General features: G+C 63.8%; 214 protein-coding genes, 2 tRNA genes, 1 other RNA gene, 1 pseudogene and 1 riboswitch. Of the genes and pseudogenes, 96 read left to right on the top strand and 122 right to left on the bottom strand.

What is annotated here, in order from left to right:
- From EPN33_02815 to rsmA, 4 genes are all read right to left on the bottom strand, one after another.
- A partial coding sequence (locus EPN33_02815) for a choice-of-anchor D domain-containing protein (GenBank protein TAN23767.1) occupies window positions 1-4,442 on the bottom strand: 4,442 nt, incomplete at its 3' end.
- A gap of 187 nt (window positions 4,443-4,629) precedes the next feature.
- On the bottom strand, window positions 4,630-6,732 hold the full coding sequence (locus EPN33_02820; GenBank protein TAN23768.1) for a hypothetical protein: 2,103 nt from the start codon (window positions 6,730-6,732) through the stop codon (window positions 4,630-4,632).
- Window positions 6,733-6,988: 256 nt separating this feature from the next.
- The gene (locus EPN33_02825) at window positions 6,989-7,213 is read right to left on the bottom strand and encodes a hypothetical protein (GenBank protein TAN23769.1); all 225 of its coding nucleotides are present in this window, start codon (window positions 7,211-7,213) and stop codon (window positions 6,989-6,991) included.
- A 131-nt stretch (window positions 7,214-7,344) separates the two neighbouring features.
- Entirely contained in the window at window positions 7,345-8,091 is a 747-nt protein-coding gene (rsmA, locus tag EPN33_02830) for a ribosomal RNA small subunit methyltransferase A (protein ID TAN23770.1), read from the bottom strand.
- Between the two features lie 30 nt (window positions 8,092-8,121).
- Between rsmA and trxA the strand changes: the two genes are divergently transcribed.
- From trxA to EPN33_02845, 3 genes are read left to right on the top strand one after another with little or no spacing between them, the layout of a single operon-like run.
- The gene (gene trxA, locus EPN33_02835; GenBank protein ID TAN24083.1) at window positions 8,122-8,472 is read left to right on the top strand and encodes a thioredoxin; all 351 of its coding nucleotides are present in this window, start codon (window positions 8,122-8,124) and stop codon (window positions 8,470-8,472) included.
- Between the two features lie 5 nt (window positions 8,473-8,477).
- Entirely contained in the window at window positions 8,478-9,815 is a 1,338-nt protein-coding gene (locus tag EPN33_02840; protein TAN23771.1) for an adenylosuccinate synthase, read from the top strand.
- Window positions 9,790-10,296 carry a tetratricopeptide repeat protein gene (locus EPN33_02845; protein ID TAN23772.1) on the top strand — a complete coding sequence of 169 codons (507 nt, stop codon included), beginning with the start codon at window positions 9,790-9,792 and terminating at the stop codon, window positions 10,294-10,296. Before EPN33_02840 ends, EPN33_02845 begins: the two co-directional genes overlap by 26 nt.
- Here the strand turns inward: EPN33_02845 and EPN33_02850 are convergent.
- Both EPN33_02850 and EPN33_02855 read right to left on the bottom strand, forming a co-directional pair.
- Window positions 10,293-10,523, bottom strand: a complete 231-nt coding sequence (locus tag EPN33_02850) for an addiction module toxin, HicA family (GenBank protein ID TAN23773.1) — start codon at window positions 10,521-10,523, stop codon at window positions 10,293-10,295. The genes EPN33_02845 and EPN33_02850 overlap by 4 nt on opposite strands.
- A gap of 13 nt (window positions 10,524-10,536) precedes the next feature.
- Window positions 10,537-10,800 (bottom strand): type II toxin-antitoxin system HicB family antitoxin, encoded by a 264-nt coding sequence (locus EPN33_02855; GenBank protein ID TAN23774.1) that lies wholly within the window; start codon window positions 10,798-10,800, stop codon window positions 10,537-10,539.
- An 83-nt stretch (window positions 10,801-10,883) separates the two neighbouring features.
- On the opposite strand from EPN33_02855, the gene EPN33_02860 reads away from it, so the two are divergent.
- The gene (locus tag EPN33_02860) at window positions 10,884-11,198 is read left to right on the top strand and encodes a hypothetical protein (protein ID TAN24084.1); all 315 of its coding nucleotides are present in this window, start codon (window positions 10,884-10,886) and stop codon (window positions 11,196-11,198) included.
- A gap of 13 nt (window positions 11,199-11,211) precedes the next feature.
- Here the strand turns inward: EPN33_02860 and EPN33_02865 are convergent, their stop codons facing one another.
- The 5 genes from EPN33_02865 to EPN33_02885 form a co-directional block, all read right to left on the bottom strand.
- Complete coding sequence (locus tag EPN33_02865) at window positions 11,212-12,642, bottom strand: NAD(P)(+) transhydrogenase (Re/Si-specific) subunit beta (protein TAN23775.1); 1,431 nt, start codon at window positions 12,640-12,642, stop codon at window positions 11,212-11,214.
- Window positions 12,643-12,659: 17 nt separating this feature from the next.
- Window positions 12,660-12,953, bottom strand: coding sequence for an NAD(P) transhydrogenase subunit alpha (locus EPN33_02870; GenBank protein ID TAN23776.1), 294 nt, complete (start codon window positions 12,951-12,953; stop codon window positions 12,660-12,662).
- A 3-nt stretch (window positions 12,954-12,956) separates the two neighbouring features.
- The gene (locus tag EPN33_02875; GenBank protein ID TAN23777.1) at window positions 12,957-14,159 is read right to left on the bottom strand and encodes an NAD(P) transhydrogenase subunit alpha; all 1,203 of its coding nucleotides are present in this window, start codon (window positions 14,157-14,159) and stop codon (window positions 12,957-12,959) included.
- 26 nt (window positions 14,160-14,185) lie between these two features.
- Window positions 14,186-15,739: a fumarate hydratase gene (locus EPN33_02880; GenBank protein ID TAN24085.1), complete on the bottom strand. Its 1,554-nt coding sequence runs from the start codon at window positions 15,737-15,739 to the stop codon at window positions 14,186-14,188.
- A gap of 211 nt (window positions 15,740-15,950) precedes the next feature.
- Window positions 15,951-16,814 carry a Ku protein gene (locus EPN33_02885; GenBank protein ID TAN23778.1) on the bottom strand — a complete coding sequence of 288 codons (864 nt, stop codon included), beginning with the start codon at window positions 16,812-16,814 and terminating at the stop codon, window positions 15,951-15,953.
- Here EPN33_02885 and EPN33_02890 point away from each other — a divergent pair.
- The 10 genes from EPN33_02890 (at window position 16,717) to galT (ending at window position 25,277) form a co-directional block, all read left to right on the top strand.
- The gene (locus tag EPN33_02890) at window positions 16,717-18,426 is read left to right on the top strand and encodes a hypothetical protein (protein TAN23779.1); all 1,710 of its coding nucleotides are present in this window, start codon (window positions 16,717-16,719) and stop codon (window positions 18,424-18,426) included. The genes EPN33_02885 and EPN33_02890 overlap by 98 nt on opposite strands.
- Complete coding sequence (locus EPN33_02895; protein TAN23780.1) at window positions 18,419-19,462, top strand: DNA polymerase domain-containing protein; 1,044 nt, start codon at window positions 18,419-18,421, stop codon at window positions 19,460-19,462. The genes EPN33_02890 and EPN33_02895 overlap by 8 nt, the downstream gene beginning before the upstream one ends.
- A gap of 34 nt (window positions 19,463-19,496) precedes the next feature.
- On the top strand, window positions 19,497-19,745 hold the full coding sequence (locus EPN33_02900) for an antitoxin (GenBank protein TAN23781.1): 249 nt from the start codon (window positions 19,497-19,499) through the stop codon (window positions 19,743-19,745).
- Window positions 19,742-20,143: a type II toxin-antitoxin system VapC family toxin gene (locus EPN33_02905; protein ID TAN23782.1), complete on the top strand. Its 402-nt coding sequence runs from the start codon at window positions 19,742-19,744 to the stop codon at window positions 20,141-20,143. The genes EPN33_02900 and EPN33_02905 overlap by 4 nt, the downstream gene beginning before the upstream one ends.
- Before the next feature lie 29 nt (window positions 20,144-20,172).
- Window positions 20,173-20,424, top strand: coding sequence for a transcription factor (locus EPN33_02910; GenBank protein ID TAN23783.1), 252 nt, complete (start codon window positions 20,173-20,175; stop codon window positions 20,422-20,424).
- The gene (locus EPN33_02915) at window positions 20,421-20,822 is read left to right on the top strand and encodes a type II toxin-antitoxin system VapC family toxin (protein TAN23784.1); all 402 of its coding nucleotides are present in this window, start codon (window positions 20,421-20,423) and stop codon (window positions 20,820-20,822) included. The genes EPN33_02910 and EPN33_02915 overlap by 4 nt, the downstream gene beginning before the upstream one ends.
- Before the next feature lie 34 nt (window positions 20,823-20,856).
- The gene (locus tag EPN33_02920; GenBank protein TAN23785.1) at window positions 20,857-22,263 is read left to right on the top strand and encodes a cysteine--tRNA ligase; all 1,407 of its coding nucleotides are present in this window, start codon (window positions 20,857-20,859) and stop codon (window positions 22,261-22,263) included.
- Between the two features lie 174 nt (window positions 22,264-22,437).
- A complete protein-coding gene (locus tag EPN33_02925; GenBank protein ID TAN23786.1) occupies window positions 22,438-23,769 on the top strand; it encodes an acetyl ornithine aminotransferase family protein in 1,332 nt (443 codons plus the stop codon).
- Window positions 23,770-23,775: 6 nt separating this feature from the next.
- Complete coding sequence (locus EPN33_02930) at window positions 23,776-24,255, top strand: YraN family protein (protein ID TAN23787.1); 480 nt, start codon at window positions 23,776-23,778, stop codon at window positions 24,253-24,255.
- A gap of 5 nt (window positions 24,256-24,260) precedes the next feature.
- On the top strand, window positions 24,261-25,277 hold the full coding sequence (gene galT / locus EPN33_02935; GenBank protein ID TAN23788.1) for a galactose-1-phosphate uridylyltransferase: 1,017 nt from the start codon (window positions 24,261-24,263) through the stop codon (window positions 25,275-25,277).
- Window positions 25,278-25,283: 6 nt separating this feature from the next.
- Here the strand turns inward: galT and EPN33_02940 are convergent, their stop codons facing one another.
- Window positions 25,284-28,442 (bottom strand): sialidase, encoded by a 3,159-nt coding sequence (locus EPN33_02940; protein ID TAN23789.1) that lies wholly within the window; start codon window positions 28,440-28,442, stop codon window positions 25,284-25,286.
- A 132-nt stretch (window positions 28,443-28,574) separates the two neighbouring features.
- Window positions 28,575-29,780, bottom strand: coding sequence for a divalent metal cation transporter (locus tag EPN33_02945; GenBank protein ID TAN24086.1), 1,206 nt, complete (start codon window positions 29,778-29,780; stop codon window positions 28,575-28,577).
- Window positions 29,781-30,092: 312 nt separating this feature from the next.
- On the opposite strand from EPN33_02945, the gene EPN33_02950 reads away from it, so the two are divergent.
- Complete coding sequence (locus EPN33_02950; GenBank protein TAN23790.1) at window positions 30,093-30,368, top strand: hypothetical protein; 276 nt, start codon at window positions 30,093-30,095, stop codon at window positions 30,366-30,368.
- Window positions 30,369-30,401: 33 nt separating this feature from the next.
- On the opposite strand, the gene EPN33_02955 is transcribed toward EPN33_02950, so the two are convergent.
- The 6 genes from EPN33_02955 to EPN33_02980 all read right to left on the bottom strand — a co-directional run bounded on the left by EPN33_02955 (window position 30,402) and on the right by EPN33_02980 (window position 38,046).
- Window positions 30,402-31,634, bottom strand: coding sequence for an aminopeptidase (locus tag EPN33_02955; GenBank protein ID TAN23791.1), 1,233 nt, complete (start codon window positions 31,632-31,634; stop codon window positions 30,402-30,404).
- A gap of 84 nt (window positions 31,635-31,718) precedes the next feature.
- Window positions 31,719-33,452, bottom strand: a complete 1,734-nt coding sequence (locus tag EPN33_02960; GenBank protein ID TAN23792.1) for a radical SAM protein — start codon at window positions 33,450-33,452, stop codon at window positions 31,719-31,721.
- A gap of 400 nt (window positions 33,453-33,852) precedes the next feature.
- Window positions 33,853-35,190, bottom strand: coding sequence for a cell division protein FtsA (gene ftsA / locus EPN33_02965; protein ID TAN23793.1), 1,338 nt, complete (start codon window positions 35,188-35,190; stop codon window positions 33,853-33,855).
- Window positions 35,058-36,065 carry an FtsQ-type POTRA domain-containing protein gene (locus EPN33_02970; protein TAN23794.1) on the bottom strand — a complete coding sequence of 336 codons (1,008 nt, stop codon included), beginning with the start codon at window positions 36,063-36,065 and terminating at the stop codon, window positions 35,058-35,060. The genes ftsA and EPN33_02970 overlap by 133 nt, the downstream gene beginning before the upstream one ends.
- The gene (locus tag EPN33_02975) at window positions 36,062-37,525 is read right to left on the bottom strand and encodes a UDP-N-acetylmuramate--L-alanine ligase (GenBank protein ID TAN23795.1); all 1,464 of its coding nucleotides are present in this window, start codon (window positions 37,523-37,525) and stop codon (window positions 36,062-36,064) included. Before EPN33_02975 ends, EPN33_02970 begins: the two co-directional genes overlap by 4 nt.
- A gap of 44 nt (window positions 37,526-37,569) precedes the next feature.
- Window positions 37,570-38,046, bottom strand: coding sequence for a VOC family protein (locus EPN33_02980; protein ID TAN23796.1), 477 nt, complete (start codon window positions 38,044-38,046; stop codon window positions 37,570-37,572).
- 40 nt (window positions 38,047-38,086) lie between these two features.
- Between EPN33_02980 and EPN33_02985 the strand changes: the two genes are divergently transcribed.
- The 6 genes from EPN33_02985 (at window position 38,087) to EPN33_03010 (ending at window position 42,769) form a co-directional block, all read left to right on the top strand.
- Window positions 38,087-38,656, top strand: coding sequence for an HAD family hydrolase (locus EPN33_02985; GenBank protein ID TAN23797.1), 570 nt, complete (start codon window positions 38,087-38,089; stop codon window positions 38,654-38,656).
- Between the two features lie 284 nt (window positions 38,657-38,940).
- Window positions 38,941-39,936, top strand: coding sequence for a sugar kinase (locus EPN33_02990; protein TAN23798.1), 996 nt, complete (start codon window positions 38,941-38,943; stop codon window positions 39,934-39,936).
- A complete protein-coding gene (locus EPN33_02995) occupies window positions 39,920-40,402 on the top strand; it encodes a D-glycero-beta-D-manno-heptose 1-phosphate adenylyltransferase (GenBank protein ID TAN23799.1) in 483 nt (160 codons plus the stop codon). Before EPN33_02990 ends, EPN33_02995 begins: the two co-directional genes overlap by 17 nt.
- A gap of 20 nt (window positions 40,403-40,422) precedes the next feature.
- Window positions 40,423-41,490: a glycosyltransferase family 9 protein gene (locus tag EPN33_03000; GenBank protein TAN23800.1), complete on the top strand. Its 1,068-nt coding sequence runs from the start codon at window positions 40,423-40,425 to the stop codon at window positions 41,488-41,490.
- The gene (locus EPN33_03005) at window positions 41,487-42,038 is read left to right on the top strand and encodes an isoprenylcysteine carboxylmethyltransferase family protein (GenBank protein ID TAN23801.1); all 552 of its coding nucleotides are present in this window, start codon (window positions 41,487-41,489) and stop codon (window positions 42,036-42,038) included. Before EPN33_03000 ends, EPN33_03005 begins: the two co-directional genes overlap by 4 nt.
- On the top strand, window positions 41,924-42,769 hold the full coding sequence (locus EPN33_03010) for a DUF3108 domain-containing protein (protein TAN23802.1): 846 nt from the start codon (window positions 41,924-41,926) through the stop codon (window positions 42,767-42,769). The genes EPN33_03005 and EPN33_03010 overlap by 115 nt, the downstream gene beginning before the upstream one ends.
- Window positions 42,770-42,873: 104 nt before the next feature.
- On the opposite strand, the gene EPN33_03015 is transcribed toward EPN33_03010, so the two are convergent.
- Complete coding sequence (locus EPN33_03015) at window positions 42,874-44,421, bottom strand: acyl-CoA carboxylase subunit beta (GenBank protein ID TAN23803.1); 1,548 nt, start codon at window positions 44,419-44,421, stop codon at window positions 42,874-42,876.
- Between the two features lie 144 nt (window positions 44,422-44,565).
- Here EPN33_03015 and EPN33_03020 point away from each other — a divergent pair, with 144 nt between their 5' ends.
- Window positions 44,566-44,823 (top strand): hypothetical protein, encoded by a 258-nt coding sequence (locus EPN33_03020; GenBank protein ID TAN23804.1) that lies wholly within the window; start codon window positions 44,566-44,568, stop codon window positions 44,821-44,823.
- Between the two features lie 111 nt (window positions 44,824-44,934).
- Here EPN33_03020 and EPN33_03025 read toward each other — a convergent pair whose 3' ends face one another.
- The 4 genes from EPN33_03025 to EPN33_03040 form a co-directional block, all read right to left on the bottom strand.
- Window positions 44,935-45,177 (bottom strand): hypothetical protein, encoded by a 243-nt coding sequence (locus EPN33_03025; GenBank protein TAN23805.1) that lies wholly within the window; start codon window positions 45,175-45,177, stop codon window positions 44,935-44,937.
- Window positions 45,178-45,196: 19 nt separating this feature from the next.
- Window positions 45,197-45,273: transfer RNA gene (locus EPN33_03030), tRNA-Pro, on the bottom strand.
- Window positions 45,274-45,605: 332 nt separating this feature from the next.
- Complete coding sequence (lysA, locus tag EPN33_03035) at window positions 45,606-46,868, bottom strand: diaminopimelate decarboxylase (protein ID TAN23806.1); 1,263 nt, start codon at window positions 46,866-46,868, stop codon at window positions 45,606-45,608.
- A 4-nt stretch (window positions 46,869-46,872) separates the two neighbouring features.
- Window positions 46,873-48,612, bottom strand: coding sequence for a GAF domain-containing protein (locus tag EPN33_03040; protein TAN23807.1), 1,740 nt, complete (start codon window positions 48,610-48,612; stop codon window positions 46,873-46,875).
- A 61-nt stretch (window positions 48,613-48,673) separates the two neighbouring features.
- Here EPN33_03040 and tldD point away from each other — a divergent pair, with 61 nt between their 5' ends.
- Genes tldD through EPN33_03070 form a run of 6 tightly spaced genes read left to right on the top strand, consistent with a single transcriptional unit; the run spans window position 48,674 to window position 54,612 of the window.
- Window positions 48,674-50,110 carry a metalloprotease TldD gene (gene tldD, locus EPN33_03045; GenBank protein ID TAN23808.1) on the top strand — a complete coding sequence of 479 codons (1,437 nt, stop codon included), beginning with the start codon at window positions 48,674-48,676 and terminating at the stop codon, window positions 50,108-50,110.
- A complete protein-coding gene (locus EPN33_03050) occupies window positions 50,107-51,444 on the top strand; it encodes a TldD/PmbA family protein (GenBank protein ID TAN23809.1) in 1,338 nt (445 codons plus the stop codon). Before tldD ends, EPN33_03050 begins: the two co-directional genes overlap by 4 nt.
- Before the next feature lie 22 nt (window positions 51,445-51,466).
- A complete protein-coding gene (locus tag EPN33_03055) occupies window positions 51,467-51,907 on the top strand; it encodes a hypothetical protein (GenBank protein ID TAN23810.1) in 441 nt (146 codons plus the stop codon).
- 60 nt (window positions 51,908-51,967) lie between these two features.
- Window positions 51,968-53,581 carry a methylmalonyl-CoA mutase gene (locus tag EPN33_03060; GenBank protein TAN23811.1) on the top strand — a complete coding sequence of 538 codons (1,614 nt, stop codon included), beginning with the start codon at window positions 51,968-51,970 and terminating at the stop codon, window positions 53,579-53,581.
- A gap of 6 nt (window positions 53,582-53,587) precedes the next feature.
- Complete coding sequence (locus EPN33_03065) at window positions 53,588-54,007, top strand: cobalamin B12-binding domain-containing protein (GenBank protein ID TAN23812.1); 420 nt, start codon at window positions 53,588-53,590, stop codon at window positions 54,005-54,007.
- Window positions 54,004-54,612: an enoyl-CoA hydratase/isomerase family protein gene (locus EPN33_03070; protein ID TAN23813.1), complete on the top strand. Its 609-nt coding sequence runs from the start codon at window positions 54,004-54,006 to the stop codon at window positions 54,610-54,612. The genes EPN33_03065 and EPN33_03070 overlap by 4 nt, the downstream gene beginning before the upstream one ends.
- Here the strand turns inward: EPN33_03070 and EPN33_03075 are convergent.
- Window positions 54,554-54,946, bottom strand: coding sequence for a type II toxin-antitoxin system VapC family toxin (locus tag EPN33_03075; protein TAN23814.1), 393 nt, complete (start codon window positions 54,944-54,946; stop codon window positions 54,554-54,556). The two genes, EPN33_03070 and EPN33_03075, sit on opposite strands and share 59 nt — an antisense overlap.
- A complete protein-coding gene (locus EPN33_03080; protein ID TAN23815.1) occupies window positions 54,940-55,167 on the bottom strand; it encodes a type II toxin-antitoxin system prevent-host-death family antitoxin in 228 nt (75 codons plus the stop codon). The genes EPN33_03075 and EPN33_03080 overlap by 7 nt, the downstream gene beginning before the upstream one ends.
- A 56-nt stretch (window positions 55,168-55,223) precedes the next feature.
- Here EPN33_03080 and EPN33_03085 point away from each other — a divergent pair, with 56 nt between their 5' ends.
- The 3 genes from EPN33_03085 to EPN33_03095 are packed head-to-tail and all read left to right on the top strand — an operon-like array spanning window position 55,224 to window position 57,612.
- Window positions 55,224-55,880 (top strand): dihydrodipicolinate reductase, encoded by a 657-nt coding sequence (locus tag EPN33_03085; GenBank protein TAN23816.1) that lies wholly within the window; start codon window positions 55,224-55,226, stop codon window positions 55,878-55,880.
- Window positions 55,881-55,882: 2 nt separating this feature from the next.
- Window positions 55,883-56,776: a 4-hydroxy-tetrahydrodipicolinate synthase gene (locus EPN33_03090; GenBank protein ID TAN23817.1), complete on the top strand. Its 894-nt coding sequence runs from the start codon at window positions 55,883-55,885 to the stop codon at window positions 56,774-56,776.
- 5 nt (window positions 56,777-56,781) lie between these two features.
- Complete coding sequence (locus tag EPN33_03095) at window positions 56,782-57,612, top strand: 2,3,4,5-tetrahydropyridine-2,6-dicarboxylate N-succinyltransferase (GenBank protein TAN23818.1); 831 nt, start codon at window positions 56,782-56,784, stop codon at window positions 57,610-57,612.
- Window position 57,613: 1 nt separating this feature from the next.
- On the opposite strand, the gene EPN33_03100 is transcribed toward EPN33_03095, so the two are convergent.
- Window positions 57,614-58,180 (bottom strand): hemerythrin domain-containing protein, encoded by a 567-nt coding sequence (locus EPN33_03100; protein TAN23819.1) that lies wholly within the window; start codon window positions 58,178-58,180, stop codon window positions 57,614-57,616.
- A gap of 114 nt (window positions 58,181-58,294) precedes the next feature.
- Between EPN33_03100 and EPN33_03105 the strand changes: the two genes are divergently transcribed.
- Window positions 58,295-58,726 (top strand): ester cyclase, encoded by a 432-nt coding sequence (locus EPN33_03105; protein TAN23820.1) that lies wholly within the window; start codon window positions 58,295-58,297, stop codon window positions 58,724-58,726.
- 281 nt (window positions 58,727-59,007) lie between these two features.
- Here the strand turns inward: EPN33_03105 and EPN33_03110 are convergent.
- Both EPN33_03110 and EPN33_03115 read right to left on the bottom strand, forming a co-directional pair.
- Window positions 59,008-61,797, bottom strand: a pseudogene (locus tag EPN33_03110) (glycoside hydrolase).
- 74 nt (window positions 61,798-61,871) lie between these two features.
- Window positions 61,872-62,135, bottom strand: a complete 264-nt coding sequence (locus EPN33_03115) for a 30S ribosomal protein S20 (GenBank protein ID TAN23821.1) — start codon at window positions 62,133-62,135, stop codon at window positions 61,872-61,874.
- 47 nt (window positions 62,136-62,182) lie between these two features.
- Here EPN33_03115 and EPN33_03120 point away from each other — a divergent pair, with 47 nt between their 5' ends.
- The 5 genes from EPN33_03120 (at window position 62,183) to EPN33_03140 (ending at window position 67,126) form a co-directional block, all read left to right on the top strand.
- On the top strand, window positions 62,183-63,175 hold the full coding sequence (locus EPN33_03120) for a PhoH family protein (protein TAN23822.1): 993 nt from the start codon (window positions 62,183-62,185) through the stop codon (window positions 63,173-63,175).
- On the top strand, window positions 63,063-63,647 hold the full coding sequence (gene ybeY, locus EPN33_03125) for an rRNA maturation RNase YbeY (protein TAN23823.1): 585 nt from the start codon (window positions 63,063-63,065) through the stop codon (window positions 63,645-63,647). Before EPN33_03120 ends, ybeY begins: the two co-directional genes overlap by 113 nt.
- Window positions 63,632-63,931 (top strand): hypothetical protein, encoded by a 300-nt coding sequence (locus tag EPN33_03130; GenBank protein ID TAN23824.1) that lies wholly within the window; start codon window positions 63,632-63,634, stop codon window positions 63,929-63,931. Before ybeY ends, EPN33_03130 begins: the two co-directional genes overlap by 16 nt.
- Before the next feature lie 309 nt (window positions 63,932-64,240).
- The gene (gene rho, locus EPN33_03135; GenBank protein TAN23825.1) at window positions 64,241-65,494 is read left to right on the top strand and encodes a transcription termination factor Rho; all 1,254 of its coding nucleotides are present in this window, start codon (window positions 64,241-64,243) and stop codon (window positions 65,492-65,494) included.
- A 15-nt stretch (window positions 65,495-65,509) separates the two neighbouring features.
- Entirely contained in the window at window positions 65,510-67,126 is a 1,617-nt protein-coding gene (locus EPN33_03140) for an acyl-CoA carboxylase subunit beta (GenBank protein ID TAN23826.1), read from the top strand.
- A gap of 134 nt (window positions 67,127-67,260) precedes the next feature.
- Here the strand turns inward: EPN33_03140 and EPN33_03145 are convergent, their stop codons facing one another.
- Together EPN33_03145 and EPN33_03150 are read right to left on the bottom strand one after the other, a co-directional pair.
- Window positions 67,261-68,043, bottom strand: coding sequence for an FkbM family methyltransferase (locus EPN33_03145; protein ID TAN23827.1), 783 nt, complete (start codon window positions 68,041-68,043; stop codon window positions 67,261-67,263).
- Complete coding sequence (locus EPN33_03150; protein ID TAN23828.1) at window positions 68,040-68,672, bottom strand: hypothetical protein; 633 nt, start codon at window positions 68,670-68,672, stop codon at window positions 68,040-68,042. The genes EPN33_03145 and EPN33_03150 overlap by 4 nt, the downstream gene beginning before the upstream one ends.
- On the opposite strand from EPN33_03150, the gene EPN33_03155 reads away from it, so the two are divergent.
- Genes EPN33_03155 through folK form a run of 3 tightly spaced genes read left to right on the top strand, consistent with a single transcriptional unit; the run spans window position 68,662 to window position 71,088 of the window.
- Window positions 68,662-69,582 (top strand): hypothetical protein, encoded by a 921-nt coding sequence (locus tag EPN33_03155; GenBank protein TAN23829.1) that lies wholly within the window; start codon window positions 68,662-68,664, stop codon window positions 69,580-69,582. The genes EPN33_03150 and EPN33_03155 overlap by 11 nt on opposite strands.
- A complete protein-coding gene (gene ruvB, locus EPN33_03160; protein ID TAN23830.1) occupies window positions 69,566-70,609 on the top strand; it encodes a Holliday junction branch migration DNA helicase RuvB in 1,044 nt (347 codons plus the stop codon). The genes EPN33_03155 and ruvB overlap by 17 nt, the downstream gene beginning before the upstream one ends.
- Window positions 70,498-71,088: a 2-amino-4-hydroxy-6-hydroxymethyldihydropteridine diphosphokinase gene (gene folK / locus EPN33_03165; protein ID TAN23831.1), complete on the top strand. Its 591-nt coding sequence runs from the start codon at window positions 70,498-70,500 to the stop codon at window positions 71,086-71,088. The genes ruvB and folK overlap by 112 nt, the downstream gene beginning before the upstream one ends.
- Here folK and EPN33_03170 read toward each other — a convergent pair.
- The gene (locus EPN33_03170; protein TAN23832.1) at window positions 71,009-72,646 is read right to left on the bottom strand and encodes a S41 family peptidase; all 1,638 of its coding nucleotides are present in this window, start codon (window positions 72,644-72,646) and stop codon (window positions 71,009-71,011) included. The two genes, folK and EPN33_03170, sit on opposite strands and share 80 nt — an antisense overlap.
- 136 nt (window positions 72,647-72,782) lie before the next feature.
- Here EPN33_03170 and EPN33_03175 point away from each other — a divergent pair, with 136 nt between their 5' ends.
- From EPN33_03175 to EPN33_03185, 3 genes are all read left to right on the top strand, one after another.
- Window positions 72,783-73,115, top strand: a complete 333-nt coding sequence (locus tag EPN33_03175; protein ID TAN24087.1) for a hypothetical protein — start codon at window positions 72,783-72,785, stop codon at window positions 73,113-73,115.
- A 6-nt stretch (window positions 73,116-73,121) separates the two neighbouring features.
- Window positions 73,122-73,922 (top strand): twin-arginine translocase subunit TatC, encoded by an 801-nt coding sequence (tatC, locus tag EPN33_03180; GenBank protein TAN23833.1) that lies wholly within the window; start codon window positions 73,122-73,124, stop codon window positions 73,920-73,922.
- Window positions 73,923-74,005: 83 nt separating this feature from the next.
- Window positions 74,006-74,644 carry a hypothetical protein gene (locus EPN33_03185; GenBank protein TAN23834.1) on the top strand — a complete coding sequence of 213 codons (639 nt, stop codon included), beginning with the start codon at window positions 74,006-74,008 and terminating at the stop codon, window positions 74,642-74,644.
- Here the strand turns inward: EPN33_03185 and EPN33_03190 are convergent.
- The gene (locus EPN33_03190; protein ID TAN23835.1) at window positions 74,552-76,177 is read right to left on the bottom strand and encodes an L-aspartate oxidase; all 1,626 of its coding nucleotides are present in this window, start codon (window positions 76,175-76,177) and stop codon (window positions 74,552-74,554) included. The two genes, EPN33_03185 and EPN33_03190, sit on opposite strands and share 93 nt — an antisense overlap.
- On the opposite strand from EPN33_03190, the gene aroB reads away from it, so the two are divergent.
- Window positions 76,088-77,326 carry a 3-dehydroquinate synthase gene (aroB, locus tag EPN33_03195; protein TAN23836.1) on the top strand — a complete coding sequence of 413 codons (1,239 nt, stop codon included), beginning with the start codon at window positions 76,088-76,090 and terminating at the stop codon, window positions 77,324-77,326. The two genes, EPN33_03190 and aroB, sit on opposite strands and share 90 nt — an antisense overlap.
- Here aroB and EPN33_03200 read toward each other — a convergent pair.
- The 3 genes from EPN33_03200 to EPN33_03210 are packed head-to-tail and all read right to left on the bottom strand — an operon-like array spanning window position 77,295 to window position 79,754.
- On the bottom strand, window positions 77,295-77,717 hold the full coding sequence (locus EPN33_03200) for a PIN domain-containing protein (GenBank protein TAN23837.1): 423 nt from the start codon (window positions 77,715-77,717) through the stop codon (window positions 77,295-77,297). The genes aroB and EPN33_03200 overlap by 32 nt on opposite strands.
- The gene (locus EPN33_03205) at window positions 77,714-78,187 is read right to left on the bottom strand and encodes a hypothetical protein (protein TAN23838.1); all 474 of its coding nucleotides are present in this window, start codon (window positions 78,185-78,187) and stop codon (window positions 77,714-77,716) included. The genes EPN33_03200 and EPN33_03205 overlap by 4 nt, the downstream gene beginning before the upstream one ends.
- A 40-nt stretch (window positions 78,188-78,227) precedes the next feature.
- Window positions 78,228-79,754, bottom strand: coding sequence for a hypothetical protein (locus EPN33_03210; protein ID TAN23839.1), 1,527 nt, complete (start codon window positions 79,752-79,754; stop codon window positions 78,228-78,230).
- Window positions 79,755-79,947: 193 nt separating this feature from the next.
- On the opposite strand from EPN33_03210, the gene EPN33_03215 reads away from it, so the two are divergent.
- A complete protein-coding gene (locus EPN33_03215) occupies window positions 79,948-80,565 on the top strand; it encodes a sigma-70 family RNA polymerase sigma factor (protein TAN23840.1) in 618 nt (205 codons plus the stop codon).
- Between the two features lies 1 nt (window position 80,566).
- On the top strand, window positions 80,567-80,812 hold the full coding sequence (locus tag EPN33_03220; protein ID TAN23841.1) for a hypothetical protein: 246 nt from the start codon (window positions 80,567-80,569) through the stop codon (window positions 80,810-80,812).
- Between the two features lie 239 nt (window positions 80,813-81,051).
- Here EPN33_03220 and recG read toward each other — a convergent pair whose 3' ends face one another.
- Window positions 81,052-83,130 carry an ATP-dependent DNA helicase RecG gene (gene recG, locus EPN33_03225; protein TAN24088.1) on the bottom strand — a complete coding sequence of 693 codons (2,079 nt, stop codon included), beginning with the start codon at window positions 83,128-83,130 and terminating at the stop codon, window positions 81,052-81,054.
- Between the two features lie 108 nt (window positions 83,131-83,238).
- Between recG and EPN33_03230 the strand changes: the two genes are divergently transcribed.
- Complete coding sequence (locus EPN33_03230) at window positions 83,239-85,062, top strand: tetratricopeptide repeat protein (GenBank protein ID TAN23842.1); 1,824 nt, start codon at window positions 83,239-83,241, stop codon at window positions 85,060-85,062.
- Between the two features lie 6 nt (window positions 85,063-85,068).
- On the opposite strand, the gene EPN33_03235 is transcribed toward EPN33_03230, so the two are convergent.
- A complete protein-coding gene (locus EPN33_03235) occupies window positions 85,069-86,391 on the bottom strand; it encodes an amidohydrolase family protein (protein ID TAN23843.1) in 1,323 nt (440 codons plus the stop codon).
- Between the two features lie 56 nt (window positions 86,392-86,447).
- On the opposite strand from EPN33_03235, the gene EPN33_03240 reads away from it, so the two are divergent.
- On the top strand, window positions 86,448-86,882 hold the full coding sequence (locus EPN33_03240) for a DoxX family protein (protein TAN23844.1): 435 nt from the start codon (window positions 86,448-86,450) through the stop codon (window positions 86,880-86,882).
- Between the two features lie 281 nt (window positions 86,883-87,163).
- Here the strand turns inward: EPN33_03240 and EPN33_03245 are convergent, their stop codons facing one another.
- From EPN33_03245 to EPN33_03320, 16 genes are all read right to left on the bottom strand, one after another.
- A complete protein-coding gene (locus EPN33_03245) occupies window positions 87,164-88,201 on the bottom strand; it encodes a HoxN/HupN/NixA family nickel/cobalt transporter (protein TAN23845.1) in 1,038 nt (345 codons plus the stop codon).
- Window positions 88,198-88,866, bottom strand: coding sequence for a hydrogenase accessory protein HypB (hypB, locus tag EPN33_03250; GenBank protein ID TAN23846.1), 669 nt, complete (start codon window positions 88,864-88,866; stop codon window positions 88,198-88,200). Before hypB ends, EPN33_03245 begins: the two co-directional genes overlap by 4 nt.
- Window positions 88,811-89,200 carry a hydrogenase maturation nickel metallochaperone HypA gene (locus EPN33_03255; GenBank protein TAN23847.1) on the bottom strand — a complete coding sequence of 130 codons (390 nt, stop codon included), beginning with the start codon at window positions 89,198-89,200 and terminating at the stop codon, window positions 88,811-88,813. Before EPN33_03255 ends, hypB begins: the two co-directional genes overlap by 56 nt.
- 10 nt (window positions 89,201-89,210) lie before the next feature.
- Complete coding sequence (locus EPN33_03260; protein ID TAN23848.1) at window positions 89,211-89,825, bottom strand: hydrogenase maturation protease; 615 nt, start codon at window positions 89,823-89,825, stop codon at window positions 89,211-89,213.
- Window positions 89,822-90,808, bottom strand: coding sequence for a hypothetical protein (locus EPN33_03265; GenBank protein ID TAN23849.1), 987 nt, complete (start codon window positions 90,806-90,808; stop codon window positions 89,822-89,824). Before EPN33_03265 ends, EPN33_03260 begins: the two co-directional genes overlap by 4 nt.
- Window positions 90,805-91,461 carry a hypothetical protein gene (locus EPN33_03270; protein ID TAN23850.1) on the bottom strand — a complete coding sequence of 219 codons (657 nt, stop codon included), beginning with the start codon at window positions 91,459-91,461 and terminating at the stop codon, window positions 90,805-90,807. Before EPN33_03270 ends, EPN33_03265 begins: the two co-directional genes overlap by 4 nt.
- Window positions 91,454-92,140 carry a hypothetical protein gene (locus EPN33_03275; GenBank protein TAN23851.1) on the bottom strand — a complete coding sequence of 229 codons (687 nt, stop codon included), beginning with the start codon at window positions 92,138-92,140 and terminating at the stop codon, window positions 91,454-91,456. Before EPN33_03275 ends, EPN33_03270 begins: the two co-directional genes overlap by 8 nt.
- A gap of 3 nt (window positions 92,141-92,143) precedes the next feature.
- Window positions 92,144-92,476 (bottom strand): hypothetical protein, encoded by a 333-nt coding sequence (locus tag EPN33_03280; protein TAN23852.1) that lies wholly within the window; start codon window positions 92,474-92,476, stop codon window positions 92,144-92,146.
- Window positions 92,477-92,529: 53 nt separating this feature from the next.
- On the bottom strand, window positions 92,530-92,826 hold the full coding sequence (locus EPN33_03285) for a hypothetical protein (protein TAN23853.1): 297 nt from the start codon (window positions 92,824-92,826) through the stop codon (window positions 92,530-92,532).
- Window positions 92,816-94,600 carry a hydrogenase gene (locus tag EPN33_03290; GenBank protein TAN23854.1) on the bottom strand — a complete coding sequence of 595 codons (1,785 nt, stop codon included), beginning with the start codon at window positions 94,598-94,600 and terminating at the stop codon, window positions 92,816-92,818. Before EPN33_03290 ends, EPN33_03285 begins: the two co-directional genes overlap by 11 nt.
- A gap of 11 nt (window positions 94,601-94,611) precedes the next feature.
- Window positions 94,612-95,673, bottom strand: a complete 1,062-nt coding sequence (locus EPN33_03295; protein ID TAN23855.1) for a hydrogenase expression protein HypE — start codon at window positions 95,671-95,673, stop codon at window positions 94,612-94,614.
- A 113-nt stretch (window positions 95,674-95,786) separates the two neighbouring features.
- A complete protein-coding gene (gene hypE, locus EPN33_03300; GenBank protein TAN23856.1) occupies window positions 95,787-96,875 on the bottom strand; it encodes a hydrogenase expression/formation protein HypE in 1,089 nt (362 codons plus the stop codon).
- A gap of 284 nt (window positions 96,876-97,159) precedes the next feature.
- Entirely contained in the window at window positions 97,160-97,429 is a 270-nt protein-coding gene (locus EPN33_03305; protein ID TAN23857.1) for a hypothetical protein, read from the bottom strand.
- Entirely contained in the window at window positions 97,401-97,718 is a 318-nt protein-coding gene (locus EPN33_03310; protein ID TAN23858.1) for a hypothetical protein, read from the bottom strand. Before EPN33_03310 ends, EPN33_03305 begins: the two co-directional genes overlap by 29 nt.
- A 226-nt stretch (window positions 97,719-97,944) precedes the next feature.
- Window positions 97,945-98,523 carry a putative toxin-antitoxin system toxin component, PIN family gene (locus EPN33_03315; protein ID TAN23859.1) on the bottom strand — a complete coding sequence of 193 codons (579 nt, stop codon included), beginning with the start codon at window positions 98,521-98,523 and terminating at the stop codon, window positions 97,945-97,947.
- Window positions 98,373-98,954 carry a type II toxin-antitoxin system Phd/YefM family antitoxin gene (locus tag EPN33_03320; protein ID TAN23860.1) on the bottom strand — a complete coding sequence of 194 codons (582 nt, stop codon included), beginning with the start codon at window positions 98,952-98,954 and terminating at the stop codon, window positions 98,373-98,375. The genes EPN33_03315 and EPN33_03320 overlap by 151 nt, the downstream gene beginning before the upstream one ends.
- On the opposite strand from EPN33_03320, the gene EPN33_03325 reads away from it, so the two are divergent.
- Window positions 98,862-99,122: a type II toxin-antitoxin system Phd/YefM family antitoxin gene (locus EPN33_03325; protein ID TAN23861.1), complete on the top strand. Its 261-nt coding sequence runs from the start codon at window positions 98,862-98,864 to the stop codon at window positions 99,120-99,122. The genes EPN33_03320 and EPN33_03325 overlap by 93 nt on opposite strands.
- 91 nt (window positions 99,123-99,213) lie before the next feature.
- Window positions 99,214-99,417, top strand: a complete 204-nt coding sequence (locus EPN33_03330) for a hypothetical protein (protein ID TAN23862.1) — start codon at window positions 99,214-99,216, stop codon at window positions 99,415-99,417.
- Window positions 99,418-99,476: 59 nt separating this feature from the next.
- On the opposite strand, the gene EPN33_03335 is transcribed toward EPN33_03330, so the two are convergent.
- Genes EPN33_03335 through hypF form a run of 4 tightly spaced genes read right to left on the bottom strand, consistent with a single transcriptional unit; the run spans window position 99,477 to window position 103,805 of the window.
- The gene (locus tag EPN33_03335; GenBank protein ID TAN23863.1) at window positions 99,477-100,112 is read right to left on the bottom strand and encodes an SIS domain-containing protein; all 636 of its coding nucleotides are present in this window, start codon (window positions 100,110-100,112) and stop codon (window positions 99,477-99,479) included.
- Window positions 100,109-101,227 (bottom strand): hydrogenase formation protein HypD, encoded by a 1,119-nt coding sequence (gene hypD, locus EPN33_03340; protein TAN23864.1) that lies wholly within the window; start codon window positions 101,225-101,227, stop codon window positions 100,109-100,111. The genes EPN33_03335 and hypD overlap by 4 nt, the downstream gene beginning before the upstream one ends.
- A 26-nt stretch (window positions 101,228-101,253) precedes the next feature.
- Window positions 101,254-101,562 carry a HypC/HybG/HupF family hydrogenase formation chaperone gene (locus EPN33_03345; protein TAN23865.1) on the bottom strand — a complete coding sequence of 103 codons (309 nt, stop codon included), beginning with the start codon at window positions 101,560-101,562 and terminating at the stop codon, window positions 101,254-101,256.
- Window positions 101,553-103,805 carry a carbamoyltransferase HypF gene (gene hypF, locus EPN33_03350; protein TAN23866.1) on the bottom strand — a complete coding sequence of 751 codons (2,253 nt, stop codon included), beginning with the start codon at window positions 103,803-103,805 and terminating at the stop codon, window positions 101,553-101,555. The genes EPN33_03345 and hypF overlap by 10 nt, the downstream gene beginning before the upstream one ends.
- A gap of 80 nt (window positions 103,806-103,885) precedes the next feature.
- Between hypF and EPN33_03355 the strand changes: the two genes are divergently transcribed.
- Both EPN33_03355 and EPN33_03360 read left to right on the top strand, forming a co-directional pair.
- Window positions 103,886-106,894 carry a hypothetical protein gene (locus EPN33_03355; protein TAN23867.1) on the top strand — a complete coding sequence of 1,003 codons (3,009 nt, stop codon included), beginning with the start codon at window positions 103,886-103,888 and terminating at the stop codon, window positions 106,892-106,894.
- Window positions 106,891-110,844 (top strand): hypothetical protein, encoded by a 3,954-nt coding sequence (locus EPN33_03360; protein ID TAN23868.1) that lies wholly within the window; start codon window positions 106,891-106,893, stop codon window positions 110,842-110,844. Before EPN33_03355 ends, EPN33_03360 begins: the two co-directional genes overlap by 4 nt.
- 18 nt (window positions 110,845-110,862) lie before the next feature.
- Here the strand turns inward: EPN33_03360 and EPN33_03365 are convergent, their stop codons facing one another.
- Window positions 110,863-111,168 (bottom strand): hypothetical protein, encoded by a 306-nt coding sequence (locus EPN33_03365; GenBank protein ID TAN23869.1) that lies wholly within the window; start codon window positions 111,166-111,168, stop codon window positions 110,863-110,865.
- A 294-nt stretch (window positions 111,169-111,462) separates the two neighbouring features.
- Here EPN33_03365 and EPN33_03370 point away from each other — a divergent pair, with 294 nt between their 5' ends.
- Window positions 111,463-114,729 carry a hypothetical protein gene (locus EPN33_03370; GenBank protein ID TAN23870.1) on the top strand — a complete coding sequence of 1,089 codons (3,267 nt, stop codon included), beginning with the start codon at window positions 111,463-111,465 and terminating at the stop codon, window positions 114,727-114,729.
- A gap of 9 nt (window positions 114,730-114,738) precedes the next feature.
- A complete protein-coding gene (locus EPN33_03375) occupies window positions 114,739-117,960 on the top strand; it encodes a hypothetical protein (GenBank protein ID TAN23871.1) in 3,222 nt (1,073 codons plus the stop codon).
- A gap of 154 nt (window positions 117,961-118,114) precedes the next feature.
- Here the strand turns inward: EPN33_03375 and EPN33_03380 are convergent, their stop codons facing one another.
- The 4 genes from EPN33_03380 to EPN33_03395 are packed head-to-tail and all read right to left on the bottom strand — an operon-like array spanning window position 118,115 to window position 121,153.
- The gene (locus EPN33_03380; GenBank protein ID TAN23872.1) at window positions 118,115-119,002 is read right to left on the bottom strand and encodes a universal stress protein; all 888 of its coding nucleotides are present in this window, start codon (window positions 119,000-119,002) and stop codon (window positions 118,115-118,117) included.
- Entirely contained in the window at window positions 118,977-119,237 is a 261-nt protein-coding gene (locus EPN33_03385; protein ID TAN23873.1) for a hypothetical protein, read from the bottom strand. Before EPN33_03385 ends, EPN33_03380 begins: the two co-directional genes overlap by 26 nt.
- Before the next feature lie 14 nt (window positions 119,238-119,251).
- The gene (locus EPN33_03390; protein ID TAN23874.1) at window positions 119,252-119,509 is read right to left on the bottom strand and encodes a hypothetical protein; all 258 of its coding nucleotides are present in this window, start codon (window positions 119,507-119,509) and stop codon (window positions 119,252-119,254) included.
- A gap of 48 nt (window positions 119,510-119,557) precedes the next feature.
- On the bottom strand, window positions 119,558-121,153 hold the full coding sequence (locus EPN33_03395; GenBank protein ID TAN23875.1) for a hypothetical protein: 1,596 nt from the start codon (window positions 121,151-121,153) through the stop codon (window positions 119,558-119,560).
- Window positions 121,154-121,197: 44 nt separating this feature from the next.
- On the opposite strand from EPN33_03395, the gene EPN33_03400 reads away from it, so the two are divergent.
- Window positions 121,198-122,334, top strand: a complete 1,137-nt coding sequence (locus EPN33_03400; GenBank protein TAN23876.1) for an aminotransferase class V-fold PLP-dependent enzyme — start codon at window positions 121,198-121,200, stop codon at window positions 122,332-122,334.
- A gap of 111 nt (window positions 122,335-122,445) precedes the next feature.
- Here the strand turns inward: EPN33_03400 and EPN33_03405 are convergent, their stop codons facing one another.
- Window positions 122,446-123,714, bottom strand: a complete 1,269-nt coding sequence (locus EPN33_03405) for a radical SAM protein (GenBank protein ID TAN24089.1) — start codon at window positions 123,712-123,714, stop codon at window positions 122,446-122,448.
- A gap of 59 nt (window positions 123,715-123,773) precedes the next feature.
- On the opposite strand from EPN33_03405, the gene EPN33_03410 reads away from it, so the two are divergent.
- Together EPN33_03410 and EPN33_03415 are read left to right on the top strand one after the other, a co-directional pair.
- A complete protein-coding gene (locus EPN33_03410; GenBank protein ID TAN23877.1) occupies window positions 123,774-124,991 on the top strand; it encodes a galactokinase in 1,218 nt (405 codons plus the stop codon).
- Window positions 124,991-127,030 carry an enterotoxin gene (locus tag EPN33_03415; GenBank protein ID TAN23878.1) on the top strand — a complete coding sequence of 680 codons (2,040 nt, stop codon included), beginning with the start codon at window positions 124,991-124,993 and terminating at the stop codon, window positions 127,028-127,030. The genes EPN33_03410 and EPN33_03415 overlap by 1 nt, the downstream gene beginning before the upstream one ends.
- An 82-nt stretch (window positions 127,031-127,112) precedes the next feature.
- Here EPN33_03415 and EPN33_03420 read toward each other — a convergent pair whose 3' ends face one another.
- Window positions 127,113-128,066 (bottom strand): undecaprenyl-diphosphate phosphatase, encoded by a 954-nt coding sequence (locus EPN33_03420; GenBank protein TAN24090.1) that lies wholly within the window; start codon window positions 128,064-128,066, stop codon window positions 127,113-127,115.
- Between the two features lies 1 nt (window position 128,067).
- On the opposite strand from EPN33_03420, the gene EPN33_03425 reads away from it, so the two are divergent.
- Entirely contained in the window at window positions 128,068-130,614 is a 2,547-nt protein-coding gene (locus EPN33_03425) for a DNA translocase FtsK (GenBank protein ID TAN23879.1), read from the top strand.
- On the opposite strand, the gene EPN33_03430 is transcribed toward EPN33_03425, so the two are convergent.
- On the bottom strand, window positions 130,611-130,928 hold the full coding sequence (locus tag EPN33_03430) for a tetratricopeptide repeat protein (GenBank protein ID TAN23880.1): 318 nt from the start codon (window positions 130,926-130,928) through the stop codon (window positions 130,611-130,613). The genes EPN33_03425 and EPN33_03430 overlap by 4 nt on opposite strands.
- A gap of 12 nt (window positions 130,929-130,940) precedes the next feature.
- Between EPN33_03430 and EPN33_03435 the strand changes: the two genes are divergently transcribed.
- From EPN33_03435 to EPN33_03445, 3 genes are read left to right on the top strand one after another with little or no spacing between them, the layout of a single operon-like run.
- Window positions 130,941-131,381 carry a hypothetical protein gene (locus tag EPN33_03435; protein ID TAN23881.1) on the top strand — a complete coding sequence of 147 codons (441 nt, stop codon included), beginning with the start codon at window positions 130,941-130,943 and terminating at the stop codon, window positions 131,379-131,381.
- A 52-nt stretch (window positions 131,382-131,433) separates the two neighbouring features.
- Window positions 131,434-131,880 carry an acyl-CoA thioesterase gene (locus EPN33_03440; GenBank protein ID TAN24091.1) on the top strand — a complete coding sequence of 149 codons (447 nt, stop codon included), beginning with the start codon at window positions 131,434-131,436 and terminating at the stop codon, window positions 131,878-131,880.
- 31 nt (window positions 131,881-131,911) lie between these two features.
- A complete protein-coding gene (locus EPN33_03445) occupies window positions 131,912-132,628 on the top strand; it encodes a hypothetical protein (protein ID TAN23882.1) in 717 nt (238 codons plus the stop codon).
- Here the strand turns inward: EPN33_03445 and mnmA are convergent.
- From mnmA to EPN33_03465, 4 genes are read right to left on the bottom strand one after another with little or no spacing between them, the layout of a single operon-like run.
- Entirely contained in the window at window positions 132,625-133,743 is a 1,119-nt protein-coding gene (gene mnmA, locus EPN33_03450; protein TAN23883.1) for a tRNA 2-thiouridine(34) synthase MnmA, read from the bottom strand. The two genes, EPN33_03445 and mnmA, sit on opposite strands and share 4 nt — an antisense overlap.
- Window positions 133,740-134,912, bottom strand: a complete 1,173-nt coding sequence (locus EPN33_03455; protein TAN23884.1) for a cysteine desulfurase — start codon at window positions 134,910-134,912, stop codon at window positions 133,740-133,742. The genes mnmA and EPN33_03455 overlap by 4 nt, the downstream gene beginning before the upstream one ends.
- A gap of 19 nt (window positions 134,913-134,931) precedes the next feature.
- Window positions 134,932-135,873 (bottom strand): VWA domain-containing protein, encoded by a 942-nt coding sequence (locus EPN33_03460; GenBank protein TAN23885.1) that lies wholly within the window; start codon window positions 135,871-135,873, stop codon window positions 134,932-134,934.
- Window positions 135,874-135,879: 6 nt separating this feature from the next.
- A complete protein-coding gene (locus EPN33_03465; protein TAN23886.1) occupies window positions 135,880-137,001 on the bottom strand; it encodes a VWA domain-containing protein in 1,122 nt (373 codons plus the stop codon).
- A gap of 84 nt (window positions 137,002-137,085) precedes the next feature.
- Between EPN33_03465 and EPN33_03470 the strand changes: the two genes are divergently transcribed.
- The 4 genes from EPN33_03470 to EPN33_03485 all read left to right on the top strand — a co-directional run bounded on the left by EPN33_03470 (window position 137,086) and on the right by EPN33_03485 (window position 140,491).
- On the top strand, window positions 137,086-138,501 hold the full coding sequence (locus EPN33_03470; GenBank protein ID TAN23887.1) for a cation-efflux pump: 1,416 nt from the start codon (window positions 137,086-137,088) through the stop codon (window positions 138,499-138,501).
- A gap of 67 nt (window positions 138,502-138,568) precedes the next feature.
- Window positions 138,569-138,997, top strand: a complete 429-nt coding sequence (locus EPN33_03475; GenBank protein TAN23888.1) for an OsmC family peroxiredoxin — start codon at window positions 138,569-138,571, stop codon at window positions 138,995-138,997.
- Between the two features lie 8 nt (window positions 138,998-139,005).
- Window positions 139,006-139,431, top strand: a complete 426-nt coding sequence (gene nusB / locus EPN33_03480; GenBank protein TAN23889.1) for a transcription antitermination factor NusB — start codon at window positions 139,006-139,008, stop codon at window positions 139,429-139,431.
- Complete coding sequence (locus EPN33_03485) at window positions 139,421-140,491, top strand: SDR family oxidoreductase (protein TAN23890.1); 1,071 nt, start codon at window positions 139,421-139,423, stop codon at window positions 140,489-140,491. Before nusB ends, EPN33_03485 begins: the two co-directional genes overlap by 11 nt.
- On the opposite strand, the gene EPN33_03490 is transcribed toward EPN33_03485, so the two are convergent.
- Both EPN33_03490 and EPN33_03495 read right to left on the bottom strand, forming a co-directional pair.
- Window positions 140,482-140,766 (bottom strand): MoaD/ThiS family protein, encoded by a 285-nt coding sequence (locus EPN33_03490; protein TAN23891.1) that lies wholly within the window; start codon window positions 140,764-140,766, stop codon window positions 140,482-140,484. The genes EPN33_03485 and EPN33_03490 overlap by 10 nt on opposite strands.
- A gap of 12 nt (window positions 140,767-140,778) precedes the next feature.
- Window positions 140,779-142,056, bottom strand: a complete 1,278-nt coding sequence (locus EPN33_03495; GenBank protein ID TAN23892.1) for a threonine synthase — start codon at window positions 142,054-142,056, stop codon at window positions 140,779-140,781.
- Between the two features lie 88 nt (window positions 142,057-142,144).
- Window positions 142,145-142,271, bottom strand: a riboswitch (SAM riboswitch).
- A gap of 9 nt (window positions 142,272-142,280) precedes the next feature.
- On the opposite strand from EPN33_03495, the gene EPN33_03500 reads away from it, so the two are divergent.
- Genes EPN33_03500 through EPN33_03510 form a run of 3 tightly spaced genes read left to right on the top strand, consistent with a single transcriptional unit; the run spans window position 142,281 to window position 145,266 of the window.
- Window positions 142,281-143,066: a glucosamine-6-phosphate deaminase gene (locus EPN33_03500; GenBank protein TAN23893.1), complete on the top strand. Its 786-nt coding sequence runs from the start codon at window positions 142,281-142,283 to the stop codon at window positions 143,064-143,066.
- Complete coding sequence (gene thrB, locus EPN33_03505; protein ID TAN23894.1) at window positions 143,063-143,980, top strand: homoserine kinase; 918 nt, start codon at window positions 143,063-143,065, stop codon at window positions 143,978-143,980. The genes EPN33_03500 and thrB overlap by 4 nt, the downstream gene beginning before the upstream one ends.
- Entirely contained in the window at window positions 143,965-145,266 is a 1,302-nt protein-coding gene (locus EPN33_03510; protein TAN23895.1) for a homoserine dehydrogenase, read from the top strand. The genes thrB and EPN33_03510 overlap by 16 nt, the downstream gene beginning before the upstream one ends.
- An 11-nt stretch (window positions 145,267-145,277) precedes the next feature.
- Here the strand turns inward: EPN33_03510 and EPN33_03515 are convergent, their stop codons facing one another.
- From EPN33_03515 to EPN33_03545, 7 genes are read right to left on the bottom strand one after another with little or no spacing between them, the layout of a single operon-like run.
- Window positions 145,278-146,723 carry a hypothetical protein gene (locus tag EPN33_03515; protein TAN23896.1) on the bottom strand — a complete coding sequence of 482 codons (1,446 nt, stop codon included), beginning with the start codon at window positions 146,721-146,723 and terminating at the stop codon, window positions 145,278-145,280.
- Window positions 146,724-146,761: 38 nt separating this feature from the next.
- On the bottom strand, window positions 146,762-147,211 hold the full coding sequence (locus EPN33_03520; GenBank protein ID TAN23897.1) for a hypothetical protein: 450 nt from the start codon (window positions 147,209-147,211) through the stop codon (window positions 146,762-146,764).
- An 11-nt stretch (window positions 147,212-147,222) separates the two neighbouring features.
- A complete protein-coding gene (locus EPN33_03525) occupies window positions 147,223-147,768 on the bottom strand; it encodes a hypothetical protein (protein ID TAN23898.1) in 546 nt (181 codons plus the stop codon).
- Between the two features lie 10 nt (window positions 147,769-147,778).
- Entirely contained in the window at window positions 147,779-149,761 is a 1,983-nt protein-coding gene (locus EPN33_03530) for a hypothetical protein (GenBank protein ID TAN23899.1), read from the bottom strand.
- A 3-nt stretch (window positions 149,762-149,764) separates the two neighbouring features.
- On the bottom strand, window positions 149,765-150,292 hold the full coding sequence (locus EPN33_03535) for a histidine phosphatase family protein (GenBank protein ID TAN23900.1): 528 nt from the start codon (window positions 150,290-150,292) through the stop codon (window positions 149,765-149,767).
- 15 nt (window positions 150,293-150,307) lie between these two features.
- Window positions 150,308-152,989: a hypothetical protein gene (locus tag EPN33_03540; protein TAN23901.1), complete on the bottom strand. Its 2,682-nt coding sequence runs from the start codon at window positions 152,987-152,989 to the stop codon at window positions 150,308-150,310.
- A complete protein-coding gene (locus tag EPN33_03545) occupies window positions 152,986-155,265 on the bottom strand; it encodes a hypothetical protein (protein ID TAN23902.1) in 2,280 nt (759 codons plus the stop codon). The genes EPN33_03540 and EPN33_03545 overlap by 4 nt, the downstream gene beginning before the upstream one ends.
- Before the next feature lie 69 nt (window positions 155,266-155,334).
- Between EPN33_03545 and EPN33_03550 the strand changes: the two genes are divergently transcribed.
- Complete coding sequence (locus EPN33_03550) at window positions 155,335-155,517, top strand: hypothetical protein (GenBank protein TAN23903.1); 183 nt, start codon at window positions 155,335-155,337, stop codon at window positions 155,515-155,517.
- Window positions 155,518-155,521: 4 nt separating this feature from the next.
- Here the strand turns inward: EPN33_03550 and EPN33_03555 are convergent, their stop codons facing one another.
- From EPN33_03555 to EPN33_03635, 17 genes are all read right to left on the bottom strand, one after another.
- Complete coding sequence (locus EPN33_03555; GenBank protein ID TAN23904.1) at window positions 155,522-155,905, bottom strand: hypothetical protein; 384 nt, start codon at window positions 155,903-155,905, stop codon at window positions 155,522-155,524.
- Window positions 155,902-156,369 carry a hypothetical protein gene (locus tag EPN33_03560; protein ID TAN23905.1) on the bottom strand — a complete coding sequence of 156 codons (468 nt, stop codon included), beginning with the start codon at window positions 156,367-156,369 and terminating at the stop codon, window positions 155,902-155,904. The genes EPN33_03555 and EPN33_03560 overlap by 4 nt, the downstream gene beginning before the upstream one ends.
- A gap of 4 nt (window positions 156,370-156,373) precedes the next feature.
- Window positions 156,374-159,211: a hypothetical protein gene (locus EPN33_03565; protein TAN23906.1), complete on the bottom strand. Its 2,838-nt coding sequence runs from the start codon at window positions 159,209-159,211 to the stop codon at window positions 156,374-156,376.
- The gene (locus tag EPN33_03570; GenBank protein ID TAN23907.1) at window positions 159,208-159,411 is read right to left on the bottom strand and encodes a hypothetical protein; all 204 of its coding nucleotides are present in this window, start codon (window positions 159,409-159,411) and stop codon (window positions 159,208-159,210) included. The genes EPN33_03565 and EPN33_03570 overlap by 4 nt, the downstream gene beginning before the upstream one ends.
- 15 nt (window positions 159,412-159,426) lie before the next feature.
- The gene (locus EPN33_03575) at window positions 159,427-160,113 is read right to left on the bottom strand and encodes a hypothetical protein (protein ID TAN23908.1); all 687 of its coding nucleotides are present in this window, start codon (window positions 160,111-160,113) and stop codon (window positions 159,427-159,429) included.
- A complete protein-coding gene (locus tag EPN33_03580; GenBank protein TAN23909.1) occupies window positions 160,114-160,926 on the bottom strand; it encodes a hypothetical protein in 813 nt (270 codons plus the stop codon).
- Window positions 160,923-161,630 (bottom strand): zinc ribbon domain-containing protein, encoded by a 708-nt coding sequence (locus EPN33_03585; protein TAN23910.1) that lies wholly within the window; start codon window positions 161,628-161,630, stop codon window positions 160,923-160,925. The genes EPN33_03580 and EPN33_03585 overlap by 4 nt, the downstream gene beginning before the upstream one ends.
- A 9-nt stretch (window positions 161,631-161,639) precedes the next feature.
- Complete coding sequence (locus EPN33_03590; GenBank protein TAN23911.1) at window positions 161,640-162,308, bottom strand: hypothetical protein; 669 nt, start codon at window positions 162,306-162,308, stop codon at window positions 161,640-161,642.
- A gap of 230 nt (window positions 162,309-162,538) precedes the next feature.
- On the bottom strand, window positions 162,539-163,777 hold the full coding sequence (locus EPN33_03595) for a hypothetical protein (protein ID TAN23912.1): 1,239 nt from the start codon (window positions 163,775-163,777) through the stop codon (window positions 162,539-162,541).
- Between the two features lie 64 nt (window positions 163,778-163,841).
- Window positions 163,842-165,113: a hypothetical protein gene (locus EPN33_03600; protein TAN23913.1), complete on the bottom strand. Its 1,272-nt coding sequence runs from the start codon at window positions 165,111-165,113 to the stop codon at window positions 163,842-163,844.
- Complete coding sequence (locus EPN33_03605) at window positions 165,103-165,405, bottom strand: hypothetical protein (GenBank protein TAN23914.1); 303 nt, start codon at window positions 165,403-165,405, stop codon at window positions 165,103-165,105. The genes EPN33_03600 and EPN33_03605 overlap by 11 nt, the downstream gene beginning before the upstream one ends.
- 38 nt (window positions 165,406-165,443) lie before the next feature.
- Window positions 165,444-165,971: a hypothetical protein gene (locus EPN33_03610; protein TAN23915.1), complete on the bottom strand. Its 528-nt coding sequence runs from the start codon at window positions 165,969-165,971 to the stop codon at window positions 165,444-165,446.
- The gene (locus EPN33_03615) at window positions 165,964-166,170 is read right to left on the bottom strand and encodes a hypothetical protein (protein TAN23916.1); all 207 of its coding nucleotides are present in this window, start codon (window positions 166,168-166,170) and stop codon (window positions 165,964-165,966) included. Before EPN33_03615 ends, EPN33_03610 begins: the two co-directional genes overlap by 8 nt.
- The gene (locus tag EPN33_03620; GenBank protein ID TAN23917.1) at window positions 166,167-166,520 is read right to left on the bottom strand and encodes a hypothetical protein; all 354 of its coding nucleotides are present in this window, start codon (window positions 166,518-166,520) and stop codon (window positions 166,167-166,169) included. Before EPN33_03620 ends, EPN33_03615 begins: the two co-directional genes overlap by 4 nt.
- Entirely contained in the window at window positions 166,511-167,011 is a 501-nt protein-coding gene (locus EPN33_03625) for a winged helix family transcriptional regulator (protein TAN23918.1), read from the bottom strand. Before EPN33_03625 ends, EPN33_03620 begins: the two co-directional genes overlap by 10 nt.
- Window positions 167,011-167,298 carry a hypothetical protein gene (locus tag EPN33_03630; protein TAN23919.1) on the bottom strand — a complete coding sequence of 96 codons (288 nt, stop codon included), beginning with the start codon at window positions 167,296-167,298 and terminating at the stop codon, window positions 167,011-167,013. Before EPN33_03630 ends, EPN33_03625 begins: the two co-directional genes overlap by 1 nt.
- 117 nt (window positions 167,299-167,415) lie before the next feature.
- Entirely contained in the window at window positions 167,416-168,594 is a 1,179-nt protein-coding gene (locus tag EPN33_03635) for a hypothetical protein (protein TAN23920.1), read from the bottom strand.
- Between the two features lie 456 nt (window positions 168,595-169,050).
- Between EPN33_03635 and EPN33_03640 the strand changes: the two genes are divergently transcribed.
- Genes EPN33_03640 through EPN33_03650 form a run of 3 tightly spaced genes read left to right on the top strand, consistent with a single transcriptional unit; the run spans window position 169,051 to window position 171,580 of the window.
- Window positions 169,051-169,284, top strand: coding sequence for a hypothetical protein (locus tag EPN33_03640; GenBank protein ID TAN23921.1), 234 nt, complete (start codon window positions 169,051-169,053; stop codon window positions 169,282-169,284).
- Window positions 169,285-169,288: 4 nt separating this feature from the next.
- Window positions 169,289-170,335 (top strand): gluconolaconase, encoded by a 1,047-nt coding sequence (locus EPN33_03645; GenBank protein ID TAN23922.1) that lies wholly within the window; start codon window positions 169,289-169,291, stop codon window positions 170,333-170,335.
- Window positions 170,336-171,580, top strand: coding sequence for a competence/damage-inducible protein A (locus EPN33_03650; GenBank protein ID TAN23923.1), 1,245 nt, complete (start codon window positions 170,336-170,338; stop codon window positions 171,578-171,580).
- On the opposite strand, the gene EPN33_03655 is transcribed toward EPN33_03650, so the two are convergent.
- Genes EPN33_03655 through EPN33_03665 form a run of 3 tightly spaced genes read right to left on the bottom strand, consistent with a single transcriptional unit; the run spans window position 171,577 to window position 175,069 of the window.
- Entirely contained in the window at window positions 171,577-173,724 is a 2,148-nt protein-coding gene (locus tag EPN33_03655; protein ID TAN23924.1) for a dehydrogenase, read from the bottom strand. The genes EPN33_03650 and EPN33_03655 overlap by 4 nt on opposite strands.
- 59 nt (window positions 173,725-173,783) lie before the next feature.
- Entirely contained in the window at window positions 173,784-174,557 is a 774-nt protein-coding gene (locus EPN33_03660) for a response regulator transcription factor (GenBank protein ID TAN23925.1), read from the bottom strand.
- A 20-nt stretch (window positions 174,558-174,577) separates the two neighbouring features.
- On the bottom strand, window positions 174,578-175,069 hold the full coding sequence (locus EPN33_03665; GenBank protein TAN23926.1) for an AAA family ATPase: 492 nt from the start codon (window positions 175,067-175,069) through the stop codon (window positions 174,578-174,580).
- Window positions 175,070-175,109: 40 nt separating this feature from the next.
- Between EPN33_03665 and glgB the strand changes: the two genes are divergently transcribed.
- Both glgB and EPN33_03675 read left to right on the top strand, forming a co-directional pair.
- On the top strand, window positions 175,110-177,089 hold the full coding sequence (glgB, locus tag EPN33_03670; protein ID TAN23927.1) for a 1,4-alpha-glucan branching protein GlgB: 1,980 nt from the start codon (window positions 175,110-175,112) through the stop codon (window positions 177,087-177,089).
- Window positions 177,086-178,585: a DUF3536 domain-containing protein gene (locus EPN33_03675; GenBank protein TAN23928.1), complete on the top strand. Its 1,500-nt coding sequence runs from the start codon at window positions 177,086-177,088 to the stop codon at window positions 178,583-178,585. The genes glgB and EPN33_03675 overlap by 4 nt, the downstream gene beginning before the upstream one ends.
- Here EPN33_03675 and EPN33_03680 read toward each other — a convergent pair.
- The 8 genes from EPN33_03680 to EPN33_03715 are packed head-to-tail and all read right to left on the bottom strand — an operon-like array spanning window position 178,582 to window position 187,978.
- A complete protein-coding gene (locus tag EPN33_03680; GenBank protein ID TAN23929.1) occupies window positions 178,582-180,234 on the bottom strand; it encodes an acyl-CoA dehydrogenase in 1,653 nt (550 codons plus the stop codon). The two genes, EPN33_03675 and EPN33_03680, sit on opposite strands and share 4 nt — an antisense overlap.
- Window positions 180,231-181,406: a thiolase family protein gene (locus EPN33_03685; GenBank protein TAN23930.1), complete on the bottom strand. Its 1,176-nt coding sequence runs from the start codon at window positions 181,404-181,406 to the stop codon at window positions 180,231-180,233. The genes EPN33_03680 and EPN33_03685 overlap by 4 nt, the downstream gene beginning before the upstream one ends.
- A gap of 2 nt (window positions 181,407-181,408) precedes the next feature.
- Window positions 181,409-183,481 carry a 3-hydroxyacyl-CoA dehydrogenase/enoyl-CoA hydratase family protein gene (locus tag EPN33_03690; GenBank protein ID TAN23931.1) on the bottom strand — a complete coding sequence of 691 codons (2,073 nt, stop codon included), beginning with the start codon at window positions 183,479-183,481 and terminating at the stop codon, window positions 181,409-181,411.
- A gap of 15 nt (window positions 183,482-183,496) precedes the next feature.
- Complete coding sequence (gene trpD, locus EPN33_03695) at window positions 183,497-184,531, bottom strand: anthranilate phosphoribosyltransferase (protein TAN23932.1); 1,035 nt, start codon at window positions 184,529-184,531, stop codon at window positions 183,497-183,499.
- 5 nt (window positions 184,532-184,536) lie between these two features.
- The gene (locus EPN33_03700; GenBank protein TAN23933.1) at window positions 184,537-185,601 is read right to left on the bottom strand and encodes an NAD(P)-dependent alcohol dehydrogenase; all 1,065 of its coding nucleotides are present in this window, start codon (window positions 185,599-185,601) and stop codon (window positions 184,537-184,539) included.
- A gap of 24 nt (window positions 185,602-185,625) precedes the next feature.
- Entirely contained in the window at window positions 185,626-186,345 is a 720-nt protein-coding gene (gene pgl / locus EPN33_03705; protein TAN23934.1) for a 6-phosphogluconolactonase, read from the bottom strand.
- A 2-nt stretch (window positions 186,346-186,347) separates the two neighbouring features.
- On the bottom strand, window positions 186,348-187,253 hold the full coding sequence (gene gnd, locus EPN33_03710) for a decarboxylating 6-phosphogluconate dehydrogenase (GenBank protein ID TAN23935.1): 906 nt from the start codon (window positions 187,251-187,253) through the stop codon (window positions 186,348-186,350).
- Window positions 187,250-187,978 carry a DUF374 domain-containing protein gene (locus tag EPN33_03715; GenBank protein ID TAN23936.1) on the bottom strand — a complete coding sequence of 243 codons (729 nt, stop codon included), beginning with the start codon at window positions 187,976-187,978 and terminating at the stop codon, window positions 187,250-187,252. The genes gnd and EPN33_03715 overlap by 4 nt, the downstream gene beginning before the upstream one ends.
- Before the next feature lie 44 nt (window positions 187,979-188,022).
- On the opposite strand from EPN33_03715, the gene trpE reads away from it, so the two are divergent.
- Entirely contained in the window at window positions 188,023-189,564 is a 1,542-nt protein-coding gene (gene trpE, locus EPN33_03720; protein ID TAN23937.1) for an anthranilate synthase component I, read from the top strand.
- Between the two features lie 4 nt (window positions 189,565-189,568).
- On the top strand, window positions 189,569-190,144 hold the full coding sequence (locus EPN33_03725; protein ID TAN23938.1) for an aminodeoxychorismate/anthranilate synthase component II: 576 nt from the start codon (window positions 189,569-189,571) through the stop codon (window positions 190,142-190,144).
- A gap of 44 nt (window positions 190,145-190,188) precedes the next feature.
- Here the strand turns inward: EPN33_03725 and EPN33_03730 are convergent, their stop codons facing one another.
- From EPN33_03730 to EPN33_03745, 4 genes are all read right to left on the bottom strand, one after another.
- Window positions 190,189-190,629 (bottom strand): response regulator, encoded by a 441-nt coding sequence (locus EPN33_03730; GenBank protein TAN23939.1) that lies wholly within the window; start codon window positions 190,627-190,629, stop codon window positions 190,189-190,191.
- A gap of 494 nt (window positions 190,630-191,123) precedes the next feature.
- Window positions 191,124-191,198: transfer RNA gene (locus EPN33_03735), tRNA-Gly, on the bottom strand.
- A gap of 411 nt (window positions 191,199-191,609) precedes the next feature.
- Window positions 191,610-193,580, bottom strand: a complete 1,971-nt coding sequence (locus EPN33_03740; GenBank protein TAN23940.1) for a lytic transglycosylase domain-containing protein — start codon at window positions 193,578-193,580, stop codon at window positions 191,610-191,612.
- Between the two features lie 215 nt (window positions 193,581-193,795).
- Window positions 193,796-194,398, bottom strand: a complete 603-nt coding sequence (locus EPN33_03745; GenBank protein ID TAN23941.1) for a hypothetical protein — start codon at window positions 194,396-194,398, stop codon at window positions 193,796-193,798.
- A gap of 234 nt (window positions 194,399-194,632) precedes the next feature.
- On the opposite strand from EPN33_03745, the gene ssrA reads away from it, so the two are divergent.
- Window positions 194,633-194,995, top strand: a transfer-messenger RNA (tmRNA) gene (gene ssrA, locus EPN33_03750).
- Window positions 194,996-195,115: 120 nt separating this feature from the next.
- Window positions 195,116-195,355 (top strand): GIY-YIG nuclease family protein, encoded by a 240-nt coding sequence (locus EPN33_03755; GenBank protein ID TAN24092.1) that lies wholly within the window; start codon window positions 195,116-195,118, stop codon window positions 195,353-195,355.
- 66 nt (window positions 195,356-195,421) lie between these two features.
- Here EPN33_03755 and EPN33_03760 read toward each other — a convergent pair whose 3' ends face one another.
- From EPN33_03760 to murQ, 7 genes are read right to left on the bottom strand one after another with little or no spacing between them, the layout of a single operon-like run.
- Complete coding sequence (locus tag EPN33_03760) at window positions 195,422-196,465, bottom strand: hypothetical protein (GenBank protein ID TAN23942.1); 1,044 nt, start codon at window positions 196,463-196,465, stop codon at window positions 195,422-195,424.
- On the bottom strand, window positions 196,462-196,950 hold the full coding sequence (gene ispF / locus EPN33_03765; GenBank protein TAN23943.1) for a 2-C-methyl-D-erythritol 2,4-cyclodiphosphate synthase: 489 nt from the start codon (window positions 196,948-196,950) through the stop codon (window positions 196,462-196,464). Before ispF ends, EPN33_03760 begins: the two co-directional genes overlap by 4 nt.
- A gap of 9 nt (window positions 196,951-196,959) precedes the next feature.
- Window positions 196,960-198,633, bottom strand: coding sequence for an outer membrane protein assembly factor BamD (gene bamD / locus EPN33_03770; GenBank protein TAN23944.1), 1,674 nt, complete (start codon window positions 198,631-198,633; stop codon window positions 196,960-196,962).
- A gap of 42 nt (window positions 198,634-198,675) precedes the next feature.
- Window positions 198,676-199,158, bottom strand: a complete 483-nt coding sequence (locus tag EPN33_03775; protein ID TAN23945.1) for a hypothetical protein — start codon at window positions 199,156-199,158, stop codon at window positions 198,676-198,678.
- A 10-nt stretch (window positions 199,159-199,168) separates the two neighbouring features.
- Entirely contained in the window at window positions 199,169-200,470 is a 1,302-nt protein-coding gene (gene murA, locus EPN33_03780) for a UDP-N-acetylglucosamine 1-carboxyvinyltransferase (GenBank protein TAN23946.1), read from the bottom strand.
- Between the two features lie 3 nt (window positions 200,471-200,473).
- Complete coding sequence (nagA, locus tag EPN33_03785) at window positions 200,474-201,595, bottom strand: N-acetylglucosamine-6-phosphate deacetylase (GenBank protein TAN23947.1); 1,122 nt, start codon at window positions 201,593-201,595, stop codon at window positions 200,474-200,476.
- A 6-nt stretch (window positions 201,596-201,601) separates the two neighbouring features.
- Window positions 201,602-202,531 carry an N-acetylmuramic acid 6-phosphate etherase gene (gene murQ / locus EPN33_03790; protein TAN23948.1) on the bottom strand — a complete coding sequence of 310 codons (930 nt, stop codon included), beginning with the start codon at window positions 202,529-202,531 and terminating at the stop codon, window positions 201,602-201,604.
- Between murQ and EPN33_03795 the strand changes: the two genes are divergently transcribed.
- The 11 genes from EPN33_03795 (at window position 202,410) to EPN33_03845 (ending at window position 212,805) form a co-directional block, all read left to right on the top strand.
- On the top strand, window positions 202,410-204,818 hold the full coding sequence (locus EPN33_03795) for a DUF1343 domain-containing protein (protein TAN23949.1): 2,409 nt from the start codon (window positions 202,410-202,412) through the stop codon (window positions 204,816-204,818). The two genes, murQ and EPN33_03795, sit on opposite strands and share 122 nt — an antisense overlap.
- Before the next feature lie 123 nt (window positions 204,819-204,941).
- Window positions 204,942-205,379, top strand: coding sequence for a hypothetical protein (locus EPN33_03800; protein TAN23950.1), 438 nt, complete (start codon window positions 204,942-204,944; stop codon window positions 205,377-205,379).
- A gap of 55 nt (window positions 205,380-205,434) precedes the next feature.
- Window positions 205,435-206,886 (top strand): Fe-S cluster assembly protein SufB, encoded by a 1,452-nt coding sequence (gene sufB, locus EPN33_03805; GenBank protein TAN23951.1) that lies wholly within the window; start codon window positions 205,435-205,437, stop codon window positions 206,884-206,886.
- A 4-nt stretch (window positions 206,887-206,890) separates the two neighbouring features.
- Window positions 206,891-207,694, top strand: coding sequence for a Fe-S cluster assembly ATPase SufC (sufC, locus tag EPN33_03810; protein TAN23952.1), 804 nt, complete (start codon window positions 206,891-206,893; stop codon window positions 207,692-207,694).
- 3 nt (window positions 207,695-207,697) lie between these two features.
- Window positions 207,698-209,032 carry a Fe-S cluster assembly protein SufD gene (gene sufD / locus EPN33_03815; protein ID TAN23953.1) on the top strand — a complete coding sequence of 445 codons (1,335 nt, stop codon included), beginning with the start codon at window positions 207,698-207,700 and terminating at the stop codon, window positions 209,030-209,032.
- Between the two features lie 2 nt (window positions 209,033-209,034).
- Complete coding sequence (locus tag EPN33_03820; protein TAN23954.1) at window positions 209,035-210,270, top strand: cysteine desulfurase; 1,236 nt, start codon at window positions 209,035-209,037, stop codon at window positions 210,268-210,270.
- Window positions 210,270-210,728: an SUF system NifU family Fe-S cluster assembly protein gene (locus tag EPN33_03825; protein TAN23955.1), complete on the top strand. Its 459-nt coding sequence runs from the start codon at window positions 210,270-210,272 to the stop codon at window positions 210,726-210,728. Before EPN33_03820 ends, EPN33_03825 begins: the two co-directional genes overlap by 1 nt.
- A gap of 6 nt (window positions 210,729-210,734) precedes the next feature.
- Entirely contained in the window at window positions 210,735-211,250 is a 516-nt protein-coding gene (locus tag EPN33_03830; protein ID TAN23956.1) for an SUF system Fe-S cluster assembly protein, read from the top strand.
- 12 nt (window positions 211,251-211,262) lie between these two features.
- Window positions 211,263-211,850: an Rrf2 family transcriptional regulator gene (locus EPN33_03835; protein TAN23957.1), complete on the top strand. Its 588-nt coding sequence runs from the start codon at window positions 211,263-211,265 to the stop codon at window positions 211,848-211,850.
- A 15-nt stretch (window positions 211,851-211,865) separates the two neighbouring features.
- Complete coding sequence (locus tag EPN33_03840; protein TAN23958.1) at window positions 211,866-212,456, top strand: HAD family phosphatase; 591 nt, start codon at window positions 211,866-211,868, stop codon at window positions 212,454-212,456.
- The gene (locus tag EPN33_03845) at window positions 212,449-212,805 is read left to right on the top strand and encodes a cupin (GenBank protein ID TAN23959.1); all 357 of its coding nucleotides are present in this window, start codon (window positions 212,449-212,451) and stop codon (window positions 212,803-212,805) included. The genes EPN33_03840 and EPN33_03845 overlap by 8 nt, the downstream gene beginning before the upstream one ends.
- Here EPN33_03845 and recN read toward each other — a convergent pair.
- Complete coding sequence (recN, locus tag EPN33_03850; GenBank protein ID TAN23960.1) at window positions 212,790-214,499, bottom strand: DNA repair protein RecN; 1,710 nt, start codon at window positions 214,497-214,499, stop codon at window positions 212,790-212,792. The genes EPN33_03845 and recN overlap by 16 nt on opposite strands.
- Here recN and EPN33_03855 point away from each other — a divergent pair.
- Genes EPN33_03855 through EPN33_03865 form a run of 3 tightly spaced genes read left to right on the top strand, consistent with a single transcriptional unit; the run spans window position 214,498 to window position 216,540 of the window.
- Entirely contained in the window at window positions 214,498-215,298 is an 801-nt protein-coding gene (locus tag EPN33_03855; protein ID TAN23961.1) for a flagellar motor protein MotA, read from the top strand. The genes recN and EPN33_03855 overlap by 2 nt on opposite strands.
- 5 nt (window positions 215,299-215,303) lie before the next feature.
- Window positions 215,304-215,735 (top strand): biopolymer transporter ExbD, encoded by a 432-nt coding sequence (locus tag EPN33_03860; protein ID TAN23962.1) that lies wholly within the window; start codon window positions 215,304-215,306, stop codon window positions 215,733-215,735.
- Between the two features lie 7 nt (window positions 215,736-215,742).
- Window positions 215,743-216,540 carry a hypothetical protein gene (locus EPN33_03865; GenBank protein TAN23963.1) on the top strand — a complete coding sequence of 266 codons (798 nt, stop codon included), beginning with the start codon at window positions 215,743-215,745 and terminating at the stop codon, window positions 216,538-216,540.
- Window positions 216,541-216,649: 109 nt separating this feature from the next.
- Here EPN33_03865 and EPN33_03870 read toward each other — a convergent pair whose 3' ends face one another.
- Entirely contained in the window at window positions 216,650-219,292 is a 2,643-nt protein-coding gene (locus EPN33_03870; GenBank protein TAN23964.1) for a glycosyl hydrolase family 2, read from the bottom strand.
- Between the two features lie 184 nt (window positions 219,293-219,476).
- Window positions 219,477-222,152, bottom strand: a complete 2,676-nt coding sequence (locus tag EPN33_03875; protein ID TAN23965.1) for a DUF5117 domain-containing protein — start codon at window positions 222,150-222,152, stop codon at window positions 219,477-219,479.
- On the opposite strand from EPN33_03875, the gene EPN33_03880 reads away from it, so the two are divergent.
- Window positions 221,928-222,752 (top strand): c-type cytochrome, encoded by an 825-nt coding sequence (locus tag EPN33_03880; protein ID TAN23966.1) that lies wholly within the window; start codon window positions 221,928-221,930, stop codon window positions 222,750-222,752. The genes EPN33_03875 and EPN33_03880 overlap by 225 nt on opposite strands.
- A 76-nt stretch (window positions 222,753-222,828) precedes the next feature.
- Window positions 222,829-223,617: a thiazole synthase gene (locus EPN33_03885; protein ID TAN23967.1), complete on the top strand. Its 789-nt coding sequence runs from the start codon at window positions 222,829-222,831 to the stop codon at window positions 223,615-223,617.
- 23 nt (window positions 223,618-223,640) lie between these two features.
- Here the strand turns inward: EPN33_03885 and EPN33_03890 are convergent, their stop codons facing one another.
- On the bottom strand, window positions 223,641-224,012 hold the full coding sequence (locus EPN33_03890) for a septum formation initiator family protein (protein ID TAN23968.1): 372 nt from the start codon (window positions 224,010-224,012) through the stop codon (window positions 223,641-223,643).
- A gap of 68 nt (window positions 224,013-224,080) precedes the next feature.
- Between EPN33_03890 and EPN33_03895 the strand changes: the two genes are divergently transcribed.
- Together EPN33_03895 and greB are read left to right on the top strand one after the other, a co-directional pair.
- Window positions 224,081-224,413, top strand: a complete 333-nt coding sequence (locus EPN33_03895; protein ID TAN23969.1) for a divalent-cation tolerance protein CutA — start codon at window positions 224,081-224,083, stop codon at window positions 224,411-224,413.
- Window positions 224,414-224,426: 13 nt separating this feature from the next.
- Window positions 224,427-225,074: a transcription elongation factor GreB gene (gene greB, locus EPN33_03900; protein TAN23970.1), complete on the top strand. Its 648-nt coding sequence runs from the start codon at window positions 224,427-224,429 to the stop codon at window positions 225,072-225,074.
- Window positions 225,075-225,133: the final 59 nt, after the last annotated feature.

Here is a 225,133-nt window from a genome sequence, read left to right on the forward strand (position 1 = left end):
TTGGCCCCAGCGGCGACGCTGCTGCCGCAGGTGTTGGTCTGGGTGAAGTCGCCCGAGGCGGTGATGCTGGTGATGGCGAGTGCCGAGCCGCCAGAGTTGGTCAGCGTAACAGTCTGCGCTATGCCGGCCTGTCCGACCGTTTGCCTGGCGAAGGTCAGCGATGCTGGCGACAGCGTGACCGCCGGGGTGGCAGATTTGCCCGTGCCGGCGAGGGAAATCGATTGTGGTGAATCAGCAGCATTATCGGCGACGGTAAGCGAGCCAGCTCGATTGCCTGTCGTCGTGGGCTTGAAGGTGACCGAGATTATGCAAGCGCCCCCACCTACGACGCTGCTGCCGCAGTAGTTGGTCTCGAAGAAGTCGCCCGAAGCGGAAATGCTGGTAATGGCCAGAGCGCTCGCACCGCCGTTGCTGAGGACGATCACATGCGCGGGGCTGACCGAGCCGACAACTTGGCTCGCGAAGGTGAGCGATGTGGGCGAGAACGTAGCTACCGGATTTACCTGCAGGCCCGGGCCAAAGAGAGGGACTGCTTGCGGTGAATCGGAGGCATTGTCGGTGAAGGTGAGCGTGCCGAAGCGGTTGCCCCCTGCCGTGGGTTTGAAGGTGACGGAGATTGTGCAGTTGGCTGCGGCCGCTACGCTGCTGCCGCAGGTGTTGGTTTCGGCGAAGTCGCCCGCTGTGGCAATACCGGTGATGATGAGCGCCGAACCGCCGGAGTTGGTCAGCGTAATGGCCTGAGCCGCGCTGACCTGTTCGATCTCTTGACTAGAGAAGTTCAGCGACACGGGCGATAACGAGGCTGCGGGAGGGGCAGGCGTGCCGGTGCCGGAGAGGGCAACCGACTGTGGCGAGCCGGCAGAATTGTCGGTGATGGCGAGCGCGCCGGTTCGATTACCTGTGGCCGTGGGTTTGAAGGTAATGAAGATCACGCAGTTAGCGCCGCCTGCCACGCTACTGCCGCAGGCGTTCGCCTCGGAGAAGTCGCCCGAAGTTGTAACGCTTGTAATGACAAGATCGTTCTGGCCCGAGTTGGTGAGGGTTACCTCCCGCATGGTGCTGTCCGTGCCGACCGCTTGGCTCGCAAAAGTGAGCGAAGTGGCCGAGAGCGTAGCTACGGGATTTAGCGACAAGCCCTTGCCCAAAAGAGAGACCACCTGCGGCGAATTGGGAGCATTGTCGGTAAAGGTGAGCGTGCCGGTTCTATTCCCTGTGGCCGTGGGTTCGAAGGTGATCGATACTGTGCAGTTAGCTGAGGCCACCACGCTGCTGCCGCAGGTGTTGGTCTCGGCGAAGTCGCCCGAGGCGGCAATGCTGGCAATAGTGAGTGTCAGGTCACCGGAGTTGGTCAGCGTAACGGTCTGTGCCATGCTTGCTTGTCCGACCACCTGAGCGGCGAAGCTCAGGGAAGCCGGCGAAAGCGTGGCTGCAGAAGCAAGCGTTCCCGTACCCGAGAGCGATACCGACTGTGGCGAATCGGCGGCATTGTCAGTGAAGGTGAGCGTGCCGGTCCGGCTGCCCGAAGCTGTCGGCATAAAGCTGACCGTGATGGCACAGGTGGCCCCACCAGCCACGCTGCTACCGCAGGTGTTGGTCTGGGAGAAGTCGCCGGAAGTGGTGACGTTTGTGATGGCAAGAGCGTGGGCACCGCTGTTGGTGAGCGTAACCGTTTGCGTTGGGCCAGAGGAGCCAATATACTCGCTGGCGAAGGTGAGCGAGGTGGTTGAGAGTGTCGCCACAGGATTAATCGACAAGCCCATGCCCGATAGCGCCACGGTCTGGGCCGGGATCGCCGCGGTGTCGGCCACTGTGAGCGCGCCTTTGCGAAGGCCCATTGCGGTAGGCGTAAAGGTGACGGAAATGGAGCAAGTAGCGCCGACGGCAAGACTGGTGCCGCAGTTGTTGGTTTGAGAGAAGTCCCCGGAGGTAGTGATGCCGGCGAGGGTGAGTGCAGCGCCACCGACATTTCTCAACGTTACCGACTGTGCTGTGCCGGATGCGGCAATCGCCTGCGGCTTGAAAACTAGCCCAGAGGTCGAGACGACGGCTTCCGCCGTGTCTAGCGTGGCGGCGGGAATGCTCCAGGCTCCGCGGCCATGCGTACCCGCCAGCAAAATGGGATTAGCGTTTGCGTCGACCGCGAACGCGAGGCTGAGCACAGCAGCAGCAGGGAGATTGTCACCGACGCTCAGCCATTGTTCGTTGGCTGTTCCGCCATCCGTCGCCAGAAAAACGCCCACGTCGGTGGCAACGTATATGTTCTCCGGTGCGTACGGGTCGATCAGGATGGCGTTGATTGGAACCCCGGGCAGATCACCAGCAATGTTGACCGCCGTTTTCCCCCCATCGGCGCTTTTGAACAGGTAGGCGCTCGCTCCCAGATATCCCAGGCCCCAGTAAACCGTTTGGGCGCTCCGCGGGCTGACGGCAACGGCCGAAACCGGCCCCAGCCCGTTATCGCCTGGCTGCATCTGCGTCCACACGGGCTGGGTGGAAGTGGCATCGGCATCGCTGCTGACGGTCAGCGAGCCGTCGGAGGCCCCCACATAGACCACGCCGGCGGCGTTGGGGGCTGCTGCCAGCGCATTCAGATAAACAGGCGAGGCAACCAGGTCAGCGCTGATAGCCGCCCAACCCGCGCCGGTCGATGGAGGTACAGCCGGTCCTCTCCAGACGGTGTCGCTGGTGAGCAGGTAAATGTTGCTTGAATCTGCTGGGTTCAGAACGTAGGGGACATAAAACTGAGTGCCTTCGGTGATGGTGGTATCGGTCACAACCGGCTGCCAATTGGCGCCGCCGTCGTCGGAACGCTGCAGAGACACGTCGTAGTTTTCGGTGAAAAGCTGGCTGGGATCGGCTGGGTTCGCCGCCGTGTAGCCGCCGTCACCACCCCAGACCTCGCTCCACGTCGTGCCGCTGCTTGCGGTCGCCAGCGCCGTGCCGTTGTCCTGCGAGCCGCCAAAGACGGAACCCGGCGCGCCTGGAACCGTGCTGATGCTCTCGAACTGAATCGTTCCCAGTGTGGCGTTGAGGTTCGCCCAATCGGTGCCAGCATCGGTCGTGCTCCATGCGCCGCCGTCATTGGCGATGATCCAGGACTGTGGCGACAGGCACCAGACGGCGTGCTGGTCCGGATGCACAGAACCGGTTGTGTAGGAGTTGGTGAGGTTGGTCCAGGTGAGGGTGTTCCCCGAAGAGGCGGTACCCACCCACACGTCGATGCCACCCACGATGAGCTCCGTGGTGCCGGCCGGCGCCGCAATGTACTGGTCATACCAACCCTGGTGCCCTGCGCCGTTGTAGAACAACCCGTCCGGGAGATTGAGCGAGGTCCAGGTCTGGCCCTCGTCGCCGGACTCCATGAGTCCGGTGCAGCCGGCGCAATCACTCGCACTCAGCGGCTTGCCATCGGAATCGGCAACCAGTGCGAACAGCGTCGTGCCGCGAACCGCCAGCGAGGTGCGGCCTGCGTAGGTGTCCGGTGCGTACGGATCCGGCAAATCCGCCCACGTCTGGCCCCGGTCGGTCGAACGCTCGAATTGTCCATCGAGCGTTGCGGCATAGTAGTCCTGATCGGCTGGGTCGTAGATCACATCGGATACCCAGAAGGCGCTGTACACCTGTAACCAGGTCGCGCCGCCATCGTCCGATCGCACGATACCAAGAATTGGGCTGGAAGCAGTGGCATCCCTGGTGGCTGCGCCACTATAACCGATGCCCGCAATCAGGACCTGCGGATTGGTGGGATCGACCAGCAGGCTCGATACGGCACTCCCCAGAAAGTCCACGCCCGAGCCCGTCATCCACGTCTGGCCGCCATCGGTGGACTTAAAAACCCCGTCACCGTAGTAGCTGTCTCCGCTATAGTTGGCCTCGCCCGTGCCCACATAGATCGTTGTTGGGGTGGTTGAATCGTCGAGGGCGATGCTGCCGATCGATAGGCTGGGCAGGCTGTCACCGATCGGCGTGAATGTAGGGTTGGCACCGAGCGCGTTGGTCGACAACCATAAGCCTCCGTCGGCCCCGCCGAGGTAGACCGTATTGCCGGATGAATCCTTGCCCAGATCAACGGCGATGGCCGTCAGCCGCCCGGCGACGTTGCCCCAAAATGGATCTGTCTCCGGGCGCGGGCCCAATTCCGTCCAGTCACTGCCCAGTCCTGGCAGGCCATAGGCCCCCATGGTCGCCCCTGCCACAGGACTGCGCAGCCGGGGTCGCAGCACTGGCAGGCGCCGGGCTTCCGCTACGGCTTCGTAACGGTGCGCCGCCGGCGAAATAGCGTCGCGTGAGCGCCGCGTCCGCATGAACCATTGTGCCCGCTCGGAAGGGCGATCTCCGCCTGGATACGGATTGCGCTTCGGCGTCTGTGCCATCACTGTCGCCGCCAAAAGTGACAGTACAAAGGCAACCGCTAAACCGACCTGTCCCCAATTTTCGTTCATGCGAGTGAACTATCTCCGCTTCGGCGACATGCGCCCGCCCGCGCCGCTGGCGGCCCCACCACTTTGGGCAGCGCGAGGAGGGCCGTCAACTAAGGAATTGCTTATCTGTGTATAAGGCGCGAAGAGCTGCAGAATCAGCGATTTGCGTTACTATATGAGGTCGTGCCGGCGAGGTCCCGTGCCGCACTCAGTGCGGTCGCAGCGGGATGGCTTCGATCTGCAGTTCCAGGCGCGCCTGGCTGAGCAGGGGCAGGTTGCCGGGCGCCAGACCGAACCAATCGAAGGGCTGTACGAAGCCGGGTGCTGGGTCGGCCTCGCTCGCCACCACGTGGGGGCTGCCGCCGTTGACCGCGATCCGCTCGACGGCGACTGCTTGCGCTCCGAGTGTGACGAAAAACAGGCTCCGGCTGTCGGCCGCCCACGCCAGGAAGTCGCCCACCGGGTGCGGCCAGAACGTCTGCCAGCCACGCCCTGGGTGGTCGAGATCGTAGAGCATGACCGCGGAACCAAACCCCTGCAGCGCGGCGATCCAGCGTCCGTCGGGCGACACGCGCGCGGTGCGCATCCCTGCGGATCCTGGCAGCATGGTGTCTCGCTGGCTGGTGAGATCAAGGCGGTGTACGCCGCAGGTTGTGGCCTGCGTGCACGCCACGTTGGCGTAAATCAGGCTGCGGTTGTTCGGCAGCCATGTCGGTGCCCCCTGGCCGTTCCAGGGGTTGGGACTGGGTAGCGGCTCTGGCTTTGCCTGGCCGCGGGTTGCGGCCACGTACAACCGCCAGTTGCCCTTCGGCGGCAGCGCGGAAAAAGCCAGGCGCGTACCGTCCGGCGACCAGCGCGGCAGCATCGTCTGCTCCGGTGGGCCCGCGATCGCGCGCGCCTGGCTCCCGTCCGCGCGCGCGATCCAGAGCGATCCGTCGGCGGCCCGCACATAAGCGATCTGCGTGTGGTCCGGGCTGTAATCGAGTTCACGCACGCCCGGCAACGAGCGGGTGAATCGGTGGTGTGCCGGCTGCCAGCGCAGCAGTGATGTTGCGGACGCTTCCGCGTCCCCGATTAAAAGCCGCCCCTGGTCGTCCAGCGCAGGGCCGCTTGATTCTCCATAGTTGCTGCCTGTCCACAGCACTTGCGGTGCGGCTGGTTTGCCCCCTTGCGGAGGGAGCGTCACTGCCGTCACCGACTTCATCGAGGTACTCCGGTTACCGGTTCCGAGCAGCAAACGATGTCCGCCCGGCAGCCAGGTCAGGCCCCAGGGCGATGACTGATCTTGCAACGTTACAAGGTGGCGCGGCGGGCCACCGGCGGTTGTCTCCAGCCAAATATCGACACTGGCGGCGACAAGATTCTGCGTAGCGACCGCAAGGGTGCGTCCATGCGGTGACCATGCGAGGGCTTCCGCGTCGACTCGTGGGAACTTCGCCAGCGCGTGGGCGTGCTTTCCCTGTCCGTCCGCCAGCATGAGCATGTTTTGTTTGAGGAACGCAACAGAGTGTCCGTCCGGGCTCCATGCTACCGCGCCGCCGCACACCTCGCCGAACGGTTTCAGCTTTCCACCGCTGGCGGGCAGCAGCCAGTCCGGCGAGGGGACACCGGTATACTGGGTCTGGCCGATCGCCAGCGTGCTCCCGTCGGGCGATACCGCCAGCGCCTCCGGCTCATTCAGTCCCGACAGAAGCGGTTGAGGCGACCCGCCACCTTCGGCCACACGGAACAGTGTCTCGCGCCCCGCCAGACCTGCCGCCGTGTAGTAGAGGTACCCGTGAGCGTAGATCAGTCCCAGTATCTCGCCCCGTGTGACGAGCAGCGTGATTGCCGCGCCGACTCCGATCGAGGGTAGCGTGCTGGGTTGCCGCCCCCGCCGGAATAGAACAACACTCGTCAGAAGCATGGCTACTCCCACCAGCACGAGCGGCAACGCCCATTTTTGCCTGTGCACCGGCGCCACCACAGCGGAGGCATCAAGGCGGGGCGCGACAAAGCAGTAGCCCTTGCCGCGTACCGTCTTGATGAAGCGCGGATTTTCGGCGCTGTCGCCCAGCGCGTCGCGGATTTGCGCGATACAGTAATTGATACGCGCTCCAAACTCACCCGATACTTCGTCCGGCCAGATGTTACGGCGGATTTCCTCGCGCCCGATCACTTCCTGCGGGTACGAGGACAAAAGGTAGAGCAGTTGGCAGGGCTGCTGCTGCAGTTTGATCAGCATCCCTTCGCGCCGCAGCTCCCAGCGCGCCGGATCCAGCTCGTACAGTCCGAAACTGACGATGGGTGAAGATGGGGAAGCAGCTGCCATACAACGTGACCGGTAACGACCGCGGGGACCCGGACGGCCACATTGTAACACTACACTGACTCAGAAGCCTTGGCTCAGTAGTAAATCGACAGGTGCTGGCCGCCCAGGCTCATGCCAGTGAGATCAGGCGCCTTGGGCAGCGAGGCGTAAAACGCAATCTGCCCACCGCCCGTCGGATCCGTGGTGACTCCGGAAGCTGACGGCCGACGCCCAGGGCAAGCCGGCGAGCACCAACATTGGCAAGGTCGTCGAAGGCTCACTCGGCGGCAACGGCACGCCGGGCACGACGGCGGCGGAAATCACAGGTCTCGCGGGTGATATATTGCAAGGCGAGCTGGATTGCGATACCTGCCTGAATCATGCGCTGAATGTCGTTGTTCCAGGCTCCATGGACAGCCATCAACTCGGGCAGCAGGCGGTCGCGGTGGGAAGCGACGGAAACGCGCCGGGCGGACTTTTCCGCGAAGGCGTCAAGCTGCATGTCACGTGTGATGCTGCTGCTGTTCAGGCTCGCCTTAAAGCGCACCGGCAAGCCTGATTTTGTGTTCGCGTTTCACGAGCAGGAAGAAATTGGGCCGCGCATGCTGGTGAGAATCGCAAAGGCTACAGGCCTCAGGCCAGAGGATCTTTGAGGTTGCCCAGGTAAAGTTGTGCCCATTGGACGAGGGTGAGATCTTCGGCACGGGCGCGCGGGGGGAGACCGGCGCGGGTGGGGTCGGTGAGGTAGGTGGCGAGCTGTTTGCGCTTGTGGGCGAAGCCGCGGCGGAGGAAGGCGAGGAAGGGTTCGGGCTCGACGCCGAGGGCGGCGGCCTGCGGCGCCATGGTCAGGCGGACGAGGGAGGAATGCACTTTGGGTGCGGGGCGGAAGGCGCCGGGAGGGATGTCGAAGAGGCGTTCGGCGCGGGCGTAGAACTGGGTGGTGGCGGAGAGCAGGCCGAAGGCTTTGCTGCCGGGCTGGGCGGTGAGGCGCTCGGCGACTTCGCGCTGGACCATTACGGCGGCGTCGGTGATGCGTTCGGCATAGCGGAACAGGTGCAGCAGAATGGGGCTGGTGATGTAGTAGGGCAGGTTGCCGGCGACGCGCAGCGGCTCTGGGTCGAATTGGGCCAGATCGAGTTGCAGGATGTCGGCCTCGATGACCTGGACGTGCGTTTGCGGGAGGCGCTGACGCAGAGCGGCGGCGAGCGAGGGATCGACTTCGACGACCCAGAGGCGGCGGGCTGTCTTGGCCAGCTCGACTGAGAGGCCACCGGGTCCGCCGCCAATTTCGAGCAGCGCGTCGCTGGGGCCGATGGCGGCGGCCACACGGCGCAGCCATTGCGGCTGATAGAGGAAGTTCTGGCCTCGGGGAGCCTTCATAGGTTTCCGGTACAATACTACTTGGAGGAGATTGCCATGGCCGCGAATGTCGCCACGTTTACCGATGCCAACTTTGAGACGGAAGTGCTGAAATCCGACATGCCGGTGCTGGTGGATTTCTGGGCAACGTGGTGCGGGCCGTGCCGCCAGTTGGCGCCGCACGTGGAGGCGGTCGCCGGGGAGCTGGCCGGCAAGCTCAAGGTGGGCAAGCTGGACGTGGATCAGAACGTCCGCACCGCGGGCGCCTATCAGGTGCAGGGGATTCCGACGCTGCTGCTGTTCCGCAACGGCAAGGTCGAGGAACAGATTGTGGGCTACGTCAGCAAAGACGTACTGCGGCGCACGCTCGACCGGCACTTGCAGCCCGCGCCGGTTCACTAAGACAAATGGAAACCTGCGCAGTGGTGGTCGTCGGCGCCCAATGGGGCGACGAAGGCAAAGGCAAAATTGTGGACCTGCTGTCGTGCCACTTCGGCTGGGTGGCGCGCAGCCAGGGCGGCCACAACGCCGGGCATACGGTGGTCATTGGCGAGCGCAAGTTCGTGCTGCAGTTGATCCCCTGCGGCATTCTGAGCGGCGCGAAGGCGGTGATCGGCAACGGGGTGGTGGTCGATCCGCAGGCGCTGGTGGACGAGATTGCGGCGCTGGAAGCCGCAGGCGTCGAAGTGAAGGGACGGCTGCAGGTTTCGCGGCGGGCGCACATTATTCTGCCGTATCACCGCATGATCGAGCTGGCGGCGGAGAACGCGCCGGGGCGGGTGAAGATCGGCACAACCTCGCGCGGCATCGGGCCGGCGTATGAAGACAAGATGGGGCGGCGGGGGCTGCGGCTGCAGGACCTGTACGACCGCGAGTTGCTGCGCAGCCACATTACAAACGCGCTGGCGGAAAAGAACGCCATCGCCAGGGCGCTGTACGGCTCGGAACCGCTCGATGCGGGCCAGATTTATGAGACCTATGTGGCGCTGAGCGAGCAGATCCGGCCTTATGTGGCCGACACGGCGTGGACGCTGAATCAGGCGGCAGAGCGGGGCGAGTCGATTCTGCTGGAAGGGGCGCAGGGCGCGCTGCTGGATATTGATCACGGCACGTACCCATTCGTCACCTCGAGCAGCACCACCGCGGGCGGGGCGTGCACGGGAACGGGGCTGGCACCGACGCGCATCGGCGCGGTGGTGGGCGTCAGCAAGGCGTACTGCACGCGCGTGGGCGGAGGGCCGTTTCCGACCGAGGCCGAGGGCGAGTGCGCCGACGGGCTGCGGCAGCGCGGCAATGAATTTGGCAGCGTGACCGGACGGCCGCGGCGGGTGGGCTGGTTTGACGTGCCACTGATGCGCTACGCCGCCATGGTTAATGGCTTCGAAACGCTGATCATTACCAAATTGGACGTGCTCGATCAGCTTGAGCGCATTCCGGTGTGCACCGGCTATCGCATGCAGGGCAAGGCGACGGTTTCGCCGCCCGCGGCGGCGCTCGCCTGGAACAAGCTGGAGCCGCAGTATGAGGAGCTGCCGGGCTGGCAGACTAGCACCGAGGGCATGACGCGGCCGGAGCAACTGCCCGCGGCGGCGCGCGCGTATCTGGCATTTCTGGGAAAGAAGACCGGCCTCGATATCGCGATGGTGTCGACAGGCCCGGAGCGCGACCAGACGATTTCCATGCCGGGCAGCCGGCTGCCGCACATTCTGGAGGGTGCCCGTGCCCGGATTGCCGCCAGTCGCTGAGCCGACGACGGCGGCGGAATGGGTAGCGGAAGCGCGCCGCCTGCACGCCGAGGAGCGCAACAGCAGCGCGCTGGCGGCGGTTGAGCGGGCGCTGGCGCTGGATGCAGCATACGCGCCGGCCTGGCTGGGCAAGGCGCTGGTGCTGGAGGACCTGGAACGGTTTGAACCGGCGCTGGCGGCGTACGACCGGCTGATTGCCTGCGCTGCCGGCAATCCGGCGCTGCTGACAGCTGCGTGGTCGAATCGTGCGGGATTGCTGCTGCGCGCCGAACAGTTCCCCGAGGCGCTCGACAGCCTGAACCGGGCGCTGGAGGCTGACCCTGGCAACCACCTGCTGATGCTGAATAAGGGATTGCTGCTGCTGCAGGGGTTTGAGAACCCGGCCGAGGCGCTGCCGTGGCTGGAGCGCGCTGCGGCGGCGGGACTGCCGGAAGCGGAGGAGCCGCTGGCGTTCTGCCGCGAGCGGATTGCGCAGCACTAAAGCAGGCGGCGGAACTCGTCTTCCGTGAGGCCGGCCTGCTTCAGGATGCGGGATTTGAGCAGGCTGGGTGGCACATCGCCGGCGTGCATGGGGATGGTTACGCGGAGTTCTGGGCGGTCGCGGTGCAGAAGACGGGCGTGGCTACCGGTTTGATGATGAATGTAAAATCCGGCACGCAAAAGTGCTGCGACAACTTCTTTGGCGCTCAGGACCGGAAGCCGAGGCATCTAGCGTGCGCGTTCACACGATGACCGCGATGCGTTCGGTGGTGAGCGCGCCGATATCGCGCGGAATGGGCTCGCCCGTCTCGAGGGCGCTCTCGAGGAAGCAACGGATCGCATCCTTGGCCATGGCACGAGCTGCGTCGAGCGTCGCGCCGAAGGTTGTGATTTCCGGTATTGCGGGGACGAGTACGCCGTAGCCGCCCTCGGGCAAGGGTTCGAATACGACAGTGTAACCGTACTCGGTGGTTGGCCGGCGTTCGCCGTTGGGTGGGGCAGACATGGCTTACCGCCATTCTACATCGCGGGCGCGCGGCGAGGGCGCTCGGGCAGCGACTGATAGGCCGAAACTTGAGGGGTTCTGTGATGGATAACCGGGAGCTTGTCGATGGCCTGCCTGGTGCGGAGCTGGTGACGGCGGGCCTGGCGGATTACGAGGCGGGACGGCGCACGGCCGCCGGTCTGTTGGTGGCCATGGCGGAAGGCCGCCTACGACGCGCCGGACTGCTGAGCGGGCCAAGCCAGGACTGGCCCGATCCCGAACTGGCGCTGTATCGGGAATTGCAGCAACAGGGCGGCGATGCCTACTCTCGCTACAATGCACTGCGCTGCGAACTCGACAGTTTTCTTGCCGGCCTGAGTCGGCGGCTGGCCCGTGCGTCGGCTCCTGGCCGGGAGTGAACGCGTGGCGCCGTCAGGCGGCGGCGCCGAGTTCTTTGAGGGCGGCGATGAATTTGACCAGGACGGCCTGGGCGTCGCCGTAGACCATGTTGGTGTTATCGGCGTAGAAGAGTTCGTTTTCGACGCCGGAGTAGCCTTTGCCCTGGCCGCGCTTGATGACGTAGACCTGATGGGCGTGGTCGGCGTTGAGGATGGGCATGCCGTAGATGGGCGAGGATTTGTCGGTGCGAGCGGCGGGGTTGACGACGTCGTTGGCGCCGATGACGAGGGCGACGTCGGTCGAGGCGAACTCGTCGTTGACCTCGTCGAGTTCCTTCATGAGGTCGTAGGGAACGCCGGCTTCGGCGAGGAGGACATCCATGTGACCGGGCATGCGGCCGGCGACGGGATGGACCGCGAAGGCGACTTCGACGCCGGCGGTCTGCAGCAGTTTGACGAATTCCCAGAGCTTGTACTGCGCTTGCGCAACCGCGAGGCCGTAGCCGGGGATGATGAGTACCTTGCCGGCGTAGCGCATGGCGATGGCGGCATCGCTGGGTTCGACCGGCTTCATGGTGCCTTTGATTTCGCCTGAGCCGGTGGCGGCGGCGGTGGCGCCGAAGCGGCTGAAGAGGACGTTCGAGATGGAGCGGTTCATGCCCTTGGCCATGGCCAGCGTGAGCAGCGTGCCGGCGGCGCCAACCACCACGCCAGCGATGATGAGCACAGGGTTCTGCAGGACGTAGCCTTCGATGGCTACGGCAATGCCGGTCATGGCGTTGTAGAGCGAAATCAACACCGGCATGTCGGCGCCGCCGATGGGGATGGTGGCGAGCACGCCGAAGGCCAAGGCGACAACAAAATAGAGAACGACGACGGCGGTATTGGCCTGGCCGTTGGCGGCGAGGATGACATAGAGGCCGAGGGCGACGGCGATGCCGAGGGCGGTGAAGTTGGTGGCTTGCTGGCCCGTCCAGTGCAAGGTCTTGTTCATTTTGCCGTCAAGCTTGGCCCAGGCGATGAGGGAGCCGGAGAGCGAGACGCAGCCGATGAGCGCGCCGATGAGGGCGGGAATCAACTTGCCGGTGGTCAGCGCTTCGTGGCCGCTCAACTCGACGGCGGCAATGCAGGCGGCGGCGCCGCCGCCCATGCCGTTGTAGAGCGCCACCATCTGCGGCATTTGCGTCATGGGGACGCGCTTGCCGGTGATCCAGGCCCAGAGGAAGCCCAATGCCAGGGCAATGATGATCAGCGCCAGGTTGAGGCCGAGGTGCGGCTGCGCCGCAGGGGTGACGCCAAACCAATAGAGGAAGCTGGCGAGGGTGGCGATGAGGACGCCCCAGCCAGCGACGACGATGCCGTTGCGCGCGGTCACGGGTGAGGACATGCGCTTGAGGCCGAGGATGAAGAGCAGCGCGGCGATGAAATCGGCGGCGTCGATGATGAGGCGGGGGGTGGGGTGCATCCGTTTCTTCCTGGGGGCTAGCTCTTGCTGGATTTGAACATCTCCAGCATCCTTTCCGTCGAGACGTAGCCGCCGGCGCAATTGCCGGCGCCGAGGAGCACGCCCACAAAGCCGATGATCTGCTGCGCGGGCGTTACGGCGTTGAACAGGGCGTACATGGCGCCGACCACGACGATGCCGTGGACGAAGTTGGAGCCCGACATCAGCGGAGTGTGCAGAATAGCGGGCACGCGGCCGATGATCTCAATGCCGGTGAAGGCCGCCAGCATGACGATATAGAGGGCGACAAAGCCGACCAGCGTGGTTTCCATAGCTTAGGTTCCCTGGCGGGGTGGCTCGCCACCCCTATTCGGGACGCTCGCTTCCGCTCGCTGTGCCGGAATTCGCTCCTCGGCACCGCACGCCCGCTGCCGCTCAGGGCGTGTCCAGGCTGCCGCGTCGGGCGCGGCTTCGAGGGCGGCGCGGACGGCGGGGTTCTTGATTTCGCCGGCGTGGGTGAGGGCGGTTTGGGCGACGACTTCATCGCTCCAGTCGAGGGCGAGGGAGCCCTCGTGGATCATGAGCTTGAGCAGGTTGAAGACGTTTTTGGCGTAGAGCTCGCTGGCGTTTTCGGCCAGGTGCGAGGTGATGTTCAGGGGCGCGAGAATGGTGACTTCGCCGCCACGGCCGGAGGCGTGCACAATTTCGCCGGGCTGGCTGAGGGCGCAGTTGCCGCCACCTTCGGCGCCCAGATCGACGATGACGGCGCCGGGCTTCATGCCGGCGACCTGCTCGGCGGTAATGAGGCGGGGAGCGCGGCGGCCGGGCACGGCGGCGGCAGTAACGATAAGGTCGGCTTTCTGAATATGGGTGGTGACAACGGCGGCGATTCTGTCGCGCTCTTCGGGCGTGAGCTCGCGGGCGTAGCCGCCTTCGCCGCGCGCATCGACGCCGGTGGAGACGAACTTGGCGCCGAGGGATTCGGCTTCTTCCTTGGTTTCGGGGCGCACGTCGTAGGCCTCAATCACCGCGCCGAGACGGCGGAGGGTGGCAATGGCCTGCAGGCCGGCGACGCCGAGGCCCATGACCAGCGCGGTGGCGGGGCGGATGACACCGGCGGCGGTGGTCATGCGCGGCAGCACACGCGGCAGATGGATCGCGCCCAGCAGGACGGCATAGTAGCCGGCGAGGGCGGCCTGACTGGAAAGGGCATCGAGGGGCTGGGCGCGCGAGATGCGCGGGACCAGCTCCATGGCGAAGGCGGTGATCCTGCGGTCGCGGAGCGTGGCGACGAGGTCGAGGTTTTGCTGGGCGTAAAGGAAGGAGATGAGGATGGCCTCGGGCCGCATGGCGGCGATAACAGCTTCGCTGGGGGGCTGGACGCCAAGGACAAGATCGGCGGCGGCAACCGCGGCGGGACCGGCTTGGCAGGTGATTTCGGCGCCGAGTTTTTCCAATTGCGTTGCGACTGCCGGCACCATGGCCGTGCGCGCTTCCCCTGCGCGGGTCTCCCGCAGCACCGCAACCTTAAAAGGCATAAGGAGACATTCTAGCGGATCAGGACCTATTTGTGTGTAGCGATGGTTTCGGGTTCCAGCGCATGAAGGGCCTGGCCGGAGTCCTCACGGACGTGATCGTGGAGGCTGTGGCCATGACTGTCCATGGTGACGACGGCGGGGAAGTTCTCGACCTCGAGCTCCCACATGGCCTCGGGCGTGCCGAATTCCAGCAGATGGACGGCGCGGACTTTCTTGATGGCGCGGCCATAATATTGCGCCGCTCCGCCGACGGCGTTGAGGTAGACGGCGCCACATTCCTGGAGAGCCGCGAGGGTTTTGGGTCCCATGCCGCCCTTGCCAATGATGACGCGCATGCCGAAGCGGCGGAGCAGGTCGGCCTCGTAGGGTTCTTCGCGGATGCTGGTGGTGGGACCGGCGGCGGTGATGGTCCAGGCGCCGGCAGCGTCTTTGCGGACGACCGGACCGCAGTGATAGAGCACGGCGTCGCGCAGATCGACGGGAGGGTCGTTGTGCATGAGGTAGCCGTGGACGGCGTCGCGGCCAGTGACCATGACGCCGGAAATCAGCACCATGTCGCCGACCTTGAGCTTGCGGATGTCGGCTTCGGCAACGGGCGCGCGCAGATGGATGCCTGCGGGGACCTCGACCGACTCTGGCGCTTTGGGTTCCTGACCGGCGAGGGGCGGATCGCCGTAGAGCCAGTGGCGCACGGCGCCCGAGGCAGCGTCGAGCACCAGGCCGCGGCGGCGATAGGCCCAGCAGTCGTAGGCGACGGAGACGAAAAAGCTGGCGGGAAGGCGATTCAGCGCGGTCGCCTTGCAGCCGATCAGCGACACGCCGCCGCCAAAGCCCATGGTTCCGATGCCCAGCGTATTGGCGCGGTCGAGGACGTAGGTTTCGAGTTCGGCGAGGCGCGAATCGGAGTTGGTGTCATCGAGCGGGCGCAGAAGCTGCTGCTTGGCGGCATCGTAGCCGGAGGTGCGGTCGCCGCCAATGGCCACGCCCAGCGCGCCGGGCGCACAGCCCTGGCCTTGCGCCTGCCAGACGGCGTGCAGAATGCATTTGCGGATGCCATCCATGTCGCGGCCGGCGCGGCCTAAGTGGTCCAGCGTGCAGGGAAGGGAGTACTGGATGTTTTTGTTTTCGCAGCCGCCGCCTTTGAGCAGCAGCTTGATTTCGACGTCACTGTCGTTTTCCCACTGCTCGAAGTGAATGACGGGCGTGCCGGGGCCGAGGTTGTTGCCGCTGTTTGTGCCGGTGAGCGAATCGACGCTGTTGGGGCGGAGTTTGCCGCGCCGGGTGGCTTCTTCGAGCGCGGCGAGAATTTCGCGGCGGAGCAGGATTTGATTGAAGCCGACGGGAGTGTGGATGAAGAACGTCGGCATGCCGGTGTCCTGACAGACCGGGCCTTCGTCGCCCGCGGCCATCTGGATGTTGGTGCCGATGATGTTCAGGGCCTGCGTCGCCTGATTTCCCTGCGGGTGCTCGGCCACTTCGCGGCCGGTGGCGCGCTGCATGGCGGCGCGGACGTCGGGCGGCAGGTCGGTCGAGGTGCGGGTAATCAGCGCAATCAGGTTTTCGCGGAAGCGCGGGTCCATTGACTGGCGCGGGGCCTGGCGTGGCTGTGCCACGCCACCAGCTTGACGCTCGGCCGGGCTGGGGGCCCCAGGATCCCCAGCCCGGCCCTCGCGTAATGTTTTCGGGGTCACAGACCAGTATATGCGGCTCACGCCGCCTTTACTGGGGCTGCGCCCCACGCCTTCCGTTGGTCGGCTCCCCCATTGCCGCTCCGACGGTTACAGGGAAACTTCAGGCGGCGCGGGGCTTGCGCGGTTTGGCGCGGGCGGGAGGCTTTTTGGCGGCCGGAGTCTTGGATTGCTGTTCGAGGCTGGCTTTGAGGGACTGCATGAGGTCGGCGACGGGCTGGAGGCGGCGGGCGGGGGCGTGCTTGGGTGCGGGCTGGCCTTCGAGGGCGGCGGCCACCAGTTGCTCGAGGTTTTTGCGATAGTGATCCTCGAAGCGAGTGGGATCGAAGGGCTGGGTCAGACCCTCGATGAGCTGCGCGGCGAGCTTCAATTCGGCAGGCTTGGGGTCGGCGGCGATGGAGCCAAAGCCGTCGGCGACGCGAATTTCGTCGAGGTAAAACAGGGTGTGCAGGAGCAATCCCCAGCGGTTGCGGCCAGGATGGCCGTCGGGCACGCCGGCGAGCGCGGAGGGGCGGACCAGGCTGAGATACTCGCGGTTGTGCATGCTCAACTGTGCGACGGCCCAGCGATCGGCGTCTCGCATGGCCTGTAGCAGCAGGGCATAGGGGCGCTGGCCGGCGGCTTCGGGCATGAGGTAGTAGGACGATTCAAACCAGACGGGATCGATCTCGTCCGCGCGGCAGAACTCGAGGATTTCCAACTGGCGTTCGGTGGGCGGGGCGGCGGCCTTGATCTCTTCTTCCGGGATGACAACATATTCACCCTTGGCGTACTCGTAGCCGCGCACGGTGTCTTTGCGTTCGACCACTTCGCCGTCGAGGGAGCAGAGCATCTGCTGCTTGAGGCGGGCATGATCTTTGTCATGGAGCATGTGGAAGCTGATCCGCTCGCCGCGCGCGCCGGAGAACAGACGTACCGGCAGCGTCACCAGCCCGAACGTAAGAAAGCCCGACCAGACGCTCGCCATACCTGTTTTGGATGCATCCTTAGGGTTAATGGCCCTCGGGAGCCAGTTGCGGACGTATCGACACAAGCGCGACTTCGCGTCCACTCCGGAGCCAGGCCCAAAGTTGGAGGTGGTGCCCCCGCCGGCGCACGCCGGCTGGCGCTTTTGCGTGCAGGAGCACCATGCATCGCGTTTGCACTACGATTTACGGCTGGAAATAGACGACGTTTTGAAATCGTGGGCGGTGCCCAAAGGGCCAAGCCTCGATCCGGACGTGCGGCGGTTGGCGATGGCGACAGAGGATCATCCGCTCGAATATCTGACGTTTGAGGGGACGATTCCGGAGGGCAATTACGGGGCGGGCGAGGTGATTGTTTGGGATTTGGGGGATTACGAAATTCTGGGCGATACGCCAGCATTGCGGCAGTGGGAGCGGGGGCACATTAAGTTCCGGCTGCAGGGCAAGAAGCTCAAGGGCGAGTTCGCGCTGACCTATATGCCGCCGCGGCCGAGCGCGCGGGCGGAGAGCAGCGCCAAGCCGGTCGAAAATGCCTGGCTGCTGACGAAAAAGCGGGACGATGCGGCACAGTTTGGGGATCGAGCGGAGGATCATCCGGGATCGGTGCTGCGGCGGCGCGGACGGCCGGCGCCGGCGCGAGCGAGCTTGCACCTGGTGGCGGCGCAGCATAACGATCCGCCGCTGCGGCCGATGCTGGCGACGCTGGCGACGAAGCCATTTCGCGACCCGCAATGGCTGTTTGAATTGAAGTGGGACGGGATACGAGCGTTTGCGCACTGCCAGAACGGACGGGTGCGGCTGATCTCACGCTCGAATCATGATTTGACGCGGCAGTATCCGGAGCTGAACAGCTTTCCGGAGCCGCTGGACGCGGTGCTGGATGGCGAAATCGTGGCGCTCGATGCCGACGGCAAGCCGAGCTTTCACCGGCTGCAGCGGCGGATGAACCTGACCGGTAAGGCGGAGATCGCGCGCATGGCGGAGCAGGTTCCGGTGGTGTATTACGGCTTCGATCTGCTGCGGCTGGGGAGCAAGGATTTGACGGCGCGGCCGCTGGTGGAGCGCAAAGAGGAACTGGCAGCGGTGGCGTGGTCGGGGCCGTGGCGATATTCGGATCACGTGGTGGGCAACGGCACGGGACTGTTCGAGCTGGCACGGCAGCGGGGGCTGGAGGGCATTGTGGCGAAGCGGGCGGATTCGCCTTACGAAGCCGGGCGCTCGAAGCTGTGGCTGAAATTCAAGCTGCAGCTCCGGCAGGATGTGGTGATTGTGGGTTATACCGATCCGCAGGGATCGCGCAGCAGTTTTGGGGCGCTGCTGCTGGCGGTATACGACGCCGCAGCGCGCCGATTTGAATATATCGGCAAGGTGGGAACGGGCTTTGACACGGCGACACGCGCGGAACTGTTGCAGCGCTTGCGGCCGGCGGAAAACGCCGAGGTTGCGGGATTGGAGGCGGCGCCGCGGCGGTTTCATGCGGTGATGCCGGAGGTGGTGGCGGAGGTCAAGTTCGCCGAATGGACGCCGGCAGGACATTTGCGGGCGCCGGTGTTTCTGGGAGTACGCGCCGATAAAGCGCCGGAGGAGTGTCTGCGGGAGGTGCCGCGTGCCTAGCCGGGCAGCGGCGCGCGCGCCCCAGCGCAACGGCGCGCTACGTTTGCCGGAACACGCGCAACAGGCGCTGGTGGTGGTGGACGACCAGCCGTTGAACTTGACGCACCTGGACAAGGCGTATTTCCCGGACGGCACCAGCAAGCGCGATCTTCTGGAATACAGTTTTGACGTAGCGCCATTTTTGCTGCCCTATCTGCGCGACCGGCCCTACACGATGAAGCGCTTTCCGAATGGCATTGAGGCGCCGGCGTTTTTTCAGAAAGACGCAGCCGGCAAAGTGCCGGCGTGGGTACGCACGGTTGCAATGCCGAGCGGGAATGAGCGCGGGGTGGTGCACTATGTGCTGTGCAATGACACCGCGACGTTGCTGTATCTGGTCAACCTGGGCTGCATTGACCACAACGTGGGGCTGAGCCGCGTAACGTTGACTGGCGCGGGACCCCACTCCGCTGCGCGGAGCGACCCCCGCACGACGCCGCTGGCGCCAGATTTTGTGCTGCTGGATCTGGATCCGGGGCCGAAAGCCGGGTTTGACCGGGTGGTGAAAGTGGCGCAGATTATTCGCGAGGTGCTCGATCAGTGCGAGATTGCGGGCTACCCGAAAACCTCCGGGGCCACCGGCATGCACATCTGGATTCCGATTGGGCCGGGGCATACCTTTGAGCAGACGCAACGGCTGGCGGCGCTGCTGCTGCGGCTGGCGAGCCTGCGGGCGCCGGAGCTGATGACCGAAGTCTGGCGGATTGCGGCGCGGCCGGCCGACCGCGTGTATCTGGATTTCCGGCAGAACGCCAACGGCAAGACGATTCCGCCGCCGTACTCGCCGCGTCCGCGGCCGGGCGCGCCGGTGTCGTGTCCGCTGCAGTGGAGTGAGGTGCGGGCGTCGCTCGATCCGGTACGGTTCAACATCCGCACCATGCGCCGGCGGCTGGACCGCTGGGGCGATTTGTTCGCGCCGACGCTGCCGGGACAGCGGCATGATTCGCTGCAGAACATGCTACGGCGGTTGGAAAAGTGCCACGCGGAGGCGGCGTAAAACCGTTATACCGTTTCGCGGTATATTTCTACCTATGGGGATGAATATTAAAAGCGCAGCGGCGCACGAGCTGGCGAAAAAGGTGGCGGCGGCGACGGGCGAGTCGCTGACAACGGCGGTGACGGTGGCGTTGCAGGAACGGTTGGATCGGCTGCGAAAGAAAGAGGGCCTGGCGGAACGGTTGATGGCTATTGGCGCCAGGACCGCAGCACGGCTGCAGGAGCCCTGGAAGAGTATGGATCACGGTGATCTGCTATATGACGAACGAGGATTGCCGAAGTGACCGTGGATTCGTCGGCTCTGGTGGCCATCCTGCGCCAGGAGCCGGAAGGAGCAGCATTTAGCGAAGTGATCGCCAAGGCGGAACGCTGCCGGATTTCAGCAGTGAACTGGGTGGAAACGGCGATAGTGATGGGCGGCGACAGGGACCCGCTGACGAGCCGCGACGTCGACGAGATGATGGCGGATGCTGGTATTGAAATCATGCCTGTTACCGTGGAGCAGGCGCAATTGGCGCGGGCGGCGTTCCGCGATTTTGGGAAGGGCAGCGGGCATCCGGCGCGGTTGAACTTTGGCGACTGTTTCGCCTATGCGCTGGCGCAGTGGCAGCGCGAGCCGCTGCTGTATAAGGGCGAGGATTTCGGGCATACCGACGTGCGCCCGGCGCTGCCCCGGCCTTGAGATTCTACCTTGGATGGTAGAATCGGGGCGTGGGGATGAATATCAAGAACCCGGAGGCGCATCTGCTGGCGCAGGAGCTGGCCGCGGCCACCGGCGAGAGCCTGACGACGGCGGTGACGGTGGCGCTGCGGGAGCGCTTGGAGCGGGTGCGCAAGCGGCGGCGGCAGCGGGCGACGGTAGAAGAGATACTAGCGATCGGCCGGCGCATGGCAGCCCGCGTCAAGGAGAAGCCTCTGGATCACGATACGCTGTTGTACGACGAATACGGTCTGCCAAAATGATCGTGGACACGTCGGCGGTGATTGCCATCGCATTCAACGAGCCGGAGGCGGAGTTGTTTTTGCAGGTGCTACTGGCTGCGGGCAGCGCGCGGCTAAGCGCACCCAATTACGTTGAAGCTTCCGTAGTGATTCGACGCTATCAAGGCGATGTTTCTCTTCCAGATCTGGACGAAACCCTGCGGTTGACGGGTATAGAGATTGCGGCATTTCTGGAGGAGCATGGGCGCCTCGCGCGGAAGGCGTATGCGCGCTATGGACGGGGCAGCGGACACCGCGCGCGACTCAACCTAGGCGACTGCTTCTCGTACGCGCTGGCGCGAGCGACCGGCGAGTCATTGCTGTATAAGGGCGAGGATTTTGCACATACGGATGTGCGGCCAGCGCTGGTGCGGCACTGAAAGAGCGTGGCGCTCGGGTAAAATCAAGACTTTCATGGAAATCCGACTTTACAACACGCTTACACGGGCGGTGGAGCCGTTTGTGCCGCAGCAGCCGGGCCGGGTGAAGATGTACACCTGCGGGCTGACGGTATACGACTACGGCCACATCGGCAATTTCCGGACCTTCATCGGTGTTGATATCCTGCAGCGGTTTCTGGCCAGCCAGGGGCTGGAGCTGGAGACGGTGATGAACATCACCGACGTGGACGACAAGATGATTGCGCGGGCACGGGAAGCGGGGCGCGAGCTGCGGGATTATGCAAGTTTTTACACGGCGGCGTTTCTGGAGGACATGGAGCGGCTGCGGGTGCGGCCGGCGCGGCACCTGGTGCGGGCGACGGATTGCATAGCGGACATGGTGACCTGGATCGAGCGGCTGATTGCGGGCGGATTTGCGTATGAGCGTGAGGGTTCGGTGTACTTCCGGCTGGCCAGTTTTCCGGCGTATGGACGGTTGTCGGGCAAGGACCTGGAGGGTCTGCAGCCGGGGGCGCGGGTGGATGTGGACGAGTACGAAAAGGAAGAGGCGCGCGACTTTGCGGTGTGGAAGGCGCAGCGCGAAGGCGAGCCCTCGTGGCCGAGTCCGTGGGGGCCGGGGCGGCCAGGCTGGCATATCGAGTGCTCGGTGATGGCGGAAAAATATCTTGGTCCCACGCTGGACATTCACGCCGGCGGCACTGATCTGGTGTTTCCGCACCATGAAAACGAGATTGCGCAGGTTGAGCCGTTGACGCGGGCGCCGTTCGCGCGCACCTGGGTGCATATGGAGTTTCTGCTGGTGAACGGGGAGAAGATGTCGAAGCGGCTGGGCAACTTCTATACCGTGCGCGATCTGATGGAGAAGGGCTATCACCCCAGCGCGATCCGCTATTTGCTGGCGTCGGTGCCCTATCGGCGGCAGTTGAACTTCACGCTGGAGGGTCTCGATCAGGCGGAGGCGGCCCTGCAGCGGCTGCGGCTGTTTCAGCAGCGGCTGCAGACGGCGCCGGCGGCGGAAGGAAGCAACGCGATTCTGGAGCAGGTTGCGGTCAACGCGCGCGAGCAGATGTGGGCGGCGCTGGCGAACAACCTGAATACCGCCGAGGCGCTGGCGGCGATTTTCGAGTTGGTGCGGGAAGGGAATACGGCGCTCGATCAGGGCAGCTTCCGCGCCGGCGACCGGGCGGCGTTTTTGGATACGCTGGGGGCGTTTGACACGATTTTTGCAGTGCTGACGCCGGATACGCCAGCGGCGGCGCGGCTGGCCGAGACCGACGTGGAAGCACTCGTGGTGGAGCGGCGGGCGGCGCGGCAGCGGAGGGATTTTGCGCGCTCCGATGCTATCCGCGCGCAACTGGACGAAGCGGGCGTGTTGGTGGAAGATATAAAGGGAGGGGGAGACCGATGGCGCTGGAAATGAATGCGAAGCTTACAGCTTACAGTTCACAGCTTACAGCCGTCGCGGTCTGCCCGTCGTCGGCGCGGCCGAGCTTATTTGGCTCTGATTGAACTCCGGCTTGCCCTGCTCACGCGGCGGCAGTGACCTGCTGCGGCCGCAAAGCCGCTAGATGCAAGCTTCCCCAAGGAGTTCAAAATGCCTAAGACTGCTAGTTCGCTCGCTCCCGAGCTGCGCACGGCGCTGCCCGGACCCAATGCCCAGCGCATCGTCGCTGCGGATCAAAAAGATATATCGCCGTCGTATACGCGTTCCTATCCGTTTGTGGCCCGCAAGGGCAGCGGCATGTACGTCGAGGACGTGGATGGCAACCGCTTTCTCGACTTCACCGCCGGCATCGCGGTCTGCTCGACCGGGCATTGCCATCCCGAGGTAGTGGCCGCGATTCAGAAACAAGCGGCGGAGTTGATTCACATGTCGGGCACGGATTTTTACTACGAGCAGATGGTGCGCGTGGCCGAGATGATTTCAGCGACCGCGCCCATGCCGGGGCCGCACAAGTTCTTTTACGGCAACTCGGGCACAGAGGCGATTGAGGCGGCACTGAAGCTGGCCCGCTATCACACGCGGCGGCCGTCTTTCATCGGCTTCTACAACTCGTTTCATGGCCGCACGTTTGGTGCGATGTCGATGACCAGCAGCAAGCAAACGCAGCGGGCGGGATTCGCTCCGCTGCTGCCGGGATTTTTCCATATCACGTATCCGAATCCGTATCACCCCATCCATGGCACGCGGGACGTGGTCGCGGCGAGTTTGGAGGAGCTGGACCGGTTGTTTCATACCACCACGCCGCCGGAGGAAGTGGCGGCGGTGTTGATTGAGGCGGTACAGGGCGAAGGCGGGTATGTCGTGCCGCCCTCGGCGTTCGTGCAGGAGCTGCGGCGGGTGTGCGACCGGCACGGCATTCTACTGATTGCCGATGAGGTGCAGTGCGGTTCGGGGCGGACAGGGAAAATGTGGGCGATCGAGCACCATGGCGTGCAGCCGGACATCGTCTGCTCGGCGAAAGGTATCGCCAGTGGAATGCCGCTGGGGGTGATGTTCGCGCGGGCGGGGATTATGGATTGGAAACCGGGCGCGCACGCCTCGACGTTTGGCGGCAATCCGGTTTGTCTGGCGGCGGCGGAAGCCACTTTGAAACTGCTGCAAGGCGGTCTGATTCGGAACTCGGCGGAGATGGGCGGCTACATGATGGAGCGGCTGCGGGAGTGGCCGAAGCGGCATCCTACGGTAGGGGAAGTGCGGGGGTTAGGGTTAATGATCGGGATTGAAATCGTTTCCGACCAGGCCAAGCACACGCCGGATGCGGCGCGGCGCGACCGGCTGGTGGAGGCGGCGTTCCAGCGCGGCCTGTTGATTCTGGGCTGCGGACCCAATACGATCCGGTTGATGCCACCGCTGATCATTTCACGGGAACAGGCCGATGTGGGATTAGATATTCTGGATGAGGTGATTGCGGCCAGCAAGTGAACGGAAATGGCAGGACTGCGCTTAACGGGATCTGTAGTGCAATTAAAAAAGGGCTGGTGGCCTTTGCACTTCGGATCCCAGCGCAGGCCTGCGGCGCAGGGGGTGGGACAGCGTGGCGAGGAGTTGGCCGCTTGGTACTTGCGCCAGCAAGGGTATACAATCGTGGCGCACAACGTTCGCGCCGCGTCGCGCAAGATGGGCGGCGCGGGTGAAATTGATTTGGTTGCGTTTGAAGGTGCTCCAGCCACGATGGTGTTTGTCGAGGTGAAAACCAGGGCGCGGGAGGGGCGGTTTGCGGCCGAAAGTGCTGTCGACGCCGCGAAACGGCGCCACTTGATCCGCGCGGCTCACAGCTACTGCAATCGCCGCCACTACACAGAACCGATCCGGTTTGACGTGGTGGTGATTTACGGTCCGAATGACGAGCACCCGCGCGTGACGTTGCACCGGGATGCCTTTCGGGACGCAGCCTCAGGGAGAAACTGATCGGCATGCCTGAACTTCGCAAGGATCCTGTAACCGGGCGCTGGGTAATCATTGCGGGTGAGCGCGCCAAGCGGCCACACGATTTCCACCGGCCGCCGGTGCGACCCAGCGGGCAGGGGTTTTGCCCCTTTTGCTATGGCAATGAGAGCAAGACGCCGCCGGAGATTCTGGCCTACCGGCCGGAGGGCGCGCCCAATACGCCGGGCTGGACGGTGCGCGTGGTGCCGAACAAATTTCCGGCGCTAGGGATAGAAGGGGAACTGGGGCGGCAGGGCGAAGGCGTCTACGACAAGATGAACGGCATCGGCGCGCACGAAGTCATCATCGAAACGCCGCAGCACGAGCAGACGCTGGCGACGATTCCGACCAAGAGCATTGAAGACGTGCTGTGGGCATTCCGGGATCGGATGCTGGACCTGAAGAAAGACCCGCGCTTTCGCTACATTCTGGTGTTCAAGAATCATGGCGAGGATGCGGGGGCGTCGCTGGAGCACACGCACTCCCAGTTAATCGCACTGCCGATTGTGCCGGGATCGATCCGGGAACAGGTCAACGGCGCGCGGCAGTATTTCGAGTATAGGGAACGGTGTATTTACTGCGATATCGTGCGGCAGGAGCTGGAATCGAAGGTGCGAGTGGTGAGCGAGAACGAGGATTTTGTGACGCTGTCGCCGTTTGCGCCGCGCTTTCCGTTTGAAACCTGGATTTTTCCGAAGCAGCACGAGGCGTTTTTTGAGGACTCCTCGCCGCGGAATCTGGAGAATCTGGCCAAGGCGCTGAAGGACTTGCTGACGCGCTCGGATAACGTGCTGGATTGCCCTGCCTACAATCTGGTGCTGCAGAGCGCGCCGCTGCGGGAGTCGCGCTCAGAGAGCTTCCACTGGCACATCGAGTACATGCCGCGGCTGTCGCGCGTAGCGGGCTTTGAGTGGGGCACAGGGTTCTACATCAACCCGACGCCGCCGGAAGAGGCGGCCAAGTACCTGCGTGAAGCGGCGGTCGAAGCGCCGGTGACGGCTTAATTCCTCTTACTTTCCGCCGGCGATTACGTTCGGGACCTTTTTCGAGCGCAACTCAGTGTTGAACTGGGTCAGGTCGGTGGAGAGGATCTGATCGAGCTGCTGCTGGTGCGCGGCGACCTGCTTGGCCAGCATCGTATTCACCTCGACTTGCTGATCGGTGGGCTGGAAGTCGGAACTGGTGACTTCGCGCTCCAGATAGGTCAGCTTGTCAATGAGGGTGGGCGCCCAGCGCCATTGGTCCTCGCCCTTGCCGGTGGCCTTGGTGTTATACAGGCCGGCTTCGAGGGATTCGAGCTTAGAGCTGAGCGCGGCGGCGGATTTATGCAGGGCGGGAGCATCGGCGGCGGCGGGTCCGCCGGGATCGGCGGCGACGGCTTCGTCGAGGGAGACAAGCTGTCCGCGCACCAGCTCGATGCGATTGATCATGGCGGTGACCTGCTTGTACTCGGCGGCGATGGCGTCGGCGAGCTTCTGCTGTGCGGCGATATCGGCGAGGGTGCCGCTGGAGTGGGGGTCTTTGAGCAGGAGGAAGGGCTGCTTGCGGGTGGTGCCGGCGGCGGTGAGCTCGAGAGTGTAGGTGCCGGGCGGCTCCAACAGCGTCAGCGGGCGGTCGTTGGGCGCGGTGCGCCAGCCGTGGAGATTGAGGGTTTGGTCGGGGGCATAGGGCGACATGGTGCGCAGATGGACGACCGGCAGCGCCGAGGATTGCATTTTCCAGTAAACGCGGTTGAGGCCGGCAACGCCCGCGGCTTTGATGGTGTCGACGGTATGGCCCTCGGCGTTGACGACAGCGATGCGGACATTCTTGTCGGGCGCTTTGAGGTAGAAATTGATGACAGCACCGGGCGGAGGGTTCTGGCCCGCGCTGGGATCGGCGCCGGTTGAGATTTGGCGCACGGCGCCACGGAAGCGGTATGCGGGGCGCGGTGGGAACAGATAGGCGGCGCTGTCGGCGACCTGCTGGGAGTATTGCTCGAGGGGCTGGATGTCGCCCAGAATCCAGAAGCCGCGGCCATAGGTGCCGATCACGAGATCGTGGCGGCGGGGCTGGATGGTGAGCCAGTAGACGGGAGCGTGGGGCAGATTCATCTGCAGCGGCTGCCACTGGTCGCCGTTGTTGAAGGAGACGTAGACGCCGCCTTCGGTGCCGAGATAGAGCAGGCCTTTGCGGACGGGGTCCTCGATGACGCAGTGAGCGTAGCCGTTGGCGACGTGGGGCAGGCCGTTGGTGATCTTGGTCCAGGTGGCGCCGTAGTCACCGGTGCGGTAGACGTAGGGATCGCGGTTATCCACCTGATGAAAATCGACCGTGAGATAGGCGGCGCCGGCGGCGAACGGAGAAGGGAAGATGTTATCGACGGTGCCCCAGGGCGGCAGACCGGGAAGATTTTTGGTGAGGTTGGTCCAGTGCTTGCCGCCGTCACGGGTAAGCTGCACCTGGCCATCGTTGGTGCCCGCCCAGATGAGGCCCTCCTGCTTCGGCGACACCGCGAGGGCGTAAATGACGCCGGCGTATTCGACGCCAATGTTGTCGGGCGTGAGGCCGCCGGAAATGCCCATGCGGGCTTTGTCGTCGAGCGTCAGGTCGGGGCTGATGTCCTGCCAGCTTTGGCCGCCGTCGGTGGTCATGTGGACGACCTGGCTGGCGGTGTAGACGCGGTGGGAATCAAACGGTGAAATCACCAGCGGGAACTGCCAGTTGAAGCGGTACTTGACTTCACCGGCGGGCGTACCGGCGACGGTGACGGGCCAGACTTCGACGTTGCGCTCCTGGCCGTTTTTCTGGTTGTAAATATCGACGACGCCGCCGACGGCGCCTTCACCGGTGCCGCTGTTCCAGACGAGGTCGGGGTTGGAGGGATCGGGCAGGGCAAAACCTTCTTCGCCGCCACCGATGGTGTGCCAGTAGGAGGAGGCGATGGTGCCGCCGCGGCCGAAGAAGCCGCCGCCATTGGCGAGGCGGCTGGGGCCTTCGTAGCTGCCGGTATCCTGCTCGTTGCCGAGGACGTTGTAGGGAATGGCGTCGTCCACGGCGACATGGTACATCTGGCCATTGGCGAGGCGGACGTGGCGCCAGCTCTTGCCGCCGTCGGTGGTGATGGAGACACCGCCATCGTTGGCGACGGCCATGCTGCGGGAGTTGGTGGGGTCAATCCACATGTCGTGGTTGTCGCCGCCGGGGCTGGAGGGCATGCGGGTGAGGGTGTGACCGCCGTCGAGGGTGCGGGTGAAGGCGTTGCCCAGGAAATAGACTTCGTTGGGGTTGCTGCTGCTGACCTCGCCGCGCGTGTAATAGGCGGTGCGGCTGCGGATATCACGGTCGCTGCTGACCAGCGTCCAGGTTGCGCCGGCGTTGCTGGAAGCCCAGAGCTGGCCGATCTGGGTGGGCTTACCATTGTCGGGCACGCCATCGCCGGTCTCGATCAGGGCGTACACGCGGCTGGGATCGCTGGGTGCGACGGCGAGGCCGATTTTGCCGAGGGGCGAGTGGGGCAGGCCGTGGGCGGTGAGGCGCGTCCAGGTGGCGCCGCCGTCGAGGGATTTGAAAATGCCGCTGCCCGGGCCGCCGCTGGTGCGTCCCCAAGTGTGCAGGATGATCTGCCAGGTGGAGGCATAGACGATTTCAGGATTGGACATGTCCAGGGCGATGTCGCTGCAGCCGGTGTTGTCGTCCACGAAAAGGGTTTTGGTCCAGGTTTTGCCACCGTCGGTGGTGCGGTAGACGCCGCGTTCGGGCTGCGGACCGTAATCGTTGCCCTGCGCGCAGGCGAGCACCACGTCGGAGTTGCGGGGGTCGATGATGACGCGGCCGATGCGGCCGGTTTTGTCGAGTCCCATGTGCTGCCAGGTGGCGCCGCCGTTGGTGGATTTGTAGATGCCGTCACCGATGGAGATATCGCTGCGGATGAAGCTTTCGCCCGTGCCCGCCCAGACGATATTGGGGTTGCTGCGCGCCACGGCGAGCGCGCCGATGGATTGCACCGGCTCAGCGTCGAACATGGGCTGCCAGGTGGTGCCGCCGTCGGTGGTCTTGAAGACGCCGCCCGAGGCCGCGCCCACGTACCAGATGTTGGGATTGCCGGCGACACCGGCTACCGCGTCGGTGCGGTTGCCGGGAGGGCCGATATAGCGCCAGCGCATGTGGCTATAGGCGCTTGGCGGCATGGACTGAGTTTGAGCCCAGGCCATGGCTCCTAGCGCCACGGCAATCACAACAAAACGCAGAAGCTGCCGCATAGTGCAACCCTCCCTGCTACAGACTTATCAGGCGGAATATAGATCAGTCACTGCCGGAAGTCAAAGCGTAAATACCCACATGACAGTGAGGATCACAATCACTACGCTCGTACTCCAGGCGATGGCGTTGGCCCACCAGCCGTTGCGGTATTCGCCCATGACGTCTTCGCGGTTGATGAGCTTGAGCATGAAGACCAGCACCACGGGCAGCAGGATGCCATTGGCGACCTGGGAGTAGAGGATGACCTGCACCAGCGGCAGGCGGGGAATGAGCACCAGACCGGCGCCGGCGGCGATGAGGAAGGTATAGAGGCCATAAAACGCCGGAGCTTCGGAGAAGCGCTTGTCGATGCCGCGCTCGAAGCCGAGGCCTTCGCAGACGTTGTAGGCGGTGGCGAGGGGCAGAATGGCCGCGGAAAGCAGGGCGGCGTTCACCAAGCCAATAGCGAACAGCAGCGCGGCGTAGCGGCCGGCCAGCGGCGCCAGGGCTTGCGCCACCTGAGCGATATTGTTGACATCGCGATGGCCGTGGACGTAGAGGGTGGCGGCGCAGGCGACGATGATGAAGAAGGAGACGACTTCGGTGATGAAGCAGCCGCTGATGACGTCCCAGCGGCTCATGCCGTATTCCTTCTTGCCGATGCCTTTCTCGACTATCGAGGCTTGCAGGTAGAACTGCATCCAGGGGGTGATGGTGGTGCCGATGAGGCCGATCACCATGATTAGATAGGCCCCGTGGAATTGGATGCCGCTGGGCAAGACCATTTCGCGCAGGGCACGGGTCCAGTCCGGATGCGCCATCGCCGCCGAGAAGGCATAGGCGAAATAAATCATCGAGAAGGCGATGAGGATCATTTCGACTTTGCGGTAGCGGCCGCGCACCACCAGCAGCCAGATGAGGAGCGCGCCGACGGGCACGGAAATCCACTTGAGGACGTGGAAGAGGTCCATGCCCAGCGCGAGGCCGCTGAACTCGCTGACGATATTGCCGAAATCGGCAATCGAGAGGACGATCATGGCGAAGAAGGTGGCGCGGAAGCCAAACTCTTCGCGGATCAGGTCGCTCAGGCCCTTGCCGGTGACGGCGCCCATGCGGGCCGCCATTTCCTGAATGATGATCAGGGCGATCAGGGTGGGGATGAGGGTCCAGAGAAGCAGGTATCCGAACTGGGCGCCGGCCTGGGAGTAGGTGAGGATGCCGCCGGGGTCGTTATCGACGTTGGCGGTGATGAAGCCGGGGCCGAGGATGACGAGGAAAGGCAGGATGCGCGCCGCCCAGAGGGAGCGCGCGCGGCGACGGGAACGGGGCTTGGCGGGCGAGGCATCGGCGGGTGCACTGGCGCGCACGGCAGCAGTGGCAGAGTCGGGTTGAGGCCGGCGGAAAGGCAACGTCCTGCTCTCGAAACGGGCCGGGCGGACAGACTACGCCCGTCACGAGAGGAGGGGACTCAGCTAAATATCCGCGCCGCCTCGGGAGGGCCAGCTTGCGCCACCAGGATCCGATGGGGTTTCCATAAGCGTCTGTTCCACCGTAGCACACGAACCAAAGCCGCGAGCAAAAATTGGCACAATGAAGGCATGCCGTCCATCACTCTACGTCAGTTGCGCGACACCAGGCGGCTGAAGGCCTGGCTGTGTGCGGGTCAGACCGTCGAGCTGCGCGAGCGCGACCGGGTGCTGGCGCGGATCGTGCCGCAGCTTCAACCGCGCAAGGAGCGGAGGCCCGGCTTCCCCGATTTTGAGGCGCGGGCGAAGCGCATGTTTGGCGACCGGCAGTTCGACATCGTGGACTGGCTCATAAGGAATAAACGAATGAACGGCGTGTTCAATTCCCGCTGGAGTAGGGCGGAATAGACCGGCCCGGTTCATTTAGGCCGGCCCGGATCGCTACACCCACTCGCCGTGGCGGAAGACGGGCTCGGGGCCATGGGGGCCGAGGCCGTCGACGTCGATTTGGCCGGAGCCGATCATCCAGTCGACGTGGATGAGGCTTTCGTTGGCGCCGCGGGCGGCGAGTTCCTGGCGCGTGGCTTTGTCGCCGCCTTCGAGGCAGTGGCTGTAGGACTGGCCGAGGGCGATGTGGCAGGCGGCGTTTTCATCGAACAGGGTGTTGTTGAAGAGCAGACCGCTGGCGGCGATGGGTGAGGAATGAGGAACCAGCGAGACTTCGCCCAGGCGGCGGGCGCCGGCGTCGGTGCCGATCATTTGCTGCAGGACCTGCTCGCCTTTGCTGGCGTGGGCTTCGACTACGGCGCCGGCTGCAAAGCGCACCTTGATGCCTTCGATCATGGTGCCCTGGTAGGACAGCGGCTTGGTGCTGGTGACGGTGCCTTCGACGCGGTCTTTGTGGGGCGTGGTGAAGACCTCTTCGGTGGGCAGGTTGGGAATGCAGTAGACGCCGTTATTGGCGGTCATGCCACCGCCGCGCCAGACGTGGCCATCGGATAAGCCGACTTTGAGATCGGTGCCGGGGCCGCGGAAGTGGAGGGTCTGAAACTGTTTTTTGGTCATGCGGTCGGCCCATTCGTGCAGCTTGGCATCGTGGGCCTTCCAGGCGGCGACGGGGTCGGGCTGATCGACGCGGGTAGCTTTGAAAATGGCGTCCCAGAGGCGGTCGAGCGCCTCGGTTGCCGACCGACCGGGAAAGACGGCGGCGGCCCAGGCGGGCGTGGCGGCGGGGACGAGCGCCCAGTTGATGTGGTGGTTGGTGATCAGCTCCAGCGCCGGCTGATAGGCCTTGGACATGGCGCGGTTGGCGCGCGCGACCTTGGCTGGATCCTGCTGCGAGAGCAGCGCTGGGTTGCTGCCGACCACGCCGAGGCGCGCGGCGCCGGAACGGAAGGCGGCGGCCATGCCGTCGTAGAGCCATCCGGCGGCGGCATCGAAACTGGCATCGGGGCCGAACTGGTAGCGCAGCAGGGCCGAATTCTCGTCACTGAGCAGGGTCGTTACCAAGGTGGCGCCGGCGCGGTAGGCGTGTTCGGTAATGCGGCGCACCAGCGGGAGGGCGTCCACGCCTGCGGTCATGACCATCGCTTGCCCGGAGGCTAGGCCTAGGCCGGCATGTACCGCAACCTGAGCGAGGCGGTCCAACTTGTCTTCAAAACGCAATTCACTCATAGAACTATTATCGGCCGTAGGTAGATGAAAAAAGCCCCGGTCTGGGGAGACCGGGGCTTTTTGGTTGCGGAGGAAAAGGGAAGGTCAGCAGGTGCCGCTGCCGCAGCCGCCGGCGGCTTGCAGGACGGGCAGGGCTTTCTTGGCGGCGTCGCCGGCCACTTGCGTGGTCTGGCTGCCGTTGGGAATCTGCATGGTGGTGAGCTGGCGGTCGAAAGGCATCGAGTACTTCTTCTCGATCTTCTCGCGGTAGACCGGGCCCGAGTTGTAGGTGCAGAAGGGATAGATCAGACCGTTGGGCGCGGCGTAGTGAATGATGCAACGCTTCACGCGCTCGACGTCGTAGTTGTAGCTATCCATGAAGTGCATGCCGGCGACCATCAGGGTCTTGTAGACGAAGCCCTTTTCGGCTTCGGCGCCGCGACCGTAGCTCTTGTCGGTCATGCCCTGGAGGGTTTGCAGGAAGCGGGTGAAGGTCAGGCCTTCGGGAGCGCGCTCGGCGTGGAAATGCTTCTGCAGCGAGTTCCAGGTCTTCACCTTGCTGAAGAACTTGAAGCGGGCCTTTTCGGCGCTGCGGGCGAGGCTGTCAATATCCTGCAGCATGGCGCCAATATCGACGAAGCGGGTGACGGGAATCGCCTTCTTGGTCTTCTGATCGACGAACATGTAGGTGCCCATGGAGCAGTGGGGATGGCAGCTCAGGGAGGTGGTTTCCTCGCCGCGCAGGGCGCTGATCAGCTTGGAGAAAGGCGTGGTGCAGGCGAGCGGGAACCAGTCGTTGTAAGGATCGGCGAGGCCGGTCTGCTCGTTGACGGCGTGGGCCATATCGGCGAGGGTGAAGCGCTTAGCTTCGAGCTCTTTGCGCGAGATGCGGCCGGTGAAGGTGACGGGCTGGAAGCTGATGCCGCTGACGACGTCGATGTTTTCAAGCGCCAGCTTGATGATGTCGCCGATCTGATGATCATTCAGGCCCTTGACGATGGTGGGCACGAAGACGATCTTCATAATGCCGGCCTTGCGGACGTTGTCGATGCACTTCAGCTTCTTGTCGAACAGCGACTCGCCGCGGGTGCGCTTGTAAATGTCGTCGCAGACGCCGTCGAACTGCAGATAGAGGGTGTGCAGTCCGGCGTCGCGGGCCTTGATGCAGAAGTCGAGATCGTTCCACATGACGCCGTTGGTGGCTACCTGAATGTGGCTGAAGCCCATTTCCTTGGCGAGAGCGACGGCATCGTGGAAGCGCGGGTAAATCGTGGGTTCGCCGCCGGAGAACTGGACTACGCGGCCAGAGACTGGGCGCTCGTTGCGCAGCGCCTGGAGCATCTTGCGGACCTGATCGAAGCTGGGCTCGTAGAGGTAGCCAGCCGCGTTGGCGTTGGCGAAGCAGACCGGACAGGTGAGGTTGCAGCGGTTGGTCAGATCGACGTTGGCCAGGCCGGTGCCGCTGACGTGCATGGAGCACAGGCCGCACTGGTCGGGACAGCGGGTGGCGTTGGGGATGGCGGGGTTGGTGAGACCGCGGTTGTCACCGAACTGCCACTGCTCCATCTTTAAATAGAGCTTTACGTCGCCGTAAACTTTGTCGCGGAAATAACCGTGCGTGGGGCAGGTTTTTTCCATATAGACGGCGCCATTTTCCTCGAACTCGCGCGCCTCAATGACGCGGGTGCAGTCGGGGCAGAGGGACTGGGTGATTTTGGGCAGGCCCTTGTGGATGGCTTCGATACGGGAACCTGAGAGGGTTTTCTCCGGTTGCACGACGGCGAAGTCCGCGCGCTTCACTGCGGCAAACGGCTCGGGCGTAATTGTCTGGGTACTCATTCCGCTGGTCCTCCCTTGAACAGTTTGCGGGCGAGCCTAGGCAGATGCCCGGCAGATCCCCGCTCCATTGTGATGCTAGCCAGCCGGGGACAGGGGTCTCAAGGCCAATGCGGCGAATGGCGGTTTGGCGCACCCGAGCGGTTCGACGGGCTGGTTGAACGGCGGAAGGCCTTGCGGATCAACAGATTGGCTTTCAGCCATCAGCCATCAGCGTGGCTCGCCACTTTTTGCCCTGGTCGCTCCCGCTGGTCGCTCGGAGTGCGGGCTTCGATTCCCGGCAGGGTCCGCCCGCTGGCGCTCAGGGCTCCTCCAAGCTGCCGCCGGGGGCGGGGTGTCGGCGGCTCTCGATCGGGGTGGTTCGGCAGAGCTGAAAGCTGACTGCTGAACGTTGATCGCTGGTTCAGTCGGCGAGGGAGGCCCACTTGGCGCGGAGCTTGTCCCAGAAGGTGGGTTGCTGCTGCTGGCGGGCGACGAGGCGGTGGGCGTAGTAGCAGGCGCCGACGGAGAAGGTGTACTCGGGTTCGGCGAACGCGGAGGGCATGGCTTCGACTAAGGTGGGCGCGGCGTCGCGCACGGGCATCCCGGTGGCCTCGGCGAGCAAATCGCTGAAGCCGGGGAGACGGCTGGCGCCGCCGCAGAGGACGATGCCGGCACCCAGGCCGCCGGCCTTGGCCAGCTCGACTTGCAGAAGGCGGACCAGCTCGCGCGCGCGCGGCTCGATGCAATCGGAGATGCGGCGCAGGGGGACCTGGCGGGAGGATTGCTCGCCGATGTTGGGCACCTCAATGACGCTGGTCTCGCCGATATTGGCGCCCATGGCCACGCCAAAGCCGCACTTGATGCGTTCGGCTTCGGCGTGCGGCGTCGATAAGCCGATGGCGAGGTCGTTAGTGAAATGATCGCCGCCGATGGCGACGGAGCCGGCGTGGGTGATGCTGCCCTGGCTGTAACAGAGGACGGTAGTCGAGCCGGCGCCAGCATCGACGATGGCTACGCCTTCGTAGCGGTCTTCGGTGGCGAGACAGGCTTCGGCGTCGGCGAGGGGGGCGAAGATGAGTTCCTCAACTTCGAGACCGGCGTGGTTGGCGGCGAGCACCAGGTTGTCCTTGGCGCCGACGGCGACGGTGATGGCGTAGACGCGGACTTCAAGACGGGTCGCCAGCATGCCGGCCGGCTCATGGATGCCGCCCTGACGGTCGAGCACGAACTCCTGAGGCACGACGTGCAGGATCTGGCGGTCATCGGGCAGCGTCATGGTGCGAGCCAGGTCGAGGACATGGCGGGCGTCTTCGCGTGTGACCTCGCGGCTGCGGGAGGTGAGGGCGATGCCAGCCTGGCTGGCGAGGCCGCGCACCTGGGCGCCGGTGAGGCTGAGGAAGACGCGCTCCACCGGCGTTCCCGTCTGACGCTCGAGCGCGAGGGCGGCGGAGCGGATGCGGCCGGCGACCGCCTCCAGCGCCACCACGGCGCCTTTGCGCATGCCTGCGGTCGGGAGGGTGACGTGGCCAGCGTAGCGCATGTGGCCGCCGGCGACGCGGATCTGCAGCAGCGTGGTGCGGGCGGTGCCGAGATCGAGAATGTTGAAGGTTAGGGGCGGGACCGGGTTCACCGCTGCTCTCCGCGGGAAGGCTTGGTGCTGGCCGCGGGAGCGGGTGCTGCGGTGGGGCCGGGATCGACAATCGCCTGGCCATCGAAGTGGAGATCGACGGAAACCATGTTGGGGTATTTCTGACGCCAGGAGGCGATCTGGGAAAGGAAGAGCTGGAAGCGCGGTTCGAAGTTACGGTTGCCCAGATCCACCAGCACGGAACTGCCGGCGCCGAGGCTGACGCGGGCGCGCAGATCGCCGGGATTGCGCAGGTTGACTTCGGAAATGGCGAAGGCGGCGTGATGGCCCAGCGGCGCGACGGCTTGTTGCAGCGCGCTCCAGCGGGCGACTTGCGGCTGGCGCTGGTCCAGCCACTCGCTGGCGTTGGGGTTGACGGCGCTGATGCCGGCGAGGCCGGTGAGCACGGGGAAATCGAAATTGGCTTTGGCAGGCCGCTCCAGCAGCACGCCCTGGGCATCGATCAGGTCGAGATGGCTGCCGACGCGGGCGTAGGCCACGGGTGTGCGCTCCTGAATTTTGACTTCGAGGCGGGCGGGCCACAGGCGCAAGACCGCAGCCTGCCGCACCCAGGGGATGCGCTCGACGGCGCGGCGGCGCTGGGAGAGCGGGATAAAGAAGAGGTTGCGGCCCAGATCGGCGGAGAAGACGGCCAGCACCCGTTGCCCATCGGTCTGGTGGGCGCCGGTGATGGCGATCTGGCCGGAACCTTCGAGCAGGAACCAGGAGCTGCGGAAGACGAGGCTGTACAGCGCGAACGCCACCAGCAGGGCGAGAGCAGCGGCGAGGGAGGGCCGCCAGCCGCGGCGCAGCATTTGGGCCCAGTCGCGGCTGCGCTTGCGGCGCACGGGGACGGGGGCCCGGCGGCGGCGGTAGCTGGTTTCTTCTGCGTCCGGGGCCTCTGGCGGAGCTTCGGGGTCGAGGGCTTCGAGTTCGTCTTCGGCGCGGGGCGCGGGCGGCTCGGGACCGTCGCGTACGATGCGCACCTTTCGCGTGGCATTGCTCATGATGCGGGCGCCCTCACGCTATCGGCTTGCGCGGCTTGCAATGCACCGAGCAGCTTTGCGCCCAGGCTGGAGACGTTGCCGGCGCCCTGGGTCAGGATTAAATCGCCGGGCCGCGCGGCACGGGCGGCGGCGCAGATGGCCTCATCGGCGCTGGTTGCGTAGGTGACGAGGGCGCCGGTTGCGAGGGCCTGACGCGCCAGAGCCTCGCTCGAGACCCCGGGGATCGGGGCTTCGCCGGCGGGGTAAATATCCAGCAGCCAGGTCTGATCGGCGAGCGCGAGCACCTGGGCAAATTCGTGCTGCAAGTGCAGCGTGCGGGTGTAGCGATGGGGCTGAAAGATCATGAGCACGCGCCCGGGCGGGTTTCCCTGCGTGGGGTGATGCACGACCTCGCGGGCGGCGGCGAGGGTGGCGGCCAATTCGGTGGGGTGGTGGCCGTAGTCGTCGATGACACGCACGCCGCCGACTTCGCCCTTGAGCTGAAAGCGGCGATCGACGCCGCCGAAATCGGCGATGGCGGCGCGAATCAGTTCCAGGTCGCGGCCGAGGAGCAGGCCGACGGCTATCGCCGCGGTGGCATCGAGGACGTTGTGCAGGCCGGGGCGGCGAAGGCGGAATTCGCCCAGATCGCGGTTGGCGAGCTGCTCGCGGCCAAGCAAATGCGCCGCCGCCGTCGTGGGCTGCAGCGAGAAGCGTGCTTCCATGCCGTGCAGTTCCGGGCGCAGGACGCGCAGGTCGCAATCGTCGTGCAGTCCATAGCTGAGCGAGCGCCGGCGGATGCGCGGCAGGATGGCGCGGGTGGCTTCGTCGTCGGCGCCGACGATGACGGTGCCGTAGAACGGAACGCGGTTGGCGAAGGTCACGAAAGCGTCCTGAATGTCGCTCAGGTCGCGGTAGCAGTCCAGATGCTCGCGGTCGAGGTTGGTGATGATGGCCATGATGGGCGCCAGAGCGAGAAACGAGCGGTCGCTTTCGTCGGCTTCGGCGACGAGATAGTTGCTCGAGCCCAGGCGGGCGTTGGAGCCGATGGCGTCGAGGCGTCCGCCCACGACCACGGTGGGGTCGAGGCCGACGGCAGCGAGCACGGTGGCGATCATGGAGGTAGTGGTGGTTTTGCCGTGCATGCCGGCGACGGCGATGCCGAATTTGAGGCGCATCAGCTCGGCCAGCATTTCGGCGCGCGGGATGACGGGGATCTGTGCGGCGCGCGCGGCGGCGACCTCGGGGTTATCGGGCGCGACGGCGCTTGAGGTCACGACCACTTCGGCATCGCCGAGGTTGGCGGCGGCGTGGCCGATGTGGATGCGTGCGCCCATGGCCTGCAGGCGTTCGGTGATGGGCGAGGCGCGCAGATCGGAGCCGGAGACGGGCCAGCCCTGTACCAGCAAGACTTCGGCGATGCCGCTCATGCCGATGCCGCCAATGCCTACGAAATGAACACGAAAAATCCGGGAGAGCATGCCTTTGCTCCATCGTACCCGCGCCCGTGCTGCCCGGCTAGGTACTACTGAGTTGCGGGTCCGCCAGCGGCCTTTTGGAGCGCGGCGAGGTCGAATTTTTTCATCGTCAACATGGCCTGAAAGGCCTGCGGGTGCCGGATCAGCTCCATGATTTCCGACGGCACGATCTGCCAGGAGAGACCGAAGCGGTCGGTCAGCCAGCCGCATTGAATCTCCTGGCCGCCCTCGGTCAGGTGTGACCAGTAATAGTCAATTTCGGCTTGGTCCCGGCAGGTCACGAAAAAAGACACCGCGGGGTTGAACTGATATGCCGGACCGCCATTGAGGGCCACAAAGGGATGGCCGCTCAGCTCGAATTCGAGGGTCAAAATGGCGCCTTTAGGACCGGGCGCCCCCGCCGGGTTGCGCAGCTCGCGAAGGCGGCGCGAGTTCGGGAAGACGCTGAGATAAAAATCCACGGCGGCTTCGGCATTATCGTTGAACCACAAGAAGGGGGTGATCTGGGGTGGTTTCAAGGGCATAACCGTGCTCCTGCAGGTTTCGTTATAAGCTAAGTGGGCGATGCGACCGGCGATTTTCTTCGACCGTGATGGAACGCTGAACGAAGAGGTTGGCTACGCCGGCCGGCCCGAGCAATTTCATATTTTCCCATACGCGGCGGCGGCGGTGCGCGCGGTTAATGATGCCGGCTGGGCGGCGGTCTTGGTGACCAACCAGGCGGGGGTGGCGCGGGGCTACTATGCCGAAGCTGCCATTCACGAACTGCACGCTATCCTGCAGGATAACCTCGCTGCCGGAGGAGCGCACCTGGATGCGACTTACTACTGTCCCCATCATCCTGAAGGGGTGGTAGCTGGTTATGCGGGCGTGTGTGAGTGCCGCAAACCCGCGCCGGGGATGTTGCGCCAGGCTGAGCGCGAGCTCGGCCTGGACTTGGCGCGGTCGTGGGTGATCGGCGACCGCTACCACGATGTAGACCTGGCTCATGCCGTGGGCGCACGCGCGGTGCTGGTGCGCACCGGGTATGGGGAAGCGCAGCTTCTGGAAAAGCCGGACCTGAAGCCGGAGCACATCGCCGACGATGCCCTGGCGGCCTGCCAGTGGATTCTGGTTGGCGTCAACGGTGGTTGATTATCAACCACCGTTATCGACCTGGCGTGGCCGCCCCGCTGCCGCCGATCCGCAGCGCCTAACAGCGGCATTGTGGCTCGCCACTATTTGCCCTGGTCGCTCCCGCTGGTCGCTTGGAGTGCGGGCTTCGATTCCCGGCAGGGTCCGCCCGCTGACGCTCAGGGCTCCTCCAAGCTGCCGCCACAAGCTTACAGTTGGCTGCCCGACAGCAGCGCAATGCTAGCCCCGAGAGCCCATGCCGGACGTGCCGCATGAGTTCGGGGTTTTGTTAAGCTAAGCTGGCGATGCGAGCAGCCACAGACAATCTGCGGCAGGTGCTGGGCCGGTTTTCGCGGCTGACGGTCACAGTGTGGGGCGACCTGGTGGCCGATGTGTTTGTGGATGGCGAGATCGCGCGGGTGTCACGCGAGGCGCCGGTGCTGATTCTGAAGCAGCGGCGGCGGCAGGTGGCGGCGGGCGGCGGAGCGAATGCGGCGCTGAATCTGGCGGCGCTGGGGGTGACGGTGCGGCTGGTGGGTGCGGTGGGTGCGGATGAGCCGGGCCGGGAACTACTGCGGATTTTTCGCACCGCGGGCATTGCGACCGGCGAGGTGCTGCGGCTACGCGAGCGGCCGACACCGACCAAAACACGGATTCTGGCGCATCATGCCCATACCGCGCCGCAGCAGGTGGTACGGCTCGACCATGAACCGGCGGGGTTGCCGGCGGCGCAGCAGCGGGCACTGGCAGCGGCAGCGCGGCGGGCGGTGCGGGGGGCGCAGGCGCTGCTGCTTTCTGATTACGGCTACGGCGCGGTGACGCCTGGCGCGGCGGCCACGGTGGCGGCGCACGTGCCGGTTTCTGCCGTGGACGCACGCTTTCAGATTGCCGGCTATGCCGGTTTTACCGCGGCGACCCCCAACGAGCCGGAACTGGAAGCGGCTCTGAACGTTAAGATTGCGGAGGCTGCCGAGCCGCTGGCGGCACTGGAGCAGGCAGGGCACAAGCTGCTGCGGCGCCTGCGCTGCCGACATTTGCTGGTGACGCGCGGGCGGGACGGCATGGCGTTGTTCGAGCCGGGACAGCGCACGCGGCATTGGCCGGTGTTCGGCGCGCAGCAGGCGCTCGACGTCACTGGCGCCGGCGACACCGTGATCGCCGTCTTTACCGCGGCGCTGGCGGCCGGGGCCGATGGGCCGACGGCGGCGCAATTGGCGAATTGTGCGGGCGGGCTGGTGGTGATGAAACCGGGGACCGCAACGGTGTCTGCGGGGGAGCTGAGCGATGCTGTGCAGCGATAAGATTCTTGCGCGGGAGCCATTGCTGAACCGCGCACGGGAGTGGCGGGGCCGGAGGCAGACGATCGCGCTGGCGAATGGCTGCTTTGACATTTTGCATGTGGGGCATGTCCGCTATTTGCAGGCAGCGGCGGCGGTGGCTGACCAACTGGTGGTGGCGATCAATTCCGACGCCAGCACACGCCAGCTCAAAGGGGAGGGCCGGCCGATTCTGCCGGAGCAGGCGCGCGCGGAGCTGGTGGCGGCGGTGCGCGGCGTGGCGGCGGTGACGGTGTTTGACGAACTTAGCGTCGAGCCCCTGCTGCGCACGCTGCACCCGGACTTTCATGTCAAAGGCACCGATTACACCATGGAATCAGTGCCGGAGGCGGCCATAGCGCGCGAGCTGGGGATTGCCGTGCGCATCGTGGGGGACCCGAAGCACCACTCCACCCGGGAGCTGCTGGACCGGCTGCGCGGCGCCGATTGATCGGCGATACTGAGTAGACCGTGGCTCCTCGTGAACCCAACGGAGGCAATGGCAGCCCGAACGGGCCGATGCGCATTCTGATCGTCAAGCTCAGCAGCCTGGGCGACATCGTGCATGCGCTGCCGGTCGCGCGCAGTTTGCGCGCGACGATGCCGCAGGCGCGGCTGGCGTGGGTGGTCGAGAAGAAGTGGTTGCCGCTGGTTGAGCGCCATCCTGATCTGGACGAGGTGTTTACGGTCGACAGCCTGGCGTTGCGCAAGCCGCCGCGGCCGTGGGAGGAGTTTCGTGATGATGTGCGCCGCGTGCGGGCGTTTCATCCTGACATTACGCTGGATTTACAAGGCACGGTGAAATCGGCGACGATTGTGCGGCTGAGCGGCGCGGCGCAGCGTATTGGCTTTGCCAAGCCGGTGCTGCGGGAATGGCTGGCGGGCTTCGCCTACAATCAGCACGTGCAAGCGACCAGCGTTCATACGGTGGACCAATACCTGGATATCGCGGCGGCCGCCGTGGCCGGCGGTGGGTTGCAGCGCATTTACGAATTTCCGTTTCCGATACCTATTGAGGCGCAGCGCACGGCCGATGACTGGATTGCGAGCAACGCGATTGGCGAATTTGCTTTTCTGTCGCCCGGGGGTGGATGGGCGTCGAAACGCTGGCCAAGCGCACGCTACGCACGGTTGGCGGAGCTGCTGGAGCAGGATTACGGGCTGGCGGTGGTGCTCAATCGAGGGCCGGGGGAAGAGCAGATGGAGCAGGCCTACCGGCGCGCCAATGCGGTGCGCGCGCGGCTGTTTTCCGGCGATGTGTGTGAGCTGGCGGCCATGCTCAAGCGCGCGCGGCTGGTGATTGGCGGCGATACCGGGCCGCTGCAGTTGGCGGCGGCTCTGGATGTGCCTACCGTGGCGTTGTTTGGGCCCACCGACCCGGCGCGCAATGGTCCGTACTCGCGCCATAGCCGTGTGATCCGCCGAACCAACCTGACTACTTACAAGCGCGGCGCAACGTACTCGCCGGCGATGCTGGCGATTACACCGGAAGAAGTGGCGGCGGCGTGCGGTGAATTGCTGGAGCAGACGACGCGATGAGTTCCGCACTGCAACGCTGGCGTGTGCCGTTGGGGTTTGTGGCGGGGGTGGCGCTGATCGTGTGGGCGCATCCGCGGCCCTTGAGCCTTGCGATGGGGCTGCCGATTGCGGCGCTCGGGCTGGCCTTGCGCGCCTGCGCTGCCGGCTACATCCGCAAGAATGATGCCCTGGCGACGACCGGCCCGTATCGCTATACGCGCAATCCGCTGTACCTGGGCAGTGCGCTACTGGGCGCAGGGTTTGTGATTGCGGCGGATTATTGGCTGCTGGCGGTGCTGGCGCTCGTGCTGCTGCTGGGGGTGTACCTGCCGGTGATTCGCGCCGAAGAAGGCTACCTGGCGGAACGCTTTGGCGCTGCCTTTCAGGAATACGCCGCGCGGGTGCCGCGGTTGCTGCCGCGCTTCGGACGCTGGGGTGAGGGCGCGCGGGGCGGATTCTCGCTGGCCTTGTATCGCCGGCACCGGGAATATCAGGCGCTGGCGGGGTTTTGTTTCCTGGCGGTGGTGCTGGTGCTGAAGTGGAAGCTGCACGTGGTGGCGCCGTGGTAGGGCTGAGCTTCCTGTTGGGCTTGCTGCTGGCAGGCGTGTGGGGAGGCGTGGCGCAAACGCCCGAGCCCCCGGCGCCGCCGCTGGCGGGAACGCTGCACTATGTGGCTCACTGGCGTCTGCTGCCTGCGGGCACGGCCAGCCTGAGCTGGACCGAGCAGGGAGGGCAGCGGCAGATCCATTTCACGGCGAATGGATCGGAGCTGGTCGATCTGTTTTATCCGGTGCATGACAATATGGTTTCCAACTACGATCCGGCGACGTTCTGTACCACCAGCGCGGTGAACAACACGCTGGAGGGCCGGCGCCACCGGCTGACGGATATTCAGTTCGAGCCGGAGCAGCACCGGCTCATTCTGGATGAAACCAATCCCGCAGCGCACCCGCCGGCGCACAAGCACGACGTCAAACCGATTCCCGGCTGTGTCGCCGATATGCTAACGGCGCTGGATTACATCCGGGCGCAGCGGTTGCATGTGGGCGACAGTTACAGCTTCCGGGTCAACGAGGGTGGCAAGACGAGCGATGTGCGCTGCGTCGTCGATTTGCACGAAACCATCAGCACGCCGGCGGGCCGGTTTTCGGCGGTACGGGTGCGGCCCGAGCTGATGAGTGGCGGCGACAAAAAGCTGGGTCAGCTCTGGGTCTGGTTCAGCGATGATGCGCGGCATCTGCCGGTCGAGATTCAGACGCGCGCCTTCTGGGGCACGCTGACGGCGCAACTGACGAAGTAGTTCTCAATTATCAGTTGTCAGTTTTCAGCCGGACGGTGACGCCCGCGGGATCTCAGCGGATGGCGGGGCAAAACTGAAAACTGATTACAGAAAACTGAAAACTTCTAGAGGGGGATGTTGCCGTGCTTTTTCCGGGGGAGGGTCTGGCGCTTGCCTTGCAGGATTTCAAGGGCCTGGATGAGGCGGGCGCGGGTTTCGCGGGGGCGGATGACGGCGTCGATGTAGCCGCGCTCGACGGCAGGGAAAGGCGAGGCGAAGCGCTCACGGAACTCGGCGGTGAGGCGGCGGCGGGTGGCGTCGGGATCGGGGGCGGCTTCGATTTCGCGGCGGTGAATTACATTCACGGCGGCTTCGGCGCCCATGACGGCCAGCTCCGCCGTGGGCCAGGCCAGGTTCACGTCAGTGCGGATGTGCTTGGAGGCCATGACGCAGTACGCGCCGCCATAGGCCTTGCGGGTGATGACGGTGAGTTTGGGCACAGTGGCCTCGGCGAAGGCGAAGAGCAGCTTGGCGCCGTGGCGGATGATGCCGCCCCACTCCTGCTGCGTGCCGGGCAGAAAGCCGGGAACGTCTTCGAAGGTGACGAGGGGGATGTTGAAGGCGTCGCAGAAACGCACGAAGCGAGCGCCTTTCACGCTGGCGTTGATGTCGAGCACGCCCGCGAGGTGCAGGGGCTGATTGGCGACGACACCCACACTGCGGCCGTTCAGGCGGGCGTAGCCGATGACCAGGTTGGGGGCGTATTGCTCGGCGATTTCGAAAAAATAGCCGTCGTCGGCCACGGCGCGAATCACGTCGCGGATGTCGTAGGCCTGATCGCTCGATGCCGGGACAAGGGAATCCAGTTCGGAGGCGGAGCGGCCGGCGGGATCGCTGGTGGGCCGACGCGGGGGATCATCGAGGTTATTCGAGGGAAGAAAACTCAGCAATTCGCGGATCATGGCCAGGCAGGACTCATCGCTATCCGCAATGAACTGGGCGACGCCGCTGGTGCGGTTGTGGGTGAGGGCGCCGCCCAGATCTTCCTTGCTTACCTCCTCGTGTGTGACCGCTTTAATAACATCCGGCCCGGTCACAAACATGTGAGCCGTGGGATGGACCATGAAGATGAAGTCGGTGATGGCGGGTGAGTAGACCGCGCCGCCAGCACAGGGCCCGAGGATGGCCGAAATCTGCGGGATGAGGCCGCTGGCCAGGGTGTTGCGCAGGAAAATGTCGGCGTAGCCGCCGAGGGAGGCCACGCCCTCCTGAATCCGGGCGCCGCCGCTGTCATTCAGTCCGATGACCGGGGCGCCGATCTGCATGGCCTGATCCATAATTTTGCAAATCTTGGCGGCATTGGCCTCCGAAAGTGTGCCGCCCATAACGGTGAAGTCCTGGGCAAAGACGAAGACAGGGCGGCCATCAATGCGGCCATATCCCGTCACTACGCCATCGCCTGGGATGCGCTGCTGGGCCAAGCCAAAGTCCTCGACACGGTGCTGGACCAACTGACCGGATTCCTGGAATGTGCCCTCGTCTAGCAGAACCTCAATGCGCTCGCGCGCCAGGAGTTTGCCCTGCTCGTGCTGATGCTCCTGCCGCTTGGTTCCACCACCCGCTTCGGCGGCAGCAACGCGACGTTCTAATTCGGTCCAATGTTGTTCGTGCATGCTGTTGTGTGCTTTATGAAAAATGGAAATGTTGGTTTTGCGATTTCAAAAACAACCAGGGCGTGCTAAAATGGTGGTTATTCGCCGCAATACTACAGATTTTCGTGGTTAATATTCCACGCAAATCGGCGAGGGAAGACTCCAATGGCAAAGACCTCCCGAATGGGCAAGTACAATCTTATCCCTCAGGGCAACCGGGCGATCGTGTGCGAAGGAAATATTCGCCTGGGACTGGTGGACTTTTTGAAGTTGGAAATGTATGCGCGGCAGAGCGGCCGCAAGGCGCCGGAAGACGAAGACGTGCAATGGGCGCTGAAGCACGCGTTGATTGCGCGGTACCGGATTTTCCACAAGCCCATGTCTTCGCGGGAGATGGAAACCACCGCGGCGCTCGACGAATAAGTGGCTCGCCACTTTTTGCCCTGGTCGCTCCCGTTGGTCGCTTGGAGTGCGGGCTTCGATTCCCGGCAGGGTCCGCCCGCTGGCGCTCACGGATCCTCCGAGCTGCCGCCATTAGTCCTCACTGTCGGCAGCATGCTGCGCAAGGACGACGCGCAGGAGATCTTCGCACGCGGCTCGCTGGCCGCCGAGCCAGAAGCCGGTGAGCTGTTCGGCTTCTTCGGGGAAACGCACGCCGATGCGCGCCAGGGCACGCTCGGCGGCGGCCGCGTCCGGGGCCAGCGCATGCAATTGCACGCGCAACTCGTCGGCGCCGAGTAGGAAGGTCTCGTCGTTGCTCAGCCGTCCGCCGTTCATGATTTCCTCCGTTAGAAACTGGTCGGGGCGGCCGGATTTGAACCGGCGGCCACCTGCGCCCAAGGCAGGTGCGCTACCAGGCTGCGCTACGCCCCGTGCAACCAGTCTACCGCGAGCGTGCGGCCGGGATCATGCCGCACAGAACGATTGACATTTGAGGGCGGCGTCGTTATAACTCGCTAAGTACCGGAATGAGTTTAGAGGAGAGCCAAACTCACGATGTCTACGATAAGCAAAGCCATACAGGATTTAGAGGACCAAAAGAAGCGGATTGATTCGGCCATCCGCATATTACGGGAATTGAACCATAACGGCGGGTCCGCAGGGCTGGCGGGCTCGCACCGGCTATCGCCCGAGGGCAGGGCGAGAATCGCGGAAGCGCAGAAGAAGCGCTGGGCGAGGGAGCGGGCGACCAAGAAGAAGCAAGCCTAGAGTTCAGCCTGCCAAAGATCTACGGATTGCTCACGCCGCCGAATCCGGCGTGCGTGGCCGTGCGCGATGGCGACTTCCGCGGCGCGCGGCCGGGCGTTGTAGTTGGAGCTGAGAGTGAAGCCGTAGGCGCCGGTGTCAAGCAGGGCGAGCAGATCGCCGGCCTCGACTGGGGGCAGCAGCCGGGCATGGGCGAAGGAGTCGCTGCTTTCGCAGATGGGGCCGACGATCTCGACGCGCTGCCGCGCGCCGGGACGGCGGCGGAGGGGGACAATTTCGTGATAGGCGCCGTAGAGACTGGGGCGCATGAAGTCATTGCTGCCGGCATCAGTAATCACGAAGGTCTGGCCGGCGTGGTGTTTGACATAGGTGACGCGTGTCAGCAGGGCTCCGGCGGAAGCAAACAGGCTGCGGCCGGGCTCGAGTAAGAGTTGATGGTCTGGCCGTGCCAGCCAGCGGCCGGCCGCGGTGCGCAGGGCCGCAGCATAGGCGGCAAGAGTGGGCGGGCGCTGGGCCTCGCGGTAGGCAATGCCCAAACCGCCGCCAGCGTCGAAGAGCCGCAGCTTCACGCCCTCGGCCTCGAGCTCGCCGGCCAACCGGAGGACACGGCGGGTGGCTTGCGCGAAGGGGCGGCAGGAGAGAATCTGCGAACCAATGTGACAGCCGATTCCCGCCGCCTCCAGCCAGCGCTGCCGGCGGGAGGCGAGATAGAGCCGCCGCGCGAGCGAGGGCTCAATGCCGAACTTGTGTTGCCGCAGGCCGGTGGCAATGTGCGGATGCGTGCGCACGCTGATGTCGGGGTTGACGCGCAGGCCGAAGCGGGCGCGCCGCCGGCGCCGGGCGGCGCGCTCGGCCAGCAACGCCAGCTCCGGCTCTGATTCGACCTGGAACAGCAGGATGCCCGCGCCGAGCGCCAGGTCGATTTCCGCCGCGGTCTTACCGACGCCGCTGAAGACGATTTTGCCGGCGTCGCCGCCGGCGCGGAGGACGCGCTCCAGCTCGCCGCCGCTGACCACATCAAAGCCGCTCCCCATGCGCGCCAGGTGACGCAAGAGGGACAAATTGCCGTTGGCTTTGACGGCCGCGCAAAGCTGGAGCGGTACGCCGCGGAACGCGTGCGTATAGGCCCGGTAAGCGCGGGCGATGGCGTCGAAATCGTAGACGTACAGCGGAGTGCCAAAGCGGGCTGCCAGAGGCTCCAGGGCGAGGCTGCCGCCACACAGACGCGCGCCACGGTAGCGAAAAGTCCGGGTCGGTGTCATGGCTCTACACCGACTTCAGAACTACGACGGTGCGATCGTCGGCCGCGGGCAGGCCATTGCCAAAACTTTCGGAGTCGGCAAAAATGGCATCCAGCACGGCGTCGGGGTCCTCATCGCGGTGGCGCCGCAGCAAGGCTTCGAGGCGGACGCGGCCGTATTCCTCCCCGCTGCGGTTCATGAATTCGGTAATGCCGTCGCTGACGAACACGACCATGTCCCCCGCGGGCAGGCGGAGCGACAATTCCTCGTATTGCGATGTATCCAGCATGCCCAACGGAATGCCGGCGGCGGGGATGATCGTGCAGCCCTCGGCATGCACATGGATGGGATAAGGCAGGCCGGAGTTGGCGATCCGCAGGGTGCGGCTCTGCTCCGACCAGAGGGCGTAAATGAGGGTCATGAACTGCGACTCGACCTGACGCTCCAGCAGCGCCTGGTTGAGCGCGGCGAGCAACTCCGCCGGGCGGGGATGATGCAGCGCCTGGGTGCGCAAGATGCCGCTCACCACGGCGCCGTAGAGCGCCGCGCCGGTACCTTTGCCGCTCACATCGCCGACCGCGATGGCCGTGCGCTGGCCGCGGTAGGGAATGAAATCATAGAGGTCACCGCCGAGCTGGCGCGCGGGCACGGTGCGGGCCGCGATCTTGAGGTGTTCCAGCTCGGGGCGGCGCGCCGGCAGCAGATGCTCCTGAATTTCCTGCGCCATGTGCAGGTCGCGCTCCATCTTGCGCTCGGCGCGCGAGACCTTTTCGTAGAGGCGCGCGTTCACCATGGCGATCGCCATCTGTGCGGCCAGAGTGCTGATGGTGCGAGCGTGGCGCTCGGTGTAGTAGCCCTTGCGGTTGTGTTCCAGATCGAGTACGCCGAGCACCTGATCCTGATAAACCAAGGGGACGGCCAGCTCGCTGCGGGCGTCGGCATTGACGGGGATATAGCGCGGGTCTTCGCGCACATCTTTCACCACCACGGGCTTGCGCATTTCCATGGCTGCGCCGGTAATCCCCTGACCGATGGGAATGTCGCGCCGGATCTGGATGTGCTCGCCCATTTTGACGGAAAGGCGGTGTTCCAGCTTGTCCCCTGCGGCATTAACCAGCAGAACGCTGAAGAGCTGGTATTCGATGACCCGGCGCACCATCTCGGCGGTGTGCTGCAGCAGGTCGTCCAACGAGAGGATGGAGGTCATCTCGCGGCTGATGTCGTTGAGCAGGCTGAGTGTTTTTTCCCGCTGCACGGCGTTGCGGTAGAGCTTGGCGTTTTCGATGGCGTTGGCGATGCGGCTGGCGACCAGCACCAGCGCCTGCAGGTGGGCTTCGGAAAAGGCATTCAGTTCGGGCGCCTGAATGTCGATGACGCCAATGCAGTTGCCTTTCCAGAGAATGGGCACGGCCAGTTCGCTGCGGATATCGGCCAGCACCGGAATATAGTGGGGATTCTGGCTCACGTCGTTGATGAGCAAGGGCTGCTTCAGCTCGGCCGCGCGGCCGGTGATGCCCTGGCCAAATTTGACTCTGACTTTTTCGACGACTTCGGGCAGATGGCCAACCGAGAAGCGGATGCGTAACTCGTGGGTGCGCTCACTGGCGAGCAGAATGGCGAAAATGTCGTAGTGCACGACGCGCCGCACCATCTCGGCGACGCGGCCCAGGACCTGATCCAGATCGAGCGTGCCCGAGACCAGATCGCTGACCTCCAGCATGAAGCTGGTTATGTCGGCGAGCGGGAGGGCGGCAGGCTGGACCATGAGGGGATGATACCAAAGCGGGCGGCGGGCTGACGGCCCCGTTAAACTAAGGAAGGATCCTATGTCGAATGCACCCACCGATTTCTTTGCCCGCCACTACGGCGTAAGCCCGACCGACCTCGAACGCTATCTGGCGGCGGCGCTGGCGCGTGGCGGTGATTTTGCCGATCTGTACTTCGAACACCAGGCCAGCTCGTCGCTGCGGCTGGAGGAAGGCATCATCAAGTCGGCCAGCCAGGGGATTTCGCTGGGGGTGGGTGTGCGGGTGCTTTCCGGCGAGCGTACCGGTTACGCCTACACCGACGATCTATCGCCGGAGAAAATCCTTAGAGCTGCAGCCACCGCGGCGCACATTGCCAGCGGCGCGACGGCCACGCACATCGTCGGCTTGAGCGATACGCCGCCGGGCAGAAATCTCTATCCGGTGGCTGCGGCCGCCGCCGGGGATACGGGCATGCTGGGCAAGCTGGCGCTGGTGCGCCGGGCCGAGCGCGCCGCGCGCGAGCATGATGCGCGCATCGTGCAGGTGCAGGTGGGCTACGCCGATGAGTTGCGGCAGATTCTGGTGGTTGCCTCCGACGGCCGCTGCTCGGCCGATGCGCAGCCGATGGCGCGGCTGAGCGTACTCGCGCTGGCGCGGGAAAACGGCGTTACCGAAAAGGGTCATTCCGGCGGCGGCGGGCGGGTGGCGCTGGAGTTCTTCGATGAGGTGCTGACGCCGGAAGCGCTGGGCGAGCAGGCGGCGCGGGAGGCGGTGCAGCAATTAGCGGCGCGGCCCTGTCCGGCAGGCGAGATGGAAGTGGTCCTCGGCCCGGGCTGGCCCGGGATTTTATTGCACGAGGCGATTGGGCATGGCCTGGAAGCCGATTTCAACCGGAAAAAGACCAGCGCCTTCAGCGGCTTGTTGGGACAGCGGGTGGCCAGCGAAAAATGCACCGTCGTCGATAACGGCACGCTGCCGGGGCGGCGCGGTTCGCTCAATATGGATGACGAAGGCGCGCCCACGCACTGCACCACGCTTATTGAAAACGGCATCCTCAAGAACTACATGCAGGATGAGCTTTCCGCCCGGCTCACCGGCGCGGCCTCGACCGGCAACGGCCGCCGCGAGAGCTACGCTCACATGCCCATGCCACGGATGACGAATACCTATATGCTGGCCGGAAATGACGAGCCGGCCGACATTATCCGCAGCGTGCGCCGCGGTCTGTACGCGGTGAACTTTGGCGGCGGGCAGGTGGACATTACGAATGGCAAGTTTGTGTTCTCGGCGTCGGAGAGCTACTTGATCGAAGACGGGAAAATCACCGCGCCGGTGAAAGGCGCCACGCTCATCGGCAACGGCCCGGACGTGCTTACCCGCGTCTCGATGGTCGGCAACGACCTCAAGCTGGACCAAGGCATTGGAACCTGCGGGAAGGATGGACAATCGGTTCCGGTAGGTGTGGGCATTCCGACCTTGAAGGTGGACCGGCTGACGGTTGGTGGCACGCAGTGAAAGACCTTGCTGAACGCGTCGTCGCCGAGGCGGCTCGCCGCGGCGCGACGGCGGCCGAGTGTGTCATCCGCTATGGGCGCGAGCTGTCGGTCAACGTGCGCCTGGGCGAAGTCGAATCCATCAAACAGGCCGAAGGCAAAGCCCTGGGTATACGCATCTTCAAGGGCCAGCAAGCGGGAGTGACACACAGTTCCGACTTGGCCTGGCCGGCGGTGAGCGCCATGCTCGACGCCGCGCTGGCGATCGCCGAAGCCAGCTCACCGGATCCCTTTGCGGGCCTGCCGCGGGCGGAGGACCTGGGCCGGCGTGAGGGCGACCTGCAGTTGTACGATCCCGCCGTGCTGGCGGTCACCGCCGATGAAGCGCTCGATTTGGCGCGCCGCGCTGAACGGGCCGCGCTCGCCTGCGATGCGCGCCTGACGAACTCGAACGGCGCCAGCTTCGACGCCGGAGAAGGGACGAAAATTCTGGCGAACTCGCTGGGTTTCGTGGGCGAAGTACGACGCAGCTCCTGCTCGCTCAGCGTAGCGCCGATTGCGGAGCAGAACGGCGCCAAGCAGCGCGATTATTGGTACGCGGTGGCGCGTGGACCTTCGGATCTGGAACCGCCGGAAACCGTGGGCCGCCGCGCCGCGGAGCGGACGTTGCGCCGCCTGGGAGCGCGCAAAGCCGCCACCGGGCGCTATCCGGTAGTGTTTGAGCCAAAGACGGCCCGTAGCCTGCTCGGCCACATTCTCGAAGCGGTGAGCGGCGAGGCGGTCTATCGCGAGGCCAGCTTCCTGACGGGTGCGCTGGGCCGGGAAGTGGCCGTGCCCGCGCTGACGCTGGTAGATGACGGCTGCCAGCCGGCGGCGCTGGGTTCAGCGCCGTTTGACGCCGAAGGCGTGCCCACGCGGCGCACGGTGATCCTGGGCGAGGGCCGGCTGCAATCCTATTTGCTCAACAGTTACGCCGCGCGCAAGCTGAATCTGGCGACCACGGGCAACGCCGCCCGGGGTCTGGCCGCGGCGCCCGGCGTAAGCTGCGGGAATTTGACGATGGAGCCGGGCAAGCAATCGCCGGAAGAGATTATCGCCGCCATTCCGCAGGGGCTGTATGTTACCGAACTTATCGGCTTCGGCGTGAACGCGGTTACGGGCGACTACTCGCGCGGCGCCAGTGGCCTCTGGATCGAAAACGGCCAGCTCGCGTATCCGGTGGAAGAAATCACGGTGGCCGGCAACTTGAAGGAGATGCTGCGGCAGGTGGCGGCGATCGGCAACGATCTCGAGTTCCGGGGCGCGGTGAATGCGCCCACCATCCGCATCGATGGCCTGACCATCGCCGGGCGGTAACGCGCCACGCTAAAATGCAGGTATGTTGGGGTTCCGGAACAACTGGAAGCCGTACGCCATCGCGCTGGGCATTGTCATCGTGATTGTGTTGGCGGCGTGGGTGGCAGCCACGCGCAAGGATGTCCCCTCCGGCTCGCGCCATGACGCCTATGCCACTCAGGTAAGCCTAGAGGGGGTCAAAGTGCTCGGCGCGGAAAGCCTGATGGGCGGCAGCGTGGTCTACTACCGCGGCACCATTCACAACCGGGGCGATCGGGTGCTCACGGGGTACATCGTGGACCTCACGTTTCACGACGTGTATGGCAAACCCATCAAAACCGAGCGCCGCGCCCTGCTCGGCAACCGTGTGCCGCCCATACCGCCGCACTCGACCCGCAACTTCGAAATCGGCTTCGACCAATTTCCTGCCGGCTGGAACCAGGCGCCGCCGACGCCCAGCGCGGTCGAGGTCTATATAAAGTAAGCCCGGCCTAACCGTTCGGTTGCTTGCCCGGAGATGCGACGCGCCCTAAACTAATAGGGAATGGCATCGACAACGCATCCGCCGAAGCAGGCTGAATTTACGACCATTTCCGGGGTTCCGGTTGAGCGGGTGTACACGCGCGCGGATCTGCCGGAGGGCTTTGATTTCAAGCGCGAGGTGGGAGAGCCGGGCGAGCCGCCTTATGTGCGCGGCATTCATGAGACCGGCTACCGGGGGCGGCTGTGGACGATGCGGCAGTTCTCCGGGTTTGCGACGCCGGAGGAGACTAACGAACGCTATCGCTACCTGCTAGCGCAGGGGCAGACGGGTCTTTCGGTGGCCTTCGACCTGCCCACACTGATGGGCTACGACAGCGACCACGCCATGGCGGCCGGCGAGGTGGGCAAGTGCGGCGTGGCGATTGACTCCATCGAGGACATGGAGCGGTTGTTTCAGGGCATCCGGCTCGAAGACGTGACCACGTCGATGACCATCAATTCGCCGGCAGCGCCGATCTGGGCGATGTTCCTGGTGGCGGCCGAGCGCCAGGGGGCGGACTGGAAACGGGTTTCGGGCACCCTGCAGAACGACATCCTGAAGGAATACATCGCGCAGAAGGAATATATTTTTCCGCCGGCGCCGTCGATGCGGCTGGTAGTCGATACCATCGAGTTCGGGGCGCGCGAGACGCCGAAGTTCAATCCAGTATCGATCAGCGGCTATCACATCCGCGAGGCCGGCTCGACCGCGCTGCAGGAGCTGGCGTTCACGCTGCGCGACGGCCTGGAATATGTCGACTGGACGCTGCGGCGCGGCCTGGCGATTGACGATTTCGCGCCCCGGTTGTCGTTTTTCTTTAACGCTCACAGCGACTTTTTCGAAGAGATCGCGAAGTACCGCGCCGCGCGCAAGCTCTGGTATCGGGAATTGACCGAGCATTACGGGGCAAAGAATCCGCGCAGCGCCAAGCTGCGATTCCACACGCAGACCGCCGGTGTTTCGCTCACCGCGCAGCAGCCTTATAACAACCTCACCCGTGTGGCTCTCCAGGCGCTGGCGGCGGTGCTGGGCGGGACGCAATCGCTGCACACCAACTCGCTCGATGAGGCGCTGGCGCTGCCGACCGAAGAAGCGGTGACGCTGGCGCTGCGCACGCAGCAGATCATCGCCTACGAAACCGGCGTGGCCAACACGGTCGATCCCCTTGGCGGGTCATGGTTTGTGGAAAAGGGCACGCTGGAAATGGAAAACGGGGCGCGCGACTACTTCCGCCGCATTGACGAGATGGGCGGCATGGTGGCGGCGGTGGAGCAGGGCTTTCCGCAGCGCGAAATCGCCGACGCCAGTTATCGCTATCAGCAGGCTCTGGAAAACGGCGAAAAGTTCATGGTGGGCGTGAACCGTTTTGTGACCGAAGAGCAGCCGGTGCCGACGCTCTATATCGACGAGACGGCGCGGCAGAGCCAGTCGGCCAAGCTCCAAGCGCTGCGTCAGAGGCGGTCGAGCGACGCCGTGCAGCGCAACTTGAGCGAGTTGCGCAAAGTCGCGGCGACGCCCAGTGGCAACACCATGCCGGCGATGCTCGACTGCGTGCGCGCCTCCTGCACGCTGGGCGAGATCTGCGACACTTTGCGCGAGGTCTTCGGCAGCTATACTGAGACCGCGATTACCTAGAACCTTATGCCTGATCCTCGCCGTATCCGAATTCTTGTTGCCAAGCCTGGCCTCGACGGCCACGACCGCGGCGCCAAAGTCGTCGCCCGCGGCCTGCGCGATGCCGGCATGGAGGTCATCTACACCGGCCTGCGGCAGACGCCGGCGATGATCGTCAACGCGGCGCTGCAGGAAGATGTCGACTGCATCGGATTGTCGATCCTGAGCGGCGCGCACAACGCCATCGTGCCCGAGCTGATGGAGGAAATGCGCAAGCAGCACATGGAAGGCGTGCTGGTGGTGCTGGGCGGCATTGTGCCGGAGAGCGATATTGCCGAGCTGAAAAAGGCCGGCGTGGCGGCAGTGTTTCCGCCCGGCAGCCGGATGAGCGAGATCGCCGATTTTATCCGCGCGCACGTGCCGGAACGGCCGGCGCTGGTGTCCTGACCACCCTCACAACCATCCCGCTCGATGGCGGCGCAATCGAACTGCGGCTGGACTCACCCGATGGTCTGAACCGGCTGTCGCTGGAATTGCTGGAGAAGATCGCCGCCGCGAGCGCACGGAATCCACAGGCTGGCCGCTTCGTCCTGACGGGTAATGCGCGCTGCTTTTCTGCCGGCGCCGACCTGGCGGTGATTACCGTGCTCGATGGGCCGGCTGCCTACCGGTTCGCCCACCGCGGGCAGGCGGCGCTGAACGCCATCGAGCGCTCGCCGGTTCCGTTTGTGGCCGCGATAGAAGGCGCCTGCCTCGGCGGCGGACTCGATCTCGCGTTGGCTTGCCATGCCCGCATCTGCGGGCCGCAGGCTTACTTTGGGCATCACGGCGCCCGGCTGGGACTGGTCACCGGCTGGGGTGGCACGCAACGGCTGCCGCGCCTCATCGGCTCTGCGCGCACGCTGGCGCACTTGCTGGCCGCCGAGGGCTGGACGGCGGATGCGGCCCTCGCCGCGGGTCTGGTTGCTGGGGTGTGTCCACCGGCAGCGCTGCTTAACGCAGCAGTTTCAGCCCCGCTGCCTCGTATTTCGCCATCATGCGATCGGGACTGAGCAACTCCAGGTCTTCGGCAATCGCCTGACCGATGAGCGCGCGGTCGAACGGGTCGCGGTGCAGCAAGGGCAGCCGCGAAATCGTAGCAACGTGCCCGGACTGCAGCGGCAACACTTCCGCGCCTACATCCGCGATGAGCGTGCGCCACCAGTCCTCGACGGGGCCTACGTCGAGCTTGCCTATTGCACTCTTTATGGCGACCTCCCAGTAACTGATCACGCTCAACCACGCGGGACCCTGGTCGACAGCGATGCGCACGGACGGAGTAAGCCGCTCGGGCTGCCCCAGCGTCCACAGCGCCACGGAGGTGTCCAGCAAATATCCGTTCACCAGCGCCCGCGCATGAACTGTTCCTCAGTGATCGGCGCATCCCAGCCCGGCTTCAAGTGGATCCGCCCCCGCATCGACCCGAATTTGACTTTACGCCGCGACGGAACCCGCGTTAACTGCACGACCGGCCTCCCGCGACGGGTGATCACGACTTTCTCGCCGTTTTCCACTGCGTGGAGGAGCCTGGGCAGGCTGTTTTTTGCTTCGGCTACGCTGACTTCCATGAATTCATTATAGCCATTTCGTATGGCTATTGCGTGGTGAGGCACAATGGACAGACATGGATCTGCTGCTGCTCGGCTACGGCAAAATGAACCGGCTGGTGGAGGAAGTGGCGCGCGAGCGCGGCCATAAGGTTGCGGGCAAAGTGGATGCGGGCGATCCGTTTCCGGCGGGCTGGGCGGCGGGGCTGGTGGCCATTGACTTCAGCGTGCCGGGGGCGGTGCTGGAGCATGTCGAGAGATGCATGGCGGCGGGCGTTCCGCTGGTGATCGGCACGACCGGCTGGCTCGCACAGCTCGAGCGGGTACGCGCGCTGGCGGAGGCGTCGCCGGCTGGGATCGTCTATGGCGCCAACTTCTCGATTGGGGTGCAGGCGCTGTATCGCGCCGTTGCCGCGGCTGCGGCAGCGCTGCCCGCCAGTTACGAGGCCTTCGTTTGGGAGGCGCATCACCGCGCCAAACAGGACGCGCCTTCGGGTACGGCGCTGCACCTTGCCGGTCTGTTGCGCACGGGGGGTCACGATTCCGGCGCCATCGCGAGCACGCGCGCCGGTTCGATTCCGGGTACGCACACGGTAGGCTTTGACTCACCCGAAGATACGCTATCGCTTACTCACACCGCCCGCTCGCGGCGCGGCTTCGCCGCCGGCGCCCTGGTGGCCGCAGAATGGATTCTGGGCAAGCGGGGGCTGCACGAATTCAGCGAGGTTATTTAGTTATGGACAATCCCTTCCGGGGCTGTGGCACGGCGCTCATCACGCCGTTTGATCGGGACCAATCGCTCGACGAGGGCGCGCTTACGATGCATTTGCGGTGGCAAATTGAGCAGGGCATCGACTTTCTCGTGCCCTGCGGCACTACGGGCGAAACACCGGCACTTTCAGAAGCCGAGCACTTCCGCGTGATTGAGCTGGCGCTGGAAGCGGCCTCGGATGCTCCGCGCCGGGTGCCGGTGCTGGCGGGAGCGGGCAGCAACGGTACCGCGCACGCGGTCGAGCTGGCACGCAAGGTCGAAGCGGCGGGCGCCGATGGCGCACTGGTGGTGGCGCCGTATTACAACAAGCCGACGCAGGAGGGGCTGTTTCAGCATTTCTCCGCCGTCGCCAGCGCGGTGAAAATCCCGGTCGTGCTCTACAATGTGCCCGGCCGCACGTCCAGCAATATCGAGGCCACAACGGCGCTACGCCTAGCGGAGGCGCACGCGAACATCGTGGCGGTCAAAGAGGCTTCTGGAAATCTAGCGCAGATCAGCCACATCATTGCCGGCGCACGAGCGGGCTTTGACGTGCTTAGCGGCGATGACGCGCTCACGTTTGCCATTCTCGCGCTGGGAGGCCAGGGACTGGTCAGCGTGGCCTCGAACGCCGTGCCGGCGGCCATGGTCCAGCTGGTGGCGGCGGCCCGAACCGGCGACCGCAAAGCCGCGCGTGAACTGCACTACCGCTACCTGCCTTTCATGGAAGTCATTTTCTGCGAGACCTCGCCAGGCCCCATCAAATTCGTGCTGACGCACATGGGCCGGTGTCGGGAAATGTACCGGCTGCCCATGATTCCGGTGCAGGCCGCCAGCCGCACCAAAATCGAGCGCGTCCTGCAGGCACTGGGGCTCTAGCGCTCATGCCTGATCTGGCTGCGGAAATCCTTCGCCTAAGCGCGCTCGCCGACCTCAGCGCCGAAAGCACGGCGGCGCGCGATGCCTTTGAGGAGCTTAAGGGGCAGCTCAATCGCGGCACGGTGCGCGCCGCGGAGCCCTCGTCCGACGTATGGCGCGTGAATACGTGGGTGAAGCAAGGGATTCTGCTGGGCTTCCGTCTGGGCGCCCTGAAGCATCACGCCTCGTCCGCGCCGTTCACCTTTTTCGATAAGGACACACTGCCGACGCGCTCCTTTACGCTTGCGGATCAAGTGCGGCTCGTGCCGGGCGGCACCACCGTCCGTGATGGCGCCTATCTGGCGCCGGGCGTGATCTGCATGCCGCCCGCGTACGTTAATATCGGCGCCTGGGTTGGCGAGGGCACGATGGTCGATTCGCATGCGCTGGTGGGCTCGTGCGCGCAGATCGGACGGCATGTCCATCTCAGCGCCGCGGCGCAGGTGGGCGGCGTGCTGGAGCCGGTCAATGCGTTGCCGGTCGTCATCGAAGACGACGCCCTCATCGGCGGAAACTGCGGCATCTACGAAGGCACACAGATTGGCGCGGGCGCGGTGCTGGGCGCGGGCGTCATCCTCACGCGCTCGGTGGCGGTCTACGACCTGCCGCGCGAAACCATTCACCGCGCCGAGGCTGGGCAGCCGCTGCGCATTCCGGCCGGCGCCGTCGTTGTTCCCGGCGCGCGCCGCGTGAGCCGGGGGCCCGACTGGGGCCTGTCACTGGCTACACCGGTCATTGTCAAATACCGGGACAGCAAAACAGACGCTGCGGTCGAGCTCGAGACCTGGCTGCGCTAGTTTATTTTCCGCCGGGCTGGCGCAGCGCGAGGAACTTGCCGATCAGAATTGTGGCCGGATAGAGCACCTGCTCTTCGTTCTGCGCGTGCAGCATAAGGGAGTTGGCGAAGGCAGTGGCCGCCGGCTTGTGCTCTTGCCGGGCGACTGCCGCCAACGCCTCCAGGCGAGTATGGATTTGGCGATGTTCCTGGAGCATCTGGGGGTAGTGAGCCTGGAGCTGTTGGGCCATCGCCATCGCCTTGTGCCGCTGCTCGCGGCTGAGCGTCTGTCCCTCGGCGAGGGCTTGCAGCAATCCCAGGGGCGGCATGGCGTAGGCTTCTTCTGCCTTGAAGTGCGGTAGGAGTACCGCTGCTACTGCGCGGGCGCGCACGGCCGTCTGGCCGCCGGAACCGATGGCCTCGTTCAGGTCCTGGCGCAAGTGTGCATGCTCCTCGCGAATCGACGAGGGTGTAGCGAGCGCGGCCTTCGCTGCCGGTGCGGCTGCCGGCCGCTGCTGGCTTTGCGCGCCAGCCGAAGCTGCAAACGAACACAGGAGAACGCTTACGGTAAGCGCATGAATCGCCTTCATAACCCCTCCTGCAGTGATTTTAAGCGCGGTAAAACGTCATGCTCGGGCCGAAAGTCCAATCGTGGTTCCGGAGTGCGAAGTACATTGAGCGACAATATGGTCAAGAGGTGATGTATGAGTGCAGAAGAGAATTTGCAGAAGATGAAGACCCTTGATGACGCCTGGAATGCGCAGAACTGGGAAGTGTTTCGGAAGCGGCATTCGTCTGACACGAGGGTCTACTGGCCGGGACAGCCGGATCCGACGCGCGGCCGCGAGGCGCATCAGGAGGAATCCGCGGCATTTTTCAAGTCGATTGAAAATCACCTGGAGAACAACCCGTACCGGGTGATGTTTGGATCGGGTGACTGGACGTGCACCATCGCACGCTGGAAAGGGAAGATGATCGGCCCGTGGAAGGGTCTTGACGGCCAGGTGCACGAGGCGACGGGCAAGAGCTTCGAGCTGCAATTCTGCACCATCGCCAAATGGAAGGACGGCGAAATCGTCGAAGAGAACCTTTTCTACGATCAGGTCGGCTTTCTGCGGCAGATCGGTGTGCTATAACCCTACCGCTGCGGCAGCAGAGCTTTGAGCGCTGCCTCCAGTGTAGCGGCGGCTGTTTGCTGGACGGGAGTGGGTACGGCATTGACGTTCGCGATGCCGCCGGCCTCGGCGCTGCCAGTCAGCAGACCCTGGAGGTCGTCGTTGAGGCGAGCCAGTTTGGCGGCGCGGACCGGATCGCCGGCGCGCGCGGCTTCATAGGCGGCGTAGCTTGCATTCATCGCCTGGGCGAGAGCGGTGGCGACAGCAAACTGGGTGTGCAACTGCGTGGCCGTCATATGAATGCGCGGATCCATATTCAGCGTGAGCGGCTGGGTGTAGGTCTGGCCGCCGACGGTGAGTTTGACCGTGTACTGGCCGGGCAGCGCCAGCACTCCTTGCGGCTCACGCGGCGTTGCGCCTTTGATGGCGGAAATGGGATAGGAGTGGGTCAGCGCCTTGGGCGCAGTGTAATGGAGATCCCAGACGAAACGGTGCATGCCGGGCGCAGTCGAAGGCTTGGTGAAGGGCTGGAGCCAGTAGAGCGGGACGACGGTGGTGTGCGCCAGCTCGGCCTGTGACTCGGGTGGCTGATCGGTGCTGGAATAGCGGCGCACCAGTTTGCCTTGGGCGTCGTAAATGGTCAGCGTCACTGGGCCTGAGGACGCAGAGCGCAAATAGTAGTCAATCATGGCACCGCTGGGCGGGTTCTGGCCTTGTGGCATTTCGGGTGTCAGGGGCGTATCGGTGTTGGCGTCGCGCTGCAGGCGATAGGCAAACTCCGGTTTGAACAGGTAGACCGGCGCGGAGGCAACTTGTGCCGTGAGCTGGCGCAGGGGCGCGAGGTCGTCAAGAATCCAGAAGGAGCGGCCGTGGGTGCCGACGACGAGGTCGTTCTGATGCACGGTTAGATCACGCATCGAGGTGTGGGGCAGATTCAACTGCAGCGATTGCCATTGATCGCCGTCGTTGAAGGAGACGTAGACCGAGGTCTCCGTGCCGGCATAGAGCAAGCCGCGGCGCACAGGGTCTTCGCGCAGCACATCGGTCGCGTCGCCATCCGGCAGGCCGGTATTGATTGGCGTCCAGGTCTTACCGCCGTCGTGGGTGCGGAACAGATGCGGCTGCATTTCGTCGAGCCGCAGAGTGTTGATGGCAGCGTAGCAGGTGTTGGGATCGAAGTGGCTGGCGTCGAGCGAGGAGACTTTCCACCAGGGCTGCAACTGCGGCGGCGTCACGTTGGTCCAATGGGCGCCGCCGTCGCGGGTTACCCAGATCAGGCCGTCGTCGGTTCCGGCCCAGAGCACATTCGCGTTGAGGGGCGATGGCGAGAGGGCGTAGACCACGCCGCCATCGGGTTTGGCATTGCCGTACCCGGAAAAGGTGAAGGGCGCCAGGGTGGGCGCGGAAGCCTGCGGCCGGCGGGTGAGATCGGGGCTGATCGTCTGCCAGTGGCGGCCACCGTCATTGACTGGCGCGGGGCCTGGCGTGGCTGCGCCACGCCACCCGCTTGGCGCTCGGCCGGGCTGGGGGCCCCGGGAGCCCCAGCCCGGCCCGCGCGTAAGGGTTTTGAGAACGACGTTGGCGCCCAGGTAAAGGGCGTGCTTGTCTACCGGCGAAAATACCAGGGGCATGGTGCGGCGGAAGCGCAGCTTGCCGCCCAGCATCTGTGGCCCGACGTTCTGATCGACATGGGTGCGTTTGTTGTAGCGCGTGACCGCGCCGCCGCCGGCGCCATAGATGATATTGGGATGCAGCGGATCGGGCGCGACATCGGCATACTCGAAGGCGCCCACCGGATGCCAGTTGCGCAGGGTGATGGCGCCATCGGGACCGCGGCTGGAGATGCCGACGGAGCCGCTTTCCTGCTGGCCGCCGTAGACGTTGTACGGAAAATCGTTGTCGGTCGAGACCTTGTAGATCTGGGCAGTGGGCTGGTTGTACCAGGAGCTCCAGGTGCGGCCGCGGTTCACGCTGATGGTCGCGCCCTGATCCACGCCCAGCATGATGAGGTTGCGGTTCGCGGGGTCGATCCAGACGGTGTGATAATCGTCGCCGCCGGGGGCACCCTTGATGGGAATGAAACTGTGGCCGCCGTCCTCGGAGCGGTAGGTTGAGGTATTGGCGTCGTACACGACGTTAGGATCGGTTGGATCGACGGTGATGCCGGCAAAATCGAAGCCGCGTCCCCAAAGGCGGGGATTGGTATTGATCAACTGCCAGGTGGCGCCGGCATCATCGGAACGATAGACGCCGCCGTGGGCGCGGGCTTCGACCAGGGCATAGATGCGATTGGGATCGCTGGGCGCGATGCCGATACCGATGCGGCCGACGTGATCGTGCTGCCAATCGGGCAGACCGTGGGTGAGCGGCGTCCAGGTGGTGCCGCCATCGGTCGATTTGTATAAGCCGCTGCCGGGGCCTTCAAACAGCGACCAAGGGGTGTAGCGCGAGGCCCAGAGATCGGCGTAGACAATCTGCGAGTTTTGCGGATCGAGCGCGACTTGCATCGCCCCGACGTTTTCACCTTTGTACAGCACGCGCTGAAAGGTTTGGCCGCCGTCGAGCGAGCGGTAGATGCCGCGCTCGGGGTTCGGACCGTAAGGATGGCCGTTCACGGCGACGAACAGGCGGTCGGGGTTGTGCGGGTCGACGGCGACGGCGCCGATCTGCTGGCCGTCGCGCAGGCCCAGGTGTGCCCAGGTCTTGCCGCCATCGGACGATTTGTAGATGCCATCGCCGGTGGAAAGATCAGGCCGGCGCAGGCCCTCGCCGCTGCCGACGTAAATAATGTTGGGATTGGAAGGGGCGACGGCCAGCGCGCCAATGGAACCGGTGGGCTCGTGTTCGAAAATCGGTTTCCAGGTGTTGCCGTAATCGGTTGTTTTCCAGACGCCGCCATCAGCCGCGCCGAAGTAAAAGACGCCCGGCTGGCTGGGCACGCCGCTCACGGCGACGGTGCGCCCGCCGCGAAAGGGCCCAATGAGGCGCCAGCGCATGCCTTGATACAGGTTGGGGTTGAATTGCTGTGCGGCGCAGAGCGCGACGAGGAGGGCAGGGAACAGCAGCAGTGCGGAGAAGCGCAAACGAGGCATAGTGGCTCCGAAGCCCTAGCCTACGCTCGCATGCCACTACACACAAGCTGATAGCGGACGGCTGAGATTGCGGGTTACTTCTTCTTCGCGTTGAGGGCTTTAGCGAGGTGCGACTTGCGGCGGCTGGCGGCGTTGCGATGGAGCACACCTTTTTGCACAGCCTTGTCGATCTGGGCCATGGTCGCGGGAGCCAGATTCCGGGCCTCCTCACCCTTGCCGGAGATCGCCACCTGCAGCTTCTTGACGGCGGTGTGAAGGTGGCTGGCGTTGGCGCGGTTGCGGGCGGTGCGGCGGCGGGTCTGTCGAACCCGTTTCAGGGCAGAAGGATGGTTGGCCATTGTCGTCGGACTATTTTAGCATCTAAACTATTGCTAACACCTCTCACATGAAAACCAGCATCGAGCTTGGCCCCGGCATTGAGACCCTGTTTGGCCCGCTGGATGAAAACCTGCGCCTGCTGGAACATCAGCTCAATTTATCGGTTCGCCTTGGCCCCACGAGTCTCCAGGCAGAAGGGGACAGCGCCAGCGTGGAGCGTTTCGAGGAAATCGTCCGCGACTATCAGCAACTGCGGGCGGAAGGCTATCCGTTTGCCAACGGCGATCTGCACGCGCTGCTACAGGTGGTGGTGGACGACCCCACGACCAGCCTCGCCGGCCTGGCGCACAGCGGCCGGCAGCGCGCCTTCGGCAAGAAGACCGTCCAGCCCAAAACGATCAATCAGCGGCGTTATCTGGACGCGATCGAGCGCCAGGATATGATCTTCGGCGTGGGCCCGGCCGGGACGGGCAAGACTTATCTTGCCGTGGCGATGGCAGTGGCGGCGCTGAACGCCAAGCAGGTTTCGCGCATCGTGCTCGCCCGACCCGCAGTCGAAGCCGGGGAGCGATTGGGGTTTTTGCCGGGCACGCTGCAGGAAAAAGTCGATCCCTACCTGCGGCCACTCTATGACGCGCTGTTCGACCTGATGGAGCCGGAACGGGTCGAGCGGCTGCTGGAGCGCAACACGATTGAGATTGCGCCGCTGGCCTTCATGCGCGGGCGTACGCTCAACGACGCCTTCATTATTCTGGATGAAGCGCAAAACTCGACGCAGGAACAGATGAAGATGTTCCTGACGCGCATGGGCTTCCACTCCAAGGCGGTGATCACCGGCGACGTGACGCAGATTGATCTTCCGACGGGCCGCCGCAGCGGCCTGCTGCAGGCGATCGAAATTCTGGGGTCGGTGGAGGGTCTGGGCGTTATCTACTTTGACGAGCACGATGTGGTCCGGCATCCCCTGGTGCAGCGCATCGTGCGGGCGTACCAGGAACACGACGCGCGGCAGCTCTCCTTGCTGCCGGAACCTGGAGACAAGACAGCCTCTGCCGATTGAGATCCAGCATCCGCGCCCGCCCAGGGTCAACTTGCCCGCGCTGCGCCGGTTTCTGGCGCGCGCCCAGAGCGCGGCGGCGGTGCGCGGGGAAGTGGCCGTCCGGCTCGTGGATGATGCCGCCATCTGCCGCCTCAACCGCCAGTTCCGGCATCACGACCGCCCCACCGACGTTCTCTCATTTCCCACCAGCCCGTGGCCGCTACCCCCTGGCCTTCCGGCCCGCGCCGGCGACCTCGCGATATCGCTCGACACCGCGGCCCGGCAAGCGCGCCAGCTCGGCCATAGCCCGGACACCGAACTGCGTGTCCTGCTGCTCCACGGGCTTCTGCACCTTGCGGGTATGGATCATGAAACCGATGGCGGGGAAATGCTGGAACGCGAACTACACCTGCGCCGGCGGTTCCGGCTGCCGGCGGGCTTGATCGAACGCAGCCGCCAGGCGCAAGATAGAGGCGAATGGCGAAGGTGCTGAACGTCCGCTGTCCGGAGTGCAATGCCGAGCTCCGGGTGGATGCGGAAACCGGCATGGTGCTGGAGCATGCTGCCGGCGAGCGGCACCCGCGCGGGGTCAGCCTCGATCAGGCACACGAGCAATTGCAAAAGCAGGAGCAGGAGCGCGAGCGGCGCTTCCAGGATTCGGTGGCGGCCGAAAAGAGCCGGGATGACCTGCTGGCGCGCAAGTTCGACCAAAGCCTGCGCCGGGTGCGCAACCACCCGGACGAGCGGAAGCCATTGCGCGATTTCGACCTCGACTAGGTGGCTCGCCACCTTTTGCCCTGGTCGCTCCCGTTGGTCGCTTGGCTCACCACTTTTGGCCCTGGTCGCTCCCGATGGTCGCTTGGAGTGGGGGCTTCGATTCCCGGCGGGGTCCACCCGCTGGCGCTCAGGGCTCCCCCAAGCTGCCGCCAGTAGCTTGACAGCGGGGGCGAGGCGGTGTTAGTCTTTTGTTTCCTGAAGGATTGGCTTCCGCCGACCTGATTTTCCGTCCGTTATCCGGTAGCAACTTCGCGCCACGGCTCCACAGCCGCAGCCAAAACTCCGCTAAAACTCCCACCTGAACCACGCATGACGATTGCTGAACTGAAAGAAAAAAACATTACCGAACTCGCCCGCATTGCCCGCACGCTGGAGCTGCCCGGCGCCAGCGGCATGCGTAAGCAAGACCTGATTTTCAAGATCCTGCAGGCGCAAAGCGAAAAAGAGGGCCACATCTTTGCGGAAGGCGTGCTGGAAATCCTGCCTGACGGCTATGGTTTTCTGCGCTCGCCCGACTACAACTACCTGCCCGGCCCGGACGACATTTACATCTCCCCCTCGCAGATCCGCCGTTTCGACCTGCGGACCGGCGACACCTGCTCCGGCCAGGTGCGGCCGCCGCACGAGGGCGAAAAATACTTTGCGCTGACGAAGATTGAGGCGATCAACTTTGAGGCGCCGGAAGAAGCGCGCAACAAGATCCTCTTCGACAACCTGACGCCGCTGTACCCCAGCGAACATATCAAGCTGGAGACGGTGCGGGAAAACGTGTCGGGCCGGATCATGGATTTACTCACGCCCATCGGCAAGGGGCAGCGCGGCCTGATCGTCGCGCCGCCGCGCACCGGCAAGACCATGCTGATGCAGTCGATCGCCAACTCGATTACGACCAACCACCCCGAGGTGGTGCTGATTGTGCTGCTCATCGACGAACGTCCGGAAGAAGTCACGGATATGCAGCGCACGGTCAAGGGCGAGGTGATCAGCTCCACGTTCGATGAGCCCGCCAGCCGGCACGTGCAGGTGGCGGAGATGGTGATCGAAAAAGCCAAGCGCCTGGTGGAGCACAAGCGCGATGTGGTGATTCTGCTCGACTCCATCACGCGGCTGGCACGCGCCTATAACACGGTGGTGCCCCCGTCCGGGAAAGTGCTGTCGGGCGGTGTGGATTCGAATGCTCTGCAGCGGCCGAAGCGGTTTTTCGGCGCCGCACGCAACATCGAGGAAGGCGGCTCGCTGACCATCATCGCCAGCGCCCTGATCGAGACCGGCAGCCGTATGGATGACGTGATTTTCGAGGAATTCAAAGGCACCGGCAACATGGAAATCATTCTTGACCGCAAGCTGGTGGACAAGCGCGTCTTCCCAGCGATTGACATTCAACGCTCCGGTACGCGCAAGGAAGAGCTGCTGATTCCCAAGGAAGACCTCAACCGCATCTGGGTGCTGCGCAAGGTGTTGAACCCGCTGTCGGTGACCGAGTCCATGGAGCTGCTGCGCGACCGGCTGCTGAAGTCGAAAACCAATGGCGACTTCCTATCGGCGATGAACGCTGCGCAATAGACCTCCCTGCAAGCGATGGCCAGCGTACTCGAAACCCGCCTCGAAGAACTCCGGAAAGAACAAGAACAGTTGTTGCAGGGCGGAGGCGCCAAGGCCATCGAGCGCCAGCACGGCAAGGCGCGGCTGACGGCGCGCGAGCGCATCGCCCGGCTGCGGGACGAAGGCTCGCCCTGGCACGAGATCGGGCTGTTCGCCGCCTGGGGCATGTATGAGGAGTGGGGCGGCGCGGTGGCGGCGGGCGTGGTCTGCGGTTTGGGAAAGATCCACGGCCGGTGGACGATGATCATCGCCAACGACGCGACAGTCAAGGCGGGCGCCTTCTTCCCGATGACGGCCAAGAAGGTCCTGCGCTGCCAGACGATTGCGCTCGAAAACCACTTGCCGCTGGTTTACCTGGTGGATTCGGCAGGCGTTTTTCTGCCCTTGCAGGATGAAGTCTTTCCCGACATTGACGATTTCGGCCGCGTGTTCCGGCATAACGCTGTCGCCAGCGCGATGGGAATTCCGCAGATTACCGCCATCATGGGCAACTGCGTGGCCGGGGGCGCCTATTTGCCGGTGATGTGCGACACCATTCTGATGACCGAAGGCAGCGGCCTGTATCTGGCCGGGCCGGCGCTGGTGCAGGCGGCGATTGGGCAGAAGGTATCGAGCGAAGAGCTGGGCGGCGCGCACCTGCACGCGGCCATCAGCGGCACCGTGGATTTCCGGGAAGCCAACGATGAGGACTGCTGCCGCCGCATCCGCTCGCTCATGAGCCGCCTCGGACCGCCGCCGCTGGCGCCGTTTGACCGGATTGCCACGCGCGAGCCGCAGCGGCCGGCGGCGGATCTCCTGGAGGTATTTCCGGGCGATCCCCAGGCCAGCTACGATGTGCGCGACGTATTGGCCTGCATCCTGGATGCCGGAGAATTCGACGAATACCGCGCCGAGTTCGGTCAGACGCTTGTGTGCGGTTATGGCCGCCTGGGTGGTTTTGCCGTGGGTGTGGTGGCGAACCAGAAGAAGATGGTGAAGCGCACGACGGCTACGGGCAGTAAGCGGATTGAGTTCGGCGGCGTGATTTATCCGGAAAGCGCCGATAAGGCCGCGCGCTTCATCATGGACTGCAATCAGGGCCGAATTCCGCTGCTGTTCCTCCACGACGTCAACGGCTTCATGGTGGGCAAGGAAATGGAGGCTGCGGGAATAATCCGCGCCGGCGCCAAGATGGTGAACGTGGTTGCCAACAGCGTGGTACCGAAGTTCAGCGTGGTCATCGGCGGCAGTTTCGGCGCCGGCAACTACGCCATGTGCGGACGCGCCTATGACCCCCGTCTGCTGCTGGCATGGCCCATGGCCCGTTATGCGGTGATGGGCGGCGAGCAGGCGGCCAACACGCTGCTGGACCTGCGGGTGCGTCAGCTCGAGCGCGGCGGCCGCAAACTTGCTGCCGAGGAGCGAGAGGAGTTACTGGCATCCATCCGCGCCAGCTATGAGGCGCAGACGGATCCCCGCTACGGCGCAGCCCGGCTGTGGACGGATGCGATTATCGAACCCCAGGAAACGCGCGCCTGGCTGATTGCGGGGTTGGAGGCTGCTAGCCTGAACCCGGATTTGGCTCCTTTCCGCACAGGCGTGTTGCAAACCTAAAGTTCCCTGCGTTGGTGACCGATAGAGAAATTGCAGCCGCACTTGCGCTGCCAGGCTTGGCATCCTCTCCCCCCGGGCCCGGCCTAGGCTGTCCGCGGCGGTCAGCACCTGCTGGCCGCCGCGCCGCCACGCCGTTACGTGGCTTGCGCGAAGATATGGCCGCTGCTGATTTGGTGTGTCATGGGCACCGGGCCTAGTTTCAATCCGCTTTCGGCATGTAAGAGGGAGTAGCCCAGAGGCCGCAGCAGGCGGCACAGTTCGTTCACGCGCTCGGTTTTGTGCTGGCTGCTGTCGCCATGCACTTCGATGAGCAGGTCGGGGCGAAACTGTTTCAGCGTCGTTCGCGCACCATGTAAAACGTCTAATTCCAGGCCTTCGACGTCAATTTTGATGAGGGTTGGCGGCGGCAAGGGAATCGTATCCACCAGCGTATCGAGGGGCTCGATGTTGGCCTCGCCAGTTTGCCTGCGGAGCGGGGTATGTGCTTCGGAAGCGAGCGATGCCGTGGTGGGCATTCCCGGCAACATGAATAACGAGCGCCGGTCTGCTTCGGCTCCAAGCGCCAAGGGCAGCGGCAGGACGTTGTTGACCCGGTTGCGCTCCAGATTGGCAACCAGGGTCGAGAAGCTTTCCGCCCGGGGCTCAAACGCGATCACGCGGCCGCTGACGCCAACGCGGCGCGAAAAGAACAAGCTATAGGCGCCGGTAAACGCGCCGACATCGTAGACGACACCGCCGGCCACATCCAGATGTTCCAGCAAGCGCTCTTCCGGGCTGGTGAAATGCAACAGCCGCGCCCACGGTGGCAGCGCCCAGCCGTCGCAATTTTGAAAGCCCTGGGCCATGTCCTTACGGAAGAGACCGGGACGATACCGTCCCAAAGGGCCAAGCCACTGGCGCAGTTCCTGCAGGTTCATGGAGACTCTCCTGATGAGGTGTAGGGCCCGACGGGGCTGATGGAAGTCAAAACAAAATCATGGAAACAGATGTCCAAGGTGGCGTGGCCAAAAAAGCGAAGATGGGCCAGGGTTTGATTGGAGGCGGGGAGCCAGAAGTCTCCAACTTTCTGGCTGTGATAGTCGAAGGTTGCGCTCTTGACCCAGAATGAAGGTGAACGAGGCAGTTTACCTTTAATGCGCTTGATTCCAAAATCGTTGGCGCTCAGCCAGATGGTGCCACGAAACAGGAAGCGGTTGCGATCGGCGTGAGGTGTGGCCTCGAGCACATAGCCGCCGCCGGGGTTATCGGCGGGCGTGGCCAGCAGATGGAACTCGTAGTTGGCGGGCACGATGGCGCTGCCCTGGCTGCTGGTGATGACAGCATCGCGGATTTCGGCTTTTACCAGCGGCTCCAGAACGTGATGCCGTAACATGGCAGAGCCGGATTCGGAAACGATGGTGAATATCTTCGGCCCGGGCTGGTGGAACTCCACCCGCACGGTCATGGCGGCACTCGCATCACCTATACCATCATACTGAACGTGGTAGCTACGCCAAGCGGAAAAGGCATGCAGGGCGCGGGTGCGGGCGGCATTCATGGCGACCATGCGCGCGACGACTTCGTGCTTCGAAAGCAGCGGCGCGGGGTTCGGCGGCTGCGTGGTAGCTTGCACAAGCACGAGCGCACCCGCGCTCACGGCCACTCCCATTGCAAACACCCGCGTTGTTAGAGCCATCGCACCACTATTTTCTTGGATGCAGGGAGGGGCCATACGGGCACTCTCGAGATGGGGAAAAGCGGGTACGCTACTATTGCGGAAGGAGAAAGTGCGAATGAGGCGATTGGCAGTTCTAGCGGCGGTGGCAACTTTGGCTTTGAACCCAGGTGGCCTGATGGCGCAAGTTCCGGATTCCGTAACGTTGCCGGCGGGCACGAAAATTAAAGCGGAATTGCGTAGCACGCTGGACTCGGCACACGCAAGAGTGGGAGAGCGAGTGCAAGCGGTGACGACCTCTGACGTCAAAGTTCATGGTCAGAAGCTTTTGCCCCGCGGCAGCACGCTTTTGGGAAGCATAACCGCCGTGACGCCGGCCGAGAGTGCCCAGTCGCCTTCGCACCTTGCGGTTGTGTTTACCGAAGCGCGCACGAAGACGGGGCAGGTAGTGTCGCTCGACGCAGCCATCACCGGCGTGCAGAGGCTGACGCCGCGTCAGCCCATGATGGACCAACCCGCGATGCCGGCGATGGAGTCACCGGAACGGCCGGGAATGAACTCAAACGGCCGGGAGAATGCGACCCTGGGAACGGAACCGATACCGCCGCAGATTACCGCTGCGAATCAGAATATGGACGCCATGGTGCACAGCCATCCGGCACCCCTTGGCATAAAAATGGAACCAGACAAGGGAAGCGTGCTTACGGGCCGGGGTAACTTCAAACTCGACGCCGGCACGCGGCTGGAACTGCGGGAACTGCAGTCCAAGGCGGGAGCGCAAGCCGGTGCCGGAAGCCGCTAACCGCCGTCTCGTGACCGGCGCAGCCGGAGACGATGACGCAACCTTCGAGTTGAACCTGCGGCCCCGCCGTCTGGACGAATACATCGGCCAAGCGAAAGCGAAGGCGCAGCTTTCGCTAGCCATAGAGGCAGCGCGGCACCGCGGGGAACCGCTGGATCACGTGCTGCTCTATGGACCGCCGGGGCTGGGCAAGACAACGCTGGCGGGCATTATCGCCGCCGAACTTGGAGTTGCCTTTCAGTCCACGGCCGGGCCGTTAATTCAGATCAAGGGCGATCTGACGGCAGTGCTGACGAACCTGCAGCAGCGCCAGGTGCTCTTCTTCGACGAAGTGCACCGACTGCAACCGCAGCTCGAGGAGATACTCTATTCGGCGCTGGAAGACTACCGGCTGGACATTATCATCGGCCAGGGGCCGTCGGCGCGCACGCATACGCTCAATCTGGAGCCGTTCACGTTCGTCGCGGCCACCACGCGCGCGGGGCTGGTGTCGGCGCCGTTGCGTTCACGTTTTGGTCTGATTCTGCGGCTGGAGTTCTATGAACCGGCCGATCTGGAAGTGATCCTGCGGCGGTCGGCACGCATCCTCAACGTGGCGATGAAGCCCGAGGGTGCGGCGGTGCTGGCACGGCGCTGCCGCGGGACCCCGCGCATCGCCAACCGGCTACTGCGGCGGGTGCGTGATTTTGCGCAAGTGCGCGCGGCGGGCGATATTACCGCCGAGGTCGCCGGCGAAGCGCTGGCGCTGCTGGAAGTGGATGAATACGGTTTTGACGAGGCGGATCGCCGGCTGATGCTGGCGCTGATGGAGAAATTCGATGGCGGACCGGTGGGCGTGAATACGCTCGCCGCGGCACTGGCCGAGGAGCCGGATGCGATCGAAGAAATGTATGAGCCCTACTTGATGCAGGTCGGATTTCTGAGCCGCACGCCGCGCGGCCGCGTGGCGACGGCGCTCGCCTACCGGCATTTCGGGATTACGGCGCCGCAGGAGCGCAGCGCCCAGTCGGGGCTGTTCCCGGGGTGAGGATCTACCTGCTGCTGGGTTCCAACCGAGGATCCAGCCCACAGATTTTTGATGGCGCAGTTGCGGCACTGGCGCAGTTCGGGGTGCAGGTCAAGCGCGTCTCTCCCTACCGGGTGACGGTTCCGGTCGGCGCCACGGGCCGCCGCCGCTATTTGAACTGTGCCGTCGAGGCAGAGACGAACCTGCTGCCGCACACGCTGCTCCACCGGCTGCAGCGGTTGGAGCGCGACTTCGGCCGCCACCTTCACGGCCGGCGGAATCCGCCGCGCACCCTGGACGTTGATCTGATTTTGTACGACCGCGTCCACATGCGAACGCGGGAACTCACGCTGCCGCATCCGCGTTTTGCGTCGCGGCGGTTCGTTCTGACCGCGCTGGCCGATCTGGGTGTGACGACAGCTATTTGCCGGCGGACTCACGGGCGAGCAGGACTTTTTGCGCGCGGGTTTCGAGCGCCTCCGCCTGCGGCAGCAGAGTGAGAGCTTTGCGCACCTCAGGATCGACTTCCATCACGGTCTTGTAGCCCTCGTTCAGGCCGTACAGGCTCGAGAGGATGCGATAGCGGATTTGCTCTTTGATCCAAGTGGCGTTGGTGGTTACATCCACCGGATTCAGGTCCACGTGCTGGCCAGCGAGGAACTCTACGAACTGTTGCAGCGTGGCGGCGTCGGGCGTCCAGCTCTCCGGCACAGAGTCGTGTTGGCTCAGGAACAGATCGGCAAATTCGTAAAACGCCGTGCGGCCGAACAGCACTTGCTGGAAATCGTTCAGCTTCTCGGGCGGGAGTTGCACGTCGGGCGTAATGCCGCCACCGCCGTAGACGGTGCGTCCGATGTCGGTCAGTTTCACCTGGCGCTGATCAAGCGGTGTCTTGTGGTTGTGGACGTAAAAGTAATCGTAGAGCGATACGCCTTCGTAGGGGCGCTGAATGAGCCGGCCGCTGGGGGTGTAGTAGTGAGCGGTGGTGAGCGCCAGACCCGTACCATCGCCGAGCGGCATTACGGTTTGGACCAAGCCTTTACCGAAAGTCGTTTGGCCGACGATCAGGCCGCGGTCGTGATCCTGGATGGAACCGGAGACGATCTCGGCGGCGCTGGCCGTCATGCTGTTGACCAGCACCACGAGCGGGAAGTTGCGGCCGCCGTTGCCGTGAGTGGCGGTCAGGACGTGCTCGGGAGAATTGCGTCCATGATCACTTACGATCACCTGCCCCTTGGCCAGGAACAGACCCGCGACACCCTGGGCCTGATTCAGGAGCCCACCGGGATTGCCGCGCAAGTCGAGAATGACACCGCGCACCGGACCTTCGGCTTCGGCGTGATGCAGGATGGCCGCCATCTCGCTGGTGCTGGTGGCGGTAAAGCCGGTTAGGTGGATGTACTCGACGCCGGGTTCAATCTGAAAGTCGGAATCCACACTGTTGTGCTGCACGTCGGCCCGAACCAGCGTAAAGGTGAGCAAATGCGGGTGCCCGACGCGTTTTACCGCAATGGTTACCTGGGTGCCCTTGGGTCCTTTCAGCAGATTCGCTACCTGATCGGTGCTCATGCCCACCGTCGAGGTGCCGCTGACGGCCATGATGAGATCGTAGGGGCGCAGCCCGGCCTTGAACGCGGGCGTGCCTTCAAACGGTTGCACCACGCGCGCCTGATTGTTGCGGGCATCGACCGCACCGATCAGCATGCCCACCCCGGAATACCGGCCGTTCTGGTTTTCCATCACCTGCTCGAAGGCTTTCGGATCCCAGAAGCTAGAGTGTGGGTCAAGCTGACGGAGCATGCCGGGGATGGCGCCATCGTAAATCGCCGGGCCCGGGTTCACCGGGGCGGCGTAGTTGGCCGCGACCAGGTGGTAGACGTAGGCGAACTTGGTTAGGCCGGCCTGAATGGCAGCGTCGTTATTGCCGTTGCTGACGGTAGCGGTCTGGCCGGGAGCGGCCGCCTGGGTAGCGGCAATCTGTGGGCCGTAAAGGCGTCCTGCTACAGCGCACACTGCCAGGACGAGAACGATCAAAAGCGGGGTTCTGAGTTTTGCCATTGCCAAGAACCGGGGGTGGGAAGACTGCTCGCAGTATAACAGATACGGTGCGCACAATCGGGAGGTGCGGCGCCACTACCACGCTGCGAACCAGCCGCTCCCGCCAGCTTGGTATCATAGGTGCGGGGCTGGGGCCCTGCCCATGAGCTTTGGCGAGCTGCTGTTTCTTCTCATTCTGGCGCTGCTGGTTTTTGGTCCGCGCAAGCTACCGGAGATCGCGCGTACCATTGCCAAAGTCATGACCGATCTGCGCCGCGCCAGTAACGAATTCCGCTACACGCTGGAGGAAGAAATCCGCAACATCGAGGTGAGCGAGCATCCGGCGCCACGTCTGCAAGCGGTTCCCGCACGTGTGGACGGCGCGGTGTCGCGGCAGGAGGAATCCGCACCGGTGGCCGCCGAAGCCGCCGCTGCGGTCGAGGCTGGAGACGAGCTTGCCGCACGAGCAGGCTCCGGGCAACACCCCTGATCGCGGATGGCCTTACTCGATCATCTCCGCTCCGCTCCCAGCGCGCCCGCCGGCGGCGCCACCATGTCGTTCCTGCAGCACCTGGAGGAGCTGCGGCGGCGTATATTTCTGGCCGCAGTTGGCGTGCTGCTGGCGTTCTTCGTCTGCTTCACCTTCGCCGATCCTATTTATGGCTTTATCGAGGCGCCGATGGCGGCCACCTTGAAGGCGCATCACCTTACGCAGCGGCTGGTGTATTTCAACCCCGTCGATCCGTTCAATTTGTATGTCGAGCTAGGGCTGATTTGCGCGCTGTTTCTGGCCTCACCCTGGATTCTGTATCAGGTTTGGGCCTTCATCCGGCCTGGATTGCTGCCGCGCGAACGCCGCTATGTCATTCCCTTTGTGTTTTGCACCTCGGCACTGTTCGTGGCGGGCGGAGCGTTCGCTTACTTGTATGCTTTCCCGCTGGTGCTGAATTTCCTGGTGGGCTATGCGCATCGTTTCACGCCGGAAATCAATATCAACGAGTACTTCAACCTGTTTTCTACTGTGGTGCTGGGTGTCGGCATTGTATTTGAACTGCCGACGCTGATCTTCTTTCTGTCGTTGTTTGGGCTGACGAACGCGCGCTGGCTATGGAAAAACTTCCGCTATGCCATCCTGGGCGCCTTTGTTCTGGCTGCGGCGATTACACCCACCGCTGATATCACAACGATGACCGTTTTTGCAGCGCCCCTGATTGGCTTGTATGCCCTCGGGATCGGGATTGCGTGGCTGGTGGGCAAGCGTCGCAACACGCGCCGGCAGGCTGCCTCTGCGGAGTAACACCCTCCGGCCGTGTCAGGCTACTTTTGCCCCTGTCTTTAGGATAGGATCAGAGTGGACGTGGCGAGTTTTGCCCTGCCGCTATGAAATTCCTGCTCGAGCTGGTGCACACCCTTGGCGGCCTGGCGCGGACGTGGGGTCTTGTAGGCGTATTTGGCCTGACCTTATTCGACGGCTCGCTGCTATGGCTGCTGCCCGGGATCAATGACATCGTGCTGATCAGCTTCGTGATCGCCAAGCGCACGCTGGGCTGGGCGGTGATCGCGGTGGTGGTGGCGACCTGCGGTTCGGTGCTGGGGGCGATGGCGAGCTACCGTATTGGCCATCGCGGCGGCGCGAATCTGCTACGGAAACGTTTTCCCCCGAAGCTGCTGGTGCGGGTCGAGGAATGGACGAACCGCCTGGGTGCGATTCCGGTGGGGGTGGCGGCGGTGATGCCGCCGCCGTTTCCTTATGCGCCGTTTGTGGTGTCCGCGGGCGTGATGAACGTACCGAAAACCCGCTTCCGGGTCTTTGTTGGCATAGGCCGCGGCATACGGTACTCGCTGGAAGCGGTGCTGGCGCTGTATCTCGGTCGTCACCTGCTCCATCGTCTGGACAGCTTCTACTTGGCGGCGCTAGAGCCGGCCTTAGTCCTGATTGCCGTAGTGCTGGTGGTCTGGGGAGTCTACCGCCTGCAGTTCTCGCGGCGCGACTCCACGCCCGGACGCTGGTTGCAGTAAGGGGCCAAACGAAACCGGTGCGCCGCCCTGTTGGCGCGAGTGGCGGCCTGCCAGCGCCGGAGCGTGCTCGGGGAAATCGGTGCGAAAGTGAGCGCCCCGACTTTCGTGGCGGGCGAGAGCCGCGCGCACAATGGCAGCCGCGGTGACCGGTGCATGCTGACGGCTGCTCGAGGCCAGGGATTCGAGCTGGAGTAACCCGGTTGCCAGGTCCGCGCGGTTGCGGATTACGCCGGCGCAGGCGCTGAGGACGGCTCGCACCGGCGCCAGGTCGGCTGCGGCCGGCGGGGGGAGCGGGAGGGGCGCGGGTCCGGTATTGACAGTGGGTTGGAGCGCGGCCATGGCGGCGCCGGCGCGGGCGCCGAAGACCAGGCCTTCGAGCAGGGAATTGCTGGCCAGGCGGTTGGCGCCATGAACGCCGGTGCAGGCACACTCTCCAGCCGCGAACAGGCCGGGAAGCGAGCTGCGACCGTCCCAATCGGTGGCAATGCCGCCCATGGCATAATGCGCCGCCGGGCGCACCGGGATCCAATCGCGTGCGAGGCTCAGGCCAAACTGCGCCAGCGTGGCGGCAATGCGGGGAAAGCGGCGGGCGAGCTGTGGGGGGGGCAGAGCTGTGGCGTCCAGGTAGCAAGCGGCCGGTTTGTCCCCGGCGCGGGCGCTCACGGCACGCAACTCAGCTTCGAGGGCGCGCGCCACCACGTCACGCGGGGCCAGCTCGGCGGCCGGTTGGTAGCGCAGCATGAAGCGCTCACCGGCCGGATTGCGCAACACCGCGCCTTCGCCCCGCAGCGCTTCGCTGAGAAGAAAACGGGGAGCGCCGGGGAGGGCCAACGCGGTGGGATGGAATTGCACGAATTCCATATCCGCCAGCACGGCGCCCGCCGTGAAGGCGAGCGCAAGCCCGTCCCCGGTGGCGACGGCGGGATTGGTGGTGTCCTGATAAAGCTGTCCGAGACCTCCGGTGGCCAGCAGTACGGCGCGGGCGTAAATCTGGCAGACGCCCACGCCTCCGGCGGCAGTGAATTCAACCCCGACCACGCGTCCCTGCGAACCGAGCAAGCGACTGGCACGCGCATGCGGAATTATGCGGAGACGCGGTAAGCGGCCGGCGCGCTCTTCCAGCGTCCGGGCGATTTCGCGACCGGTGGAGTCGCCGTGGGCGTGCAGGACGCGCGAACGGGAATGCGCCGCCTCGCGCGTGCGCTCCAGGTGGCCATCGGCGCGGTCAAAGCTCGCGCCCCAGGCAAGCAGCTCGGCGATGGCGGCAGGGCCTTCCTCGACCAGGATTTTAACCGCACCGGGATCACAAAGCCCGTCGCCGGCGGTGAGGGTGTCCTGCTCGTGGAGATCGACGGTGTCATCCTCACCGGTGGCGACGGCGATGCCGCCCTGGGCGTAGGCGGTGGCGGAGTCGTTGATCACGCCCTTGGTCAGCACCACGGTGTGCGCCGCCGGCCCCAGCGCCAGCGCAGCGCGCAGGCCCGCGATTCCCGAGCCGACGATCACGAAGTCGCTCACCTGTATCTCCTGCATGGCGTCCTTCTTTTAAACTACACTGGAACCTGCTTGCCTCTGGAGATCCCTGTCCAGGTTGTTCCGCCCTACGTGGCGACGGTTGCACGCGGTGGCCTGAGCCATGCCGGCGCGCTGGTGCGTGCGCACGTGCCGGCTTCCGGCCGGGTGATCGTGCTCACCAGCCCGCGCGTTCGCGGCCTGTGGGGGAAGACGCTCGATGCCAGCTTGCGAAAGGACGGGCTCGACGCGAGCGTACTGGAGCTACCCGATGGCGAGGAGCACAAGAACCTGGCCGAGCTGGCGAAGCTGGCGGAGGCGATGGTGGCTGCCAGCGCTGACCGCGAGGCGCTGCTGCTGGCCTTTGGCGGCGGCGTGATCGGAGATGTGGGAGGGTTTCTGGCGTCCGTGTACATGCGCGGCGTGCGTTTGCTGCAGGTGCCGACGACGCTGCTGGCCATGGTGGACAGCTCCCTTGGCGGCAAAACGGGCGTCAATCTGGCGGCGGGCAAGAACCTGGTGGGAACGTTCTATCACCCGCGCGCCATTCTGGCGGATCCGGATGTGCTGGCGACGCTGCCGGAGCGGGAGTTCCGCAGCGGTCTCGCCGAAGCGATCAAGTACGGCATTATCGGGGCGACGGATCTGTTCACCTTCATCGAGCAGGAAGCGGCAGCGCTGCGTGCTTGCCGGCCAGAACCACTGGAGCAGCTCATTGCGGCGTGTCTGCAAGAGAAAGCGCGCGTGGTGGCGGCCGATGAACGGGAGAGCGACCTGCGGCGGGTACTGAACTTTGGCCACACACTTGGGCATGCGCTGGAAAGCGCTACCGGTTATACGCGTTACCTGCACGGCGAAGCCGTGGCTTGGGGCATGATAGCGACCACGCGCATCGCGATTCGTATTGGGCGGCTGAGCGAGGCCCAGGGCACACGTATCGTCGGCGCTATTCTGAACGTCTGTGCACCTCTGCCGGCATTGGTAGACGATGCTGGATTGCTGTTGCGGCATGCCGCGAGTGATAAGAAGACGCGGGCGGGGCGGCTGCACTTTGTTTTGCCCGTGGCGATCGGTAGAGTCGAAATCGCGTGCGGGATTGATGAGGCGGTAATCGCAGCCGCGCTCCAGGACGCCGCCGCTATAGCGGCACGCGCGCCAGTGGTGCGATGAATGTGATACCTGTGACCTGGAGCTTCAGGAGACGGGCGTCAGCGGTCACGAACAGATCCACACCGGCGGCGGCCGCACAGGCAAGCTGGATCGCATCCGGTGCTCGCACCGCGTGGCGGCTGCGAATGCCGGCAAAGATCCGCGCATGGCCGGGTCCAAACACCAGTACTGTTGCTACCGAGGATACGGCCCGCTCGTAGCGGGCGCACAAATCCGCCGCCCCCATCCGCGTGGGGCGCACGAGCAACTCCGCGACGCTGAGCGCGGAAGTGAGCAATTGATCGCCGCGCCGCGTCATTGCGCGCCTCAGGCTATCGGCTTGCCTGCCCTGTTCGCCAATGTCCTCGAAGAGGTATATGAAAACATTCGTGTCCCAGAAAATCCGGCTCATTCCCACTCGCTGCGCAGCCGCTCGACGTACTCATCGGCATGCTCATCTTTCCAGATCTCCCGCCCGCTGCCCTGCAGCGCGAGTAGCGGATCTATTGCTTGCTCTTTGCGGTGCGCCCAGTCGGCGTACCAGGGCAGCAAGCTTTGCCATTCTGCGGCCAGATGTTCTGAACTCGGCACAATTTTCCCTCCCTCGCGGCGTGGATCATATGGATCGCCGTCACGAAACAGCCTCCGCCGTCCGGGCGCGGATTCAAACAGCATGCGGTAGCGGCCGGGATTGGGTTTGCGATTGGCGACGTCGTGTTGCTGAATATGCTGCCGCACGCCCGGCCGTCTGAAGCCCAGTTCCTCGGCACGCCGGCAAATCTCCTGGACAGAAAAATCTTCCTGATCCGGCCGGTCGCGCTGCAGACTCGCGGTCGCGACCCATGCCTCATCCGCTACCTTGGTTTCAGTCCCTAGGTTCATTTAAGTCAACCTGTTAAACCAAGTATAGCAGGAGCGACTTTTATGTTGATGGCCGCCGGAAAATAATTTGCAGCCTTTGGCGCCATTCTTCGTTCAGACCGATCAGTTCGCAAGGTACGTCCGGCGAAAACCAGCGGGTGAGCAGGTGCGTTTTGGGGTGCCAGCGCAGGGCGGGCGCAATCATCCAGAGCAGGGGCGGTTGTGCACTGAGCGAATGTCCGGCGAAATAGCCCAAGCGCTCAAAATCGCCTTGGAGCTGATGCTGGCGCACCTGGAGCCAGTAAAGCAGCGCCTGGAGAGGAAACTCCAGATTTTCACTCGTCTTGAGTTCGAGGACGATTAGGCGGCCGTCTTGGTCGAGAGCCAGCAGGTCCAGTACACCGGCGCCAGCGGGGGTGGCGATAGGGACTTCAGCATACACGCGGCGCGAACGAAGGCGAGCGTCCAGAGCAGATGGATCGTGGCGCAGCAGGTGGGCGAGCCATCGTTCCGGTTGAAGAGCGTAGAGGGGCAGGTTGCGATGGCCGCCGGGAACGCGCGCCATGGCCACCGCGGCCAGCCAGTGGGAGAACAAATCATCGGTGGCAGGCAGCAGTGGGGTTTGCTCGCCGGCGGTGCCGAAGACAAAAGGGGCTAAGGCGGGATCGTTGCTTTCCCGAACGACCTCAAGTCCATAAACGGCAATGTAGCCGTAGCCATCAGGCGAGGTCTCCCAGGTTGCCTGCGGACAGTGGGAACGAACCCGAGCCAGCAAATCGGTTGCTTCAGCGCCGGGATCGTTCGCGGCGGGCACTCGGCGCAGGACCGACGTACTGTTGCCGGCGTCGGACAGTGCCACCGGGTCGAGCCGGGCGGCCGAGCGATCCCAGCGATAGCACTGCAGCGGCGGGGCGACGCGCAGCCCCGGGCGCAGCAGGCGCAGCCAGGTTTCGCCGCCCGGAGGCAAAATGAGCCGCACGGCTGCTAGAACAGAACGCGGTTCGCGCTGACGGCATTGTTCGGCCCAGACCAGCGCCTGAGCTAAGGCGGTCAGCACACCCGCAGCCGCTGGCGATCCGCTGCTTTCTCCATCGAGGGCGACGCAGACCAACAGCTGCTTTTGCCGGCGGTATAGGAAGCGCTGAATGGGGCTGCGTTCCGGCGTGGCGCCATGCTCTGGAGCGAGACTCCAGCCGCGCCATTCCTGCTGGGCGCTGGCGGCGATGGCCTGGCGAAAAGCGAGCCGATCGGGACCGGCGCAAGCGGCCGCATGCGCGGTCGAAAGCGTCAGGCGCGAGGGGCGGGTCCGGCCGAGACGCAAGACGTCCAGTTCCAGGCGCTGGTTGCCCTGATGATGTACGCCCAAGATGCGGCGCACCAGGTTGGCGTCGGGACTCCAGAAATGCCCAACCAGCTTTTGGGCATCGGGGTGAAGAGCGTAGCCGGTGTGCTTCCCCCCGAGTCGAGTCAGAGGCCGCCCGGCTTCGCTGAGCTGGACTTCCGGGTGGTCGAGAAAGAAGGTGCGGAGTACCTCTGCGGTACGGGCAGGGTTGGCGGGCGGGGGAGAGGTTGAAGGGTTGGGCCCCACGTTGTCAGGCTAGCGCGCCGTGGGAATGATGGCTTCCCCCCGGATGGGTGTAGTGGCTCGCCACTTTTTGCCCTGGTCGCTCCCGTTGGTCGCTTGGAGTGCAGGCTTCGATTCCCGGCAGGGTCCGCCCGCTGGAGCACAGAGCTCCTCCGAGCTGCCGCCAGGGGATGTTGATAAAATTGGGGGAACAGCGATGGCGACTCATTTACAGCCTGCGGTTCCTTCGCCCGTGCCCGCGGATGAGACGGAGCTGGTGGAGCGCGCGCAGGGTGGCGACCTGGCCGCTTTTGAAATTCTCCTGGGCCGCTACGAGCACCGCATTTACCGGCTGGCGCAGCGGATGATGGGCAATGATGCCGACGCCGAAGACGTGTTGCAGGAGACCTTTCTTAAGGTTTTTTCGCGATTGCGGCAGTTTCAGCGGGAATCGCGGCTGTATACCTGGATCGTGCGGATCGCCGTCAATGAAGCGCTGATGAAGCTGAGGAAGCGGCGCGGGAACGTGGTTTCGCTCGATGAAGATATCCCTTCGGAGGAGGGAACCATTAGCCGCGAGTTTGCCGATTGGCGGCCCGATCCGGAACAGCAGTATCAAAGCAGCGAGTTGGGAGCGATCCTGCAGAAATGCCTGGATGCGCTGACGCTACCCTACCGGCTGGTGTTTCAGTTGCGCGATGTCGAAGAGTTATCAACGGCCGAGACCGCAGAGGCTTTGGGGATTAGTGAAGCGGCAGTAAAATCAAGACTGCTGCGCGCCCGCTTGCAACTGCGGGAGAGGCTAGGCCGCCATTTCGGTGTGGAAGGAGCTTGACGTGGACTGCAGTACTTTTGTCGAGCACTTATGTGGGTATCTGGATGGGGAAACCAGCATTGAGCTGGTGCAGCATCTACACACCTGCCGCACGTGCCGCCAGCTTGCGGAAAGTTGCCAGGCGACCATTCGCTTCTATCGGGCCGAGCCCGCGCCCGAGTTGCCGGCCGCGATTCATCGGCGGGTTATGGATCATTTGGGCCGCCAGATGCCACCTTTCCGCCGTGGCACGCATCCGAACAAATAGAGGGGTGTGCGATGGCTTTTGTCGTTTTGGGATGTCCGCATAATCACCTGAGCTTTCCCATCGTGACCCATGAAGCGAACCCGCCGCGGCCGCCAGCGGGCCAACCCGAACCCCGCGCCCACGTTACCTGTCTCGATTGTGGTCGGGAGTTCTGGTACGACTGGAGCCGCATGCGCCGCCTCTCGGCGCGCGTGCCTATGGTTGCACAGCCGAACCGGGCGGCCTGAGCGGCCGAGAACTCATCCGGCTTCGGCAAGGCCGTAGCGGCGCTGCCAGCGCTGCTGGATGGCAGTGATGAGCGCGCGAAGTTGCTCACTGTTGGCCTGATCCAGGTAGCTCCGTGCCGCTGCGCGCGCGGTTTCCATCAGATCCTGGTCACGCACGGGCTCGGCGATCTGAAATGCCGGAATGCCGCTCTGCCGGGTGCCGAAGAATTCGCCCGGCCCGCGCAGTTTCAGATCTAATTCGGCCAAGGCGAAACCGTCGGTGGTGCGCGCGAGCGCCTGCAAGCGCTGGCGGGCGGTGGCGGTCTCGCCGTCGCCGTGCAGCAGGAAGCAATAGGCGGACTCGCGGTTAGCTCCGTGGGGCATGGGGCGACCGACGCGACCGCGCAACTGATGAAGTTGCGCAAGGCCGAAGCGTTCGGCGTGCTCGATGACCATGAGGGTGGCATTGGGGACATCGACGCCGACTTCAATGACGGTGGTAGAGACGAGGGCCTGGAGCTTGCCGTCGCGAAAGGCATGCATGACGGCGTTTTTTTCTTCGGCCGGGAGGCGGCCGTGAAGCAGACCGATGTGTAGGTCGGGATAGAGCTTCCTCAGGCGGTCAAACATTGCCAGCGCGGGTTTGACTGCCAGAGTTTCTGACTCCTCGATGATGGGGTAGACGAAATAGGCCTGACGTCCCGCCTGAATGCGCTTCCGCACAAATTCGTAGACTTCGGTGCAGCGGCGCTCGGCGACAACGCGCGTGGTTATAGGCCGCGCACCCGGCGGCGCTTCACGCAGGAAGCTGGCATCGAGATCGCCGTAAAGAGTCAAGGCCAGCGAGCGGGGAATCGGGGTGGCGGTCATGACCAGCACGTGAGCCGCCCATTCGCTGCCCGCGTCTTTATGCATCAAGTGAAAGCGCTGCAGGACGCCGAAGCGGTGCTGTTCGTCCACAATGACGAGGCCCAGGCGCGCGAAACGGAACCCGCCCTCGATCAGCGCATGTGTGCCGATCACCAGATGCGGTTGCATAGTGTTGGACTCGGCGCGGCGGCCGGCGGTAACGAGTTGTACCTGGTAATGCGGCAGGCGCTCGCGCGCGTAAAGGTAATGCTGCTCGGCGAGGATTTGCGTCGGCGCCATCAGCGCTACCTGGTAGCCGTTTTCGATGGCAATGACGGCGGCCTCCAGCGCGACGATGGTTTTGCCACTGCCGACGTCACCCTGCAGCAAGCGGCGCATGGGGCGGCCGCTGCACAGGTCCGCAGCGATTTCGGCCAGCACCTGTTTTTGGCCGGCCGTCGGATGAAAGGGCAGCAGTTGCTTGATTTGTTCGCGGATGCGGCTGTTGAGCTGCATAGGCGCACCGTTTTGGCGTTGCCATTTGCGCCGCTTCAACTCCAGGCCGGCTTGCAGGAAAAATAGTTCCTCCAGAATCAGGCGCTGATGGCCGGGCGTGCGAGCCGACTCCAATTGTGCCAGGGGGACAGATTCGGAAGGAAAGTGGACCTGTTCCAGGGCAGTACGCCGATCGGGGAAATGCAGGTGCTGGCGAACTTCGGGCGGCAGGGGATCAGGCAAGGTTGCGGGCAGAGCGGCCAGCGCTGCATGCACCAGGCGCCGCAGGCGCGCGGAACCCAGGCCGGCAATGGCTTCATAAACCGGCACGATCCGGCCCAGCTTGAGTGAGGCGATGTGATCCTGGGCGGCCGGACTTGAAGCGAGGACCTCGAACTCTGGCTGGTGCAGCATGAGGCGGCCCTGCTCGCGCGTGAGCTTGCCGTAGAGCGCCAGGGTTTGGCCGGACTGAAAGCGATCACGCAGATAATCGGCGTGAAACCAGAGGCAGCGCAGCATGCCGGTGCCGTCGCCCACCAGCATCTCCAGGCGTGTCATGCCGCCACGGGTACGACTGAAGGCGAAGCTATGGATTTGGGCTACTACGACGGCGGGCTCACCCTCGCGCAACTCTCGCACGGTTTGCCGGCGAGAGCGGTCTTCATAACGGAAGGGGAGTGTGGTGACGAGGTCATCCACGGTAAAGATTCCACGACTGGCGAGAATTTTGGCGACTTTCGGCCCTACCCCTTTGACGTACTGCACCATTTGGTGGCGCGGGGCCCCGCCCGGCTCCGAGCGCTCAGTCGTAGGACTGAGGGTCGAATTTTGCACAGGGGTGAAATCCGGCATGGGGTTAACTATAATGGCACCCTCATGAGAGTAGGAAGGTACAAAGCGGTGCTGGTTGTGGCACTACTGGTGGGCGTTGCAGTTTCGGCGACTCCGCCCAACGGCAGTTTGAAAAAAGCCACAGCGGCGGCCGAGGCGGGTCAGCTCGACAAGGCGTATTTGCTGGCGAAGCAGGAAGCGGAAGCGCATCCGCAAAATCAGGAGCTGCGCGCCGCGAGCGAGCTGCTGCGCGCGCGTGTGGTTTTGACTCATCTGCAGAGCGGCCGCGCGCTGGCGGATGCGGGCAAGCATAGCGAGGCGGCGGCGCAGTATCGCGCAGCGCTGGAGATCGATCCGGCGAGCGCGGATGCGCGCGCGGGGCTGGCGGCGCAGTACGCGGCGCAATATCCCGCGGCTACTTCTCCGAAACCGATCCCGATTGCGATGCGCGTGGAGCGAGCGGCGCCACCGATCAATCTGCTGCCGAAGACGAGACGGCAATCGTTTCATTTCCGCACCGGCTTGCGGCACGTGATCGCACAGATCGCCAGCGCCTATGGGCTGTCCGCGCTGGTCGCCAACGACGTTCCGAATACGAACATTCATCTGGATGTGACCGACGCCACCTTTGCGCAGGCGATGACTGCGCTGCGGGCGGTGAGCGGACTAAGCTGGATTCCGCTTGACACCCACACGTTGTATGTAGGAACGGAAGGCGAGCTGCACGACCTGCAGCCGTTTGCACAGCGCACGTATTACCTGCCGTGGGTTCCCAGCACCGCGGACTTGCAGCAGATCAGCAACGTGGTGCGCACCATGCTGGGCGTGCAGGACATTACGGTTGCCAGCGCCGATCAGGCGTTGGTGTTGCGCGCCCGGCCCGAGCAGCTCGATGCGGTCGAGAAGCTGTTGCTGGATATGCGCGGCCAGCCGGGCGAGGTGCTCTTGCAGGTGCGCATTGTCGAGCTGAACGCCACCACCTCGCACGCACTGGGGGTGTCGATACCGAGCCAGTTCACCATGTTTGCGCTGGGGCCGTTACTGTCGCAGCTTCAGCAGAGCGGCGGGCTGTCGCAGAACATCCTCAATCTATTTCAGCAGGGCGGACTCAACGCGGTGCTGAATTCCGGGCTGCTATCCCCGAGCGCGCTGGCAGGAGCGCAGTCGTTGCTGCCGACGCTACTGAAGAATCCATTTGTGGTGTTTGGCGGCGGAGCGACACTGATGGCACTTTCGGTGCCCAATCTTACGGCCAGCCTCAACCAGTCGAGCAACAGCACGGCGACGCTCGAAACGGCGCTGCTGCGCGCCAATAGCGGTCAGCCGGCGGAGCTGCAAATCGGCGAGAAATTTCCGGTCATCAACGCCTCGTTTGCGCCGATATCCCTGAATCCGGCGCTGGAGAAAATCATCGGCAGCAACACCTTTCGCGAGCCGTTTCCGTCGTTCACGTTTGAAAATATAGGTCTGGACGCAAAGGTAACGCCATTTGTCGCTGCGAACGGCAATATCCGCCTGCAAATGGACATCACCGCCAGCGCGCTGACCGGCGCGACCAATAACGATATTCCGATTATCGGAAACCGCCATCTCACGACGGCGGTGAACCTGAAAGACAATGACCCGGTGCTGGTGGCCGGGCTGTTGAACCGGCAGGAAATGCGCTCGCTGGCTGGGCTGCCGGGGCTTTCGGCGCTGCCCGGCTTTGGACGGCTGTTCTCAACCGAGAATCTGCAGACCGGCAACGATCAGTTGGCGTTGATCATTACGCCGCATCTGGTGCGACTGCCGGAGCATCAATCGAGCGCGACCTGGCTGCCGTCGAACTTCGGCAGCGCCACCGGACTGCGCGGAGCGGGCAATCACTAGGTCTGGTTACATCGCCTCGTTCTTGTAGACTTTGCCGCCTTTCATCACGAACTGGACGTGTTCCAGCAGCTTGATGTTCTGGAGCGGGTTGCCCCTGACGCCGACGATATCGGCGTATTTGCCCACGTCGAGCGAACCGAGATCTTTGGCGTCGCGGACGAGTTCAGCGCCGTTGATGGTTCCGGCTTGAATGGCCTCGATCGGTGACATGCCGAAGTGCACCATCCAGTAAAATTCCTGACTTTGGGTGCCGTGCGGGAAGGGGCCGACATCGGACCCCATGGCCATGGGCACGCCTGCGGCCAGTTGTTTGCGAAACTCGCGCGCTTTGTATTCGACCAAGGGATCGGGACCACCGGGGCCACCGAGGGCTTTACTGTGAAAAGCAATGAAGACGGTGAAGGTGGGCACGGCGAAGATATGCTTCTGGACCATGAGTTTCATGGTCTCGGGAGAGAGTTGCGTGGCGTGTTCGATGGAGGCCACGCCGGCCTGGGCGGCGAAGAGCGTGCCGGGCTCGCCCTGATCATGCACGCAGACGAAGGTGCCGAGGCGCGCGGCCTCTTGCACGGCTGCGGCGAGTTGCGGCTCAGTGAATTGGTACGGCGTATGGAAGACGCCGTTGTGGAATTCGTCGTGGCCAGTCTCGTAAATTTTGACGAAGGTTGAGCCTTCATAATGCTGCCGGCGGATGGTCTCGATGAGTTGGGTGGTACCGGTCACCATGTCGGCGTTTTGCGGAATGATGATGGCAGGGTTGTAGCCGTAGATGGCTTCGTGGCCGCCGATGATGGAGATAGCCATGCCGGAAACCCAGAGGCGCGGGCCGGGGATGGCGCCGTCGTTGATCATCCGGCGCAGCGCGGTATCGGCGTTGCCGGCGCCTTCGGTGCCCATATCTTTTTCGGTCGTGAAGCCCGCCATGAGGTCCTGCTTCGCCTGGATGGTGGCGATGATAGTGCGCAGGGCGACGGACTCATGAATCGTCTGTCCGGCCTCGTCGGGCGCGTGGCCGGGCGCCATGGGGTGCAGGAACATGTGCACGTGGCTATCAATCAGGCCCGGCAGCAGAGTGAGGTTGCCGAGATTGAGCACTTTCACGCCGGCCGGGGCAGTCACGTTGGCGCCGAGGGCGGCGATGCGGCCATTTTCGACCAGGATGCGGGCAGGCCGCGTGTACTGGCCATTGTGGACGTTGAGCATGGCCGCGGCCTCGACCAGCACCGGCGGCGGAGGCGCAGGGGTTTGGAGAAATTGCGCCCCGGCCATCCCGGAGCCGGTAAGGACTAAGGCGGCAGTCAGACAGAGTGCGAGGGTGCGGGTACGCATGTCGCGTAGTATGAGCCGAATCGGCCTCCAGCTTCAACTTCTGTTAGAGTCATTCCATGGCCGCTGCCAGCATTGCCGATCGCTTCCGCCCGGTGGGCCTGACGCTATTGCGTCTGACGACTGGGGTAGTGTTTCTGTATCACGGGTTGGCAAAGGTCAATGACTTTCACCAGTGGACGCAGAACTTTACCCACATGGGCTTCCCGGGAGGCGTGGCCTATTTTATTGGACCGCTGGAGGTGGTCGGCGGCATTCTGCTAATCCTGGGGCTTTTTAGCCGCGTGTTCGGATTGCTGCTGGCGGGGGAGATGCTGACGGCGCTGCTCAAGGTGCATTTGCCGGCGACGAAAATCACGAATGTCCCGGGGCTCAATCCGCCTATGATGCTGTCGGCGATGGCGTTCGTCATCTTCTGTTACGGCGGCGGGCCGGTGTCGCTGGACCGGCTGCGCTCGGGCCGTCCGCGGGCGAAAAAGGCTGCGGCCGGTTAAAGCGGGAATACCAGGCGTGCAGGCCGAAATAGTGGTCGCGGTGAAAAAACAACACTATTGTTGTTAGATTTTGAAGTGTTCGGCGCGATCGGCAAGTAAAGCGTCCGCGTTTGCAGCAGAAAGAGCGGACTAAGCAAAGGCGCCGGGTTCAAGGGGACGCCGGCGCCGCAGTCACCAAAGCCACCGCAGCAGCATCTGACGCTCGCGCACCCGAAATACGCTTGCGCTGTGTAGAAGCGCGAACAAGAGCGTCAGAATGGCGGCAGACCGCACCACAGCGGCTATAGGATGGCGCGCGGCGAGGGGGAATTGTCAAGCGGTCCGGCGGTGTCGAGGCGCTGCCACTTGTAGATGGCGATGGCGATGAGCCAGCTCACGACGAACAGGCCGATGATGGCGTAGCCGACGGTTCCGAAGTGTTGGTTGATGGTGCCGAGGGCGGCCCAGAAGCGGCCGCCGAGATGCATCTCATTGCCAAACAGGCCGAGAGCCTCGACGCCGCCGACCGCGAGGGCCACGAGAGCGGAAATCGCGGTGATGGTCAGGTTGTAAAAGAGCTTGCGGACCGGTTTGGCGAAGGCCCAGCCGTAGGCGCCTACCATGAGGACACCGTCGGAACTATCGACCAGGGCCATGCCGGCGGTGAACAGGGCGGGGAAGACCAGCACGGCGGTAAGCGACAGGCCTTTGGCGGCTTCGGCGGCGGCGATGCCGAGCAGGCCGATTTCGGTTGCGGTATCGAAGCCGAGGCCGAACAGCAAGCCGAGCGGATACATGCCGAGGCTGGAGCGGATCATGCCGAACATGGGACGGAACAGGCGCGCGAGGATGCCTCCGCCGGCAGTAAGCAGCGAGACGTCTTCTTCCTGGTAGCTGCCACCGGCACGGACGCGGCGAAAGGCGCGGTGTACGGAATGCCAGACCATGAGGTTCACGACGGCGATGGCGAACAGAAACAGCGCCGAGAGCGAAGTGCCCACTACACCACCGATAACTTGCAGCTCGCCTATACGCCCTTGCAGCGCGAGGGTGGCGCCGGCGATGGCGCCAGCGCCGATAAAGACCACCGTCGAATGGCCGAGGGAGAACCACATGCCCACGGTTACGGGCTGCTGGCGTTCCTGCATGAGCTTGCGGGTGACGTTGTCGATGGCAGCGATGTGATCGGCATCGACGGCATGGCGTAAGCCGAGGCTGTAGGCGACGAGGGCCGTTCCGAGGAGCACGGGATAGTGACGGAAGACAACGACGGCCCAGACCCAGGCGGCGAGGTTGCCGGCAACGAGACCGGCGTACAGGGTGCGGATGCGAGGTTTCATGCGGTCGTGCCCGCACCGACCATCAGGTGCTCGAGCGCAGGCAACCCGGCGCCGCTGCGCGCCGAGACTTCGCAGATGCGCATGCCCGGGCGGACAGCCTCGATGTTGCGACGCAACAGGGCGAGATCGCAGCCGGCCGGTTCGGCCAGATCCAGCTTGGTGATAACAGCGACGTCGGCCGTGTTGAAGATGGTGGGATATTTGAGCGGCTTGTCTTCGCCTTCGGTGACGGAGGCGAGTACCAGGCGCAGGTCTTCGCCGAGATCGTAGCCGGAGGGACAGACGAGGTTGCCGACATTTTCGATCAGCAGGAGATTGAGCGCGTTCAGGTCCCAGTCAGCAAGAGCGGCATCGATCATGCGGGCTTCGAGATGGCAGAGAGTTCCGGTGTTGATCTGTCGGACAGGGGCGCCGGCGCCGGCGAGGCGGCGGGCATCGTTTTCGGTGGCGAGATCACCGACCAAGGTGGCGACGCACGCGCGCTGGCGCAAGCGCGGCAGCAGAGCCTGCAGGAGCGTGGTTTTGCCGGCGCCGGGGCTGGAGACGAGGCTGACGACGCGCACGCCAGCGGCGTGAAAGCGCTCGCGCAGGGCGCGGGCACGCATGTCGTTATCGCGCAGCAGATTGCGCCGGACTTCGATGATGCGGGGGAGCGTGGGTGGCATCGTCATCTTCGACCTCCAATCCAATAATTTCCAGCTCGCGGCTGCCGGCCGCTTCGACCACCAGGCGCGTGCCAGCGAGGGGGGTATCCGCGCTGGCGAGCTCATAGGCGAAGCTGAGGGCGTCGGCGCTCACGCCGGCGAGAGAGCCGATGCGGAGGTGAATGGCGCGGAGGCGGAGGCCGCCGCGGGCGGTGCACTCCTCCTGCACGCCGTCGAGCAGGCTCATGGCGAGAGAGAGCTCGTGCATTACATCGAGTAGATTTTCAGTTCGCGGCGGATATCGGGGCCGAATTTGTAAAATCCAAACGCCACGAGGCCTAACAGGAGCGGCCATTTGAGCTTCTTCATGGGGTGGTTACCTCCTGGAGATGGGATGCGAGCAATTCCTGGATCATTGCCTCCGTCATGGCGCAGGCGCGCGGCAGGGCGGCGGCAACGGGCGGGCTGAGCGGGGGGCGATTGTCGAAGACGGGCTCCAGCGAGAGCGGTTCACAACCGATCAGGAACATGGGCGGAAGCGCAACCATGGTTTGGCGCGCGAGGGAACGCAGGTGTTCAATGCCGACACTGTGGGGATTGAGCGAGGCTGGTGGCTCGCCACTATTTGCCCTGGTCGCTCCCGTTGGTCGCTGGGAGTGCGGGCTTCGATGCCCGGCAGGGTCCGCCCGCTGGCGCTCAGGGCTCCTCCAAGCTGCCGCCACCGGCTCGGGTTCGTCGTCGAGCGTGATGCGGTACAGCGTTCCGGGCAGTAGGCCGCGGCTGACAGCGTCGAGGACGATCACCGCGGTCCAGTCAGCGTCCAGCAGGTAGGCTAATTCGAGGCAGCGGATGCCGAAGTCCCGGACGGCGACCTCAGCCGGCAAGGCATGCTTCGTCAGCGCCTGCGCGGCTTCGCAGCCGAAGGCATCATCGCCGAGGAAAATATTGCCGATGCCGGCAATGAGGATACGGGCGTTCACAGGGGCTCAACTTCGCTGAGGCTGAAGAAGAAACGGTGACCAGATTGGCGGGCGTCGCCGAGGTCGGCGCCGGGGTCGTCCTCGGCTACCACGGCGAGATGGACCGCACCTTCAAGATCCTGTTCGATGGCCTGGATATGAGCGAGCTTGCCGGCGAGAAGCGAGCTGAAAAGATCGGCACCGGGACGGGGATGAAGGCGAACACGGTCGCCGGCGCGGAGCTGACGCCCATTGCAAAAAACGGATTGCGGCGGCTGGGCAAAAGGATCCCAGGGGGCGACAGCCCCACCGTGCAATTCGGGAGGAGGGCCGGGCTCGCAGCGATCAAGAATGGCAGCGGCGGTGCCGCCGGCGGCACGGATTTCGGCCTTTTCGGCTGCGCTCAGGGTCATTACGCGCAGGGTGAGCAGTTCGTCCATTTCAGTTGAATCACAAAAGTTGCCGGTGCTTTGCGGCGCGATGCCGGCCCAGTCTGCGAGGATGATCGGGGCAGCCAAGACGAGATCGCGCGCGCCGGGCACGCCCACGAGGACGGGATAGACGCCGCGGCTTTGGCACGCGGCAGCGGCATCGGCGAAGGCCGGCGGAGGGTCCTGGGCGGAGATGAATTGGCCGCGATCCAGAGCGCAGCGCAGTTGCGCCGAAAGCATCGGCTCCCGGCCCGGGTTGCGCGCGGTGGCGGTGAGGCGCCAGAGGTCTGGCGCAAGGGCCGCAAGATGCGTTTCAAGGAAGTCAGAAGACTCGGTCTGCACGATGGTGTCGCCGTCGAGGAAGACCACACGGACGGCGGCCATGGGAAACTCGGCGCATTCGATCAGGATTTCCAGATGCAGTTCGCTGGGTTCGCCTTCAGTGCCGGGAGGGTAGAGGGTGCCGAAGTTCCAGCGGTGTTGATTCTTGAGGGCGCTGGGGCGATAGGGATAAAGGACGTGGCCCTCGTGGAGCACGGTGGTGGCCAAAGGCTCGAAGGCTTTCCAGTTCATGCAGCGGCCTCTGTTATTGGTCGCGAGCTCCCGGCCTCACTCGGCGCTGGTGCGCCTCGCAAGGCCGCCCGCTCTTCTCGCCCGCATAGCTCCGCGGCGGGGGCCCCTACGCCCCGCCGCTGCGCTGTCGGTCGTGGATCGCCAGGGTAGAGAGTGCGAATGGCGGCTTTCCAGGCGGCGACGGGCATGGCATAACGGGCCTCGAGATCCCAGGGGATGGGGACGGCTTCGAGGCCCGAAGCGGCCTGGATGAGGACGATGCCGCTGAACTGGGCGTCGATGGGGACGGCGCCGTCGGCTAGGGACTGGCAGTATTGCGTGGCGGCAAGAGAGAGATCGAGCGAGCAGGGAAGGAGCACGTCGCTGACGGTGGTTCCGGTAAAACCGGAGATCATGGTGACGACGTGTTGCCAGAGAAAAGGCCGCAGGGTCTGGTCCCAGCGGTCGGGAGCGGTGAAAAGAGGAAACAGGTGATCCGCTTCGGCGGCGGTGTAGCGGCGGCGGGCGGGCTCGATCTGGAGCTGGCAGCGGAGCCAGATGGCGTGAACGGGTTCGGGGCTGGCGTTGACGGCGCGCAGCTTCATACGCAGAGTGGGCGTGAGCGCATGCTCGACGGGCTCGAAGCCTTCGATGAAGAAGCGCAGCTCAGGCACGGCTTGCCCCGCCGCGCAATTCGGCGCAAAGGTTATGCACGTGGCGGCGGACTTCGGATCCGCCGGAAAAGCCCGACCAGGCCGAACGTACCAAACCGGCGAGGCGATAGCACTGATCGATGGGAGTGATAAAGAGTTGATGCGGGCGTTCCATGTAGTTGAGCAGCAGGGCTTCGAGGCCGGGCCGGAGGGATTGCAGTTCGGGGTGGCGCGAGCAGATGGAAATCCAGAGGTCGGCGTCGAGGGGCGCGGTGACGATACCGCCAGGACTGGGATAGCGAATGTCCATCGATGGCGCGGGCCCCAGCGCGGCTGCGCCGCGCGTCCCGCTTGGGCTGGCGCGGGGCCGTGGGCCCGTGATCCCCAGCCCGGCGCCAGCCTTTCCCGTGATGAAGGCGAGCTTGACCGGGATCATGAGGCTGGCCCACTCGAGGGGGTCGAGATCGAAGCCGAGTAGATAACGGGAATCGCGGGGCACGCGGCGCAAGGGCTGGCCTTCGCGGTCGAACAGGAGCGCGCAGGCAATGCAGGAACAACTTAACGCGCCGGTCGAAAACTCGACCACGTGCTCGTGGCGTTCGGCCAGCGGCTGGGCACAAAACTCACAGCGGCTCGCCTCGGCGCGGGCCGGCGGGCGAGCGCGGATGCGCTGGAGAGCGGCCATGGCGCCAGCGGTCATGGCTCAGGCCGGCGGCAGGTGCGGCATGCGGTGGTCGACGGCATCGTGCAGCAGCGGATTTATGGAGGTCGCGCTGCGGGCGTGACGGGCTAGGCCGACCCGGCCTTTTTCCTGAGTTTTGAGCGACCACTCTTCACCCTTGCTGGTGCCGGGGGTGTGGGAGGGAGTGTCGATGCGGACGTATTGGCGGGCGACACGGACGCCGGCGATTTCGGCTTCGAAATTGTCGTGGGCGTGCTTTTCGCGGCGGCGCAGACCGCCTTCATGCAGCTCGAGGATATGTGCTGCCAGCTTTTCGCGGGTGCGGTCGTTGCGGCGGGGATTGAGAGAAGGCATGGGAGCTCCAAAAGTATTTCAGTATTTCAGTAGGTCAGTATGTCAGTTAAGGCTCAGAGGGTGAGCGTGGCCAGAGGGACGAAATCTCCTTGAGGGACGGGCGGGCGTGTGGGCTGGGGGAAAGGCAGGCTGTGCAGCTCGAGGAGGGCGGCTACGGAAGCCTCGCGGCGCCAGGCGGCGAGGAGGGCCTCGATGTGAGGGGCTTCGGCGGCGGCCTGGAGCATGGCGGCGAGGGCTTCGGCGTGGAACTCCAGGACCATGCGGAGGAGCTCGAGGACGTCGGAGCGCAAGGCCGGGTCCGGAATCGCTTCGCAGCGGGCGACCAGAGATTCGATACGTTCACTTTCCATGGCCAAAGAAGGGGGAGTGCTGCACCTCGAGGGTGCGGCCGTTGCCGAGGTACATGTGGACGCCGCAGGGCAGACAGGGATCGAAGCTGCGGACGGCACGCATGATGTCGATGCCTTTGAATTTATCGGGGCCGTTCTCCTCGAAGATGGGCGTGTTCTGGACCGCGTCCTCGTAGGGTCCGGCCGTGCCCAGGCTGTCGCGCGGGCTGGCGTTCCAGGGTGTGGGCGGATAGGGATGATAGTTGGCGATTTTGCCGCCGCGGATCACCACATGATGGCTGAGGACGCCGCGGACAGCTTCATGAAAGCCGCAGCCGATGGCTTCGTCGGGAACGGTGAAGGGCGACCAGGTGCGGTTGTCGCCGCCCAGCAGCGTGGCCATGGCTTTGTCGTAGAAAAACAGCGCCATGGCAGCGGAGTAGGCCTGGAAGTACGTACGGGCGCGGTCGCGCTCGATGGCGTTCGACCACTTGGGTGGCTTCCATTCGAAGGTGGTCTCGGGCAGCTCGGCGGTGCGCGGCAGGTTGATTTTGATGATGCCGTTGGCGGCTTCAACGTAGCCGGTATGGACGAGGCCTTGCAGGGCGGTGGACCACAAGCGGGCGATGGGACCGCCGCCAGTGTCGAGGGCGAGGTGCTCGCCGGTCTTTTTGTCAAACCAGCGTGGCGACATCACCCAGGTGTAGTTGCCTTCGAAGTTGCGTTTCTGCGGGCGCGGCGTGGTGGTTTGGTTCCAGGGATGGCGCTGGTCGATGGGGTTGCCGAGGGGATCGTGGCTAACGTAGGTTTTCTGATTGGCCCAGTCGTCGTAGAAGGAATGGCCGAGCAGGATGCGGATGCCGAGGTTGATGTCGACGAGATCGCCGGTGACCAGCTTGCCGTCCACGATGACGCCGGGGGAGACGAACATGTGATGGCCCCACTGCGACATGGTTTCGTAGCGGTAATCGCAATGGTCGGGATTGTTCCAGGCGCCCCAGCAGCCGAGCAGGACGCGGCGCTGGCCGACTTTTTCATAGCCCGGCATGGCTTCATAGATGAAGTTGAACAGGTCGTCGTGCAGGGGCACCACGCGCTTCATGAAGCTGACGTACTTGAGCAGGCGCGAAAGGTAGTCGGTGAACAACTGCGGCGTCGCCACGGTGCCGACGCCACCGGGATAGAGCGTCGAAGGATGGACGTGGCGGCCCTCCATGAGGCAGAACATTTCGCGCGTGAGGCGGCTTTTTTCGAGGGACTCGCGGTAGAAGGCGCCGGTAAACGGATTCAGGCTGCGCATGATGTCGGCGATGGTGTGGAAGCCGTGTACTTTGGCTTGCGGAGATTCGGTCTTTTCGGCCTTGGCCCAGACGCTGGGATTGGTCTGCTTGATCATCTCTTCGCAGAAATCGACGCCGACCATGTTGTCCTGGTACAGGCAGTGGTCGAACATGTACTCGGCAGCTTCGCCGAGATTGACGATCCATTCGCCCAGGGGAGGCGGCTTGACGCCGAAGGCCATGTTCTGGGCGTAGTTGGCGCAGGTGGCGTGATTGTCGCCGCAGATGCCGCAGATGCGGCTGGTGATGAAGTGGGCGTCGCGCGGATCTTTGCCCTTCATGAAGACGCTGTAGCCGCGGAAGACCGAGCTGGTGGAGTGGCATTCGGCCACTTGCTTTTTGGCGAAGTCGATCTTGGTGTAGATGCCGAGGTTGCCGACGATGCGGGTGATGGGATCGAAGTTGACTTCGACGAGGTGATTAGGTTTGGCGGGAGGGTTGGGGGTGGTCGCCATCGGAGTTCTCCTTAGAAACGGGCGGCGTCCTGGTAACCGGTGGTGAGAGCCGGTCCGCGATGGCGCCATTTGGGTTCCTGATTGCCGCTGATGTTGGTGACGCTGCGGAGGGTGCGGATCATGCGGCCGTAGCCGGCGCCGGCCATGACGGAGACGCTGGAGCCGGGCGGCTCATCCATAAAGGGCATGAATTTGTCGGGGAAGCCGGGCATGGTGCAAGTCATGCAGATGCCGCCGACGTTGGGACAGCCGCCGATGCCATCCATCCAGCCGCGCTTGGGAACGTTGCAGTTGACGACCGGGCCCCAGCAGCCGAGCTTGACCAGACATTTGGGCGAGCCGTACTCGTTCGCAAAGTCGGATTGCTCGTAGTAGCCAGCGCGGTCACAGCCCTCGTGCACGGTTTTGCCAAACAGCCAGGTGGGGCGCAGCTTGGCGTCGAGCGGAATGATCGGGGCAAGGCCGGCGAGCTCGTAGAGAAGGTAGGTGAGCGTCTCCATGAAATTGTCGGGCTGCACCGGACAGCCGGGGACGTTGACGATGGGCAGGCCGGCAGCGGAGCGGAAGTCCCAGCCGAGGTAGTCGGCGAGACCCATGCAGCCGGTGGGGTTGCCCGCCATGGCGTGAATGCCTCCGTAGGTGGCGCAGGTGCCGATGGCGACGATGGCGGCGGCGTTGGGCGCGAGGTGATCGAGCCAGGCGGTGGTGAGGATGGGCTGGTGGGTTTCCAGATCTTCGCCCCAGGCGGCCCAGTAGCCTTCATCATGAGTTTCTTCGTTGGGCACCGAACCTTCCATGACCAGGACGTAAGGTAGCGTGTTTTCGCCACGCCAGGCCTTGCGGAAGGGAACCAGAAATTCCTCGCCTACGGCGGACGCGAGTACCGGATTGTAGAGGTTTACCTTGGGCAGACCGGGAATGCCCTGAAGGACTATATCTTCAATGGCCGGGCGCTGGCCGGCGGTGATGGAGACAGAATCGCCATCGCAGCTCATGCCGGCGGTGATCCAAAGGATGTCGACCTCCTTCACGGGGAGATCGATCTTGGGAGGAAGCGTGGTGGGGGTGGGCATGATACTTGCCACGATTCCTGTACCTGCGTCGGGGATGTCCGCGGGATGAGCGGTTCAGCGTGTCAGCGGTTCAGCCGAATCGGGCGGCGACGGGGGCGGGGGGTGCGCTGGGGTCAGCAGATGCGGGGCAACTGTTCGTGAAAGTGGGTGTCGAGGACGCGGGTGCCACCGACGGAGGTCTGGAGCAGCACCATATCTTTGGGTGAGGCAATGATTTCGCCGATGCGGCAGGCATCCGCACCCAGGGGGTGCTGCTTGAGGGTGGCGAGGGCGCGGCTGGCGTAGTCGGACGAGACGATGGCGACGAGCTTGCCTTCGTTGGCGACGTAGAGGGGGTCGATACCGAGCAGTTCACAGGCAGAGCTGACGGATTCACGGACGGGGATGGCGGATTCGTCGAGTTGCACGCCGACGCCGGAGCGGAGGGCGATTTCGTGCAGGGAGGTAGCGACGCCGCCGCGGGTGGGGTCACGCATGCAGCGCAGCGCGGGGGGTGGGCAGGCGGCGAGGAGCGCGGCCGCGAGGGTGTGCAGGGCAGCGCTATCGCTGGCGATGGTGGTTTCGAACTCGAGGTTTTCGCGCAGCGAGAGGATGGCCATGCCGTGGTCGCCGATGGTGCCGCTGAGCAGGACCACGTCTCCGGGCTGGGCGCGGTTGGCGCCGAGGGAGACGCCTTCGGGAACCCAGCCGACGCCGGTGGTGGTAATAAAGACCTGGTCGCCCTTGCCGTGATTCACTACTTTGGTATCGCCGGTGACAATGGTGACGCCGGCTTGTTCGGCGGCGGCGGCCATGGAATGCACGACGCGGGCGAGGTCGGTGCGGGCGAGGCCTTCTTCGAGGATGAAGGCGGCGGCGAGCCAGAGGGGTTTGGCCCCGCCCATGGCGAGGTCGTTGACGGTGCCGTGGACGGCGAGAGAGCCGATGTCGCCGCCGGGGAAAAAGATGGGGGTGATGACGAAGCTGTCGGTGGTGAGGGCAAGGCGGCCGGCGCCCTGACCGGTTGTCGCAGCCGGCAGCGCCAGCACGGCCTGGTCGTCCATGCGTTCGAGGACGGGGTTGCGGAAGGCGGGTAGAAAGACGTCGTTGATGAGCTGGGCGGTGAGCTTACCGCCGGCGCCGTGGCCAAGGACGATGCGCTCGTGCTCGCGCAAGGGCAGGGGGCAGGAGGCGTTCACGAGGCTAGGTTGGGGGGTGTCCATAGGTCTATCGGTCGCTCGGTCTGTCGGTCTATCAGAGCGGGAGAGTAGGGGGCATGGGTCGGCTGAGGCATCGGCCTTGCGCACCTACGGTGTGCGGCGGGCTGCCCGGGATGGGAACGCACGGCTCCTGTCAGGAACTTACGAGCATTCGGACGCGGAAAGGGGGAAGAAGGTTGGCTGGCCGTGGCATTCTGCTCAGGCGGAATGCGGCGGCAGGGGATAGAGGGCAAGGTCCGGCATGGGGAAGTGCTTGCGGTTGTCGGATACGAGAGTCATCACGTGCGTCACACAGGCGGCAGCGATGGAGGTGTAGGTAGGAGTGAGCGCTCGCTTTCGGCGCGCAGGCGTTCGACAAACGAAGCTGAGCCGCCTTTCAGCTCGCGGTGACGCTTGGACTTCCAGACGACCTTCGCCTTGCGCAGTGCCGCGAGCAGCTTCCGGCGCTGCACCTCGCGTTGTGCCGCTTCGGTCAAAAAGGCGCTTCGCCCGCGCACGCCGACGAGTTGATCTACGTCGGCGAGGGGCTCAGCGGGAAGGACGATGTGGGCGCGGATGCGTTGCTACAACCGTAAACGGCAAGATGTGCTTGGCGATGGCGGCGGAGAACAGGAAGCGGCCCTCGACCGGTCCGGAAAGGCGGACATCTTTGTAGGGCGGTTTGGCTTCGCGGGCCTGCTCGGGGTCGGTTTCAATCCAGTAGGTACGGTCGGAGTCGGGAGCGCCGTCCAGGCCTTTGGCGCGGACGAAGTAGAAGCTTCTGGGGACAATGGTTGCGCCCTGGCGGAAGGCCTTCTGGTAGGGGCTGGCCTTGGCGGGCTCCAGTGCGCCCGCTTCGGTGGACAATGCGCAGCGGGAGCGAGATAGATGGTCCGCGCCTCGGCCTTGGTGCATGTCAGAGTCTTTGCGGCCACTGGCAGGAAACATTTCTCACCGGCACGCGGCCTTCCCAGATCTCGGCGGTGATCGGGTCGGCGGGGTCGCCCCGGCAACCGGGATCGCATCGGCGGCTACTTGCGCGGGATCATCAGCGTGTGATGTATTGGCGGCGAGCGTGGCGGTGGGGTTGAGGCTAGGCGAGGGAGGCGGCGAGGACCAGAAGGAAGTCGCGGGGCGGGAGGATGCGGACGGTTTCGAACTGAGGCGGAAAGTGGCGTGTGTTGCCGGTGACCAAGTAGCTGGCGCCAGAGGCCAGTGCGCAGTCGAGCACCATGTCGTCGGCGGGATCGTAGGCGGCGTGTACTGAGGGGACGTTGGTGGGAGCACGAAAGGCCGCGGCAAGGAAACGGCTCAGCTCGATGCGAATCTTTTGTGCATTAAAGCCGAAGCCTGGGCGGGTGAGGACCTCTTCGTACTCCCGAAGCAGGAGGTCGGAAACGGCGGGGATGAACCGCCTGGCGCAAGCCAGGGAGAAAATGAGGGCCTCGCGCCCGTTTCCTTTGAGGAAGGCCGAAACGAGGACATTGGTATCGAGAACGGCTTTAACGGCGGGCACGGTCGCTACCGGGTGGCGCGGCGGCGCTGGCGCCGCACGCTCCCGATGACCTGATTGATCTGGCGCAGGGATAGCTTGTCGAGGCCGCGGCGGCTGGACTCGCGGCGGATGGCGGCGAGGGTAGCCGAGGGGCGGGCGGCAAAACGCTGGAGGTATTCTTCGATGCTCAGAATGACGGCTTGAGGTTCTCCTCTGCGGTCAATGACAAAGCGCTCCTGGTTCTGTTTGACCCTGCGCAGAAGTTGTCCGAATTGAGTGCGGGCAACGAGCGCCGGAACGACTCGGGTGGCCTTGGACAGGGTGCGGTTCGACAAGCTGATGGCTCCGTGAACCAAGTAATTAGTTCGAGTTCTATTGTAGCAGCATGAAATGCGCCGACTCTTTTGCGCGCGGTCGACGGCGGGGGACACGCGGCATCGTGCAAGTTGTGCGCCGTCGCCGGGCCGGTAAAAATGGACCATGGAACGGTCTACACTGTGGTGTGCGGGCGGAGGATGAGGAAAGTTTCGGTCACGGCGGCTAAGGCGCAACTGACGGAGTTGGTGCGCCATGCAGAGGCGGGCGACGAGGTTGTGCTGACCCGGCATGGACAGCCGGTAGTGCACCTTGTCCCTGTGCGGAAGAGTCCGGACCGGCAGGCACGGTGCGCCTTGCTGCACGCGGTGCGAGCAGCAGCGGCTCGCAAGCGGACGCCGGGGCCGAGTGCGGCGCGCAGTCAGGATTTTTTGTATGGCGACGACGGGCTTCCGGAATGATCGCCGTCGATTCTTCCGCATTGACGGCGATGGTGCTTGACGAGAATGGGGGGCACGATGTGCCGTACGCCGAGCCGCCTTTCAGCTCAGGGTGACGCCTAGGCTTCCAGGCGCCCTTTGCGTCGCGCAGGGCTGCAAGCAGTTTGCGGCGCTGTACCTCATGCTGCGCCAGTTCGGTCAGGAAGGCGCTTCGCCCGCGCGTGCCGATGAGTTGATCTATCTCGGCGAGGAGCTTTGCGGGAAAAACGATGTGTGCGCGTGTGCGTCGCATGGCGTGGGTAACAAGGTTTTGTGATCGGCTATCAGCTCACAAGTATCGCCCAACGCTCGGTGCAATGGCTTCTCTTTGAGCCGTCAGACCACGTCTTCTTCGCCGAGGGCGACGTGGATGAGGTCCCAGAGGATGTGGAGGAGGGCGACGTGGGATTCCTGGATGCGGTGGGTGGAAAAGCTGGGGACGGTGAAGCAGTACTGGGCGGTGTCGGCGAGGCGGCCGCCGTCTTTGCCGCTGAAGCCGACGGTGAGCATGGCGTGGGCGTTGGCGTATTCGAGGGCGTAGATGAGGTTGGGGGAGTGGCCGGAGGTCGAGAAGGCGATGACCATGTCGCCGGGGCGGGACCAGAGGTCGAGCTGGTCGACGAAGACTTTGGCGAAATCCTTATCGTTGCTGATGGCGGTGACCACGGCGGATTGGCTGACCAGATCGCGGGCGGGCAGGGCGCGGCGCTTTTCGATGATGGGGTGCAGGAACTCGACGGCGATGTGCTGGGCGTCGCAGGCGCTGCCGCCGTTGCCGATGACCCAGAGGCGATGACCTGAGCTGAAGGCGGCAGCCATTTTCTGGCTGAGCTCGCCGATCTGGTCAGCGTAGGCGTCGAAGAACTTTTGCTTGACCTCGATGGATTCAGCGCACTTGCGCATGACCTTGGTGCGCCAGGTCTCTTCATCATGAGCGCGAGGTTGAATGACGACGGGGGCGGGAGTGCTCATTTGGTAGCTCCGGTAGCGGCGTGAGGCGCGAGATGGCGGCCATAAGCGTAGTAGGCGGCGCAGGCGCCTTCGGCGGAGACCATGGTGGCACCGAGAGGATGGAGGGGCGTGCAGACGGTGCCGAAGGCGGGGCAGTCGTGGGGCTTTTTGATGCCCTTGAGGATTTGGCCGCTAATGCAGGCAGCGGGCTCCTGGGTATCGACGTCGGCGACGGAGAATTTGCGCTCGGCGTCGTGGGCGCGGTACTCCCAGCGGAGTTTGTAGCCGCTTTTGGGGATGGAACCGACGCCGCGCCATTTCTTGTCACCGACTTCGAAGACGGCGAAGACGACGCTGCGGGCGCTGGGGTTGCCGTTGCGGTCGAGGATACGGGCGTACTGGTTTTCGACAGTGTAGCGACCGGACTCGAGCTGGCGGACGGTCATGAGGGTGCCCTGGAGGATGTCGAGCGGCTCAAAGCCGGTGATGACGATGGGAACCTTGAAGCGGGCGGCGATGGGCTCGTACTCGCGGTAGCCCATGATGGCGCAGACGTGGCCGGGGCCAAGAAAGCCCTGGACGCGGTTCATGGGCGATTGCAGGATGTTGGCGATGGCGGGCGGCACCATGACGTGGGAGACGAGGACGGAAAGATTCGTCAGGCCTTCGGCGTGGGCACGGGCGACGAGCATGGCGTTGGCGGGAGCGGTGGTCTCAAAACCGATGGCGAAGAAAACGACTTCACGGCCGGGGTTCTGGCGGGCGAGCTTGAGGCAGTCGAGCGGGGTGTAGACGACGCGGACGTCGGCGCCTTCCGAGCGCAGGGTGAACAGGTCGCCGCGTGAGCCGGGCACGCGCAGCATGTCACCGAAGGAGCAGAAGATGACTTCCGGGCGTTGGGCGATGGCGTGCGCCTTGTCGATCATTTCGAGCGAGGTAACGCAGACGGGGCAGCCAGGGCCGTGAACGAGCTCGATGCCCTCGGGGAGCATGTAGTCGATGCCGTGCTTGACGATGGAATGCGTCTGGCCGCCGCAGACTTCCATGATGACCCAGGGGCGGGTCTGGAGGCGGGTAATTTCGGCGACGAGGCGGCGGGCGAGAGCCTGGTCGCGGTATTCGTCGAGGAATTTCATGAGAAGTATTTCAGTATTTCAGTTCGTCAGTATTTCAGTTTTGTCGAACTCGCCGGTGGGGCTGGGCGGGGCGCGGGGGATTCGGTTACAACCGGGGCGTCGAGTTCGCCGAGTTGGTTCAGCTCTTCCAAGGCGGAGTAGGTGCGGGCGGCTTCGGCTTCGTTGACGCAGCTTATGGCGAAACCGACGTGGACGAGGACGTAGTCGCCCACGTGCGCTTCCGGTGTGTAGGTAAGGCAGGCTTCGCGCGTGATGGCGCCGAACTGGACGTTAGCCATGGGGAGGCCGTGGAGCTCGTAGGCGGTGAGGATTTTGCCGGGGATGGCTAGGCACATGGGTGGGACTCGATTGCCTGCGCGATGGCGGCTTGGCCGAGAGAGAGGCCGCCGTCGTTCATGGGCACTTGCTGAGGGACGAAGACGTGGAAGCCGGAAGACTCAAGGGACTGGAGGGTTGCGGACAACAGGATTTGGTTTTGAAACACGCCGCCTCCGAGGCATACGCGGTCGCCGGCGCCAGCATCGCGCAGGGTGCGACACGTTGCCGTGATGGCAGCGGCGAGGGTGGCGTGGAGGCGTGCGGCAAGGAGTTCGATGCGCTCACCGCGGGTGCGGGCCGCTGCCAAAGAGGTGAATAAAGAGGCCAGGGGCCAGGGGACAGGGGCCAGGGGGCACGCGAGGGCCGCGGTTTCGACACGCATCGCGGGGTCGGCTTCGAAGGTCACTTCTTCGGTTTCAGGGAAGAGGCCGAGAATAGCGGCGGCGGCGTCGAAGAGGCGGCCAGCAGAGGTGCAGGGAACGCAGAGCGAGGGGCGGTGGAGGAGGGTCCAGACCATTTCGAGGCGCTTGGGGGCGAGATTGGGCCAGAGCTGGCGGGCGATGGGGAGGGCGGCGTCACCGAGCTCGCGATAGAGGTAGGCGAGACCGAGGCGCCAGGGCTGGCGGATGGCGGCTTCGCCGCCGGGGAGGAGAATTTCGGGCAGGTGGGCGAGGCGGCGGAAAACAGAGCGGGAGGCGAGGAGGAACTCTCCGCCCCAGATGGCGCCGTCGCTGCCATAGCCGGTGCCATCCCAGGCGACGCCGAGGACGTCGCCCTCGAGTTGATATTCGGCCATGCAGGCGGCGATGTGGGCGTGGTGGTGCTGCACCGCAATGATGCGCCCGATGCCGAGTTGGGGGGCGAGTGTGCGCACCCATTGATTAAGCAGATAGCCGGGATGGGCATCGAGTGCGAGCACTTTGGGGCGAACGCTAAGTAGGGTCAAGTAATGCTTTAGGGTTTGTTCGTAAAAAGACCAGACGGGAGGGTTCGCCATGTCGCCGGTGTGAGGGGAAAGAAACGCCTGGGAGCCGCGGGTGAGGCAGAAGGTGTTCTTGAGTTCGGCGCCGGCTGCGAGGATGGCAAGGGCCGCGGGACAGGGGACCGGGGTCAGAGCAAGCGGTTGAGGGACGTAGCCGCGGGCGCGGCGCAGCAGGTGCAGGCGGCCGGCGGCGACGAAGGCCACAGAATCGTCGGCGCGGGCGTGGATGGGGCGAGAGTGGTCGAGGAAGCAGTCGGCGATGCCGGTGAGGTTGGCGTGGGCTTCGGATGCCGAGGCGGCGAGGGGTTCGGAGCCACGATTGCCACTCGTCATCAGCAAGAAGGGCTTGCCATAGGCGGCGAGCAAGAGGTCGTGCAAGGGGCTACTGGGGAGCATGATGCCGAGGCGGAGTTGGCCGGGAGCGGCGGAGGGGCAGATTTTGGGAGAAGCGGGATCGCGGCGGCGGAGGAGGACAATCGGGCGGGCGGAGCTTTCCAGCGCCGTGCGCTCGATGTCGCTGAGATGGCAGATTTGTGCGACCGCGGCGAGGTCGGCGGCAAGGAGAGCGAAGGGCTTGCGGGGACGGTTCTTGGCGGCACGGAGGCGGGCGACGGTGCTTTCGTTGGCGGGGTCACAGGCGAGCTGAAAGCCGCCGACGTTCTTGATGGCGACGATGTTGCCGGCACGGAGGCGGGCGGCGGTGGCATCGAGCGAGCAGGAAAGCTGGGGGCCGCAGGCGGGGCAGGCGTTGGGTTGAGCATGAAAGCGGCGGTCGAGGGGCGAGTCGTATTCCTGCTGACACTGTGCGCACATAGGGAAGGCGGCCATGGTGGTGAGGGGGCGGTCGTAAGGAACGCCGCGGGTGATGGTGTAGCGCGGGCCGCAGTGGGTGCAGTTGGTGAAGGCATAGCCGTGGCGGCGGTTGTGCGCATCGAGGTAATCCTCGTGGCAGTGGGGGCAGGGGGCGGTGTCAGGAGCGATCTGGGCGGGTACGGCGGAAAGCGAGCGGCTGGGGAGAATGTGGAAGCCGGCACCGCCATTGGCGGCGATGGTCTGGACGGAAGTGGATTCGACGCGGGCAAGTGGTGGGGGTTGGGAGCGGAGCTGATGAAGAAAAAGTTCGAGAGCGGCTTCGGGCCCTTCGGCCTCAATCGTGACGCCGGCGGTGGAGTTCCAGACGGCGCCGTTGAGACCGCAACCGGAGGCAAGCTGATAGACAAAAGGACGGAAGCCGACCCCCTGTACCGCACCAGTAACTTCAATGCGCCGGCGTGCCACTTGTAAGGCGATGCGAAACTGCGGCTTGCCGTGAGAGCATCTATAGAAGGAATCGCGAATTGCGCTGGATGGGCCTCCTCATGTTGCTGGGCACACTGCTGCCCACTGGCTGGGCACAAACGCCCGGAACGACCCCGCTCGACCTGTTTCAGGGGCGGCCGGTGACGGCGGTGGAGCTGGCGGGGCGGCCGGGATTGGATACGGCGCCGCTGATCGCGGCCTTGCCGCAGCAGGCGGGAGAGTTGCTGGATGAAGGCAAGATTACGGCCTCGGTAACGCTGCTACGGCAACGAATGGGTGCCAAGGTCACGTCGGTTGTGGTCAATGTGATTCCGGAGGTGAGCGGAGTCCGGCTCCAGTTCCTGTTGCGACCGGCGGATTTCTTTGGCATCTACCAATTTCCGGGAGCCTTGCAGTTTCCCTACACGCGGTTGTTGGAGGCGGCGCACTACGCGACGCAAACACCCTACACGGCCGATGCGGTGAGCAGCGCTGTCAGCGGACTACAAAACTATTTTCAGCAGGAGGGGTATTTTCAGGCGCGCGTCGAACCGGAGGAGCGCGTGGACGACGGACACGGGGTGGTCAATTTGACCTTCGCTACTGCACTGGGGCCACGCGCCCGCTTTGGCGCGGTACGCTTTGATGGGGCGACCGGGGCGCAAGCGGCGGATCTACTGGCGACGCTGAGCTCGTTTTGGGCGCGGCTGCGGCGGAAATCGGTGACTTCCGGCAGGTTGTACTCACGGCAGCGGCTGCAGGTGGCGGCGGCGTATCTGCAATCGCACTTGAATGGCGAAGGCTATTTGGGCGCACAAGTGAGCCCGCGCGGGGCAACCTATCACCCCGAGAGCAATCGGGCAGACATTGCGTTTGACGTTCAGGCCGGGCCGAAAGTCGACCTCAGCATTACCGGCGCCCACCTTTGGCCGTGGACCCGCCACGGCTTGCTTCCTTTCTACAGCGAAAGCAACGTTGCGCCGGCCGCCGTGCAGGACGGGCAGCAAAATCTAGCCAGCTACTTTGCCTCCAAAGGCTACTTCAATGCGGTGGTCACCACCAAGGTGACGACCACCACGGTGGGGGGGGAAACGGAGACGCGGCAGACGCAGGCCTCGGCTGCCGATCTCACGGTGCCGCCGGCACCACCAGCGCCGGCGGCTGAACCGCTGCAATTGAAGTCGATTGCCTACCACATCGACAAAGGGCCACGGAATGATGTTGAGGCGATCCGGTTCACGGGCAATCAGTTTTACTCGCGCGCTGACCTGTTGCCGCTGGTGCAGGTGAAGCTGGAAGGGCTGCTTTCGCATGGCGATTTCAGCGCCGAGCTGCTGCGGCAGAGCGTATCGAATCTTGAGGCGCTATACAAGGGTTCCGGGTACAGCAACGTGCAGGTCACGCCCGAGATTACGCATCCGGGCGGCAATCTGGTGGTGACGTTCAAGATCAAGGAGGGCACTCAGGATTTCGTTTCGGCTCTCAAGATTGAAGGGAATGCAGTGGCGCCGGGTGTGTTTGCGCCGCAAGGACTAATGATCGGCAACGGTACACCCTTTTCGCAGACGCTGATTTCGGAAGACAGGGCGCAAATTCTGGCGTATTACCTGTCGCATGGCTATCTCAATGCCAACTTCCGCGCTACGGCGGCACCGACGCCCGGGCATCCGCACCAGGTAGAAGTGACGTATCACATTCAGGAAGGCCCGCAGGTGCATACCGCCGCGGTGTTGACCTATGGCCGTCAGCAAACCAATGCGCGACTGATTCGTCTATTGACGAGCGACCTGAAACCCAAGGAGCCGCTGACGGAAAACGATTTGCTTCAAGCAGCGAGCCAGCTTTACAGCCCGGGCATTTTTGACTGGGCCGATGTGGGACCGCGGCGTCCGATTGCCGACCAGACGCAGGCCGACGTACTGGTGAAGGTGCACGAGGCGGCGAGGAACTCGCTGGTGTGGGGGTTTGGATTCGATCTGACGAACCGCGGGGGCAGCATTCCGTCCGGCACGATCGCGCTGCCGGGGCTGCCGGTGGTGGGGCTGCCGTCGAGTTTCGTCACGAGCCAAGCGACGTTTTTTGGGCCGAGTGTGAACGTGGAGTACACGCGGCTGAACGAGGGCGGCAAAGCCGGGACGCTGAGCTTTGGGGGCTTTGCGGGGCGGCTGGATCAACATGGTTCGGTTACCTGGACCGATCCGTATCTGTTCTGGACAAAATTCACCGGGAATCTGCTGATTTCCGGTGAGCACGATTCACAGAACCCGGTTTTTACGGCGCAGATTGGACAAATTGGCTACCAACTCGAGCGTCCGCTCAATCTGGATCGAACCACCAATCTGTTTCTGCGGTACAGCTACAGCCAAACGGGATTGAGTCAATTGCTGATTCCGGACCTGGTGCCCGAGCGGGACCGGCACATCCGGCTGTCGACGCTTTCGGCGACGTTTCTGCGGGACACGCGTGACAATCCTCTGGATGCACACAAAGGGATGTTGCAGAGCTACGAGGTGGATCTCAATACGACGGCGCTGGGATCGAATGTAGATTTTGCGAAGGTGCTGACGCAGACGGCATATTACAAGACCCTCCATCTGCTCGGGCAGCCGAGCACGGTCTGGGCCAACAGTTTGCGTCTGGGACTGGAGCGAGCCTTTGCCGGCAGCTTCATTCCGCTCAGTCAGGCGTTTTTCAGCGGCGGCGGCAGTACGCTGCGGGGCTTTCCGCTGGATGGCGCGGGGCCGCAGAAGACGATCCCGGCTTGCGGCAATCCCAACGTGCCATCGACATGCTCACTGATTCAGGTGCCGGTGGGCGGCAGCGCGCTGCTGATCTTCAATTCCGAGTTGCGCATTCCGACGCCGGAGGTCTGGAAGAATCTGGGCATTGCCTTGTTCTACGATGGCGGCAATGTATTCAACCACGTTGGCCTGAATACGATCGGGGCATCCTATACCAACACGATCGGTTTTGGGTTGCGCTATCAGACGGCGGTGGGACCGATTCGGATTGATTTCGGCCACAACCTAAATGCCGTGCCGGGTATATCGGCGACGCAAATTTTCATTACTTTGGGGCAGGCGTTTTGAGTAAGGCGAGTCATCTCTGGCGGCGGATTGGGATTTTCGCCGCGATTGTGGTGGGGCTGGCCATTCTGGCCGTGTGGCTGGTGCTGCGCAGCTCGGGGTTTCAGCGGTACGTGGTGCAGAAGGTGGAGGGGAGCGCCAGCCAGGCGTTGGGAACGCCTGTGCATGTGGACCAGTTCCGGTTGCAGGTGCATTCGTTTACGCCCAGCGTGGATTTTTACGGCCTTGTGGTCGAGGGAAAGCCCGTTGCGGGCGTAGGTTCGCAGCAGCCGCTGGTGTTGATTCCACATTTGCACGTTGCGGTGAAGGTGACCTCAATCCTTCACTGGACGTTCCAGATCGAAGATGTCGAGCTGGACCGGCCGGTGGTGCATGTATATGTGAACGCGCAGGGGGACAGCAACCTGCCTCCGGGGGGAGGGGCCAGGGGGCAGAGGTCAGAGTCGGATGTGTTTGCGTTGGGGATTGGGCGGGCGGAGATGCGCGACGGCCAGGTTTATGTCAATGACCGGGAGCAGAAGATCGATGCGGAGGTGAGGGGATTGGAGCTGGCGCTCGGCTACGTACCGAAGACGCAGAGCTATACGGGCAAGGTGAGCTATACGGCTGGGAGTGTGCAGGTTGCCGGGATGCCGACGATCACGAGCGGCATGGCGATGCAGTTCACGGCTTCACGCAACGGGGTGCAAATACCCTCGCTCACGCTGACGGCGGACGGCGTGAAGGTGAGCGCGCAGGCGACGCTGACCGGCTACGCGGAACCACGGCTTGCCGCAGCGTATCGGGTGCAGGCGGATCTTGGCCGGCTGCGGAAGGCTCTGCGCGAGCCGGCGCTGCCCGCGGGTCAGGCGGAGATGGTTGGGCAGGCGAAGTACGCCAATAACGAGTTCAGCACCGAGGGTCGGTTTTCCAGCGCAGCCATGGAGCTGAGGCTGGCCGGGTTGGCGGCGCCGGTGCGCCATTTGAGCGGCGCGTACCAGTTTGCTCATGGAAAGCTGCAGGTCAGCCAGATGCGCGCGGAGGTGATGGGCGGGCGATTGCAAGCTGGAGCTTCGGTAGAGAATTTCGCGGCGCCGCGGCTACAGGCGAGCGCCCAACTGCAGGACGCGCAGCTTGGCCGGATGGCGCGCCTGGCGCCGAACAGCCAGGCGACGCTGCAGGCGCTGGGCCTCACGGGAAAGGTGGGGGTCAAAGTCGAGGCCCGGGGCGCAGTCGCAAAGTTGCATATTGCGGCGCAGACCACGATGACCGCGATGTTCGGACCGACGAGCGTGGAGGGAAACGCGCAGGTAGCTTACGCGAATGACCGGCTGACGATTCAGAGCGGCCGGCTGCGTACGCCCCACGCCGAGGTCCGGGTGACGGGCGGATTGAGCACACGCGCGTCCGGCGCAGCGCAGTTGGAGGTGCAAGCGCAGGCCAGCGATTTTGCGGAAGTGGAATCCCTGGCGGGCCGTGCGGCGGGAGCGCTCGGTAAGCCTTTGCCGACGCTGGGGTTGCAGGGCAGCGGATCGCTCCACGCCCAGGTGGTGGGTACGCTGGCTGCACCCGTGATTGACGGACAATTCCGGGCAGTAAGACTGGGGCTGCGGGGAACACATTGGAATTCGCTGAAGGGATCGTTTGCCGCGAGTGGGGCGGAGGTGGCGTTGCGCGATGTTGAATTGCGAGCGCCCAAGGGCGCTATCAAGCTGAGCGGCAGCCTGGCGCTGGAGCACTGGAAGGCGACAGCGGCGAGTGTGATGACGGCCGCGCTCACCGTCAACTCGTTGCCGGTGAGTCAGGTAGCGGGGGCCGTGCCTGGTAAGTTGCCGCTGGAGGGCATTGTCGATGCGCAGGCAGCGGTAAACGGGACGCTGGATTCACCCGTGGGGCAGGGAACCGCGACGGTACGTTCGGCGCGGCTGGTGGTGAACGGCAAACATGCAGGGGTTGAATCGGCGCGGTTGAACTTCCAGGCGGCGGGCGGAACGATCACCGCCCAGCTCGCGGCGCAACTGGAGGCCGGAGAGATCAAGGCCAGCGGTACCTGGAAGCCGGCGTCGGGGGACTACAGCGCGCAGCTTTCGGCGCCGGGGCTCGAGTTGGCGAAAATTCCGCCGCTGGCGGCGACGCATTTGGGTATTCATGGCTTGCTGGCGTTGGAGGGCCAGGGGCAGGGAAAGATAACCGCGCCGGTTTTTGATTTGAAGCTGCGCGCGAAGGCACTTGTGACCGATGGTCAGACGGTGCAAGATCTCAGCGCGGACCTGGCGTTGTTGGGACAACAGTTGCGTGCTACGTTGACGGCGACCACGTTGCAGACGACGCTGCACGCGCAGGCAACGATCCGACTGGAAGGCAACTGGCCGGCCACGGCATCGCTCGATGCACCGGCGATTCCGCTGGCGCCGGTGCTGGCGGCGTTTGCGCCGCAGGTGGGGTCAGCGATTGTGGGGCAAACCGCGGTGCAGCTTACGCTCTCCGGACCGGTGCGCGCGCCCGAGCAGCTTCAGGTCGACGTCACCGTGCCCAAGCTGGAAATGCGCTATGAGAAAGCGCTGGAGCTGCATGCGGCGGCGCCGATGGAGGCGCATTTGGCGCACGGGGTGGTGCAGCTTGCGCCGGCGCATTTCAGCGGCTCGGGGACGGAGTTGCAGGTGCAGGGGACGGTGCCCATTCCGGCGTTGGGCGCGAGTGCGTCGGCGGCGATGAATCTGGCAGTAGCGGGCAACGTGAATCTGAAGCTGGTGCAGGCCTTTGTGCCGGACCTGGTGGCCGGCGGCAACGTGAACCTGCAGCTTCATGGCGCGGGCACACTGGCGCGACCGAATCTGACGGGAACCATTGCGGTGAGCGGTGTCAGCCTGAACGATCCCGGCTGGCCGGTGGCGCTACAAGGCGGCGAGGGCGCGCTGCGGTTGCACGATGGGCGGCTGGATCTCACCGGTTTTAGTGCGAACGTCGGCAGCGGCCGGGTGACGGTGGGCGGCGGCATGGCACTGTTGCCGAAGATGCAGTTCAACTTTGCGGTAGCGGCCGAGCAGGTGAGTGTGCGTTACCCGCCCGGGCTGCGGGAGGTCATCGGGGCGAATGTGAACGTCACCGGTTCGCCAGCGGCGGCACTGGTCGCGGGCCGGGTACGCGTCGAGAGCGTCTCGCCCGCACCCGGCTTTGATTTCGCCACCTTGACCAGCCAACTGGCGCAGCAGACGGTGGCCGTCGCCACGCCGGGGGATTTTCTCACCAATTTGCGGCTGGAGCTGACGGTGAGCACGCCCAACGAGATCAACGTGGTATCGCGCGACTTCAGTATTCATGCCAACGCCAATGTGAATGTGCGCGGAACGGGACGGGAGCCGGTGGTGCTGGGGCGGTTGGATTTGACCAGCGGCGATCTGATCTTCCGCGGCAACCGCTATGTGATCCAGGCCGGCACGCTCGATTTCGTGAACCCCATCCGGACGGTGCCGAGCGTCAACATCACCGCGGACACGACGATTCAGCAATACGATTTGCACCTGCACTTTCAGGGACCGATGGATAACATGCGCACCAGCTACACGTCCGATCCGGCCCTGCCGCCCGCGGATATCATTAGCCTGCTGGCGTTCGGCACGACTACGGAAGCTTCGGGTGCGAATCCGCTGCCGGGCAATTTAGGCGCGGAGAATCTGGTCGCCAGCGCCGTGACAAGCCAGATCACCGACCGCGTGGAGAAGATCGCCGGGATCTCGCATCTGTCGGTAGATCCGGTGCTGGGCGGAGGACAACAGAACGCCAGCGCGCGCATCACGCTGCAGCAGCGAGTGACGGCCAATCTTTACGTCACCATCTCGACCGACGTCACCGGCACGCAGCGCAACGTGATTGAAGTGCAGTACCGGCTGTCGCCACGGGTTTCGGTCAGCGGCGTGCGGAAGCAGAACGGCGGGTTTGGGGCGAATTTGCAGTTCAAGAAGACGTGGCACTGAGGCGGTCTGCGGGGGCGGTCATTGGCCGGGGGCGAGCTGGCCGCAGGCGACGGGGAGGGTGGCCTGGGCGGGAACTCCAGGGAGCGAGACGACGGTTGCGGGTAGTTTGGTGGAGGGCGGAACGCCGTGAATGTAGACGACACGGTGGGCCAGGTCGAGTTGGGATCCATGGAAGTGGGTGGCCATGGCTTTTTCGAGCGCCGGCAACGAGACGGTTTTGCGATAGATTAGGCGGCGGGTTGTGGAAGAGCGGGGATAGGTACTGGCGGCAATCTGGGGCGAAGCGACGACCAGTGCGGCCGGGGAAAGATAGTGCTTTTTCATGGCAATCTCCTAACGAAAGATTACTGGATTTGATGTTGGGCAAGCGGTACCCGCCCGGGTGGGCCTTGAGCGACATGTCCGCATTCGTGCGGCCGCAGCTTGGAGGAGACCTGAGTAATCTGCGGGTGGTGGCGGCAGCTTCACCTCGGGACGCCTATATGCTTCGTCGCAGCCGGTGAGAGTGCCTTAATATGTCAGGGTAGACATTTCCTTAAAGGCACGGTGTGATATTGTGGCAAGCGGAGCGGAACTTATATGACAGGTGTGCGCCTGCGAGTTTACTTTGGCCTTCTTGTGGCTGCGCTGTTAACCGGTGGGATGCTGTGGGCGCAAGGACCCGGCCAGGCGGCGATGCAGTTCCGCGAGATCGGGCCGGCCGAGGGGGGCGGACGGGTATGCTGCGTGGCCGGCATACCGGGGCGGCCGGACATTTATTATGTCGGAACGGCGGGCGGTGGGGTGTGGAAGACGACCGACGGCGGCTTCCGGTGGAAGTCGATTTTCAGCCACGAGACTACGGAGACCATCGGCGCGGTGGCGCTGGCGCCATCGAACCCGAACCTGGTATGGGTGGGCACGGGCGAAAGCAACGTGCGCAATGACGTGATTGATGGCCACGGGCTATTTTTTTCTCCCGATGGCGGGCAGACGTTCCGGGAAGTGGGGAAGAAGTACTTTGACCACGCTGGGCAGATCGCCAAAATCATCATCAATCCTGAGAACCCGGAGGAGGTTTGGGTTGCGGTCTTAGGACATGCGTTTGGGCCGAACGACGAACGCGGCGTGTTCCGCACCATCGACGGCGGCGCAACCTGGCAGAAGGTGCTGTACGTCAACGCCATGACGGGTGCGATTGATCTGGCGATGAAGCCAGGGAATCCGCGCGTGCTAGTGGCAGCGATGTGGCAGACGGTGCGGCACCCGTGGGGACTGGAAGATGGCGGGCCGGGAAGCGGGATTTATAAATCGACCGACGGCGGCGCGAGCTGGACCGAGCTGAAGGGCCATGGTCTGCCCAAGCCGCCTTATGGCCGCATTGCGTTGGAGTTCGCGCCCAGCGCGCCAAGCCTGCTGTATGCAGAAATTCAGGCGAAGCAGGGTGTGTTCTGGCGCTCGGACGATGATGGCGCGAACTGGACGATGGTGAGCAACAACGACCAGCTCAATTCGCGGCCGTTTTACTTCAGCCGGTTCGAGGTGATGCCGAACAATCCCGATGACATTTATTTTTTATCGGTGCGGATGTCGTATTCCTCCGATGGCGGCAAGACGTCGCAGCCGGCGGGGGTGACGCTGCACTCGGATCACCATTCGCTGTGGATGGATCCAACCAATCCGCGGCGGATGATCGAGGGTGATGACGGCGGCGTAAACTTCTCGCACGATGGCGGCAAGAACTGGATTCACGTGGTCAATCTGCCGATTGAAGAAGGCTACACGGTGCATGTGGACAGCGAACAGCCTTACCACGTGTGTGTGGGCCTGCAGGATAACGACGCCTTTTGTGGGCCTTCGCAGGCCGATGCGTGGCCGAATCAGTGGCGCGACGTGGCGGGCGGCGACGGCGAGTACGCCGTGCCGGCGCCGAGCGATCCGAACATCTTATATGCCGAGTCGCAGGAAGGCGACGCGCAGCGGATTGACCTGAACACGGGGCGGCGCACCGGCATCAAGCCCATGCCTAACTTCACGTCGGGCGAGACCAACTACGTCTACGCCATGCCGGCGCGGTTCAACTGGACGACGCCGATTGCGGTCAGCGCCACCAACCCAAACGTGGTCTATATGGGCGCCAACCGGCTGTATAAGTCAATCGACGGCGGGCATTCGTGGACGGCGATCAGCCCGGATCTGACGCTGAACGACAAGAGCAAGGAGCAGGCCTCGGGCGGCGTGATTGATCTGGACATGACGGGCGCCGAGACCGCGGATACGATCCTGTCGTTTGCGATTTCGCGGATTGATCCGGAGACGATCTGGGTGGGCACCGACGATGGCCTGGTGCAGGTGACGCACAACGGCGGCAAGACGTGGGCGCGGGTGAGCGACAACATTTCGGGTCTCAAGCCCTGGGGACGGTTGCAGGAGATGGAGGTCTCGCCGTTCGAACCCAACACGGCCTATGTTGCTTACGACCGGCACGAGATGAATGATGCGCACCCGTACGTCTTTAAGACGCACGACGGGGGCAAGACCTGGACGGAGATCGACGCCGGGCTGCCGGATGACTACGTGGCCCATGTGATCCGCGAGGACCCGAACCAGAAGGGGCTGCTGGTGTTGGGCACCGATTACGGGCTGTATCGGTCGGACAATGACGGCGGGACCTGGACGCGGATTCATGATGGCTTCCCGACCGTGGTCGTCTATGACCTGCAGTTCGTGAAGCGGACGCACAGCCTGGTGGTCTGCACGCATGGGCGTGGCCTGTACATTATGGACAACATCGTACCTTGGGAGCAGATGGCGCGGCCGCAGGTGGCGTCGGCGCCGTTTACGCTGTTCCCGATCCTCGATGCGGTGAAGTTCCAGAGGATGGGATTCACCGACTTGAACATCAATCCGCTGGCGCGGCGCACACCGCAGCCGCCGCAGGGGGCGGTGATCCAGTACAACCTGGCGAAAACAGTACATGCGGTGCATCCGGAGGCTGCACCGCCGCCGCTGACGCCCGAGCAGCAGGCGATGCTGGAGATGGCCGAGCATTATGGCTTCACGCCGCCGGGGAGGGGATCGAACGGGCCGGTGAAAATTGAAATCACCGATGCCGAGGGGCATTCCGTGGCCACGATCCATGGCAGCGGGCACGCGGGCGTCAATCGGGCGGTGTGGGACGGGACGTATGATCCATCGCCAGTGAAGCCGCCGCCGGCGAGCGGACGAGGCGGATTTTTTGCGTTATTCCGTGGCGGCGGGCGCGGGCTGCGGGCGCTGCCGGGACGGTATAAGGTCACGGTGACCGTGCCGGGATTGGCGCCGCAAGCGCAGTGGGTCAACCTGCAAGAAGACCCGCGGGTGAAGGTAAATCTGGCGGCGCTAAAGGCGACGCTAGCCGCCGGTCAGGCGATGCAGCCGGATATCGACGCCATGAACCGGATGCTTGACGGCCTCGCCAGCCTGCACACGCAGCTTGGCGCATTGCAGAAGAACCTGCCCAACGTTGCCAGCGTAGGCGGGCCGGGCGCGTTTGACGCGGAGCTGAGCGCGGCCAAGGCGCTCGATGAGAAGATCAGCAGCTTGCAGCATATACTGGTGCCGCCACCGAAGCATGAGGATTACGGTGGAATTGCCGGCTTCGCGTCCGATTTTAACGGTATTTTCCGCGAAGTCAGCGGCGGGTTCAATACCTTCCCGCCGCCGCAGGTTGTGGGCGACTGGGCGACGGCGCGCACCAAACTCGAAAGTTATCTCACGCGCTACAACGCCATCCTCAATCAGGACGTTGTGGCCTTTAATCGGCAGGCACTGGCGCATCGCGGCATCACCCTGGTGGCCGGTAACCCCGTATCCCTCGGCCGTGCGCCTGCGGTGTTGACCGCGGCCACCGCCGCTAACCGCTAAGGAGGATTCATGAAGCTGAAATCAGTTTTGACTGCTTCAGCGCTGGCCGTGCTCGCTCTGGGTGTGGCCGCGCTGCCGTCGCAGGCACAATTTTTCCGCCGCCCGAACCAAAACAGCAAGCCAATGCAGTTTAATGACATCGGGCCGGCGCTGGCTGGTGGACGGGTGTCGTCGGTGGTTGGCATTCCTGGCAATCCGAATATTTATTACGCCGGCACGGCCGGCGGCGGCGTTTGGAAATCGAGCGACGGCGGCAACACCTGGAAGGCGATTTTCCAGCATGAACCGACCTCGTCGATCGGCGCGGTGGCGCTGGCGCCCTCTAATCCGAATCTGGTTTGGGTGGCGACCGGAGAGCCGAACATCCGCAACGACGTAATGGTCGGGCACGGACTGTATTTTTCTTCCGATGCCGGCACGACCTGGACCGAGATTGATCCGCAACTGTTCCACAACGCAGGGCAGATGTCGAAAATCGTGATCAACCCGCACAACCCGGAGGAAGTCTGGGTCGCGGTGCTGGGGCACGCCTTCGGCCCGAACGACGTGCGGGGCGTGTATAAGACTACCGACGGCGGCAAGACGTGGAAGCGCACGCTGTTCGTGAACGATCACACGGGCGCGATTGCACTGGCGATGCAGCCAGGCAATCCTGAAGTGCTGCTGGCGGGGATGTGGGATGTGGTGCGGCATCCGTGGGGGCTGGAGAATGGCGGCCCGGGCAGCGGGCTGTACCGCTCGACCGATGGTGGCGACACCTGGACGCGCATCACCAAGGGACTCGATGCGGGTTCCTATGGCCGCATCGGGCTGGGCTTTGCGCCGAGCGCGCCGGATACGGCGTATGCCATCGTGCAGGCGAAGAAGGGCTTGTTCTATAAGTCGACCGATGCCGGACTGAGCTGGACGCCGGTGAGCGACAGCGACAACATCGACGCGCGGCCGTTTTATTTCAGCCGCTTTGTGGTGGCGCCAAACAACCCGGAAAAGATCTATTTCCTTTCGACCATGCTCAGCTTCTCGACCGACGGGGGCAAGACGCTGCAGCGCGCCGGCCGCGTGCATCCCGACAATCACAGCCTGTGGATCGATCCGGACAATCCGAACCGCATTCTCGAGGGCAACGACGGCGGTGTGTATCTTTCGTACGACGCCGGGCTGCATTTCCGCTTCCTCGATACGATTCCGATTGAGGAGGATTATATGGTCTCGGCCAGCAACGAACCGGCCTACAATCTCTGCGCCGGCTTGCAGGACAACAACGCCTGGTGCGGGCCGTCGTCGCGCAACAGCACCATGAGTTGGTCGGTGGCGGCGGGCGGTGACGGGGAGTACGCTGTGTTCGCGCCGAGCGACCCGAAGATCGTTTATGCCGAATCGCAGAATGGCTCGGCCTCGCGCATCAATATCGGCAACGGGCTTTCCACCAGCATCATTCCGTATGAGCTGGGGGTATCCGACATCAAGCAATCGGATTTGAAATACCGCTTCGGCTGGACGACACCAATTGAGGTCAGCCCGACGAACGCCAACAGCGTGTACATCGGTGGCAATGTGCTATTTCACTCGACCGACGGTGGTTATAGCTGGAAGGTCATCAGCCCGGATCTCACCCGCAACGATAAAGCGAAGCAGGTGCAGAGCGGCGGTGAAATTGTAAATGACCTGACCGGCGCGGAGACCTACGATACCCTTCTTTCGATCGCGCTTTCGCCCACGGATTCCAGAACTATCTGGACCGGCGCGGACGATGGCGTGATCGAAGTGACGCATAACGGCGGCCAAACCTGGACGCGCGTGGATAGCAATATTCCGGACCTGCCGCAGTGGGGCCGGGTGCAGCAAATTGACGTTTCGCCGTTCGATTCCAACACCTGCTACGTTACCGTTGACCGGCACATGAACGACGACAACAAGCCCTATGTCTATAAGACGAATGATAGCGGCAAGACCTGGACGTCGATTTCGGCCGGGCTGCCGCAGGATAACTCGGCGCGCGTCATCCGTGAGGACCCGAACGAGAAGGGCTTCCTGGTGGTGGGCACTGACACCGGGCTGTTCTACTCGCGCGACGACGGCTCGACCTGGACGCAACTGAAGCGCGGTTTCCCGACTGTGCCGGTGTTCGACGTTCAGTTCGTGAAAAAGACGCACGATCTGCTGGTGGCGACGCATGGCCGCGGCATTCTGGCGCTGGATGACATCATCCCGCTGGAGAAGACCACGCCCGCAGTGGCCGCGGCCCCGCTGACGGTGCTTCCCATCCTCACCGATTACGACCTGCGCGGCGGTAAGCTGGGCGGCGGCGGATTCTTCGGCTTTGGAGGCGGCTCGGGCGCGCACATCTACTACAACCTGAGCGAGGCGCATAAGGGCAAAAACAAGGTGACCATCGCCATCAGCGACAGCCACGGCAACCTGGTGACGACACTGACAGGAACCGGCAACCAGGGGCTGAATGAAGTTTCCTGGCGTGGTAATTACGACGGGCCAGTGACGGCGATTCTGCCGCGGTCCAGCGGCGGTTTTGGCTTTTTCTTCCGGCCGCGCGGCACGCCGGGCAAGCCCACGCCCGATGCGGGACCGCACGCGGTTCCGGGCGCGTACACGGTCAAGGTGACGGTGGCGGGCCTGCCCGCACAGTCACAGACTGTGCGGTTAGAAGAGGACCCACGCTGGCCACACCCGGTGGATGCCATTGCCAATGCCGAGACGACGCTGCGCATGTCGCTGGCAGCGCGCGATCAGATGTCGGCACTTAACCAGATGCTCACCGGCCTGCAGAGCATGAAGTCGCAGCTCCAGGCCGAGCAGGCGAGCATGAAGACTCTCGACGAGAGCGGCTCGGGCAACTATGGGGGCGTGATCAGCGCGGCCAAGGAGTTCTCGGGCAAAGTGGTGACGCTGGAGAACGCGCTCTACAATCCTGACGGGCAGAAGAACGAAGGAACGGCGTTTTTGAGCGCGTTCCAGCAGAAGTTCGAAAGCGCGTACGAGGACCTGGGGAACGTATATGACACGGCTCCCCGGCCGACCGACGTGACCCTGTGGCACTCGCTGCAAGCCGAACTGCAGGACTATCTCGGCCAGTACAACGGCCTGCTGCGCGCCGACGCCGTCGCCTACAACCGGCTAGCGGCCAAGAACCACGCCATCACGCTGGCGGTGGGTGAGCCGATCACGCTGCCCGCGGCGAGCGGGCGCGCCGTTGCGGCCCGCCGGCGCAAGTAGGCTGCGCGCAAACTCGGAACCGCGCGAGCCCGGCAAGCGATTGCCGGGCTCGCAGCTTTTTTGGCCCGCGGCGAGCTCAACCTCTGGCTCAGCGGCCGGAGAGGAGTTCGAAGCCTGCGTTAACTCGACCGCAGTGCTGGGCGGGGGAGCTACTTCAAATACTCAGGACGGGGCAGTGGGCGTCGCGGATGAGGGCATAGGTAAGGTCACGCATGCGGCCCAGGGCGCCGGCGACGGGGCTGCGGCCGATGACGAGCAGTCCGGGATGCAGCGCGTCGGCGGCATCCAGGATGGTTTGCCGGATGGGGCCGCTGGCGAGGCGTACCTCCGCGTGCGTGCCGGCGGAGCGCTGCAGGTCGCTGATTCTTTGCTGCGCATTGCGGGCCGGCTGTTCCTCTTCGCGGTCAAACAAGACGGTCAGATCGGACTCGCGAACGGGCAGCACGTGAAGGATCGAGAGTTGGGCACCGGCCGCCTGGGCGAGCTGGCCGGCATAGCGCAGGACGCGGGCACCTTCGTCGTCGAGGCGGATGGCGCAGGCGATCTGGCGCTGGCCGGCAGCGTGGACCTGCCGGTCGACCGAATGTTGCGGGGTGAGCACCGCGCAATCGGCGTCGTTGAGAACCTTAGCGGCGGTGGAACCCAGCAGCGCGTGGCGGAACGCGCCTTCGGAGTAGGTAGGGATGACAATCAAATCAAAGTGGTGGGTCCGGGCGGCGGTGGCGATTTCCTCCGCGGGTTCACCCAAGGCGATCTTGCGCACGCATGAGGGTGCGGGCAGATCTTGCGCAAGGAAGGCGTCAAGGCGCTGCCGTGCAAGACCGCCCTGCTCTGCTTCGATTTCAGGCACGGTACGGCCAAGGAGTTCGAATGCGCTGAAGTCGAACGGCTTGATTACGTGGAGCAGGGTCACGCGGGCGCCGAAGATACCTGCCAGGTTGCGGACGAAGGGCGCGGCCGCGGCGCAGGCGGGGGAGAAGTCGACGGGGAAGAGAATGGTTTGGATCAGGGCCACGTCAGAAGCCGAGCTCAACCTGATCAATGTAACACCACCCCCAGTCTTCGCCTGGTTCGAGCGACTTCATGACGGGGTGATGGGTTTTGTGGAAGTGCTTGGTTGCGTGCTTGTTTTTGGAGGAATCGCAACAGCCGACGTGGCCGCATTCCAGGCACAGGCGCAGATGCACCCACTCATCACCCGTGCGGAGGCATTCTTCGCAACCGTCGGTGCGCGGCGAGACGTCGCGGATCTGATTCAGGTGAGTACAAACCGCCATGGTGATCTCCTGCGCTAGACATCCTTGCCGTCGTCGCGATACTCCTCGGGGATATCATCCTCGGGCAGTTCTCGCGTGCGCACGGGCCGTTCGGGCTGGTCGGATGCGTCCTCTACGCCCTCGATCACTTCCGCCTCGAAGGGCTGACCCTCATCGATGAGTTCTTTGACACTTTCGGAGTCCGCATCGCTGCGCGCGGGAAGGCCCTGGTCATCGCCCGCTTGTCCGGCGGATTCGTTGGAGAATTTGGGGTTCTTAGGCTTGTGCTTCATGGCGATCCCCCTCCCTTTTCCATGCCCTTAGTATGAACTGCGTTGAGACTAGCTGAGCCGGAGCTCGTCCCAAGGGCCTTGCCACTCGCAGGGACGGCCTTTGGTGCGGAAGGTGGTGCGATCCTGGGCAGTCGAGAGGGTTACGTAGACGTCGATGCCCTTGAAGGTGTCGACGCCCGCTGGACCGCTGGCGTGCCAACAGAGGGTGCCAATGCGCGGGACGAGGTGGGTCGGGACTTCGCGGCCGTCAACCGGGACAGTGTCATGGCGGACGCCGGTGCGATCGAGGACGAAGTGGGTGCGGCGCCAGCCCTGGACTGTGGCGGGCGTGATGGCGCCATAGTGGCGGCGAATGAGCCACATGAACGTCCAGAAGCGTGTGCCTGTGATGTTGAGACCGAAATACGACGGGCGCTGCTCGGCGTTACCGTGCTGGCGCATGGGATGGCCGGGATCGTAGGCGTTATCTTCGTTGTAGCTGTCGCGCGCCTCGACGTTGTTGGTGGAGACTATGTAGGCGGCATTCCGCTCGCCCATGTCGCCGGGCTTGCGGATGGCGTAGCGCGCGGTGCCGTGCTGATCGGCAGGTATGCTTTCGACGACGAAGGCGTGTTGCGCGTCCGATACCATCCAGTTGGCCCCGCGGGTGCATTTGCCGATGACGATCTTGTAGCCGGATTTGGCTCGATATTCGGGACGGCCGACGGTGAGCAGCTCGACGGCGTGGCGGGCGCTATCGCCAAACGAGGTGGCGTAGAAGTTGCCGACTTGCCAATCCAGACCAGGGCGGCGATAGCCAGAAAACGGCTGGGCCAGAGTGGGGGCGAGAATGCCCATGCCGCCGCCAGCGTAGCCGCTGACGGCCACGCCGCGCTCATTCATAGCGTGCTCGCTGCCGATTTCACCGGCAGAATCGGTCACAGTGAAGCGGTGCGCGCGCTTGTCGCTGGGTCGCGCGATGAAGGTGACTAGATATTCCTGCGGGAAAAAGTGCTGGTCTTCGGAGCTGCAATGGATGGTCTTGCTGCCGGTCGAGGCGGGTAGCATGATGGCGCCGCTGCAGCAGTGGAAATCGTCCTCTTCGGGCGCCAGCTCGGCCGTGGCGCTGTGCGGTGGTTTGCCCTGCAGACCGAAGTAGCTGTTGATCATCAGGATTTTTTCGAAATTGGTCAGCTCATGCGGAAACGCTGAGCGCTGGAGCTCGGTGGCGGCGCCGTCGGCAAGGCCGTGCATGAACTCCAGCGCCTCGGGGACCAGCAGCTCGTAATAAGCGTTCTGATGATGCAGGTATTCGGCCATCACTTCCGGGCTGCCCTGGATGGGGAGCAACTCGCGGTACCAGCCCTCGTAGACCATGCGGATGAGATCGCCGGCGCGCTCGCCATACTGTAGGCCCATGGCGTGCCAGGAGCCGGCCAGCTCACCCAAGTAGCGAGGGTGGGGATCAAAGGCGGGATAGCCGGGAGCGCGGTAGTAGCGGTCGAGGGCGCGGTTGTGGCCGGTCCAGTCTTTGGGTTCAGGAATGTCGAGGGGCGTGTTGCGACGCGGCGCGGGCCGCGCCGTTTGGGCTACGATTCCACTGCCGCTAACGGCCGCTGCCGCGCCTGCGGTTGCGGCCAGTTTCATCCAAGTACGCCGGTCCATAAGGAACCTCCAGTAGGCTGGCTCAGAGTTTACAATTAAGTAACATGAGCTGGCAGTCCGAATTTGCGGATTTTGAAGGCGAAGGGGTGGTTTACCTCAACGCTGCGACGCAGGCGCCCATGCCGCTCGGGGCCGCGCGCGCGGCGGAGACGGCGATTGGGTGGAAGCAGCAGCCGCAGCGCATTCCCGGTGACGAGTATTTGGGCCTTCCGGACCGGGTCCGGAGGCTGCTAGGGAGGCTATTCGGCGGCGAGCCAGACGAATTTGCCATCACTTCGGGGGCGAGCAGCGGGCTGAGAGTGGTTGCGGCGCAGTATGACTGGCGGGCGGGCGATGAAATTCTGATCGCCAAGGGCGAGTTTCCCTCGCACTTTACGGCCTTCCGGCCGCTGGAAGCGGCGCGGGGCGTGAAGGTGCGCGTGGTCGCGCCGCGTGGGGCGTTTATCAGCGCAGCGGATTTTGTGGCGGCGATTACGCCGCAAACGCGGCTGATTTCGGCGAGCGTGGTGCGCTCGAATGACGGCTCGCGGCTCGACGCCGCCGCGCTCGCGTCGGCCTGCCGAAGTGCAGGCATCACGCTGGTGCTGGACCTGGCGCAGTGCGCGGGCGCGCTACCGCTGCAGCTTGGTGATCTGGGCGCTGATTTTGTGGTCTGCTCGGGCTACAAGTGGCTGCTGGGGCCGTACGGGACGGGATTTTTCTGGGTGTGCAAGCCGGCCATGGAGAAGCTGCTGCCAGGGCCGTTTTACTGGATGGCGAGCGAGGGAGCGGGGAATTTCGACGACCTTACGCGCTTCGAGAACCCGGTGCCGGTGGCAGGCGCGCGGCGTTGGGACGCGCCCGAAACGGCCAATTTCATAAATCTGGCGGCGTTCGAAGCTGGGCTGGAATGGATCGCAAAGGCGGGCGTGGACGCCATCGCTGCACACACGGCCAAGTTGGTGGAGCAACTGATTGCCGGCTTGCCGCAGGAACGCTACGAGCTGGCCAGCCCGGCGGAGGCGGCCGAGCGCGGCCCGTATGTCTGCATCCGTCCGCGCGACATCGCATTGCTGCCGGCCCTGACGGAAAAGCTCGCGCGTGGGAACGTCTTTACCAGCGTGCGTGGCGGCTCACTGCGGCTTTCGCCGTACGTCTACAACACCGAACGCGATATCGAGCGGCTGGTCGCGCTGCTCTAGGTGGCTCGCCATTTTTTGTCCTGGTCGCTCCCGTTGGTCGCTCGGAGTGCGGGCTTCGATTCCCGGCAGGGCCCGCCCGCTGGTGCTCGGGGCTCCTCCAAGCTGCCGCCACTAGATCACGTCCATAAATGAGCTGACGGAGAAGACGGCGCGGCCGGAGCCGGGGTCGCCGTAGCCGGGCGGGACGGGCAGCTTGTATTTGGCGTGGGTGTCGCGCCAGGTTTCGAGCAGGCGCAGGTGGTATTCGAGCGGGGCGCCACCGGCGTTGTCTTTGCCCAGGCGGGTGAGCGGCTCAGCGCACCAGGTGGTGAAGCGCGGGCAGACGCCATGGGACATAAAAAAGTCGAGGCCCGCGCCGGTCGAGCGGATGGCCTCGGCAACGTCGGTGAAGCCGTGCGGCTTCGACATCTCGATGCCGGCGACGAAGTTGGGGATGACGTGCGAGGGACCGAAGATTTCGGCGGCGTCGAGGATGCGCTTGTGCCATTCGCTGCGACCGACGTAACGGCTCTTGCCGGGGCAGAGAATACCGAAGAGGCGCTCATCCCAGACTTCGTAGTTGGGGTGGTAAATCTGAATACCGGCCTGCTTGAATTTGCGGGCTTCTTCCAGCGGCAGCGCCTGCGTGACCATTTTGCCGATCCAGCGGCCGGGGAAGCGTGACTCGATGGCGGCGGCATATTCGGCGTAGAAGTCAGCTTCGGTTTTGCCCTTGAGTTTGGAGGTGATGCTGCCACCGGTGATGGTGTAGGCGCGGCTGGCAGAATCGGTGGAGGCGATGAGGGCGAGGGCTTCGAGAATTTCGTCCACGGACTTGACGCCAGTGTAGGGTCGGCCCTCCTGAATCTGCTGGCGGTAGTTGTTATTGATGTCGCAGAACTGGCACTCTTCTTTGTCGCCGAAGTACTGGCAGATGCGGAAGACGGTGAGATAGACGAGGTAGCCCCATTCGATGGTGGGCGCGATTTCGATGACGCGCTTGCCGCTCGCCAGCGAGCGGGTGTAATACTCCGGGACGGGCGGGAACTTGACCGTGGCGAGAGTTTCGCCGTCGAGTTGCAGCTCGGCGGTGTCGCCGGTGGCCTCGATGCGGTAGGGCGAGGCCGGATTCAGGCGGACGGAAATGATGGTCGGGCGGAAGTTCCAGGGGCCGGCTTCGAGCCAGATTTCTTCCGGCGCGCTCCAGTGTTCCTGCTGCTCCATCTCGTTTAATGGCACCAGATCGAAGGAAAAGATGAAGTATGCCTTAGCCTTAAACTGAGCCGCGAGCTTGAGCGCCGCGGGCGAAAAAGCGATGCCGGTGCGCAGGATGTCTTCTTTGACGACAGCTTCGCGCGGCAGGGTGGGATGGGCGGCAGCGGCGGCTTCGACTTCGCGCAAGCGCGCCGGGGTTGAACTGGCAGTGGCCACGACCTAGTTTAGCGCGGTAAGGTTGAAGCTTGTCTTCGATTGCGGACCAACTTGAAAGCGCGGGCATGAGTGCGGGGGCGGCCGCCGCCAAAGCGCAACTTTTTGCCGTGCTGGGCGCGCGCGCCGGGCGGGCGTGGTTTGTGCCGGGGCGCATCGAGCTGCTGGGCAAGCACACCGACTACGCCGGCGGGCGGAGCCTGCTGTGCGCGGTCGAGCGCGGATTTTGCGTTGCGGCGACACCACGCCGCGACCGGCGCGTGCAGCTTACCGACGCACGGACGGGAGAGAGCGCCGAGTTTACGATCGGGGAGCTGTTAACGGCGAATTGGGCGCGGTATCCGGCGACGGTGGCGCGGCGGTTGGCGGTGGATGGAAAACTCGATTACGGCTCCGACATCTTGTTTGCCAGTGATTTGCCGCCGGCGGCGGGGATGAGCAGCTCGAGCGCGTTTGTCGTGGCCACGTATTTGGCTTTGTGCGGCGAAGCCGGGCCGGAGGGCAGGGAAGCCTTAGCGGCTTATCTGGCGGCGACGGAAGTGGGCGTGGGCACGCATGGCGGCAGCGAAGATCATACGGCGATTCTTTGTTGCAAGGCGGGACGCTGGAGCCAGTACCGCTTCTGCCCGACGCGGCTGGAACAGACGGTGGCCGCACCCGAGGATATGGCGTTGGTGATTGGCGTGAGCGGCGTCGCGGCCTCGAAGGCGGGCGCGGCACAGGCGGACTACAACCGGGCGGCGGCGGCGACGGCACAGATATTGTCGACCTGGAATGAGGTGAGCGGCCGGCACGACGCGACGCTAGCGGCCGCAGTGGCTGCAGGAGCGTATGAGCCGCTGCTGGCGCAGTTGCCGAACGCGCTGCGCGCCCGGCTGGAACAGTTTCACAACGAATCGGACGTCTGGATTCCAGCGGCGGCGTTTGCGGCGCGCGAGGGCGATTGGCAAAGTTTTGGCGAGTTTGTGGCTTGTTCGCAAGCGGGGGCGGAGGCGGCGCTGGGCAACCAGATCCCGGAGACAGTTGCGTTGGCCGCGAGTGCGCGGCGGCTGGGCGCGGTGGCGGCGTCGGCGTTTGGCGCCGGCTTTGGGGGTTCGGTGTGGGCGCTGGTGCCGGGCGGTGCGGCGGCGGCATTTCGCGCGGCGTGGCAGCGTGAATATCAGAAAGCGTTTGCCGCACACGCGGTGGAAAGCCTATTCTTTGAAAGCGCCGCGGGGCCAGCGGCACTGCAGATTGAGCTGGAGGGTTAATGGAGCGCAGGGAATTTTTGGAGCGGGGAGCCGCGGCTGTAGCCGCGGCGATGACTGCCGGTTGGGCGCTGTCGCGGGGTTTACAGGCGCAGGCGCCGGCGATCGCGAGGGTGAGCGGGAATCGGGCGAAGCTCAGCAATGACATCTTCGACGTCACCTGGGACTCGGGGACGGGCCTGCGCCTCGTCAGCCTGCGCGCGCCAGCGCTACCGCAGCTTGGGCCGATGCCGGTGTTCTGGCTGCAGGTGAACGGCAACACTGTCGACTCGACCCAACTGCGCGTGACGGCTCCCTTGCAGCAGCGGGTGCTGCAGCCCGACGCCGGCGCTGCTTGTTTTGCGGAACGTTTGCCGGGACGGCAGGTGACGGTGACACTGGCGGATCCGGCGGGCGCGTATCAGGTGCGTTGGCGGGCGCTGCTGCGCGACGGCTCGCATTATTTGCGGCAGGAAATCGAAATCATGGCCGGTGGCAGCGACGTGCCGATTAGCGCAGTCACGCTGATCAATCTCGCCGCGAGGGGCGCGCGCGTCGAGGGCAAAGTCAAAGGCTCGCCGATCACGCTGACCGAGACAACCGGGGAGTCGGGCATCCGAAAGGGAGGGTGGTTTCTGGGCCTTGAGCATCCGCTGTCACAGAGCGAAGTCAGCGGCGGCCGGGCGCGGTGCGAGTTTTCACGGGGGCTGCCTTTGGCGGCCAATCACACCGCGGTCTATTCGAGCGTGATCGGTGTGGCGGCGCCGGGGCAGATGCGGCGCGATTTCCAGCGCTACATCGAGCGCGAGCGCGCGCATCCCTACCGGCCATTTTTGCATTACAACTCCTGGTTCGATCTCGGCTACTTCACTCCTTACGATGCCTACGGTTGCCTGGACCGCATTCATGCCTTCGGCGAGCAGCTTTACCGGCGGCGGAGCGTGCAGCTCGATTCGTTTCTGTTTGACGATGGCTGGGACAACCACAAGGACTGGGGATTCAATAGGGGCTTTCCTGACGGCTTCACACCGCTCGAAGCGGCGACGGCGGCGATGGGCGCCGGGCCGGGCGTGTGGCTGTCGCCCTGGGGTGGTTACGGGCCGCCGCGCAAGGAGCGGCTGGCGTGGGGCAAGAAGCTCGGCTATGAAGAGAACCGGTACGGGCTGGCGCTCTCCGGGCCGGTCTATTACAAGCGGTTTCATGAGGTCTGCCTGGAGATGGTGACGCGCTACGGCGTGAATCAGTTCAAGCTCGACGGTACGGGCAGCAACGCGCGCGTCGTACCCGGCAGCCAGTTCGGCAGCGACTTTGAAGCGGCGATCAGCCTGATTGCCGACATGCGCCACGCGAAACCGGATTTATTCGTGAACCTGACGACGGGAACGTATCCCTCGCCGTTCTGGCTACGTTATGCCGACTCGACCTGGCGCGGCGGCTACGATACGAACTTTGCCGGGGTGGGCAGCGACCGCCAGCAGTGGATCACCTATCGCGATGGCGCCACGTACCGCAACGTTGTGGGCCGCGGGCCGCTGTATCCGCTGAACTCGCTGATGCTGCACGGCATCGTTTATGCCAGCCATGCGCGCAAGCTCGAAACCGATCCGCAACACGATTTTGCCGCAGGGGTACGCGCCTACTTCGGCACCGGTACGCAATTGCAGGAAATGTACATCACGCACAACCTGCTAACCGAGAAGAACTGGGATGAGTTGGCGGAAGCGGCGCGCTGGGCGCGGCGTCATGCTGCGACGCTGGTCGATACGCACTGGGTGGGCGGCGATCCAGGCCACGGCGAACCCTATGGCCACGCCGCCTGGTCACGGGAGAATGCCATCCTGACGCTGCGCAACCCGAGCGACAAGCCGCAGAGTCTCTGGCTCGATCCGGCAGAAGCGTTTGAGATCCCCAACGAGGCGCGGCAGAGCTACCGGATGGTTCCTGCGTGGCGCGCAGACCAATGGGGCGAACCCATCAAACCGGAGTCAGTGCTTCTCGAAGCCGGCACGGCGCATGAATTTCGCCTCAAGCCTTTCGAAGTGCTGACGTTGCACGGGCATTAGTTCATAGTTCATGGTTTATCGTTCATAGTCGCCGGGCCGCAACCGCGGGCGCCGTGCGTGACTATAAACCGAAAACGATGAACTAAAACGCCTTGAAGCCGTGGAAGAACAGGGCGAGGACGATCAGGCCGAGGATAATGCGGTACCAGACGAAGAAGCGCAGGGTGTTGAGCTTGAGGAATCGGATGAAGAGCCAGATGGAGGCGATGCCGACGAGGGCAGAGGCGATCACGCCGGCGACGAAGGGTGCGTGCATGCCAGCGGGAATGCCGCCTAGCTTGTGGACGTTGTGAAATTTGTAGAGCACCGCGCCGGCGATGATGGGCGTGGCGAGCAGGAAAGAAAAGCGGGCGGCGGCTTCGCGCGTCAGGCCGGCGAACAGGCCGGCAGTGATGGTCGCGCCGGAGCGCGAGATGCCGGGAATGACGGCGACGGCTTGGGCGCAGCCGATCCACCAGGCTTCCCAGACTGAGGTTTTGTCGAAATCCTTGCCTGCGGAGGTGGTCCTCGCCGTCGCGACTGCCGCGACGGAGCTGCCTTGAGCGACACGCGACCCGGCTTCTGCCGCAACGTCTGCATTATGGTTGTTAGCCGCGCGAAGCTCGGGCATGTGGTCGGCCCAGCCCATCACAATGCCGACAACGATCAGACTGGCCGCAATGATGAGCGGATTGCGCCAGGTGGATTCGATCTCCTTATTGAACAGCAGGCCGATGATGCCGCCGGGAATCGTGGCCAAAACCATGAACCACAGCAGGCGGCGCTGCAGCGCCAGCGCCGGGCCGCTGATGGGCGCGCCGGTGTGAATGTCGATGGCGGCGCCGAAGCCGGCGCGGATGATACGGATCCAAGTCATGAAGAAGAAGCCGATGATAGCCAGCAGCGTGCCGGCGTGCAGCGCCACGTCGAAGGTCAGGCCGGGATCGGGCCAGTGGAAGAACCACGGCACCAGAATGAGGTGCGCGGTGCTGGAGACCGGCAGGAATTCGGTGACGCCCTGGATGACGCCGAGGATGATGGCTTGCCAGACGTGGATCATGGAAGTGGGTCAGTATTTCAGTAGATCAGTATTTCAGCGACGCGGGACGGCTGTGGGTGCGGAGAAGGCGCAAGGTGTGCTCCTTATTCGCAAGCATAGCAGTGATCTGGCGCCCGTACCTAGCTCGATACCCTGGGAGCCGGGGGATTTCGGCGGTGGCTATGATGGGGCTGTGCATCCTCTTCGGCCCACTACCAACCGGCGCTTTAATGAGCTGGTCGGGCTGCTGATCCTGGTACTGGCGGCACTGCTGCTGCTGGCGCTGGTGTCGTACCATCCGGCGGATCCGTCGTGGGATACGGCGGCGGTGGTGACGCGACCAGCAAATTGGGTGGGGCCCGTGGGGGCAACCGCCGCGGATGTCCTATTTCAGCTTTTTGGGCTGGCATCGTTTCTGCTGGTTTTGGGGCTGGGATTTTTGGCGCGGAACTGGTTTCGAGCGCCACGTTCGCAGTCGCTGCACCGGAGTCACGTTTTGGGGTTGCTGCTGAGTATGGTGGGGCTGGCGGCGCTGATCGCCGAGCTACCGTGGCAGCTTTTGTGGCGGGGCAGCGTGCCGCTGCATGGGCTGGTGGGCCTGTTGGTGGCGAGTGCGCTGATTGCGGCGTTCAATCCGATTGGCGCGTATCTGCTGACGGTCACGGCGCTGCTAGCGGGATTGTTCCTGGCGACCAAGTTCTCATTCAGCGCCACGCAGACGTGGTGGTCGGAAAACGTTGCACCCAGAATGGGTTGGGCCGCGCCGCTGGTGCGGCCGTTTGCGGTGATGCGGTCGAGCTGGCGGAACTGGCAGGCGAAGCGACAGGCGCGGAAGCAGGAAAAAGAGCAGGAGCGGGCGCGGCCACGGCGCGCGGCCGCAGCCGAGGTTGCCACGACATTTATTCCGGCGCGTGTGCCACAGCCGGAGCCGGAGACGGCAGCCGCGCGCGCCCGGCGCGCGACCATAGAAACTGAAGACGAGCCGGCGCCGGTCACCATTCACATGCGGGAGCTGGCGCCCGCGCCTGCGGCGAAGGCGGTGCGCGTGAGCACCGGACAGTACAAGACGCCACCGCTGTCGCTGCTGCAACCAGCGCCGCCGGGCAATCAGGTGGAAGAGGCTGAATTGCGCGACATGGCGGAGCGGCTGACGGCCAAATGCGAAGAGTTTTCGGTTGGGGGCCAGGTGGTGCAGATCAACCCCGGGCCGGTGGTGACCACTTACGAGTTCAAGCCGGAAGCGGGGGTAAAGTACAGCCGCATCACGGCGCTGAATGATGATCTGTGCCTGGCGCTGGCGGCCGAGTCGGTCTACATCGAGCGCATTCCGGGCAAGAGCACGGTCGGTATTGAGGTGCCGAACCCACACCGCGAGACGATTTACCTGCGTGAGATCATTGCGTCCGAAGCGTTTCAACGCTCGAAATCGCCACTGACGATGGCGCTGGGCAAGGATGCCAACGGGGCGATTGTGGTCAGCGATCTGACCGCCATGCCGCACCTGCTGATTGCCGGCTCGACCGGGTCGGGCAAATCGGTGGCGCTCAACAGCATGATCGTGTCGTTGCTGTACAAGGCCACGCCCGATCAGGTGCGCTTCATTCTGGTCGACCCGAAGCGGCTGGAGCTGGGCCTGTACGACGGTATTCCGCACCTCTATACGCCCATCATCACCGAACCCAAGCAGGCGGCCAACGCGCTGCGCAACGCTACGCGCGAGATGGAGCGGCGGCTGAAGCTGCTGGCAAGTTGCGGCGTGCGCAATATCGCGCAGTACAACCGGCGGTTTGAGAACTCAGCGCCGGGCCTGTTCGAGAATCTGAATCCGGCCGAGGAGAACCGTCCGCTGCCCTACATCGTGATCGTCATCGACGAGCTGGCCGATTTGATGATCGTCGATGCGCACAACGTCGAAGAGTCGATCACGCGGCTGGCGCAGATGGCGCGCGCCGTGGGCATTCACCTGATTCTGGCGACGCAGCGGCCGTCGGTGGATGTGATTACCGGCCTGATCAAGGCCAATTTCCCCGCCCGCATTTCGTTCCGCGTGGCCACGCGCGTGGACTCGCGCACGATTCTCGATTCGCAGGGCGCGGAGCTGCTGCTGGGCAAGGGCGATATGCTTTTTCTGCCGCCGGGCACGTCGCGCTTCCATCGCGTTCATGGCGCCTTCGTCACCGAGCCGGAGATTGGCGGCGTAGTCGAGAACTGGAGCAAACAGGGGCAGCCGGAGATGGACGATACGTTCCTGGATGCGCCGGCGGAAGAAGAAGATAGGGGTCAGGGGTCAGGGGCTAGGGCCCAGGAGGAATCTCCTGCCGGCGGGGTGCCGAGTGGCGAGGAGAATGACCCCATGTTCGAGGATGCGGTGCGGGTCGTGGTTGAGTACGGCAAGGCGAGCACGTCGCTCTTGCAGAGGCGGCTGCGCATCGGCTACGGCCGCGCCGCGCATTTGATCGACCTTATGTACAACGACGGCATTGTGGGTCCGGCGGATGGTCCCAAACCGCGCGAGGTCCTCAAGCGGCCCGACTGGATCAGCGAAGTCGAAGAAGTTCTACGCTAGTCTGCCAGTTCATCGAGCAGGCCCTGGATTTCGCTGGCGGCGTGGCGGTCGCCGGCAGTCGCGGCGGCTTGCAAGCCACGTTGCAGGACGGTTTTCGCATCGCCGTTGCGACCGAGAGAGAGCAGCAGTTGGCCCGCCTGTTGAAAGCCGGCAGGATAGTTGGGGTGCTGCTGTTGCAACTGGGCGAACTGTACGAGCGCGGCTTCGGATTCGCCGCGGTGCATTAACTCCATCGCCAGGCCGTAACGCGCGAAGGCGTCGTTGGGGTTGTGGCGCAGAAACTCTTCCAGTTGTTCGCGGCGGTTTACTGCCATAATATTTCCATTATGGCCTGCCCCTTCTTCATGCCGACCGAGGAGTTTAGTGACTGGCCCTGGCATGCGCGTCCGCGTTTGCCGCTGGGTGAGCCCTGGCGCGGCCTGTGCACCGCGCCGGGACACGACGGCGAAACGCCGACGGATGAGATGCTGAAGGAATTTTGCAATTTCGGCTACGCCAGGCACTGTCCCTGGCTGCCGGAAAAACGGCACGCCGATAAGGTTGCCTTCAGCATCGCGCGCGACAAGGAAGACATCATTCTGATCTACTACGTGCTGGAAGTTGACCACACACCCGGCGAACACGGCACGGTGCAGTACGACAACCAGCAGAAACGCTGGCTGAAAACGAATCCGGATCCACGCGTGCAAAAGCAGGCGGAATGCTACCTGAGTTCGTATCTGCAGCGCAAGGAAGTTCCGGTGCGCGCCAATCATCCTTCCACGTAACGTGAAACCCGCCACGCTCGAACCCAAGCCCGTCCGCGCCTCGCAGGCCGAAATGACGGAGATCGTGTTGCCGAACGACGCCAACATCGTCGGCAATATTCTCGGCGGCCGAGTGATGCATTTGGTGGATTTGTGCTGCGCCATCGCGGCGTCACGCCACGCCGGCAGCATTTGTGTGACGGCGTCCATCGATCAGATGGATTTCCGCTACCCCATCCACATTGGCGAGCTGGTCATCGTCAAAGCCAGCGTGAACCGGGCGTTTCATACCTCGATGGAGATCGGGGCCAAGGTGTTTGCGGAGTCGCTGCTGAGCGGACGGCGCCGTCATACCAGCTCGGCCTATCTGACGTTTGTCGCGGTTGATGAGCACGGCGACCGCATTGCCGTGCCGCCGGTGTTGCCGGAAACCGAGGAAGAGAAGCGGCGTTACGAAAAAGCTGCCGTGCGCCGCGAATACCGCCTCAGCCAGCGCCCGCGCCCCATACATCACGAGTAGCGGCTGGTAACGGCGCTAAAGTAGAAACAAGATGTCGACGGCAGAAGCGACGCCGGTTCCACACGAACGCGCGCCCGAAGAGGGGACGCCGCAGATTCTGCGGAACATTATTGCCAGTGTGGCCTGGAATGCGATTGTACCGGTGCTGCTGTATCAGGGCGCCAAGATGTACCTGCACGCCTCGGAATTTGAGGCGCTAGTGATCGCGACGCTGTTTCCGGTGGCCGAAAGCGCCTGGGGGCTGGCGCACGAGCGTGACATGGACCCGGTTGCCGGCGTAGTGCTGTTCGGCATTATCGTCGACCTGCTGGCGCTGACGCTGGGCGGAAGCCCGAAGCTGCTGCTGATCCGGGAATCGTTTGCTACCGGCGCGCTGGGCGTTGGCTGCTTCGTATCGCTGGTGTTGCCGCGGCCGCTGATGTTCTACTTCGGACGGTACTTTTTCTGCGGTCAAAACGCACAGAAGCGGGCGTATTACGACCAGAGCTGGTCGCTGCCGGAGGTGCGGCACGGCAACCGGCTGATTACTTCGGTTTGGGGCATTGTGTTTACGGGTGAGCTGGTGATCCGGGTGCTGCTGGTCTTTACGCTTTCGGCGGCGGCGGTGCTGGTGCTGTCACCGCTGATTCTGGGTGTGCTCACGGTTTCAACTATCGTCTGGACTCTCGCCTATGCCGGCCGGTTGCGCAAGCGCGTGTTGCCAGTGCTCGTAGCGATGGCCGCTGAAGCGGCCGGTACTGCGAGCTAATCAATCCAGGCGCCGCCGAGGACCTTGTCGCCGGCGTAGAGGACGACGCTCTGGCCGGGGGTGATGGCGCGCTGGGGTTCGTCGAACTCGACCGTGAGGCGAGCGCCGGGGCGGGGTTCGGCCCAGGCAGCGGCGGGCGTGTGGCGATGGCGGATACGGGCGGTGACGCGAACGGGGCCGCTCGGAGCGTCGCCCGAAATCCAATTGCAGCGGCTGGCTTCCAGATGGTGCGAGCGCAGTTCGGCGTCGCTGCCGACGGTGACACGCTGCGCTGCGGCATCGACCTGCAGAACGTACAGCGGCGACCCCGTCGCTACGCCCAGGCCCTTGCGCTGGCCGACGGTGAAGTGCTCGACGCCCGAGTGATGGCCGAGGACGTGGCCGCTGGTGGTGACCAGCTCGCCTTCACGCTCAGGAGCAGTTTCGCCTTGCTCGGCAGCGTAGGCGTCGATGAAAGCGGCATAGTTGTTGCCGGGGACGAAGCAGATTTCGTTGCTGTCGGGCTTTTCGGCCACGCTCAGGCCGAATTCTGCGGCCGTGGCACGGACCTCGGGCTTGTGCATTGCGCCCAATGGGAAGCGGGCGGCGGCAAGCTGCTCCTGTGTCAGGCCCCAGAGGAAAAAGGTCTGATCTTTGGCTTCATCGATTGCGCGCAGGAGCTCGTAGGCGCCGGCATCGGGGTTGAACTGAACGCGGGCGTAATGGCCCGTGGCGACGGTGTCGGCGCCGATCTGGCGGGCGGTGGCCAAGAGCTGATGGAACTTTACCGCCGTATTGCAATGGCTGCAGGGTACGGGCGTGCGGCCAGCGCGATACTCGGCGACGAAGTTGCGGATGACATCGCGCTCGAACTGCTCCTCGAAGTTGACGACGTAATACGGAATGCCAAGCTGCTCGGCGACGCGACGGGCGTCGTGCACATCGTCAAGCGAGCAGCAGCGGCCGCGAGTGCTGGGCGTCATGCCGGGCGCGCCCGCCAGGCGGCGCTGATTCCAAAGTTGCATGGTCAGGCCGACGATGGGCTCGGCTTGCGCGTGCAGCAGGGCGGCAACGGTGGAGCTGTCCACGCCCCCGGACATTGCTACGGCAATCATGCCGTGTGCTACGGCAATCATGCGGCGCCTACCGCCAACTTGCGCTGCTTCTCTATGAGTGCAGGCAAAATCTCAAGTAACGCTTCCACTTCCTGCGAGGTGTTCTGCGAGGCAAAGCTGAAGCGCAGGCAGGCGCGGGCGCGCGAGCGCGGGAAGCCCATGGCGAGCAGGACGTGCGAGGGCTCGATCGACCCGGACGAACAGGCCGCGCCGGTGGAGGCGCAGAAGCCGTGCAGGTCCAGGCCGATGACCAAGGCCTCGCCTTCGATACCGTCGAAGTAGATATCGCTGGTGTTGGGCACGCGGGGCGCGTCTGCGCCAGCGACGCCGGAGCGGGGAACTGTGGCCAGCACGGTGGCTTCCAGGCGGTCGCGCAGGCGGGCATAGTGCGCAGCGCGCTCGTCAAGATGCTCACGCGCCAGGCGGGCGGCGGTGCCGAGGCCGAGAATGCCGGGCAGGTTTTCCGTGCCCGCGCGGCGGTCGCGCTCGTGATGGCCGCCGAAAAGCTGCGGCCGCAGGCGGGCGCCACGGCGGACGTAGAGAGTGCCAATGCCCGCGGGGCCGTGAATCTTATGGCCGCTTAGGCTGAGGGCGGTGCAGTTGAGCGTGCGCACATCGACGGGGATGCGGCCCACGGCCTGGATGGCATCGATGTGGAAGGCCACCTTGGCCTGGGCAGCGATGGAGCTGATCTCTGCAACCGGCTGAATCACGCCGGTTTCGTTGTTGGCCATCATGACCGAGATCAGGGCGGTGTCCGTGCGAATCGCTTCCGCGGCGGCCTGAGCGCTGATGCGGCCCTGCAGGTCAGGGCGCAGCCAGGTGACAGGATAGCCGGAACGCTCCAAATCCTCGAAAACGTTCAATACCGCGTGGTGCTCGACGCGCGTGGTGATCAGGTGCGGCAGCGGGGCCTGCGGGTGAGCTTCCTGCCAGGCGCCGATGAGGCCGCGAATGGCGAGATTATCGCTCTCGGTGCCGCCGCTGGTGAAGACAACACTGCTGACGGGCGCATTGATAAGCGCGGCGACTTCGGCGCGCGCCTGCTCCATGGCGGCCTTGGCCGCCTGGCCGCGCTGATGGATGGAGCTGGGGTTGCCGCAGGCGCCATTGAGGGCGGGCAGCATGGCCTCCAGGACCTCGGGCAGGACCGGGGTGTTGGCGTTGTTGTCGAAATACGCCCGCAGCATCTCCCTATTATCGCGCGCCTCAATGAGCGCTGGTGGAGTAGTAGCCTTTGCGGGCGCGGACATCCAGGTGCTTCTGGTGCTCGTCCTTGACTTCGATACGGATGGTGCGGAAGCCGGTACCGGTCTGGTTGGAATGATAGGCGAAGGTGTACTGGGAACGGATTTCTTGGGCGACTGCGAGGGTGGTGGCGTTGACCTGCTTGAGGTTCTTGGGAAAGTAGGCGGCGCCACCGGTGGCTGACGCCAAAGCGATCAGGGCGCGTTCGGCGGTCTTCTTCATCGAGTGGCTATCGTCGTGGTCGAGGATGCCGATGCAGTAGATCAATGGCGAGTTCTTGGCCTGCAAGAGATGGACAGTTTGCTCGAGAGTGTAGCGGCTGGCATCGTCGTCGCCGTCGGTGACGACGAGCAGCACGTGCTTTTCGTTGTGCGCATTGTTGTTTATGTAATCGAGCGAGGCGATGGTGGCATCGTAGAGAGCGGTGCCACCGCGCGATTCGATGTGCTCGAGGGCATCTTCCAGCTTGGGAATGCTGTCGGTGAAGGAGGCATCGAGGTAGTATTCGTCGTTAAAATTGACGACGAATTCCTCGTCCTGGGGGTTGCTGGCCTTGACGAAGTTGATGGCGGCGCGATTGACCGCGGGACGGCTATCCACCATGCTGCCGCTGTTGTCGATCAGAATGCCGACGGAAACCGGCGCATCCTCGTGGGAAAAAAACTGGACGTGCTGGGGTACGCCGTTCTCATAGACGGTGAAATCGGATTCGGGCAGGTCGATGACGGGCGCGCCGTTTTTCTTATTAACCACAGTGGCATGCACCAGTACCTCGCCTACGTTCGCCTTGAAGACGTAGGGAGCGCGCTGCTGGGGTCTGTGCGCGGCTTGCGCCGCGGCGGTGGAGGCAAGCAGGCAGAGCGACAGCGCCAAGCAATGCACAGTCCTGCGTGGGGGCTTCATGTTGGCTCAGTGGGGGCCGTAGTATCCGGAGCGCGCCGCGACCGTGAGCGGTGGCAACCCTGGGGGTGGACGCAGCTTGACGACGATTTTGCGCCAGTCGCCGTTGCGGTTCTTGTTGGTCGAGGTATAGCCGACCACGTATTCATTGCGCAGTTCGATACCAATTTTGGTCGCCGTATCGGCCAGCTCGTCCGGGTCGTTGATCTCAAAGGTCTTGCCGCCGGTGGATTCGGTGACCTTGTCGAGCAGTTCGGGGCCGTTGACTTCTGCCTGGGTGGGCCGGTCGCCGACGGGATTATAGAGGCCGATGCCGTAGATTTGCACGTCCGCCTCACGGACCACGCGCTCGACGTCGCGCAGGCTGTAGCGGCTGTGGTTATCGCCGCCATCGGAAATGATAAGCAGGGCGCGGCGCTGATACTTGGCATAGCGCATTTGCGCCAGCGCCATGTAGATGGCATCGAGCAGAGCGGTACGGCCGCCCGCCTGCAGGAAGGTCACGGCGTCTTCAATTTTGTCGATGTTGTCGGTGAAGCTACACAACAGGCGGGGCTCGTCAGCAAAATCGATCAGGAAGAATTGATCCTGGGGGTTGGCGGTTTCAAAAAACTGCACCAAGGCTTCGCGCGACTCCTGGATCTTGTTGGTCATGCTGCCGCTGGAGTCGAACACGACCCCCACCGAAATGGGGGCGTCTTCGGTGGAGAAGGATGTGATTTGCTGTTGGACCTTGTCTTCCGTCAGGCTGAAGTATTGTTTTTGCAGGCCGGTAACCATGCGATTGAGCGGATCGGTGATGACCACCGGCACCAGCACCAGATTGACGTTGGCGGTGATTTCCGGGACGCTGGGCTGGTCGTGGTTGTTGGTGGCCGGAGCCGCGGTGTCGGGCTTGGGCTTAGCCGGCGGCAAGATCCGGGGGGTAACGCCACCAGGGACCACCGCCGCACTGCCGGGGGTGACCAGCACTGGAACTTCAGGCGGCGTGACCTTCTTTTTCTGCGGCTGTGCCTGCTGCTGCGACTGCTGGGTGCCTTGGCCGAGTACGGGCGCCGTCAGGGCGAGAAGACACGCCAGCGCCGAGAACATGGTGAACCGGAAAACAGTGCCGGATTGACGGCGAATCATGATGCGCTGCGACCTCGCGGAAGACCCTTACCCAGACATTAGCACCGCACAAGCGTTAAGGAAAGGTAAGATTCGGGGAAGCCTATGAGAGCAAGGGGGAAGAGCGTCGAACGCAGGAAGCAGAGGGTGGCACTGATTTCCGTGCTGGCCGCGGTGGGCATTTTCATCTTCAAGTTGTTGGTAGGGTTGCACACCAGCAGCATGGGCATTCTGGCAGCCGCGGCGGATTCGGCGCTGGATGTGTTGGTCACGCTGCTGACGTGGTTTTCGCTGCGGATCGCCGCTCTGCCGGCGGACGCCAACCATCCTTTCGGTCACGGCAAGTTTGAGAACTTTTCGGCGCTGCTCGAAACTGGTTTGCTGGTGCTCACGGCGCTGGCGATTGCGGGCATTGCCATCGGGAACTGGATCAGTGGCCAGATCCCACGGGTGCATATCGATGCCTGGGCATTTGCGGCGATGGTCGTCTCCGTCGGGGTGGATTGGAGCCGGTCGCGGATCATGCGGCGCGCGGCAATCGTCCTGCGCAGCGACGCCCTGGCGGCCGATGCCCTGAATTTCACGAGCGATATGGCCTCCAGTACGGCGGTGCTGATCGGCCTGGGTCTGGTATGGCTGGCGAAGGCGCAGCAGATCGACTGGCTGCTGCATGCTGATGCCGCATCAGCGCTGGTAGTGGCGGCGGCCATCGCCTGGCTGGCGTTGCGGCTGGGACGCCGAACCGCAGGCGTACTTCTGGACGAGGCGCCCGTGGGTATAGCGAGTGATGTGCGCGCGGCACTACAGGGCATTCGCGGTGTGGCAGCGCTGGACCGGCTGCGCCTGCGCAAAGTGGGCAGCCGATATTTCGTGGACGCGCAGGTGGAATTGGAGCCGGCGACGACGCTGGAGCATGCCGGTGTAGTCAAGCAACAGGCCGCAGAACGCATTCGTGCGCGGCTACCGGAGGCCGACGTGGTTATCGAAACCAACCCGCGCCGGCCGGCGCTGTTCGGTCCCTTCGAGCACATCCAGGAAATTGCCCAGCGGCAGAACCGGACGATCCATGACCTTTCGGTATACAAGGTGGGTGCCGGCCTGGAGGTGGAATTTCACTTGGAGCTGGATGCTGCGCTGCCGCTGGCGGAAGCGCATGACGTGGTGAGCCGGCTGGAGAGCGAAATGCGGAGCGAAATACCCTCGATTCAGGGCATTGTGACGCACATTGAGCCCGAGGCCGACCGCGTGGCGACCGCCGCAGTGCTGGCGCCGGAGCGCCTCAGCGCGCGCGTGCAGGAGATCGCGAGTCAAGTGCCGGGCGTGCTCGACTGTCACAATCTGCAATGGCGGTACTCGGGCGGCCATTTGGTGCTGAGTTGTCATTGCAGTTTCGCCGACGGCATGCCGGTCGCCGAGGTACACGAGCTGGTCACGCGCCTGGAGGCGGAAATCAAACGCAATCTGCCGGAGATTTTTCGGGTGACCATCCATCCCGAGCCGCGCTCGGACAACCGAAGATAGTTCACAGGTTAGCGCGCCGGGTTGCGGGGGCGAAGGTGGCGCCAAGGGTTTCGCGGTAGCATGGGCTATGGCAGCTCCAACGCAGGCATCGGCGCAGTGGACGGGCGGAGAACAGTTTCTTACGCGGGGTTCGAGCGGGCACGAGGTGCTGATGGATTCCGACCGGGCATCGAATCTGGCGCCCGGGCCGATGGAGATGGTGCTGCGCAGCCTGTGCGCCTGTTCGGCGACTGACGTGGTGATCGTGCTGAAGAAGAAGCGGCAGGCATTCACCGCCGTGGAGGTGACGGCGGCGGGAGAACGGGCGCCGGAACCGCCGACCGTGTATACGCAAATTCACATGAAGTACCGGATTGCGGGCCATCATGTGGACCGTCAGGCGGCGGAACGCGCGGTGGCCTTGTCGCAGGAAAAGTACTGCAGCGTCCTGGCGACGCTGCGCCAGAGGGCCCGGATATCGTACGAATTGATCCTTGAAGAGGCGGCCGGATCGTGACTGCCGGAATGCCCGCACGCGAGGCCGCCTTGCAGATGCTGTATGCGCTCGATCTGGATGGCGGCCGCCAGTCCGCGCGCGAAGTGGAGCACTGGTATCAGCAGGCGCATCCGCTGCCACCGGCCGTAGCCGCGCGGGCGCGGGCGCTGGTCGCGGCGGTGGAGGCACAGCGCAGCGAAATTGAGCGCCGCATCGAAAAGCATGCGATTGGCTGGCGGCTGGAGCGGATGAGCGTGGTCGACCGCTGCGTGCTGAAGCTGGCGACGGCAGAAATCCTGCTGGCACCGGAGGCACCGCGGGCGGCGATTCAGGCGGCGATGAAGCTGGCGCAAAAATTCTCGCAGCCGGAAGCGGTCGCGTTTATTCAGGGTCTGCTGGAGGCAATTGCCCGCGAGTTGGCATCCCAGACGGAGGCAGCACCGCATGCCGGATAGAAAGGCGACAACGATCGGGAAGGTCCTCCTGGGACTGGGGGGCGTTGGCCTAGCCGGGGCCACGGTAGGTGCGGCCGGATTGGCGTGGGGATGGCAGCGCTGGCAAGAATCGCGCCGGCCGGACTGGAGAGGGCGTGTGGTGCTGATCAGCGGCGGCTCGCGCGGACTGGGCTACGCCATCGCGCGCGAGTTTTTGGCCGGTGGAGCGAAGGTGGCCATTTGCGCGCGCGATCCGGATGAGCTGGCGAGGGCACAGAACAAACTGGCGGGCCAGGCGCAGCAGGCGGATGCGGTGTTTCACTACGCCTGCAATTTGCGTGAACCCGGCGCGGCGGCCATTGTGGTGGCGGCGGTACGGGAACATTGGGGCCAGATCGACGTGCTGGTGCATAACGCCGGCGTCATGCAACTTGGGCCGTGGGACCAGATGACGGAGGCGGATTTTGCCGAAGCCATGGACATTCACTTCTGGGCGGCATTGCGGCTGGCGCGCGCCGTGCTGCCGGAAATGATTGCGCGCGGCAACGGCCGCATCGTGAATATCAGCTCCATCGGCGGACTGGTTGCGGTGCCGCATATGCTGCCCTATACGGCCAGCAAATTCGCGCTGGTGGGACTATCGCAAGGCTTGGCGAGCGAGGTGCGGCGGCATGGCGTGCGGGTGACGTGCGTGTGCCCATTTTTGACGCGCACGGGCTCGCAGGAACGGGTAACGGTGCGCGGCCGGCACGATCAGGAATACGCCTGGTTTGCGACATCGGGTAGCATGCCCGGCCTCAGCCAAAGCGCGGCGCATGTGGCGCGCACGATTGTACGGGTCACCGCGCGCGGACCCGCGCAGGTGACGCTGGCGCTACCGGGAAAATTAGCGGCGCTGGCACATGGGATCGCACCGTCAACAGTCACCACGCTCATGGCACAGGCCGACCGCATGCTACCGCACCCACCCGCCCATACAGACACGGAAGTCCGCTCCGGGCGTGAGAGCTACAACCCCTGGACCGAGCGCGTGGTTAAGCCGTTGGTGCAGCAAGCGGGCAGCAAACTCAATCAGGCCTGACAGCCTCCGGCGATGGAGGGGAGAATCAACACTTCATCTTTGGCGGTGAACTGGTAGTTGTTGCCGCCCAGGAAACGGATGTCTTCATCGTTGACGTAAACGTTGAAAAAGCGGCGCGGGCGGCCGTCGGGCTCGCACAGCCGATCTTTCAAATCCGGAAAACGCGTGGTGAGTTCGGCAAGCAGGGCGGGCAGCGTGGCGGCTTCGCAGGCAACGCTGTCGGCGCCGTCGGTGAACTTCTGCAACGGAGTGGGAATTTTAACCTGGCAAGACATGAAGATTTCCTTTTAGGCGGCGGTAGGTGCAAGTGCGGCGGGCTGCGCCGGTGGCAGCGGAGCAGCGAGATAGGCTTCGAGGTTGCTGAGCTTGGGAGCCAGTACAGGAATGGGCGCCTGCACGGAGTTGATGGCGTCGAGCGTTTTCAAGCCGTTGCCGGTGATGACCAGAACGAGCGGGCGATCGGGGTCGACGCGCTTCTGCGCCACCAGCTTTTGGGCTACGGCGACAGTGACGCCCGCCGCGGTTTCGCCGAATATGCCTTCGGTACGGGCAAGAAGCTGCATGCCGGCCACGATTTCGGCGTCGGTGGCGTCTTCCGCCCAGCCGCCGGTCTGGCGGATGGTGCGCGCCGCGTAGAAACCATCGGCAGGGCTGCCAATGGCGAGCGAGCGGGCGATGGTGTTGGGACGCTGGGGTTCGATTTCATCGCGTCCGGCTTTGACCGCCTGACTGATGGGTGAGCAGCCGGTGGCCTGAGCGCCGCAAATGCGCGCGCCCTCGCTGTTGGTGACCCAGCCGAGCTGGCGCAGTTCGTCAAAGGCCTTGGCGATTTTGCCGATAAGCGAGCCGCCAGCCATAGGACAAACCACAGCGCCGGGCAGACGCCAGCCGAGCTGCTCGGCGATTTCGTAACCGACCGTTTTCGAGCCCTCGGCGTAGTAGGGGCGCAGGTTGACGTTGACGATGCCCCAAGGATAGCGCTGCGCGATTTCCGAGCAGAGGCGGTTCACCTGATCGTAGTTGCCTTTGAACTTGATGAGGCGTGCGCCGTAGACCAGAGTGTTGGCGATTTTGGCTTCTTCGAGATCGGCAGGCGTGAAGATGTAGGCTTCGAAGCCTGCCGCTGCAGCGCCAGCCGCGAGCGCATTGGCGAGATTGCCGGTGGAGGAACAGGCAACGGTGGAGAAGCCAAACTCGCGCGCTTTGCTCAGTGCGATGGCCACGACGCGATCCTTGAACGAGAGCGTCGGGAAGTTGACAGCGTCGTTTTTGATATAGAGATCACGCACGCCCAGGGCTTTGGCCAGCGTAGGAGCGGCGAGCAACGGCGTGCCGCCTACAGGGCGTTCCCGCGCGCTGGGTTCATCGGCTACCGGCAGAAACTCGCGGTAGCGCCAGATCGAGTGGGCGCGCGTGCGCAAGCGGTCGGGCGAGACGGCGTGGCCGATGCCTTCGAGGTCGTAGCGGACTTCGAGAGGCGCAAAACACTCGTCGCACCCCGCCATCGGTTGAGGAGGGAACTGCTTGCCGCAATCGCGACACTGTAGGCCAAGCTCGAAACTCATGCCATGCTTCCTTTCGTGCCCAATAAAAAACCCCTTCCCGCTGGGGAAGAGGTAATGGAAGCCGGCTGGCCGTTGGCTGCGCAGCCCCATCTCATCTTTCCCCTTGCCTCCACGCGGGAAGCTCGGGCAGGAATTGGCACCTCGACGCTCCGCCTGTACGGAGCCGGTTGCCGTGGCTTCATCGGGCCTGTTCCCTCAGCCACTCTTGATAAGATTCAGGGGTACTGAATCGGGCTATTCGGTTGTCTCTTCGAGTATCACTGCAACCGGCCGTCACGTCAAGGGGCATATTGCAAGTCAAAGTTACTGAATCGGAAATCAGATGGGTGGCAGAGGCAACGGATATCCTGGCAAGCGTACTTCAGGCGAAGCCGGAGGCACGAATTGGCTGGCCGACGGGGACCACCCCGCTGCCGTTCTATGCGGAACTACGGCGGCGCGCTGCCATCGGTAGTCTGGCGGCGCAAGCGTCGCGTGCGGTGATGCTCGACGAGTATCTTGATCCGCCCGAAGCAGCATTTTCCTCCTGGTCTTGGCTTTGGCGGGAAGTATGGACACCGCTCAGGCTGGGGCGAGAACAAGTGTTGCGGATGCCACACCGTAGTCCGGGGATCGATGCAGCCTGCGGTGAATTCGAGCGCGCGCTCGCCGAGGGCGGAGGGTGTGATCTGCTGATATTAGGGTTGGGAGCGAATGGGCACGTTGGGTTCAATGAGCCAGGTACGGCGATGGATACGCGGACGCGTGTGGTGAAGCTGACCGCGGAAACGGCTGACGCCAACGCGGCGTATTGGCGGGGACGGTTTACGCCGGAGTTTGCGGTGACCATGGGGATGGCCACGATTTTGGAAGCCCGGCAAATACTCCTTTTGGTGCGCGGCGGAGCGAAAGCGGACGTGTTGCGGCGGATGTTGCACGACCCGGTCAGCTCGGAACTGCCCGCAACTTTTTTGCGGGAGCATGAAGGGCTGACGATTTTGGCTGATCCGGAGGCGGCGGCCGAGCTGTGAGCGCTGCCGAAGAAACCCTGTCGCTGGCGCTGCCGGCGAGTTCGGCCAACCTGGGGCCGGCATTCGATGCCGCGGCGGTCGCGTGGAACTGCAATCTGCGTGTACGGGCGCAGCTCGCTGATACGTTTGCGGTGCAAGCCACCGGGCGCGAGCGTGAGCTGTGCGGCGAGGTACGCGATCATCTGATTCTGAACGTCTATCGCTCAATCCTGGAGCGCGAGGGTCGCGCCGTGAGGCCGTTGGCGTTAGAGCTGGACAACGAGATTCCGGTGGGCAAAGGTTGCGGCTCTTCGGCGGCGGCGCGGTTGGCGGGCGTAGCGCTGGCTGTGCACTTCGGACGGCTGGGCTGGAGTGCGCAGACGATCGCGGAAGAAGCGGCCCGGCTCGAAGGACATGCGGACAACGTTGCCGCGTGCTGGTGGGGGGGATTTGTGGTGGTGCAAACGCAGCCCAGTGGCCTGCGCTGGCTGCAGGTGAGCCAAGAGAAACGGTGGCCGCTGTTGTTGGTGGTGCCGCGCGAGGCGCTGGCGACCGAGCGCGCCCGGGCAGTGTTGCCGGAAACGTATCGCCGTGCCGACGCCGTCAGCAACGTGCAAAACGCCATGTTGCTCGCATGCGCCTGGCAACAAGGGCGTGGAGACTTGCTGACCGCGGCCATGCGCGACCGGATGCACCAACCCTTTCGTGCACCCCTGTGCCCGCTGCTGGACGCGCTTAGTTCGCTCGCGGGGTGCAACGGGATATTGGGCTGTTGCCTAAGCGGCGCCGGCCCTGCGGTGCTGCTGGTGGTTGCCGATGCGGCTGCTGCGGTTCCGGCGGTGCAGGCCCGGCTAAGCGAAGTCAGGTTGGAGGCCGAAATACTGGAGGCGGCCGTGGTGACGGAGGGTCCGGGGCAAAAATGGCGGAACGGATGAAAACGGTACGGATAGGGATTGCCGGATTTGGAACCGTGGGTCACGCGGTAGCAGCGATATTGCAGTCGCACGGGCATGACATTGCGCAGCGGTGCGGAGCGCACGTCAAAGTTAGCGTTGTCTGCCGGCGCAGCACAATCGCCGCAGCCGAAATCCCCGAAGGAGCGGAAGCCGTTCAGGACTGGCGCCAGGTGGCCGAGAGTCCGAACGTAGATCTGGTAGTCGAGACCATGGGCGGCACGGGGGCGGCGCGGGAGCTGGCCGTGGCGGCGCTGGAATACGGCAAGCCTTTGATTACGGCGAACAAGAACCTGCTGGCCGCGCATGGCGAGCAACTGATGCGCTTGGCCAAGCAGCAGAATCTGCCGTTGGGATTTGAAGCTGCCGTGGCGGGAGGCATTCCGGTAATCCGGGCGATTGCGGAAGGCACGGCGGCCGACCGGTTGCGGGCGGTGTACGGAATTTTGAACGGGACCGCGAACTATATCCTGACGCGCATGGAAGCCGAAGGAGCTGAGTTCGACGCAGTGCTGCAAGAAGCCCAGCGGCTGGGTTACGCCGAGGCCAATCCGGCGGCCGATGTAGACGGTATCGATGCGCGCGACAAACTCGCGATCCTGGCGCGACTGGCGTTCGGAGCGCGCGTGCTGCCGACGTCGATCCCGACGAGCGGCATTCGCGGGTTGGGCGCGGTTGACATGACCTATGCGCGGCAGTTGCGATCGGTGATCCGTTTGGTGGGGGCGGCGGAGTACAGCGAGAGTGGCCTGGCGCTGTCGGTGCGGCCGTGGCTGGTGGATCAGCGCTCGATGCTGGCCAAAGTGGAAGGCGTGAACAACGCCGTGTTTGTCGAAGGCGAACGGGTCGGGACGCAGATGTTTTACGGGCGCGGCGCGGGGGGTGATGCGACCGCGGTGGCCGTGCTATCTGACGTGATGGAGATTGCAGGCGATTGGGCCGCAGGGCGCACGTCGGCGAAGTTTGCCGGAGGTTTTCTGCCGACACGGGATCTGCTGCTTTGCCGCGTGCCTCCCGCTGTGCGCTGGTACTTGCGGCTGGTCATCCGCGACCGGACGGGAGTGTTGGCGCGCGTCGCGGCGATTCTGGCCGAGCACGGCATCAACATCGATTTTGTATTGCAGCAGCCGGGCATGAACAAGGAGCGGCTGCCATTCGTGATTACGGTCGAGCCGGTGAGCGAACCTGATCTTATGCGCGCCGTCGCCGCCATTAACGCTACTGACGCCGTGCTGGAGCCGGTGCTGCCGCTGCGGATGCAAGCGTAAGAAGCTTACCGCTACAGTTCGCGCACGCGGCGGGAAGAGAGGTAATTTCCGTTGGAGGCTTGGCGGAGGCGATTTTCGGCGAGGCGGCGCTGAAGGGCGGCAATGGTGGGGTCGCCACTGGTGACCTGGCGCTGAAGCTGCGTTTCGCGCGGTTCGGCGGCCGGTGCAACGTAGCTGTAGACGCCGTAACGCAGGGCGTCGAGGCAGTCATCGAGCGGATCACCGCTGACTTTGAGGATGTCGTCGGGGCGGTTGGGATCGTGAATGCGCGAGGGCAGCGCCTCGCGCAACTGGCGGCAGCCGTCGCAGAGCAACAAGCGGCCGCTGTCCAGTTGTGAGTAGACCAACATAGCGCCGCCGATGCGGTCGTTGGAGGCCGGCGTGAAGCCGATGCCGGCGGCTTGCTGCATCTGGTCTGCCAGGCTGTGGCCGTCACCGCGGTCGGCCCAGGCGTCGGGCGAGAGATACCAGGCAACGATGTGACAGCCGTCGCGTTGCCAGCGGGTTTTCAGCGCGCGCGCGAAATCGGCGGCCTGCTGGTGCTTGGCGGTGTATTCCTCAAGGACATAGGTGGTGCCTTCGGGCGATTTGGTGAACAGATACGCGGCGGCCTGACTGATATTGAAGCCGTAATCGGCCGCCACCCAGCGGGGCCACCAGCCCTCGACGGGTGCGATGGCTCGCTTGACGATCATGCGCTCGGGCATCCAGTTGTCGAAGTACTGGCCCTCGTAGACATCCCAGCAGCCATCGAGCAGCGCCTTGCGGAAGGCACCGGGCAGCGATTCGAGTGAGGCCACGTAGTCGGCGCCGAGGAGGGAATGATCGGTGACGCGGCCAGGGATGAAGCAGGTGGATTTGCCGATGAGGCGTCCGTCACTCGGCCATGCGGCGTCGTTGTAGGTGCGGTAGGGGACGCGTGAATCCGGGCCGATGTGGCAGTGGGTACAGGTCTCGCCGTGAAAAATGGCCTTATGCGTTCCGTGGCCGATGTTGCCGGGATTGCTCGCCAGGCGGACACGCAAGCGCAGGTCGGCTGAAGTCGAGCGCAGGCGGCTGAGCATGTAGCGGATCGGAAATTCGCTGAAGTGGGTACTTTCGTCAAAGCCGATGAAGCTGTACTCGGCGCCCTGATAGCGATAAATGTCTTTGTCGGATTCACAGTAGGCAAACTCGACGGTGGCGCCGGAGGGAAAAGTCCACCGCCGTTTCTGCTCGTTATACACGCCGTCCGTGGCAGCGTAGAGCTCGCGGCTCCGGCGGATCAGCGACTTTTCGAGCTCCGGGTAGCTGCGCCGGAAGAGAACTGCCCGGAGGCCGGGATGCGTAACCTCGCGGACGGCATCGACGAGAAGAGTTTCCGACTTCAGTGAGCCGGCTGCTCCGCCGAACAGCAGAATGTCGGCAGCGCAGTCGAGGGCCTCCTGCTGCGCGCGGCTGCGCGGCTGCCAGTCCATCGGCTAGAGAAGTGCGGCGAGCGCCGGGCCATGAGGCATCATGACCGCTTGCGCAGCGCGTGCGGAAAAGCGGCAAAGCGGTCGGCCGCGATAGGCCGGCGCGGTAACGCGAAGGGATAGGCGCCTACCGGTCCTTGCGGTACGCCGACGTTGTTTGTGGTGCCGGTGGGCGGAGGCATGAGCAGGCCGAAAAAGGCAGGATTGCCCAAGTCGACTTCATGGCCGGCCTCGATTTCCCCAGCCATGGGCTGATCGGCGTTAGGCACGCGCGCGGCCGCATCCACGCCCGCAACTTCTGGTGGCTCAGGTTCACCGCTGGGCGTGAAGCTGGCCGTGCGCGCACGGCGAGCGGCGTCCCAGCCCGGCGAGCCTGGGCCGCTGTTATCGGGCAGCGCGGCCAGCAACTTCACAGCGAGGGGATGCAGCCAGGGATGGCGTTCGGTGACGATGTCGCGTTTGTCGAGGCCGGTGAGTCGAGGATCAATCATCGCTTGTTCTCCTAAATCTGGAAGCGGCCGCCAAGGCCGCCGCGCAGCACCCGCGACCAGAAGCCAGGATTATCGGCGACTTGGCCCTGCGTGCCGACAAGACGGCTAACGTTGTCCAGGGCGCCATTGGCGGCGCTGGTGGAGGCGCCATACAGGCGGTCGAGGCCGCCAAGAGCGTTTTGCGTGCCTTGGATGCGAGCGTTACCAAAACCTTGCGCTAACGATCCCATGGCCTGGGCTTGCTGCTGGCCCTGGCCGCGGGCAAGCTGCTCCTCGGTGGCGTTCATGCCTGCAGAATTGCCGGTACGGGCTGCCCGGTCACGTTCCCGCGCAGCCGCAGCGCCAAACGCGCCTGCGAGCGAGCCAAGTTCCGCTTGCGTCATCGCTTGTTTTTCGCCGGTGGTATAGCCAGGGCTGGCAGCCTCGCTCTCATAGCCGCTCAGTGCGGGACCGAAGCTGGCGTTCTGATTCGCCATGCCTTGTTGCGCCGCCTGGTTGGCGTTGGCGTACGCCTGCTGTTCCTGTTGGTTGTAAATCCGCTTGTCACCACGTGCCATGGAGTGCTCCTCAGAGTGAATTCGCGCGTAGAGCCCAGGTCGATTTCATGAACAGATAGATCGACTGAAGCTGCATGGAACCTTGCGAACTGTTCAGACGCAGACTAATGGCTTCGCCTTGGACCAGGGCGAGCGTCTGGTGGCTTGCGCTCGATACCCGATTGAGCGAAACGCTTCCGATCGACTGCGCGGCGCCGCCGTCGGTGATGGATTCCAGTGAGACGGTCGCGGTGCCGGTGGCCCGGACCTGTATCAACCCAGCCATTTCAATTCCCTGGCGCTGTCGCCGCAGCAACTCGCTCGCGCTGAACGCGCCCGTCGTCAGTGCCCAAGCAATCGCCGTGCCGCCGTCTTGGGCGCTATCCGGATCCAGCCGGTAAATCGCCCCATCCGGCTGCGCGCTGGCCACGAGCACCTGTTCGTTGACCTGCCGCCGGTCTGCCGGAAAGTCACCGAGCGTCACCGGCCGCCGCACGGCTACGGCCTGGCTCGCCGCGATGGTGTCCAGGCTCCAGCGCCGCCCCGGAAAGTAGTGATAGCGCGCGGTGAAGGCGCTGAACCGCTGGCTCGGCTCCCAGCCATCCATGTAGCTGACCTTGTAGATGGTGTCGCACAGCAGGCTGGTGCCGGTGGGGCAGCCCACGCGCACGGTCTTGTTGTTGTGGTCAATCGCGCACCAGATCAGCGCCGCCTGCGCCCAGTTGATCGCATCCCACGCCCCCGGCTTCAGGTGCGACGGCCCCAGCAGCTCCTCGCTGATCCACTGCGGCGCCCCGCCATCGAACAAGTAGGCGCCCGACGGGCACACCATAAACACAAAGCTCGTTCCCACCGCCAGCGCCCGCGGCGAGCACGCCCCCACGCTATGGGCGATGTGGGTGATCGACCAGGTGGCCGGATCGCCGTCGTTTGGCGTCACCAGGTAGAGTCCCCTTTCGAGCGCCACGTAAAGCTGATTGCGGAACTCAAAGCAGGCCGTGACCTTGAGGCCGCTGCCTTCGGCGACCTGAAAGAACCCAGTGTCGCCCAGATAGAGGCCCGCATCGCCCGGCTCCGAGCAGTAGACGGTGGACGGTTGCGCCGGATCGCCCCACCACAGCAGCCGCTGCGTGGTCTGGCTGAACAACACGCCCTGGACGTTCGGCAACTGCATCGCCCGGAACTGGTCGGCGGCGTTGTTGCTGGCCGCCAGGTAGTCATCGTCAAAGTTCACCGTGATTGAAGTGGTGGTGTTGTCGTCAATGACGGTCACGGTCTCGTTTACCCCGTTCACCGTCGCCGGCGTCTCGATGTAGAAGTACGGCCCCGCGCTCGTCCCTCCGGCCACGGTAAAGGCCACGACACGCGCCACGCACGACTGCGGTCCAGTCGGCAGACTGCTGATGACCGCCTCTTTGCTGCCCACCGCCGTCCAGTTGAACGGCAGCGAAGGCTGGGAGAGCGAGCCTTCCCGGTTTTTGAACATCACGACGCCATAGCGCGCGCCCGCGGCGATGTTGCCCGCAGTGGCGCTATCGGCGCCGCTCGCCACCGTGCCCGGAGCGGCAATCGTCACCGGGTCCAGGTTCGTGCCGTCAAACACCGCCGGCGCCGCCGTGCCCGCCAGGCCGGAGCCAAAGGCCAGGTAGGCCCGGTTATACGCCGAGGCGCCATTCATCCAGGCGCTGGCCGGCAGCACCACCGGCGAGCCGGGCGCGGCACTCACCAGCCGCCCGCTTCCCGCCGCCGATTCCACATACAGGTTGCCGTCGGCATCGAACACCAGCGGCTGCTCGGCGCCGTTCAACTGCACGTAGTCCACCAGGCCGCGCACGGCGGCGCCCGAAGGCGTGGCCATCGCCAGCGTCAGCCCCTCGCGCACCGACACCGCCGATTGCGTATAGCGGACGTTGGTCGCCTCTACCATCAGGTCGCAGTCCAGCATCTCCGCCGGCCAGTTCGTCACCAGGCCCCCAAAGTGCTCGAGCGGCACCGGTGTATAACTCTGTAGCATGGATTACTCGATAGTGAACGCGACTTGTGCCGGCTGCGGTGGATGTTCCATGGCCTGCTGTGCGCCCGCCGTGCCCGATGCGACCGAACCGATCACGTTGCTGTGGGTGACCATGGCTGCGGGTTTGCCCGAGGCGAGAATGCGGCGCATGAAGTTCAAGTGGCGCGAGCGCCAGGCGGCAACGCTCTCGCCGCCGGGAATCGAACGTTGTGGGTTATCGAAATGGGGTGCGAGGCGCCCGGCCACGGCACCTTGGGAGCCAGCGCCTAGCGTTCCCGAGCGCAGCGGCGCCAAGGCTTTGGCTTCCCGCACCGGAATGCCGGCGATGGCGCCGGCGATGCGTGCTGTCTGCGCGGCCCGCAGGCGCGGGGAATGCAAGATCACGACCGGCGCGGGCAGAGCGCGGCGCATCCGGATGCCCAGGTGAACGGCCTGGCGGCGGCCTTCGGCTGAGAGCGGAACATCGCGATTGCCGTGGCTTTCGCCACGGGCGTCGAGGGGGGTTTGCGCGTGTTCGATGAGTGCAATCATGCGTGGCCTGCCGATTTACGGGAATACTCGGACGTTGTAGGGCGTGGCAGCCGGCGTGAGGCTGCCGGAGGTGTCATTGCACACACGCACGGTTACCGTACCGGCGGCGCTGACCCAGGCCTGCCAACTGAATCCGGCGCCCGGATCGGTCTGTGGTGAGGCTGCCACCGCCATGTTTGTGGCGGTGCCGGCGACTGCTAGCGTGGCGCTCGTGCAGGCTCCGGCGCCCAGCGCCGAGCCGCCGATGTCGGCTGTCGTCGCGGTGAGTGGAAGTTGTGACGCAAGCGCGACGGTGCCGGTTGTCGCAGGTAGGGTGATATCGACGTTTCCAGGCGATGACGCTGGCATTAAGACTGCATAGCCATTGCTGTTTCCGAGATAAAGCGATGCCCAAGGCAGCGCGGAGCTGCCAAGCACGGCGCCGCCGGCGCTAGCCGGCGATGCACCGCTAGCCAGCATGTGCACCGCCTGCGAATAGTCATGGCTCACCGTCGCAACCGTGACCCCTAGAGTCAGGTCATCTACGCCATTCGTCACGGTTAGCCGTCCAGAAGAATTGTACTGTGAGGCTGGTCCGTAGCTGGACGCGCGCACGATGTTGTTGGCGTAAGGTCCGACAATGCCGCTGATGTTCGTGTTTTCCAGGACGACACCATTCGCCAGGGTGAGCGGTGTCGTGGTGCTGTAATAGTCGTACGTGTTAGGCCCGATCGTGGTGCCAAGAAACCAGCCGTCCACCATGGCAGTCAGAGTCTGCGAGCCGCTCGGCATCTGGATGACGAAGTTATTGCCCGTGATAGTGTCGCCCGTGCTGAAATCCCACGGCGCAGCCGCTGAGCCGGCCTTGATAATCGCGGTCGAGCTAGACGCAAGCTGGCTCAGTTCATTGCCAGTGACTGAGATGCCCGTACTACCGGGAGCGAGTACGATGTCGGGAACGTTTCCCTCCATGTACACTCCGGCGATTTTTCCACCGTCGCACGCCATGTTAATGCCTGCGCCTCCATTGTGGTATACGCGCCCACCAATGACGGAGCATCCCTCCACGGCGAAGCTGCCAATGCCAATGTCGATGCCGTCGCCAGCATTCGCGCTCGCCGTGGTGTCCGTGATCGTGATGGCGGTGCCGTTGCCGGAAGGGTTTTCGGCGAAGGAAATCCCACGGTTGTTCGAGGTGGCGTCGGAGTGATCGATGCCGAATTGCTCTGCGCCCATCACCCATATACCCGCGCTCGCCTCTGATGTGCCGAGCGGGTCGGTGAACGTTCCAGCTGCGCCGTCCGCCATCACCCTCGTCATCGAATCAACCCCGGACCCGCCCGGCCCGTTGTACCACTCGAAATCAGGCCCGCTCGTTGTCGCGTTGCCACTGACGTATAGATCCCGGGCGCTGTTGCCGACAACGTTTAATTCCATAATGGCGGCGCCGGCGCCAGTGTTGCAGATGTGCGTTGCATTGGCGCCGTCGCCTGCCAGAGAAATGGCACTCCCTGACACGACTATCGGAGCGTACGTGATCCAGCACGGCAATCCAGGCCCAGCGGGGAACGTGTTCGTTGTAGTCAGCGTGCTCGACGCCGGAATGTGAACGACGCGGGCGCTTCTCGTGATCGCGGACTCCGCCGAGTTCACCGCCTCTTGTATGCCATCGGTTGCGCTGGCAATCGTCCACGTTCCGCTATGGCTGTTGGCGAGCGTGCCGCAAACCGATAGCGCGGTTCCTCCGGGGCACTCACTGGCTCCTATCCCGAGAATATCGAATGCCTCTGCCGTGCCCGTTCCGCCGCTGATGTAGGCGCTCGTTGGCTGTCCCACGACCATCAACACGTGGCTGCCCATTGCCGATGCGTTTGCCGAGAGCGTACAGGCGGTCGCGGAACTGCAAGACGAAATCGTCATGGCCGCGCCGTTCAGGCTGACGCTTTTGCCCGCAGCCCAGTTCGGATTGAACTTGTCACCCGCGACCCAAGTCACGTTGGGTGATCCCGACGTTGTGCTGACGTAGCTCAAGGCGCCAGAAGCGACGCCCAAAGGGAGCGCCGGCCACGGCGGAGTAATCGTCACGAGATTGCCTGCCGCGACAGCCGAGGCCACAGGCTCGCTCCAGTCGAGGAGATCGGCGTGGATCACACGCTCAACCGGTGCGTAGCTGGTCCCAGTCCAGACATAACGGAGATCGTTGCCGGCGCGGAGATCCTCTACTGCGACATTCATGGCTCCAGCAGCGCCAACGAGCTGGGCGGTGCTGCCGTCCCACAGGTTACTCACCACGACGGTTCCGCCGCCCTGGGCGGCTGCGGAGGCGATGGCTTCGTTGAGGCCGAAATTGGCGGAGGTGAGCCGAAATCCGCCCGGGTGGGGATAGGTAAACGCGGCGGTCATACTACAGGACGAGCTGCCGCAGGTAACGGCCGTGGGTGTAATGATCTCACTATTGCTGCCGTCCTGTACCTCGACCGGTACGCCGGTGATCACGGGAGCGATCGAGCCGTTACCCACTAGAGACACCTGCGATGGGTTGACGATCACCGTCGCCAATCCCGGCGCCAGTACCGGCGTGATCGTTGACGCCTGCCAGCCGGAGAATGCGGCGGGATAGAAGCGACCGCCGAGCTCGGCAATTTGCGTGCTGGACACCTGAGCAGGAACCCGGGTCCACAGGAGCAGAGTTAGGAGTGAGAGCAGGTAGATCTTCATTGCATTGATCTTAAGTCCGGACGGGGAGCTGCTGCGGTCAGAGGCTGCAGGGCGTACTTGTGCTGCAGCAGGTGCAGCAGTACGTTTTCATAGCCCGCCGGTGACGCGGCTTTGGCTTGCATGCCTTTGCTGGAAACCGCCCAGTCCTTGATGGTCTGAATATGGACGATGTGATCATCGATTTCGACATCGACGGGAATGCTGGACGCCAAACCGCCATTTGCGGCGGGGATCGGTTGGCTCAGCATCAGACCTTCGATTTCCATGAACTGCTTGGAGCGGTTGTCGTCGGCAGGATCGACGAGATCGGGCAAACCGAGGTAACGGCTGACGATGGGACGGTTCACCGGTGCGCCAACGATTTCAAGCAAATCGGGATCCTTGGTTTGTAGGATGGCCTCGAGCGACTGGCGAATCTGGCCGAAACTCTGCGGGAAATCTTCATCGGCGGTGGGCGTCGCAATGACGTTGCCCCGGATGTCGCCGAGCCGGATGTAATCGCTTTGATAGCCTTCGCCGTGGCCTTCCACGACCATTTCCACATCTTCGGTGCGGTTGCGCTTGAAGCACTCGATGGCCAGCGTCATTTCGCGGGCCTCAGCCGCGCGCATCTGCTTCCAGACCAGGGATAAGCGGCCCATCGCCTGCTCGCGCGATTGTGCGTAAGCGGAGGCTGTCTTCAGGCTGGGCATGCCACCGCCAAAAATGGAGGGTAGCGCGCCGGTAATGAATTCGCCGGCTTCGGCCAGGCGTTCCTGATCATTCCAGAGGTTGGGATCTACATGAAAGACCGGTTGTTCGATCATGCTGGCGAGCGAATGCTGTACGCCAGCGTTTTCCACGATCACGGGAACGTAACTGCCCGGCTGCATGCGTTTGCGGGTGAGCGCCTCGCCGTTGATGTAACGGGCATCGTACAGGATCGGCGGCGCCGACGCCATTTCGCGGTACTCCGCCAGAATATTGGCGCTGTCGTTGATCTGGCGCTGAATCGAGAGCGCATCGGCGCCCAGCGCATCACTGTACATGCCGATGCCGGGCTGGCCCTGGCAGATCACCCAGCTATCATCAAGGCGCTCGGCTTCAGCATGCAGAAACACGTCGCCGGCGAATTCGACGCGGCAGCCGTCGGGAAACGCCTGCAGCAGCCGTGCGCGCATGGCTTCATCGCAGTGCGCCCAGAAGGCTTCCGGCCGCAGCCAGGCACGTTTGTAAGTGACCAGCCGCGACATGGGCAGCGAATTCCACGAGCCTTGCGCGTCCGCCAGCGAGAGCCGCACGATGCGCTCGTAGGTATCTTCGCCGCTGGCGCCGGGATCGTTGATTTGGCTGGCCTTCTGCGGATAGGCCGCGCGCAGCACCGCCTGATGCATTTCCTCGCAGCAAATGAAGTAATAGCAGTCGCGCTGGTTCATCGCCTGGGGTGGCACTTTGAAGTAGAGCGGACCATAACAATCCAGCTTTTCGGCGCCGTTGGGCACGGGGCGGGTTCCGAGGGGGAGTGGCGCCTGGATGGTCTCGGCGGTCTGAAAACTCTCCGGCCCCATCAGCAGGCCGCAATGTGGGCAGGCCACCGGGCCACCGGCAAGGATGCCACCGGCACGTGCATCGTCAGCGGGCGTATAGCCGCCGCATTGGTCACATTCCCAGCGGTCGGGCAGCACTTGAATCGCGTGCTCGGTCAATACCGGCTCAGGATGGTAACCGAACAAGCCGCCATCGACGACATAGCGGACGTAGGTAGCGAAACAACCTTCGTTCCACAAATAGTAGGCTTTGCGGACGCGCAATACATCGAGCTTGTTATTGCGCGCCACCAACTCCGCGACGCGGGAAGCCGCTTTAGCGGTTGCTATGTCGTCCTGCGATTCCGCTGATACCGGCAGGTAGCTGATCCGGGGTGGCGCCTGGATCAGAGCGGCAATCACGCTCAAGCCCCAGGGGCGATACACGTTTACCGTGTAGTCGAACCGGGGCATATCCTCCCGATTGATGTCGTCGCGCTCAAACGGCGTATGCCAGGCCGAGTCCTTGGTCGAAAACCAGATATTCTGGTTGCCCTTCCAGAATTCCTCCGCTTCCCGCCACGAGCGTACTTTATGGCGCCGCACGGCATCCGATTCCAGCTCGTAGGCGCGGACCAGCTCGCGCAGGGCGTCCTGCATGTCCTGGGGAAGTTCGGCTTGCTCGAGCAGCGGTGATTGCGCATCGGGCTGTTCGGCGCGATTGGGCGGATCGTCCGAAAGCAGGGGATCGAGTGGGAAGGGAAGGGTCATAGGCCAGGTTGCCTGCGGGAGTTGCATTTATATGACAGGTGTGCCATTCTGCCGCCGTCGGAGGTCCTCATGGCACTGACGGCTTCATTCCACGGGATGGATGAAATGCTGAAACCACCCAACAAGCGGCTTTATCACAACAACGACGGCTGTCCGTCGGCGACGGAGATTGCCCCAACCGAGCGTCAGACGGGCACCGGAGGGTACCGGCTCTGCAAGGAATGCGAACGGCTCGACCGGAAAGAAAATTGAGAGTTTACAACTCCTGATAGAAGGGGGTGTAGTCCTGATTGCTGCGCCGGAAGCCGAGGCGGACGAGCAGCGGCTCCATGCCGGCGAGCAAGCGATTGGGAACGAATACGTGTGCCTCATCGGCGCCGAGTGCACGGAGCTGGCCGGCGAAACGCGCGCGATCGCGCACTGCGGCCCGCACGACTAGGGAATCAGCGCCGACGAACATGAGTTCGATAGTGACGTGGGCGCCGACCGCACCGATGATCTGACCGTCTTTTTCGGCTACTTCCACCAGTACAAAGCGGGGGTCGGCGAGGTCCGGAAAGGCAAACGCGGCGTTTTGAGCCACATGCCGGGCACGCAGAGCGGCTTCATCCGCTGAGCGAAATGGGCGCCAGCTAATCATGATGTGCGCAAAGCTCCCGCATTGAGCGCCACTACGCCGTAGCTGGTGGCATACGCCGCCCAGGCGTTCCAACTTGAGCCCTGGTAACGGCTGCGGAGCTGCCAATAGCGGGTCTCATTGGGATCTACGATGTCACGCGTGCACTCGCCGTAGCCGAGAGTGTAGATGTTCACCGAGGCTTGCAGATTGAAGCTCTGATTGAGCGCGCTGCGGATTTGGTGCTGCACGGGCGCTGTGGCGTTGGCCGGCGTAGTAATTTGAATCACGAAATGACCTTGGTTGGCGGTAATCAGCCAGTGCGCAGGAGGGGGAGCGGGTGCGGCCGCGCCCCCCGAAGGTGCACCCAAGACCACGCCGGTCGCCCGCTCCAGTGCGTCACTCTGGTTGGCGAGCGTGGAGAGAGCCTGAAACAGCAGCGGATTGCTTACCGCGAAGCCGTTGATGTAGCTACGGTTGATCGGCATGGGGTCAGGGAATGACCGCAACCTGGAAGATGGTGCCCGCGGTCCAGGTCACGCTGGCGCTGGTGAGGTTGCAGACGGCAATGGTGACGTGATTGGCCGTATCGATATAGGCGCTGAAAACCAACCCGGCAGGGGGAACTGATTGCGGAGTGACGGTGACGACATTGCCGACGGCAACGCCGGTGGAAAAACTGACTCCGCCCGTGATGCATTGGCCGGCTGTGTAGGTTCCGCCCCAGGCGGTGCCGGAAGCGCCACGGACGATGGCGGGATCGGTGTTGATGGCCTTGCCACCGACGGTTCCCGCATCCATGGCCAGGGTTCCATGAATATAGGGACTGCCCTGGAATTCCGGATTGCCGGTAAACGTTCCGGCCAAAGCACCGCCGCCGTTCACGGTGAGCGTGCCATTAATGGTGGCTGAGCTCTGAAACAAGGCGCCCTGAGCGACGTTGAGGCCGCCGTTGCCGGTGACGTTGCCGCTGGCATCGACCCGAAACAGCGGGTGTGAATCCGTCGAGTCCTCAATGTCGAGCAGATAGCCGGTCGGCGCGGTGTCGGTCGCCCGCTGGATCATGATCCCCGAATCGCCGTTGGCCATCTGCAAAAAGTCATAATCTGCGGTCGGGCTGACGGTGCCGGGCGGCCCGATGCTGCTGAACTCGAAGTGCTTGTTGGGGCCGACGTACTCCTGACAGACGCCGCTCGCCGGGTTGGCCAGGTTGAAGACTGGGCAAAAATCATCACCGCCGTTGCCGGCAATGTCGGTCATGATCGCCCATTTGTAGACGCCCTGGTTGTCGAAACGCAGCCAGTTTTGGTCGTTGGAAGTGGAGTTGCCGTCCAGGTCGAGCTGCGCCGGATTGCTGACCATGGCGCCGCCCTGCACGCCGCGGATGCGGACCACGCCGGTGGGCGATTCGATGGTCGTATCGTGCAGCTCGGTGCCAAAGCTATCGGTGAGCTGATCGGTGCCCCCGAGGGTGAGCGCGCCGTAGCCCAACTGGGTGATGGTGTTGGGCTGCGCGCCGCTGCACTGGTTCGCCGCGGTGATGGTGCCGCAGTCGCCGATCAGCAGCACACGGCTGAAGTTGGGAGTGGGTCCGGTGATGGTGGCGTAGACATTCGCCGGAGCATAGCCGGAGTAGGTGTTGCCGCTCACCGTCATCATGACCGCGCCCAGGTTGAGCGCGGTCACGCTCGCATTGGCCGCGTTGAACAGGCTGCCCGTGACCTCGCAGTTGATACAGCCGGCACCGTTGTTGCCCGACACGCCGCCGCCCGCGACCAGTTGGCCGAGGAACACGTCGCCCTGGCCGGCCGTGTTTCCGTTGCCCTCGAAATAATCGCCCTGCAGATCGATGTTGTGGCCGGAGTAGTTCGCCGGCTGCGAGACCTGCTGCCAGTAGCCGTAGGCGCTGTTGTACTCGATATCGTCGCCCGTCCAGACGTGGTCCCAGCCGCCGTCGTCGAAGACACCATAGACATTGTGGTCCACCGTGTCGCCGGCGAAGGTGTCGCGGTTAGCGCTGCCGCCCACCAGGCGGACGCCGTAGTAGTCGGCGGTGAAATGCGAGCCGGTTACCAGGTTGTCGTAGGCATTGCCGTTCGCAGAGTCGAAATACAGGCCATCGTGGGCATCCTCGCCCACGTCGCTTATGAACTGCGTGAGGGCGCAACTGACGCAATGAAACGCCGCGCCGGTGTCGCTGCCGCTGCCGCTCACACCCTCAGCCGTGATGTACTCGATGGTCACATTCCGCACTGGCGCCGCAGCCGTGCCGATGTCGATTACGTCCGTATTGGGTGTCAGTTGCTGCATGGTTGAACCGGCAAAACCGGTAAGCCGGACCGCGCGGGCCAGGACCAGTGGTGCATGCAAGGTTGCGGTGGTTTCATCGTCAACGACCCAGCCGCCGGATCCCGCCGCGTTCACTGCTTCCTGCAATCCGCTGGTTGCGGAAGTCAACGTCCAGGTGCCGGTGTGACTGTCCTGCGGCGTGAAGGAGATGGAGGATGTGCCGGTGCTGGTTACCGTGACGACTTCGGGCGCGCCCGTACTTCCCGACAGGTACAGCGTATCGCCGGCCAAGATCCCTTTTGGCACGGGGCCGCTCAGCGTGACTACGGTTGCTGATCCTCCCGTCAGGGGTGTGTTCAAGGAGATAGGTGCAAAGTTAAACGAGTACGCGAACAGGGCGCCGTTCAGATTGCCGGCCCGAAGCGCTGTCAGCGTTGTTCCGGAGGTACTTGAGAAACTAGCGAAGGCGACCGGCTCGCCACCGTTGCCTAAGCCGTAATAGGTCCACTGGCCACCCGTCCCGTCAATCAACAACACTTCGGCAGGAAGCTTGACCAGGGGCAGCAACGTTGTCATATTGCCGCCGAAGCCGGGATCGGCCTCGACAATGCCGCCACCATGGGCCGCTTCATAATTGATCGCCTCCTGTAGTCCATCGGTGCCGCTCGAAACGATGAACCGGCCAGGATGAGGCTTGGTGAAGTCGGCCGTAATCGAACAAGTCTGGCCGGTCGACGGGCAATTGGCGGCTAAGATGGTAACCGTTTCCGGATTGCCATCTCCGGCAATGAGCAACGCATCGCCCACGGCAAAAGGAGAGAACGAAGTGCCATCGGGAAGAGTGAATCGAGCGGCAGCGGCTTCCATGGTGAAACCCTCCGGCTGGCCATTCCCGACGATGGGTCCCTGCGCCTGGGCGCTCCAATGGGAGAACGCGGAAGCAAGTACAATCCCCGGGGTGCTCGGGCGCGCTTGGGCGCATGCCATCACCGCCAGCAGTGCCGCGCTGCCCGCGCTCCAATGCACGTGCGCAAATCTCATTTGCTGATCTTAATGTGCGGATAGAGACGATGCACGTTGCGGCGGATAATGGTCTGCTCGCGCGGCGTGGCAAATTGTGTAGCGCGAGCCAGGGCAGCGCGGGCGTGGGTCGTATCGGGAATGGGATATGCTCGTTTGCGGGGAAGGGCGAAGGCGCTATCGGGTAGATGCTTGCGCTGGTTGACTGTCAGTAGACTCATGGGTATCTCCAAAAACTAAATCCAACGGCCGGCGGGCGACCACCAGCCCGGATCGCGGAAGGGACGTTGACGGCGGGTTTCGCCCTGCGCATCCATGATTTGGCGCTGCACCCACCGGTAGAGCAGGTGCCGCGCTTCGGCGATGTACTGCTGCCCCAGGGCCTGCTCGCGCATGGCCGTGGCCATCAGGCCCGCGGTCCAGTAGCCCAGTATGGTGGCGATGCCGATGGCCCCCAGGGCCTGCGAGCCGCTGGCAAGTACCGGCCAGAGCTGCTCAAAGCGCACTTCCAAATCCAGCGTCTGGGTCGCGCCGATAAAGTAAACGTTGCCGCCGCGCCATTCGTAGCTGCGATTGAGGTCGTCGGCCGGGCGGGCAGGCAACTCGGCCGTGCGCTCCATTCCGAACCAGTTGTTTGCGTCGGTTCCGGCCTGGCGCTCGCGGATGGTAAGGGGTGCGGCAAGGTTTTGCAGGACCCCACCGGGCGCAATGTAGGCGCCAAGATCGGTGGCATAGGCTGGGAAGCCGGGAATGATGACGACCGCTTCGGCCGCGGTCACCTCGCGTGCCGCCACGCCTTCATCCCGCAACGCCGAATAGGCGATGTTGAGATACGGCATGAGGCGGGCCGCCGGAAACATCTCGCCGCCAGTAGGATCCAGCAGAGCCTGCGCGCGCGCAATGGCTGTGGAGGCGGGCTGCATTTAATTCTGCACCCAGGCGACGGTTGAAGTGTCGCTGGTGGAGCTGCTGCTGATGATGATCTGACCGCCCGATTCGGTGTAGCTCAAAATGCCCTGCGTTCCACCTTTCGTGGCTTCGGTCAGCGACATCGGTCGCGACCCGGTAATGCAACCGGCGCTCACGGTCACTGTTCCGGCAACCATGGCGGTCGACACACCTGAGCAGCCCAGCGCGGCGATGTTATTGCCGCCCATTAGTACGCTGGTGCCGCTGATCGCCCACATTTGTCCGTAGTTGCTACCGCGCCAGGTGAACCACTGGAAGGAGCCGCTGCGGGTATCGGCAATCAGGGTATTGGCATTGCCCCCAGTGAGCGCCGTCTCCGCACTTGCGGAACCGGTAAAATCGGTGCCGACAACCACGATGCCGCCACCGTGGCTATCGCACCAGTTCACCGCTTCCTGCAGTCCCGCATCGGCTGAACTCAAGGTAAACGAGCCCGGATGGGCGTGGGCAAATGTCGCGGTGACGCTGCACACACCTGCCGTGCACGCGACGGCCGTCGGCGTGACGGTTTCACTCTGGCTCCCATCGTTGACGCGCGCGGGTACATCCGTGGCTAGAGGCTGAAACGATGGGCCTCCAGCAATAGTGAGCGTCGCCACCGGAACCTGGACCGTCTGACTTCCAGCGGCAATCGGTTGACTGTCGACGCGAATCAACCATTGACTGAATGCCGCTGGGTCATAACCGAGGGGCGTGCGGTATGAGGACTGCGCGGCGGCAAGCGCCGCCACCGCCGTGATGGCAAGAATTATGCGATAGCTTTTCATTTTTCCTCCTGTTCCGGCGCGAGCTTGGCCCGGCAAAAGTGGCATATTTTGGCAGTGCTGCGGATGCTTTCGCCGCACATGGGGCAATCGCGGCGGTCAGATTCTGAGCGGGTAATGGTGATCCAGTCCGGGAGTTTGGCGATTTCGCCGGTCGTGCATAGCGCCCGCGCCGCGTCGCGCATGCGGTCGGTTAACAGAGCGTGTTGGTGATAGCGCGACCAGGCATCCTGACCCTGCTGATAGAGGCGCCGGTACCAGGCATACATCCTGGTTTTGGTCGCGGCTAGCTCTTGCTCTGGAGGTTCGCCCTCACCCGCGTACCAGAAAACGCCGCCCGTGTCGCGGTACTCGCGCTCTACCTCCTTCGCGAGCTCGATGGGCAGAACGCTGACCGGGGTGAAATTGCCGTCGCCCAGATCGCGCATCGAGATGCGGTAGCGATCCAGCGGCAGTGTCTGCACTGGCTGCTCCGGAGTTGCTGCCGCCAGTTCGATGGTTCCCAACTCACCGAGGTTGACGGAGAGTGGAAAGGGAAGCAGGCTGACGATGGTTGCCTTTTCCCAGCCCCGACGCTGCAGCTTGGCGTGCTCTTCGCGCACCAGCCGGTCGCGCAGGCGGTCGCTTACGCCTCCACCGCGCAAGGCTTCGCCGAAGATTGCATTGTAGTCTGCTCCGGTCGGAGCAATGCTTGTGATCGTTGACATGGATTCTCCTTAAAGCGGATGTTGCCGGATGCCGATGCGCTCCGCCATTTCGACCAGAGCAGGACGGTGCGAACCGCCGTAGCCCACCATGGGAGCGCCGTGAAATGCGGGTGCAGCATCGTCGAATAGATCGGCGGCAAGCTGGTCGAATTCCGAATCCCGGTGTTGCTGCTCCTGCTCCGCGGCGAGCGTGCGGCGCCGGGCGCGGGCAGCCGGTGACGCGGGTGCGTTGCTCAATCCGCGCTCGCAGGCGTCAATCGCCAATGTGACGTGACGTTCGGTGGGATACCAGTACATGCGCGCGCCGATATCCTCGTAATCTCCGCGGTGCGGATAGTCACCGAGCGCAGCAATGCCACAGGGCAAGACTGTGCCTCCGGTGGCAGCCGGACGATACCACTGCTCCGGCACACCGTAACTGGACGCCGGCGCCCAGCGTTCGATCAGCCAGCAAACCTCGCCTGGATACTTCGGAACCCGGCGCATGGCCGCCACGCGCCGCAGTGCGCGCCCGCCATCCCAATCGGTCCACTCACCGCCCGAGCGTTCCCGGCGGGAGGGCGCCCAAACCAGGCGGTAGCGCGGCTCGCCGAACGGATTGGTGCCGTAGCGGCGGACCAGCAGCCGCTGCAGCCAGCGCGGCGCCTGCCGGCCGCAGATGTCGTCGCGAAGAATCATTGCCGGTCTGCGGGCAACTGTGCGGTGTGGAGATCGTGGAACGTGGCGACCAGAGCGCGTGCATCCGCGCGCGCAAGTTTGTGCCAGCAGAGGTTGCAAAAACCGGAACGGCGTGTCGCCGGGCGGCGCAGACAGGCGCGGCAATTGGGCATTGGGGATACCTCGGAAAGCAGCGCCCGCCATCAGCCCCTGGAAGCTGAGGCTGATGACGGCAGGCTGCTGGCTGTTGGTTAGTAGCCGCTCGGCAGTGCCAGCCCGGTGATCGAGCTGACCGACCTCGGGTTGTCAATAAAGAATTGGACACCGGTGACCAGATAGAACAGATAGCTGGCCGCGATGCCGCCCGAAGTGCCGTAGACAGGGAAAACCGTCGCGCCGCCGACTTCGTAGTAGTCGATCGGCAGCCATTCGACCCGGCCCCAGGTCTCCAGGTTGATCAGGTCCATGCGCGCGATATCAGCATGAATGTTTTCCTTGATCTTGATGCCGCCCAGGGTCTTGTTCTTGAACAGCAAGTCCAGGTCGTGATTCACTCCCTGGGTCATGACCTCATTGATGTTGAAGCCCAACTGCTCGTAGGCGGCCACCTGCGCCGGATGGGCATGCCACAGCAGATTCCCCAAGCCATCGGCGCCGATCGCCTGCCGGATCTGGTTGTAAGCCAGCCGGATGGGTGGCAGCGTGAGCGCGGCATTGCTGGCATTCACGCCGTTGGCCACCGCGTAGGGGTTGGCGCGCGAAATCCCCATCCAGGTGCCCGAGGTCGAGCTGTTCTGATGGTAGGGAATGCCGTATATGAACGTCGGCTGCGCGCCGCTGACACCGTCGACCACGAGCACGTCCGTTGCAAGGGTGCCCAAGGGTACCGCGTTGACGGTAATCGTCTGCGGTCCGCCCAGCGTCTTGGTCACGGCCGTGATGGTGCACGTGCCGCGATTGGTCGTGAGCGTGGCGTCATAGACTTGCACATTCTGGTTGTCATGTACCAGACGCGCGCCAAAGGGCGTGTCGGCCAACGTGATGACGTTGCCGGCAACGCTCAAAACCGTGCCGAACACGCCATTACCGGCGGTTTGCAGGCTGGCGTCGAGGTCGCGCCGGAACTGCTTCATGGCGTCGGCCACGTTGCGCTTGGCGGCGTTTTCAATCGCTTTGTCGCTGGCGTCGGTGGCGTATTCCACCAACTTGGTGATTTCCACCGCAAAGCGGATGCCCACCGGCGTGATCTGCGCGAAGTCGTAGCTGGTGCCCGAGCCGCGCCCCAGATCGCCGCCGTCGAAGCTGGCGTAGCCGAAGGCGCCGCCAGGCATGACCTGCAGAGGAATGCGGGCGGTGCGGGTCGAGACCCGTTCCACGTCCCGCTTCTGAATCAGGCTGAAAAACGTGTCGTCACGCTCGTACAGGATTGGCAGCTTGGGCCGCACCTTTTCGAGCTGCAACGCCACGGTCTGTGCATTTTGTAGGGCCATCGAAGATCTCCGGTTGACGGTTAAGGTTTACTCCGCTGGATGGATGAGCCGGTGGAGCTGGCCGTCAGGCCAACTCCAGGATTTCCCGGTCGGTGAGGCGGCGGCCCAGCCGTTGCTCGGCCTGGCGGACCAGGTCGTGCCCGCTGGGCGAGCGCGGCGCACTGGGTGCACCGGCGGCCGCGGGCTCGCGGCGCGCACTGGCCGCTACCGCCTGCCGCTGCTGCTGGCGCTGGCGCAAGCCTGCGCCGGCGCGCTTCAGGATCGGCTCCAGAATGTCGCGTCCGTTCTGGCGTACCCAGGCATTCGCCTGAGCCACCATCCGGGCGCGCGTCGCCGGAACCAGTCCGCCTTGCTGCAGGATGTCGGACAAGGCGGCGTTATGCACCTTGTCCTCATCCGCCGAGCGCACCACCGCTTCGAGAAAGTCGCGCGTGATGCTTTCCTTTTCGTAGTCGGACAAATGGGCGTTGCCCAGAATGCCGCCTACGAACGCGCGGATTTCCCGCCCGGCTTCCTCGCCGGTTTCGTCCAGAAACGACTCCAAGGCATGCTGCTCCTCCTGGCTCCGCCGGGATCGGAGTTGCTCGAGTTCCTCGAGCTGCTGCCGGATATGGGGAGGCAAGCCGTCGCCGTCAGAAGTGGTGCGCGGCGCAGTATCACCTGACGCCTGAGAGGTTGAGGCGCCTCGGCTCGATTTCCAGCCGAGATTCTCTCTGATGGCTGCTACCGCATCACCCAAAATTCGATTCTTGCCCTCACCGGCGCGTTCTTCCAGACCGGCCAGGAAGGCTTGCTGCAGATAGTGCACGTTGCGCTCGTACGCGCCGGTTTGGCCGCTGGCTTCATAAAGGTCGCGCCAGAAGCCTTCGGGCTGGCTGCCGAAGTAGGTCTGATCGTAGTGATCCAGCGTGTCGCGGGCAGCCAACGCCTCGCGTGCCTGGCCCAGACTCGGCAGTGCATCCTGATAGGCGGCCAGCTCCTGCGAGCGGCGCGCCATCTGATAGAGCTGAGCTTTGACGCGGGGATTGGCCTCGGCAGCCGCTGCCAGTTCGGTATTGTCTTGGAGCAGGCGGCTGAGCGCCGCGGGACCGAAGCGTGCGGCCGCCGGAGCCGGTTGCGGCTCCGTCTGGACTGGCGCCGCCGTGGCAGCGGGCGCATCGTGCGCTGCCGCCGCCTCGTCGTCAGGGTAGTCGAGCTCAACGGGAACGGGAGCCTCGATCCCAGCCGGCTCCGGGGCGGGGGTATTTACCTCGGCATCCGGCGCCGGCGCCGCTTCGGCCTGGGCAGGGGACTCTGGGGCAGCGGCGTCCAGAAGGGCGAGATCGTCATTGGGCATGCAGGTTCTCCTGAAGTTTTCGGGCGGCGGCTTCGCGCCGCAGTTGTTCGACCAGCCGGGCTTTGCGATCTCGGGCGGCGCGCTCGGCTTCGCGGGCCTCAATCCGCTTACGCCATTCGCCGGCGGAAAGCGGCGGGCGATGGCTCGCCGCGTCGGCTTGCTGCACCGCGGTCACGCGCGGCTGAAACCGGCTGTCCTCGGGGTGGAAAATAGGTGCCGAGCCGGAAGCAAACAGAGCGTTGTCAACTACCCGTTCGAGGCGTTGTTGCGTTGCCGCCAGTTCGGTCCGCAAGCGCTCGCATTCACGCCGGCTTGTCCTCCACGGCCAGTTCATGCGGCCACCTCCGTGGGAGGAGGAGCAATGCGCCGGGCCGCGTACTTGGCCCAGATGGCTGCGACGTAGTCCCGCATCTGGTCGGCGTCGCAGTGCTTCCCCTGGCAGACGGCGAACGGCAGTTGCGGCGCAACTTCGGCCCAACGGTGACCGGGTAACCCATCCCGCTGCACCAGTGCCTGTGCGGCGAGCACGTAGCCCGATCCGCCGTTGTAGCTTCCGAGGCCGAACTGAATGGCCTCGTCGGGCGATTCTTCCGTCCACATGGCGATGCATTGCCGCAGGAAGCTGGCGCCCAACTTGACGTTGTTGTGCGCGTCCAGCAGTGACGTGCGGGCCCATGCGGGAAAACTCGCCGGCATGAGTTGCATCAGGCCCAAAGCGCCACAAGGAGAGATGGCGTGAGGATCGAAGCTGGATTCCTGCTCGATCACGCCGTAAAGCAGCCACCAGTTGAGTCCATTGGCTTCGGCAGCGGTCGTGATCAGCGGATAGAAGTGCGCCGGGCTGGGTTTGTCATTCATAGCCGAGTCGCTCGCGAATTGTGTGTTCGGTGAACGCTTCGCCGTGGCGTAGGTGGTTGAACACCGCCGTCCGCAGCACCGTAATGTCGCGGCGGACCGGCTCCAGCTCCTGGCGGATGATGGCGCGCACCGACCACTGCATGAAGGTGCCCAGCACCACCGTAGCCGTGGCGAGCGCCGTAAGCGCCTGCCAGTTCATACCGTGGCCTCCGACTCTTCCACCCGCACCCGGGTCGGGGTGCCGGTAGCGGAGCGCAATTGGCAATAGACATCGGCCGCGCGATAGTTAAAGGCGGAAGCGCCATTTGCGGCGTTTTGTTCTGGTAGCCCCGCAAGCCCGTCGTGACCGGCCCCGGTGAAGGCGATGGGCGTGCCGGGCGCAAAGGTGAGCGTGGTGCTGAAGCCGTCGGCAGGGAACTGTGCTTCCAGTCCCTGCCCCGCAGCCGCGCCATCTTCGACGATGCTGACCGAGCGCGCGGGAATACTGGCCGGAATTGGCGTGAAAGCGCCGGTTGCAGCGTTCAGTGCAATGAGGCGGTTCACTGACATGGGAGCACCTCCAGGTGCGTGGCGTGGGTCACCCAGCGAAAACCAAAGCCGCGCAGCGTCTCGATGTGCCCTGCGCCTGGGCCTAACTTGTGCCGCAGCCTCATGACATGGTTGTCCACATTGCGCAACTGCAATTCCGTGCCTGCCTCGCCCATCACTAAACGCAACAAGGCGGCGCGAGAGATCCCTTCGCCCGGCTGCTCCATCAGCGCGCGGAGCAGTTTGCTCTCCATCGTAGTCACCGCAATCGTCTGACCAGGGCCGCGGAGCTCAAGGTTGGCGGCGTCCAGTGTCCAAGGGTCCGCAACGACTTGCGGAACTTCCCGCTGGGCGCTCTGTGCCGCTTCTTCGCCCAGTGCCGCCAGCAGCGTGGCCATTGATTGCAGCTCCTGGCGGAGTACGGCGGCATGGCCGCGCCATACGGAGGTGAGCCCTCGCCGCCGCAATGGGCGGCTCGCCGGGCTCGGGAGGGTCAGTAGTTTGGCGCTCATCAGCGTGCCTTCGCTGCGGTCGCCGCCTTCAGGCCCAACTGAGCTTTGATACTGGCGAACAGTGCCAGGGCCTCTTTGCCCACGGTGATGTCAAGCTGGAAGTTCAGGAACTTGTCGTTCACGACTACCGCGGCGTCACTCAGCATTTGGACGAATTTCGGCAAATCCTGGTCGAGCACGGCGTTGGCCTCGGCCACGTCTTTGCCAATGGTGATGAGCGCTTCGGGAATGGCCTCGATAACCTTCCCCAGGGCATTGAACGGAATTTCCCAGGCGGGCAGGGACATGCGGATCTCCTTTGAGGTGGATTGTCAGTTGTCAGTTGTCAGTTCTCAGTCCTCAGTGCAACGCTCAGAGATGCCGAGGCAAGACTGAGAACTGAAAACTGACAACTGTGAATTGGCTTAATGGGCTAGCAGTTCGAATCCGAGATTGAGATTTTGCGGTTCTGTGGTGTGGTCATCCGCCGCGAGGGCGACGGTCACCGGGACGCCGGCAGCGAAAACACAGGAGTTCGGCGCGCCGGAGGACGGTTCCGAGCTGGCGGTTGCAGTGGCAATCAACAGGCCCGCAAACGTACAGGTGGTGGTTCCGTCACTCACCGTGATGGTGAGGCCATGCGTTCCACCCGCGCCCGCCGCCTGCGCGTTGATGTCGATGCGCGCAATGCCGATATTTGTGTTGGGCGTCCACGACGCGAGCAGGGCTCCCGGCGCAGGGGCCGCGCCCGCCCAAAATGTGCCGAAGAAGCCCGGACCGACATTGCCCGACTGGGAGATGGAAAAGCCGTTGAGATCCAACCCGGAGCGTATGCTTTGCGGAATGTTGGAGTTGACTGGATTGGTCAGCAGTGGCATAGGGAATAGCACGGCCGGGTTGGTCGCCAGCGGCTCCAGTGCCCCGACGTTTGCGCTCAGACCCTCCAGATACCAGTCGCGGGGGAATCCGGCCAGCGTGGTGCCGTGGGCGTCCTGCAAGGTCACCGTGTACCAGGTTCCAGTAGGCAAAATCTGATCATTGAACAGCAACGTGCAGGCCGTCGTGTTTTGGGTAGGCATCGCGTTCCCGGCAGCCAGCGGCGCCGCTTGGGTGTAGCTTGCCCAGCCGGTCACGCTCCCCTGAACGGTCTCGGCCGCGGGCGAGTTGCCCATGAAGACGGTGTAGCCGCTCGCTGTCACGGGCTGCAACGTCGGCGGGTTGATCACCAGCTCCCCCGCTTGGCTTAAGATGAAAACGCCCGGGGGAGAGGCAATCGTCGTTGTACCGCTTGGACCTTTATAGGCAATCGAAACGAAATAGGTTCCAGCGGTCAGCGTCCCGGTTCCAGCAAAGGCGCTACCGGCGGGAGTGGCCTGTGGGTTCGGCACACCCACCACTGAGCCGTCGGTTGAGGTATAACAGCTTACCTGCGCTGGCGCCAGATAGTTACCGCCGCCGCTTGTAGCCGCCTGGCTCAACTGTAACAAAAGCGTGCCGCCAGCGACCGGATCCCCCGTCGGCAACACGAATTTCCCGTTGAGCGTGCCTTGCGCGCTGCCGCCGGCTGCGAGCGCCAGAATCAGAAAAAAAGTCCAGGGTTTCATGCGTGGTTAATCGTGCGGCCGTTCATGAGATAGCCGGCGCATAGCTCCGTCCAGCGGACGCGTTCATCGACGTATTGTTCGTAGCCTCCGGTACCGGCAAGCAGCACCAGTTTGCCCTGATCGTCCAACCGGGCTTTCCGGCTCTCTACCAACCGCATCGCGCGTGGCCCGCTGACATGCTGACCGGGAGCACAAGCGAGTTCAACTCTTCGGTATGACATCACGCACTCCTGCCGTCCCATCGACGATGCGCACCCTCGGTATCCGGCGGGCTGCCCGGTTCAAGAGTGAGTTCGTCACTCCTGAAATTGCTTACGAATAATTAGAGGCGAGAGATGCCTACGGCGTTGGCTGAAAGAGCCGTCACTTTTCTGTATCAGGAATGTGCTATCACGCGCACCGGATTGATACAAAACTGAGTAAGTCGTGACCCGCGAATACAACCTCTAAGTGGATATGAAAAACTGGAGGCTGTGCGGAGATGCCGTCGCGGCGCTACGGGGTCCTTCGGGCCGGAGGCCAACGCCGCTGGAAGTGGACATGGCGATCTGGTGGGGGTGCTGGCTGGGCCGCCGGCGCGGCGTCTGGGCGTGGCGGCGCTGGCAACTGCGGCGGGCGTTGCAGCGGCAAGCCGGCGGACGCGTACTGCGCGGCCGTTTCTATGCCTGGGATCCAGGCGCGCTATGCTGAAGGCATGGATGTTCCCAGGATTCATGCGCTGGAACCAACGGCCGCCTTGCCGGGCGGTGAGGTGCGGATTCTGGGATCGGGTTTGCACGGAGATGCCCAGCAGCCCGGGGTGCGGATCGCCGGTCTGACGGCATCCCTGGTGGCGGCTCGCAACTCGATGTTGATCGCGCGCGTGCCGGAGTCCGCCGTATCTGGCCCAGTGGAAATTGAAGTGAATGGGGCCGGCGCGGTGAGTGCGCGCGTGAATCTGGAGGTCGGCGTGCAGATTGCGGAAAACCTGCATCCGGTATGCAATCCCGTGCTCGATGCGGAGGGCAATATCTATGCCACCCTCAGCGGAGCGCGCGGACAGAAGACTCCGGTCAGCATCTTCAAGCTTGACGCCAACTACAGCATGAAACCCTGGAGTAGCGCCCTGACCAATCCCAGTGGCCTGGCGTTTGATAGCCGCGGCGTGCTCTATGCCTCCAGCCGCTTCGACGGTTCTGTATACCGCATGGCTGCCAACGGCGCGGCCGCTCTGGTGGCTCAGGGCCTGGGTGTAGCTACTGGCATTGCGTTCGATGCGGCCGGCGATCTCTATGTGGGCGACCGCAGCGGCACCATCTTTAAAATCGATCAGCAGGGAAATACGTTTGTCTTCGCCACCCTCGAACCCAGTGTGGCTGCGTATCACCTTGCCTTCGGGCCCGATGGGTTCCTCTACGCCACCGGACCGAGCACCTCGAGTAACGATGTGGTGTGGCGCGTAAACCCGCACGGCGCCGTGACGACGTTTTTTCAGGGCCTGGGACGGCCCCAGGGGCTGGCATTCGATGGAAACGGAGATTTGTATGTAGCCGCTTCCTGGCGCGGGCAGCGCGGCATTCTTTGCATAACGCCGGAAGGGAAAGCGAGCTGCGCCGTCAGCGGGCAGAACCTGGTCGGGCTGGCCTTCGCTCCCGCGGCACAGCGCGCGCCGGCGCCGGCGGCACTCGTCTTAGCGACCCACACTTCACTTTTTCATTTGCCCTGGCCGGTGCTGGGATTGCCGCTACCACCACAGAAATAGATGCTGGCCGAAATACTTGCCGTCGGCAGCGAACTGCTCGGCTTCACGCGCCTCGACACCAACTCGCTATTTCTGACGCGCGAGCTGCTGGCTCTCGGGATCGCAGTCCAGCGGAAAACGGTGCTGCCAGATGATGCACAAGCTCTATCGGCTGCCATCCGCGCTGCGCTGGCGCGCAGTGACGTGGTGCTGTGTACCGGTGGGCTGGGACCGACCGAAGACGATCGCACCGTCGCCGCGGCGGCCGAGGCACTGGGGGTCGCGCTGGTTCCCGACGTGGCTGCGACACGGCACCTGCGCCAGTGGTTCCGGCGCCGGCATCGGCCTTTCCGCGACATGCAATTGCGGCAGGCACGGCGCCTGGCCTCGGCGGCGTGGCTACCCAACCCCTTGGGTACGGCTTCCGGTCAGTGGTGCGAGCAGAACGGAAAGATTCTGGTTCTTCTTCCAGGCCCCCCGCCCGAGCTCGAAACCATGTTTGCAGCCTCGGTAAGGCCAAGACTGAAGGTGCGGGTGCCCGTCATCGCGCGTGCCGTACGCGTGTTGAGCACCGCGGGTTTGGGTGAGGGCGAAGTCGATGCCCTCGCCGCGCCTATCTACCGCCAGACACTCAATCCGGTCACCACGATTCTGGCGACGGCCGCACCGCAGGTGGAATTGCATTTTCAGGCCACCGGCACCACGCCTGCAAGTGCACAGGCGCGCGCGGATCGCCTGGCGCGCCGCATCGAGCGCAAGCTGGGCCTGGCGGTATTCAGCCGCGAACAGCAGACTCTGCCCGAGGTGGTGGGCAACCTGTTGCGCGAGCGGCGCCAGACCCTCGCGCTGGCGGAAAGTTGTACCGGAGGCATGCTCGCCGAGCGGCTCACCACCGCGGCTGGCGCGTCGGATTTTTTTCTGGGCGGTGTGGTCAGCTACGCCAACCAGGCGAAGCAGGACTTGCTGGGCGTCCGCCCGGCCACGCTCGCCCGCTACGGTGCGGTCAGTGCTGCCACCGCCCGCGAGATGGCCGATGGCGCCCGCGAACGCTTCGCTTCCGACTGGAGCCTTGCCATCACGGGGATTGCCGGGCCCGGCGGCGGCAGCGCCCGCAAACCGGTCGGAACCGTTTTCATCGCCTTGGGCCGCCGCGGCAAAGGCACGGAAACATTTCCTTACCGCTTTTACGGCGATCGCGACCGCATCCGCCGCTTCAGCGCCCAGACCGCGCTCAACTGCTTACGACTGGCGCTGCTCGGCCGTTAAAAGCGGAGGAGATCGCTGAGCGCGCGGTGCACATCGGCCGCTTGCGGCAGAATCGCGTTTTCCAGCAGCGGCTGGTAGGCGCAAAAGACGTCTTTGGCAGCCAGACGGCGCACGGGTGCGTCCAGGTCATCGAAGAGCTCGTCCGCGATCCGGGCGGCAACTTCAGCGCCATAACCGAAGCTGAGCACGTCCTCGTACGCGACCAGCGCACGCGAGGTTTTACGCACGGACGTGGCAATCGCCTCCCAGTCATAGGGGGCCAAGCTGCGTAGGTCGAGCACTTCCACCTCAAGGCCCTGCTCGTGCGCCAGCTTATCGGCCGCCTGAATCGCGCGTGGCACCACGGCGCCGTAGGTGATCACGGTAGCATCCCGGCCTACGCGCGCAATCCGCGCCTGGCCAAAGGGAATGCAGTAGTCCTTGCCAGGGTGCGGGCTGCGGTTGGCCGGTTCGCGGTAGAGCCGCTTGTGCTCCAGAAACAGCACCGGGTCCTCGCCACGCAGCGCGGTGCGCAGCAAGCCGCAGGCATCCGCCGCGGTTGACGGCATGGCCACGCGGAGTCCGGGAATGTGGGTGAAAATCGATTCGCCGCACTGGCTGTGGTAGATCGCGCCTCCGGTGAGATAACCGCCGATGGGCACGCGCAACACCACCGGCGCCGCGAAGGCGTTATTCGAGCGCCAGCGCATCACCGCCATTTCGTTCCGGATCTGCATCATGCCCGGCCAGATATAGTCGAAAAACTGAATCTCCGGCACTGGTTTGAGGCCGCGCGTTGCCAAACCGATGGCGCTTCCGATAATCGTCGCTTCCGCCAGCGCCGAGTTGAACACACGATCGCTGCCATAGTTGCGCTGCAGCCCGCCGGTAGCCTTGAACACGCCGCCCTTGCCTTTGACCTTGTCCAGATTCTGCTCGCGCGTGCAGTCGGCGACATCTTCGCCGAATGCCAGCAGGCGGGGATCGCGCCCGAATTCCTCCTGCAGACAGGTGTTGATCAGGTCGATCATGGTCTGCGGCTTGCCGCCCGTATCGGGCGCGCTGGCGAGCGCCGGCGCGGTCATGTCGACATCGGGCGAATACACGAAGTCGTAAATCGAGCTGGGGTCGGGCAAAGCCGCCTTCACGGCTTCATCGCTGGCCGCAATCACTTCGGCGTCGACCGCCGCTTCCAGCTCGTCCAGATCCGCCGCCGACGCAATGCCGCGCGCGATCAGATAGTTGCGCAGCCGTGGCAGCGGATCGAGCTTGGCTTCTTCTTCCCGTTCCTCGGCGGGGCGATACAGCCGTTCGTCGTCCGATTGCGAGTGCGAATAAGGCCGGATGACATGTGCATGCACCAGAGCCGGTCCTTTGCCATTACGGCAATACTCATGCGCGCGAGTAATCGCGGCGTAGCTTTCCACCAGATCGCAGCCGTCACATTCCATTACCAGCAGGTTAGGGAAGTCCCGCACCACCTGCGAAACCCCCACGCCGGGTCCCTGAAGCTCGGCGGGTACCGAGATGGCGTAGCCATTGTCTTCAATCAGGAACAGGACCGGCAGCTTTTCGCGGCAGGCCCCGTTCAGTGCCTCCCAAAACTCGCCCTGGCTGGTGGAGCCTTCCCCGCCGCTTACCAGCACCACTTCGTCCTCGTGGTGGATCACCTTTTGTGGATGGGGATGCTCTCGCAGCCAGTCGTCCACCTCGGGATGACGATTGAGATACCGTCCCGCCTCGGCGCAACCCAACGCCTGTAGATACTGCGTACCAACCGGCGAGGAGCTGCTCACCAGGTTGTACGCGGCATGGCCCCAGTGAGACGGCATTTGCCGTCCTCCCGAGGCCGGATCACTCGCCGCTCCCACCGCTTCCAGCAGCATCTCCAGCGGCGTTACGCCCAGCCGCAGACAGAGAGCGCGATCCCGATAGTAGGTATAGGCCCAGTCGTACCCGGAGCGCAGGACGTCCCCGGCCGCCACGGTAATGGCCTCATGGCCGGCGCTGCTGATCTGAAAATAAATCTTTTGCTGGCGCTTGAGCAGCAGCTCGCGGTCGTCCAGCTTGCGCGAGGTGACCATAACGCGGTACAGCTCGCGCAGGCGCTCGGGACCGGGTGCCGGCGTGGTAGTGGTGGGGGTCGCTTCAGCCTTGAGAGCCATCAAAGCCATTATCGAGGCTACCGTTCGGGTGCGTCAACAGACCGTTCGGTTGGGCGCACTTAGAGTTTGTACAGTTCGCGCAGCCGGCGGCTTTGATTCCGGCTGACGGGCACTTCGGTGTGGTTCTTGTCGCCCATCCGCAGTTGGAAGCTGCTGTTGAACCAGGGTACCACTTCCCGGATATGGTTCAGATTGACCAAATACGAGCGGTGGGCGCGCCAGAAGTGCGTTTCGTCGAGCGTCGCCTGCAGCTCTTCGATGGTGTGGTACGCTGATTGCCCCTCCACTTGCCGCGTGGCAATCACAATCACGCCATCTTCGATCTTGGCGAAGACGATCTCCTGCGGATCCAGCAAAAACTGCCGTCCACCGGCTTTCATCACCACTTTGGTCGCCGCCGGGGTCTTGCGCGTGTCGAGCATCTGCAGCACCCGGTCAATTTTGCCCTCGACCGAATCCCCCGCCGCCATCTGCCGCTTGACCTTGTCCATCGTCCTTGCCAGCCGCGACGTATCAAACGGCTTGAGCAGGTAATCGACGGCATTGACTTCGAAGGCCTGCAGCGCGTATTGATCGAACGCGGTTGCGAAGACCAGGCACGGCAACGGAATGTGTTTGCTTTCCATCATGCGCACCGCGCCGAAGCCGTCGAGGCCCGGCATTTGCGCATCCAGGAACATCAGGTCCGGTTGGTGCTGCTTGGCCAGTTTGACTGCATCCAGCCCGTTCTGCCCGGTGGCGACGACCGACACTTCGGGAAACGAGTGCAGTAAAAAGCCCAGCTCTTCCCGCGCAAGCTTTTCGTCATCCACAATAATGGTCGAAATCGGCACCGCTGCCCCTCGAGTCGAATCTAGTATACCCACTCGCCGACACTACCGCGCACCCGATAAAGATGATCAATTCCTTCAGCAGCCGTAGGCGGCCGCAGCTTGCGGGCGAAGCGCTGGATTACCTCGAGTTCAACCACGCGCCCGCGCAACTGACTGCGCGCCTGGCATTCATCCACATCGGCGTCCAGCCATAGGCCGATCGCCGGAATGCCGGCTTCCTTTGCGATGCGAACCAGCGGCTTGCGCGCTGCGGCGTCGAGATTAGTTGCGTCAATAAACGTCTGTGGGACTCCAACTTCCAGGCGTGTGGTGAGAACCTTGTACAAGAGGCCAAACACCTGCCCTGCCGCGCGCTGCTCCGCGGCATCTCCAAATAGCAATTCACGTAAGGCATCCGTCGAGACGCTGCTCAGACCGTAATGCGCGAGGTAGCTTGATTTTCCCGAACCCGGAAGCCCAATCATCAACACCACCGCACGTCCGGGCAGTTCTGGTAACGGCGCAAATTCCATGAGGTCACCCTGTCTGGAACGATGGTAAGGTGCAAGAAGGATGCCTCGCAAATCTTCTTCATCGCGTCCAGCCGCTGCACTGCCCAAGCCCGGAACGCGCAACACTGAAGCCTCGCCGGTGCAGGCAGAGATTCCCGGGGGCAGCCTGCTCAGCGACGCCGATCTGCACTGGTTCCAGGAGGGGCGACACCTGCGCTTATATGAGAAGCTGGGCGCACAGGTGGAAGCGGGAGCAACCCGCTTTGCCGTCTGGGCGCCCAACGCTCAGCGCGTCTCTGTGATCGGGGATTTCGATGACTGGACGCCCGATGTGAACTGGTTGCGCCCGCGTGCTGGCTCGGGCATTTGGGAGGGCCGGGTCGAGGGCGTCGGTGCCGGGGCCATTTACAAATACGCCATCCAGCCCCGCGGCAGCGAGCAATGGATCGAAAAGGCCGATCCGTTTGCCTTCCATGCCGAACTGCCGCCGCGTACCGCCTCGGTTGTCACCGGCTTGTCCTACACCTGGTCCGATCAGGACTGGATGTCTCACCGGGCACGCGCCAACTCCAGCAGCGCGCCCATTTCAATCTATGAAGTCCATCTCGGTTCCTGGATGCGTGTACCCGAGGAAGGCAACCGCTCGCTCAGCTATCGCGAACTGGCGCCGCGGCTGATCCAACACCTGGAGCGCACCCTGTTCACGCACGTTGAGTTCTTGCCGGTGATGGAGCATCCCTTCTACGGCTCCTGGGGCTATCAGACTACCGGCTATTTTGCCCCTACCAGCCGCTATGGCTCGCCGCAGGACTTCATGTATTTGATCGACGCGCTCCATCAGGCCGGCTACGGGGTGCTTCTCGATTGGGTGCCTTCGCATTTTCCCAACGATGCTCACGGTCTCGCCGAGTTCGACGGCACGCACCTGTACGAACACGCCGATCCGCGCCAGGGTTTTCACCCCGACTGGCACTCCTGCATCTTCAACTACGGCCGCCACGAGGTCCGCAGCTTTTTACTCAGCAGCGCGCTCTTCTGGCTCGACCGCTATCACGCCGATGGCCTGCGCGTCGACGCCGTGGCTTCGATGCTCTACCTCGACTATTCCCGGCAGCCGGGCGAATGGATTCCCAATCAGTTCGGCGGCCGGGAAAACCTGGACGCCATCTCTTTCCTGCGGCAACTCAACGAAGACGTCTACGGCAACTACCCGGATGTCCAGACCATTGCGGAGGAATCCACGGCCTGGCCCATGGTTTCGCGCCCCACCTACGTCGGCGGCCTCGGCTTTGGCATGAAATGGGACATGGGCTGGATGCACGACACGCTCACCTACATGGCGCACGAACCGGTTCATCGGCAGTATCACCACACGCAACTGACGTTCCGCCAGATCTACGCTGCTCACGAGAATTTCGTCCTGCCGCTTTCCCACGATGAGGTCGTTCACGGCAAAGCCTCGCTCCTGTACAAAATGCCGGGCGACGAATGGCAGCGCTTTGCCAACCTAAGGCTTTTGCTCGGCTTCCAGTTTGGTCAAAACGGCAAGAAACTGCTGTTTATGGGCGATGAAATCGGCCAGGGCGACGAATGGAATCATGACGCCAGTGTGCAGTGGCATCTGCTGCAGTACCCGTTTCATGCGGGTATCGAGCGCTGGGTTGCCGATCTGAATCGCCTCCATCGCGAACAGGCGGCGCTGCATGAACTCGACTTTGACCCACTCGGGTTTCGCTGGGTCGATTGTAACGATGCCCTGCAAAGCACGCTAAGCTGGTTGCGTTTCTCGGCGCGCGGCGAGATCGTTCTGGTGGTGTGCAACTTTACGCCGGTGCCCCGGCTCGATTATCAGATCGGCGTTCCTCGTGGCGGCCGGTGGCGCGAGTTGCTGAATAGCGACGCGACACTGTACGCAGGCAGCGGCATTGGCAATCTCGGCGGCGCGTGGACCATCGGTGAGCCGCATCACGGCCAGCCTGATTCGCTACGACTTCAGCTTCCGCCTTTGAGCTGTGTGTTTTTGGGGAGTGAAGCCTGGTGAGCGGTGCGGGGGAGCGCTGGGTTTGCCTCCACGGGCATTTTTACCAGCCGCCGCGGGAAAATCCCTGGCTGGGAGCGATTGAGCCGCAGGCGTCCGCCCGTCCCTACCATGACTGGAACGAGCGCGTTGCCGCCGAGTGTTACACCCCGAATGCGGCCGCACGCATTCTGAATGCCGCCGGCGAGCTGCTCGCCACCCAGAACAACTACGCTCATATGAGTTTTGATTTCGGCCCCACGCTGCTGAGCTGGCTGCAGAAGGCCGGCCCGGAGGCTTATGCCGCCGTGCTGGCGGCTGACCGGCAGACGCACTGCGCTATGGCTCAGGCGTATAACCACATGATCTTGCCGCTGGCGAGCGCCCGCGATTGCGCGACGCAGGTGCTCTGGGGCAAGCGTGATTTCGAGCACCGCTTCGGGCGCGAGCCGGACGGCATGTGGCTGCCCGAAGCCGCCGTGAATCTGGCCAGCCTCGAAGCGCTGGCCGCCGCAGGCATCCAGTTCACCGTGCTGGCGCCCCGCCAGGCCCGGCGTGTGCGCCGCTTCGGTTCACACCAATGGCAGGACGTCAGCGGCAGCAGAATTGACCCCCACTTTCCTTATCTGGTCCGCCTGCCCTCCGGCCGCTCCGTGGCCGTCTTTTTCTACGATGCCGGTCTGGCCCAGGCGATTGCTTTCGAGGGTCTCCTGCGCGATGGCGCCCGGCTAGCCACCCGGCTCGCGGGCGCCTTTGATGGCCGCCACCGGGAACCGCAACTGGTGAGTGCGGCAACGGATGGCGAAAGCTACGGCCACCATTTCCGCTTCGGCGACATGGCGCTTGCGGCCGCACTGCGCTTTTTGCGCGCCAATCCAAGTGTACGCCTGACGAGCTACGCCGGGTTTTTGGCCGCACATCCGCCCCGGCGCGAGGTGGAGATTTATGAGAATTCTTCCTGGAGCTGCTCCCACGGCGTCGAGCGCTGGCGTGCGGACTGTGGCTGCAACTGTGGCAGTCATCCGGGCTGGCGCCAGGGGTGGCGGGCGCCGCTGCGCGATGCACTCGACTGGCTCCGCGATGAACTGGCGGCCGGGTACGCGCGAGCGGCAGGAACCTTCCTCTGGAATCCCTGGGGCGCGCGCAACGACTACATCGACTGTCGTCTCGATCCCGGCGCCAGGGTGCCTTTTCTGGAGCGCCATGCGCGCCGGTCTTTGTCTTCAGCCGAGCAGGCGCGTGTGCAAAACCTGCTGGAAATGCAGACCGCAGCCATGTTTATGTTTACAAGCTGCGGCTGGTTCTTCGATGAAGTCTCGGGCCTGGAAGCCTCGCAGGTCCTGGCCTACGCCGCGCGCGCCGTCGAGCTCGCCCGCAGCGCCATACCCGTGGAGTTGGAGCCGGAATTGCTCCGCCGCTTGGAAACCGCGCCCAGCAATTTGCCGCAGTGGGGTCACGCGCGCGCTGTGTACCTTGCCCAGCTTGCGCGCAGCCCAGCGGCCGCTGCAGCATCCGATTAGACTACGAGATAGCGCCCCGCTTCGATCACGCGCGCGGCAATCTGCTGTTCCCATGCCGCAACGTTAGCCAAGTCGCGTTTCAGCAATCGCCGCACCCACGCCGCCTGCGTGCGCAGCTCGTCGCCCGAGCTGATCGTCGCCAGGGCATATCTTGCCCTCACGTCGACCTCATCCAGCAAACGGCTGGCGAGCACCTGCGTCATCAGCGCATCCGGCTGCCGCGCCGCGACGGCCTGCAGCACGTACACGGCAATCATGAGATCGGCCAGTGCGGCCAGCACTACCTGCTCGTGCTCGATGGCTTCACCGAAGCGCCGCACCGCCAGTCCTGCGACGAGCAGCGTGGCCCTGCGTGCCTGCTCGGCGGGTGAATGCGTCTGCGCAGGACCCATTACTTCCGCGATCACGCCCTCGACCGCTTCGCGCAGCGGCAATTCTCCTTTTTGCGCCCTGCGGAGCGCCATACCGGTGAGCAGCATGCGATTGATCTCGTTGGTGCCCTCAAAGATGCGGTTCACGCGGGCATCGCGGTAAGCTGCCTCCGCCAGGTTGCCATGCACGAAGCCATTGCCGCCATGAATCTGCACGGCACGGTCCACCAGGTCATCCAGTATCTCGCTGGCGTGGACCTTGACCATCGAGCACTCCATCGCGAACTCATCCAGTCGATGGATGTGGTCCATGAGGCCAACCGTGCGGTAAACCGCCGATTCCGCTGCGAAAAGCCCGGTAGCCATGCGCGCAATATGCTCGCGGATCAGGCCAAACTCAGCGATGGACTTGCCGAATGCCTGCCGCTCGCGGGCATACTGGATCGCCTCGCGCAGGCAATTGCGTCCCCCGCCGATGCAGGCTGCACCCAGCTTGAAGCGGCCGACATTCAGAATCTGAAAGGCGATATGCGCGCCTTCGCCCACCCCACCGAGCACGTTGGCTTCTGCAATGCGGGCATCTCGCAGCAGCAACGGCCGCGTCGACGAGCCATGGATCCCCATCTTGTGCTCTTCCGCCCCGGTCGAAACCCCGGCGGTGGCAGCCTCAACCAGAAAGGCCGTCGCCTTGCCGTCCACCTTGGCGAAAACGGTGAAGAGATCGGCAAACCCGGCGTTGCTGATCCACATTTTTTCGCCATTCAGGCGGAACCCTCCCCCGCCCTCTCGTTCGGCTTGCGTGCGCATCGCCAGCGCATCCGATCCCGAGCCCGCTTCGCTGAGCGCGTACGCGCCCACCCACTCCGAGGAAGCGAGTCGCGGCAGATAGCAGCGTTTCTGCTCGTCGTTGCCAAAAAATACGAGCGGTAACGTGGCGATGCCGGCGTGCGCGCCAAAGGCCACCGAGAACGAGCCTTGTATGGCAAGGTGATCGGCCACGATCGCTGATGCCGTAAAATCCAGCCCCAGGCCGCCGTAATCCTCGGGCACCTCTACCCCCGTCAAGCCCAACTCGCCGGCGCGCCGTAGCAGGCCGCGGACAGTCGCGAAGTCCTTCTGTTCGATCTTCTCGCCCGCCGGTGCGATCTCTTCCTGCGCAAAGCGTTCGGCGGTTTCCGCTATCAACCGTTGTTGTTCGCTGAAGCTCTCGGGCGAGAAAATCGCCGCCGGCTCAGTGAGCAGAAACTCCCCGCCCTGCGTGGCCTTTTGTTCTTTCATGAGTGCACCAGATTCTCAATGATCGCAGCCGCGCCCTGCCCTCCGCCCACGCACATCGTGATCAGGCCCCAGTGCGCGTTGCGCCGGCGCAGCTCGTGCATGATCGTCGCCAGCAGTTTTGCGCCGGTGCATCCCAGCGGGTGCCCCAGAGCGATCGCGCCGCCATTCACATTGATGCGTTCCGGGTCCATATGGAGTTCCTGCATCACCGCCAGCGTCTGCGCCGCAAACGCTTCATTGAGTTCAATCAGGTCGATTTCGTTCAGCCGCAAGCCCGCCCGTCGCAGCGCCTTGGGAACGGCAGCGACCGGTCCTATGCCCATAAACGCCGGGTCGACGCCGGCCGTCGCATAGCCGGCGAGGCGCGCCACAGGCGTAAGCGCATGCGCCTTCAAAAACGCCTCGGAAACCACCACCGCGGCCGCGGCGCCATCGCTGGTTTGGGAGGAGTTTCCAGCCGTAACGACGCCATGAGCATGGAACACGGGCTTCAAGGCCGCCAGCGCTTCCGCTGAGGTGTCGTGCCTCGGCCCTTCGTCACGCTCCAGTCGTATCGGCCGCCAGTAGTCGGCCGCGGTTTCGTCCGGTACGCGTGTCGCAACCGGAACGATCTCCTCGTCGAAGCGGCCAGCCTCCTGCGCGGCAATCGCCCTCTGGTGACTGCGCAGAGCGTATGCGTCCGCTGCCTCGCGGCTGATATGGTACTTTTCCGCGACCCGCTCGGCTGTCAGCCCCATGCTCAGGTAACTTTCCGGCCGGCGCTCCATCAGCCACGGGTTGACACTCGGCTTGTTGCCCACAATCGGCACCATGCTCATGCTTTCGGCGCCGCCGGCCACAATAACCTCGGCGCCTGCCGCGACGCGTTGACTCGCGATCGCGACAGCTTCGATCCCCGAGGCGCAAAAGCGGTTCACAGTCGCCGCCGCGGCCTCAACCGGCAGCTCTGCCCGCAGCGCCGCGATCCGGGCAACATTCAGACCCTGTTCCGCTTCCGGCATAGCGCAGCCCAGAATTACGTCTTCGACGGCTGCTTTCTCCACGCGCGCGCGTTCCAAGGCCGCCGCGATAACCAGTGCGCCCAGGTCATCGGGCCGGGTGGAGCGCAGGCTGCCTTTCGGCGCCCGGCCGATGGGCGTCCGCACGCTCGACAATATGAAAGCCTCGCCCATGCCTAATTCCTCAGCGGCTTACCGTTCCTGAGCAGGTAGGCGATCCGCTCCTGCGTATTCGTCTCGCCGCACAGGCTCAGGAATGCCTCCCGCTCCCATTCCCGCAACTTCGCTTCCGGCACCATCATGCCCTCCGGCGCGCCGTGCGCGCACAATACTCCCACCAGGTGGTTGCCGATCTTTTGCTCATGCTTCGTAATCTGCTCTGCTTCCCGCATCATGAACACGCCGAGTTTTAGCGTTGCCTCCACAGACGGCCCCGGGGCGCGCACGCTTGCCTCCGGCGGCACTTCGTAGCCTGCGTCTGCCAACTGCCGCGCCGCGTCCTTGGCTGCCTGCAACACAAAAGCGCGATTGGCGATCACTTCATCGCCGCGGCGCAGCAACCGCAGCTCGCGTGCCTCAGCCGCCGACGTCGAGACTTTCGCCATGGCGATGGTCTCCAGGGCAGTTTTCGGATCCATGCGCAACGCCATTTGTGTCGTGCCCCCGCCGGCGGGAATCAGGCCGGCGCCGATCTCCACCATACCCGCATATAACTCCGCGTGGGCCACCACACGTGCGGCGTGTAGCATCATTTCGCATCCGCCGCCCAGCGTCAGCCCGAACGGCGCCACCACCACCGGACGTGGCGAGCGCTTCAGCGCCAGATTCATCGCCTGGAACTGCCGTACCGCTTCTTCCACTTCATCCCATTCTTCGTTCTGAATGAGCGCCAGCAGATAGGCCAGATCGGCGCCCACCGAAAACTGTTCCCCGCCGTTCGTAATCACAAATGCATCGAAGGGCAGACCGGAATCGGCAAGCGTAGTTTGCATCATCGCCACCGTATCGGCGCCCAGCACGTTCATCTTGCTGTGAAACTCGAGGCAGCCGACGCCATCGCCTAAGTCCAGCAGCGAGCAGCCGGGGTTGGCGCGTACGCTGACGCCCAGCGGACGCGCGGGCCCTTTGCCGGTTTCGACGACGCTCTCCATCGCGAACGGCCCGTGCTGCCAGTTGTAGCCCCACTCCATGGCCTGGTCGATCGCTTCAGGGTCGTCGCTAATCTCGCCCAGCCGCGCCTGGCAGTAAGCGAACAGTTCCTCAAGTCCCCGGCGCACAAATTCGCTTTGCTTGACCGCCGCCGCCAGCGTATCAAACGGCAACCGCACCTTGCGCCGGGGGTGATACGTCATCGTCTTCAAATCAAGCGCGTCAATCTGGTCGCCCTGCTTGCGGTAAAACCCCTGGCCGCTCTTCTCTCCCAGCCAGCCTCGCTGCAGCATCGCTTTCACGAATTCTGGAACTACGAAGAGCTCGCGGTGCTCATCCTTCGGCAGATTCGCATAGGAGTTTTGCACCACCTGTGCCAGCGTGTCGAGGCCGATCATGTCCAGGGTCCGGAAGGTCGCCGACTTTGGCCAGCCCAGCAGAAGCCCGGTCAGCGCGTCAATATCTTCAATGCCCAGCTCGAACTCCTGCATTAGCCGCAGCGTATTCATCAGCGCAAACACGCCAATGCGGTTAGCGATAAAGTTGGGCGTGTCGCGCGCGATCACAACGCCTTTACCCAGCCGGAGTTCAATCGCGCGACGCAACCAGGCCACCGCTTCGGCGTCCGTCGTTGGCGTTGGAATCATCTCTACCAGCCGCATATAGCGTGGGGGGTTGAAAAAATGCGTACCCAACCAGCGTCGCTTCACCTTGTCGGGTAGCTGCGCCCCCACGGCCGCAACCGGCAATCCGCTGGTGTTGGTTGTCAGCAAGGCATCCGCCCGAAGCTGGGGCGCCACCCGAGCCAGCAGTGCGCGCTTGGCGTCAAGGTTCTCGACGATCGCCTCAACGACCCAATCTGCCTCCGCAATCGCCTTGTTCCCGGAGGCAAAATCACCGGTTCGGATCGCCTCGGCCAGCCGCGGCAGGAAGAATGCGGCTGGGCGGCTCTTGGCCGCGGCCTGTAGACCGCTGGCGGCCAGTTCGGTCGTCTGGTCGAGCAGGTGAACGTTCAGGCCGTGATTGGCGCAGTGAGCCGCCAGGCGCGAACCCATCGTCCCCGCGCCCAAGACTACCACGCGTTGCAGCAGCTGCGCCACCCGCTCTCCTTACTCCTAGTGTTGCGTATACGCTACCAGCATCTCCAGCTTTCGCTGCGCTGCGCCGTCCACCAGCGCCATGCGCGCCCGTTTCAGGCCGTCGCGCAAATCGCTCGCCGTTCCCCCAGCCACCAGCGCCGCGGCGGCATTGAGGCAGACGATGTCCTGTAGCGGGCCGCTCTCGCCCGCCAGAACGCGTCGCATCACGCTGACCGCTTCTTCTTTGCTCTGGCAATGGAGAGTGGCAAAGTCAGCCCGCGGCAATCCAAGTTCCCGCGCGTTCAGCGTGTAGCGCCGGATCACTCCGTGCTCGATCTCGGCCACGTCGTTGATGTCGGTGGTTGAAAGTTCTCCAATCCCATCGCGGCTCCGGACCACAAAGCTATGCCGCGTTCCCAGCAGCTGCAAGGCTTCCGCCATCTTCTCCAGCAATGAGATCGACGATACCCCAACCACCTGCGACTCCGCTCCGGCAGGATTGGTTAGCGGTCCCAGCGCATTGAAAATTGTCTGTATCCCCAGTGCGCGCCGCGCCGGCATCACCTGCCGGGTCGCCGGATGCAGCAGGGGCGCAAACAAGAATGCAATCCCAATCTCCCGCAGGCACGCTCCCAGCCGCTCCGCCGGAAAATCCAGTCTCACGCCCAGCGCCTCGAGGATGTCTGCCGATCCGCAGATGCTGGTGCTGGTTCGATTGCCGTGCTTGGCGATAGCTTGTCCGGATGCTGCGGCAACCAGCGCTGCCGCCGTCGAAACGTTAAACACCTTGCGGGCGTTACCGCCGGTTCCGCACGTATCCACCCAGTGCCTTGGTTGCCCGTTCAGCCCAATATCCACCATCGCGCCGCGCATGGCTTCGGCAAACCCTGCCATCTCGTCTACGGTTTCACCCTTGGCTGCCAGCGCCGTCAATATCGCGGCGACGCTCATGTCATGCCCAGCGCGTTCGGTTTCGAATTCTGGCCCCGCAAGAATCGCGGCTAGCAGTTTTCGCGCCTCCGCACGGGTTAGGTGTTGGCCCGCAACCAGCCGCTCCAGTGCTTCACGCATGGCCCCTACTTGCCTGCCGCCTCGAGGCTTTTCATGTCAATAGAGAACCGGTAGCGCACGTCGCTCCGCACCACCCGGTCATACGCCTCGTTCACTTTCTGAATGGGGATTTCCTCGACGTCGCTCACGATCGCGTGCGTAGCGCAGAAATCCAGCATCTGCTGTGTTTCCGCGATGCCGCCGATCAGCGAACCCGCCAGGCTTCGGCGCTGCATGATGAGTCCCCCGCCAATCACCGACAGGGGCCGGTCCGGCACTCCCACCAGGCAATGCACGCCGTCCCGGCGCAGCAGTCCGAGATACGGGTTCACATCGTGAACCGCGGCCACCGTGTCCAAGATGAAATCCAGACGCCGATGGTGCACCTGCATCGCCGCTTCGTCGCTCGATATCACTACGGCGTCGGCGCCCAGCCTTTTGCCATCGTCGAGTTTCTGCGGACTGCGCGTAAACAGCACCACCTCCGCGCCCATCGCGTGCGCCAGCTTTACGCCCATGTGCCCCAGTCCACCCAGCCCGACCACACCGACCTTGCTGCCGGGTCCTACATTCCAGTGATGCAGCGGAGAATAAGTGGTAATTCCCGCGCACAGCAAGGGCGCCACGCCCGCCATTTGCTTGGGATCATGCCGAATCCGCAGCACAAAATCTTCATCCACCACGATGTGGTCGGAGTAGCCGCCATAAGTGGGAGTTCCATCGCGGTCGTGGCTGTTGTAGGTAAAGTTCGCTCCCGGGATGCAGAACTGCTCGAGTCCCTCCCGGCAGTTCTCGCACGTGCGGCAGGAGTTTACCATGCACCCCACCCCCACCCAGTCTCCCGCCTTGTAGCGGCTGACCTCACTGCCCACCGCGCGCACCTGTCCGGCGATTTCATGTCCCGGCACCATCGGAAAGATAGCGCCGCCCCACTCATCGCGCGCCTGGTGGATGTCGCTATGGCAAATGCCGCAATAGGCAATCTCGATTTCGACGTCACGCGCGCCAGGCTGCCGCCGTTCAAACGTAAATGGCGCGAGCGGAGCCTTGGCCTGTGCGGCCGCATACCCACGGGCTGGTCGGGTACTCATATTCTGATTCTAGTCCGCCACCACTCAGGAATAGTCGCGCCCGCCCGTCGAGCCTTCGTCGGCGAAGATCGTTATTTTGGTTCGCTGCGGATCCACCGCCAGCGCAGGGAACTGTTCGATGGCCAGTTTTCGCTCAGCTAATTGCTCCACGGCCCACGCTTTCGCTGCTCCGGTCACCAAAAACCACACTTGCTGGGCGGCGTTGATGAGCTGCGGGGTAAACGTAATCCGCGCATGCGGGTGGGCCGGCGTGGCGGCGACCGCGCGCACCAGTTTTTCCTGCTCTTCGTATGGGTTGCGTCCCGGAAACAGCGATCCGGTGTGCCCGTCGGCGCCCATGCCCAGGATAATCAGCGGAAATGCCGGCGTCGCGCCTTCGCCGGCCGGGACTGCCAGCCGGATGGACGTCGCATAGTCCGTCGCGCACTTCTCGCCTGCCAGCGCCGTGCGTGGCGCGTGGATGTGCTCTTCCGCTACCTTGCTCGGGCCGAACAACCGTTCGCGCCCAAGTTTCACGTTGCTGTCGGGATCATTCGGTTCGACCAGCCGCTCATCGCTCCAGTAGAACTGCCAGCGCGGATCCACCCCGCTCGCCGCCCAGGCGTCATAAAAGGCTCCTGCCGAGCGCCCTCCGGTCAACGCCACAGCAGCGTCGCCCGGTTCCGTGAGCACGGTTTTCAGCTTGCGGCAGAACGCCGCCGTCAGCTCGGGAAGCGCCGCGTGTGTTATCCATTCGAGCGGCATTGCTAGTGCGCGCCTTCTTTTTTGACCGCATGGCCGCCAAATTCATTGCGCAAGGCTGCAATGACTTTGGCGCTGAACGACTCCGGCTGTCGTGATCGCAACCGTGCCAGCAGCGACAGCGTCAGCACCGGCGCCGGCACATTTTCATCGATTGCCGCCTGCACCGTCCAGCGCCCTTCGCCCGAATCCTCGACGTAGCCGCGAATGCTGTCCAGATGCGCCTCGCGTGCAAACGCTCTTTCTGCCAATTCGCACAGCCAGGAGCGAATCACGCTACCCTGGTTCCAAAGATGCGCAATCGCTCGTAGATCCAGCGGGTATTGCGATTTTTCCAGAATCTCAAAACCCTCCCCGTAGGCTTGCAACATGCCGTACTCAATGCCGTTGTGCACCATCTTGACGAAGTGTCCCGACCCGGCCGGTCCGGTATACAAATAGCCTTCCGGCGGCGCCAGTGTCTTCAGGATCGGGCTCACACGGTCAAAAATCTCTTTTTCCCCACCCACCATCAGGCAGTAGCCTACCGTCAGGCCCCAGACTCCTCCGCTGGTTCCGGCATCTAGAAAATGCACGCCCCGCTTCTGCGCCAGTTCCGCATGGTGGATCGAGTCCTTGTACATCGAGTTGCCGCCATCGATAAGCACATCATCCTTGCTGAGCAACCGGCACAGTTCCGTAATGGTCGTCGTCGTGATCGCGCCCGACGGCACCATCACCCACATCACTCTTGGCGCTGCCAGGCGCTTCACCATGTCCGCCAGGCTGTTGGCAGCTTCCGCGCCATGGCCTTGCGCCTCCTTGACCGCAGCCGCCGCCGGGTCATAAACCACCACCTGGTGCCCGCCCTCGATCAGCCGTTGTGTCATATTGCCGCCCATGCGGCCCAGTCCCACCATCCCGAGTTTCATTGCTCTTTCTCTCCTTCCATGAAATCGTGTTGGATGCGCAGCCGGTTGAGCATGCTCTCCATTTGCAACCGCAAGGCTTCCGCCTGTTCCGGACTGCAATCGCCCGGAACCATCAGCGGACCAGTCCATATGCCGTGTACGCGCGAAAACGGCTTGGGAAGCTGTAGCCGGTCCCAGCTTCGCATCGTCCACGCGCCGCGTGGCGAAATGTGCAAGGCGTAGATCGGTGCGCCCGTCGCCCTGGCCAGTTGGATGGCCCCGCCCTTCGCTTGAAAACACGGCCCGCGCGGTCCGTCCACCGTGAGCGCAATCGGCTGCCCCCCGGCCAGCGCCACCTGCATTTCCTGCAGCGCGTCGTGTCCGCCGCGTGTACTCGATCCGCGAAAAAGTCGATACCCCAGCCGTTCCGCAACTTGCGAGATCAGTTCTCCGTCGAAATGCTGGCTCACCAGAACGCCGAAACCGTGATCGCGCGCAAACCATGCAATCGGCAAAAGGCACCGGTGCCAGAAAACGTATACCGCCGGTCGGGGCGGTTCGCTGAACGAGCCGGGCGGCACGCCTTCCGGCACCTCCCATCTCCACGTGCGGCCCAGGATTCGCACCAGCGGCGGCACGAGCGTTCGCGCCAACCCTAGTAAGAACCGCCGTTTCCACCCCCAGGCGGGCGGTTCGGCAGCGTGCGTCGCCTTCGCACTTGCCGCAATTGGCTCTGCCGCGCTCATCCCTTTGATTGTAACTGCCACACGCTGCTACAATGCTGCTTCTCATGCCCATCCGGATTGTGCCCTCCCTTGCGCTGGCCGATGTGCAGCGTTTGGCGGCGGAGTTTAACCTTGTCCCGCTCACCTGCACCTTTCTGGCCGATCTGGATACGCCCGTGGCGGCCTATCTGAATGCCATCCGCGGTGCGTCCTCGCCCTACTCGTATCTGCTCGAAAGCGTCGAGGGCGGCGAGCGCATCGGCCGCTACTCTTTTCTCGGTGTCGCGCCCGACCAATTGCTGCGCCAACGCAAGGGCGTTGTGGAAGTTCGCCGCAGCCGGCGCAAGCAGCGCGGCGAGAAGGCGACTTGGGGCCCCTGGACGGCTGCCGGTCAGCCTTTGCTCGCGCTGGCGCGGGCCGAAGCGCGCCAGCGCCGCATCGCTCCCCAGCCCGGCCTGCCTCCGTTTTTGGCCGGTGCGGTCGGCTTTCTCGGCTACGACATGGTCCGCTCCTTCGAGCGGCTTCCCGAACAGGCACGCAATGATTTGCGCACCGACGATGCGTTGCTCATGTTTTTTTCGCGTCAAGTCATTTTCGATCACGTGCGCCGGCAGATTACGCTGGTCGCCTGCGTCCGCACCGACGCGGCCGCTGGCGCCGAGTTCGCCTCGCTCGAAACCGAGTATCAGGCTGCCTGCGACGATTTGACGGCGATGGCCGAGCGCCTGCAGCGGCGCCCGAGACTGCCCAAATCGGCGCCGGAGCCCGGTCGCATGCCCGTGTTTCCCAACTGGGAGCGGCCGGGATTTGAAGCCGCCGTCACCCGGGCCAGGCAATACATAGCAGCCGGCGATATTTTTCAGGTGGTGTTGTCGCAGCGTTTCGACGTATCCACCTCCGTTGCGCCCTTTCAGGTCTATCGTGCGTTGCGCGCGATCAATCCCTCCCCCTACATGTTCTTCCTGCAGCTCGGCACGCTGACGCTGGTCGGCGCCTCACCCGAACTGCTGGTGCAAGTGAACCAGCGCGACCTCTTCTATCGTCCCATCGCAGGCACCCGCGCACGCGGCGCCAACGAAGCCGCCGACGCCGATCTGACACGGGAACTGCTCGAAGATGAAAAAGAGCGCGCCGAACACGTCATGCTCGTCGATTTGGGCCGGAACGACATTGGCCGTGTCGCCGCCGTCGGCTCGGTTCGTGTCCCGGCTTTGATGACGGTCGAAAAGTATTCGCACGTGCAGCACCTGGTTTCCGATGTCTGCGGCGAGCTGGCGCCCGGCCGCGACATGTTTGACGCCCTGGCCGCCTGCTTTCCCGCTGGTACGCTCTCGGGTGCACCCAAAGTCCGCGCCATGGAAATCATCGAGGAACTCGAACCCACCCGCCGCGGGCCTTATGGCGGTACTGTATTGAATTTTGACTACGAGGGTAATCTCAGCTCCTGCATCCTCATCCGAGCTATCTTATTCCGTCGTGGAATGGCTTCGGTGCAGGCTGGTGCGGGCATCGTCGCCGATTCCATTCCAGAGCGAGAATACTTGGAGTGCGTCAACAAAGCCGGTGCCATGATGCGCGCGCTCGAACGCGCTCGGTCCGGCGCCTAACCCCATGATTTTTTTGCTCGATAACTACGATTCGTTTACCTACAACCTGGCGCAATATCTGGGCGAGCTGGGCGAGCAGGTTGAGGTCCGCCGCAACGACCAGATTTCTCTGGACGAAATCGAATCCCTCCGCCCAGCCGCGCTCGTCATCTCGCCCGGTCCCTGCACCCCGGCGGAAGCGGGCATCAGCATTCCACTGGTGCGCCACTTTGCCGGCCGCCTGCCCATTCTGGGCGTCTGCCTCGGCCATCAGGCCATCGGAGCCGCTTTTGGCGGCCGCATCGTCCGCGCCCCGGTTCTGATGCACGGTAAAGTGAGTGACATCGAGCACGACGGCCGCACCATCTTTTCCGGCCTCCCGCAACCGTTGCCGGCAACCCGGTATCATTCCTTGGTCATCGAGGCCGCTTCACTTCCTGAATGCCTGGAAGTCAGCGCACGGGATCCCAGCGGCGTCATCATGGGCGTCCGCCATAAGCACTGGCCGGTTGAAGGCGTGCAGTTTCACCCCGAAAGCATTCTCACCACCAGTGGCAAGCAACTCCTGCAGAACTTCCTGAGCGCCTGTGTACGCCGGTAGCCCGGCGGAACGGCCGCTGCGGAGTACATCGACCTTGGAATTGCTCAGCGGGCTAAGCTGGGCTTGTGTCGCGCCAGGTTGGCAGCGCGCCGTTCCGCTGCCGCTAGTGACGACGCCTCAGCCCACGTGGCGATGCCTTCATTGCGCCGCCGCTTGAGGTAAAGCTCAACTGTACCTTCCAGCTCGGCGCTCAATATCGGCTCCAGCAGGTACGCATCCACCCCCAGCGGCGTATCCATACGGGGTGCGCCGTACGCCACAATGCCCGCCCGCGGCTGCAATCGCCGCAGCGATTGAATCAGTGGTGTCAGCGCGATCCGGTAATACATCACCGCTACATCGACGGTCAGTCCGCGCTTCACCGCGCTCAATGCTTTGTCCGCATCGGCAAACTCCAGCACTGTTCCCGATCCCTGCAGAATCTCACTGAAAAATGGCATCCGCAGACGGGACGGGTCCACAAGCAAAATAGACTTGGCTCCCATGATCTTCCTCCTCGATCGGTGCTTTGATCACTGCGCGCCTTCCCGCGACCGCGCGAAGGCAAGGGCGGGCAGGGTGCAAGTTAGATGCGCAGCGGAGGGGAAGCCAGAACGAGGGCAGCAGCCGGACTCGCTTGGCTGCGGGGCTCGTGCAGCGTTAATACCGGCCGTGGTGACGCAGCCGGCAGCGCCCGTTCGGCCTGCGCCTGCGCAGCGCTGTCCGCTCGTGCCGCTCCCGCGTCAGCGGGCACTGCTGCGTTGCAGATCAGCCTCACCGGCGCGGACCAGCGTGCTTGTGCCCGGAGGGGATGCGGCGGCGCGAACCAGAACAACGTGATGCAACACACCATCACTCCCATGCTGGCAAGCTTTCCCCGCAGTCCCCGGGAGCCTGGATGGGCTTCGCGGTCCATAGCCAACTTATATGTACACCAGTGGATATAGTCAGGTCAAGCGGCAATTTTCTGGACGCCGCAGGCCCGCTGGCAGCGAGAGAATGGAGCGGGAGACGGGATTCGAACCCGCGACTTCGACCTTGGCAAGGTCGCACTCTACCACTGAGTTACTCCCGCAGCGAACTCCCACTGTAGCATGAATTTTGCACAAGCTAAAAGGGCCTGGGAGCTTTCGCTCCCAGGCCCTTGGGTGCGCTTACGGGTTGCTAGTACAAACCCGGTTCCGAATCCAGAGTTGCGGTTCTCAAAAGCAATTTTTTGGCTAAAACGCAGAAGAGGCTCTGGCTTTTGACCAGAGCCCCTTCGATTGGCTTCGGGCCGTACCCGAAGACGGTGTACTGATGAAATTGGCCGAGGCGCCGCCATGGACCGCGGAACCTTCGGGGCCTGGCGAAGCCTAGGCCTCAGCCACCTCGCAAGTCCAATCGTTGCTGCATAAACCATCTGAATGTTCCACTGGACCACCTCCTTTCCTGCGTGCCCCCATCTCACCACGTCTATGTACAGGATGCAAGTAGTCCTCGGGGTTCATGGGCCATAAATTTCACGATAGCGTTCCGCATTGCGCAAGACCGCCTGAATGTAGTTGCGCGTCTGCGTAAAGGGCACAGATTCGATGAAGGCGTCCAGCGCCAGTCCTGGAAATTGTTGCCTCCATTCCACCACGCGGCTGCGGCCGGCATTGTAGCCTGCCAGTGCATACGCGGGTTCATCAAATTCCTGCACGAGCTGGCTTAGTTCGGCCGTGCCCAGCGCAAGATTCAAACTTGGCTTAAGCAGATCGCTCGCCGATAACGGCCCTGGCCCTTTAAGAAGCCGCCAGGCCTCCGGAAGGCTCGCTAGGCGCTTGCGGGCTGTGCCCAGTTCCAACTGCATCAGACCACGCGCATGTGCGTAGGAAACCGACCCGACGTTAAATCCCGATTCCTGCCGGATCAGACCCAATACCAGATCCCGATTTAGACCGAACTCCCGTGTAACCGCGGCGATGTCGTCCGGATACGGTGCCGGGAACAGCAGCTTCCAATCGCTCGGACGCAATTGCTCCGGCTGCAGCTCGGCATAGTCCGGAACCGCCCGGATCATCGCCGTCATGCCCAGGTTCCAGGCTTGCCGCTCGCTTTCGACTTTTCCGGCCTCGCGTGCCAGTCCCAGCGATGTCTCGCCGCGCGGCATTGCGTACAGCACATGCATCAGAATGGCCGCCGCGGGGTCTACCAGTCCGGCCTGCGCCATCCATCGCGCACGCTCCACCTCGGCTCGCAGCCGCGCCGGGATTGGACCCGCTCTGGGCGTCGGTTTATCCCGCTGATACACCGCGAGCCAACTCGGCGCGGGTGGGTCATCTCCAATTGTGCTTCTGGCCGCTCGCTGCATTCGCTGCCGCGCCTGCTGGCCGAAATAGCTTCCGGGAAAGTAGCGTGTGTCCGTCTGATAGCACATCTGTGCCAAGGCCAGCTCGCCATGCCGTTCGGCCCATGCACCCCGCCAGAAAATTGCGTCCGCCACGGCTGCGCCATGCGGATACTCCCGCAGATATTGTTCTAGCCGCTGGGCAGCATCGCTCTGATTCAGCCGGAATGCAATCCATGCCGAACGCCACAAAGCCTTCGCACCGTCGGGCGTCTGTGGAAAGTGTTCGGCAAGCTGATCGAACCGCTTCTGCGTGGTTGCCGCATCAAAGTGTAGCGTCGCCTCATCGCCGGCTTGCAACAGTGCCCGCGCCGTCCAACGGCTGTGGGGATACTCGTCCAATAAAGTGTCGATTGGCTTGGCAATTTCGTCCGTTTCGGCCCGGTGGCGTGCCACTTCGATCTCGATTTCGAGTGCCTGCGCCCGTTCGGAACTTTGCAGCAGCGTTTGCAAACGCACCTGGGCGCGGTCCATATCGCCGTCTGCGAGCCACGCGCGCGCCTCGCGCGCCACCAGTCCCTCTCGGACCCGTCGCGGTGCCATGCCAGCGGCAATTGCGAATCGCCCTGCAGCCCTTTTGGGGTTCCCGGCCCGATTCCAGGCTTCCGCGCGCACGGCTTCCAGCCGCCATGTCGCTGCCAGCTTGGGTAGCGAACGCAGGCTCTCCAGGAAAACCGGCCCCGCCTGCCTGGCCGCCGCGGAAGCTGGAAATTCATAGTAAATCTTCCGCTCCGCTTCGCCTGCGGCGAGCTCATTACCGAGCGCTGTTTCTGCCTGCGCCAGAATCCACAGCATGTCCGGATCACTCGGAAACCGCTCCGCCCATAGCTGCGCTTCCTTCCAGTTTTCCAGCTTGGCAGCCGCCCGTGCCGCCGGTTTGCCAATCGCGGCGGCAAACACGTCGCGCTTCGCCACAGGCCACCGGGCTGCGGCGGCGAGCGTCTGGGTATCGTCGTTGGCCTGCGCCCACATCCGCACCAGCGTGGCTGTGGCCGCGTCTCGCACCGGTACCCACTCCGCCGCGCGCGCCAAATCCCGTGCCGCCGCGCTCGTCTGCTGGCGTTCCGCTTCGCCCTTCCCCAGCACAAATGCCGCCAGCGCGCGTTCACGCCCGTTCGGCCCGTGCGCCGCAATCGCCCGCAGCCTCTTTTCCGCTTGAGCGACAGCAGCAGGGTCCGGCTGCTGCGCCTTACCGGAGAGCTGCGGCTCCGGAGCCTGTGCGCTCGTGAGATAGAGCCGTGCCGCCGCGCGTGGGAATGTTCGGGGCGTCTGCGCGAAACCGGCTAGTAATCCGATCCCAACTAGAATTCCAGCCGTGCGCCCAAACGTGGCACCACCTCCTCGAAAGTTCTGGCTTCCTCCATACCGAAATAGCGAATCGCAAAGGCCTGTCGGCAGCGTTCGATTTCCGGCGCAAAGCGCTCGCGCCAATCGCCCGCGCGTACTCCCATTCCCAGATCTTCGGCCCGCTCTCGCTTCAGGAACAACCGCAGGTCTTCGATGAGTAACTCAGCGAATCGCCCTGAATCTGAACCCGTCTCCGGCCGCTGCGGCGCCACCGCCACACTGGCAGCCGGAGATGCCACAACGGTAGCTGTTTCCGTGGGCAGTCCAGTTTCCAGCAACGCCAGTCCCGCGAACTGGATCAGAATCGCTAGTCGCGCCTCGATCGGTGCCGGCAGTGTCACTCCCTCCCAGCAAAAATAACCCACGGTAGTGCCGCGCACTTTCACCGCAGCGCGCGTCTCGCGTGGTAGTAGCTGCTCGCATTGCGCAGCCGGAAAACGTGACGGCAGAGAAATGCCCTCCTGCTTCCACACCGCTGCTTGCTCGCCGCGTACTACGATCAGCGCCCGTTGCGGTCCAACCACCGCCGAGCCAGCCTTAAACAGCGCCGCAAGCACCTGTGCGGGCCCCTTTGCGCTCCCGATCCGCTGCAGCCCGTCCTGCAGTTCGAGCGCGCTCTGCGGTTGCAGCGCCGCGGCAATTTGTGCTTGTACGCGCGGCTCGAATTGGAGCTGGAAAAGCCGCAGCCGTTCGGCCAGCAAGCGGTCTAATAACGGTTCCAGGGCAGCGCGCAGCTCAGTTTCGGAAAGCAGCACAGGCGGTTGCTATAATCGTACTAGCTTCTTCGGATTGGGGGCGTCCCGGATTCGACGGAAGTGGATGAGATGAGGAGGCGTGCCGGGTTCCATGCTCCCGCAATCGCATGGAAAACCACAACTGCCAATTCTAATCAACTGGCATACGCTGCTTAATTAGCAACGTCGTTCACGCAAGTTCGCCTGTAGGCTTGTAGTGGGCGTCACTTTTGCAGGCTGGTCTGTGGCGCAATGTCCCGGCGTCGCAGTCGAGAACTCCGCAAGGGGTAGGGGCTGGCGCTGATCGGCTCTTGTCCGCTCTGACCGGCCAGCGCGAGATCCACCGGAACGGACTACGCCCGTAGCTCTCCTCACCGGCAGCACTTTCGGACGGGGGTTCAACTCCCCCCGCCTCCACCATGTTTGCGCTACGCGCAAACATGGTGCCCTGCGTAGCCGCGCAGCGCGAAGCAGGGCCCCTGGAGTCCACCCCCCACTTGGGTGCTTTCCCTCGCCGCTGCCTTCCTCTGCCGTCCAGACATGCGCTACGTCTACCTCATCGAATCCTCCGCCGGCGCTCACCGCTACGTCGGCGTGACCTCAGATATAAAGCGCCGCCTGAAGGATCACAACCGCGGCAAACTCCCCCACACCGCCCCGCACGCCCCCTGGCGCCTCATAACCTACGCCGCCTTCACCGACCCCACTCGCGCCAATCATTTCGAGCACTACCTCAAATCCGGCTCCGGCCACGCCTTCGCCACCAGGCATTTGTGGTGATCCCGGTCGCCAGAAGCTCACTCCGAAATTACTGGCGAATGCTCCGGTAGGATTTCTGGGTGACGTTTACGCTTGCCCGCCCCAGAGGTCGCCGACAGTGTATCCTTCCGGGAACGGATCGCCGGGGTCGAGCACGTACTGCGCAATCCCAGTAATCCACGCCTGGCCGGATATCGTCGGCACGACGGCTGTGTAAGGGCCAACCTTGGTTTCGCGCAGCAGCCGCCCCGTGAACGTGGTGCCGAGTATGCCCATGTGCACGAAATCTTCGCCGAGCGGCAGCTTGCCGCCGGCATGCAGCGCCGCCATCCGCGCACAGGTTCCCGTGCCACAGGGAGAGCGGTCGAGCGTGCCGGTCCAGGTCTCCGGCCGTGACCAGTCGAGCTTTCCGGTGGAGACGATCACCGTATTTTTGCCGCCCGCGGTCAACTCCGCAATGGTCGGTCCGGTAATGTCCTCGTTTTCCGGATGCCGCACCGGGTATTGCTCCTGCGCGGCGGCCTTGATCATTTCGCCCACACGCACCAGCTCGCGTGCATTGCCTGGTTCGATTGCCAACCCCAGCGCGTCGGCGTCTGCGATAACGTAAAACATCCCGCCCCAGGCGATGTCAACTTTGACCGTGCCCAGGTCTCGGACTGCAACGGGCACATCGAGATGCACTGCAAACGCAGGCACATTCTCAAACGTGACGCACACGGCTTTGCCCGAGCGCATCTCGACTTCAACCTCGATCAGCCCGGCAGGCGCCTCCAGCTTGAGGTGATTTACGCCCTCCCGCGTGGGCACCATCCCGGTCTCTGCCAGCGCCGTCGCCACGCAAATGGTGTTGGATCCGGACATGGGTGGGTACTCAACCTGCTCCATGATCACGAGACCCGCGTCAGCATCTGCTACGGTCGGAGGCAAGATCAGATTGCAGTTCGCAGCCGGGTACCCACGTGGTTCTCGCAGCATGCGCTTGCGCAAACCGTCGCCGTGCTCGCGCAGGTAGCGCATTTTCTCGTACATCGTCGCGCCGGGCACACCACGCACGCCACCGGTAATCACCCGCCCCGGTTCTCCGCAGGCGTGCAAGTCCACCGCCGTGATCATGCTGCTCAGTTTCAAATCGCCTCCGCTCCGCGGCACAGCAGCACCACCACCTGCGCAATAGCAGTTTGCGGGTTGCCCAGCCCCTCCGGCGTCTTGCCTTTGATCGATATCCGCTCGGAAGGAATTTCGAGCAGCGAAGACACGCTCTCCCGCAATGCTTCCCGCAGCGGCTGAATGCGCGGTTGCTCCAGAATCAGGTTGGCGTCGAGGTTGGCGATCTTCCAGCCGTCGCGCCGCGCTACCTGCACGGCGTGCCGCACGAATCGCTCGCTCGCGGCGTTGTGCCATTGCGGATCGCCGCTCGCAAAGTGCGTGCCGATGTCGCCTTCTCCCAGCGCGCCCAGGATGGCGTCGCAGATGGCATGCAGCAGCACGTCGCCGTCGCTATGGCCCGCCAGTCCCAGCGGATGCGTCACCTCAATGCCCCCAAGCCACAGCGTGCGGTTGGGTATAAAGACGTGGGAATCCCACCCCGTACCCACGCGATATTCAGTTGCCATGCAGAGAGTTTACAGCCCGCCGCCGGATTTGGCTGGCACGCTCTTCGCCGGCATCTTGGCAGGCGCCGCCGGTTTCTTCTGCTGCTTAATCGTCTTCTCGTTCTCGAGTTCCTGCTTGCGGATCTCTTTCAGCAGCTTCATCTCCCGCTCGGCCGCGGCGTGCAGGCTCTTTTTGAGTTCATTCAGTGGCGCCGGAACGTTGCGGTAGATCGTGTCCGCCAGCATCTGGTCCCGGTTTTCCATGTCGAGCTCATTCGGAGTCAGCACGACGTTAGGGTCAACCGCCGGCGCTGCCGCTGCTGCGTTGGGATCGTCAAAGTTGCTGCCCGTCGTCGCCTGCGGCGTATCCGTCGGTGGCGTGTCAGCGCCGCGTGCCTTTTCCGTGGGCACATTTTGAAATTGCAACGGTGCGGCTTTCGTTTCGGCTTCCGTGGGATTCACCTCCGAGGCCGCTTGTGCATTTTGAACGCGAGTCGCTTCTTTTTCTGCCGATGCCAACTGCGCGGAAACCGTCGCCGGGATTGCCCCACTGGCGACCATCGTCTTGTGAATCAGTGTCTGCAGCCCGGGTGCTGGTGGCTGTGCGGGCGGTGGCAACTGCGCCACCTGCGGTTGTCCAACTTTATCAGCACGTGCCAATTGCGTTGCCGGTTTTCCCGTCCACATGGACTTTATCCCAAACCAGCCGTCCAGGCCACGCGGGTCAGGTGCCTTTTCGCGCCCCGCAATTTCTTGCTTATTGAACTGAATCGCTGCCGGTGTTGGTTGGGGTACCGGCACCTTCAGCGCCTTTAGTTCCGCCGCGGCGCTTTTTGACAGCGGACTCAACGGGTAGCGCTCAATCAAGTGGCTGAATTGCTCTACGGCATGCTCTTTGTCGGCCTTGGCATTGGCCGCATAGAGATCCTTATCGGTTGGATTGCCTTCCAGCGTCGTGGCATCGGCGTACAGCCTCGAGGTCGTCGCATAGGAGCTCGCCAATTGATCCGTCACCACGTCCCCTTGGCTGTATAGCGGAAACATCTGCTGGGTTTCGTTCAGCCGATTTTGCGCCGCCCGGTAATCGGGGTACATGCCCTGATGCGCCCGGTCCAGATAAAATTGGCCGATAAGGTATATCCGCTCCGCCAGCACTTCCTGAACGCCGCGCAGCATCTGCAATGCCTGCGGCCGCAGTGAGCTGTCAGGATAGTTCAGCAGAAACGTCCGCAGCGCCGCTTGAGCTTGTAGTGCCTGGGTCGGATCGCGGTCCGGCTTCTGCAACTGCTTGAAGTGAATCTGTGCGATCTTGAGCTGCGCTTCCGAGGCTTCCTTCATCGCCGGGAAAAAGGTGATGAAGTCTTTGTATTGCGCCTCAGCCTGCGCATACCCGTCCACGCCGCCCTGCAAATACCAGGAGTTGGCAATGGCCAGTTTGGCCTGGGCGAGGTATTCACTGTTGGGATAGGTATTCAATAGCGTCTGCAGATTCAGCCGCGCCACCGTGTACTTGCCCTTGTTGATGTCCTTCATGGCAATGTCGTACAGCAGCTTGTCCGGCTGCTCCGATTTCACTTGCGCCAGAGGGTTGGCGAGCTGCTGATGGCGCAGGAAGCACCCGCTGTTTCCTACGGCAATCAGGCTGACAACCAGAAGGGCGGGTACGAGTGTGCGCACCCGGTGTGGGGGGGGCGATGGCGGCATAAAGCTATGCGCAGATTTTAGCACGCCAATCTGCGATCTGCGTCATTGATGAAGTACGGCGTTCCCCTGGGGTACGGCGTGGTCGAAATCGTTCCGATTGCGCATCCGCAGCCACAGCCAGATCAGGATCATTGCCAGCACGGACGCGCTGGTATCGAGAGCGACGTCCCGCGGAGACGGCCCGCGGCCTGGAATCAGGCTTTGATGGTATTCATCACTCGCCGCGTAGAGTGCGCAAAATACCAGCGTGCGCCAGCCGGCCTTGAGGCTGAAATGGGGTATGCCCATGGAGAAGCCCCGGTAAGCCAGCGCACTCAGGAAAAAGTACACTACCACGTGCGCCAACTTGCGGAACGGCTCGCTCCACACATGCACCATGTGCCGTGTATCCAGTCCAACCAGCGAGAGCAGCCAGCCCAGTACCTCGTTACTATGGCGGCCCGACTGTGCGTCCTGCGAAAACAGAAAGATGACCACGCACATCGCGGCAACCGGCAACCACGCTTTGAGGATTCGCTGTGTCATGGACTTCGCTTTATTTCGCCGTTGCGCTCTGCCGCGCCGTCTCCGGAATCAAGCGCCCCAGCCGCCGGATCGCCGCCCCGGTTCCGCGCAGCTTTTCTTCCAGTTTTTCATATCCCCGGTCGAGATGGTAAATGCGATCGATGATCGTCTCTCCCTCGGCGGCCAGCGCCGCCAGCACCAGCGAAGCACTTGCGCGCAAGTCGCTGGCCAGCACGGCTGCGGCATTCAACTGGGATGGTCCAAGCACCACTGCCCGGTTGCCCTCGATCCGAATGCTCGCCCCCATCCGGTTCAATTCCAGGGCATGCATGAAGCGATTTTCGAAAATGGTCTCCGTGATGACCGCCGTACCTTCGGCCTGGGTCATCAGGGCCATGAATTGCGCTTGCAGGTCGGTGGCAAATCCTGGATATTCCGCCGTCGAAATGTCGACCGCGCGCAGCCGCCGACCGTTGGCTGCGACGTGCAGCGTATCCGCAGTTTTGGTGACCACCCCTCCGGCTTCGCATAACCGGTCCAGCAGTCCCATCAGGTGCGCGGGCTGGCAATGGGTCAGCGTAATTTCGCCGCCCGTGATCAGGCCCGCCATCAAGTAAGTTCCGGTTTCGATCCGGTCCGGAATAATGCTGTGAACCGCGCCGCCCAGCTCACTTACGCCACGCACTTGAATCGTTGGCGTGCCCGCCCCTTCGATCCGCGCCCCCATCTTTTGCAGCAGTGTGGCCAAATCGACGACTTCCGGCTCCAGCGCGCAGTTTCGCAGCACGCTCTCCCCTTTGGCCAGTACCGCAGCCATGAGGATGTCTTCCGTGCCCGTCACCGTAATGCGATCGAAAGTGTAGCTGGCGCCCCGCAAGCCCTGGGATTCGGCAACGATATAGCCGTGTTCCTGCCGCAGATCTGCTCCCAGTCGCTCCAAGCCCTTCAGGTGCAGATCAATCGGTCGCGCGCCAATGGCACACCCGCCTGGCAGTGAGACCCGTGCCTGGCCTGTGCGGGCCAGTAGGGGGCCCAATACCAGTGCCGAGGAGCGCATCGTCTTTACCAGGTCATAATCAGCTTGCGGATGGCTCAGCGAGCGCGCACGCAGTTCGATATGGTGGTGGCCGCCGCTACCCTCGGTTTCGACACCCATCAGCTCCAGCAGCTTGCGTGTGGTCTGGATATCGCGCACGTCAGGAACATTTTTCAAGTCCACCGCTTCTGGCGTGAGCAAGCTGGCCGCCATAGCTGGCAGCGCCGCATTTTTTGCGCCGCTGATCCGTATTGTTCCGCGCAGCGGTTGACCGCCCCGGATTACCAACTTATCCATGAATTACGTCACGAGCTTTCCGGCCACGTAGGCCGCAACTATTTCTCCCTGCGGCGAAAAAACAGCCACATCGGCATCGCAGCCAGGTATTAGCCGCCCCTTGCGGGTCCACCCAACCAGCGTAGCCGGATTTTGGGTGGCTGTGCGTGCCGCGTCTGCCCATCCGCAACCCGTCCAGGTCCGAATATTTCTGACCGCCGCATCCAGTAATAGCACGCTGCCTGCCAAAGTCTGGCCGCTGCAGCACCGGTTGCCGCTGACGCGGACGGCCACATCGCCCAGTCGATACTCACCGTCGCCCATCCCGGCTGCGCTGATGCCATCGCTGACGAGAACGGCCCGTCCCGGAGCTTTCGCCCGCAAAAACAGCCGCACCAGCGCCGGATCGACATGCACGCCGTCGGCGATAATCTCCGCGCTCAGCTCCGGTTCGGCCAAGGCCGTGCCCAGCAGTCCCAGCTCGCGCTGATGCAAGGGTCGCATTGCATTAAAAGTGTGGGTTACGTGGCACGCGCCTGCCTTGATTGCGGCTCTGACTTGCGCCATGGTGGCGTCGCTATGGCCCATACTCACCCGGATGCCCAGTTTCACGGCTTCCGCAATGAACTCGATTGCCCCGTCAAGCTCCGGTGCCACCGTGATCATGCGGATGTGCTGTTGCGATCGCTCCCAAAGCTCGTGCAGTCGTGCCACCCTTGGCAGCAGCAAGTCCGCTTCCGGATGGACACCACGCCGCACTGGACTGAGGAAGGGGCCCTCCAGATGAATTTCCGCACCTGCTCGCCCCAGCCGCTCGACCGCTTCCAGTAGCTTCTCCCACGGTGCACTTACCGTCGTGGCCAGGAAGCTCGTCACCCCGTGCCGCGCGAGATGTTGCCGCAAATGCGCCAGGCCGGCTCCGTCGACCGTCATCGTGTCCACGCCCGCGCCGCCGTGAACATGGACGTCGATCATCCCCGGCGCCAGCACGGCATCGCCGTAATCATCGCTCTGCGTTCCTGGCGGTACCGCAACCTCTGCCCTCCGGCCGGACGCTGCGATCCTACCATCCCCCAGCACCAAAGCTGAGTCTTCCACCGTCTCCGTTGGCGTCACCAATAGCCGGGCGTACAGGACACGTATCATCTTGCGCTAGTGCAACCGCATGTCGCTCGTGATTCGTCGGATGCGCCGCGCGCGCTCCCGGAGTTTGCTGTTGGTTGGCTGCAGATGCGTCATCAGGTTGCCCTGTACCCGCCCCATGCGCACCATCAGCGCTGTCGAGATGAGGTTGAGGATCATCTTCTGCGCACTGCCGGCTTTCATCCGCGTCGAGCCAGCGATCGCCTCGGCTCCCGTAACCGCCTCAATGGCGACGTCCGCTTCGCCCGCCAGCCGCGAATTCTTTACGTTCGTGACGGCAATAGTCAAGCAGCCGTGCTGCCGCGCATACGCCAGAGCTTCCACTGTATACGGCGTGCGCCCGCTGGCTGCGATACCCACCACCGAATCCAGCGGCGTGAGCCGTAATTTGTGCAGATCCTGTCTCGCGCCTTGCGGCCGGTCTTCCGCACCTTCAATCGAGCGTGTCAGCGCCAGCCGGCCGCCTGCGATCACACCCAGCACGCGCCCGGAGGTCACGCCGAACGTCGGCGGGCATTCGGCGGCATCTAGCACTCCCAGCCGGCCGCTGGTCCCGGCTCCAACGTAAATGAGTCTTCCACCGGCGAGGAACCTTGTCGTAATGCGCTGTACGGCGGCGGCGATGACGCCCGCGCAGCGCCGCACCGCCGGAATTACGGCCGCATCCTCCCGCTGCAGCACGCGCACCATCGCCGGCAGCGGCAGCCGGTCCAGATTCGCCGTGCGCGGGTTGACCGCCTCCGTGGGTAGTTGCTCGAGTTTGCTTCCGGCTCCCTTCAGGTTTGACAGCCTCTGGCCCTTCAGTCTATAACAACCTGTGTTCCCCACGCGCTTTCGCCCCCTCGCTCGACTGCTCCTCACCCTGGCTGCTTGCGGCCTGTTCCTGGCCGCGGCGGAGCCCGCTCCCAAGCCCTCGTGGCCGGAAGTCGGCAAGATCATTCAACGCTCCATCGCGGCAGGAGAAATTCCCGGAGCCGTGGTGCTCATCGGCCACGACGGCCACGTCGTCTATCGCAAAGCTTTTGGCTTGCGCTCGTTCCGTCCGCACCAGAAGATGACCACTGACACCGTCTTCGACATTGCCTCGCTCACCAAAGTCGTCGCCACCGCACCCGCCATCATGCAATTGCTCGAGCAGGGCCGTTTCCGCCTGAACGACGCCGTCGCCAAGTACATGCCCGGCTTCGGCCAGAACGGCAAAGATCAAATCACCATCCGTCAATTGCTAACTCATTTTTCCGGCTTGCCGCCCGACTTGTCGCTCACGCCGCGATGGTCGGGCTACGATACCGGCATCCGCAAAGCCTTTGCCATCCAGCCGGCCTTCCCTCCGGGTTCGCATTTCGAATACAGCGATATCAACTTTATTGTCCTGGCCGAGCTCGTCCATCGCCTCACGGGGGAGCGCATCGACCAGTACGCCTTGCAGCATATCTGGACGCCGCTCGACATGAAGCACACCCGCTATCTGCCGCCGTCGGATTGGCTTTCGAAAATCGCTCCTACCGGTGTCGATGGCCGCGGCCGTTCCATTCACGGCGTTGTCAATGATCCGACGGCTGAGGATATGGGGGGCGTTGCCGGCAATGCCGGCGTCTTCAGCACAGCCGACGATCTGGCGAAATACGCGCAGATGATGCTCAACAATGGTCGCGGAGGCGACGGCCAGCGCGTCCTCTCGCCGCTCGCGGTGCGCAAAATGACCACCCCGCAGTCGCCGCCCAACGTTCCCGAAGTGCGCGGTTTGGGCTGGGACATTGACACGCCCTTTTCCAGCAACCGTGGCGCCTTTCTCCCCGTCGGCTCCTACGGTCACACCGGCTTTACCGGCACCTCGCTCTGGATTGACCCGACCTCCGATACCTACATCATTATCCTGGCCAACGATACCTACCCCCAACAACGTTCCCACCTCAAACGCATCCTCGCCATGCGCTCCGATGTGGCCACTGTCACCGCCAACATCCTGGCGCTCAACGATGGTTCGACTTGGACGAAAGTTGAGGAAGGCTTGGAGCGCATCACCGGCTACAACAACACCGTGGCGGCTGGCCGCCGCGTCATCTATCGCAACGGTGAAGTTCTCACCGGTCTCGACGTTGCCAAGGCGCGCGATTTCCGTCTACTGCGCGGCAAGCGGGTGGGTCTGGTCACAAACCAGACGGGTCTGGACCGTGGCGGCCATCGCAACATCGACGACATGCTTGCCGCCGGCATTCACGTCGCCGCTGCCTTTGCTCCCGAGCAAGGTTGGTCCGGCACGCTGAATGGTCCTTTCGGTGACACGCGCGATGTGGCCACCGGCGTGCCCGTTTATAGCACCTACAATTCCAGTAATCCTATCCATCTATTGCCCGAAGCCGGCATGCGGAATGTCGATGTCCTCGTATACGATGTCCAGGATGTGGGCGTGCGCTTTTATACCTTCGAGACCACGCTCGCCTATACCCTCCAGACCGCGGCTGACCGCCACATCCCGGTGATCGTCTACGATCGCCCCAACCCGATCGATGGAATTCATGTTCAGGGTCCACCGCTGGCCCCAAAGGAAAAAAGCTTCGTCGGTTATTTCCCGGGCATGCCCATTCGCAACGGCATGACCATCGGCGAGCTGGCGCGGCTGTTCAACCGCTCCATTGGAGCCAATCTCAACGTCGTCCGCGTGCAGGGCTGGTCACGCGGCGATTTTTATGATGAGACCGGTCTGACCTGGACGAATCCTTCGCCCAACATGCGCAACCTCACCGAGGCCGTGCTCTATCCCGGCGTCGGTATGATCGAATACACCAACATTAGCGTCGGCCGCGGCACCGATACGCCATTTGAAGTCATGGGTGCGCCCTGGGTCAACGCGCCGCAGCTTGCCGCCTATCTCAATGCGCGCCGCTTGCCCGGCATCCGCTTTGTGCCCATTTCGTTCAGGCCCACGGCCAACCCGTATGCCCATCAGCTCTGCCACGGCGTTTACATGATCGTGGCCAACCGCGAACAGTTGGATTCGCCCGAACTGGGCATTGAACTCGCCAGTGCGCTCCATCATCTCTACTTGCAGCAGTGGGATAGCGCGCGCATGCACCTTCTCGCCGGCTCCCAGGCGATAGTGGACGAAATCAAGAGCGGCGAAGACCCGCGTCGCATCGCTGAAAGTTGGCAACCCGCCATTAAGGCATTCGAGGTGCTGCGCCAGTCCGCCCTCCTATACGCAGGCCCTACAATCCCCGAATAGATCGCCAAACGGATCTAATCACCCGGGGCGCGCTACTCCGCTCGAGCCGGGCGGGTACTCGCGTGTGCTGTTTGTGCCTGGCCTGCGCTTTTTCTATCACCGCCGGACTGGCATACTCGGCGCATGCGCGCTTTCGTTCACGACCATTCGCTGAGCCTTACCGCCAGTCTGGTGCTGCTCACCTGGCTGATCCTTTATTCCTTTTGGAATCCCAACACGCATTGGGGCAATTTCTTTGGCAATGCGATTGCCGACTGGTCCGGCGTGGTGGTCATGATGCTGGCTTCGGGCTACCTGTACGAGCGCGGTTCCTCGGAAAGCGAGCAACCTCCGCCCGATGATCCTGCCCACCGCTTTCTCGATCGCATTCGAGATCATTCCCTGACGCTTTTTCTGATCGCCACGCTCATCGCCTGGATCGTGCTTTACATCCATTCCGGCGTCAATTCCAAGTGGGGCCAGGTGGTGGGCAACGTGGTGAGCGAGTGGGTGCAGTCTATTGGTATGGTGCTGATGACCAAAAAGCTGATTGAACGCCATCGTGCCCGCAAACAATCTTGACTAATTGGTACAGATTCGCCATTCTGGGGGAGACCTGTCGTTCGGGGGGAATCAAATGAGCAGTTCAACTCAGGATCTGGAAGCCCTAGCCAACGAGGAATACAAGTACGGATTCGTCTCCGAGATCGACTCCGACACCATCCCGCGCGGCTTGAATGAAGACATCATCCGCATGATTTCGGCCAAGAAACATGAGCCGGATTTCATGCTGGAGTGGCGGCTGCGCGCGTACCGCCAGTGGCTGAAGATGTCCGAGCCGACGTGGGCCATGGTGCATTACCCCACGATCGATTACCAGGACGTCATCTACTACGCCGCGCCCAAATCCAGTAGCGACGAAGCGCCGAAGAGCCTGGATGAGGTCGATCCGGAGTTGCTCAAGACCTACGAGAAGCTGGGCGTGCCTCTGCACGAACGCGAAATGTTGGCCGGCGTGGCCGTGGACGCCATCTTCGATAGCGTCTCCGTAGCCACGACCTTCAAATCCACGCTGGCCAAGGCGGGCGTCATTTTCTGCTCGATCTCCGAGGCCGTGCAAAACCATGCCGATCTGGTGCAGAAATATCTCGGCTCCGTGGTGCCGTACTCCGACAATTTCTTTGCCACGCTGAATTCAGCAGTGTTCAGCGACGGCACGTTCGTTTACATTCCCAAAGGCGTGCAGTGCCCGATGGAGCTGTCGAGCTACTTCCGCATGAACAATCAGGACAGCGGCCAGTTCGAACGCACGCTGATCATTGCCGAGGAAGGCGCCAAGGTCAGCTATCTGGAAGGTTGTTCCGCGCCCAAGCGCGTGAAGAATCAGCTCCATGCCGCCGTGGTCGAGCTGGTTGCGCTCGATCATGCGACCATCAAGTACTCGACGGTGCAGAACTGGTTCCCGGGCGATAAAGAAGGCAGGGGCGGCATTTACAACTTCGTCACCAAGCGCGGCAAGTGCCTGGGCCGGGGTTCGAAAATTTCCTGGACGCAGGTGGAAACCGGCTCGGCGATCACTTGGAAGTACCCGAGCTGTATCCTGCAGGGCGACGATTCCGTTGGCGAGTTCTACTCCGTCGCGGTGACCAAGAATCGCCAGCAGGCCGACACCGGCACCAAGATGATCCACATGGGCAAGAACACCCGCTCGACGATTGTCTCTAAGGGCATCTCGGCCGGCTTCGGCCAGAACACCTATCGCGGCGCGGTGCGAATGCTGGCCGGCGCGCAGGGAGCGCGCAACTACTCCCAGTGCGATTCGCTGCTGATCGGCGACAAGTGCGGCGCGCACACCTTCCCCATTCTCGAAGTGAAGAACAATTCCGCCCAGGTGGAACATGAAGCGTCCACCTCGCGCATCGGCGAAGACCAGTTGTTCTATTGCCGGCAGCGCGGTCTCTCAAATGAGGACGCGGTCTCGATGATCGTCAGCGGCTTTTGCAAGGAAGTCTTCAAAGAGCTGCCGATGGAGTTTGCCGTCGAGGCGCAGCGGCTGCTGAGTGTGAGCCTGGAGGGCAGCGTTGGATAAAGCTATGCTTGAAATCAAGAATCTGCACGCCGAAGTGAACGGCCGCGAAATTCTGCGCGGTCTCGATCTCACCGTTAAAACCGGCGAAGTACACGCCATTATGGGCCCCAATGGCAGCGGCAAAAGCACGCTGGCGCAGGTGCTCGCCGGCCGTGACACCTACGTCGTGACCTCGGGTTCGGTCACCTACAACGGTGTCGATCTGCTGGCGCTGTCGCCCGAGGATCGTGCCCGCTCGGGCGTGTTCCTCGCCTTCCAGTATCCGGTCGAGATCCCCGGCGTCAGTAACAACTACTTTCTGCGCGCGGCGCTCAACTCGGTGCGCAAATTCCAGGGCAAGCCGGAGTTCGACGCCATCGACTTCCTCAAGCACACCAAGCAGAAGATGAAGCTGCTGCGCATGGACGAAAGCCTGATGAGCCGCGCGGTGAACGAAGGGTTTTCCGGCGGTGAAAAAAAGCGCAACGAGATTTTCCAGATGGCCGTGCTCGAGCCCAAACTGGCGATTCTGGATGAGACCGACTCCGGCCTCGATATCGATGCCCTCAAGCTGGTGGCCGAAGGCGTGAATGTGCTGCGCTCGCCCGAGCGCGCCATCGTTCTCGTCACTCATTACCAGCGGTTGCTGAACTACATCGTGCCCGATCAGGTGCATGTGCTTTCCGCCGGCAAAATCGTCAAGACCGGCGGCAAGGAGCTGGCGCTGGAGCTGGAAGAAAAGGGTTATCAGTGGCTGGGAGCCGCGGCAGATGAACCGGATTTGGTCGAGACCGCATCTTCGGCGCACGGTCTGCGGGGAGGGCATTAGCCCATGCCTTTGTTTGGTTTGCAGGATGCCACCTCGGGCGTACTGGCCAACTACGAAGCCCGCTTCACCGGCCAGGATCCGCGCCCGGCATGGCTGCATGAGTTGCGGCAGCAAGCTTTCGCGCGCTTCTGCGAAATGGGCTTTCCCCATCACAAGATGGAAGGCTGGCGCCAAACCAACACCGCGCCCATCGCGCTCAGCTCCTTCGAGTCGCAGCCGCCGCTGCCGCCCACGCAGCTCGTTCCGCGCGTCCGCGGCCTCGATCTGCCTGGCGTCGATTGGGGTGCGAACGCGCTTCGTCTGGTGTTCGTGAACGGTGTCTTCGCGCCCGGATTGTCTTCCACCAGGCTGCCCGCCGGCTGCCGCATGGGTTCTCTGGGCGAGCGCTTCGCCTCGGATGGTCTCGACCTGCGTCCGTACCTCGATTATGAGGACGAGCACGGCCAGGCCTTTGTCGCGCTGAACACGAGCTTTCTTGCCGATGGCGCTTGGATTGAGATCGCGCCCAAAGCGGTCGTCGAACAGCCGATTTCGATCCTCTACTTCACCACCGGATCGCAGGAGCGCAAAGGCATCGCCCATCCCCGGACCGTGGTTCTGGCCGGACGCGAGAGCCAGTGCAGCGTGATTGAAACCTGTGCCGGCGCCGACGGTGATGTCTACTTCACCAACGCCGTGACCGCGTTCGAGATCGCCGCCAACGCCCAGGTCGAATACACCCGCATGGAGCAGGAAAGCCGCTCGGCGTTTCACATCTCTAAGCTCCGTTCGCGCCAGGGGCGTGACAGCCGCTTCACCGCGCATTCGATTGCGCTCGGCGGCTCTCTCGTGCGCAACAACGTCCACTGCATTCTCGATGGCGAAGGTGCCGAATGCATGCTCAACGGATTGTTCGCCATCGACGGCAAGCAGCATGTGGACAACTCGACCGTGCTCGACCACGCCAAACCGCTGGGCACTAGCCGCGAGTACTACAAGGGCGTGCTCGACAACCAGGCCGCAGGTATTTTCAATGGCCGCATCATTGTCCGTCCCGACGCGCAGCATACCGATGCCATCCAGAGCAGCAAGAACTTGCTGTTGTCCGAGGGTGCCGCCACCATCAACGCGCAGCCACAACTGGAAATCTACGCCGATGACGTCCGTTGCACTCATGGCGCCACCGTCGGCCAGCTCGACGCTCAGGCCCTGTTTTATCTGCGCTCGCGCGGCATGGGTCTTGAGGAAAGCCGCAAGCTGCTGATCTACGCTTTTGCAGCCGACGTACTCAGCCGCATCCACGCACCCGGACTGAAGGAAACCCTCGAGGCGTTGCTCTGGAAGAAGTGGGCGGAGTAGCTATGGCGGTACATGCGACCATTCCTGCGGCGTTTGATGTGGCAGCCATCCGCGCCGAGTTTCCTCTGCTGCGCGCTCATCCCGAACTGGCGTATCTCGATAACGCCGCCACGGCGCAGAAGCCCCAGGTCGTTCTCGACGCGTTGCACCGCGCCTACACCGAAACTTGCGCCAATATTCATCGCTCGGTCCACCGCCTGGGCGAGCGGGCGACGGAAGATTACGAAGCCGCCCGCGAAACCGTGCGCCGGTTCCTGAATGCCGGCTCCAAACAGGAAATTGTTTTCGTGCGCGGCACGACCGAAGCCATCAATCTCGTGGCCCACGGCTTTGCCGCAACCCAGTTGCATCCCGGCGATGAAATCCTGATCACCGGCCTCGAGCATCACTCCAATATCGTTCCCTGGCAGCTCGCCTGTGAGGTCTCGGGCGCGCGCCTGCGTGTCGCGCCGATCAACGATCGCGGCGAAGTCGACCTGGACGCCTTCACCCGCCTGCTCGGCCCTAAAACCAAACTGGCCGCCTTCGCCCATATCTCGAACGCTCTCGGTACGGTAAATCCGGTGGCCGAGATGACCCGCCGGGCGCATGCGAAAAAGGTTCCGGTACTGATCGACGGCGCCCAGGCCGCACCGCACGTTCCGATTGACGTGCGCGCGCTGGGCTGCGAGTTCTACACGTTTTCCGGCCACAAGGTCTACGCCCCCACCGGCATAGGCGCGCTCTATGGCACCGTCGAGTGGCTGAACCGGCTGCCGCCCTGGCAAGGCGGCGGCGACATGATCCGCTCAGTCACTTTTGAGAAGACCACTTATAACGAGATTCCCTACAAGTTCGAAGCCGGTACGCCCAATATCGCTGCCGCCATCGGTCTGGGCGCCGCATTGAGTTGGCTCGAAAGCCTCGACCGCGCTGCCGCCGAGGCGCACGAGCACGAACTGCTGGTCTACGGCACTCGGCTGCTGGAAGAGATTCCTGGTCTGCGCCTCATCGGCATGGCCGCCGACAAAGCCAGCGTCTTGTCGTTCGTGATGGAAGGCATTCACCCCCACGACGTGGGTACCGTGCTCGATTCCTTCAACGTCGCCGTCCGCACCGGGCATCATTGCGCCCAGCCGGTGATGGATCGCTTTTCAATTCCCGCGACCACGCGCGCCTCGCTCGCCCTTTACAACACCCGCACCGAAGTCGAACGCCTGGCCGAGGGGTTGCGGCGCGTCCGGGAGATGTTTGCCTGATGTCGCAATTGGGCGATCTTTACCGGGAGCTGATCATCGACCACAGCAAGCGGCCGCGCAATTTCGGTCCCTTTCCCGAGGCCAATCGCCGTGCCGAGGGGTTCAACCGGCTTTGCGGCGATCGCATTACCGTCATGGTCGAGATCGAGGGCGACACCGTCCGCCAGGTGCGGTTCCAGGGTAGCGGCTGCGCCATTTCGACCGCTTCCGCCTCGCTGCTCACCGAGGCCGTCCAAGGCAAGTCACGGGCGGAAGTGGAGGCCCTGTATCATCGTTTTCACGCGCTGGTCACCGGCAAAGCCGAGGACGCGGCAGACGCGCCGGAGCTGGGCAAGCTCGAAGTCTTCGCCGGCGTCAGCGAATATCCGGCGCGAGTGAAATGCGCCAGCCTCGCCTGGCACACGCTGCACGCGGCCCTGGAGTCGAGCGGCGTGGCCGAGCCGGTGAGCACGGAGTAGTTGGGTATGGATGATTTCCTGCTAAGAGAAGCCGAACATAAAGAAGCCGTCGCCGCCGAGCTCGAGAAATCCCCCGAGCCGGCGGTGCTGAAGGAAGCCAAGCACCAGCGCGACACCGCCGCCGAACTGCGCCGCGAATGGGAGCGCCGCCAGCCTGCCAAGGTCGCGGTCGCCGATCTGCCGCCGGAGCCGGAAAATCAGGACTCGCCCGAGATTGCCGTTCTGCGCGAGTACATCATTGACGCTATGAAGAGCTGCTACGATCCTGAGATTCCGGTCAACATCTACGACCTCGGCCTGATCTACAAAATCGACATCGCCGATGACGGCAAGGTGCATGTGATCATGACGCTGACCGCGCCCGGCTGCCCGGCCGCAGGTGTGTTGCCGGGCGAAGTCGAGCAGAAGGTCCGTTCGGTGCCGGGCGTCAGCGACGTGCAACTTGATCTGGTCTGGGAGCCACCCTGGGACCAGAGCAAAATGTCCCAAGCCGCAAGGCTGCAACTCGGAATTGACTGGTAAACGGAAGCACATATGAAGTTCTCAAGCCAGGAAGAATACGGCCTTCGCTGTCTGCTGCGGCTGGGCATCCGCCATCAACAGCAGCGGCTCGCGCCGCCTGTACGCGGGACTGCGCCCCACGCCTCCCGTTGGTCGGTTCCCTCATCGCCCGGGCCCGAAGACTCGACGGCGCAATCGGGCGCCGGTGGCCTTACGATCCCGGAGATCGCGCGCCTCGAGGGCATCTCGGTTCCGTACGTCGCCAAGATGATGCGCGTGCTGCGCACCGGCGGTCTGGTGACCAGTGCCCGCGGTGCAGCCGGCGGCTATGTGCTTGCGCGTCCGCCCGAACAGATCGCGGTGGGCGAAGCGCTGGCCGTGCTCGGTGGGCGTTTATACGAGCCCAGTTTCTGCGAGATGCACTCCGGCGAGGAGCGCATTTGCACCCACTCCGTGAACTGCTCTCTGCGCTCGCTCTGGCGCTCGCTCCAGTTGGTGCTCGACCAGGTGCTGGATAAGACCAGCCTGCGCGACCTGCTCTGCAACGAATCCGAAATGACCACCTGGATCGATCACCTCGTGACCGTCTCCGGTCTTGCGACCGTTTCCTCGAAAAATTGAAACAATCAGCAATCAATGCTGACCACCCTCTTCTTCGATATTGGCGGCGTGCTGCTGACCAATGGCTGGGACCACGCCGAGCGCGCCCGCGCTGCCGGACACTTTGGCCTTGACGCCGCCGAGCTGCAACGGCGCCATGTCCCGCTCACGGAGCCGTTTGAATGCGGTGCGCTCTCGCTCGATGACTACTTGACCCAGGCCGTCTTCACCGAGCCACGCGGCTTCACCCGGCCCGACTTCATCGCCTTCATGCAATCCTGTTCCGAAGCGAAACCGGAGTCGCTGGCATTGCTGCCGCGCCTGCAAGGCCGCTACCGTCTCGCCACCCTGAACAATGAAGGCCGCGACCTGAACGCCTATCGCATCGAACACTTCGGCCTGCGCCAATATTTCTCCGCCTTCTGCTCCTCCTGTTATCTGGGCGTGCGCAAGCCCGGCCCGGAAATCTACCGCCGGGCGCTCGGTATTCTCCACGCCCGCCCCGCAGAGTGCGGCTTCATTGACGATCGGCCGGAAAACCTTGAGTCGCCGCGTGCCCTCGGCCTATCCTGCTTCCTGTTCACCTCCGCCGCGCAACTCGCGCACGACCTACGCCCCAATGCCTAAACTGATCGCTCAACCCACCCGCATCGCCCCGGCCGGCAACAAGCCGAAGCTGATCGATGAATTCATCGGCCACGTCAACTCTGGCACCGGCGCCCTCAGCGTCGCCCACATGCACAGCCCAGCGGGCTGGCAGGAACCGGGCCAGACGCCGGAGTTCGACGAATACACGCTGGTGCTCTCCGGCACGCTTCACGTCGAGTACCGCGGTGGCGCGCTCGACGTCGCCCCCAACCAGGCCGTTATCGCCCCACGCGGCGAATGGGTGCGCTACTCGACCCCGCACGGCGCCGGCTACATCGCCATCTGCCTCCCCGCCTTCCGCCCCGCCACCGTTCACCGCGACGAGTGAGCCGCGCGGCGCGGACGCGCCGAGGCGAGCAGCTCGTGGGCGTGCTTCAGGGCCGTCGGATCGCTGGCATTGCCGGCGAGCATGCGGGCAATTTCGGCGGTGCGCGCCTCGCCCTCCAGCGGTTCGATCGCGGTCGTGGTACGGCCCTTGCTTTCCTGCTTTTCGACGCGCAGATGGGTTGAGGCGTAGCAGGCGATTTGCGCCAGGTGCGTCACGCACAGCACCTGATAGTGCTCACCCAGCCGCTGCAGTTTTTGGCCCACTGCAGCCGCCGCCCGGCCGCCGATGCCGGCATCGATTTCGTCCAGCACCAGCGTTCGTTGCGCGGCGCCGGTCCGCGTCTCTTGCCTGGCTTCGGCGACCAGATGCAGTGCCAGCAACAGGCGCGAGAGCTCACCACCGGAGGCGATGGCGGCTACCGGCTGCAGCGGTTCGCCGGGGTTGGTGGAAGCCAGAAAGCGGATACGATCCCAGCCTGCAGCGCTCCACTCTTCTACTTCTGCAAACTCGACTTCGAAGCGCAGCGTCATCGCCAGCTCGGCAACCTCCGCCTCCAGCTTAGTTTGGAGCTGCTTCGCCGCCGCCTGCCGTTTGCGGCTTAAGGCGTCGGCCAATCTCCGGTATTCGGCTTCCGTAGCCGCCGCTTGCGCGCGCGTCTGCGCAGCAATCTCGCCGGCATGAGCAAAGCGATCGAGCTTCTCGGCTACCTCCTCACGCTTGGACAGCACCTCGCCCAGCGAGGGGCCGTACTTGCGCTGTAAGCGGTCGAGCGCTGCCAGCCGCTCTTCGACGGTCGCCAGCCGTGAAGGCGAGGCTTCCACCCGTTCGGCCAGCCTCCGCGACTCCTGCGCGATGTCGTCTACCTCAACGCGAACTGCCTCGATGCGCTCGCTCAGGCTCGCCACGGCGGGGTCGAACCGCTGCCAGTCCTGGATTTGCTTCTGAGCCGCCTTGAGCTGTGCGGCTGCCGCTTCAGGCTCGTCATACAGGCACCCGTAAGCAACTTGGGCGGCGCCGAGCACGCGTTCAGCATTGGCCAGAATCTGGCGCTCTTCGCTGAGTCGCGCATCTTCGCCCGCGACCGGTGCCACGCCATCGATTTCGGCGAGCTGGAAGCGCCACAGGTCGGCTTCCTGCTCCTGCCGCCGCCGTTCCACCTCCTCATTGCGCAACCTCTCGTTCGCCTCGCGCCAGCGTGCATACGCCTCGCCAACGGCACTGACTTCGAGCTCCGTGCCGGCAAACCGGTCGAGTAGTCTAAGCTGCGCTGCGGGCGTAAAGCTGACCAAGGCCTCGTTTTGCGAGTGGACTTCCCCCAATCGCTGCGCCAGCTCGCGCAGCAGCCCCACGGTGGCAAGCTGATGGTCAATAAAGGCCCGGCTGCGGGTGGCGCCAACCTCGCGCCGCAGCCGGATTTCGGCCTCCAGCTCTGTCAGGCCGTGCTCCTCGCACCACGCCGCGGCCTCCGCCGTCGAGGCGAACGGGGAATCGAAACTGCCCGTCACCGTGGCCAAGCTCGCCCCACTGCGTATGGTTCCCGCTTCGGCCCGCTCTCCCAGCAGCAGTCCGAGGGCGTCCACCAGAATCGACTTGCCGGAGCCGGTCTCGCCCGTCAGCACGTTCAACCCCGGTCCAAACCGGATCGACACCCGCTCCATCAGGGCGTAATTTTCTATCTGGAGGGTGATCAGCATGATGCTCGGCTCTTCAGGATACGGCGCTATGCTACTTTTAAGCTATCCACACTCCCGGCCCCCCAAAGGGGTCGTAGGGACAGGAGTCCACTTGACTATCTTGTGCCTAATTGCTCCCGGCGCTGCGGTGTCGGGGATGGTCGCCAACATCGGTATTGTCGCCCAGGTCATCCTTGCGATCCTGGTGATCCTGTCGATTTATTCCTGGACCATCATTTACGACAAATGGCGGAAATTCCGCGTTTTGCGCCGCAAAACCCACAGTTTCCTGCGCGCGCTCTACAAGACCAGCCGGCTGAGTGAACTGCACGCCGCTTCGGAAACCTTCCTGCCCAGCCCCGCCGTCTCCGTCTTTGAAGCCGGCTACGACGAACTTGAGCGCCAGCTCCGGCCGAATGGTAGCCGCAACCTGGCGAGCGTCGAGCGGGCGCTGCGGGCCGAGCAGGGCGATCAGGTCGCGATCATGGAGTCACGCATGAGCTGGCTCGGCACCATCGCCTCCGCCAGCCCTTTTATCGGTCTTTTTGGCACGGTCTGGGGCATTATGGACGCCTTCTACGACCTCGGTAATGCCGGCACAGCAACGCTGCGGGCAGTCGGTCCGGGCGTTTCGGAGGCGCTCGTTACGACCGCGGCGGGCCTGTTTGCCGCCATTCCGGCGCTGATCGCCTACAACCAGTTTGTTCATCGCATCCGCGAGCAGACGACTTCGCTTGAGGAGTGCTCGCTGGAGTTCACTACGCGCGCGCAGGATGTACTGACCGCCGAGCCGGATCACGTTACGGTAGGAGGCCGCTGAGGGCGATGGCCGCAAACCTCAATGGCGGTCCGGGCGCTCCGCTGGTCGAAATCAACGTCACGCCACTGGTGGATGTGATGCTGGTGCTGCTGGTGATTTTCATGATCACCGCGCCCGTGGTGCAATCGAGCATTCAGCTCACGCTGCCGCAGACGCACAACACCAAGTCGCTGACCAAAAACCTGCTGGTGGTTTCAATCGACCGCAGCGGTGACGTCTATATCGGCAACACGCTCACGAATCTGAGAACGATCGCCCAGGATCTGAAGCAACAGGGCGCGGTCACCAAGCAGAAGGAAATCTACGTCCGCGCCGACGAGCACGTTTCCTGGGGAGTGCTGGCGCGGGTGATGGACGCGATCCAGCAAGGTGGCATGGCGACGGTGCAGATGGTGACCCATCCCTACGACCATACCCCCGCCGGCGGCGCGAATTGAGGCGCTGATGAAGTCGCCCCGAACCCAGAGCACCAGCAAAGGGAGCTGGGTGTTCTCGCTCTGCCTGCACGCTGTGCTGGCGTTCGTGCTGGTCTATGGCGCCTGGCTGGGCAAGTACCTGCCCATTGGCGGTGCGCATCCAGGCACAGCGGCGGCCGGCATCCAGGTGGGGCTGGTGAGTCAACTGCCGGGCGGAGCTATCCCCATTCCTTCGAAGATTGTTACGCCCACTCCCAATCGCCTGGTTAACGATCTGCCCGCGGCGGGCGTTTCTATGCCGGTGCGCCGGCCGCGCGCGCCTAAGCATTCCGTGGCGCTGCCGGCCTACAACTCGGTGAAGGAAGCGCGCAAGCAGGCGGAGCAGGAACTGCGGCGGCTCGCCAAAGCCGATCCGCTCAAGCATCAGCAGCGCGTCGCTTACGGCGCGGGCGGGCGGGTGTCGTTTTCGGCAACCAGTTCGACCCAGGGCAACAGCGGCGGCGGCGGAGTGTCGTTTGGCGACGCCAATTTCGGCAATCTCTATACCGACTGGGTCAACCACCTGCGCGACCGGCTGCAGTTCTACTGGCTGCAGCAGCCGCGCGATCCGGTGCTGCCGGCGGGCATCAAGGTCACGGTCACCATGACGGTCCACCGCAACGGCCAGATCAACTTGATCTACTACCTCCACCGCGCCAACTCGGTCGAGGTGAACGGCATGGCGATGAACGCGGTGCAGCAGATGTCGGCCGCGGAGCGCTTTCCCCTGCCCGCCGGCTACCAGCACAACGCGCTGGCGGTGAGCGTCACCTTCGAAATCAACTGAGTTGCGGCGGTTAAAAACAGGCCTAACTGTCTCACGCGATGTGACCGTCGGATCTGTAAGTTGTTGATCCTGTGGGCGAGTTGCCGGGTTGCCTGCGGGCATTCCCTGCTCAACGCTGGGCGCCGAGGTTCCAGCCGTCGACGCGCAGGGCGGGCGCCGCGCCGTGGAGCTGAGCGACAAGGAAGTCGACCGCAATCGTTTCGGACTCGCCCGGAAGTAGGGAAATGTAGTTGTCTTGCCACCATACGGGCAGCAATTCCCGGCCCGTTTTGCTGTTCACAACTTGCAGGTGAACGAGCAGGGCGACGGTTGAACCTTTGTTAACCACGCGCACGTTCTTATGGTCGGAGCCTTTGAAAATGGCAGCATAGGTGACCACATGCGCGCGCGGCAGGTGGTCGAGCGCGGTGAAGTCGGCGTACTGACTTTCGGGCGTGTAGAACCAAGTGCCGGCTTTCTGGTTGAGGACATCGGGTTTATTCGATAGCCAGTAGAAGTTGCGGCTGACGAGCTTGCCTTTCGCCGAGAGCAGCTTCAGTTCCAGGAAGACGGTGCCTGGAAACGGCGGCAGCGTCCAGAGATCGGCATCCGACTCCGGACCGACCTGAACCGGCGCACTGTGGGTGTAGATCGTGCGGCCGGCGAGATCGGCAACGATGGCGGTGGCGTTCAGGCCGGGACTGCGGCGCAGGGTGTGGTTCACGACGCTGATGGCCCGGTCAAACTTTGAGTACTGAATATGCAGCGACTCATTGGCGCGCTCGACGCCGTAGAAGCCGGCACCGGGGCGCAGATAGTAGTCATAGAGGTGCCAGATGAGCGAGGGCCAGCCATTATCAAGCATCCACTGAATGATGCCGGTGGCTTCGCCCTGGCGGCGGCCGAAGGCTTCAAACATGGCGCGCTCACCGGCGTAGGCGGTCGCCTGCGATTTCCATTCAAAATCCTGGAGGTTGGTGATCGGCCCGTACCGGGCTTCGAGCGGCTTCAGGTAGCGATTGAGGGTGGTGAAGTTGCCGCTGCCGGCATGGAAGAGCCAGTAAGGGTCATTGGGGCCTTGGCTGGTCCAGAGATGGTCGGGCGGGATGAAGCGTTTGAGGCTGGCGATGGGTGGAATGGCCGCGCCAGGGCTGGTTTCGGTATTGAAACCGCGCGCGCCGCCGTGCTCGGGATCGGCCAGCCAGTACACCGGCGGCACGTAAGAGTACGGGCCGGTCATTTTCACGCCGGATGCCCCGCTGAATTGCGCCGGCTTGGCCGAGGCGGACGACAGGATCGGCTTGGGCCAGTCGAGTTGGTGCAACACGTCGAGGTACGCCTCTTCGACATGCGCCGGCGGAGGGTTGTCGCTGCCGTCGAGCCAGACGAGCACGCTGGCGTGGCCGCGCAACCGCTGGGCCTGGTCGTGGAGGGATTCGGTCGAGATTAGACCCTCGTCACTTTTCCAGCGTGGCCACTCCTCCCAGTGATCGCAGCAGCACCAGCCGGCCATGATGAGGATGCCGTAGCGGTCGGCGAGATTGAAGAAGGCGTCGTCGCTGAGCTTGCCTTCGAGGCGGATGGTGTTGAGGCCGAGCAGCCGGGCGTACCTGAAGTCGTTGGTCCATTTCGCCGGGCCGTCGCGCAGCAGCATGTCGGGCGTCCAGCCGCCGCCGCGCACGAAAACTTTCTGGCCATTGATGTAGAACTGCTCGGAGCCCTGGGCGTTCTTGCGGGCGGTGATTTCGTCCATGCCGAACATCTGCGAACTGTGGTCGCTGAGCTTGCCGCCAATCGAAAACGTCAGCCGCAGGGGATGCAGCGTCGGCTGCCCCATGCCGTTAGGCCACCACAGGGCCGGGTGCCGAACCTCAATCGGCACGCTCACGATCTGGCTGGAGTGGGGCGCAAGCGTAATGACGCGCTCGAACCTGTGTCCAGCCGCGCTGCCGCGCAGGGCGCCGCGCTGGGTGTGCCCGGTGGCATTGACGAGCGTCGCTGAGACGGTCAGGTGTGCGACGTTGAGGCTGGGCAAATCCAGCTTGGTTCGCACCCAGGCGTGGCGAATGGCGACAGGCCCGCTGGTGCGGATAAAGACCTTCTGCCACAGGCCCATGTCTTTGTCGGGCGGCATGGGGTTCCAGTCGACGAAAGTAATGGCGAGGTCGCGCTCGCGCGGCGCGTAGACTTCGACTGCCAGCGCGTTGCGCCCCGCGTGAGCGACGCCGGTGACATTAAACTCAAAGCGCCGGAAGGTGCCGCGCGCCTGCTTTTGCGTGGCGATTTCATGGCCGTTGAGCCAGATGTTGGCGCGGTAGTTGATGCCGTGGAAGTCGAGCCAGATGGTCTTATGGGCGTCGGCGGCCGGCAGGCTGAATTCGGTCCGGAACCACCAAGGCGCGGCATAGGGACTATCGGCGGGAATTTCGTCGTGGGTGAAGTTGCGACCGATCTTGTATTCGACCCCCGGCGCCTGCCGCAGGTTTATGCCGTAATCAGGGTCGGGCACGCGGTGGTTGACCACTTCGGCATTAAATGCCGTCGAGGGCACCGTCACCGGCAGCCAGCCCGCAGTAGAAAATCCCAGCCGCGAGACCACCTCCGGCGCCGCCGTCACCTCGGCCGACGACTGTACCTCCCAGCCACGGTGCAAAACGAGCAGCCGACCAGGGGTTTGAGCTGCGGCTATGGATCCCGCGAAGAGCAGCGTGAGGGCTGCGAGGTTTAGGTGTTTCACAGGGCTGCGACCTCTTGCGACGGCCTCGGTCAGCATACCACTTCACACGAGCGCGACCTCACGCCGGAGATCGAGTTCCCGCTCGGCGAGCAGCTTCAGGCACACGCCGCAACCCGCAGTGATGCGCTTCCTTGCGCTCTTACATTCTCGGCCGGATGATCTCGCTGTGCTGGTCCGCGTTGCGGTTCCGGAGCCACAACCTGCGGCGCCGCCATAGCTTTTAGATGCCGCCGCCGACTGGGGGGCCGGTGGGAGCCGGGGTGGGGAACATCCGCGGAGCGAATTGGTGCGGGTTGCGGATAAAGCGGGCGGTTTCGGCTTGTAGACGTTGCAGCGTAGGGTTGCGCGGCGATTGTGAGAGTTGGCGGCTCAGCGTACTTCGCAGCTCGAGCACTCCAGCCCAAGCGGCGGAGGCGACCGGCGGGGGCGCTTGCTTGCTGGCGGCCAGGTTCATGATGCCTTCGGCTGCGGTAACCTGCACGATCGCCTGTAGGCCATTGCCGCTGGCTGGGGCAGGGAAGGCTTGGCGCAGCAGCGCCTGGACCACATCCTCGGCGGAAAGATCGTTGCCGGCGGGCGATTCCTGGCGGATGGTTTCGAGGCGTTCGAGGCGCTGGGGGTTGAGCAGACCGTCGACGACGATATCGGCGATGGCCTGAGCGCCGTCAAAAGGGTCGAACAAGAAGCCGGAGGAGGAGCGAAAGCGTTCGGTCTGTTCGATCGGATTGCGGGATTCGAGCGGCGCCAGTTCGCGCCACAGTGCGGGCGGAATGGCCATTTCTTTCGGCGCGAGCGCCGCCAGCTCAAGCTGCAGCGCCTCGCGCTGGCCGGCCTCGGGCCAAACTGTGATGGGCGTTTGCCCATCGCCGGCGAGCGCGGTCGGGATTTCCGCGCCGCCGATGACGTTCAGCGCGGCTTCGAGGCCGTACTGGTGGAACAGGTAAACCAGCGCAAAGCGGTTGGCCAGGACCGAAACCGGCTGGCCGGGGCGCAACATCCGCGGGCCGTACTGCTTCAGCAGAACATTGCGAACCGGGACGACCTCGCGCAGCCAGGTCACCGGATCGGGGCCGTCGTCGTAGGCGCTCCAGCGGGCGTCCTGGCTGTTGCCCCAGACGATGCCTTTGGTGATCATGGTGCGTACCGTGGCCGCCTGTTCAGAGGCCGGTTCATAGCCCCAAGCGATCGCCAGCTTGTCGTAGCTGCCGACGCCCTGCATGTAGGCGTCGGAAAGATCGGCGGTGCCATCAGGGCGGATTTTCACGCGCGGCTGGAAGTAATCCATCACCGAGCCGCGGCCATAGGTTGAGGCGAGGAAGTTGTGCGCCAAGCCGAGCACATGGCCCATTTCGTGGCAGGCGAGCAGCGAAATCCGCCGCGTCATGACCTCCTGCTGCGAAAGCTGCGGGTCCATGCCGTCGAGGCCGGCAAAGGTATTCAGCGCCGCATCGCGCACGCCCGCCGGCAGATTTTGGCCTCTGTAAGGAATCAGCGCGTTCCAGTAGTGGTGCATGGTCCGCATGCGATGGGAATCAAGCTGCACGACGGCATGCAGAATTTCACCGGTGCGGGGATCGGCCTGCGCTTGTCCGACCGACCAGCCCCGGCCCTCACGGTTGGTCCACTGGATGGTGGAGTAGCGGAAATCGTTGGGATCGGCGCCGAGGGGCAGGTCTTTGATCACGATGGCGTTGCTGAAGCCAGCGACCAGAAACGCCTCGTTCCACCAAAGCGCCCCGCGACGGATGGCCGAGCGCATAGGCTCCGGAATCGCCTGATCGAGATAAAACGTTATCGGTTTGACGGGCTCGCTGACGGCGGCGCTGGGGTCTTTCTTTTGCAGACGCCAGCGGTCAATCACCTCGCGCAGTAGCGGCTGGTCATAAGGTTGCGAGAAGTCCTCAAAGTTTTGCGTGAAGTAGCCGACGCGCGGATCGAACCTCCGTGGCGCGTAGCCGGGCTGTGGCAGCGCGACGAAGGACTGGTGAACTTTGATGGTGACGATGCCGGCTGTTTCTTCAGTGGAGACGCGGCCGGCTTCGGAGGTAAACGTCAGCAGGGCCTCGGTTTCGGTGTTGTCCGGAAAGGCGTGGGTGTGGCTGGCGACCAGGCCGCTGCGGCTGGGATCGAGGCGCCAGGAGCCAGCGCTGGCGGAGGCACGGTCACGCAGCCGCTGTGCTATGCCGGTGGTGTCTGCGAGGATGAGCGGATTGGCGTTGACGGTGAGCGTGCCGTTCTGGTCCGAAAGTATGGGTAGCGCGGCAATGACGGCCGCAGGAAAGCTGTCGCCGACCGAGTGCTGAAGTTCGGCACTGCCGTTGGAGGCGCGGAAGTGGGTATTGACGTCAATCACCAGCACCTTATTGCCCAGGTGCTCGAAGCGGCAGACGTTGGTGGGGCCAACCGAGCCCCGGTCGCCGCCACCGCCGAGCGAGCCGGTGCCACCATCGAGGCCCGTGAAGCGCAGGAATTCCTCTTGCAGCCGTTGCGGGCTGAGTGAGAATTCAACTACATTGGTTTTTGCATCCCAATGGACTGGAATAAAGGCGTTCTGCGCCATTGCAGCGGTAGTCGCAAGTAGACTGAAAAGAATCGAATACATTACAAGACTGGTACGTCTCATAAGACTGGTGGCCCTCCTGCGGGTTCCCGCCACGATAACACTACTGCCATGAAAAAGAACCTGGTATTGACGATTCTCATTGCCCCGCTGCTGCTGGCGCTCGGCTGCAGTGCGCGCAGCAAGCCGTCGGCACTGGAGACCAAGCTGGCCAACGCTGCCAAGGACGTGGTGATTCCACTGGAGGCGCAAAACAAGAAGAATCCTACGCCCGCTACCGAGCTGACGCTGGCTCAGGGACGGCAGAGTTTCCTTACGCATTGCGCGCTCTGCCATGGCAGCGACGGCAAGTCGCAGAATCCGCTGGGTCTGGCGATGTACCCGCCGGCCATGGATCTGACCTCGCCACATGTGCAAGCTTGGAAAGACGCCGAACTCTACTGGATCATCAACAACGGCATCCGTCTCACGGGCATGCCTGGCTGGCACAGCATGATCTCCAGCGACGACATCTGGAAGCTGACCCGCTACGTCCACGCGCTACCCAAGATGACGCCTGCGGAAGACGCCAAACTGGCAGCGCTGGTCGCGCCTCCGCCGCCCCCTGCCGCCGGCAGTAAAGCGACCGCAAAGGGCGAAGTGGCTCTGGCCGAGCAAATCGCCTACGGCAAGCGGCTGCTGCATCAGGAAGACTGCATTATGTGCCACAAGTACGAGGGCGAGGGCGGCACCATTGGTCCCGATCTGTCGACTGAAGGCACGCGCGGGCGGACCGATGCGTGGTTGATCGGGCACTTCCGCGATCCGGCCAAGTACTCGCCCGGCAGCGTCATGCCCGATTTCAAAAACCTGACGCAGCCGCAACTGAATGCGCTCGTCGCCATGCTGCAAAATTCGAAGTCGGCACCGAAGCCTGCGCCTAAGTCAAAACGCTGAAGCGGTTTTAGCGTCGCCGTACGCGCTTCCCCGAAGCGAGCCACACCTACGCTAAGACCGCTTTAAAATAGAAGGCATGGAAACGCCGCCGCTCGATGTACTGCAAATTGCCGGCCACTCCTTTGCTTCACGCTTACTGGTAGGGACAGGAAAGTACCGCAGCCTGGAACAAACCGCGCACTGCGTCCTGCTGAGCGGCGCCGCCATGGTTACGGTCGCCGTGCGGCGCATCAACATCACCGACCGCAGCAAAGAAAATCTGCTGGACTATCTCGATCTCAGCAAGGTTTCGATTCTGCCCAACACCGCCGGCTGCTACACGGCCGACGAGGCCATCCGGACGGCGCGCCTGGCGCGCGAAGCGCTGGACAATCCCTGGATCAAGCTGGAAGTGATTGGCGACCGGCAGACGTTGTTTCCCGACACGCAGGCGCTGATTGAAGCCACGCGCGTGCTCGCCAAAGAGGGTTTTCTCATTCTGCCCTACACCAACGATGATGTGGTCGCCGCCGAGCGCCTGATCGACGCCGGCGCCGCGGCAGTGATGCCGCTGGCCGCGCCGATTGGCTCGGGCCTGGGCCTGCAGAACACGGCAACGTTGCGTATTTTGCGGGAGCGCATTACCACGGTGCCGATGATCGTGGATGCCGGCGTGGGCTGCCCCTCCGATGCCGCCCGGGCGATGGAGCTGGGCGCGGACGGCATTCTCATGAACACCGCCATTGCCGCCGCGGACGATCCCGAGCAGATGGCGGTAGCGATGAAGCTCGCGGTGGAAGCCGGCCGGCGCGGTTACCTCGCGGGGCGGATGAAGCCGAAGCTCTACGCCACGGCTTCGTCGCCACTGGAAGGCGTCGTGCGCTAGCCGCAGATCAGCGGCTCAGCTAGTCAGCGGCGCAGCGAGGCGGCCGAAGTTCCAGCATTGGGCTTGACCGGATAGGTGTAGATGATCTCGCCGGGCTTGGTGAGGTGAAGCTGCTCGCGGGCGATGGTTTCAATGCTTTCCGGGTTGGTTTGCAACTGGCGCACCGCCTGATTGAGCGTGCGGTTCTGCTCTTCAAGCTGGTGCACCTGCGTCATCGTCTGCTTATACTGCTGCTGCGTGTGCCATAGAGCGCGCAGGCCATTCATGCCGAAAATGGCGCGCTGCGCAAACCAGAGCAGCGGTAACGCCACCAGAGCCAAGCGGATAATGTGGCCCAACCTATTGCGGCGCATTGCCGGACGCTGGGGCGGGCGGATCTTGTCTAAAAGTTGCATGACGACCCTTAATTCACTCTAGGCACAGCCTTTCCCGGCGACAATAGGGAGTATTCGCGGAGTACCTAATGACCGACGCTATCGTGATTTCTACCACCTGTGCTTCAACTGAGGAGGCCGAGCGCATCGCCGCGGCGATGATTGATCGGCGGCTGGCCGCGTGCGTCAGTATTGGCGCCCCGGTCGTCTCGCGCTATCGCTGGGAAGGCAAGGTCGAGACCGTAACCGAGGTGCCGCTCATCATCAAGACGCATCGCGACGGCTTTGGCGCGGTGGCTGCGGTGATCCGGAAACTACACTCCTACCAGTTGCCCGAGATTATTGCCGTGCCAGTGGTGGACGCCAACCCCGAATACCTCGCCTGGATTGGGGCCAATACCGACTGCTCTCCGCTGGATTAAGCTCGTAGAAGAGATGAGCAAGGCGTTCACCAAAGAATCTGCTGGCGACGAGGACGATGAGGAGCTGGCGCAGGCGGCGGACGAAGCGCGTAGCGCGGCCCTAGCCGGCGTCAAAAACTACATCACGCCGGCGGGTCTGCAGCGGCTCCACGACGAGCTCCGTTTCCTGCACCGGCGCGAACGGCCGGCGGTGACGGAAGTCGTGGCTTGGGCGGCGGGTAATGGCGACCGCAGCGAAAACGCCGACTATCATTACGGCAAGCGGCGGTTGCGCGAGATTGACCGCCGGATTCGGTTCCTCACCCAACGTATAGAAGCCGCCGAAGTGGTCGATCCGGAAGCGCCGCGGAGCGGACGGGCGGCTACGCAGGTGTTTTTTGGCGCGACCGTGCGCTTCGCAAACGCCGCCGGAGCCGAGCAGACGGTCAGCATTGTCGGGGTGGATGAGGTGGATCTCGAACGCAACTTCATCAGTTGGCAGTCGCCGCTGGCGCGGGCGCTCATGAAGGCGGGGCCGGGCGACGTGGTGGTGCTGCGCGCGCCGGGAACCACCGAAAAACTGGAAGTCCTCGACGTGGTGTACCAGCGCATTCCCGTGCAGCCATTTCGCGAACCCCCCGGCGCCGAATCGGCTTCCAAGCCGCGTTCCGGTGCGAACTGACGCCGCGGGTGCAGGAGCATCACGTCGCAATGGCCTGGATTGTGGCGAACGCCGAGTGC

Source organism: Acidobacteriota bacterium (assembly GCA_004299485.1).
Taxonomy (GTDB): Bacteria; Acidobacteriota; Terriglobia; order Terriglobales; family SCQP01; genus SCQP01.

What these genes read in the sequence shown, in the direction of transcription:
- EPN33_02820 (TAN23768.1), bottom strand. Translation starts at nt 6,732, where the DNA reads ATGGCAGCTGCTTCCCCATCTTCACCCATCGTCAGTTTCGGACTGTAC.
- EPN33_02825 (TAN23769.1), bottom strand. Translation starts at nt 7,213, where the DNA reads ATGCAGCTTGACGCCTTCGCGGAAAAGTCCGCCCGGCGCGTTTCCGTC.
- rsmA (TAN23770.1), bottom strand. Translation starts at nt 8,091, where the DNA reads ATGAAGGCTCCCCGAGGCCAGAACTTCCTCTATCAGCCGCAATGGCTG.
- EPN33_02840 (TAN23771.1), top strand. Translation starts at nt 8,478, where the DNA reads ATGGAAACCTGCGCAGTGGTGGTCGTCGGCGCCCAATGGGGCGACGAA.
- EPN33_02850 (TAN23773.1), bottom strand. Translation starts at nt 10,523, where the DNA reads ATGCCTCGGCTTCCGGTCCTGAGCGCCAAAGAAGTTGTCGCAGCACTT.
- EPN33_02855 (TAN23774.1), bottom strand. Translation starts at nt 10,800, where the DNA reads ATGTCTGCCCCACCCAACGGCGAACGCCGGCCAACCACCGAGTACGGT.
- EPN33_02860 (TAN24084.1), top strand. Translation starts at nt 10,884, where the DNA reads ATGGATAACCGGGAGCTTGTCGATGGCCTGCCTGGTGCGGAGCTGGTG.
- EPN33_02865 (TAN23775.1), bottom strand. Translation starts at nt 12,642, where the DNA reads ATGCACCCCACCCCCCGCCTCATCATCGACGCCGCCGATTTCATCGCC.
- EPN33_02870 (TAN23776.1), bottom strand. Translation starts at nt 12,953, where the DNA reads ATGGAAACCACGCTGGTCGGCTTTGTCGCCCTCTATATCGTCATGCTG.
- EPN33_02875 (TAN23777.1), bottom strand. Translation starts at nt 14,159, where the DNA reads ATGCCTTTTAAGGTTGCGGTGCTGCGGGAGACCCGCGCAGGGGAAGCG.
- EPN33_02880 (TAN24085.1), bottom strand. Translation starts at nt 15,739, where the DNA reads ATGGACCCGCGCTTCCGCGAAAACCTGATTGCGCTGATTACCCGCACC.
- EPN33_02890 (TAN23779.1), top strand. Translation starts at nt 16,717, where the DNA reads ATGTGGAAGCTGATCCGCTCGCCGCGCGCGCCGGAGAACAGACGTACC.
- EPN33_02885 (TAN23778.1), bottom strand. Translation starts at nt 16,814, where the DNA reads ATGGCGAGCGTCTGGTCGGGCTTTCTTACGTTCGGGCTGGTGACGCTG.
- EPN33_02900 (TAN23781.1), top strand. Translation starts at nt 19,497, where the DNA reads ATGGGGATGAATATTAAAAGCGCAGCGGCGCACGAGCTGGCGAAAAAG.
- EPN33_02915 (TAN23784.1), top strand. Translation starts at nt 20,421, where the DNA reads ATGATCGTGGACACGTCGGCGGTGATTGCCATCGCATTCAACGAGCCG.
- EPN33_02920 (TAN23785.1), top strand. Translation starts at nt 20,857, where the DNA reads ATGGAAATCCGACTTTACAACACGCTTACACGGGCGGTGGAGCCGTTT.
- EPN33_02925 (TAN23786.1), top strand. Translation starts at nt 22,438, where the DNA reads ATGCCTAAGACTGCTAGTTCGCTCGCTCCCGAGCTGCGCACGGCGCTG.
- EPN33_02930 (TAN23787.1), top strand. Translation starts at nt 23,776, where the DNA reads ATGGCAGGACTGCGCTTAACGGGATCTGTAGTGCAATTAAAAAAGGGC.
- galT (TAN23788.1), top strand. Translation starts at nt 24,261, where the DNA reads ATGCCTGAACTTCGCAAGGATCCTGTAACCGGGCGCTGGGTAATCATT.
- EPN33_02940 (TAN23789.1), bottom strand. Translation starts at nt 28,442, where the DNA reads ATGCCGCCAAGCGCCTATAGCCACATGCGCTGGCGCTATATCGGCCCT.
- EPN33_02950 (TAN23790.1), top strand. Translation starts at nt 30,093, where the DNA reads ATGCCGTCCATCACTCTACGTCAGTTGCGCGACACCAGGCGGCTGAAG.
- EPN33_02955 (TAN23791.1), bottom strand. Translation starts at nt 31,634, where the DNA reads ATGAGTGAATTGCGTTTTGAAGACAAGTTGGACCGCCTCGCTCAGGTT.
- EPN33_02960 (TAN23792.1), bottom strand. Translation starts at nt 33,452, where the DNA reads ATGAGTACCCAGACAATTACGCCCGAGCCGTTTGCCGCAGTGAAGCGC.
- EPN33_02970 (TAN23794.1), bottom strand. Translation starts at nt 36,065, where the DNA reads ATGAGCAATGCCACGCGAAAGGTGCGCATCGTACGCGACGGTCCCGAG.
- EPN33_02975 (TAN23795.1), bottom strand. Translation starts at nt 37,525, where the DNA reads ATGCTCTCCCGGATTTTTCGTGTTCATTTCGTAGGCATTGGCGGCATC.
- EPN33_02980 (TAN23796.1), bottom strand. Translation starts at nt 38,046, where the DNA reads ATGCCCTTGAAACCACCCCAGATCACCCCCTTCTTGTGGTTCAACGAT.
- EPN33_02985 (TAN23797.1), top strand. Translation starts at nt 38,087, where the DNA reads ATGCGACCGGCGATTTTCTTCGACCGTGATGGAACGCTGAACGAAGAG.
- EPN33_02990 (TAN23798.1), top strand. Translation starts at nt 38,941, where the DNA reads ATGCGAGCAGCCACAGACAATCTGCGGCAGGTGCTGGGCCGGTTTTCG.
- EPN33_02995 (TAN23799.1), top strand. Translation starts at nt 39,920, where the DNA reads ATGCTGTGCAGCGATAAGATTCTTGCGCGGGAGCCATTGCTGAACCGC.
- EPN33_03005 (TAN23801.1), top strand. Translation starts at nt 41,487, where the DNA reads ATGAGTTCCGCACTGCAACGCTGGCGTGTGCCGTTGGGGTTTGTGGCG.
- EPN33_03015 (TAN23803.1), bottom strand. Translation starts at nt 44,421, where the DNA reads ATGCACGAACAACATTGGACCGAATTAGAACGTCGCGTTGCTGCCGCC.
- EPN33_03020 (TAN23804.1), top strand. Translation starts at nt 44,566, where the DNA reads ATGGCAAAGACCTCCCGAATGGGCAAGTACAATCTTATCCCTCAGGGC.
- EPN33_03025 (TAN23805.1), bottom strand. Translation starts at nt 45,177, where the DNA reads ATGAACGGCGGACGGCTGAGCAACGACGAGACCTTCCTACTCGGCGCC.
- lysA (TAN23806.1), bottom strand. Translation starts at nt 46,868, where the DNA reads ATGACACCGACCCGGACTTTTCGCTACCGTGGCGCGCGTCTGTGTGGC.
- EPN33_03040 (TAN23807.1), bottom strand. Translation starts at nt 48,612, where the DNA reads ATGGTCCAGCCTGCCGCCCTCCCGCTCGCCGACATAACCAGCTTCATG.
- tldD (TAN23808.1), top strand. Translation starts at nt 48,674, where the DNA reads ATGTCGAATGCACCCACCGATTTCTTTGCCCGCCACTACGGCGTAAGC.
- EPN33_03055 (TAN23810.1), top strand. Translation starts at nt 51,467, where the DNA reads ATGTTGGGGTTCCGGAACAACTGGAAGCCGTACGCCATCGCGCTGGGC.
- EPN33_03060 (TAN23811.1), top strand. Translation starts at nt 51,968, where the DNA reads ATGGCATCGACAACGCATCCGCCGAAGCAGGCTGAATTTACGACCATT.
- EPN33_03065 (TAN23812.1), top strand. Translation starts at nt 53,588, where the DNA reads ATGCCTGATCCTCGCCGTATCCGAATTCTTGTTGCCAAGCCTGGCCTC.
- EPN33_03080 (TAN23815.1), bottom strand. Translation starts at nt 55,167, where the DNA reads ATGGAAGTCAGCGTAGCCGAAGCAAAAAACAGCCTGCCCAGGCTCCTC.
- EPN33_03085 (TAN23816.1), top strand. Translation starts at nt 55,224, where the DNA reads ATGGATCTGCTGCTGCTCGGCTACGGCAAAATGAACCGGCTGGTGGAG.
- EPN33_03090 (TAN23817.1), top strand. Translation starts at nt 55,883, where the DNA reads ATGGACAATCCCTTCCGGGGCTGTGGCACGGCGCTCATCACGCCGTTT.
- EPN33_03095 (TAN23818.1), top strand. Translation starts at nt 56,782, where the DNA reads ATGCCTGATCTGGCTGCGGAAATCCTTCGCCTAAGCGCGCTCGCCGAC.
- EPN33_03100 (TAN23819.1), bottom strand. Translation starts at nt 58,180, where the DNA reads ATGAAGGCGATTCATGCGCTTACCGTAAGCGTTCTCCTGTGTTCGTTT.
- EPN33_03105 (TAN23820.1), top strand. Translation starts at nt 58,295, where the DNA reads ATGAGTGCAGAAGAGAATTTGCAGAAGATGAAGACCCTTGATGACGCC.
- EPN33_03115 (TAN23821.1), bottom strand. Translation starts at nt 62,135, where the DNA reads ATGGCCAACCATCCTTCTGCCCTGAAACGGGTTCGACAGACCCGCCGC.
- EPN33_03120 (TAN23822.1), top strand. Translation starts at nt 62,183, where the DNA reads ATGAAAACCAGCATCGAGCTTGGCCCCGGCATTGAGACCCTGTTTGGC.
- ybeY (TAN23823.1), top strand. Translation starts at nt 63,063, where the DNA reads ATGTGGTCCGGCATCCCCTGGTGCAGCGCATCGTGCGGGCGTACCAGG.
- EPN33_03130 (TAN23824.1), top strand. Translation starts at nt 63,632, where the DNA reads ATGGCGAAGGTGCTGAACGTCCGCTGTCCGGAGTGCAATGCCGAGCTC.
- rho (TAN23825.1), top strand. Translation starts at nt 64,241, where the DNA reads ATGACGATTGCTGAACTGAAAGAAAAAAACATTACCGAACTCGCCCGC.
- EPN33_03140 (TAN23826.1), top strand. Translation starts at nt 65,510, where the DNA reads ATGGCCAGCGTACTCGAAACCCGCCTCGAAGAACTCCGGAAAGAACAA.
- EPN33_03145 (TAN23827.1), bottom strand. Translation starts at nt 68,043, where the DNA reads ATGAACCTGCAGGAACTGCGCCAGTGGCTTGGCCCTTTGGGACGGTAT.
- EPN33_03155 (TAN23829.1), top strand. Translation starts at nt 68,662, where the DNA reads ATGGCGACCATGCGCGCGACGACTTCGTGCTTCGAAAGCAGCGGCGCG.
- EPN33_03150 (TAN23828.1), bottom strand. Translation starts at nt 68,672, where the DNA reads ATGGTCGCCATGAATGCCGCCCGCACCCGCGCCCTGCATGCCTTTTCC.
- EPN33_03170 (TAN23832.1), bottom strand. Translation starts at nt 72,646, where the DNA reads ATGGCAAAACTCAGAACCCCGCTTTTGATCGTTCTCGTCCTGGCAGTG.
- tatC (TAN23833.1), top strand. Translation starts at nt 73,122, where the DNA reads ATGGCCTTACTCGATCATCTCCGCTCCGCTCCCAGCGCGCCCGCCGGC.
- EPN33_03185 (TAN23834.1), top strand. Translation starts at nt 74,006, where the DNA reads ATGAAATTCCTGCTCGAGCTGGTGCACACCCTTGGCGGCCTGGCGCGG.
- EPN33_03190 (TAN23835.1), bottom strand. Translation starts at nt 76,177, where the DNA reads ATGCAGGAGATACAGGTGAGCGACTTCGTGATCGTCGGCTCGGGAATC.
- EPN33_03200 (TAN23837.1), bottom strand. Translation starts at nt 77,717, where the DNA reads ATGAGCCGGATTTTCTGGGACACGAATGTTTTCATATACCTCTTCGAG.
- EPN33_03205 (TAN23838.1), bottom strand. Translation starts at nt 78,187, where the DNA reads ATGAACCTAGGGACTGAAACCAAGGTAGCGGATGAGGCATGGGTCGCG.
- EPN33_03215 (TAN23840.1), top strand. Translation starts at nt 79,948, where the DNA reads ATGGCGACTCATTTACAGCCTGCGGTTCCTTCGCCCGTGCCCGCGGAT.
- recG (TAN24088.1), bottom strand. Translation starts at nt 83,130, where the DNA reads ATGGTGCAGTACGTCAAAGGGGTAGGGCCGAAAGTCGCCAAAATTCTC.
- EPN33_03230 (TAN23842.1), top strand. Translation starts at nt 83,239, where the DNA reads ATGAGAGTAGGAAGGTACAAAGCGGTGCTGGTTGTGGCACTACTGGTG.
- EPN33_03235 (TAN23843.1), bottom strand. Translation starts at nt 86,391, where the DNA reads ATGCGTACCCGCACCCTCGCACTCTGTCTGACTGCCGCCTTAGTCCTT.
- EPN33_03240 (TAN23844.1), top strand. Translation starts at nt 86,448, where the DNA reads ATGGCCGCTGCCAGCATTGCCGATCGCTTCCGCCCGGTGGGCCTGACG.
- EPN33_03245 (TAN23845.1), bottom strand. Translation starts at nt 88,201, where the DNA reads ATGAAACCTCGCATCCGCACCCTGTACGCCGGTCTCGTTGCCGGCAAC.
- hypB (TAN23846.1), bottom strand. Translation starts at nt 88,866, where the DNA reads ATGCCACCCACGCTCCCCCGCATCATCGAAGTCCGGCGCAATCTGCTG.
- EPN33_03255 (TAN23847.1), bottom strand. Translation starts at nt 89,200, where the DNA reads ATGGCCGCTCCTGTTAGGCCTCGTGGCGTTTGGATTTTACAAATTCGG.
- EPN33_03265 (TAN23849.1), bottom strand. Translation starts at nt 90,808, where the DNA reads ATGAACTGGAAAGCCTTCGAGCCTTTGGCCACCACCGTGCTCCACGAG.
- EPN33_03275 (TAN23851.1), bottom strand. Translation starts at nt 92,140, where the DNA reads ATGACCGCTGGCGCCATGGCCGCTCTCCAGCGCATCCGCGCTCGCCCG.
- EPN33_03280 (TAN23852.1), bottom strand. Translation starts at nt 92,476, where the DNA reads ATGCCTTCTCTCAATCCCCGCCGCAACGACCGCACCCGCGAAAAGCTG.
- EPN33_03285 (TAN23853.1), bottom strand. Translation starts at nt 92,826, where the DNA reads ATGGAAAGTGAACGTATCGAATCTCTGGTCGCCCGCTGCGAAGCGATT.
- EPN33_03290 (TAN23854.1), bottom strand. Translation starts at nt 94,600, where the DNA reads ATGGCGACCACCCCCAACCCTCCCGCCAAACCTAATCACCTCGTCGAA.
- EPN33_03295 (TAN23855.1), bottom strand. Translation starts at nt 95,673, where the DNA reads ATGCCCACCCCCACCACGCTTCCTCCCAAGATCGATCTCCCCGTGAAG.
- hypE (TAN23856.1), bottom strand. Translation starts at nt 96,875, where the DNA reads ATGGACACCCCCCAACCTAGCCTCGTGAACGCCTCCTGCCCCCTGCCC.
- EPN33_03325 (TAN23861.1), top strand. Translation starts at nt 98,862, where the DNA reads ATGAGGAAAGTTTCGGTCACGGCGGCTAAGGCGCAACTGACGGAGTTG.
- EPN33_03320 (TAN23860.1), bottom strand. Translation starts at nt 98,954, where the DNA reads ATGCCGGGTCAGCACAACCTCGTCGCCCGCCTCTGCATGGCGCACCAA.
- EPN33_03335 (TAN23863.1), bottom strand. Translation starts at nt 100,112, where the DNA reads ATGAGCACTCCCGCCCCCGTCGTCATTCAACCTCGCGCTCATGATGAA.
- hypD (TAN23864.1), bottom strand. Translation starts at nt 101,227, where the DNA reads ATGAAATTCCTCGACGAATACCGCGACCAGGCTCTCGCCCGCCGCCTC.
- EPN33_03345 (TAN23865.1), bottom strand. Translation starts at nt 101,562, where the DNA reads ATGTGCCTAGCCATCCCCGGCAAAATCCTCACCGCCTACGAGCTCCAC.
- EPN33_03355 (TAN23867.1), top strand. Translation starts at nt 103,886, where the DNA reads ATGTTGCTGGGCACACTGCTGCCCACTGGCTGGGCACAAACGCCCGGA.
- EPN33_03365 (TAN23869.1), bottom strand. Translation starts at nt 111,168, where the DNA reads ATGAAAAAGCACTATCTTTCCCCGGCCGCACTGGTCGTCGCTTCGCCC.
- EPN33_03375 (TAN23871.1), top strand. Translation starts at nt 114,739, where the DNA reads ATGAAGCTGAAATCAGTTTTGACTGCTTCAGCGCTGGCCGTGCTCGCT.
- EPN33_03385 (TAN23873.1), bottom strand. Translation starts at nt 119,237, where the DNA reads ATGGCGGTTTGTACTCACCTGAATCAGATCCGCGACGTCTCGCCGCGC.
- EPN33_03390 (TAN23874.1), bottom strand. Translation starts at nt 119,509, where the DNA reads ATGAAGCACAAGCCTAAGAACCCCAAATTCTCCAACGAATCCGCCGGA.
- EPN33_03395 (TAN23875.1), bottom strand. Translation starts at nt 121,153, where the DNA reads ATGGACCGGCGTACTTGGATGAAACTGGCCGCAACCGCAGGCGCGGCA.
- EPN33_03400 (TAN23876.1), top strand. Translation starts at nt 121,198, where the DNA reads ATGAGCTGGCAGTCCGAATTTGCGGATTTTGAAGGCGAAGGGGTGGTT.
- EPN33_03415 (TAN23878.1), top strand. Translation starts at nt 124,991, where the DNA reads ATGGAGCGCAGGGAATTTTTGGAGCGGGGAGCCGCGGCTGTAGCCGCG.
- EPN33_03425 (TAN23879.1), top strand. Translation starts at nt 128,068, where the DNA reads ATGGAAGTGGGTCAGTATTTCAGTAGATCAGTATTTCAGCGACGCGGG.
- EPN33_03430 (TAN23880.1), bottom strand. Translation starts at nt 130,928, where the DNA reads ATGGCAGTAAACCGCCGCGAACAACTGGAAGAGTTTCTGCGCCACAAC.
- EPN33_03435 (TAN23881.1), top strand. Translation starts at nt 130,941, where the DNA reads ATGGCCTGCCCCTTCTTCATGCCGACCGAGGAGTTTAGTGACTGGCCC.
- EPN33_03440 (TAN24091.1), top strand. Translation starts at nt 131,434, where the DNA reads ATGACGGAGATCGTGTTGCCGAACGACGCCAACATCGTCGGCAATATT.
- EPN33_03445 (TAN23882.1), top strand. Translation starts at nt 131,912, where the DNA reads ATGTCGACGGCAGAAGCGACGCCGGTTCCACACGAACGCGCGCCCGAA.
- mnmA (TAN23883.1), bottom strand. Translation starts at nt 133,743, where the DNA reads ATGATTGCCGTAGCACACGGCATGATTGCCGTAGCAATGTCCGGGGGC.
- EPN33_03455 (TAN23884.1), bottom strand. Translation starts at nt 134,912, where the DNA reads ATGCTGCGGGCGTATTTCGACAACAACGCCAACACCCCGGTCCTGCCC.
- EPN33_03460 (TAN23885.1), bottom strand. Translation starts at nt 135,873, where the DNA reads ATGAAGCCCCCACGCAGGACTGTGCATTGCTTGGCGCTGTCGCTCTGC.
- EPN33_03465 (TAN23886.1), bottom strand. Translation starts at nt 137,001, where the DNA reads ATGATTCGCCGTCAATCCGGCACTGTTTTCCGGTTCACCATGTTCTCG.
- EPN33_03470 (TAN23887.1), top strand. Translation starts at nt 137,086, where the DNA reads ATGAGAGCAAGGGGGAAGAGCGTCGAACGCAGGAAGCAGAGGGTGGCA.
- EPN33_03475 (TAN23888.1), top strand. Translation starts at nt 138,569, where the DNA reads ATGGCAGCTCCAACGCAGGCATCGGCGCAGTGGACGGGCGGAGAACAG.
- nusB (TAN23889.1), top strand. Translation starts at nt 139,006, where the DNA reads ATGCCCGCACGCGAGGCCGCCTTGCAGATGCTGTATGCGCTCGATCTG.
- EPN33_03485 (TAN23890.1), top strand. Translation starts at nt 139,421, where the DNA reads ATGCCGGATAGAAAGGCGACAACGATCGGGAAGGTCCTCCTGGGACTG.
- EPN33_03490 (TAN23891.1), bottom strand. Translation starts at nt 140,766, where the DNA reads ATGTCTTGCCAGGTTAAAATTCCCACTCCGTTGCAGAAGTTCACCGAC.
- EPN33_03495 (TAN23892.1), bottom strand. Translation starts at nt 142,056, where the DNA reads ATGAGTTTCGAGCTTGGCCTACAGTGTCGCGATTGCGGCAAGCAGTTC.
- EPN33_03510 (TAN23895.1), top strand. Translation starts at nt 143,965, where the DNA reads ATGGCGGAACGGATGAAAACGGTACGGATAGGGATTGCCGGATTTGGA.
- EPN33_03515 (TAN23896.1), bottom strand. Translation starts at nt 146,723, where the DNA reads ATGGACTGGCAGCCGCGCAGCCGCGCGCAGCAGGAGGCCCTCGACTGC.
- EPN33_03520 (TAN23897.1), bottom strand. Translation starts at nt 147,211, where the DNA reads ATGATTGATCCTCGACTCACCGGCCTCGACAAACGCGACATCGTCACC.
- EPN33_03525 (TAN23898.1), bottom strand. Translation starts at nt 147,768, where the DNA reads ATGGCACGTGGTGACAAGCGGATTTACAACCAACAGGAACAGCAGGCG.
- EPN33_03530 (TAN23899.1), bottom strand. Translation starts at nt 149,761, where the DNA reads ATGCTACAGAGTTATACACCGGTGCCGCTCGAGCACTTTGGGGGCCTG.
- EPN33_03535 (TAN23900.1), bottom strand. Translation starts at nt 150,292, where the DNA reads ATGATTGCACTCATCGAACACGCGCAAACCCCCCTCGACGCCCGTGGC.
- EPN33_03540 (TAN23901.1), bottom strand. Translation starts at nt 152,989, where the DNA reads ATGAAGATCTACCTGCTCTCACTCCTAACTCTGCTCCTGTGGACCCGG.
- EPN33_03545 (TAN23902.1), bottom strand. Translation starts at nt 155,265, where the DNA reads ATGACCCTTCCCTTCCCACTCGATCCCCTGCTTTCGGACGATCCGCCC.
- EPN33_03550 (TAN23903.1), top strand. Translation starts at nt 155,335, where the DNA reads ATGGCACTGACGGCTTCATTCCACGGGATGGATGAAATGCTGAAACCA.
- EPN33_03555 (TAN23904.1), bottom strand. Translation starts at nt 155,905, where the DNA reads ATGATTAGCTGGCGCCCATTTCGCTCAGCGGATGAAGCCGCTCTGCGT.
- EPN33_03560 (TAN23905.1), bottom strand. Translation starts at nt 156,369, where the DNA reads ATGCCGATCAACCGTAGCTACATCAACGGCTTCGCGGTAAGCAATCCG.
- EPN33_03565 (TAN23906.1), bottom strand. Translation starts at nt 159,211, where the DNA reads ATGAGATTTGCGCACGTGCATTGGAGCGCGGGCAGCGCGGCACTGCTG.
- EPN33_03570 (TAN23907.1), bottom strand. Translation starts at nt 159,411, where the DNA reads ATGAGTCTACTGACAGTCAACCAGCGCAAGCATCTACCCGATAGCGCC.
- EPN33_03575 (TAN23908.1), bottom strand. Translation starts at nt 160,113, where the DNA reads ATGCAGCCCGCCTCCACAGCCATTGCGCGCGCGCAGGCTCTGCTGGAT.
- EPN33_03580 (TAN23909.1), bottom strand. Translation starts at nt 160,926, where the DNA reads ATGAAAAGCTATCGCATAATTCTTGCCATCACGGCGGTGGCGGCGCTT.
- EPN33_03585 (TAN23910.1), bottom strand. Translation starts at nt 161,630, where the DNA reads ATGTCAACGATCACAAGCATTGCTCCGACCGGAGCAGACTACAATGCA.
- EPN33_03590 (TAN23911.1), bottom strand. Translation starts at nt 162,308, where the DNA reads ATGATTCTTCGCGACGACATCTGCGGCCGGCAGGCGCCGCGCTGGCTG.
- EPN33_03595 (TAN23912.1), bottom strand. Translation starts at nt 163,777, where the DNA reads ATGGCCCTACAAAATGCACAGACCGTGGCGTTGCAGCTCGAAAAGGTG.
- EPN33_03600 (TAN23913.1), bottom strand. Translation starts at nt 165,113, where the DNA reads ATGCCCAATGACGATCTCGCCCTTCTGGACGCCGCTGCCCCAGAGTCC.
- EPN33_03610 (TAN23915.1), bottom strand. Translation starts at nt 165,971, where the DNA reads ATGAATGACAAACCCAGCCCGGCGCACTTCTATCCGCTGATCACGACC.
- EPN33_03615 (TAN23916.1), bottom strand. Translation starts at nt 166,170, where the DNA reads ATGAACTGGCAGGCGCTTACGGCGCTCGCCACGGCTACGGTGGTGCTG.
- EPN33_03620 (TAN23917.1), bottom strand. Translation starts at nt 166,520, where the DNA reads ATGTCAGTGAACCGCCTCATTGCACTGAACGCTGCAACCGGCGCTTTC.
- EPN33_03625 (TAN23918.1), bottom strand. Translation starts at nt 167,011, where the DNA reads ATGAGCGCCAAACTACTGACCCTCCCGAGCCCGGCGAGCCGCCCATTG.
- EPN33_03630 (TAN23919.1), bottom strand. Translation starts at nt 167,298, where the DNA reads ATGTCCCTGCCCGCCTGGGAAATTCCGTTCAATGCCCTGGGGAAGGTT.
- EPN33_03635 (TAN23920.1), bottom strand. Translation starts at nt 168,594, where the DNA reads ATGAAACCCTGGACTTTTTTTCTGATTCTGGCGCTCGCAGCCGGCGGC.
- EPN33_03640 (TAN23921.1), top strand. Translation starts at nt 169,051, where the DNA reads ATGAAAAACTGGAGGCTGTGCGGAGATGCCGTCGCGGCGCTACGGGGT.
- EPN33_03645 (TAN23922.1), top strand. Translation starts at nt 169,289, where the DNA reads ATGGATGTTCCCAGGATTCATGCGCTGGAACCAACGGCCGCCTTGCCG.
- EPN33_03650 (TAN23923.1), top strand. Translation starts at nt 170,336, where the DNA reads ATGCTGGCCGAAATACTTGCCGTCGGCAGCGAACTGCTCGGCTTCACG.
- EPN33_03655 (TAN23924.1), bottom strand. Translation starts at nt 173,724, where the DNA reads ATGGCTCTCAAGGCTGAAGCGACCCCCACCACTACCACGCCGGCACCC.
- EPN33_03665 (TAN23926.1), bottom strand. Translation starts at nt 175,069, where the DNA reads ATGGAATTTGCGCCGTTACCAGAACTGCCCGGACGTGCGGTGGTGTTG.
- glgB (TAN23927.1), top strand. Translation starts at nt 175,110, where the DNA reads ATGCCTCGCAAATCTTCTTCATCGCGTCCAGCCGCTGCACTGCCCAAG.
- EPN33_03680 (TAN23929.1), bottom strand. Translation starts at nt 180,234, where the DNA reads ATGAAAGAACAAAAGGCCACGCAGGGCGGGGAGTTTCTGCTCACTGAG.
- EPN33_03685 (TAN23930.1), bottom strand. Translation starts at nt 181,406, where the DNA reads ATGGGCGAGGCTTTCATATTGTCGAGCGTGCGGACGCCCATCGGCCGG.
- trpD (TAN23932.1), bottom strand. Translation starts at nt 184,531, where the DNA reads ATGCGTGAAGCACTGGAGCGGCTGGTTGCGGGCCAACACCTAACCCGT.
- EPN33_03700 (TAN23933.1), bottom strand. Translation starts at nt 185,601, where the DNA reads ATGAGTACCCGACCAGCCCGTGGGTATGCGGCCGCACAGGCCAAGGCT.
- pgl (TAN23934.1), bottom strand. Translation starts at nt 186,345, where the DNA reads ATGCCGCTCGAATGGATAACACACGCGGCGCTTCCCGAGCTGACGGCG.
- gnd (TAN23935.1), bottom strand. Translation starts at nt 187,253, where the DNA reads ATGAAACTCGGGATGGTGGGACTGGGCCGCATGGGCGGCAATATGACA.
- EPN33_03715 (TAN23936.1), bottom strand. Translation starts at nt 187,978, where the DNA reads ATGAGCGCGGCAGAGCCAATTGCGGCAAGTGCGAAGGCGACGCACGCT.
- trpE (TAN23937.1), top strand. Translation starts at nt 188,023, where the DNA reads ATGCCCATCCGGATTGTGCCCTCCCTTGCGCTGGCCGATGTGCAGCGT.
- EPN33_03725 (TAN23938.1), top strand. Translation starts at nt 189,569, where the DNA reads ATGATTTTTTTGCTCGATAACTACGATTCGTTTACCTACAACCTGGCG.
- EPN33_03730 (TAN23939.1), bottom strand. Translation starts at nt 190,629, where the DNA reads ATGGGAGCCAAGTCTATTTTGCTTGTGGACCCGTCCCGTCTGCGGATG.
- EPN33_03755 (TAN24092.1), top strand. Translation starts at nt 195,116, where the DNA reads ATGCGCTACGTCTACCTCATCGAATCCTCCGCCGGCGCTCACCGCTAC.
- ispF (TAN23943.1), bottom strand. Translation starts at nt 196,950, where the DNA reads ATGGCAACTGAATATCGCGTGGGTACGGGGTGGGATTCCCACGTCTTT.
- bamD (TAN23944.1), bottom strand. Translation starts at nt 198,633, where the DNA reads ATGCCGCCATCGCCCCCCCCACACCGGGTGCGCACACTCGTACCCGCC.
- EPN33_03775 (TAN23945.1), bottom strand. Translation starts at nt 199,158, where the DNA reads ATGACACAGCGAATCCTCAAAGCGTGGTTGCCGGTTGCCGCGATGTGC.
- murA (TAN23946.1), bottom strand. Translation starts at nt 200,470, where the DNA reads ATGGATAAGTTGGTAATCCGGGGCGGTCAACCGCTGCGCGGAACAATA.
- nagA (TAN23947.1), bottom strand. Translation starts at nt 201,595, where the DNA reads ATGATACGTGTCCTGTACGCCCGGCTATTGGTGACGCCAACGGAGACG.
- murQ (TAN23948.1), bottom strand. Translation starts at nt 202,531, where the DNA reads ATGATCTTGCCGACTTCCGGCCACGAGGGCTTGGGAGCGGGCTCCGCC.
- EPN33_03800 (TAN23950.1), top strand. Translation starts at nt 204,942, where the DNA reads ATGCGCGCTTTCGTTCACGACCATTCGCTGAGCCTTACCGCCAGTCTG.
- sufB (TAN23951.1), top strand. Translation starts at nt 205,435, where the DNA reads ATGAGCAGTTCAACTCAGGATCTGGAAGCCCTAGCCAACGAGGAATAC.
- sufC (TAN23952.1), top strand. Translation starts at nt 206,891, where the DNA reads ATGCTTGAAATCAAGAATCTGCACGCCGAAGTGAACGGCCGCGAAATT.
- sufD (TAN23953.1), top strand. Translation starts at nt 207,698, where the DNA reads ATGCCTTTGTTTGGTTTGCAGGATGCCACCTCGGGCGTACTGGCCAAC.
- EPN33_03820 (TAN23954.1), top strand. Translation starts at nt 209,035, where the DNA reads ATGGCGGTACATGCGACCATTCCTGCGGCGTTTGATGTGGCAGCCATC.
- EPN33_03825 (TAN23955.1), top strand. Translation starts at nt 210,270, where the DNA reads ATGTCGCAATTGGGCGATCTTTACCGGGAGCTGATCATCGACCACAGC.
- EPN33_03830 (TAN23956.1), top strand. Translation starts at nt 210,735, where the DNA reads ATGGATGATTTCCTGCTAAGAGAAGCCGAACATAAAGAAGCCGTCGCC.
- EPN33_03835 (TAN23957.1), top strand. Translation starts at nt 211,263, where the DNA reads ATGAAGTTCTCAAGCCAGGAAGAATACGGCCTTCGCTGTCTGCTGCGG.
- EPN33_03840 (TAN23958.1), top strand. Translation starts at nt 211,866, where the DNA reads ATGCTGACCACCCTCTTCTTCGATATTGGCGGCGTGCTGCTGACCAAT.
- EPN33_03845 (TAN23959.1), top strand. Translation starts at nt 212,449, where the DNA reads ATGCCTAAACTGATCGCTCAACCCACCCGCATCGCCCCGGCCGGCAAC.
- EPN33_03855 (TAN23961.1), top strand. Translation starts at nt 214,498, where the DNA reads ATGATGCTCGGCTCTTCAGGATACGGCGCTATGCTACTTTTAAGCTAT.
- recN (TAN23960.1), bottom strand. Translation starts at nt 214,499, where the DNA reads ATGCTGATCACCCTCCAGATAGAAAATTACGCCCTGATGGAGCGGGTG.
- EPN33_03860 (TAN23962.1), top strand. Translation starts at nt 215,304, where the DNA reads ATGGCCGCAAACCTCAATGGCGGTCCGGGCGCTCCGCTGGTCGAAATC.
- EPN33_03865 (TAN23963.1), top strand. Translation starts at nt 215,743, where the DNA reads ATGAAGTCGCCCCGAACCCAGAGCACCAGCAAAGGGAGCTGGGTGTTC.
- EPN33_03870 (TAN23964.1), bottom strand. Translation starts at nt 219,292, where the DNA reads ATGCTGACCGAGGCCGTCGCAAGAGGTCGCAGCCCTGTGAAACACCTA.
- EPN33_03880 (TAN23966.1), top strand. Translation starts at nt 221,928, where the DNA reads ATGAAAAAGAACCTGGTATTGACGATTCTCATTGCCCCGCTGCTGCTG.
- EPN33_03875 (TAN23965.1), bottom strand. Translation starts at nt 222,152, where the DNA reads ATGGCAGAGCGCGCAATGCGTAAGGAAACTCTGCCGTCCCTGAGCCAG.
- EPN33_03885 (TAN23967.1), top strand. Translation starts at nt 222,829, where the DNA reads ATGGAAACGCCGCCGCTCGATGTACTGCAAATTGCCGGCCACTCCTTT.
- EPN33_03890 (TAN23968.1), bottom strand. Translation starts at nt 224,012, where the DNA reads ATGCAACTTTTAGACAAGATCCGCCCGCCCCAGCGTCCGGCAATGCGC.
- EPN33_03895 (TAN23969.1), top strand. Translation starts at nt 224,081, where the DNA reads ATGACCGACGCTATCGTGATTTCTACCACCTGTGCTTCAACTGAGGAG.
- greB (TAN23970.1), top strand. Translation starts at nt 224,427, where the DNA reads ATGAGCAAGGCGTTCACCAAAGAATCTGCTGGCGACGAGGACGATGAG.